Origin of the sequence: Micromonospora sp. WMMD712 (genome assembly GCF_029581295.1) — a bacterium.
GTDB classification, from domain to species: Bacteria; Actinomycetota; Actinomycetes; order Mycobacteriales; family Micromonosporaceae; genus Micromonospora; species Micromonospora carbonacea.
Genome location: NZ_CP120743.1, coordinates 1,772,501 through 2,003,186, shown reverse-complemented (window position 1 = coordinate 2,003,186; position 230,686 = coordinate 1,772,501). Strand labels below are relative to the sequence as shown.

202 protein-coding genes, 1 tRNA gene and 1 pseudogene (2 of these 204 cut by a window edge) are annotated in these 230,686 nt (G+C 74.1%); 131 read left to right on the top strand and 73 right to left on the bottom strand.

The genetic code is table 11. The annotated features are described in order from the left end of the window. Both O7633_RS08275 and O7633_RS08270 read right to left on the bottom strand, forming a co-directional pair. Positions 1 to 2,546: the 5' portion of a fibronectin type III domain-containing protein gene (locus tag O7633_RS08275; protein WP_282328489.1), read on the bottom strand. It extends 88 nt beyond the left edge of the window; the window shows 2,546 of its 2,634 coding nt (coding positions 1-2,546); it begins with the start codon at positions 2,544 to 2,546; its stop codon lies off the left edge, out of view. A gap of 154 nt (positions 2,547 to 2,700) precedes the next feature. Then, positions 2,701 to 4,950 (bottom strand): tetratricopeptide repeat protein, encoded by a 2,250-nt coding sequence (locus O7633_RS08270; RefSeq protein WP_282327169.1) that lies wholly within the window; start codon positions 4,948 to 4,950, stop codon positions 2,701 to 2,703. A gap of 234 nt (positions 4,951 to 5,184) precedes the next feature. On the opposite strand from O7633_RS08270, the gene O7633_RS08265 reads away from it, so the two are divergent. Continuing rightward, a tRNA-Leu gene (locus O7633_RS08265) sits at positions 5,185 to 5,268 on the top strand. A gap of 7 nt (positions 5,269 to 5,275) precedes the next feature. Here O7633_RS08265 and O7633_RS08260 read toward each other — a convergent pair. Then, the gene (locus O7633_RS08260; protein WP_282327168.1) at positions 5,276 to 5,800 is read right to left on the bottom strand and encodes a hypothetical protein; all 525 of its coding nucleotides are present in this window, start codon (positions 5,798 to 5,800) and stop codon (positions 5,276 to 5,278) included. 267 nt (positions 5,801 to 6,067) lie between these two features. On the opposite strand from O7633_RS08260, the gene O7633_RS08255 reads away from it, so the two are divergent. Further along, positions 6,068 to 7,474, top strand: a complete 1,407-nt coding sequence (locus O7633_RS08255) for an NAD(P)/FAD-dependent oxidoreductase (protein WP_282327165.1) — start codon at positions 6,068 to 6,070, stop codon at positions 7,472 to 7,474. Between the two features lie 369 nt (positions 7,475 to 7,843). Here the strand turns inward: O7633_RS08255 and O7633_RS08250 are convergent, their stop codons facing one another. The 5 genes from O7633_RS08250 to O7633_RS08230 form a co-directional block, all read right to left on the bottom strand. Then, positions 7,844 to 9,964 carry a ThuA domain-containing protein gene (locus O7633_RS08250; RefSeq protein WP_282327164.1) on the bottom strand — a complete coding sequence of 707 codons (2,121 nt, stop codon included), beginning with the start codon at positions 9,962 to 9,964 and terminating at the stop codon, positions 7,844 to 7,846. 64 nt (positions 9,965 to 10,028) lie between these two features. Next, on the bottom strand, positions 10,029 to 12,869 hold the full coding sequence (locus O7633_RS08245) for a PQQ-dependent sugar dehydrogenase (RefSeq protein WP_282327162.1): 2,841 nt from the start codon (positions 12,867 to 12,869) through the stop codon (positions 10,029 to 10,031). Between the two features lie 388 nt (positions 12,870 to 13,257). After that, the gene (locus O7633_RS08240) at positions 13,258 to 15,606 is read right to left on the bottom strand and encodes an AbfB domain-containing protein (RefSeq protein ID WP_282327160.1); all 2,349 of its coding nucleotides are present in this window, start codon (positions 15,604 to 15,606) and stop codon (positions 13,258 to 13,260) included. Between the two features lie 88 nt (positions 15,607 to 15,694). Continuing rightward, positions 15,695 to 17,911, bottom strand: coding sequence for a discoidin domain-containing protein (locus O7633_RS08235; protein ID WP_282327158.1), 2,217 nt, complete (start codon positions 17,909 to 17,911; stop codon positions 15,695 to 15,697). A gap of 185 nt (positions 17,912 to 18,096) precedes the next feature. Beyond that, positions 18,097 to 19,287: an ROK family transcriptional regulator gene (locus O7633_RS08230; RefSeq protein WP_282327157.1), complete on the bottom strand. Its 1,191-nt coding sequence runs from the start codon at positions 19,285 to 19,287 to the stop codon at positions 18,097 to 18,099. A 253-nt stretch (positions 19,288 to 19,540) separates the two neighbouring features. Here O7633_RS08230 and O7633_RS08225 point away from each other — a divergent pair, with 253 nt between their 5' ends. The 8 genes and pseudogenes from O7633_RS08225 to O7633_RS08195 all read left to right on the top strand — a co-directional run bounded on the left by O7633_RS08225 (position 19,541) and on the right by O7633_RS08195 (position 26,115). Beyond that, the gene (locus tag O7633_RS08225; RefSeq protein WP_282327155.1) at positions 19,541 to 20,839 is read left to right on the top strand and encodes a sugar ABC transporter substrate-binding protein; all 1,299 of its coding nucleotides are present in this window, start codon (positions 19,541 to 19,543) and stop codon (positions 20,837 to 20,839) included. A gap of 66 nt (positions 20,840 to 20,905) precedes the next feature. Then, positions 20,906 to 21,886: a sugar ABC transporter permease gene (locus tag O7633_RS08220; RefSeq protein WP_282327154.1), complete on the top strand. Its 981-nt coding sequence runs from the start codon at positions 20,906 to 20,908 to the stop codon at positions 21,884 to 21,886. Then, the gene (locus O7633_RS08215) at positions 21,879 to 22,718 is read left to right on the top strand and encodes a carbohydrate ABC transporter permease (protein ID WP_282327152.1); all 840 of its coding nucleotides are present in this window, start codon (positions 21,879 to 21,881) and stop codon (positions 22,716 to 22,718) included. Before O7633_RS08220 ends, O7633_RS08215 begins: the two co-directional genes overlap by 8 nt. Next, positions 22,715 to 23,605 (top strand): annotated as a pseudogene (locus tag O7633_RS33145) (family 1 glycosylhydrolase); the annotation flags it as partial. The gene O7633_RS08215 and the pseudogene O7633_RS33145, both read left to right, overlap by 4 nt. Positions 23,606 to 23,693: 88 nt before the next feature. Beyond that, the gene (locus O7633_RS33140) at positions 23,694 to 24,131 is read left to right on the top strand and encodes a family 1 glycosylhydrolase (protein WP_348776320.1); all 438 of its coding nucleotides are present in this window, start codon (positions 23,694 to 23,696) and stop codon (positions 24,129 to 24,131) included. 92 nt (positions 24,132 to 24,223) lie between these two features. Further along, positions 24,224 to 25,012, top strand: a complete 789-nt coding sequence (locus O7633_RS08205) for a metal-dependent hydrolase (RefSeq protein ID WP_282327151.1) — start codon at positions 24,224 to 24,226, stop codon at positions 25,010 to 25,012. 146 nt (positions 25,013 to 25,158) lie between these two features. Beyond that, a complete protein-coding gene (locus tag O7633_RS08200; protein ID WP_282327150.1) occupies positions 25,159 to 25,614 on the top strand; it encodes an NUDIX domain-containing protein in 456 nt (151 codons plus the stop codon). 123 nt (positions 25,615 to 25,737) lie between these two features. Beyond that, a complete protein-coding gene (locus O7633_RS08195; RefSeq protein WP_282327149.1) occupies positions 25,738 to 26,115 on the top strand; it encodes a hypothetical protein in 378 nt (125 codons plus the stop codon). A 136-nt stretch (positions 26,116 to 26,251) separates the two neighbouring features. Here O7633_RS08195 and O7633_RS08190 read toward each other — a convergent pair whose 3' ends face one another. Beyond that, positions 26,252 to 26,890, bottom strand: a complete 639-nt coding sequence (locus tag O7633_RS08190) for a zinc-binding dehydrogenase (RefSeq protein ID WP_282327147.1) — start codon at positions 26,888 to 26,890, stop codon at positions 26,252 to 26,254. A gap of 20 nt (positions 26,891 to 26,910) precedes the next feature. Between O7633_RS08190 and O7633_RS08185 the strand changes: the two genes are divergently transcribed. The 13 genes from O7633_RS08185 to O7633_RS08125 all read left to right on the top strand — a co-directional run bounded on the left by O7633_RS08185 (position 26,911) and on the right by O7633_RS08125 (position 44,770). Then, positions 26,911 to 27,492: a TetR family transcriptional regulator gene (locus tag O7633_RS08185; protein ID WP_282327146.1), complete on the top strand. Its 582-nt coding sequence runs from the start codon at positions 26,911 to 26,913 to the stop codon at positions 27,490 to 27,492. 131 nt (positions 27,493 to 27,623) lie between these two features. Further along, the gene (locus O7633_RS08180; RefSeq protein ID WP_282327145.1) at positions 27,624 to 28,481 is read left to right on the top strand and encodes an MBL fold metallo-hydrolase; all 858 of its coding nucleotides are present in this window, start codon (positions 27,624 to 27,626) and stop codon (positions 28,479 to 28,481) included. Positions 28,482 to 28,483: 2 nt separating this feature from the next. Beyond that, positions 28,484 to 28,996 carry a MarR family winged helix-turn-helix transcriptional regulator gene (locus O7633_RS08175; RefSeq protein WP_278136174.1) on the top strand — a complete coding sequence of 171 codons (513 nt, stop codon included), beginning with the start codon at positions 28,484 to 28,486 and terminating at the stop codon, positions 28,994 to 28,996. Next, complete coding sequence (locus tag O7633_RS08170) at positions 28,993 to 29,400, top strand: carboxymuconolactone decarboxylase family protein (protein WP_282327143.1); 408 nt, start codon at positions 28,993 to 28,995, stop codon at positions 29,398 to 29,400. Before O7633_RS08175 ends, O7633_RS08170 begins: the two co-directional genes overlap by 4 nt. Positions 29,401 to 29,684: 284 nt before the next feature. Beyond that, positions 29,685 to 29,873 carry a hypothetical protein gene (locus O7633_RS08165; RefSeq protein WP_278127761.1) on the top strand — a complete coding sequence of 63 codons (189 nt, stop codon included), beginning with the start codon at positions 29,685 to 29,687 and terminating at the stop codon, positions 29,871 to 29,873. A gap of 96 nt (positions 29,874 to 29,969) precedes the next feature. After that, positions 29,970 to 31,781: a radical SAM protein gene (locus O7633_RS08160; protein WP_282327142.1), complete on the top strand. Its 1,812-nt coding sequence runs from the start codon at positions 29,970 to 29,972 to the stop codon at positions 31,779 to 31,781. Then, positions 31,778 to 32,962 (top strand): radical SAM protein, encoded by a 1,185-nt coding sequence (locus O7633_RS08155; protein ID WP_282327141.1) that lies wholly within the window; start codon positions 31,778 to 31,780, stop codon positions 32,960 to 32,962. The genes O7633_RS08160 and O7633_RS08155 overlap by 4 nt, the downstream gene beginning before the upstream one ends. Further along, the gene (locus O7633_RS08150; protein WP_282327140.1) at positions 32,959 to 34,752 is read left to right on the top strand and encodes a YcaO-like family protein; all 1,794 of its coding nucleotides are present in this window, start codon (positions 32,959 to 32,961) and stop codon (positions 34,750 to 34,752) included. Before O7633_RS08155 ends, O7633_RS08150 begins: the two co-directional genes overlap by 4 nt. A gap of 10 nt (positions 34,753 to 34,762) precedes the next feature. After that, entirely contained in the window at positions 34,763 to 35,428 is a 666-nt protein-coding gene (locus O7633_RS08145; protein WP_282327139.1) for a nitroreductase family protein, read from the top strand. 41 nt (positions 35,429 to 35,469) lie between these two features. Beyond that, positions 35,470 to 36,630, top strand: coding sequence for an insulinase family protein (locus tag O7633_RS08140; protein WP_282327138.1), 1,161 nt, complete (start codon positions 35,470 to 35,472; stop codon positions 36,628 to 36,630). Between the two features lie 5 nt (positions 36,631 to 36,635). Next, the gene (locus O7633_RS08135) at positions 36,636 to 37,907 is read left to right on the top strand and encodes an MFS transporter (RefSeq protein ID WP_282327136.1); all 1,272 of its coding nucleotides are present in this window, start codon (positions 36,636 to 36,638) and stop codon (positions 37,905 to 37,907) included. Between the two features lie 471 nt (positions 37,908 to 38,378). Beyond that, entirely contained in the window at positions 38,379 to 39,422 is a 1,044-nt protein-coding gene (locus O7633_RS08130) for a ketoacyl-ACP synthase III family protein (protein ID WP_282327135.1), read from the top strand. A gap of 74 nt (positions 39,423 to 39,496) precedes the next feature. Beyond that, positions 39,497 to 44,770 carry a type I polyketide synthase gene (locus O7633_RS08125; RefSeq protein WP_282327133.1) on the top strand — a complete coding sequence of 1,758 codons (5,274 nt, stop codon included), beginning with the start codon at positions 39,497 to 39,499 and terminating at the stop codon, positions 44,768 to 44,770. 43 nt (positions 44,771 to 44,813) lie between these two features. Here O7633_RS08125 and O7633_RS08120 read toward each other — a convergent pair whose 3' ends face one another. Then, positions 44,814 to 45,683, bottom strand: a complete 870-nt coding sequence (locus O7633_RS08120) for an alpha/beta hydrolase (RefSeq protein ID WP_282327131.1) — start codon at positions 45,681 to 45,683, stop codon at positions 44,814 to 44,816. Positions 45,684 to 45,716: 33 nt separating this feature from the next. After that, the gene (locus O7633_RS08115) at positions 45,717 to 47,882 is read right to left on the bottom strand and encodes an MMPL family transporter (protein WP_282327129.1); all 2,166 of its coding nucleotides are present in this window, start codon (positions 47,880 to 47,882) and stop codon (positions 45,717 to 45,719) included. A gap of 184 nt (positions 47,883 to 48,066) precedes the next feature. Here O7633_RS08115 and O7633_RS08110 point away from each other — a divergent pair, with 184 nt between their 5' ends. Both O7633_RS08110 and O7633_RS08105 read left to right on the top strand, forming a co-directional pair. Continuing rightward, complete coding sequence (locus O7633_RS08110; protein WP_282327127.1) at positions 48,067 to 49,296, top strand: histidine kinase; 1,230 nt, start codon at positions 48,067 to 48,069, stop codon at positions 49,294 to 49,296. Continuing rightward, entirely contained in the window at positions 49,293 to 49,973 is a 681-nt protein-coding gene (locus tag O7633_RS08105; RefSeq protein ID WP_074474103.1) for a response regulator transcription factor, read from the top strand. The genes O7633_RS08110 and O7633_RS08105 overlap by 4 nt, the downstream gene beginning before the upstream one ends. A 91-nt stretch (positions 49,974 to 50,064) precedes the next feature. Here the strand turns inward: O7633_RS08105 and O7633_RS08100 are convergent, their stop codons facing one another. Further along, complete coding sequence (locus O7633_RS08100) at positions 50,065 to 50,913, bottom strand: SDR family NAD(P)-dependent oxidoreductase (RefSeq protein ID WP_282327124.1); 849 nt, start codon at positions 50,911 to 50,913, stop codon at positions 50,065 to 50,067. Positions 50,914 to 51,068: 155 nt separating this feature from the next. On the opposite strand from O7633_RS08100, the gene O7633_RS08095 reads away from it, so the two are divergent. Both O7633_RS08095 and O7633_RS08090 read left to right on the top strand, forming a co-directional pair. Continuing rightward, positions 51,069 to 51,935, top strand: a complete 867-nt coding sequence (locus tag O7633_RS08095; RefSeq protein WP_282327123.1) for a helix-turn-helix transcriptional regulator — start codon at positions 51,069 to 51,071, stop codon at positions 51,933 to 51,935. 78 nt (positions 51,936 to 52,013) lie between these two features. Continuing rightward, positions 52,014 to 52,790: a DUF6585 family protein gene (locus tag O7633_RS08090; protein WP_278127739.1), complete on the top strand. Its 777-nt coding sequence runs from the start codon at positions 52,014 to 52,016 to the stop codon at positions 52,788 to 52,790. Positions 52,791 to 52,847: 57 nt separating this feature from the next. On the opposite strand, the gene O7633_RS08085 is transcribed toward O7633_RS08090, so the two are convergent. The 7 genes from O7633_RS08085 to O7633_RS08055 form a co-directional block, all read right to left on the bottom strand. Continuing rightward, positions 52,848 to 54,083 (bottom strand): iron-containing alcohol dehydrogenase, encoded by a 1,236-nt coding sequence (locus O7633_RS08085; protein WP_282327122.1) that lies wholly within the window; start codon positions 54,081 to 54,083, stop codon positions 52,848 to 52,850. A gap of 187 nt (positions 54,084 to 54,270) precedes the next feature. Further along, positions 54,271 to 55,731 (bottom strand): NAD-dependent succinate-semialdehyde dehydrogenase, encoded by a 1,461-nt coding sequence (locus O7633_RS08080; protein WP_282327121.1) that lies wholly within the window; start codon positions 55,729 to 55,731, stop codon positions 54,271 to 54,273. A 100-nt stretch (positions 55,732 to 55,831) separates the two neighbouring features. After that, the gene (locus O7633_RS08075) at positions 55,832 to 56,908 is read right to left on the bottom strand and encodes an ABC transporter ATP-binding protein (protein WP_282327119.1); all 1,077 of its coding nucleotides are present in this window, start codon (positions 56,906 to 56,908) and stop codon (positions 55,832 to 55,834) included. After that, positions 56,908 to 57,975 carry an ATP-binding cassette domain-containing protein gene (locus tag O7633_RS08070; protein WP_282327117.1) on the bottom strand — a complete coding sequence of 356 codons (1,068 nt, stop codon included), beginning with the start codon at positions 57,973 to 57,975 and terminating at the stop codon, positions 56,908 to 56,910. Before O7633_RS08070 ends, O7633_RS08075 begins: the two co-directional genes overlap by 1 nt. Then, the gene (locus tag O7633_RS08065; RefSeq protein WP_282327114.1) at positions 57,975 to 58,886 is read right to left on the bottom strand and encodes a carbohydrate ABC transporter permease; all 912 of its coding nucleotides are present in this window, start codon (positions 58,884 to 58,886) and stop codon (positions 57,975 to 57,977) included. The genes O7633_RS08070 and O7633_RS08065 overlap by 1 nt, the downstream gene beginning before the upstream one ends. Beyond that, positions 58,886 to 59,794, bottom strand: coding sequence for a sugar ABC transporter permease (locus O7633_RS08060; protein ID WP_282327112.1), 909 nt, complete (start codon positions 59,792 to 59,794; stop codon positions 58,886 to 58,888). The genes O7633_RS08065 and O7633_RS08060 overlap by 1 nt, the downstream gene beginning before the upstream one ends. Before the next feature lie 38 nt (positions 59,795 to 59,832). Then, on the bottom strand, positions 59,833 to 61,266 hold the full coding sequence (locus O7633_RS08055) for an extracellular solute-binding protein (RefSeq protein WP_278127729.1): 1,434 nt from the start codon (positions 61,264 to 61,266) through the stop codon (positions 59,833 to 59,835). 383 nt (positions 61,267 to 61,649) lie between these two features. On the opposite strand from O7633_RS08055, the gene O7633_RS08050 reads away from it, so the two are divergent. From O7633_RS08050 to O7633_RS08040, 3 genes are all read left to right on the top strand, one after another. Further along, complete coding sequence (locus O7633_RS08050; protein ID WP_282327110.1) at positions 61,650 to 62,393, top strand: GntR family transcriptional regulator; 744 nt, start codon at positions 61,650 to 61,652, stop codon at positions 62,391 to 62,393. Between the two features lie 99 nt (positions 62,394 to 62,492). Next, entirely contained in the window at positions 62,493 to 63,062 is a 570-nt protein-coding gene (locus O7633_RS08045; protein WP_074474091.1) for a DJ-1/PfpI family protein, read from the top strand. 19 nt (positions 63,063 to 63,081) lie between these two features. Further along, complete coding sequence (locus O7633_RS08040; RefSeq protein ID WP_282327108.1) at positions 63,082 to 63,897, top strand: alpha/beta fold hydrolase; 816 nt, start codon at positions 63,082 to 63,084, stop codon at positions 63,895 to 63,897. Here the strand turns inward: O7633_RS08040 and O7633_RS08035 are convergent. After that, complete coding sequence (locus O7633_RS08035; protein WP_282327107.1) at positions 63,894 to 66,731, bottom strand: CHAT domain-containing protein; 2,838 nt, start codon at positions 66,729 to 66,731, stop codon at positions 63,894 to 63,896. The genes O7633_RS08040 and O7633_RS08035 overlap by 4 nt on opposite strands. Positions 66,732 to 66,814: 83 nt before the next feature. On the opposite strand from O7633_RS08035, the gene O7633_RS08030 reads away from it, so the two are divergent. Further along, positions 66,815 to 67,195: a hypothetical protein gene (locus O7633_RS08030; RefSeq protein WP_282327106.1), complete on the top strand. Its 381-nt coding sequence runs from the start codon at positions 66,815 to 66,817 to the stop codon at positions 67,193 to 67,195. An 832-nt stretch (positions 67,196 to 68,027) separates the two neighbouring features. Here O7633_RS08030 and O7633_RS08025 read toward each other — a convergent pair. The 12 genes from O7633_RS08025 to O7633_RS07970 all read right to left on the bottom strand — a co-directional run bounded on the left by O7633_RS08025 (position 68,028) and on the right by O7633_RS07970 (position 79,974). Continuing rightward, on the bottom strand, positions 68,028 to 69,653 hold the full coding sequence (locus tag O7633_RS08025; protein ID WP_282327105.1) for a hypothetical protein: 1,626 nt from the start codon (positions 69,651 to 69,653) through the stop codon (positions 68,028 to 68,030). After that, positions 69,650 to 70,504, bottom strand: a complete 855-nt coding sequence (locus tag O7633_RS08020) for a protein phosphatase 2C domain-containing protein (RefSeq protein WP_282327103.1) — start codon at positions 70,502 to 70,504, stop codon at positions 69,650 to 69,652. The genes O7633_RS08025 and O7633_RS08020 overlap by 4 nt, the downstream gene beginning before the upstream one ends. After that, positions 70,501 to 71,178, bottom strand: coding sequence for a hypothetical protein (locus tag O7633_RS08015; protein ID WP_282327101.1), 678 nt, complete (start codon positions 71,176 to 71,178; stop codon positions 70,501 to 70,503). Before O7633_RS08015 ends, O7633_RS08020 begins: the two co-directional genes overlap by 4 nt. Positions 71,179 to 71,431: 253 nt before the next feature. Further along, positions 71,432 to 72,115, bottom strand: coding sequence for a cation transporter (locus O7633_RS08010; RefSeq protein ID WP_282327099.1), 684 nt, complete (start codon positions 72,113 to 72,115; stop codon positions 71,432 to 71,434). Further along, positions 72,115 to 72,459, bottom strand: a complete 345-nt coding sequence (locus O7633_RS08005) for a metalloregulator ArsR/SmtB family transcription factor (RefSeq protein WP_282327098.1) — start codon at positions 72,457 to 72,459, stop codon at positions 72,115 to 72,117. Before O7633_RS08005 ends, O7633_RS08010 begins: the two co-directional genes overlap by 1 nt. Positions 72,460 to 72,514: 55 nt before the next feature. Next, the gene (locus O7633_RS08000; RefSeq protein WP_282328488.1) at positions 72,515 to 73,108 is read right to left on the bottom strand and encodes an AAA family ATPase; all 594 of its coding nucleotides are present in this window, start codon (positions 73,106 to 73,108) and stop codon (positions 72,515 to 72,517) included. A gap of 168 nt (positions 73,109 to 73,276) precedes the next feature. Further along, positions 73,277 to 75,511, bottom strand: a complete 2,235-nt coding sequence (locus O7633_RS07995) for a tetratricopeptide repeat protein (RefSeq protein WP_282327096.1) — start codon at positions 75,509 to 75,511, stop codon at positions 73,277 to 73,279. A gap of 258 nt (positions 75,512 to 75,769) precedes the next feature. Then, on the bottom strand, positions 75,770 to 76,438 hold the full coding sequence (locus O7633_RS07990; protein ID WP_278127705.1) for a hypothetical protein: 669 nt from the start codon (positions 76,436 to 76,438) through the stop codon (positions 75,770 to 75,772). A 173-nt stretch (positions 76,439 to 76,611) separates the two neighbouring features. Continuing rightward, positions 76,612 to 77,439, bottom strand: coding sequence for a M23 family metallopeptidase (locus O7633_RS07985; protein ID WP_282327093.1), 828 nt, complete (start codon positions 77,437 to 77,439; stop codon positions 76,612 to 76,614). A gap of 120 nt (positions 77,440 to 77,559) precedes the next feature. Next, positions 77,560 to 78,363, bottom strand: coding sequence for an AfsR/SARP family transcriptional regulator (locus O7633_RS07980; protein ID WP_282327092.1), 804 nt, complete (start codon positions 78,361 to 78,363; stop codon positions 77,560 to 77,562). A 779-nt stretch (positions 78,364 to 79,142) separates the two neighbouring features. Then, on the bottom strand, positions 79,143 to 79,565 hold the full coding sequence (locus O7633_RS07975) for a hypothetical protein (protein ID WP_282327090.1): 423 nt from the start codon (positions 79,563 to 79,565) through the stop codon (positions 79,143 to 79,145). Positions 79,566 to 79,821: 256 nt separating this feature from the next. Next, the gene (locus tag O7633_RS07970; protein ID WP_282327088.1) at positions 79,822 to 79,974 is read right to left on the bottom strand and encodes a hypothetical protein; all 153 of its coding nucleotides are present in this window, start codon (positions 79,972 to 79,974) and stop codon (positions 79,822 to 79,824) included. A 503-nt stretch (positions 79,975 to 80,477) separates the two neighbouring features. Between O7633_RS07970 and dnaE the strand changes: the two genes are divergently transcribed. Next, a complete protein-coding gene (gene dnaE / locus O7633_RS07965; protein ID WP_282327085.1) occupies positions 80,478 to 84,014 on the top strand; it encodes a DNA polymerase III subunit alpha in 3,537 nt (1,178 codons plus the stop codon). A 25-nt stretch (positions 84,015 to 84,039) separates the two neighbouring features. Here dnaE and O7633_RS07960 read toward each other — a convergent pair whose 3' ends face one another. Beyond that, a complete protein-coding gene (locus O7633_RS07960) occupies positions 84,040 to 84,723 on the bottom strand; it encodes a response regulator (protein WP_282327083.1) in 684 nt (227 codons plus the stop codon). After that, positions 84,720 to 86,330 (bottom strand): sensor histidine kinase, encoded by a 1,611-nt coding sequence (locus tag O7633_RS07955; RefSeq protein WP_282327081.1) that lies wholly within the window; start codon positions 86,328 to 86,330, stop codon positions 84,720 to 84,722. The genes O7633_RS07960 and O7633_RS07955 overlap by 4 nt, the downstream gene beginning before the upstream one ends. A 146-nt stretch (positions 86,331 to 86,476) precedes the next feature. On the opposite strand from O7633_RS07955, the gene O7633_RS07950 reads away from it, so the two are divergent. The 3 genes from O7633_RS07950 (at position 86,477) to O7633_RS07940 (ending at position 90,010) form a co-directional block, all read left to right on the top strand. Continuing rightward, positions 86,477 to 87,865, top strand: coding sequence for a cation:dicarboxylase symporter family transporter (locus O7633_RS07950; protein ID WP_282327080.1), 1,389 nt, complete (start codon positions 86,477 to 86,479; stop codon positions 87,863 to 87,865). A gap of 200 nt (positions 87,866 to 88,065) precedes the next feature. Then, positions 88,066 to 89,103 (top strand): aminotransferase class V-fold PLP-dependent enzyme, encoded by a 1,038-nt coding sequence (locus tag O7633_RS07945; protein WP_282327079.1) that lies wholly within the window; start codon positions 88,066 to 88,068, stop codon positions 89,101 to 89,103. Between the two features lie 274 nt (positions 89,104 to 89,377). Continuing rightward, positions 89,378 to 90,010 carry a transcriptional regulator gene (locus O7633_RS07940; protein ID WP_282327078.1) on the top strand — a complete coding sequence of 211 codons (633 nt, stop codon included), beginning with the start codon at positions 89,378 to 89,380 and terminating at the stop codon, positions 90,008 to 90,010. A 115-nt stretch (positions 90,011 to 90,125) separates the two neighbouring features. Here O7633_RS07940 and O7633_RS07935 read toward each other — a convergent pair whose 3' ends face one another. Continuing rightward, on the bottom strand, positions 90,126 to 90,734 hold the full coding sequence (locus tag O7633_RS07935) for a hypothetical protein (RefSeq protein ID WP_282327077.1): 609 nt from the start codon (positions 90,732 to 90,734) through the stop codon (positions 90,126 to 90,128). Positions 90,735 to 91,751: 1,017 nt separating this feature from the next. On the opposite strand from O7633_RS07935, the gene O7633_RS07930 reads away from it, so the two are divergent. Both O7633_RS07930 and O7633_RS07925 read left to right on the top strand, forming a co-directional pair. Continuing rightward, positions 91,752 to 93,320, top strand: coding sequence for an MFS transporter (locus O7633_RS07930; RefSeq protein WP_282327075.1), 1,569 nt, complete (start codon positions 91,752 to 91,754; stop codon positions 93,318 to 93,320). 11 nt (positions 93,321 to 93,331) lie between these two features. Then, positions 93,332 to 93,940 carry a TetR/AcrR family transcriptional regulator gene (locus O7633_RS07925; protein WP_282327074.1) on the top strand — a complete coding sequence of 203 codons (609 nt, stop codon included), beginning with the start codon at positions 93,332 to 93,334 and terminating at the stop codon, positions 93,938 to 93,940. Between the two features lie 111 nt (positions 93,941 to 94,051). On the opposite strand, the gene O7633_RS07920 is transcribed toward O7633_RS07925, so the two are convergent. Then, on the bottom strand, positions 94,052 to 95,971 hold the full coding sequence (locus O7633_RS07920; protein ID WP_282327072.1) for a helix-turn-helix domain-containing protein: 1,920 nt from the start codon (positions 95,969 to 95,971) through the stop codon (positions 94,052 to 94,054). A 14-nt stretch (positions 95,972 to 95,985) separates the two neighbouring features. After that, positions 95,986 to 96,768, bottom strand: coding sequence for a 3-hydroxybutyrate dehydrogenase (locus O7633_RS07915; protein WP_282327071.1), 783 nt, complete (start codon positions 96,766 to 96,768; stop codon positions 95,986 to 95,988). A 227-nt stretch (positions 96,769 to 96,995) separates the two neighbouring features. On the opposite strand from O7633_RS07915, the gene ruvC reads away from it, so the two are divergent. From ruvC to O7633_RS07875, 8 genes are all read left to right on the top strand, one after another. Then, positions 96,996 to 97,523 (top strand): crossover junction endodeoxyribonuclease RuvC, encoded by a 528-nt coding sequence (gene ruvC, locus O7633_RS07910; protein ID WP_074478717.1) that lies wholly within the window; start codon positions 96,996 to 96,998, stop codon positions 97,521 to 97,523. Beyond that, the gene (gene ruvA, locus O7633_RS07905) at positions 97,520 to 98,122 is read left to right on the top strand and encodes a Holliday junction branch migration protein RuvA (RefSeq protein ID WP_282327068.1); all 603 of its coding nucleotides are present in this window, start codon (positions 97,520 to 97,522) and stop codon (positions 98,120 to 98,122) included. The genes ruvC and ruvA overlap by 4 nt, the downstream gene beginning before the upstream one ends. Continuing rightward, entirely contained in the window at positions 98,119 to 99,189 is a 1,071-nt protein-coding gene (gene ruvB, locus O7633_RS07900; RefSeq protein ID WP_043967887.1) for a Holliday junction branch migration DNA helicase RuvB, read from the top strand. The genes ruvA and ruvB overlap by 4 nt, the downstream gene beginning before the upstream one ends. A 139-nt stretch (positions 99,190 to 99,328) precedes the next feature. Beyond that, positions 99,329 to 99,673, top strand: coding sequence for a preprotein translocase subunit YajC (gene yajC / locus O7633_RS07895; protein ID WP_074478714.1), 345 nt, complete (start codon positions 99,329 to 99,331; stop codon positions 99,671 to 99,673). A gap of 255 nt (positions 99,674 to 99,928) precedes the next feature. After that, complete coding sequence (gene secD / locus O7633_RS07890; RefSeq protein ID WP_278136173.1) at positions 99,929 to 101,815, top strand: protein translocase subunit SecD; 1,887 nt, start codon at positions 99,929 to 99,931, stop codon at positions 101,813 to 101,815. 1 nt (position 101,816) lies between these two features. Further along, positions 101,817 to 103,004 (top strand): protein translocase subunit SecF, encoded by a 1,188-nt coding sequence (secF, locus tag O7633_RS07885; RefSeq protein ID WP_282327065.1) that lies wholly within the window; start codon positions 101,817 to 101,819, stop codon positions 103,002 to 103,004. 103 nt (positions 103,005 to 103,107) lie between these two features. Further along, complete coding sequence (locus O7633_RS07880) at positions 103,108 to 103,674, top strand: adenine phosphoribosyltransferase (RefSeq protein ID WP_178065594.1); 567 nt, start codon at positions 103,108 to 103,110, stop codon at positions 103,672 to 103,674. A gap of 313 nt (positions 103,675 to 103,987) precedes the next feature. Continuing rightward, on the top strand, positions 103,988 to 106,459 hold the full coding sequence (locus O7633_RS07875; RefSeq protein WP_278136172.1) for a bifunctional (p)ppGpp synthetase/guanosine-3',5'-bis(diphosphate) 3'-pyrophosphohydrolase: 2,472 nt from the start codon (positions 103,988 to 103,990) through the stop codon (positions 106,457 to 106,459). An 82-nt stretch (positions 106,460 to 106,541) separates the two neighbouring features. Here the strand turns inward: O7633_RS07875 and O7633_RS07870 are convergent, their stop codons facing one another. Then, positions 106,542 to 107,381: a peptidylprolyl isomerase gene (locus O7633_RS07870; RefSeq protein WP_278127677.1), complete on the bottom strand. Its 840-nt coding sequence runs from the start codon at positions 107,379 to 107,381 to the stop codon at positions 106,542 to 106,544. Positions 107,382 to 107,451: 70 nt separating this feature from the next. Next, entirely contained in the window at positions 107,452 to 108,327 is an 876-nt protein-coding gene (locus O7633_RS07865) for a peptidylprolyl isomerase (protein ID WP_282327063.1), read from the bottom strand. Positions 108,328 to 108,583: 256 nt separating this feature from the next. On the opposite strand from O7633_RS07865, the gene O7633_RS07860 reads away from it, so the two are divergent. From O7633_RS07860 to O7633_RS07850, 3 genes are all read left to right on the top strand, one after another. Beyond that, a complete protein-coding gene (locus tag O7633_RS07860) occupies positions 108,584 to 109,303 on the top strand; it encodes an MBL fold metallo-hydrolase (RefSeq protein ID WP_043967900.1) in 720 nt (239 codons plus the stop codon). Positions 109,304 to 109,354: 51 nt separating this feature from the next. Then, positions 109,355 to 110,683: a histidine--tRNA ligase gene (gene hisS / locus O7633_RS07855; RefSeq protein ID WP_282327060.1), complete on the top strand. Its 1,329-nt coding sequence runs from the start codon at positions 109,355 to 109,357 to the stop codon at positions 110,681 to 110,683. An 87-nt stretch (positions 110,684 to 110,770) separates the two neighbouring features. Beyond that, positions 110,771 to 111,706, top strand: coding sequence for an acyl-ACP desaturase (locus O7633_RS07850; RefSeq protein WP_278127671.1), 936 nt, complete (start codon positions 110,771 to 110,773; stop codon positions 111,704 to 111,706). Positions 111,707 to 111,877: 171 nt separating this feature from the next. Here the strand turns inward: O7633_RS07850 and O7633_RS07845 are convergent, their stop codons facing one another. Next, positions 111,878 to 112,705 carry a GDSL-type esterase/lipase family protein gene (locus O7633_RS07845; protein WP_278127670.1) on the bottom strand — a complete coding sequence of 276 codons (828 nt, stop codon included), beginning with the start codon at positions 112,703 to 112,705 and terminating at the stop codon, positions 111,878 to 111,880. A gap of 256 nt (positions 112,706 to 112,961) precedes the next feature. On the opposite strand from O7633_RS07845, the gene O7633_RS07840 reads away from it, so the two are divergent. Further along, complete coding sequence (locus O7633_RS07840) at positions 112,962 to 114,011, top strand: S1 family peptidase (protein WP_282327057.1); 1,050 nt, start codon at positions 112,962 to 112,964, stop codon at positions 114,009 to 114,011. 214 nt (positions 114,012 to 114,225) lie between these two features. Further along, positions 114,226 to 115,824 (top strand): MFS transporter, encoded by a 1,599-nt coding sequence (locus O7633_RS07835; protein ID WP_282327055.1) that lies wholly within the window; start codon positions 114,226 to 114,228, stop codon positions 115,822 to 115,824. Positions 115,825 to 115,966: 142 nt separating this feature from the next. Here O7633_RS07835 and O7633_RS07830 read toward each other — a convergent pair whose 3' ends face one another. After that, positions 115,967 to 116,089 carry a hypothetical protein gene (locus tag O7633_RS07830; protein WP_282327054.1) on the bottom strand — a complete coding sequence of 41 codons (123 nt, stop codon included), beginning with the start codon at positions 116,087 to 116,089 and terminating at the stop codon, positions 115,967 to 115,969. 313 nt (positions 116,090 to 116,402) lie between these two features. Between O7633_RS07830 and aspS the strand changes: the two genes are divergently transcribed. The 13 genes from aspS to O7633_RS07765 all read left to right on the top strand — a co-directional run bounded on the left by aspS (position 116,403) and on the right by O7633_RS07765 (position 132,920). After that, on the top strand, positions 116,403 to 118,226 hold the full coding sequence (gene aspS, locus O7633_RS07825) for an aspartate--tRNA ligase (RefSeq protein ID WP_282327053.1): 1,824 nt from the start codon (positions 116,403 to 116,405) through the stop codon (positions 118,224 to 118,226). Between the two features lie 103 nt (positions 118,227 to 118,329). Beyond that, positions 118,330 to 119,145 (top strand): sugar nucleotide-binding protein, encoded by an 816-nt coding sequence (locus tag O7633_RS07820; protein ID WP_282327052.1) that lies wholly within the window; start codon positions 118,330 to 118,332, stop codon positions 119,143 to 119,145. Positions 119,146 to 119,229: 84 nt separating this feature from the next. Continuing rightward, positions 119,230 to 119,829 carry a winged helix-turn-helix domain-containing protein gene (locus tag O7633_RS07815; RefSeq protein WP_282327051.1) on the top strand — a complete coding sequence of 200 codons (600 nt, stop codon included), beginning with the start codon at positions 119,230 to 119,232 and terminating at the stop codon, positions 119,827 to 119,829. Beyond that, positions 119,826 to 121,127, top strand: a complete 1,302-nt coding sequence (locus O7633_RS07810) for an MFS transporter (protein WP_282327049.1) — start codon at positions 119,826 to 119,828, stop codon at positions 121,125 to 121,127. Before O7633_RS07815 ends, O7633_RS07810 begins: the two co-directional genes overlap by 4 nt. Positions 121,128 to 121,302: 175 nt before the next feature. Beyond that, a complete protein-coding gene (locus tag O7633_RS07805; RefSeq protein WP_074478696.1) occupies positions 121,303 to 121,515 on the top strand; it encodes a hypothetical protein in 213 nt (70 codons plus the stop codon). A 75-nt stretch (positions 121,516 to 121,590) separates the two neighbouring features. Then, the gene (locus tag O7633_RS07800; RefSeq protein ID WP_348776319.1) at positions 121,591 to 123,087 is read left to right on the top strand and encodes a replication-associated recombination protein A; all 1,497 of its coding nucleotides are present in this window, start codon (positions 121,591 to 121,593) and stop codon (positions 123,085 to 123,087) included. Positions 123,088 to 125,987: 2,900 nt separating this feature from the next. Continuing rightward, positions 125,988 to 126,626 carry a hypothetical protein gene (locus O7633_RS07795; RefSeq protein ID WP_278136171.1) on the top strand — a complete coding sequence of 213 codons (639 nt, stop codon included), beginning with the start codon at positions 125,988 to 125,990 and terminating at the stop codon, positions 126,624 to 126,626. A gap of 149 nt (positions 126,627 to 126,775) precedes the next feature. Continuing rightward, a complete protein-coding gene (locus O7633_RS07790; RefSeq protein ID WP_278127654.1) occupies positions 126,776 to 127,237 on the top strand; it encodes a DUF948 domain-containing protein in 462 nt (153 codons plus the stop codon). Positions 127,238 to 127,265: 28 nt separating this feature from the next. Next, complete coding sequence (locus O7633_RS07785; RefSeq protein ID WP_074478694.1) at positions 127,266 to 127,571, top strand: hypothetical protein; 306 nt, start codon at positions 127,266 to 127,268, stop codon at positions 127,569 to 127,571. After that, complete coding sequence (alaS, locus tag O7633_RS07780) at positions 127,568 to 130,246, top strand: alanine--tRNA ligase (protein WP_282327045.1); 2,679 nt, start codon at positions 127,568 to 127,570, stop codon at positions 130,244 to 130,246. The genes O7633_RS07785 and alaS overlap by 4 nt, the downstream gene beginning before the upstream one ends. Before the next feature lie 138 nt (positions 130,247 to 130,384). Next, positions 130,385 to 130,846, top strand: a complete 462-nt coding sequence (ruvX, locus tag O7633_RS07775; protein ID WP_282327044.1) for a Holliday junction resolvase RuvX — start codon at positions 130,385 to 130,387, stop codon at positions 130,844 to 130,846. Further along, positions 130,843 to 132,045 carry an endolytic transglycosylase MltG gene (gene mltG, locus O7633_RS07770; protein WP_282327043.1) on the top strand — a complete coding sequence of 401 codons (1,203 nt, stop codon included), beginning with the start codon at positions 130,843 to 130,845 and terminating at the stop codon, positions 132,043 to 132,045. Before ruvX ends, mltG begins: the two co-directional genes overlap by 4 nt. Continuing rightward, positions 132,045 to 132,920, top strand: a complete 876-nt coding sequence (locus O7633_RS07765) for a shikimate dehydrogenase (protein ID WP_282327042.1) — start codon at positions 132,045 to 132,047, stop codon at positions 132,918 to 132,920. The genes mltG and O7633_RS07765 overlap by 1 nt, the downstream gene beginning before the upstream one ends. A gap of 74 nt (positions 132,921 to 132,994) precedes the next feature. On the opposite strand, the gene O7633_RS07760 is transcribed toward O7633_RS07765, so the two are convergent. Then, a complete protein-coding gene (locus O7633_RS07760; protein WP_282327041.1) occupies positions 132,995 to 133,381 on the bottom strand; it encodes a hypothetical protein in 387 nt (128 codons plus the stop codon). A gap of 219 nt (positions 133,382 to 133,600) precedes the next feature. On the opposite strand from O7633_RS07760, the gene O7633_RS07755 reads away from it, so the two are divergent. Beyond that, positions 133,601 to 135,466 (top strand): glycerophosphodiester phosphodiesterase family protein, encoded by a 1,866-nt coding sequence (locus tag O7633_RS07755; protein WP_282327040.1) that lies wholly within the window; start codon positions 133,601 to 133,603, stop codon positions 135,464 to 135,466. A gap of 149 nt (positions 135,467 to 135,615) precedes the next feature. On the opposite strand, the gene O7633_RS07750 is transcribed toward O7633_RS07755, so the two are convergent. Next, a complete protein-coding gene (locus tag O7633_RS07750) occupies positions 135,616 to 136,323 on the bottom strand; it encodes a helix-turn-helix transcriptional regulator (protein WP_282327039.1) in 708 nt (235 codons plus the stop codon). Between the two features lie 264 nt (positions 136,324 to 136,587). Here O7633_RS07750 and O7633_RS07745 point away from each other — a divergent pair, with 264 nt between their 5' ends. The 4 genes from O7633_RS07745 (at position 136,588) to O7633_RS07730 (ending at position 139,853) form a co-directional block, all read left to right on the top strand. After that, a complete protein-coding gene (locus O7633_RS07745; RefSeq protein WP_282327038.1) occupies positions 136,588 to 136,731 on the top strand; it encodes a hypothetical protein in 144 nt (47 codons plus the stop codon). Further along, positions 136,728 to 137,942 carry a helix-turn-helix domain-containing protein gene (locus O7633_RS07740; RefSeq protein WP_282327037.1) on the top strand — a complete coding sequence of 405 codons (1,215 nt, stop codon included), beginning with the start codon at positions 136,728 to 136,730 and terminating at the stop codon, positions 137,940 to 137,942. Before O7633_RS07745 ends, O7633_RS07740 begins: the two co-directional genes overlap by 4 nt. Positions 137,943 to 138,117: 175 nt before the next feature. Beyond that, entirely contained in the window at positions 138,118 to 139,296 is a 1,179-nt protein-coding gene (gene aroC / locus O7633_RS07735) for a chorismate synthase (protein WP_077939401.1), read from the top strand. Between the two features lie 44 nt (positions 139,297 to 139,340). After that, positions 139,341 to 139,853, top strand: a complete 513-nt coding sequence (locus tag O7633_RS07730) for a shikimate kinase (protein WP_278127644.1) — start codon at positions 139,341 to 139,343, stop codon at positions 139,851 to 139,853. A gap of 46 nt (positions 139,854 to 139,899) precedes the next feature. On the opposite strand, the gene O7633_RS07725 is transcribed toward O7633_RS07730, so the two are convergent. Together O7633_RS07725 and O7633_RS07720 are read right to left on the bottom strand one after the other, a co-directional pair. After that, positions 139,900 to 140,733, bottom strand: coding sequence for a cytochrome c oxidase assembly protein (locus tag O7633_RS07725; protein WP_282327033.1), 834 nt, complete (start codon positions 140,731 to 140,733; stop codon positions 139,900 to 139,902). A gap of 14 nt (positions 140,734 to 140,747) precedes the next feature. Continuing rightward, complete coding sequence (locus O7633_RS07720) at positions 140,748 to 141,278, bottom strand: DUF2243 domain-containing protein (RefSeq protein ID WP_282327032.1); 531 nt, start codon at positions 141,276 to 141,278, stop codon at positions 140,748 to 140,750. Positions 141,279 to 141,655: 377 nt separating this feature from the next. On the opposite strand from O7633_RS07720, the gene aroB reads away from it, so the two are divergent. From aroB to nusB, 4 genes are all read left to right on the top strand, one after another. Continuing rightward, positions 141,656 to 142,732, top strand: a complete 1,077-nt coding sequence (gene aroB, locus O7633_RS07715; protein ID WP_074478684.1) for a 3-dehydroquinate synthase — start codon at positions 141,656 to 141,658, stop codon at positions 142,730 to 142,732. Between the two features lie 55 nt (positions 142,733 to 142,787). Beyond that, positions 142,788 to 143,228: a type II 3-dehydroquinate dehydratase gene (aroQ, locus tag O7633_RS07710; RefSeq protein WP_278127639.1), complete on the top strand. Its 441-nt coding sequence runs from the start codon at positions 142,788 to 142,790 to the stop codon at positions 143,226 to 143,228. 138 nt (positions 143,229 to 143,366) lie between these two features. Then, the gene (efp, locus tag O7633_RS07705) at positions 143,367 to 143,924 is read left to right on the top strand and encodes an elongation factor P (protein WP_007075814.1); all 558 of its coding nucleotides are present in this window, start codon (positions 143,367 to 143,369) and stop codon (positions 143,922 to 143,924) included. A 23-nt stretch (positions 143,925 to 143,947) separates the two neighbouring features. Beyond that, positions 143,948 to 144,358 carry a transcription antitermination factor NusB gene (gene nusB / locus O7633_RS07700; RefSeq protein WP_176735041.1) on the top strand — a complete coding sequence of 137 codons (411 nt, stop codon included), beginning with the start codon at positions 143,948 to 143,950 and terminating at the stop codon, positions 144,356 to 144,358. Positions 144,359 to 144,471: 113 nt separating this feature from the next. On the opposite strand, the gene O7633_RS07695 is transcribed toward nusB, so the two are convergent. Further along, the gene (locus tag O7633_RS07695; RefSeq protein WP_007075816.1) at positions 144,472 to 144,960 is read right to left on the bottom strand and encodes a transcriptional regulator; all 489 of its coding nucleotides are present in this window, start codon (positions 144,958 to 144,960) and stop codon (positions 144,472 to 144,474) included. 284 nt (positions 144,961 to 145,244) lie between these two features. Here O7633_RS07695 and pyrR point away from each other — a divergent pair, with 284 nt between their 5' ends. From pyrR to O7633_RS07605, 18 genes are all read left to right on the top strand, one after another. Beyond that, entirely contained in the window at positions 145,245 to 145,832 is a 588-nt protein-coding gene (pyrR, locus tag O7633_RS07690; RefSeq protein ID WP_178065567.1) for a bifunctional pyr operon transcriptional regulator/uracil phosphoribosyltransferase PyrR, read from the top strand. Further along, on the top strand, positions 145,829 to 146,755 hold the full coding sequence (locus O7633_RS07685; RefSeq protein WP_043967966.1) for an aspartate carbamoyltransferase catalytic subunit: 927 nt from the start codon (positions 145,829 to 145,831) through the stop codon (positions 146,753 to 146,755). The genes pyrR and O7633_RS07685 overlap by 4 nt, the downstream gene beginning before the upstream one ends. Further along, positions 146,752 to 148,029 carry a dihydroorotase gene (locus O7633_RS07680; protein ID WP_282327026.1) on the top strand — a complete coding sequence of 426 codons (1,278 nt, stop codon included), beginning with the start codon at positions 146,752 to 146,754 and terminating at the stop codon, positions 148,027 to 148,029. Before O7633_RS07685 ends, O7633_RS07680 begins: the two co-directional genes overlap by 4 nt. A gap of 1 nt (position 148,030) precedes the next feature. Next, positions 148,031 to 149,230 (top strand): glutamine-hydrolyzing carbamoyl-phosphate synthase small subunit, encoded by a 1,200-nt coding sequence (gene carA, locus O7633_RS07675; protein WP_282327024.1) that lies wholly within the window; start codon positions 148,031 to 148,033, stop codon positions 149,228 to 149,230. Further along, positions 149,223 to 152,603, top strand: coding sequence for a carbamoyl-phosphate synthase large subunit (carB, locus tag O7633_RS07670; protein ID WP_282327023.1), 3,381 nt, complete (start codon positions 149,223 to 149,225; stop codon positions 152,601 to 152,603). The genes carA and carB overlap by 8 nt, the downstream gene beginning before the upstream one ends. Positions 152,604 to 152,628: 25 nt before the next feature. Further along, positions 152,629 to 153,675: a quinone-dependent dihydroorotate dehydrogenase gene (locus O7633_RS07665; protein WP_282327022.1), complete on the top strand. Its 1,047-nt coding sequence runs from the start codon at positions 152,629 to 152,631 to the stop codon at positions 153,673 to 153,675. Between the two features lie 49 nt (positions 153,676 to 153,724). Further along, entirely contained in the window at positions 153,725 to 154,999 is a 1,275-nt protein-coding gene (locus O7633_RS07660; protein WP_282327021.1) for an adenosylmethionine--8-amino-7-oxononanoate transaminase, read from the top strand. 96 nt (positions 155,000 to 155,095) lie between these two features. Further along, a complete protein-coding gene (gene pyrF / locus O7633_RS07655; RefSeq protein WP_282327019.1) occupies positions 155,096 to 155,932 on the top strand; it encodes an orotidine-5'-phosphate decarboxylase in 837 nt (278 codons plus the stop codon). A gap of 179 nt (positions 155,933 to 156,111) precedes the next feature. Beyond that, complete coding sequence (gene mihF / locus O7633_RS07650) at positions 156,112 to 156,429, top strand: integration host factor, actinobacterial type (RefSeq protein ID WP_007075824.1); 318 nt, start codon at positions 156,112 to 156,114, stop codon at positions 156,427 to 156,429. A gap of 49 nt (positions 156,430 to 156,478) precedes the next feature. Continuing rightward, positions 156,479 to 157,012 (top strand): guanylate kinase, encoded by a 534-nt coding sequence (locus O7633_RS07645; protein ID WP_278127626.1) that lies wholly within the window; start codon positions 156,479 to 156,481, stop codon positions 157,010 to 157,012. 81 nt (positions 157,013 to 157,093) lie between these two features. Then, positions 157,094 to 157,357 (top strand): DNA-directed RNA polymerase subunit omega, encoded by a 264-nt coding sequence (gene rpoZ, locus O7633_RS07640; protein WP_007075826.1) that lies wholly within the window; start codon positions 157,094 to 157,096, stop codon positions 157,355 to 157,357. Positions 157,358 to 157,372: 15 nt separating this feature from the next. Next, on the top strand, positions 157,373 to 158,590 hold the full coding sequence (coaBC, locus tag O7633_RS07635; protein ID WP_074478668.1) for a bifunctional phosphopantothenoylcysteine decarboxylase/phosphopantothenate--cysteine ligase CoaBC: 1,218 nt from the start codon (positions 157,373 to 157,375) through the stop codon (positions 158,588 to 158,590). Between the two features lie 74 nt (positions 158,591 to 158,664). Further along, complete coding sequence (metK, locus tag O7633_RS07630; protein ID WP_074478666.1) at positions 158,665 to 159,858, top strand: methionine adenosyltransferase; 1,194 nt, start codon at positions 158,665 to 158,667, stop codon at positions 159,856 to 159,858. Beyond that, positions 159,855 to 161,828, top strand: a complete 1,974-nt coding sequence (locus O7633_RS07625; RefSeq protein ID WP_278136170.1) for a primosomal protein N' — start codon at positions 159,855 to 159,857, stop codon at positions 161,826 to 161,828. Before metK ends, O7633_RS07625 begins: the two co-directional genes overlap by 4 nt. A gap of 137 nt (positions 161,829 to 161,965) precedes the next feature. Beyond that, entirely contained in the window at positions 161,966 to 162,949 is a 984-nt protein-coding gene (locus O7633_RS07620) for an AAA family ATPase (protein ID WP_278127624.1), read from the top strand. An 87-nt stretch (positions 162,950 to 163,036) separates the two neighbouring features. Further along, the gene (def, locus tag O7633_RS07615; protein WP_278127622.1) at positions 163,037 to 163,594 is read left to right on the top strand and encodes a peptide deformylase; all 558 of its coding nucleotides are present in this window, start codon (positions 163,037 to 163,039) and stop codon (positions 163,592 to 163,594) included. A gap of 4 nt (positions 163,595 to 163,598) precedes the next feature. Next, positions 163,599 to 164,525 carry a methionyl-tRNA formyltransferase gene (gene fmt, locus O7633_RS07610; RefSeq protein ID WP_278127620.1) on the top strand — a complete coding sequence of 309 codons (927 nt, stop codon included), beginning with the start codon at positions 163,599 to 163,601 and terminating at the stop codon, positions 164,523 to 164,525. Continuing rightward, positions 164,522 to 166,045 (top strand): transcription antitermination factor NusB, encoded by a 1,524-nt coding sequence (locus tag O7633_RS07605; RefSeq protein WP_282327011.1) that lies wholly within the window; start codon positions 164,522 to 164,524, stop codon positions 166,043 to 166,045. Before fmt ends, O7633_RS07605 begins: the two co-directional genes overlap by 4 nt. Before the next feature lie 100 nt (positions 166,046 to 166,145). On the opposite strand, the gene O7633_RS07600 is transcribed toward O7633_RS07605, so the two are convergent. Both O7633_RS07600 and O7633_RS07595 read right to left on the bottom strand, forming a co-directional pair. Next, entirely contained in the window at positions 166,146 to 167,033 is an 888-nt protein-coding gene (locus tag O7633_RS07600; protein WP_282328487.1) for a septum formation family protein, read from the bottom strand. Positions 167,034 to 167,119: 86 nt separating this feature from the next. Continuing rightward, on the bottom strand, positions 167,120 to 168,010 hold the full coding sequence (locus O7633_RS07595) for a septum formation family protein (RefSeq protein WP_282327010.1): 891 nt from the start codon (positions 168,008 to 168,010) through the stop codon (positions 167,120 to 167,122). Positions 168,011 to 168,268: 258 nt separating this feature from the next. Here O7633_RS07595 and rpe point away from each other — a divergent pair, with 258 nt between their 5' ends. From rpe to ribH, 7 genes are all read left to right on the top strand, one after another. Next, positions 168,269 to 168,949 (top strand): ribulose-phosphate 3-epimerase, encoded by a 681-nt coding sequence (gene rpe, locus O7633_RS07590; protein WP_278127614.1) that lies wholly within the window; start codon positions 168,269 to 168,271, stop codon positions 168,947 to 168,949. Between the two features lies 1 nt (position 168,950). Further along, entirely contained in the window at positions 168,951 to 169,907 is a 957-nt protein-coding gene (locus O7633_RS07585; protein ID WP_043967997.1) for a response regulator, read from the top strand. Between the two features lie 403 nt (positions 169,908 to 170,310). After that, positions 170,311 to 171,372, top strand: a complete 1,062-nt coding sequence (ribD, locus tag O7633_RS07580; RefSeq protein WP_178065555.1) for a bifunctional diaminohydroxyphosphoribosylaminopyrimidine deaminase/5-amino-6-(5-phosphoribosylamino)uracil reductase RibD — start codon at positions 170,311 to 170,313, stop codon at positions 171,370 to 171,372. Position 171,373: 1 nt separating this feature from the next. Then, positions 171,374 to 172,051: a riboflavin synthase gene (locus O7633_RS07575; protein ID WP_278127611.1), complete on the top strand. Its 678-nt coding sequence runs from the start codon at positions 171,374 to 171,376 to the stop codon at positions 172,049 to 172,051. Continuing rightward, on the top strand, positions 172,048 to 172,749 hold the full coding sequence (gene pnuC / locus O7633_RS07570; protein ID WP_278127610.1) for a nicotinamide riboside transporter PnuC: 702 nt from the start codon (positions 172,048 to 172,050) through the stop codon (positions 172,747 to 172,749). Before O7633_RS07575 ends, pnuC begins: the two co-directional genes overlap by 4 nt. Beyond that, positions 172,746 to 174,011: a bifunctional 3,4-dihydroxy-2-butanone-4-phosphate synthase/GTP cyclohydrolase II gene (locus O7633_RS07565; protein WP_278127608.1), complete on the top strand. Its 1,266-nt coding sequence runs from the start codon at positions 172,746 to 172,748 to the stop codon at positions 174,009 to 174,011. Before pnuC ends, O7633_RS07565 begins: the two co-directional genes overlap by 4 nt. A 4-nt stretch (positions 174,012 to 174,015) precedes the next feature. Further along, positions 174,016 to 174,516, top strand: a complete 501-nt coding sequence (ribH, locus tag O7633_RS07560; protein ID WP_229406723.1) for a 6,7-dimethyl-8-ribityllumazine synthase — start codon at positions 174,016 to 174,018, stop codon at positions 174,514 to 174,516. Between the two features lie 270 nt (positions 174,517 to 174,786). Here ribH and O7633_RS07555 read toward each other — a convergent pair whose 3' ends face one another. From O7633_RS07555 to O7633_RS07545, 3 genes are read right to left on the bottom strand one after another with little or no spacing between them, the layout of a single operon-like run. Further along, on the bottom strand, positions 174,787 to 175,026 hold the full coding sequence (locus O7633_RS07555; RefSeq protein ID WP_278127606.1) for a hypothetical protein: 240 nt from the start codon (positions 175,024 to 175,026) through the stop codon (positions 174,787 to 174,789). Further along, the gene (locus O7633_RS07550; RefSeq protein ID WP_282327002.1) at positions 175,026 to 176,225 is read right to left on the bottom strand and encodes a helix-turn-helix domain-containing protein; all 1,200 of its coding nucleotides are present in this window, start codon (positions 176,223 to 176,225) and stop codon (positions 175,026 to 175,028) included. Before O7633_RS07550 ends, O7633_RS07555 begins: the two co-directional genes overlap by 1 nt. Then, a complete protein-coding gene (locus O7633_RS07545) occupies positions 176,215 to 176,355 on the bottom strand; it encodes a hypothetical protein (protein ID WP_282327000.1) in 141 nt (46 codons plus the stop codon). Before O7633_RS07545 ends, O7633_RS07550 begins: the two co-directional genes overlap by 11 nt. Before the next feature lie 163 nt (positions 176,356 to 176,518). Between O7633_RS07545 and O7633_RS07540 the strand changes: the two genes are divergently transcribed. Then, the gene (locus tag O7633_RS07540) at positions 176,519 to 177,277 is read left to right on the top strand and encodes an XRE family transcriptional regulator (RefSeq protein ID WP_278127604.1); all 759 of its coding nucleotides are present in this window, start codon (positions 176,519 to 176,521) and stop codon (positions 177,275 to 177,277) included. A 155-nt stretch (positions 177,278 to 177,432) separates the two neighbouring features. Here the strand turns inward: O7633_RS07540 and O7633_RS07535 are convergent, their stop codons facing one another. Then, complete coding sequence (locus O7633_RS07535) at positions 177,433 to 178,116, bottom strand: alpha/beta hydrolase (RefSeq protein ID WP_278127603.1); 684 nt, start codon at positions 178,114 to 178,116, stop codon at positions 177,433 to 177,435. Positions 178,117 to 178,169: 53 nt separating this feature from the next. On the opposite strand from O7633_RS07535, the gene O7633_RS07530 reads away from it, so the two are divergent. Further along, on the top strand, positions 178,170 to 179,180 hold the full coding sequence (locus O7633_RS07530; RefSeq protein ID WP_278127602.1) for a WYL domain-containing protein: 1,011 nt from the start codon (positions 178,170 to 178,172) through the stop codon (positions 179,178 to 179,180). Here the strand turns inward: O7633_RS07530 and O7633_RS07525 are convergent. From O7633_RS07525 to O7633_RS07515, 3 genes are read right to left on the bottom strand one after another with little or no spacing between them, the layout of a single operon-like run. Beyond that, on the bottom strand, positions 179,158 to 179,901 hold the full coding sequence (locus O7633_RS07525; protein WP_278127601.1) for an amino acid ABC transporter ATP-binding protein: 744 nt from the start codon (positions 179,899 to 179,901) through the stop codon (positions 179,158 to 179,160). The genes O7633_RS07530 and O7633_RS07525 overlap by 23 nt on opposite strands. Before the next feature lie 4 nt (positions 179,902 to 179,905). Next, positions 179,906 to 180,751 (bottom strand): amino acid ABC transporter permease, encoded by an 846-nt coding sequence (locus tag O7633_RS07520; RefSeq protein WP_278127600.1) that lies wholly within the window; start codon positions 180,749 to 180,751, stop codon positions 179,906 to 179,908. Continuing rightward, positions 180,748 to 181,623: an ABC transporter substrate-binding protein gene (locus O7633_RS07515; protein WP_278127599.1), complete on the bottom strand. Its 876-nt coding sequence runs from the start codon at positions 181,621 to 181,623 to the stop codon at positions 180,748 to 180,750. Before O7633_RS07515 ends, O7633_RS07520 begins: the two co-directional genes overlap by 4 nt. Before the next feature lie 131 nt (positions 181,624 to 181,754). Here O7633_RS07515 and O7633_RS07510 point away from each other — a divergent pair, with 131 nt between their 5' ends. The 10 genes from O7633_RS07510 (at position 181,755) to pheT (ending at position 190,798) form a co-directional block, all read left to right on the top strand. Next, a complete protein-coding gene (locus O7633_RS07510; RefSeq protein ID WP_036375234.1) occupies positions 181,755 to 182,018 on the top strand; it encodes a phosphoribosyl-ATP diphosphatase in 264 nt (87 codons plus the stop codon). 47 nt (positions 182,019 to 182,065) lie between these two features. Beyond that, on the top strand, positions 182,066 to 182,911 hold the full coding sequence (gene hisG / locus O7633_RS07505; RefSeq protein ID WP_074478626.1) for an ATP phosphoribosyltransferase: 846 nt from the start codon (positions 182,066 to 182,068) through the stop codon (positions 182,909 to 182,911). Further along, positions 182,908 to 183,885, top strand: a complete 978-nt coding sequence (locus O7633_RS07500; protein ID WP_178065545.1) for a DMT family transporter — start codon at positions 182,908 to 182,910, stop codon at positions 183,883 to 183,885. Before hisG ends, O7633_RS07500 begins: the two co-directional genes overlap by 4 nt. Beyond that, a complete protein-coding gene (locus O7633_RS07495) occupies positions 183,882 to 184,355 on the top strand; it encodes a PH domain-containing protein (RefSeq protein WP_282326999.1) in 474 nt (157 codons plus the stop codon). Before O7633_RS07500 ends, O7633_RS07495 begins: the two co-directional genes overlap by 4 nt. A 382-nt stretch (positions 184,356 to 184,737) precedes the next feature. After that, the gene (gene infC, locus O7633_RS07490) at positions 184,738 to 185,388 is read left to right on the top strand and encodes a translation initiation factor IF-3 (RefSeq protein WP_178065543.1); all 651 of its coding nucleotides are present in this window, start codon (positions 184,738 to 184,740) and stop codon (positions 185,386 to 185,388) included. A gap of 19 nt (positions 185,389 to 185,407) precedes the next feature. After that, positions 185,408 to 185,602: a 50S ribosomal protein L35 gene (rpmI, locus tag O7633_RS07485; RefSeq protein ID WP_074478619.1), complete on the top strand. Its 195-nt coding sequence runs from the start codon at positions 185,408 to 185,410 to the stop codon at positions 185,600 to 185,602. Between the two features lie 32 nt (positions 185,603 to 185,634). Then, positions 185,635 to 186,027: a 50S ribosomal protein L20 gene (gene rplT / locus O7633_RS07480; protein WP_007075852.1), complete on the top strand. Its 393-nt coding sequence runs from the start codon at positions 185,635 to 185,637 to the stop codon at positions 186,025 to 186,027. Positions 186,028 to 186,110: 83 nt separating this feature from the next. Then, positions 186,111 to 186,917 (top strand): RNA methyltransferase, encoded by an 807-nt coding sequence (locus tag O7633_RS07475; protein ID WP_282326998.1) that lies wholly within the window; start codon positions 186,111 to 186,113, stop codon positions 186,915 to 186,917. Between the two features lie 213 nt (positions 186,918 to 187,130). Then, complete coding sequence (pheS, locus tag O7633_RS07470; RefSeq protein WP_178065541.1) at positions 187,131 to 188,210, top strand: phenylalanine--tRNA ligase subunit alpha; 1,080 nt, start codon at positions 187,131 to 187,133, stop codon at positions 188,208 to 188,210. Between the two features lie 41 nt (positions 188,211 to 188,251). Continuing rightward, positions 188,252 to 190,798, top strand: coding sequence for a phenylalanine--tRNA ligase subunit beta (gene pheT / locus O7633_RS07465; RefSeq protein ID WP_282326997.1), 2,547 nt, complete (start codon positions 188,252 to 188,254; stop codon positions 190,796 to 190,798). A 105-nt stretch (positions 190,799 to 190,903) separates the two neighbouring features. Here the strand turns inward: pheT and O7633_RS07460 are convergent, their stop codons facing one another. Next, positions 190,904 to 191,791, bottom strand: a complete 888-nt coding sequence (locus O7633_RS07460; RefSeq protein WP_282326996.1) for a Crp/Fnr family transcriptional regulator — start codon at positions 191,789 to 191,791, stop codon at positions 190,904 to 190,906. Between the two features lie 170 nt (positions 191,792 to 191,961). On the opposite strand from O7633_RS07460, the gene O7633_RS07455 reads away from it, so the two are divergent. The 10 genes from O7633_RS07455 (at position 191,962) to argH (ending at position 203,333) form a co-directional block, all read left to right on the top strand. Beyond that, entirely contained in the window at positions 191,962 to 192,792 is an 831-nt protein-coding gene (locus tag O7633_RS07455) for a hypothetical protein (protein ID WP_282326994.1), read from the top strand. Between the two features lie 200 nt (positions 192,793 to 192,992). After that, positions 192,993 to 195,182, top strand: a complete 2,190-nt coding sequence (locus O7633_RS07450) for a hypothetical protein (RefSeq protein ID WP_282326992.1) — start codon at positions 192,993 to 192,995, stop codon at positions 195,180 to 195,182. Continuing rightward, a complete protein-coding gene (locus O7633_RS07445; protein WP_282326989.1) occupies positions 195,179 to 196,006 on the top strand; it encodes a hypothetical protein in 828 nt (275 codons plus the stop codon). Before O7633_RS07450 ends, O7633_RS07445 begins: the two co-directional genes overlap by 4 nt. Positions 196,007 to 196,155: 149 nt before the next feature. Then, positions 196,156 to 197,157, top strand: a complete 1,002-nt coding sequence (gene argC / locus O7633_RS07440) for an N-acetyl-gamma-glutamyl-phosphate reductase (RefSeq protein ID WP_278127594.1) — start codon at positions 196,156 to 196,158, stop codon at positions 197,155 to 197,157. Beyond that, positions 197,154 to 198,326: a bifunctional glutamate N-acetyltransferase/amino-acid acetyltransferase ArgJ gene (gene argJ / locus O7633_RS07435; RefSeq protein ID WP_282326988.1), complete on the top strand. Its 1,173-nt coding sequence runs from the start codon at positions 197,154 to 197,156 to the stop codon at positions 198,324 to 198,326. The genes argC and argJ overlap by 4 nt, the downstream gene beginning before the upstream one ends. After that, positions 198,323 to 199,210, top strand: coding sequence for an acetylglutamate kinase (gene argB, locus O7633_RS07430; RefSeq protein WP_077936869.1), 888 nt, complete (start codon positions 198,323 to 198,325; stop codon positions 199,208 to 199,210). Before argJ ends, argB begins: the two co-directional genes overlap by 4 nt. After that, complete coding sequence (locus tag O7633_RS07425) at positions 199,207 to 200,388, top strand: acetylornithine transaminase (protein WP_282326985.1); 1,182 nt, start codon at positions 199,207 to 199,209, stop codon at positions 200,386 to 200,388. Before argB ends, O7633_RS07425 begins: the two co-directional genes overlap by 4 nt. Continuing rightward, entirely contained in the window at positions 200,385 to 201,311 is a 927-nt protein-coding gene (gene argF, locus O7633_RS07420; protein WP_282326984.1) for an ornithine carbamoyltransferase, read from the top strand. Before O7633_RS07425 ends, argF begins: the two co-directional genes overlap by 4 nt. Beyond that, positions 201,308 to 201,823, top strand: coding sequence for an arginine repressor (locus O7633_RS07415; RefSeq protein WP_282326982.1), 516 nt, complete (start codon positions 201,308 to 201,310; stop codon positions 201,821 to 201,823). Before argF ends, O7633_RS07415 begins: the two co-directional genes overlap by 4 nt. 46 nt (positions 201,824 to 201,869) lie before the next feature. Then, positions 201,870 to 203,333, top strand: a complete 1,464-nt coding sequence (argH, locus tag O7633_RS07410; protein WP_282328486.1) for an argininosuccinate lyase — start codon at positions 201,870 to 201,872, stop codon at positions 203,331 to 203,333. A gap of 429 nt (positions 203,334 to 203,762) precedes the next feature. Here the strand turns inward: argH and O7633_RS07405 are convergent, their stop codons facing one another. The 4 genes from O7633_RS07405 to O7633_RS07390 all read right to left on the bottom strand — a co-directional run bounded on the left by O7633_RS07405 (position 203,763) and on the right by O7633_RS07390 (position 206,234). Continuing rightward, positions 203,763 to 204,122 carry an MmcQ/YjbR family DNA-binding protein gene (locus tag O7633_RS07405; RefSeq protein ID WP_282326980.1) on the bottom strand — a complete coding sequence of 120 codons (360 nt, stop codon included), beginning with the start codon at positions 204,120 to 204,122 and terminating at the stop codon, positions 203,763 to 203,765. Next, positions 204,122 to 204,580, bottom strand: a complete 459-nt coding sequence (locus O7633_RS07400; RefSeq protein WP_282326978.1) for a DNA-binding protein — start codon at positions 204,578 to 204,580, stop codon at positions 204,122 to 204,124. Before O7633_RS07400 ends, O7633_RS07405 begins: the two co-directional genes overlap by 1 nt. A 210-nt stretch (positions 204,581 to 204,790) precedes the next feature. Beyond that, positions 204,791 to 205,420 (bottom strand): DNA-3-methyladenine glycosylase, encoded by a 630-nt coding sequence (locus tag O7633_RS07395; protein ID WP_278127587.1) that lies wholly within the window; start codon positions 205,418 to 205,420, stop codon positions 204,791 to 204,793. A gap of 157 nt (positions 205,421 to 205,577) precedes the next feature. Next, complete coding sequence (locus tag O7633_RS07390; RefSeq protein ID WP_282326975.1) at positions 205,578 to 206,234, bottom strand: TetR/AcrR family transcriptional regulator; 657 nt, start codon at positions 206,232 to 206,234, stop codon at positions 205,578 to 205,580. Between the two features lie 58 nt (positions 206,235 to 206,292). On the opposite strand from O7633_RS07390, the gene O7633_RS07385 reads away from it, so the two are divergent. The 6 genes from O7633_RS07385 (at position 206,293) to O7633_RS07360 (ending at position 211,266) form a co-directional block, all read left to right on the top strand. Beyond that, positions 206,293 to 207,123 (top strand): SDR family NAD(P)-dependent oxidoreductase, encoded by an 831-nt coding sequence (locus O7633_RS07385; RefSeq protein ID WP_282326974.1) that lies wholly within the window; start codon positions 206,293 to 206,295, stop codon positions 207,121 to 207,123. A 129-nt stretch (positions 207,124 to 207,252) separates the two neighbouring features. Then, positions 207,253 to 207,576, top strand: coding sequence for a nuclear transport factor 2 family protein (locus O7633_RS07380; protein ID WP_282326972.1), 324 nt, complete (start codon positions 207,253 to 207,255; stop codon positions 207,574 to 207,576). A 187-nt stretch (positions 207,577 to 207,763) separates the two neighbouring features. Continuing rightward, positions 207,764 to 208,849: an exo-alpha-sialidase gene (locus tag O7633_RS07375; protein WP_282326971.1), complete on the top strand. Its 1,086-nt coding sequence runs from the start codon at positions 207,764 to 207,766 to the stop codon at positions 208,847 to 208,849. After that, a complete protein-coding gene (locus O7633_RS07370; protein WP_178065525.1) occupies positions 208,850 to 209,125 on the top strand; it encodes a ubiquitin-like small modifier protein 1 in 276 nt (91 codons plus the stop codon). A 351-nt stretch (positions 209,126 to 209,476) separates the two neighbouring features. After that, positions 209,477 to 210,646 carry an LLM class flavin-dependent oxidoreductase gene (locus tag O7633_RS07365; RefSeq protein ID WP_282326970.1) on the top strand — a complete coding sequence of 390 codons (1,170 nt, stop codon included), beginning with the start codon at positions 209,477 to 209,479 and terminating at the stop codon, positions 210,644 to 210,646. Continuing rightward, positions 210,643 to 211,266, top strand: coding sequence for a CE1759 family FMN reductase (locus O7633_RS07360; RefSeq protein WP_282326969.1), 624 nt, complete (start codon positions 210,643 to 210,645; stop codon positions 211,264 to 211,266). The genes O7633_RS07365 and O7633_RS07360 overlap by 4 nt, the downstream gene beginning before the upstream one ends. A 59-nt stretch (positions 211,267 to 211,325) precedes the next feature. Here the strand turns inward: O7633_RS07360 and O7633_RS07355 are convergent, their stop codons facing one another. The 3 genes from O7633_RS07355 to O7633_RS07345 form a co-directional block, all read right to left on the bottom strand. Then, entirely contained in the window at positions 211,326 to 212,210 is an 885-nt protein-coding gene (locus tag O7633_RS07355; protein ID WP_282326968.1) for a universal stress protein, read from the bottom strand. A 195-nt stretch (positions 212,211 to 212,405) separates the two neighbouring features. Then, positions 212,406 to 213,287 (bottom strand): universal stress protein, encoded by an 882-nt coding sequence (locus tag O7633_RS07350; RefSeq protein ID WP_282326967.1) that lies wholly within the window; start codon positions 213,285 to 213,287, stop codon positions 212,406 to 212,408. A gap of 49 nt (positions 213,288 to 213,336) precedes the next feature. After that, positions 213,337 to 216,000 (bottom strand): cation-transporting P-type ATPase, encoded by a 2,664-nt coding sequence (locus tag O7633_RS07345; RefSeq protein WP_282326966.1) that lies wholly within the window; start codon positions 215,998 to 216,000, stop codon positions 213,337 to 213,339. 210 nt (positions 216,001 to 216,210) lie between these two features. Here O7633_RS07345 and O7633_RS07340 point away from each other — a divergent pair, with 210 nt between their 5' ends. Next, a complete protein-coding gene (locus tag O7633_RS07340) occupies positions 216,211 to 216,627 on the top strand; it encodes an Hsp20/alpha crystallin family protein (RefSeq protein WP_282326965.1) in 417 nt (138 codons plus the stop codon). Between the two features lie 57 nt (positions 216,628 to 216,684). Beyond that, positions 216,685 to 217,161, top strand: a complete 477-nt coding sequence (locus O7633_RS07335; protein ID WP_282326963.1) for a cyclic nucleotide-binding domain-containing protein — start codon at positions 216,685 to 216,687, stop codon at positions 217,159 to 217,161. A gap of 145 nt (positions 217,162 to 217,306) precedes the next feature. Here O7633_RS07335 and O7633_RS07330 read toward each other — a convergent pair whose 3' ends face one another. The 6 genes from O7633_RS07330 to ppdK all read right to left on the bottom strand — a co-directional run bounded on the left by O7633_RS07330 (position 217,307) and on the right by ppdK (position 225,203). Beyond that, entirely contained in the window at positions 217,307 to 217,606 is a 300-nt protein-coding gene (locus O7633_RS07330) for a hypothetical protein (protein WP_282326962.1), read from the bottom strand. A 99-nt stretch (positions 217,607 to 217,705) separates the two neighbouring features. Further along, positions 217,706 to 218,479 (bottom strand): pyruvate formate-lyase-activating protein, encoded by a 774-nt coding sequence (gene pflA / locus O7633_RS07325; RefSeq protein ID WP_282328485.1) that lies wholly within the window; start codon positions 218,477 to 218,479, stop codon positions 217,706 to 217,708. Between the two features lie 62 nt (positions 218,480 to 218,541). Further along, positions 218,542 to 220,791 carry a formate C-acetyltransferase gene (pflB, locus tag O7633_RS07320; RefSeq protein ID WP_282326961.1) on the bottom strand — a complete coding sequence of 750 codons (2,250 nt, stop codon included), beginning with the start codon at positions 220,789 to 220,791 and terminating at the stop codon, positions 218,542 to 218,544. Between the two features lie 32 nt (positions 220,792 to 220,823). Then, entirely contained in the window at positions 220,824 to 221,834 is a 1,011-nt protein-coding gene (locus tag O7633_RS07315) for a zinc-dependent alcohol dehydrogenase (RefSeq protein WP_278127577.1), read from the bottom strand. A 109-nt stretch (positions 221,835 to 221,943) separates the two neighbouring features. After that, positions 221,944 to 222,516: a hypothetical protein gene (locus O7633_RS07310; RefSeq protein ID WP_282326960.1), complete on the bottom strand. Its 573-nt coding sequence runs from the start codon at positions 222,514 to 222,516 to the stop codon at positions 221,944 to 221,946. A gap of 26 nt (positions 222,517 to 222,542) precedes the next feature. Next, positions 222,543 to 225,203 (bottom strand): pyruvate, phosphate dikinase, encoded by a 2,661-nt coding sequence (gene ppdK, locus O7633_RS07305; protein ID WP_282328484.1) that lies wholly within the window; start codon positions 225,201 to 225,203, stop codon positions 222,543 to 222,545. Between the two features lie 144 nt (positions 225,204 to 225,347). Here ppdK and O7633_RS07300 point away from each other — a divergent pair, with 144 nt between their 5' ends. From O7633_RS07300 to O7633_RS07290, 3 genes are all read left to right on the top strand, one after another. After that, positions 225,348 to 225,860 (top strand): GNAT family N-acetyltransferase, encoded by a 513-nt coding sequence (locus tag O7633_RS07300; protein WP_074478562.1) that lies wholly within the window; start codon positions 225,348 to 225,350, stop codon positions 225,858 to 225,860. 64 nt (positions 225,861 to 225,924) lie between these two features. Further along, the gene (locus O7633_RS07295; RefSeq protein WP_282326959.1) at positions 225,925 to 226,557 is read left to right on the top strand and encodes a hypothetical protein; all 633 of its coding nucleotides are present in this window, start codon (positions 225,925 to 225,927) and stop codon (positions 226,555 to 226,557) included. 177 nt (positions 226,558 to 226,734) lie between these two features. Next, entirely contained in the window at positions 226,735 to 228,072 is a 1,338-nt protein-coding gene (locus tag O7633_RS07290; protein ID WP_282326958.1) for a hemolysin family protein, read from the top strand. Between the two features lie 3 nt (positions 228,073 to 228,075). Here the strand turns inward: O7633_RS07290 and O7633_RS07285 are convergent, their stop codons facing one another. The 4 genes from O7633_RS07285 to O7633_RS07270 form a co-directional block, all read right to left on the bottom strand. Further along, positions 228,076 to 228,417 (bottom strand): PRC-barrel domain containing protein, encoded by a 342-nt coding sequence (locus tag O7633_RS07285; RefSeq protein ID WP_282326956.1) that lies wholly within the window; start codon positions 228,415 to 228,417, stop codon positions 228,076 to 228,078. Further along, the gene (locus O7633_RS07280) at positions 228,404 to 228,778 is read right to left on the bottom strand and encodes a hypothetical protein (protein WP_282328483.1); all 375 of its coding nucleotides are present in this window, start codon (positions 228,776 to 228,778) and stop codon (positions 228,404 to 228,406) included. Before O7633_RS07280 ends, O7633_RS07285 begins: the two co-directional genes overlap by 14 nt. Positions 228,779 to 228,780: 2 nt before the next feature. Further along, the gene (locus O7633_RS07275) at positions 228,781 to 230,007 is read right to left on the bottom strand and encodes a divalent metal cation transporter (RefSeq protein WP_282326954.1); all 1,227 of its coding nucleotides are present in this window, start codon (positions 230,005 to 230,007) and stop codon (positions 228,781 to 228,783) included. Positions 230,008 to 230,122: 115 nt separating this feature from the next. Further along, the gene (locus O7633_RS07270; RefSeq protein WP_278127571.1) at positions 230,123 to 230,512 is read right to left on the bottom strand and encodes a PaaI family thioesterase; all 390 of its coding nucleotides are present in this window, start codon (positions 230,510 to 230,512) and stop codon (positions 230,123 to 230,125) included. 99 nt (positions 230,513 to 230,611) lie between these two features. Here O7633_RS07270 and tyrS point away from each other — a divergent pair, with 99 nt between their 5' ends. Then, positions 230,612 to 230,686: the 5' end (the start) of a tyrosine--tRNA ligase gene (tyrS, locus tag O7633_RS07265; RefSeq protein ID WP_282328482.1), read on the top strand. Its footprint extends 1,212 nt past the window's final position; only the first 75 of its 1,287 coding nucleotides appear in the window; it begins with the start codon at positions 230,612 to 230,614; the stop codon falls past the right edge of the window.

Genomic DNA, 230,686 nt, shown 5'->3' with positions numbered 1-230,686 from the left:
CGCACCCACCAGCTGCTCTGCTTCTGGTCGTTGTAGATCCAGGAGTCGACGTTCTCGCCCTGCCGCTTGCAGTACGCCTCCAACCGGGTGCCCGGTCGGGCCCAGCCGACCTGCTTGTCGTTGTCCTGCCGGGGAACGGAGAAGATCTCGTTGCCGTTGCGGCCGTCCACGTCCTTGTTGCAGTACGTCCGCTGGTCGCCGTCGGGGCCGTTGTTGCACGTCGCGACCCCGTACAGCGGGTCGGTGCTCTGCGCCCGCCTCGCCGTGCCCTCCCCGGCGGCGTTGCTCGCCGTCACCGTCGCCGTGTACGCCGTGCCCGGCGTCAGACCCGGCACGGTCGCGCTGGCGCAGTTGCCGGCCGTGACCGGCTTCTCGCCCGGGACGCTGACCGTGCAGGTGGCCTGCCCGCCACCGGCGTCCACCGTGAAGTTCACCGTGACCGCCGTGGCCGTCGCCGACGAACCGGTGACCGTGACCCGGGGCGGCGCCACCGTGCGGGCGGTGCCCGTCGCCGCCGCGCCCGGGCCCGCCTCGTTGACCGCCTGCACCGTCACCGTGACGCTCTGCCCGTCGCCCAGGCCGTCCACGGTGGCCCGGGTGTCGGTCACCTCGCTGCTGCGGCCGCCCGCCGCCACCAGGTACTTCGTCACCGGCCGGCCGTTGGCGGCGGCCGGCGACCACTGCACCGCCACGGTGCCCGGCCGGTTCGCCACCGTCGTCGCCCGCAGGTCGACCGGCGCGCCGGGCGCGGCGAACGGCACCACGCTGTTGCTCACCGGGGACGCCGCCGACCCGGCGCCCCGGTCGTTGACCGACACGACCGTGAACGCGTACTGCGTGCCGTAGTCCAGCTCGCCGGCCGGCACCACCAGCTCGGTCTTCGTCGACTCGCCGGCCGGCGCGTTGGCGCCCGCCGAGGTCGCCGTCACCGCGTACTTCGCGATGGTGTTGCCCTGGCCGTTCGCCGCCGGCCACTTCACCAGCACCGTGCCGTCGGGCCGGGCCTCGGCCGTCACGCCCGACGGCGGGTCCGGCACCGCCGCGGTCGGCGTCACCGGATTGCTGGACCGCGCCGGGCCGTCGCCCTTGGCGTTGACCGCGTGCACCGAGAACCGGTACGTCTCGCCGTTGGTCAGGCCCGTGACCTCCACCGACCGCTGGTTGGCCCCCACCTCGCGGCGCTCCCCGGCGCCCTCCACCACGTACCGGATGATCTCCGCGCCGTTCGCGGCCGCCGGCCGCCAGCTCACCCGGGCCCGCGCGTTGCCGGCCGACGCGGTGACGCTGCGCGGCGCGCTCGGCTTGCCCACCTTCGGCTTCTTCGGCGGGGGCGGCGGCGGGGGCACCGGCGGCGGGTCGCCGCCGAGCACGTCGTTGGCGTACTTGTTGACCTCGCGCACGCGGTGCTTGTCGTCGACCACCCGGGCGGTCGACGAGTCCGGCGCGTTGATGAACAGCCGGTTCTCCCGCACCTCCAGCTCCAGCGGGCCGGTGGAGCCCTTGCCGCCGATCGTGTCGACGAGCTGGCCGGAGGCGTCGAAGGAGTAGACGGTGCCCGTCGACTCGTCGGCGCAGTAGAAGCGGTCCGCCCACGCCACGGCCGGGCTGAGCTCGTCGCCCCGGCCCGGCACCGTGAACTGCCGCTCCTCGCCGCCCGCGCCGATCACGTGCACCTTCCGCTCGCCGGCGACGGTCACCGGCACCTTCGGCCCGCTCGTGCGCGCCGGCAGCGCCCCCGGCCCGGCGATCGTCAGCGGGGTGCGGACCACCTCGCCCCGCTGCACCCGCACCAGCGCGCCGGCCGTGCGGTCGAGCACCGCGACGCCGTCGTCAAGCGTGGAGACCATCAGCTCGTGGCTGGGCTCGGCGACCTCGTACGTCTCGACCCGCTTCGGCGAGATGCCGCCGCCCGGCGGCGCGGCCGGGCCCGGCTCGGACGGCAGCTCCGCCGCCGTGACCGCCGAGACGGTGCCCTCGGCCGGCACGGCGACCCACAGCCGGCCCTCGCCGTCGAAGGCCCCGCCGGTGATCCCCGGCGGGTAGCGCACCGGCTCGCCCACCGGGGCCAGCGAACGCGGGTCGAGCTGCCGGACGACGCCCTGCACGGCGTCCACCACGAACGCGGCATCGGAGTGCAGCGCCACGTTGACGCCCAGCCCCGGGGTGGTCCGGGTGCTGGCGGTGATCTGGAGGGTGGCCAGGTCCAGCGAGCTGACCTGCCCGGTGTTCAGGTCGCGCAGGATCAGCAGCCGGTCGGTCTGGACGACCTGCACCGGGTGCCGTCGCGCGTCGGGGACCTCCACCCGGGTGTCCACCCGCGCCGTCACGCCGTTGACCCGCGCCAGCTCGCTGCGCGCCGCACTCCACAGCCAACTGCTGGCGTCGTAGTTGGCCACCGCGTTGTCGGCGGCGCCCAACCCGAGGACGGTGAGGCCCATCGCGGCCAGCAGCGCGGACACCGTGCCGACGGTGACGAGGCCACCGCGCCAGCGCCGGCGGCGGGCGGCACCCGGCCCCGTGCTCACGGCGTCGTCGATGGTGGCCACAAGCGGCTGCCTCCCCGTGTCGTCGTGGCAGGTGAGCGCCGTCCACTGGCGACCCTCCCGTGAGCCGGGTGCCATCATATGACCACCCTGAGACAGGGGAAACCCGCACCGTCGGCCCGCGCGCACCCAGCGTGCACGCCTTGTGGACGGTCGCTCAGCGCGGCGTGGCGGTCCGCTCCCGCTGCGTACACACCTGCCCGGAGGTGGCGAACGCGTCGGTCGAGTACACGGCGAGCACCGTGAAGCAGTAGTCCACCCGGGCGTTCAGCCCGTTCACCGTGTAGCTGGTCTGCCCCGGGTCCACCGTGGCCATCACCCCCAGCTTCTGCCCGGCCCGGCCACCGGCCACCATGAACGGCACCGCGCCGGCCGACGGGTCCGTCCAGGTCAGGGTGATCGTGCTGCTGTCGTCACGCAGCTCCAGGTCACCCGGCGGTGGACCGTCCACCGTCGGCCCGGCCCCCGCCGACGGCGTCGTCGGCGGGGGCGGCCCCGCGGCGCGGCCGAGCACCAGCGCCGCGACGCCGACCACGACCACGAGCACGACCAGGGCCGCCACCACGGCCACGACGACCAGCACCCGTCCGCGCCCGGCCTGCTTCTCCTCGGGGTACGTCGTCTGCCACGCCTCGCGCGGGGACGGGTAATCGTCGTCGGGCCCCCCGCCACCCCGCTCGGGCCACGCCGGCCCGTCCCGCCCCGGCTGCCCGTCCCGCCCCGGTTGTCCGTCCCAGTCCGCTGCCGCCGGTGCGGGCGTGGCCGGGGCGTGCCCGGGGCCGACCGGCCCCGCCTCGACCGCTCCCCGCCCGGGCCACGGCGGCCGGTGGGGCCGGGCCGCCGGTCGGAGGTCGGGTGCGGGCGGCGGCGGGGACGCGTCCGGGTGCGCCGCCCCGTGGCCCGGGCCGAGTGCCCTCGACGGGTCCTGGAACGCCTGCGGCTGCGGTGCGGGCGCCGGTGCCGGTGCCGCCAGCGGTGCCGGTACGGCGTCCGGTCCGGGCCCGACCGGGGCCGGACGCCCGGGAGCGGACCCGAGGGGCAGCAGGGCCGTGCCGTCGGCCGTCGAGTGGCCTGCGTCGCCCGGTGCGGAAAGTTCGTCGTCGACGGGCTCGGCCGGCGAGGGCGAGGGCGAGACCAGGCCCCAGGGCGGCGCGGTCATGCCCCACGGCGGCACGGGCGACCCGCTGACCGGCGTGCCACTGACGGGCGACCCGCTGACCGGCGTGCCGCTGACGGGGGTGCCGCTCACGGGCACGCCGCTGACCGGCGTGCGGCTGACGGGCGCTCCGCTCACGGGCCCGCTGGTCGGCGGAGCGCCCACGGGAGGGGCTCCGGTCGTCGGGGCCGACGAGGCGTCGCCGCCCGGTTCGGTCGCGGCCCGGAGGCCCTCCTGCCGGGCGGCCTCCTCCCGCAGCAGGGGATCGAGCTGCCGTACCTGGATGGTCGGTTCGTCCCAACCGCGCGCCGGCGCGGGCGGCGACGACGGCTGCGGCCCCGGCTCGGCGGGCGCGCGCGGGCCCGGCGGGTTCGGCGTGGCGCTCGGCGCAGGCGGGTGCGGCACCGGCCCGTCCTGCCTGCCGGGCCCGGGGCGCGGGGGAGCCGGGATCCGTGGCGCCGGTGGCGCCGCCTGCGGAGCCCACGGCGAGACCGGCTGCGGCGGCGCGTCGGCACCGGAAACGGGCCTCGTCGCGGCCGCCGGGGTCGCGGACACCGGCGAAACCGGCGGTGCGCCCGACGCGGTCGCCGGGTGCGGCGGCCCCGGCGCGTGCGGGGCGGGGGCGACGAACTCCGGCGACCGGGACGGCGCCGGGATCCGGGGCGGGGGCGGCGGCGGTTGCCGCGGCGGGCCGGACACCGGCGGCGGTAGCGGCGGCTGGCGGGGGAACGGCAGCGGGGACGTGGTCGAATCGCGCGACGTCGATGGTCCGGGGGGCGCGGCCGCGCGCAGGGCGGGAGGAACAGGCGGCGTCGTGCCCGGCCCCGCGCCCCCGAGATAGTGCCGGGCCGCCTGCACCGCCGGGTGGTCGGCACCGAGCACGGCGGGCCCGGCGTCGGCCACCCGGGAGTAGTGGCGGCGGGCCTCGTGCCGGTTGCCCAGTTCCTCGGCGACCGAGGCGAGGTCGAAGGAGAACGCGAGCATCAGCGGGTCGGCGGGATGCCACCGGCGCTCGCCGGCTGCGAGGGCCCCCTCCAGTACGCGCCGCGCGGCGGCCGGGTCATCGGCCTCCCGGTGCAGCCGGGCGAGCAGGTGGGCGGTGCCCAGGACCTCCGGATGGTCCTCGCCGAAGCTGGCCCGCAGCGGGTCGATCGCGTCGGCCAACAGCCGGCACGCGCCCGCGACGTCGCCGGCGGCGCGCAGCGCGAGCGCCCGGTGCTGAAGTGCGGCCAGGGGAGAGGGCTGTGACACGTCAGCCATGCTGCCCGCAGAGGGCGGCCCGACGCCACCCGGCGGGTCGGCCATGATCGCCCGGCGACGCCTCCGGGCCGGCCGTCGTCGCCGCTGAGCTGGGCGGTCGGCGTGGTCCAAGGGTGATGTGCATGATCCACGAGGGTTGTGTAAAGTAAGCCCCCGTGCGGCCCGCCGGGTCGACCGGAGGGCAGCGAAAACCCCTTCAGGCGACACGGTAGGCTGAGCGAGCAGGTCCGGGTGGCGGAATGGCAGACGCGCTAGCTTGAGGTGCTAGTGCCCGTATAGGGCGTGGGGGTTCAAGTCCCCCCTCGGACACTTACAGTTACCCCACAGTAATCAGCGTCAGGCTTAGCCTCGACGCTGATTTTGTTGTGGCCGGTGCTGTAGTTGAGGGCGAGCCGTAGCTCGCGGTAGATGCTGCTCCGGGCGTTGACTTCGGCCATCCGGGCGGCGACGGTGGCGGGGTCGCCTCCGGCGTCCGCGATGGCGCGGTACTGAACGAGTTGGCGTCGTACGCGGCAATGATCTTGTTCGCCGCGACGATATCCGGAGCGACGAAGCCGGGGCCGGCGTTGGGTTTGGCGGAGTGGAGCCGGCGGATCGTATCGGTGAGCCGGTGCGGGGCGAACGCCTTGAGGAGCCGGTTGTCGAACGCGGGCACGATGTCCCGCTCGGCGACGTAGGCGTTGCGCGGGTGCTGGACGTGGTTGGCGAGGGCGTACTCGTTTGGGGTACCGGCACCGGTAGTAAGCGGCCTCATGTGCCTGGTGGCTCTGCATCCTGCGTCCGCATAGTCCGGTCCGGGCGGGATCGCGTCCTGCCCGACCGGTGCGTCCACGTCGGCCACGGCACCTGGCAGCCCGTTCACAGCATGGAAACATAAAAATAATCTGGTTCTTTGCTCCTTTGTGGACCTGGGCGGTGGTCGATGTCATGCTCATGCACGAGCGTCTATCGTTGTCGTGCGAGGATGGGGAACGCCTGTGTCGCTTGGTTCGCCATCGACTTCGTCGCCGCCCGCGTGCGGCCGTCGGTATGGGTTTGCCGCCGGGGCTGACGGCCCGCGCCTCGTCGACGACCCGATCCACGGCAAGAACGGGAAGGTGGCGGTGGCATGAAGGTTCTCGTAATCGGTGGTGGTCCGGCTGGGAGCACTGCGGCGACGGCAATGGCCCAGGCCGGACTCGACGTGCGGCTCATCGAGAGCGCCCACTTTCCGCGATACCACGTGGGTGAGTCGCTCACGCCGTCGTGCCGGGTGGTGCTGGATGCGATCGGCTTGTCGAAGATCGTCGATGACTACGGTTTCGTGAAGAAGAACGGAGGCGTCATCCATTGGGATGACGACCAGTGGGCGTTCGACTGGCACGAGCAGTCCGGGGTGCAGTCATGGCAGGTGGATCGAAGCGAGTTCGACGCGCTGCTGCTGGAGCACGCCCGCCAGAACGGGGTTGCCGTCACCACCGGCGTCACCGGTCGGTCGGTGCGGTTTGCCGACGGCCGACCAGTGGCCGTGGAGTGCTCCCCGGAGGGAGGTGAGTCGTTCACCATAGATGATTTCGACTTCCTGATTGACGCCACCGGGCGTAACGGGCTGCTCAGCGCCCGTCACTTCGGTAACCGTGAGCCGCTGAGCAATCTGCGGAACGTCGGCATCTGGGGCTACTGGACCGGTGCCAGCCTACTGCCCGAAACGCCGACCGGAGGAATCAACATCATTTCCTCGCCAGAGGGTTGGTACTGGGTGATTCCGCTGGCCGGCGGGCGGATGAGCATCGGTTACGTCACCACCAAGGACGCCTTCGCCCGTGATCGTCGCGAGCACCCGTCGTCGGATGAACTGTACCGGCACCTGATCGCGGCATCGCCGACCGTGGCGGGCCTGACCGCAGGGGCGGCGTTCGTCGGTAGCACGAGGGTCGAGACCGACTACTCGTACATCGCGGATCAGTTCTGCGGGCCAGGTTACGCGATCGTGGGTGACGCGGCGTGTTTCCTGGATCCGCTCTTGTCCACCGGCGTGCATCTCGCGCTCTACAGTGCTTTGACTGCGGCCGCGTGCGTCGCTTCGGTGGACCGTGGCGAGGTCAGCGAAACCGAGGCCCTCAAATTCTTCGAGTTTGCCTACCGTCGTGCTTACATGCGTCTCTTTGCGCTGGTGAGCATCATGTACGAGCGCTATCTCGGTAAGGACGGCTTCTTCCTCACGTCCGACCGGTTGATCGGAGACGAGCAACCCGCACAGGCGGAGGAAGGCGTTTCGTCCCGTTCCTTCGCGGAGATCATCGGTGGCCTTTCTGACCTGCGTGAGGCAGCCAACTCGTCCACCCGTGTCATCACCGATCGACTGCGGGAGGAGGCGGTGCGGGTGCAGATGCGGGCCGTACGCGCACCGGACTCCACTGGGCCCGACTTCACCCCGGTTCGCGGCAACCCTCTCTCCGATGCGGAGTCGGCTGACTACCGCCTCGTCACCAGCCCGCAGCTCGGCCTCGAGCGGGTCCGTGAGCCACGTCCCTGAACTCGGCAAAGGTCGCTCTTCCCCCTGGCCTCGACGATCCGCGCCGGACGCGGGCCCGCCGGGCACGGCAGGTCTGCGCCTGCCGTGGAGGTCGGACGTGTCGACTGCGCGAACCTGTCCCGTGGTCGCGTAGCCGATCGTGGTTGCCCTGGCCGTGCGGCCGGGGCAACCTGGGGGCAGTGCGGCCAGGGTGACCTGGGGCCCGTGCGGGATGCGGACGCCGGGTTGTGCCGGACAGGACATGTCGGAGCCCGCGGCGGACGGAGTGCGGGCGGAGCAGGTGAGCGCGCGCAGAGCGTCGATGCGGGAGACCCGACGTGCCCCCGCTGCCGGTCCGACAGCGGGGGCACGGGCTGCCCGCCTACCGGGTCACGGCAGGGTCCACTTCTGGTTGGCGGCGGCCAGGCAGGTCCAGAGGTGGACGGCCTGGCCGTCGGTGGCGCTGTTGTTGGAGACGTCCAGGCACTTGCCCGACTGTGGGTTGCGCAGGGTGCCGTCGGCCTGGGCGGACCAGTTCTGTGCGCCGCTGCCGTTGCACGTCCAGAGTTGGATCTTCGTGCCGTCGGCGGAGGCCCCGCCGGAGACGTCCAGACACTTGCCCAGCGCCTTCACGGTGCTGTTCGGCGTCACCGACCAGGTCTGTGCGGCGGTGCCGTTGCAGGTGTAGATCTGGATCTGGGTGCCGTCGGCGGTGGCCGCGTTGCGCACGTCCAGGCACTTGCCGCCGAGCCCGACGACCGGCCCGGTGCCCGGGGTGCCGGGGGTGCCGCCGCCTCGGACCAGGGTGAAGTCGTCCACGTCGAACAGGCCGGTCCCGGAGCCGGTGAAGGTCAGGTACACGGTCTGCGTACCGGCGGGCACCCCGGCCAGGGTGGTGCTGACGTCGGCGTACGTGGTCCAGCTTCCGGTGTTGGGCACCGCCACCTGACCGAGCAGCGGGCCGGTGGCCGAGCCGGTCCGGATGCCGATGGTGCCGCCCGATCCCCCGGAGACCACCCGCGCCCGCAACGAGGTGACCCCGGTCAGGTCGAGACCCGGGTACGCGGCCCAGTCGCCCGGGTCGACGTAGCCGAGCGTCTGTCCGCCGTTGGCCCCGGCCTTGGTGAACGCGCTGACCCCGTTGGCCGAGCTGAACGCCTCGGCCTGCACGGTGGTGTCGCCGTCCGGCGGCGGGGTGCCGCCCAGCTCCTTGATCCGGACGTTGCGGAACGACACGTCGTCGCCCGTACCGTGGTTCTGGAGCCCGACGTGACCGGCGAGCGAGCGGGCCGGGTCGGTGTTGGTGAAGTCGTTGATCTTCCGCCCGTTGAGGAAGACCTGGAGGCGCTCCCCCTCGACCAGCAGCTCGTAGGTGTTCCACTCTCCCGGCGGGTTCAGGGCGGCGTCCCGGGCGGCCAGGTCGGCGGACTGGAAGGTGTAGACCGCGCCGGTGGTGCGGTCGGCCGCGTCGGTGGCATCGATCTGGATCTCGTACCCGTTGTCCACCGCCGACCAGGGGTCGGTCGACGGCGGGAAGCCGATGAAGACGCCCGAGTTGTCGTCGCCGGACATCCGCCAGTCCAGCTTCAGGGAGTAGTTGGTGAACTGCTTGGCGCTGTACCAGTACAGGCCCATGCCGCCGACGGAGGTGAGGGTGGCGTCGGCGTTGCTGAAGCTGCCCGGACCGGCCTGCGACCAGCCGGTGGTGGACCCGTTGTAGAGGTTGGTGTAGCCGGTCTCCGGACGGCAGTCGGCCTTCGCCCGACCCGCCGCGTACCGGATGCCGCCGAGCAGGTGGCTGCGGAACGCCGCCTCCGAGTACGACCCCTGGGTGTGTCCCAGCCCGGTGTAGAACGACCGACCGGAGTTGACCGTCTTGCACCAGGAAATCGGATGGTCGCCGCCCATCGAGCCGCCCGAGTACGACGATTCGTCCAGGGTGGCGAGGACCCGGGCGCCCGCGCGCGGGTTGGCCTGGTAGTTGTACCACTCGTCGGTGCGGGTCCAGGTCTGCGGCAGGTGCCCGGTGGCCGGGTGCGCCCGGTTCTCGATGCGGACGTTCGCCTGCTGGATGGCCGGGTGGGAGGCGAAATAGCCACCCACCAGGCTGCCGTAGTACGACCAGCCGTACTCGGTGTCGGCGGCGGAGTGGACGCCGACGTACCCGCCGCCGCCGTTGACGTACGACTCGAAGGCCGTCTGCTGTGCGGCGTCCAGGACGTCCCCGGTGGTGTTGAGGAAGACCACGGCCTCGTACTGGGCCAGGTTCGCGGTGGTGAACCGGGACGCGTCCTCGGTCGCGGTCACGGTGAAACCGTTCGCCGCACCGAGTTCCCGGATCGCCTGGGTGCCGACGGCGATCGAGTCGTGCCGGAACCCGGCGGTCTTGGAGAACACCAGCACGTCGTACGGGGCATCGGCCGCACTGGCCGGAGCCGCCGCCGTCGTGCAGGCAAGAACCGTGGCAGCGGCGGTCACCGCGCCGAGGACGGGTCGAAGGAGTCTGCGCATGTCACGCTCCCGAACGGGGTGGAGGGTGGTGCCGGGGCACCCCGCGGGTGTCCCGGCAGGCGGGTTACGGCAGGGTCCACTTCTGGTTGGCGGCGGCCAGGCAGGTCCACAGGTGGACGGCCTGGCCGTCGGCGGCGCTGTTGTCCGACACGTCCAGGCACTTGCCCGACTGCGGGTTGCGCAGGGTGCCGTCGGCCTGCGCCGACCAGTTCTGCGCGCCGCTGCCGTTGCACGTCCAGAGTTGGATCTTCGTGCCGTCGGCGGAGCCTCCGCCGGAGACGTCGAGGCATTTGCCCAGTGCCTTGACCGTGCTGTTCGGGGTGACCGTCCAGGTCTGTGCGGCGGTGCCGTTGCAGGTGTAGATCTGGATCTGGGTGCCGTCGGTGGTGGCCGCGTTGCGCACGTCCAGGCACTTGCCGCCGAGCCCGACGACCGGCCCGGTGCCCGGGGTGGTGCCGCTGGTGACGAACGCGAACGTGTCGAGGTCGAACAGCGCCCCGGTGCCCCCGGCGAAGGTGAGGTAGAGCGTGCCGGTGCTGGCCGGCGCGCCGGAGATGGCACCGGTGACGGTGGTGAAGGTCTCCCAGCCGCCGGTGACCGGGACGGCCGCCTGGCCCAGCACCGTGCCGGTGGGCGAACCCATCCGCACCTGGAGGGTGCCGCCGACGCCGTTGGAGGAGACCCGGGCGCTGAACGAGGTGGCCTTGTCGAGCCGGTACGGCTCGAACGCGATCCAGTCGCCGTTGTCGATGCTGCCGACGGTCCGGCCGCCCTCGGCCGGGGCCTTGTCGTAGAGGGTCACCCCCGAGGAGGTCTTGAGGTGCTCGGCCTGGCGCTTGCGCGGCTGGAGGGTGTGCTGCTGGTGGGTGGTCAGCCCGCCGGCGTCGGTGTACTCGGCGTCGAAGACGGCGAAGATGTTCGCCGCGTCGTCGTGCTCGCCGTCGACCGGGATGATGATCGAGCCGGAACAGCCGTTCTTCGAGGTGATCTGGTGGCCGTGCTGGTCGTGGCCGAGCACGTAGGTCATCTTGACCTTGGCGCAGTCGATGGTGCCGTCCTCGGGGTCGGTGACGGTGATGCTGAACGGCACCGTGTCGCCGTAGGAGAAGAGCGAGCCGTTGGCCGGGCCGGTGATGGTGACGCTCGGGGCGGTGTTGCCGACGCCGATCTGCACGCTGGCGGTGCCGGTCGCGCCCTGCGGGTCCCGGACGGTCAGGGTGACGTCGTAGGTGCCGTTGGCGGTGAACGTCTTGCTGGGGTTGGCCGCCGTGGAGGTGGTGCCGTCACCGAAGGCCCACGAGTAGGTCAGCGCCCCGCCCTCCGGGTCCGACGACCCGGCCGACGAGAAGTTCACCGTCAGCGGGGCCGCCCCGGAGGTCCTGTCGGCGGCGGCGGCGGCGGTCGGCGCGCGGTTGCCACCGGCGACGTAGTCGTACCGGTACAGCGCCGAGTTGGCGTCACCGTTGAAGTAGCCGGTGCCGTAGTCGAGGACGTACAACGCGCCGTCCGGGCCGAAGGCGGAGTCCATGACCTGCCTGCCGTTCCAGGGGAACGACGCGTCGATGGCGCCCCGGGAGCCGTCGGCGTTGACGTGGATGGGCTTGATCCAGCCCCGGCCCAGCTCGGCGGCGAAGAACTGGCCGTCGAAGGACTGCGGGAACTTCGTGGTGGACGGGTTCGACGCGCTGTAGCGGTAGACCGGGCCGGCCATCGGCGACTCGGATCCGCCACCGAACTCCGGCGGGCTGCCGGCGTCACCGGCGTACCGGATCCAGGCCGGCTGCGCCCCGGGCAGGGCGGGCAGGCCGGTGTTGCGGAACGAGTTGTTGGTCGGCCCACCGGCGCAGTTGTACTTGGCGCCGGCGGTGCCGGCGGCGAAGTCCCACTCCGCGTACGTCTCGGTGGCGGTGTTGGTGCCGGTGCAGTACGGCCAGCCGTAGTTGCCCGGCCCGGTCACCCGGTTGAACTCGACCTGCCCGCTGGGGCCGCGCGTGCCGGTGGTGCCGGCGTCCGGGCCGTAGTCGCCGACGTAGACGACCCCGGTGGCCTTGTCCACGCTCATCCGGAACGGGTTGCGGAACCCCATCGCGTAGATCTCCGGACGGGTCCGCGCGGTGCCCGGGGCGAACATGTTCCCGGCCGGGACGGAGTAGCTTCCGTCCGCGTTCACCTTGATCCGCAGGATCTTGCCGCGCAGGTCGTTGCTGTTGGCCGCGCTGCGCTGCGCGTCGTACGCGGGGTTGCGGTTGGTCCGCTCGTCGATCGGCGCGTAGCCGGCGGAGTCGAACGGGTTGGTGTCGTCGCCGGTCGACAGGTACAGGTTCCCGGCCGCGTCGAAGTCGATGTCCCCGCCGACGTGGCAGCACATGCCCCGGTCGGCTGGCACGTCCAGGATGTTGACCTGGCTGGACGTGTTCAGCGTCCAGTTGGCGTCGAGGGTGAACCGGGACAACCGGTTGACGCCCTGCCAGGCGGAGAAGTCCGTGCCGGTGGCCGGGGCGTCCCCGGCGGGGGTGGACAGCGGCGGGGCGTAGTACAGGTAGACGTGCCGGTTGGTGGTGAAGTTCGGGTCCACCCCGACGCCCTGGAGGCCCTCCTCGTCGTGGGTGTAGACGGGGATCGTGCCGACCACGGTGGTGGTGCCGGCCGCGTCGGTGCGCCGCAGCGTGCCGTTGCGGGCGGTGTGCAACACCGACCGGTCGGGCAGCACCGCGATGGTCATGGGCTCGCCGACCTCGGCTACCCCCTTGGCCAGGGTGACCTGCTGGAAGTCGGTGGGGGTGATGGTGTGGGCCTGGGCGGGGGCCGGGCTGCCGAGGGCAACCAGCCCGGCGGCGGCGACCAGTAGTAGCGCGGAGCTGACCGACGCCGTTTGCCGGCCGGACGCGCCGTCGTGTGTGGACACTGTCTGTCCGTCCCTTCCTGACGTTCGAATGCCAGGGCGGGGCGCGCGCCGTCGCGCCGGATGCCGTAGCGGGGGAGGGGGGTCGATGGATCACCGCGCCGCCGGTTCACCTCGCCGAAACACTTTCGTGTTGGCGAAGACATTAAGCTGCTTCGATCTCGCTGTCCATACCTTCTGCCCGGCCGCGGCGAACTTTCGCTTGAATCACGAAAAGCCCCGCCGTTGCGGCCTGGACGTGCCGTCGGTCTTCGGCAACCCGACCAGCGGGCAACCCGCGATGCTGATCGGTGATCCGCCCACCCCGGCGGCGCCGGAACTGGCCCCGGGGCGGCGCCGTTGGCCAGGGCGCCGCCCCGGGCCGGCGGGCGGCCGGCCCGGGGCGGGGCCGTCAGGGAGCCCAGGGGCCGGCGACGTTCCAGGTGCTGTCCGCCGCCCACAGCCCGGGTGAGTTGTACGCCGCCCCGCCGGCGCCGTTGCTCAGCCAGACCTCCGAGGCGTAGTGGCGCAGGAACGATCCCCGGAAGTTGTACGACTCCAGCGACACGCCGCTGCCGGTGAGCCCGGTCCGGGCGCACCAGGTCGCGTCGGCGCGGAGCAGGGCGGACCCGTCGTCGGGGGAGTTGCGGACCCGGGACTCGACGTGCCGCAGGTACTGACCCGGGAAGTTGACGGACTCGAACGAGTAGCAGCTCGGGTCGGCCAGGCCGGGCCGGATCGTGTACGTGGCGTCGTTCTTGAGCAGCGCGGGGCTGTCCGCGGTGACGATCTCGGTGTAGGCGAGGCTGTCCCGGTGCCGGAGGTACCGGTCGGTGTAGCCCGGGGTCGTCACCTGCAACGACCGCCGGGTGTCGACCGGCAGGGCGACCGGCTGGCTGCTCCCGCCCGACCGGGACGCGTCGATCAGCCCCCGGTTCGCCGCACGGACCCGGTCCTCGTCCATCTTGACGACCCGACGGTCGTAGGTGAGGAACCCGTTCAGCTCGCCTTCGACATCGGTGATCTCGGTGTACACCGAGGCGCTGAGGCCGGTGCCGAGCATCAGGTTCCGGGTGCCCTGCACGAGGCCGACGTACCGGTCGGTCAGCGCTGTGGAGTTCGGCAGCCACTCGTACGCGAAGAAGCCCCCGCTCGGGCTGTGCTCGTGCCCCGGTGTCCGCAGCCCCAGGCCGCCGAACTCACCGAGCACCGCGATCCGGGAGGCTGACGGGGCCGGCGAGGCGGGGCCGAGATAGACGTGCCAGTCGTCGATGTCGCCGTTGCCGGGGTCGCCCAGGGACTGGCAGCAGTTGTGGCCGCTGTGCACGTTCACCAACCGGGTCGGGTCCTGGTTCTTCACGTTCTGCCCCATGCGGCGGGTGTCGGCCAGCGCACGCTCGCCCCACCCCTCGTTGTAGACCGTGTAGGCGACCACCGCGGGGCTGCTCCGGTGCTCGTCGACGATCTCCCGTGCCTCGGCCTCGAACTGGGCCTGCTGGGCGTTGTCGGCGTTGACGTCCTGCGCGGTCATCGACGGGAGGTCCTGCCACACCAGCAGGCCGAGCCGGTCGGCGTGGTAGAACCACCGCTGCGGTTCGACCTTGATGTGCTTGCGCACCATGTTGAACCCGAGGTCCTTGTGTTTTTGCAGGTCGAAGGCGAGCGCCGCGTCGGTCGGCGCGGTGTAGAGGCCGTCGGGCCAGTAACCCTGGTCGAGCGTGCCGACCTGGAACACGAACTGGCCGTTGAGCTTCGGCCGCAGCACGCCGCCGACCAGGCCGGTGGTGATCTCCCGCATCCCGAAGTAGTGCGTCGTCCGGTCCACCTGGCCGCCGCCGGGACCGCGCAGGGTGACCCGCAGGTCGTAGAGGAACGGGTCGTCGGGGGACCAGCGCCGGGCGTTCGGCACGGGCACGCTGAACTCGGCGAAGCCACCGACGGCGGACCCCACCACGGTCGCCCCGTTCAGCGCCTCGGCGAGGACGCTGTGCCCGGTGACGTCGCCACGGGTGAACACCCGGACCCGGAGGGTGTCGTCGGCCAGGTTCGGGTACACGTCCACGCTGCTGATCGACGCGGTCGGCACCGGTTCGAGCCAGACGGTCTGCCAGATGCCGGAGTTCGGGGTGTAGAAGATGCCGTTCGGCGTCTTGGTCTGCTTGCCGATCGGGGGCAGGCTGCCGTTCTGTCGGCTGTCGGTGGGGTCCCACACCTTGACGACGATCTCGTTCGTTCCGTCGTTGAGCTGCGCCGTGACGTCGAGGGTGAAGCCGTCGTAGCCGCCGGTGTGCTGGCCGGCCCGGGCGCCGTTGACCCAGACGGTGGTCTGCCAGTCGACCGCGCCGAAGTGCAGGAGCGTCCGCCGGCCGGACCAGTGCGACGGGACGGTGAAGGTGCGCCGGTAGAACAGGTAGTGGCGGTTGTCGGCGGCGGCACGTCGCACGCCGGACAGGGCGCTCTCCACCGGGAACGGCACGTTGACGCGTTCGGGAAGGTCGGCGCCGAACTGCGGGGCGTCGTTGGTGGCGGACTGGCGTAGCTGCCACTCGCCGTTGAGGTTGAGCCAGTCGGGGCGGGTCATCTGCGGTCGGGGGTACTCCGGCAGGGGGGTGCCGGCGAGCGCCTGGCTGGTCCACGGGGTGGTCAGCGGGGGCGTCTTGGCGGGCACCGCGTGCGCGGTGGCCACCGGCGCGAGCAATCCGGCCAACAGGGCGAGGGCGGCCAGGAGGGGAAGGCTGCGGACGCGGACGTGTCGTGTCATGCCGTCTCCGATGGGGGCGGGCCGGCGCGGGCGGTGGGTGGGCCCGTGGGGCGGGGGCCGGCGTCGTCCGGCCCCCGCCCCGCGCCGGTCAGGGGTAGTTGGTCAGGTAGACCACCTGGTTGGCGGTGTTGGCGGTGCCGCCGCTGTTGTTGACGACCCGGTTGATGGTGCCGACCCCGCCGAGCGAGACGGTGACCATGTTGGTGAACCGGACGTTCGGGTTCGTCGGCGCCTCGAGGGCCCGGTCGGCGACCACCGCCGGGTTGACGTTGAAGTAGCAGTAGCTGCCCAGCCCCCACGCCTGGTGGCTGGTGACCGAGTCGGCCACCTTGTACGCGGCGTAGCCCCGGGTCGCCCCGTTCGTCCAGGCGGCCTGGTTGGGTGGGTCGTACGGCATCTCGTTCTGGTAGAAGTACGTCCGGCCGCCGTTGCCGTTCCAGACGGTCTGGTGCTTCTGGTAGTGCTCGACGAACAGGCCGTACATGGTGACGTCGTCGCCGTTGACGGTCAGCCCGGTGTCGGCGGTGTTCACCGTCCAGCCGACGCCGTCGCCGTGGTCGGCGCGCCACAGCCACATGTGGTCGCCGATGACGTCGTCGCTGTTGACGGTCAGGGTGTTGGTGGCCCGGCCGACGCCCGGCCCGCCGATGCGGAAGAAGACGTCGTGCAGCGAGATCGGGTTGGCCGAGTGGTCGGCCGACGACCCGGGCGGGCCGACCTCCATGAGCACCGGCGAGGCGGTCTGCCCGGCCTCGAACATGATGCCGGCCACCTTGACCCCGTCGACGTCGGCGACCCGCATGCCGACCGCGCCGTTGTCGGTCTGGATGGTGGCCAGGCCGAGCCCGAGGATCACCGTGTCGGCGCGGTTGACCTTGATCGGCTCGGTGACGCGGTGCACGCCGGGGGTGAACAGCAGGTGCCGGCCCTGGGCGAGCGCGGCGTTGATGGTGGCCGCGCTGGTGCCCGGCCGGACGACGAAGAACTGGCTCAGCGAGATGGACGAGCCGGCCGGGGTCTTGCCGTACCAGCTCGTGCCGGTGGAGTTGGTGCGCAGGGCCGGGACGAACACCCGGTACTCGCCGGTGCCGTCGACGTAGAGGAACGGCTTCTCGCGGATCTGCGGGGTCTGCGCGATGACGGTGTGCGACGGGTTCGGGAAGTGCGGCGGGGGCGCGCCGGTCACGCCCTGGAAGACCATGTTCCACACCGAGCCGGTCCAGCCGTTGCCGAACTCGCTGTTGCGCGAGTACCACTGCTGCTGGGAGCCGGAGACGACGAGCCCGTCGATGCGGGTGTCGGCGAGCAGGCCGCCGCTGGACCAGCCGTCGCCGCCGTTCCAGAGCTGAATCTGGTTCTGCGCGCCGCGCAGGTGCATCCGGCGGTACGGCGCGGCCTGCGACACCGCCCAGCGTTCGACGGTCACCCCGGCGGGCAGGGTGACCGACAGGTTCTCCGCGGCGCGCCAGAAGTTCTGTGTCGCGTTGCCGCCGAACCAGCCCGCCTCGACCCGGACGTGGCCGTTCAGGTTCACGTCGTCGGGGCTCATGCCCAGCCCGGCGACCTGGGTGAAGAAGCCGAGGTTGACGTCGGCGGTGTAGGTGCCGGGCTTGAACAGCACGGCGTACCGCTGCGGGCCGAACTGGTTGGTCTCCTGCTGGGAGAAGAGGGTGTTCAGCCGGCCCTGGATGGTGGCCGTCGGCGTCGACGGGTCGAAGACGAAGGTGTTCGGGCCGAAGTTCGGGTTGCGCGGGTCGGTGGGCTCGACCGGGTCGACGACTCCGCCGCTCTCGCCGTAGACCTGGAACTCCCACAGCGAGTAGCCGTAGCCGGTGGCCCGGGTGGTGCCGTACATCCGGACGTACCGGCCGCTGCCGGTGACGGGCACCGTCTGGGTGCCACCGGTGCCGGTGGCGGTGCTCCAGACGGTGGTCCAGGTGGTGCCGTTGTCGGAGGTCTGGATCTGGAACGCCCGCGCGTGCGCGGCCTCCCAGACCAGGGTGACCTGGCTGAGGGTGGCCTGGACCCCGAGGTCGACCTGAAGCCACTGGGGGTCGCTGAAGGCACTCGACCAGCGGGTGCCGGTGTTGCCGTCGACCGCCGCCGACGCCGGGAAGCCGGCGCCCTCGGTCGACGACGCGGTGGCCGGGCGGCCCTGGGACAACAGCGCCGGCGCGGCGTGCGCCGGCGGGGCCAGGGCGGTCGGCGTCAGGGCCGCGACGAGCGCGACGACCACGCCGACGACGGTACGCCGCCAGGGCCGTCGGCCCGTTCTCGGGCGTGCGGGGGTGACACGAGATGTCATGGCTTCGCCTGTCGGTAGGGGGTGCGGACGCCGGGCGCGACGGGGCTGAGGAGAGCGGCCACGGGTGCCGGGATGGTGCCGCCGGGCCGGCCCCGCGACCGGAGAGCGCTCTCTCCCGAGTGTTGCGGCCGTGTTGCGCGGGCGTCAAGACATCGATCTATAGCAGTGTTATTTATCCCGGTTTGCTATTTATGGTGGTTATCGACCGCCGGCCGCAGCCCTCCGGTGGCGAGCAGCCGGGCCACCGGCAGGGTGGCGGCGCCGAGCGCGACCGCGTCCACGCCGAGCCGGCACAGTTCGATCGACGCCTGCTCGTACGGCTGGCGCAGCGCCTGCCGCCCGGCCGCCTCGCGGACCTCGGGCAGCAGGCCGCCGAGCGCCATCGCCACCCAGCCGCCCAGCACCACCCGCTCGGGATTGAACAGGTTGATCAGGTTGGCGACCCCGGCGCCGAGGTAGCCGGCGGTCTCGTCCAGCACCCGACGGGCGGTGGGCGAACTGGCGGCCGCCTCGACCAGGGCGGCGATCCGGGACTCCTCGTCCTCGCCGGGCACCGCCCGGCCGCCCTGGGCCTCCCGGTAGCGGTCGATGATCGCCTCGGCGCCCACGTACGCCTCCAGGCAGCCCCGGGCCCCGCAGCGGCAGGTCCGGCCGCCGTACACCAGGGTGGTGTGCCCCCACTCGCCGGCGCTGCTGGACGTTCCCCGGTAGGAGGCCCCGTTGGTCACCAGGGCTGCGCCGACGCCGGACCCGACCAGGGCGAACACGGCGTGCCGGGCGCCGCGTCCGGCTCCGAACCACATCTCCGCCTGGCCGAGGGTGTTGGCGCCGTTGTCGATGTGCAGCGGCAGGTCGGTGCCCGACCGGATCAACCGCTCCAGCGGCACCCGGTCCCAGCCGAGGGCCTGGGCGTGCACCACCGCCTCGGCGCCCTGCTCCACCACGCCCGACACGCCGATCCCGACGCCGAGCACGTCGGCGGGGGACAGCCGGGCCTGGGTGGTGACCGCGTCGATGCCGGCCAGCACATGTCCGGCGACCGTCGCCGGTTCGGTGCGCGCCGGGTCCAGCGGGTAGCCGGCGCGGGCCAGCAGGGTCATGGCGAAGTCGAACAGTTCGACCCGGATCAGGGTCTCCCCGACGTCCACCCCGATGACGAAGGCGAACCGGGGCGCGACCCGCAGCAGCATGCTGGGACGGCCGCCGTCGGACTCGGCCGCGCCGGCCTCGACGACGAGCCCCTCGCCGATGAGGTCGCTGACCACGTTGCTGATCGCGGGCTGGCTGAGACCGGTGCTGCGCATCAGGTCCTGCCGGGTCAGCGGGCCGTCGAGGAAGAGCCTGGACAGCAGCGCCGACCGATTCCGCAGCCGCACGCTCCGATTCGTCGCTCGCGCCAACTCCACCCCGCCACCTCGATCCCCGGGCCGTCCGGGGCGACTGTACGACCCGGGGGTTGACGGCCCTGCGGACAACCACTTTAATGACGACATTAATTAAGCCGTGATGTAACTTCCACGACACGGTGCGCGAACCTTCGGATCGACGGCCCTGGATCTCCGGCTGCCGGGCCCTCGCGCACGCCACCGCACCGACACACCCCCACCACCAGAACCGGAAGGGCCGATCGTGTCGAGACGTCGCCTCGCGATATTCACCGCCGCCGTCCTGGCTGCCGCCCCGCTCACCGCCTGCGGTGGCTCGGACGACCCGTCCGGCGGATCCGCCAGGACCCTCACCTACTGGGCCAGCAACCAGGGGGCGAGCCTGGAAGCCGACAAGCAGATCCTCCAGCCCGAGTTGGACCGGTTCGAACAGCAGACCGGCATCAAGGTCACCGTGGAGGTGGTGCCCTGGTCGGACCTGCTCAACCGGCTGCTCGCCGCCGCCGCCTCCGGACAGGGCCCGGACGTGGTGAACATCGGCAACACCTGGTCGGCGTCGTTCCAGGCGACCGGGGCGATGGTCGAGTTCGACGACGCCACCCTGGCAAAGGTCGGCGGCAAAGAGCGGTTCGTCCCGGCCGCGCTCGCCGCCGCCGGGGCCCCGGGCAAACCGCCCGCGGCGGTGCCGCTCTACAGCCTCGCCTACGCCCTCTACTACAACAAGAAGGCGTTCGCCGACGCCGGCATCACCACCCCGCCGGCCACCTGGGAACAGGTGGCCGAGGTCGGCCGGAAGCTGACCGGCGGCGGCCGGTGGGGCCTCGCCGTCGAGGGCGCCAACCCCTCGGAGAACGCGCACCACGCCTTCACCTTCAGCCAGCAGCACGGCGGCGAGTGGTTCGACGCCGCCGGCAAGCCGACCTTCGACACCGCGCAGAACGTCGCCGCGGTCAAGCGGTACGTCGACCTGATGGCCACCGACAAGATCATCAACCCGAGCAACGCCGAGTACGCGCAGAACCAGTCGGTGTCCGACTTCGCCAACGGCAAGGCGGCGATGCTGCTCTGGCAGGCCGTCGGGGCGAACCTCAAGTCCCAGAACATGGCCGCCGACGCGTACGGCGTGGCCCCCGTGCCGTTCCTGGCCGCCCCGCCGGCCGGCGGCAGGAAGGTCAACAGCATGGTCGCGGGGATCAACATCGCCGTGTTCAAGCACACCAGGAACCCCGACGCCGCCCTGGAGTTCGTGAAGTTCATGACCAGCGACGCCGAGCAGGTGACGCTCAACAGGACGTACGGATCGCTGCCGCCGGTCACGACCGCCGCCAGCGATCCGGCGTTCGCCGCCCCCGAGCAGAAGGTGCTCCAGGAAACCCTCGCCACCACCGCGGCCCCGCTGCCCCAGGTGCCCGACGAGAGCACCTTCGAGACGCTCGTCGGCACCGCCATCAAGGAACTCTTCGCCGACGCCGCCAGCGGCAAGCCGGTCACCGAGGAGAGCGTCCGGCAGAAGCTGAGCCAGGCCCAGCAGCAGATGCGCTGATCCGCCGGACCGGTGGCCGTGGCGGGGACGCCGACCCCGCCACGGCCACCCAGCGAGAGGACCACGATGGCCACCACCACCGTCCACGACGCCACCGGGCGGGACGGGCCGCCCCGGGCCGGGGCACCGCAGAACCGCCCCCGTCGACCCCGCCGGTCGCTCCTGCCGTACCTGCTGCTCGCCCCGGCCGTCGTGCTGGAACTGGCGATCCACGTCGTGCCGATGCTCGTCGGCGCCTGGATGAGCCTGCTCCAGCTGACCCAGTTCCACATCCGCGACTGGTCCACCGCCCCGTTCGTCGGCGCCGAGAACTACCGGATGGTGCTCGACTTCGACTCCGCCGCCGGAGCCGAACTGCTGCGCTCCTTCCAGGTGACCGTGCTCTACACGGTCTGCTCGGTCGGCCTCTCCTGGGTGCTCGGCACCACCGCCGCCGTGCTGCTGCAACGCCCGTTCCGCGGCCGGGGCCTGCTGCGCGCGCTCTTTCTCACCCCGTACGCCCTGCCGGTCTACACCGCCGTGATCACCTGGAGTTTCCTGTTCCAGCGCGACAACGGCCTGGTCAACCACGTGTTGGTCGACCAGTTGCACCTGCTCGGCGACCGGCCGTTCTGGCTGATCGGCGACAACAGCTTCGTCGCGTTGCTGACCGTGTCGGTCTGGCGGTCCTGGCCGTTCGCCTTCCTGTGCGTCATGGCCGGCCTCCAGAACATCCCGGCCGACCTGTACGAGGCCGCCGCGATGGACGGCGCCGGCTTCTGGCGGCGGTTGCGCTCGGTGACCCTGCCCATGCTGCGTCCGGTCAACCTGGTGCTGCTGCTGGTGCTGTTCCTGTGGACCTTCAACGACTTCAACACCCCGTACGTGCTGTTCGGCGGCTCCGCGCCGGAGCAGGCCGACCTAGTCTCCATCCACATCTACCGCAGCTCCTTCAAGACCTGGGACTTCGGCTCCGGCTCCGCGATGTCGGTGGCGCTGCTGCTGTTCCTGCTCCTGGTCACCGCCGGGTACCTGCTGCTCACCAACCGCCGGAGGAACGATGCGTGAGACCACCGCCGAGCGCTGGGCCCGCCGGACCGTGTTGACCCTGCTCACGCTGTTCGTCCTCGTCCCGCTCTACGTTATGGTCAGTTCGGCGGTCAAACCGCTCCAGGACGTGCAGAACGCCTTCACCTGGTGGCCCCGCCGTCCCACGGTCGACGCGTTCGTGGACATGTGGTCGACCGTGCCGCTGGGCCGCTACCTGGTCAACAGCCTGGTCGTCTCCTCGGTGGCGGCGGTCCTGTCGGTGGCCGTGGCGATCTTCGCGGCGTTCGCGGTCAGTCGCTACCGGTTCCGCGGCCGGGGCCTGTTCTCGGTGACCGTCCTGTCCACCCAGATGTTTCCCGGCATCCTGTTCCTGCTGCCGCTGTTCCTGATCTACGTCAACCTGGGCAACGCCACCGGCATCCAGTTGTACGCCAGCCGCACCGGCCTGATCCTCACCTACCTCACCTTCTCGCTGCCGTTCTCGATCTGGATGCTGGTCGGCTACTTCGACTCCATCCCGCGCGGACTCGACGAGGCCGCCCAGGTCGACGGCGCCGGCCCGCTCCGCACGCTGTTCCAGGTGGTGCTGCCGGCGGCAGTGCCCGGAGTGGTCGCGGTGACCGTGTACGCGTTCATGACCGCCTGGGGCGAGGTGCTGTTCGCCTCGGTGATGACCAACGAGGGCAGTCGGACCCTGGCCGTCGGCCTCCAGGGCTACTCCACCCAGTTCAACGTCTACTGGAACCAGGTGATGGCCGCCTCGCTGGTGGTCAGCATCCCCGTCGTCGCCACTTTCCTGGCGTTGCAGCGCTACTTCGTCGCCGGCCTCACCGCCGGCGCGGTCAAGTGAACCCCGCCACCGTGTCCCGCGAGGAGAACCCCGACGTGCCCGACCTGTCCACGCTGCCAGCCGACTTCGTCTGGGGTGTCGCCACCGCCGCCTACCAGATCGAGGGCGGCGTCGCCGCCGACGGCCGGGCACCGTCGATCTGGGACACCTTCTGCCAGGTGCCCGGGGCCATCGACAACGGCGACAGCGGCGCCGTCGCCTGCGACCACTACCACCGGTGGCCGGAGGACGTGTCGCTGGCACGCGGCCTCGGCGTCGACGCGTACCGGTTCTCGGTGGCCTGGCCCCGGGTGCTACCCGCCGGCGTCGGCCCGGTCAACCCCAGCGGGCTGGACTTCTACGACCGGCTGGTCGACGCGTTGCTGGCGGCCGGGATCCGGCCGTTCGTCACGCTCTACCACTGGGACCTGCCGCAGGCCCTCCAGGACCGGGGCGGTTGGCCGGAACGGGCCACCGCCGAGGCGTTCGCCGACTACGCCGCGGTCGTCGCCGCCCGCCTCGGCGACCGGGTCGCCGACTGGACCACCGTCAACGAGCCGCTCTGCGTGTCCTGGATCGGGCACCTGGAGGGCCGGATGGCACCGGGCGAGCGGGATCTCGCCCGCGCGGTGCGTACCTCCCACCACACCCTGCTCGGCCACGGCCTGGCCACCCTGGCGGTCCGCGCCAACGCCGCCCGCCGGGCCTCCGTCGGGGCGGTGCTCAACCTCAGTCCCTGCGAGCCCGCCACCGACGATCCGGCGGACGTCGCCGCCGCCCGGCGGATGGACGGCCACGTCAACCGCTGGTGGCTGGACCCGCTGCACGGCCGCGGCTACCCCGCCGACATGCTCGCCACCTACCGGGTGGAACCGCCGGTACGCGGCGACGACCTCGCCGTGATCGCCGCGCCGACCGACTTCCTCGGGATCAACTACTACTTCCGGCAGGTCGTCGTCGACGACCCCGAGGGCCCCCCCGCCGTACGCCCGGCAGGTGCCGGTGCCGGGTGCGGTGGAGACCGCGATGGGCTGGGAGAGCCATCCGGCCGGGCTGGAACGGCTGCTGGTCGCGGTGCACGAGGAGTACGCGCCGTCCCGGATCCTCGTCACCGAGAGCGGGTCGGCCTGGCCGGACCACGTCACCGCCGACGGCACCGTGGAGGACCGGGAGCGCACCGACCACCTGGAGCGGCACCTGGCGGCCTGCGCCGCCGCCGTCGGCCGGGGCGTTCCCCTCGCCGGCTACTTCGTCTGGTCGCTGCTCGACAACTTCGAGTGGGCGTACGGCTACGACAAGCGGTTCGGCCTGGTGCACGTCGACTACCCCACCCAACGGCGCACGGTCAAGGCGAGCGGGCTGCGGTACGCCGACCTGATCCGCGCACACCGGCAGCGCACCGGACCGGCGAGGGCGGTCCCGGTACGCCGATGACGGGCCGACGGGGCCCGGGAACCCCTGGGTGTCGCGCCGGGTGACGCCCAGGGGCCCGACCCGACGGCCCTCAAGTGTCGGTGCTCTCTGCGATGCTTCGTTCGCGTTTCGTGTCGGTGGTGGAGGGTGGTGGCGCGGCGGTGATGGGGCGTTCTCACGCGTTGTCCGGGGCGGTGGTGTGGCTGGGCGGCTGCGCGGTGGCGGCCGGGCTGGGGGCGCGGCCGGCGGTGGGCACCGTGGTGGTCGGCGCGGCCGTCACCGCTGGTGGGGCGCTGCTGCCGGACGTCGACCATCCCGGTTCGGTCATCGCCCGGTCGCTGGGTCCGGTGACCCGGCTGGTCGCCCAGGGCACGGCGGCGGGCGCGGCGGCGCTGCGCGGTGCCTCCTGCCGCTGCTGCGTGGGCAGGGGCGGGCACCGGGCGGTCACGCACACTCTGCTGTTCGCGGTTGCCGCCGGCCTGCTGGTGTCGCTGGCGTGTGGAGTCGGCGGGGACGTCGCTGCGGCGGTGGTCGCCGGGCTGGCCGCGGCGCTGGCCGCGCGTGGGGCCCTGCGCAGGCGCACGCGCGGCGCGTACGGGGCGGCGGCGGCCGGGCTGTTCGTCGGGGTGATGGCCGCTGCGCTGCCCGGCCCGGTCGCCGGATGGTGGTGGGTCGGTCTGCCGCTGGGCCTGGGCTGCCTGGTGCACTCCCTCGGTGACGCGTTGACCTTCAGCCGGGTGCCGCTGCTGTGGCCGATCCGGATCCGGGGCTGCCGGTGGGCGCCGCTGGGCATGTGGGCCCCGCTGCGCTTCCGCACCGGCTCGGCTGCCGAACTGTTCCTGGTCGTGCCCGCCCTGATCGTGCTGGGCGCAATCAGCGCCTGGACCCTGATCGCGCCGTAGCCACTGCCGCTCCGCGCCACTGGACCCGAGACGCGCTTCGAGCTGCCAGCTCCTTCACGCCAGGTCGACGACCCGCACGACGTTCCGTCCTGCGCGTGCTTCCTGGCTGGAGCGAGATTGTCCTGCCCCTGTGCTCTAATCCCGTCATGCATGTCGTCGTCTGCGGCGCACTCGTGGAGAACGGCGCGGTGCTGCTGGTGCACCGCAGCCCGACCCGCCGGGCATACCCGGATCTCTGGGATCTGCCCGGGGGGCACGTCGAAGCGGGTGAGTCGGAACTACAGGCACTCTCGCGCGAGATGCACGAGGAGCTCGGGGTTCACATCGTGGCGGAGTCCTCGTCACGGCTGGGCGACCTGCATGCCGGCAGCGGCCGGGAGGCCGTCCACGTGGGCGTCTGGCGCATCAGAGACTGGGTCGGCTCTCCCACCAACCGTGCCCCTGAGGAGCACGACGACGTCGCATGGGTCGGGATCAGCGAGCTGGGAGGCATTCCCCTCGTGTTCGGCGCCCTGCCGGCGTTGCTCCGTTCCCTGCCTGAGCCTGACCGGCTGTCTCGGCGCGGCGAGGCACGGACAACCGCATCGCCGAGCGGCCCGTAGATCCAGCGCTGCTCGCACTTCGTCCGGGCTGAAAGAAGCGTGAACCATCCTCCCAGCGGTGCACGTGCACGAGGTGTACGCAGATACGCCAGGCAACTGGCAACCAGGCGGGAGTGGAACAGCATGGCCAAGAACGTTCAGAATCGGCGACGGGCAAAGATTGTCGGCCTGCTCGCCGTTGCCGCCACGGTGGGGACGCTCGCGTCCGCGAGTCCGGCCCTCGCGGCCACCGGCGCGACGGGGGTGTGCAGCAAGGGCAACTACAGCTCGTACCTCGAATTTCCGTATCGCGGCGGCCTGACCACGTACGTTGCGCCGCCGGGTGGCTGCTCCTCGGTCCACTTCGGCAAGTACACCAGCGAGCCGGTGAACGTCTACGGCTACAAGGACGGCGTCACGGTCTACCTCGGCACCCGGAACATCAACGACCTGAAGAAGAGCGTGTTCAGGACGTACGGCAGCATTCCCGGGTCGCCGTACTTCACCCTGTCGGGATCCTGACCCGTCGCAGGAGCGCCGAGGTGAGGCGGCACGCGCCTCACCTCGGCCCCGCAGGTGTGCGACACCAGGCCGCAGGGACAGCTCGGTCGGCGACGACCCGGTCGATGCGGGCCCGGGTGCCGGTGGCGGGGGTGTCTCAGTCGAGGTCGGCGAGGTCCAGCACGAAGCGGTAGCGGACGTCGCCGCGTTCGAGACGGTCGAAGGCCTGCTGGATCTGGGCGGAGGGCAGCAGCTCGATGTCGGCGGTGATGCCGTGCTCGGCGGCGAAGGACAACAGTTCGGCCGTGTGCCTGGTGCCACCGGTCCCCGACGAGCTGAGCTTCTTGCGGCCGAAGCTCAGTTCCATGAGGTTCACCGGTGTCTGCATGGGGAAGCCGAGCACGCTGAGAGTGCCCTCGAGGGTCAGCAGCCGCAGCAACGGCGACAGGTCGTGCGGGCCGGAGACGGTGTCCAGGATGAGGTCGAATCGACCGGCGGCCCGCGCGAGCTGGGCGTCGTCGGTCGTGACGAGCAGATCGGTGGCGCCGAGTTTGCGGGTGTCGTCGGCCTTGCCCGGGGTGCGGCTCAGCACGGTCACCTCGGCGCCGAGCGCGGCGGCGAGCTTGACCCCCAGATGCCCGAGGCCCCCGAGGCCGGCGGTCGCCACCCGGCTGCCGGAGCCGATTCCCGCCTCGCGCAGGGGTTCCCACATGGTGATGCCGGCGCACATCAGCGGAGCCGCACCGGCCGGGTCGAGGCCGGCGGGCAGCCGGTAGGCGAACTTCTCCCGCAGCACGTACTCGCGGCTGTACGCCCGTGACCGCCAAGGGCGCAGCTACCAGTCGCCGCATCCTGGACGCCGCCGCCGTCGAGTTCGCCGAACGGGGCATCGCCGGAGCCCGGATCGACCGCATCACCGCAGCGGCGCGCACGAACAAGGCCCAGGTGTACGGCTACTTCGGCAGCAAGGACGGCCTGTTCGACGCCGTCATCGCCGACCGCGCCGATCAACTCACGGGCGCGGTCCCGTTCGACGCGGACGACCTGCCCGGATCGGCGGTCGCGATGTACGACGAAAACCTGCGCGACCCGCAGCTGGTCCGGCTGCTGACCTGGCTACGCCTGGAACGGCAGCCCACCGGCAGCCTGGGTCGAGCCGCCGACCACGAGTCGAAGCTGGCGGCGATCGCCCGGGCCCAGGCCGCCGGCCGGGTGCGCGCGGGCGACCCCTCCGACCTGTTCGCCCTGGTCCTCAGCATGGCGTTCTCCTGGTCGGCGGCCAGCATCGTCTACGCCGCGACCGCCGACGAACCCGAGGCGGACCACGACCGGCGGCGCAGGCTCCTGGCCGCATGCGTCCGGGACGCGATCTCACCGGGCGCGGCGCCACCGGACTGACCCCCTTCGCCCCCGGTGGGTGCGCCCCCGGCGCGACGTGCCTGATCCGTCGGCTCGGTGACCATGGCGGTTGAATAGTCTTGACTCGGATAGTCTTGACTCGGACTTTCTTGGGTCGTACGGTTTCGCGTATGGTCATCTCACCGTCCTCATACTGGACAGGCCGGCTGCCCGAGGCGGCTCCGCCGGCGGACATGGCGCTCTACCGTCTGCCCACCGGCACGTACACGACGCGAGCGGTGTTCGCCGTGACCGGAGGGTCCGTGCGGGACAAGCGGGATTTCGCGGCCACCGCCGTGCTCATCTCCCACCCGAAGGGCGACCTGCTCGTCGACGCCGGGTTCGGCGAGCAGGTGGCAGAGCACATCAAGATGCTGGCGCGCATGGAGCGCGCTCCCCACCGGCTCGGCCGGACCGCGGCGCAGCAGCTCGATGCGGCCGGCTATGACCGGTCCCGGCTTCTGGGCGTGCTCGTCACGCACGTGCACTGGGATCACGTCAGCGGCCTGGACTCCCTGCGGGTGCCGGTGTGGATCAACGAGGCCGAGCTCCGCTACGGCGCCGACGACTCGCACGGCAGGGTGTTCCGCGCGGTGTCGCAGGGCCTGGAGATCCGGGAGTACGCCTTCGACGGCCCGGAGTATCTCGGCTTTCCGGCGAGCTTCGACGTCTACGGAGACGGCTCGGTGGTCGTGGCCCTCGCCGCGGGGCACACCCCGGGTTCCGTCGTCGTGTTCGTCACGCTGCCCGCCGGGAAGCGGTATGCGTTCATCGGCGACCTCACCTGGCAGCTGGACGGCATCTCCCGTGGCGCGCAACGCCCGTGGCTGATGCGCCGCGTCGCCGACGTCGACGCCGGGGCCGTCCGGGTCGGCCTGCGGCGCAGCATCGCCCTCAGCCGCGTGGCGCAGGTCGTTCCGGCCCACGATGTCGCCGCCTACGACAGCATCCCGCTCCTGCCGTCCCGGTTCCCGGGCGTGACACTGTGACCATGCCTGCCTCACCTGTCCCGAGCCGCCCCGATCCGACGACCGACGACGAGGCGCCGCAGCGCCCCACTCTGGGACCGGGGCCCGACTCCGAGCTGACGTGGCTGCTCCACCGGGCGGCCCAGCGGATGCACGCACTCGTCGGCGCGGAAGCGGAACGCCACGGCCTGTCGCTGCGCGACCACATCGTCCTCAGCGCCCTGCACAAGACCGCCGATCTCACCCAGGTCGAACTCGGGCAAGCCCTCGGCATGGACAAGACGACCCTCGCCGCGGAGATCGACCGGCTTGAGCGCATGGAACTCGTCTCGCGGCGCGTCAACCCGCGAGACCGGCGGGCCCGCATCATCGCCATCACCCCGAAGGGCGACGCGGCGCGGGCGGCTGTCGCTGCCGGCACCGAGGCCCGCGAGGCCGACGCGGTCCGGCCCATCCCGGCGGCCGAGGTCGCACAGCTACGACGGGCCCTCTACCTCATCATCGGCTCGGCCGAAGACCCGGGATCGTGCATATGAACGCCTCCGACGACGTGGCCGACCGCATCGCCGCCGGCCGCGCCGTGTACGCCCGCAACCTCGGCGTCCCGGAGGACGAAGCCGAGCGCATGCTCGCGGGGCGAGCCGGCGCACAATACGCCCGGGAGGCCTTCCTCGCGGCCGGCGGACCCGGATGGTCCGGAACGGGACTGACCGACCGCGACCGCAGCGTCGCCGTCGTCGCCGCCCTCGTCGGCCAACACGTCGTCGATGCCCGGCTGGCCACCTACCTGAACGCCGCCCGCGCCGCCGGTGTCACCGAAGAGGGCCTGGGCGAGCTGATGGTGCTGCTGACCGCCTACCTCGGTCAGCCGGCGGCATCGGCCGCCATGGCCACCGTCCTGGGCACGGCGCCGCGACCCGCCGCGGTCGCCACCGACTGAGGCCGGACCCCGTCGATCAGCTGCAAGGCGGGGCCGGCTCTCCCGACCGCCCCGTTTCGCTCGGCCAACTCGTCCGGTTGCGGCGTCGCGTCCGGTCGGGGGTACGGCGATCCAGGCGTGGCGGTCGAATCGCGGAAAGTAGCGGATCTTCCGAAGCGTGCCCGACGCCTTGCGCTGAGTGTCGAGTCAGTAGTCACGGTCGTCCGCGCCCCAGGACCGCATCGTGAAACTAGGGGTTCAACTGGGCAAACATCCATTGTACGTTGCCGTCTACAGCTCGTGGCGTGGATCACGAACTGACCTGTAGTGCGGAAGGCAAGGTGATTGCAATGTCCACCATGACCGACGCGGCCATCACGGAGAGTGCCGCCATCGAGCTCACGGACACCACCGAGGTCGAGGTGGTCGAGATCGAATTCGACGAGCTGGGGCGTTTCGAGTCGCTCTCGATGTGCTGCAACGTCGCGTTCTGACCGATCTGATCTGAGCAGTACGAACGCCGGCGGGACGGGGCAACCGGCAGTGCGCCCCGTTCCGCCGGCACCCGGCGCTCGGAGGAGAGCCTTGCTGTGCAGACCTCTCTGATCTTCCCCCCGGCCACCTACTACCACATGCCCTACCTCGCTCCGTTCCTGCTCAAGGGGCACCTGCACGCCAGCGGCACGGTGACCTGCCGGACCGACGACGCGAACATCCGGTTCTTCCATGCCCTGTGGACCGGCGGCGTCGACCCGGCGGCGGTGGACCCCTCGGCCCCGGTGCGGGTCCGGCTCAGCCTGGAGTACCTGGCGGCGCGCGGGAAACCGGCCTGGCACGCCCTGCGGGACCTGGCGACCTACCGGAGCACCCGCGCGGTCTCCCGGGCCTCCCGGACGCTGCGCTTCGCCGACCTGGCGCTCTCCTACGACCTGCGGCACCACGGGCTGACCCGGCCGGTGCCCACGCCCGAGCAGGACTGGCCCACCCTGGTCGACCGCCTCCGGCACACCGTCCTCGGCCGGTGGCTCGAGCAGGACGTCCGGGGCGGGCGCTACCGGCACTCCGCCGTGGTCTGCCTCAGCGCCGCCTACCTCGAACAACTCGCGCCGGCCCTGCTCACCGCCCGGCTGGTCAAGGAACACCAGCCGGGAACGGTCGTGGTGATCGGGGGCAACGCCGTCACCCACGTCCGGCGGGAGGTGCTGGCGCACGACACCTCGTTCTGGCGCGACGTCGACTACGCGGTGGCCTTCCAGGGCGAGGAGCCGCTCACCGCGCTGCTGACCGCCCTGGCCGACGGGGCGACCGACGTGGACGTCGACGGCGTCGCCCGGATCCGGGACGGCGTCGTCGCCTACCGCCGCGCCGCGCCGCAGACCGGTCCACCGGCCGGGGCACCCGACTTCACCGACCTCGACCACCTCTATCCCACCCCGGAGCCGATCTATCCGCTGCTGACCAGCAAGGGCTGCTACTGGGGGAAGTGCGCGTTCTGCACCCACCACGAGGGCTACGGCGACGGGTACTTCCGGCTCGGCGCCGACGCCGTGGACGACGCCCTGAAGGCGATCAGCGCGGTCGACGGCTCCTACCTGTACTTCGTGGACGAGGCCATCCCGCCACGGGAGATCAACGACCTGGCCCGCCGGCTCGCCGCGATCGCGGACGTCCCGACGGGGACCACGACGCCCCCGCCGGCCGGCGAGCGGCGTTTCCGGTGGACCGCCGAGGCGCGGGTCGACAAGCCGATGCTCACCGAGGCGGCCGTCCGCAGCCTGGTCGACTCCGGCTGCGTGCTCCTGGTCAACGGCATCGAGGCCGGTTCCCAGCGGGTGGCCGACCTGATGCGCAAGGGCATCCGGCTCACCGACGTGGAGCGGCACGCCGAACTGCTCAAGCAGGCCGGGATCCCGGTCGGCTGGATGTTCTTCATCGGCTTCCCCGGCGAGACCGACGAGGAGGCCCGCGCCACCTTCGAGATGATCCGCCGCAACCGGGACCACATCTCGTACGCGTCGGTCGGGACCTTCGCGCTCGAACGGGACTCGCCCGTCTGGAACGACCCCACCCGCTACCAGATCAACCTGCTCGAGGCGCACGTGCCGTACGCCCTGGCGCAGAACTACACGACGGCCGACGCCCCGGGCCCCGAGGCGGACCGGCAACGCGCGCGGCTGGACCGCCGGCTGGCGGAGCTGCACGCGGAGTTCGCCGACCTCGACCCGATCTTCGAACGGGCGGTGGACCGGTCCTTCGCGATGTTCATGGCCGTGGCGCAGGACGGGCGGCCGGACGTGCCGGACGACGCCGGCGAGCCGGCCGCCGAGTCCTTCCGGTCACCGTCGCTGGACCGCACGGTCACCGTCGATCTCGACCGCTGGAAGATGAGAGTGAACCCATGACCACACAGACCATCGGCGACCTCCCGGCCGAGCTGGTGCTGGCACCGTTCGTCAAGCTCACCGGCACCCGGCGGTACACCGACGACACCCCCCGGGTCTACCGCCGGCTCGACCTCTGGCGGGGCGCGAAGCAGGGCGTGGCCGCCACCGACCGGATCACCCGCCTGCTCGGCCGGTTCGAACACCCGCAGTCCACCGCCGCGCTGATCCTCTCCGCCGGGTCACGCGCCGACGACCTGGCCCGCACGCTCGCCACGCTGGTCGAGGTGGGGCTGCTGGTGGACGTGTCGGCCATCCGTACGCCGCGACCGTCGTTGGAGTTGGAGATCACCAACAGGTGCAACGCGGACTGCATGATGTGTCCGCGCCAGGAGCTGCGCCCACTCGGCGACATGAGCGAGGAGACGTTCGAGCGGTTCCTGGAGTTCGCCGCCGCGATCGAGGCGCCCGGCATCATCCTCCAGGGCATCGGCGAGCCCACGCTGCACCGGCAGTTGGTGCCGTGGGTCCGGCGGATGCGGGAGACCCTCGGACCGGAGGAACGATTCCCGATCGTCGCGGTCACCAACGGCTTCCGGATGGGCGCCGACACCGTGGCGGCGCTGCGCGACGCCGGCCTGTCGTTGCTGAAGTGGTCGATCCACAGCCTGCGTCGGGAGCGGTTCGCCACCATCTTCGGGCGGGACAAGCGGGACGCCTCGGTGGCCAACCTGGAGGCCGCGATCCGGGTGGCACCCGACCTGGTGGCGCTCAACTTCGTCAAGATGGACATCAACCAGGACGAGGTGGACGACTTCCACCGCTGGATCGAGGAACGCGGCCTGTCCCGGGGCAGGTTCCGCCAGATCGAGGTGCAGGGCCGCGGCGGCACTTTGCCGATCATGCAGCTCACCTCGCGGCCCGGCGCTGCCGACCAGGCGCACTGCCTGTTCCGCAAGCAGTCGCTCTTCGTCGCCTGGGACGGCGACCTGCTGCCGTGCAGCAACGACGTCGGCAGCCGCCACCGCTACGCGAACCTGACCGTGGACGACACCGACACGATCATGAGTCGTTGGCGTACCGAACTCCTCGGTCGGCCCGCCGAGTTCCCGATCTGCGCGGGCTGCGATCACGGCAGCCGGGGGAACCTGCCGACCGACTGGCACGCGTTGGCGAGCAGGGCCAGCCTGGAGCCGGCGTGACCGTCCCCACCGTCGCGGGGGGCCTCGAAGCGTGGCGAGGCGTCGCTGCGGCCTGCGACATCGTCAGCGTCGACGACGCGGGTGCCGCGACGCTGATCCGGCGCGGGGCGCGGGGCTGGCAGCTGCGCTCCGCGGCACCGGCGGCGGTGCTGGCCGAGGCCCGCAGGCTGGCCGGCGGCGACCCGGCCCCGCCGACCGGCGCGCGGGACGACAGGGCGGCCCCCCGGCCGGAGCACATCTTCCTCGACGGCCCCGACGAGGGGTGGCGGCTGGGCCGCTGGGCGGCGGCCGGCGATCTGGTCGCGGCCTGCCGGGGCGTCCCGGCCGACGCGGTCCCGGTGGCGGCGTGCGCGCACCGGCCCCGGCCGTGGGCCGCCGCGCTGGCGGACCTCGCCGGCGCCGTCGTGCACCAACCGGTCCTCGTGCTCGGCCGCTGGCTGGTCGTGGGGCCGGTGGTCCGGAACCGCACCGATCACGGCTGGCTCTGGTCGGTGCTGGGACAGCTCGACCCCCACCTTGCGGGTCGGGTCGACGGCGACCACCGGCTGGTGCACCCGGCCGGCCGCGCGCCGGCCGCCGCGGTGGTGTCGGCGGTGGTGGCCGCCCGCGAGGTCGACCCGGACGGCGTCGACGTGCACCTGCGCGACCTGCGTACCGGATCGCGGCAGCGGGTCCGGCCGCCGCGCTCGGTGCGGCAGGCGGGTGCCGCCGCAGGCGTCGACGGGCCGGTCTTCCAGCCCTGGGTGGACCTCGAGGAGACCGACGCGGCGATTCCCTTGGCCGTCGCGTTCGGCGCGGCCACCGATCCGGTCCGCCCGGTCCGGTCCGCCGCGGTCTCCCCGCTGGCGGGCCTCGCCACCGCCCGGGCGGCGCTGGAGGCCGCCGAACGGTTCGCGCTCAACCGCCGGCCGGCCCGCACCTCCACCTGCGCCCGCGAGGACCTGCCGGCAGGCCAGCCCGTCGTGGTCCCGCAGCCGTTCACCGACGGGCAGCGGGCCGCGGCGGACTTCCCCTATCCGGCCGTGGACCCGCGCGCGCCCCGGCCGTGGACACCGGCGACCTCGCTCGTGGACGGACGGTCGTGCTGGGTGCCGACCGAGGTGGCCTGCCTCGTCCCCGCCGTGGCCGGTGACCGCCCGTGCGCCCCGCGCACCAGCACCGGCACCGCGGCCCACACCAGCGCCCTGCTCGCCGAGCAGGGCGGGCTGCTCGAGGTGGCGGAGCGCGACCTGGTGGTACGCCACTGGCCCGCCGGGCGGCTGCACCGGCTGGAACCGGGCGTCTGGGCCCGGGAGCTGGACCAGGTCGCCCGGCAGCTCGGGCGGGATCCCCACCTGTACCTGTGCGCCGACCCGCTGGTGCCGGTCTGCGTGGTCACGCTGCACGACCCGGACACCGGGGCGGCGCACGTCGGCGGCTGCGCCGCCGCGCCCACCGTCGCCGAGGCCGCCGCCCACGCCTTCGAGGAGGCCCTGATGCTGCACCACCGGGGCGTACCGGCCGACGCGCCGGCGCCGTTGGCCGCGCCGGTGGCGGCGGACCCGCTGGACCGGGCCGGCGTGGCCGCGTTCGAGGCGGACTTCCACTTCGACCGGCTGCGGCGGCACTACCGGGCGGTGAGCGTGGACCTCGACACCCCCGGACTGCGCGCGGAGGGCATCGTGGTGCGCAAGGTCGTCTCACCCGTCGCGGCCGACCTTCCGATCCCCGGCGGGCCGCTGCCCGAGCGGCTGCTGGACCCGGCGGCCGTCCGGGGCGCCGGACTGCTGCGGCTGTTCCAGACGGGCTGAGGCGGTGCCGGTGCGAGACCCTGACCGGGAGTTCACCGCCGACGGCGCGACGACCGACCCACGGTCGGCGGCCCTGGTGTTCCACGACCTCACCCGGCTGCCGCCGGAGGGCCCGCCGGTCGCCACCCTGCGGGTGCCCCGGCAGCAGCCCGGCCGGCGTCCGACGGTGGCGCGGACGCCGTCGGCACGGCACTTCGGCCCGGCCGACCCGGAGGTCGACGCGGCGGCCCGCGCGGTGACCGGGGAGGTGTTCGGCCGGGACCGCGACGGACGGCGCGGGTATCCGTCGGCGGGGGGCCTGTACGCGGTCCGCGGGCACCTCGTGCAGTCGCACGCCGGCACGGTGCTGGCCTGCGCCGGCGACCACCAGCCCACGGTCGGCGTGGTCGATCCCGGCGCGGTGCGGGCGAACGCCTTCGACCAGGTGTCCGGCGCGCCGAACTGGGTGGTGCTGACCGCCCGCCAGCCGCGCTACCAGGAGCGCTACGGCCTGCGCGGTTACCGCTACCTGCTGCTGGAGGCCGGGCACCTGGCACAGTGCCTGCTCGACGCGGCCGCCCGGGCCGGCCTGCGCGCGTTGCCGGTCGGCGCGTTCGACGACGAGGGCCTCGCCGGGACCCTCGGTCTGCGCGGAGCGGACCAGCTGCCGCTGTACCTCATCGCGCTGGGCCGCTGAGGCGGGCCCCGCGACCACCCCGCACACACCAGGAGGACCCGATGCGGCCGACCATCACCCACCGCTGGCTCGAACGCCCACTGGCCAACACCTACCTCTGCCTGGCCACGGTCGGCGGGCCGGCGCTGGAACAACTGGTGGGCGCGCCCACCGGCACCAGCCATCTGCTGGAGCACCTGCTGTTCCGTCGGGTGGAGAGCGAACCGCCGGACTCGCCGCTGCGCGGGGCCCGGCTGGGCATGTTCACCTCACGGGAGACCATGCAGGTCGACGTCGTCTGCGCGCCCGAGGCCGCGCCGGGCATCGTCGCCCTGCTCGAACGGTGGTGGCTCGACTTCCAGGTCACCGCCCGCCTCGTCGCCGAGGAGCTGCCGGTCATCCGCGAGGAGCTGGCGGAGCGGCGCTTCGAGCTGATGCCCCGGCTGTGGCCCCTGGTGTTCGACAGGTACGCGCCGGGCAGCTGGGCCGCCCGGCCGCTCTCCGGCCCGGTCGAGGACCTGGCCGGGCTCGGCGTCGACCAGCTGCGCGACTGGCAGCGCGCGGCGGTCGGCCTCGGCGCCCACCTGAGCGCGGTCGGTCCCCGCGACCCGTGGCGGGGCTCCGGCCGCTACACCGAGCCGAAGCCGGGGGACGCGGTCCCGCTCCCCGAACTGCCCTGGACGCCGTTCACGGCGTCCCCGGTGCCGCGCGACGTCCCGGAGGCCGAGCGGGTGGTGGTGTGCTGCGCCCGGGAGGTGCCGGGCCGGCGGTCTCCGCACGCCGCGGCGGGGCACTGCCTCAACGGGGCGCTCGACCGGGGGCTGACCGTCGAGATCCAGCGGGAGCTCAAGCGCCGGCACGCGATCCGTTCGGTCGAGTACCGGCAGGAGTTCCTCGCCGACCGGGCCGTGGTGGTCGCCGTCACCGAGTGCCGGGGCGAGGTCGCCGCGGACGTCTGCCGGCTGCTGGAACGCTCCTTCGACGTGCTGCGGCACGAGGTCGACCCGGCGAGCCTGGCCACCGCCGGCGCCGGCTACCTGGGCGCGTACCTGGACGAGCCGAAGACGCTCGCGCAGCACGACGCCCGGGCCGGTCTCCTCGCCGTCGACGCCGGCGTGGACACGCCGGAGACGTTGCGCGACAGCACGCCGGAGGCGATCCGGGCCCTGGTCCGCGACCACGTCGCGCCGGCCGGGCCCGCGGTCCTGGTCCGCCGGCGGTGACGGCGGTGCCCCGCCCCGGAGGCCGCGCCGGCCGGTTGATCCTCGCCGCCACCAGCTTCTCCGCCCTGGGCGACGGCTTCCGCTACACCGCGCTGCCGCTGCTCCTGCTGTCGGTCGGCGCGGGGACGGACAGCCTGTCCACGGCGTACGTGGTCAACAGCGTTCCCGGTGTGCTCTTCGTGCTCTTCGGTGGCCTGCTCTCCGACCGCTACCCGTCGAAGGCGGTCGTCGTCCTGGTCGACCTGGCGCGGGCCGTCGTGGCGACGGTGTTCACCGTGGCCCTGGTGCTCGGCGCGGTCTCCGTGTGGTGGGTCTACGCGCTGGTCTTCGTGCTCGCCGCGGCGGAGGTCGTCTACTTCAGCGCGGTCCAGGTGTTCCTCGCCGACGCGCTCGACGGGGCCGACCTGGGGGTGGTCAACGGCCGGGTCGCGTCGATCACCACGACGGCGAACAGCCTCGCCGGGCCCGGTGCCGGCGCCTTCCTGTTCGGGCTCGCGCCGGCCCTCCCGTTCCTGGTCGACGCCGTGTCGTTCGGCGCCGCGGCCCTGTGCAACGCACGGGTGCCAGCCCGGCGGACCGGGCAGCGCGAGATGTCCAGCCCGTCCCCGCGACCCGCCGGCATGGCTGCGCAGCTCGCGGCCGGCTTCCGGGTGACCTTCGGTGACGCCGTCCTGCGCTGGTTCTTCGTCTTCGCGGTGACCCGGGCGCTCGCGGCGGCGGCGGTGCTCTCCGTGCTGGCCGTCTTCGTGGTCACCGACCGGCGGCTGCCCATCGCCCACTACGGGTACGTGCTCGCGGTCGGCGCGGTCGGCGGGGTCGTCGGCGGCTGGCTCGTCTCCCGCTACGGGGACCGTGTCCCGATCTGGCGGAGCATGTGGGTGGCGAACGTCGCCTTCGGGCTCTCCTTCGCGCTGTTGCCGCTGGGCGCCGGGGTGCCGGTGATCGGTGCCCTGCTCGCGCTGAACCTCGCCGCCGCGGTCTGGGCCGCCGTCCTGGCGGCCACCTACCGCCAGCGGGTGGTGGCCCGCGGCGAGCTCGGCCGGACGAGCAGCGTGCTGCGGCTCGGGGTGGGGGTGGCGACCATCCTGGGCGCGGCCACCGCGGGGCTGCTCGGTGACGCGCTGCCGCTGGGCGGGCTGTTCGTCGGCCTGGGCCTGCTGGTGGTGGCCGTGTGCGGCCCGTTCGTCCGGTCGCCGCGGCGACCGGAACGGTCCGACGAGGACCCGACGACTCCCCGTCCCACGCATCACGAAAAATCGATATTAGATCGGCTTTAGCGGACCGACCTACCCTGGTCGGTGCGGAGGAGTGTGCACGGAGATCTGGATCGGCGAGGGGGCGGGCGACGTGCTTTCCGTGGGTGCCCGGTTCCCGGCCTCGTCACGACCGAGTCTGGCACTGGAGCTGACATGAACTGCTGGGCGGCACGCGGTCGGGACGTCGAGGCGGGCGCGAACGGATCTGTCTCCACAGAATTCCCGACGGGCCGGAGGACGACGTCGCCACCGCGGGGTCGTCCGTGGCGCCGACCCGCCTGAGCCGCCCGCCGACCCTCCGCCCGGTCCCGTCCCCGGGCGCCCCCGACGTCCCGTCCTCCCCGAGTCCGCACCGCACGTTCGACAACGGTCAGCGCCGGCGCAATGGCCGCGGACCGCGCCGCCTGGTGAGCCGCTGGGCGGCGCGTCCCCCGGCGCTCCCGGCCCGCCGGTGATCCGCCCGCTCATGATCGTCGAATCGAAGGAGGCACGGTGCGTACGTCCGATGTGTATCTCAAAGGGCTCGGAGTGTTCCTGCCGCAGACGGTGAGCGTCGAGCAGGCCGTGCGACGGGGCCTGTACCCGCGCGACGAGGTCGAGGCGCACGATCTGGGCGGCGCCGCGGTCGCGGGCATGATCTCGGCCCCGGAGATGGCGCTCGCGGCGGCCCAGGAGGCGTTCAAGCGGTGCGGCCAGCGGCCGGAGGACACCGATCTCATCCTGTACGCGGACTCCTGGCACCAGGGCCCGGACGGCTGGCAGCCGCAGTTCTTCATCCAGCGCAACCTCGGCTGCGACCGGGCCCTCGGGATCGAGATCCGGCAGGGCTGCAACGGCATGTTCGGGGCGCTGGAGCTGGCCGCCAGCTACCTGCGCGCCGACGGCGAACGGGAGTCGGCCCTGCTCGTCGCATCCGACAACTTCGGCACCCCGCTGATCGACAGGTGGCGCACGGGCGCGGGCTTCGTCCTCGGCGACGCCGCCTGCGCGGTGCTGCTGGGCAGGGAGCCCGGGTTCGCCCAGCTGCTCTCGGTGTGCACGACGACCGTCCCCGAGGCGGAGGAGGTGCACCGCAGCGGCGAAGCGCTGTTCCCGCCCGGCTGCCTCGTCGGCCGGGACCTCGACCTCGCCGGCCGGGGCGAGTCCTTCAACGCGAAGGCCATGGCCGAGACGGGAAGCACCGCGGTGTGGGACCGGGTGTACCAGACGGTCCCCGACGTCATCGGGCGGAACCTCGCCGAGGCGGGCATCACGATCGACGACGTCAGCCGTATCGCCGTCATGAACTTCTCCCGGGAGATCATCGAGAACCGCTACCTTGCGATGCTCGGGCTGCCCCTGTCCCGGTCGACGTGGGACTTCGGCCGCACCGTCGGGCACATCGGCGCCAGCGACCAGGTCGTCTCCCTGGACCACCTGCTGACCACGGGGGAGATCGGCGCGGGGGACCACGTGCTGCTGTTCGGCCTCGGCCCCGGAATGACCGCGTGCAGCGCCGTCGTCAAGATCCTGCACCGCCCGTCCTGGCTCGGCTGAGCCGGCATCCGCCCCTGTCGGTCAGTCCGGCGCGCGGGGAACGACGCCCCGTCGTCAGAAGGTGAGACACGCCAATGGTCGCTACGGAAGGCCCCGGACAATCCTCGCCGGCCGACACCGGTCCGGTGGCGGTGATCGGCGTCGGGTGCCGGTTCGCCGGCGGCGCCACGAGCCCGGCGAGCTACTGGGAGATGCTGCGCGCCGGCCGCGACGGCATCGGCCTCCTGCCGGAACGGCGGTGGCAGCCCTACGCCGACCTGGGGGGCGACTTCGCCGCCGCGCTGCGGCGGGCCACCCGCTGGGGCGGCTTCCTGCCGGACATCGAGGGCTTCGACGCCGAGTTCTTCGGGCTCAGCCCCCGCGAGGCCGAGCTGATGGACCCCCAGCAGCGGCTGCTGCTGGAGGTCGCCTGGGAGGCGCTCGAGCACGCCGGCATCCCCCCGCACTCCCTGGCGGCCAGCGACGCCGGCGTCTTCGTGGGCGTCGGCTCCGACGACTACGGGCGGCGGCTCCTGGAGCACCTGCCCACCATCGAGGCGTGGACCGGCATCGGCTCCGCCATGTGCGCGGTGGCCAACCGGATCTCGTACGCCCTGGACCTGCGGGGGCCGAGCCTGGCCGTCGACACGGCGTGCTCGGCGTCGTTGGTGGCCCTGCACCTGGCCTGCCAGAGCGTGCGGACGGGCGAGAGCCCGGTGGCGCTGGCCGCCGGCGTCAACCTCGTCGTCTCCCCGGGCCTCACCCTCACCCTGGACGCCGCGGGAGCCACGGCCCCGGACGGGCGGTGCAAGTCGTTCGACAGCTCGGCGGACGGGTACGGGCGCGGCGAGGGCGCGGGCGTCCTGGTGCTCAAGCGCCTCGACGACGCGCGCCGGGACGGCGACCGGGTGCTGGCGACCATTCTGGGCAGCGCCGTCAACCAGGACGGGCGTACCAACGGCATCATGGCGCCCAACGCGCAGGCGCAGCGGCACGTGCTGGCCCGCGCCTGCGCGCAGGCCGGGGTGGACCCGCGGTCCGTCGACTACGTCGAGGCCCACGGCACGGGCACCAGGCTCGGCGATCCGCTGGAGGCCTCCGCCCTGAGCGCCGTGTACGGCGCGGGCCGGGAACCCGGCCGGCCGTGCCTGATCGGCTCGGTCAAGTCCAACATCGGCCACCTCGAGGCCGGCGCGGGCGTGGCCGGGGTCATCAAGGCGGTTCTCGCGCTGGGCCACGGCGAGATACCGCCGACGCTGCACCACACCACCGGCAACCCCGCGATCGACTGGGACGACGCCGGTCTGCGCGTGGTCACCGAACCGACCGCCTGGCCCCGGACCGACCATCCACGCCGGGCCGGGGTGTCCGCTTTCGGGTACGGCGGAACCGTCGCCCACCTCGTGCTGGAAGAGGCCCCGCAGCCGGCCCGGCCGGAGCCCGCGCCGACGGGGGCGACCGCCGCAGGGCTGCTGTTCCCGCTGTCCGCGGCGTCGGAGGCCGCGCTGCGGGAGCAGGCGGATGACCTGGCGGCGTGGCTGTCGGACCCCGCCGCCGGGGGAACGCTCGCCGACGTGGGGCACACCCTGGCGCTGCGGCGGTCGCACCTCGGCCGCCGGGCGGCGGTGGTGGCGGCCGGCCGGGAGGAACTCGTCACGCGGCTGCGCCACGTCGCCGACGGCAGGCCGGGGGAGGGGACCGTCTCCGGCGTCGTGCCTCCCGGGCCGGGCAGGGGCGTGGTCTGGGTCTTCTCGGGGCACGGCTCCCAGTGGACCGGGATGGGCCGGGAACTGCTCGCCACCGAACCGGCCTTCGCCACCGTCGTCGACACGCTGGCCCCCGTCTTCACGCGCGAGATCGGCTTCTCGCCGCGGTCGGTCCTCGCCGAGGGCGACCTCGTGGAGGTCGACCGGATCCAGACGATGATCTTCGTGCTGCAGGTCGGCCTCGCGGCGGTCTGGAACTCCTACGGCGTCACGCCGGACGCCGTCATCGGGCACTCCGTCGGCGAGATCGCCGCGGCGGTCGTCAGCGGCGCGCTGACGCTGGAGGAAGGCGGCGTGCTGATCTGCCGGCGGTCGCGGCTGCTGCGCCGGATCGCCGGGCAGGGCGCCATGGCGATGGTCGGGCTGGGCTTCGACGAGGTGACCCGCCGGTTGTCCGGACGCACCGACGTGGTGGCCGCCATCGCCTCCTCGCCCGTGTCGACAGTGGTCGCCGGCGACCCCGCCGCGGTGGAGGAGGTCATGGGGCGGTGGGCCGCCGAGGACGTCGACGTCCGGCGCGTCGCCTCCGACGTCGCCTTCCACAGCCCGCACATGGACCCGCTGCTCGCCGAGCTCGCCGAGGCGGCGTCCGGCCTGTCGCCCGCACCGCCGCGGATCCCGATGTACAGCACCTCGATGCCGCAGCCGTGCGCCACGCCGTTCGTGGACGGCACCTACTGGGCCGCCAACCTGCGCAACCCGGTACGGCTCGCCGCGGCGGTCCTGGCGGCGGCCGAGGACGGACACCGCACGTTCGTGGAGATCTCCAGCCATCCGGTCGTGGCCCACTCGGTCAGGGAGACGCTGGCGGACCCGCACGGCGACGCCTTCGTCGGCACGTCGTTGCGGCGCAACCAGCCCGAACGGGCGACGCTGCTGGCCAACGCCGGGGCCCTGTACTGCCGCGGCGTCGCGCTCGACTGGGCGACGTTGCAGCCGGCGGGCGGGCTGGCCGCCCTGCCCACCGTCGCCTGGCAGCGCCGCCCGCTCTGGCGGGACACCCGGCCCGGCGGCGCCGGGGCCGGGCTCTGCCACGACGTCGACTCGCACACCCTGCTCGGCACCGAGGTTCCCGTCGGCGGACACGGCATGCGGCTGTGGCGGACCCTGCTGGACGGGTCCTGCCGGCCGTACCCGGGCAGCCACACGATCAACGGCGTCGAGATCGTCCCCGCCGCCGTCCTGATCAACACGCTGCTGCGGGCCGCTGCGGACGGCGGGGCCGGGCCCGTGCTCAGGGACGTCTCCCTCCGGGTGCCGCTCACCGACGAGCACCGCGAGGTCCAGGTCAGCTACGCCGACGGCGTGCTGCGGCTGGCCTCCCAGGCGCAGGATCAGGACCACGGCACCGGCACCGAGCGGCCCTGGCTCGTGCACACCAGCGCACTGGTCCCGGCGTCGCCCGTCGCGCCGCCCCCGTCGTCGCCGCCGGACGGCCTGGAGACCACCGCCGAGGACCCGGCTGCCGTCGCGCGGCACCTCGCCTCGGTGGGCGTACCCACCATGGCCTTCGACTGGACCGTCGAGGAGCTGCGCCGCGGCCCCCGCGGGCTCCGCGCCCGGGTCCGTGCCGAGCGGCCCGGGCACCCGGCGGGCACGTGGGCGCCGATGCTCGACGCCGCCCTGTCCGTCGCCCCGGTGGCGGATCCGGCGCCCGCCCTGCGCATGGTCGCCGGGGTACGGGAGGTGCGCATCGTCGGCGAGCCGCCGGAGACGGCCGTCATCGACGTCGTCGTGGGCGACGCCGGCCCGGACCTCGTGGACGTGTCGATCAGCGACGGACACGGTGCCGTCCTGGCCACGCTGGCCGGCCTGCGGTACGCGGGCATGCCGGACGTCACGGCCGACTCCGTGGCGCCGCAGCACCTGGTCCACGGGACCGGGTGGCGGAAGCTGGAGCTCGCGGAGGCGGACGGGCAGCCGTACCGCCGCGAGGTGGTCCTGGTCGCTGCCGACGCGCGGGCGGCGGACGACTGGCGGGAGCGCCTGTCGGCGGCCGGGGCGCCGGTACGCGTGGTGCCCGACCCCGCCGCCCTCGCCCGGCTGGTGCCGGCGCCGGGCGCGTGGACGGACGTGCTGCTGCTGCCGGCGGTGTCCGACGACCCGCCCGCCGAGGCGGCGACCCGCGCCACCTGGCTGCTGGCGTCGGTGGCACAGCACCTCGCCGGCGGACCGCCGGCGCAGGCGCCGCGGCTGTGGTGCCTGACCACGGGGGTGCGGGACGGCCGCACCGGGGCCGGCCTTGCGCTGGCCCCGCTGTGGGGGCTCGGGCGGGTGCTGCGCAGCGAGCTTCCGCAGCTGTGGGGCGGCACCCTGGACGTCCCGTGCGCCGACGAGGTGCCCGCCGACCTCGTGCTCCGCCTGTTCGGGGCGGCCCCGGCCGAGGACGTGGTCTCGGTGCGCGACGGTGGCTTCGAGGTCGCGCGGATCACCGCCGTGGACGGCGCGCCGACCCGTGCGCCGTTCACCTGCCGGGCGGACGGCACCTATCTGGTCACCGGTGGGCTGGGCGCGCTCGGGCTGGAGGTCGCCCGGTGGCTGGTCGAGCGGGGCGCCCGACGCCTGGTGCTGACCGGTCGCCGCGCGCTGCCGCCACGGGCCACCTGGGACGACCCGGCCGACGACGGCCAGCGTGCGCAGATCGGGGTGGTGCGCGACCTGGAGGCGCTCGGCGTCACCGTCCACTCGGTCGCCCTGGACATCGGCGACGCCGAGCGGGCCGCCGCGCTGCTCGACACCGACGCGCTGGGGCTCCCCCCGATCCGTGGCGTCGTCCACGCCGCCGGTGTGCTCGACAACCGGATGCTCGCCGACGTCGACGAGGAGTCGGTGCGCACGGTCCTGCGGCCGAAGGTCGCGGGCGCGTGGACGCTGCACGAGCTGTTCCCGCCGGGCACCCTCGACTTCCTCGTGCTCTTCTCGTCGTGCGGGCAGCTGCTCGGGCTGCCCGGCCAGGGCACCTACGGGCCGGCCAACGTCTTCCTGGACGCGCTGGCGGCGTTCCGGCAGGCCACCGACGGCGACGTCACCCTCAGCCTCGGCTGGACGTCGTGGCGGTCCAAGGGCATGTCGGTCAACGAGGTCGTCGACCTCGAACTGCGGGCCCGCGGGGTGGGCGCGATCTCCGTCCGGGAGGCGTTCGACGCGTGGGACTGGGCGTACCGTCATGGCGCGGGGCAGTGCACCGTGCTGCGGGTCCTGCCCGTGGAACCCGGCATGGACCGGCCCGTCGTGCTGGCCGAGACGGTGGCCGACGCCGGCGCGGCCGACCCGGCGCAGGCCGGACCGGCCGAGGTCGTCGACCTCAGCGGCCTGACCCCCGAGGAGCTGCGCAGCCGCCTCCTGGCGGAGGTCACCGAACGGATCGTCGCCGAGACGGGGCTGTCCGGCGAGGCGCTGGACCCCCGCCGCTCCCTGTCCGAGCAGGGCCTGGACTCGGTGATGACCATCGTCGTACGGCGGAGCCTGGAGAGCCGGTTCGGCCACGTGCTCCCGGCGACCCTGCTGTGGCACCAACCGACCGTCACCGCCATCGCCGACCACCTGACCGAGCTGTTGACCGCCGGGGACGGGGAGCGGGAGGTGATCCCGGCGGTCTCCTGACCCGCCCGCGCGACGGGGCCCTGGCGACGCTCGGGTCGGTGCGTCAGGCCCGGGCGGCGTTGGTGGCGACGGCGTCGACGATCCGGTCCCACACGCCCTCGGGCAGGTCGTGGCCCATGCCGGCGATCAGCACCAGCTCCGCGTCGGGGACGGCGGCGGCGGTCGCCCGGCCGCCGCTCACGTCGACCATCCGGTCGGCCTCGCCGTGGACGACCACGGTGGGCACGCTCAGCGTCCGCAGTCTCGGGGTGCGGTCCGCAGCCGTGACGATCGCGGCGAACTGCCGGGCCGTGCCGGCCGGATGGTAGGCGCGGCGGACCTTCGCGGCGGCGCTGGCGACCCGCTCCTCCTCGCTGGTCGCGAAACCGGGCGAGCCGATCAGGCGGTAGAGGGCGACGTCCGCGGCGATGGCGGCCTCGTGGTCGGCGTCGGGCCGGGGCATCAGGACGGAGACGTCGTCGAGGGTGGGCTGACCGACCGAGCGGTCGCCGGTGGTCGACGAGATCGAGGCGAGGCTGGCGACGAGGTCGGGCCGCTCGGCGGCGACCAGCTGGGCGATCATGCCGCCCATCGAGACGCCGACCAGGTGCGCCCGGCGCACGCCGAGGGCCTCGATCAGACCGATGGTGTCGGCGGCCAGGTCGGACAGCCCGTACCGCGCGGAGGACGGGTCGCCGGCGAACAGCGCGGGCAGGTCGACGTCGCCGAGGTGGTCCAGCCAGGTCGACAGGCCGATGTCGCGGTTGTCGAACCGGACCACGTGGAAGCCGCGGGCGGCGAGGGCCGCGCAGAACCCGTCGGGCCAGGTGATCAGCTGTTCGCCGAGGCCCATGACGAGCAGCATCGTCGGGTCGGCGGGGTCGCCGAACGTCTCGTAGCAGAGGTCGACGGAGTTCGAGCGTACGAAAGGCACGGTGTGCTCCTGTTCTCGCTTCCTCGGGTCCGGTCAGTGCTCGTTCCTGGCGAGTCGCTCGGCGAGCCGCCCGCCTTCGACGTCGACGTTCGGCAGGGCCCTGTCCAGCCAGCGTGGCAGCGACCACGCGGACCTGCCGAGCAGCGACAGCACGGCCGGGACGATGGTCATGCGGACCAGCAGGGCGTCGACGGCGACGCCGAACGCGAGGGCGAACCCGAGCGACTGGATGACGATGTCCTCGACGAGGACGAAGCCCGCGAAGACGCTCATCATGATCAGTGCCGCGGCGGTGACGACCCGCGCGCCGTGGCGCAGGCCGGACACGACGGCCTCGTCCGGTGCGGCCCCGCGCACGAACTCCTCCCGGGCCCGGATGATCAGGAACAGCTCGTAGTCCATGGCCAGGCCGAACAGGATGCCGATCAGGAAGATCGGGATGAAGCTGACGATCGGGCCGGTCGACGCGACGCCGAGGACGCCGGCCAGGTTGCCCTGCTGGAAGATGAAGACCAGGGCGCCGAACGAGGCGGCCACCGACAACAGGAACCCCACCGTCGCCTTGATCGGCACCAGGATGCTGCGGAACACCACCATCAGCAGGATGAACGCGAGGCCGACCACGACGGACAGGTACGGCAGCAGCGCGTCGTTGATCTTCTCCGACACGTCGATGTCGACGGCGGTCCGGCCGCTGACGGCCAGGGTCGCGCCGCCGGTCGCCGCCGTGAAGTCCGCCTGCCGGGCCCGCAGGTCGTGCACGAGCTCCCTGGTCTCCTCGCTGGTGGGGCCGCCGCGGGGGACCACGGTGAGGGTGGCGGTGTCGCCGGCCCGGTTCGGCGTCGCCGGGGTGACGAGCACCACGCCGTCGAGGCCGGAGGCGAGCTGCCGGGCCTGCTCGCCCGCGGCGGCGACCGCGCCGGCGGGGGCCTCGACCACGAGGAGCAGGGGGCCGTTGACGCCCGCCCCGAAGCCCTCGGCGAGCTGGTCGTACGCCTTGCGCTGGGTGGACGCGGGGGAGGCGGAGCTGTCGTCGGGCAGGGCCAGCCGCAGGTCGAGCCCGGGGAGCGCGACCACACCGACGGCGACGACCGACAGGACCAGCGCCGGGACGCGGTGCCTGAGCACGGCGCGCGCCCAGCGCTCGCCGTACGGGGTGCCGGCGGGCCGGCCGCCCCTGCCGTCGCGCTGGGCCCGGGGCAGGACCCGGCGGCCGGCGAAGCCCAGCAGGGCCGGCAGCAGCGTCAGGTTGATCACGACGGCGACGGCGACGGCTGCGGCGGCCGCGACGCCCATGGCGGCCAGGAACGGGATCCCGATCACCGCGAGCGCGGCCAGGGCGATGATGACGGTCAGGCCGGCGAAGACCACGGCGGACCCGGCGCTGCCCGCAGCCCGGCCGGCGGCCTCCTCGCCGTCGTGGCCGGCGGCGAGCTCGTGGCGGTGGCGCGACAGGATGAACAGCGCGTAGTCGATGCCGACGGCCAGGCCCAGCATGGTGGCGAGGTCGGCGGTGTTCGAGGTCAGGTCGAGGAAGCCGGTGGCGATCTCGATGCCGAGCAGGCCGACGGCGACGCCGACGACCGCGGTGAGCACGGGCAGGCCCGCGGCGACGAGTGAGCCGAAGGTGACGAGCAGGACGACGGCGGCCACGAGGATGCCGAGCGCCTCGCTGCCGTCGTCGGCTCCGGCCTGCTCGGTGACCTCTCCGGAGTATTCGACGCCGAGGCCGGCGTGCCGTGCGGCGTCGCCGGCGGCGAGCAGTGCCGCGCGGGAGGCGGCGTCCACCCCGGTCGCGTCCACCGCGTAGGCGACGGTGGCGTAGCCGGTCCTGCCGTCCGGTGCGACCGTTCCGGCCCGGTACGGGTCGGTGACCGCCGTGACCTGGGGCGCCGTGCGCAGGGCGGCGAGCGTGGCCCGCACGGCGTCCTGCGGCTCCCGGTCGGTCAGCGCGGCGTCGCCGGAGACGGTGAACACCACCTTCGCCGTGGCGGTGTCCCCGCCGTCGCCGAACCTGTCCGCCACCACGTCCAGCGCCTGTAGCGACTCGGTGCCGGGGATGGTCAACTCGTCGCTGGTCGGCCCCGACAGCTGGGCCGCCCCCACGCCGAACAGGCCGAGGAGGAGCGCCCACACGACCAGCGTCAGCCGGCGACGCCGGAAGGAGAGCCGCCCCAGGCGGTACAGGATTGTCGCCACGAGTGTTCCTCCGTCGGTCGTACGGCCCCGGTTCCGAGAGCGGTTCCACGATCCCGTCCGGCACCGGGTCGCGTCGTCCCGCCGACGCAGGCGTCCGGGTACTGCGAACGCGGTAGGCACGCGGCGTGGCGCTACCGCGGGAACAGGTCGATCGGGGCCGGCCTGCCGCACTACCGTCGTGACCATGGACGCGGCGATCAGGCAGTGGTGGCCCCGACGCCTCGACCGCTACCGCGGCCCGCTGGGCGACGTGCTGCTCGCGGCGGCCGGGGGTGCGCTGGTGCTGTACCTGGGCCCGAACGCGGTGCACCGCGGCACGGCGCTGCTGGCGGCGGCGTGCGCCGTGCTGATCCTGGCGCGCCGCCGGCATCCCGTGCCGGTCGTGCCGGCGGCCAGCGCCGTCTTCGCGCTCACCGTCGCGCTGGGCCGCCCACCGGACGGGATGTTCCTGGTGGCGGGCCTGCTGACCTACTCCGCCGGGCTGGCCAGCCCGCGTCGTCGGCCCTGGGTCTACGCGTCCCTCATGTGGGGATCGCTCATGCTCACCGGTTTCGTGGTGTACCGCGCCGACTGGTGGAACACGGACCAGTTGACCGCGTTCGCGATCATCTTCGGCGGGGCGGCGGCGGGCGACGCCGTCCGGATGCGCCGGGCCTACGTCGCGGAGGTGACCGAGCGGGCCCGGCAGGCGGAGCTCAACCGCGAGGAGGAGGCCCGCCGCCGGGTGATGGACGAGCGGCTGCGCATCGCCCGGGAGCTGCACGACGTCGTCGCCCACCACATCACGGTGATCAGCGTGCACGCCGGCGCCGCCAACCACGTGCTGCGCAACGAACCGGAGAAGGTGTGGCCCGTGCTCGGGCACATCCGCACCGCTGCCGACACCGTGCTGGAGGAGATCAAGTCGGTGATCAGTGTGCTCCGTGATCCGGAGGAGGCCCGCAGCACCGAACCGGCGCCCGGCGTGGAACGCCTGCCGGAGCTGCTGGCCGCGCTGCGCGCCACGGGGTTCGCCGTGCGGCACCGGCAGCACGGCGAGCCCCGGCCGCTGCCGGCGGTGGTGAGCCTGGCCGCGTACCGCATCGCGCAGGAGGCGCTGACCAACGCCCACCGCTACGGCGTCGGCGGCGCCACCGTGGACCTGGAGTACACCGCCGACACCGTGCGCATCGAGGTCACCAACCGGACGGCCGGGTCCGGCGGACGCCGGACCGGCTTCGGGTTCGGGCTGCTCGGCATGCAGGAACGGGCCGCGGCCGCGCACGGCACCATCGTCGCCGGACCGGTCGACGGCGGCCTGTTCCGCGTGCACGCCGAGCTGCCCACCGACGAACGGGCGGTCAACCGCCTCAACCCCCACGCCCCGCAGCCACCCGGGGCTTCCGCCCGGCGACCGGAGGGACAGGTGACATGAGCATCCGCGTGCTGCTGGCCGACGACCAGGCGCTCATCCGTGCCGGCTTCAAGATGATCATCGATGCGGAGCCGGGCCTGGAGGTCGTCGGCGAGGCCGCCGACGGCCGGGAAGCCGTCGACCTGTGCCACCGCAGCCGGGTCGACGTCGTGCTGATGGACATCCGCATGCCCGTCCTGGACGGCATCGAGGCGACCCGCCGCATCGGCGCCGACGAACGCCTCGCCGGCGTGCGGGTGCTGGTGCTCACCACCTTCGACGACGACGACAACGTGATCTACGCCCTCCAGGCCGGGGCGAGCGGCTTCCTGGGCAAGAACGTGGCGCCCGGCGACCTGGTCAACGCCATCCGGGTGGTCGCCGGCGGGGAGGCGCTGCTGTCGCCCCGGGCCACCAGCGGGTTGATCAGCCGGCTGATCCATCACCTCCAGCCGCCGGCCCGGCAACTCCCGGAGCTCGACCTGGTCACCGGCCGGGAGAAGGAGATCCTGCTCCTGGTCGCACACGGGCTGTCCAACGACGCCATCGCCGAACGGCTCCACCTGTCTCCGCTGACGGTCAAGACGCACATCAACCGCACGATGATGAAGCTGGGCGCGCGCGACCGGGCCCAACTGGTGGTCTTCGCCTACCAGCACCACCTGGTCCGGCCCGGCGACCCCCTGCCCGACACGTGAGGACACGGACGTGGCGGCGCCCCGTGCCGGGTGACCGGCCGCACCGGGACACGGAGCGCCAGCTCGCGCAGCTACCGCACCCGCCACCGGGTTACGCCTCCGGCGTGCCGTCGGTGGAGAAGGCCACCTCGCGGCCGTTCTCGACATCGGCGGTCAGCGCTTCGATGCGGGACTTCGCCAGCCCGTACGAGTCGGAGCCGAGCAGCTGGTGCAACGGGGCCTCGCGGCCGGCGGCCACCTCGATGATCGCGGCGGCGGCCTTGACCGGGTCGCCGAGCTGGGTGCCGGGCATCGCCAGGTGCGCCTCGGTCATCTCCCGGATCGCCTCGTAACCGGCGATCGTGGCCGACGGCAGGCCGAGGGACGTGGTGCGCAGGAAGTCGGTGCGCGTGTAGCCGGGCTCGATGAGATTCACGTCGATGCCGAACCCGGCGACCTCGGCGGCGAGGGCCTCGGTGAGGCCCTCCAGGGCGTACTTTCCGGCGCAGTAGAGACCCCAGCCGGGGAACGCGGTCAGGCCGAGGATCGACGAGATGTTGATGATGCGGCCACCGCGCCGGGCCCGCATGGCCGGCAGCGCGGCCCGGAGCACGTTCCAGACTCCGAAGACCTGCACGTCGAACATCCGCCGGGCCTCGGTGTCGGAGACCTCCTCGACCGCGCCGAGGAAGCCGTAACCGGCGTTGTTGACCACCACGTCGATCTGGCCGAAGCGCCGGGTGGACTGCTCGACGGCCGCCGCGACGGCCGCCTCGTCGGTGAGGTCGAGCTCAAGGATCAGCAGCCGGGACCGGTCGACCTCGCCGAGCGCCTCGTCGAGACGCCGCGCCGTGCGGGTGGTGGCGGCCACGGCGTCGCCGCGGCGCAGCAGCTGGGTGACCAGCTCCAGTCCCAGGCCACGCGAGGTGCCGGTGACGAACCAGGTGGTGGGGTGCGGCATGGTGCTCTCCTCGTGGAGTTCGGATCTCGACGGGTTCCATCCTGGGAGCTGTGTCGCCGGCGTCGACAGGTCCGATCTGGCCCAGCGCTGCCTGGGAACGCCATGCCCCCGCACGGTCTTCTCGCCGGAGAACTGGCCGCGCCATAATTCCTGACATGGCGGCGAACACGGACCTGAGCGACTTTCTGCGGACGTGCCGGGCGCGAACGACCCCCGAGACGGCCGGGATCGTCGCCCCGGACGCGGCGGCCGGGCGACGGGTACGCGGGTTGCGTCGGGAAGAGGTGGCGCAGCTCGCCGGGGTGAGCGTCGACTACTACACCCGCCTGGAGCAGGGCCGCCACAGCACCCCGTCGGACGCGGTCGTCGACGCCCTGGCCCGGGTGTTCCGGCTGGAGCCGGCCGCCCGCGCACACCTGGCCGACCTCGCGCGACCGGCCCGGCGACGCGCCAGGCAGACACCGCCGCAACGCGTGCGCCCGGCCATGCAGCAGATGATCGCCTCGATGACCGAGCACCCGGCGCTGATCCTGGGCCGGCGCACCGACGTGCTGGCCGCGAACCTGCTCGCCCGGGCCCTGCTCACCGACTGGACGCGGCTGCCGCCCCGGGACCGCAACTACACCCGGTGGATCTTCCTCGATCCCGACGCCCGCGCCGCCTTCCTCGACTGGCCGTCCGTGGCCGCCGACGTCGTCGGCACGCTGCGCCTCTACGCCGGCCGCCACCCGGACGACACCAGGCTCAGCGAGCTGGTCGGCGAGCTCACGATCAAGAGCCCCGAGTTCCGTACGTGGTGGAACGGCCACAAGGTGCACGAGCGCACCCACGGCGTCAAACACATGGTCCACCCCGCCGTCGGGCCGATCACCCTGCGGTACGAGGCCCTGACGCTGCCCGGCGACGAGGACCAGACCCTGTTCCTCTACACCACGGACCCGGGCAGCCCGTCACAGGAGAACCTGCGGTTGCTCGGCCTGACGGTCGGTGAGCCGGTCCGTCGGGCGGATCCGGCCCGGTAGCGCGTCCACAGAACTCGCCATGTGAGCGGTCGCCCACGCATCGTTGACCGGCCGTGGTGGCGGCCGGAAGATGCATTCATGCAGAGCAATGTCAATGGACAGTCCTACGTGGACGTCGCCGCCGAGCTCGGGCTGGGTGAGACCGTCGGCCGCTACCGGCCCTCCGTCGGCGCCGACATCGCCATCACGGTGGCCGTCGCCGTGCTGGGCGTCGTCCTGATCCTCGTGAGCGGCGACGCCAGGGCGGTCACCGCGTTCGGCGTCGGCCTGCTGGCGCTGGCCGCGCTCGCCGCGTGGGTGACCCGACGCAAGGCGGGCAGGTGCCGTTACCTGTACGACAACGGCTCGCTGACCATCGACCACACCGGCGCCGTCACCTCGTTGTTCACCTGGGACGACGTGGCGCACGTGCGGGTCTGGGTCCGAGTGCTCTACCTGGTCACCGCGTACGCGGAGGTCCTGCAGGGCCGCGTCGAGCTCAAGGACGGCACGGTCGTCGACCTGGCCAAGCCCGACTACAAGGACAAGCACGAGCTGGTCGCGCACGTGGAGAAGTTCGCTGCCGCCGCCGTGCTGCCGGTCAAGGTCGACGAGGCGCTGCGCACCGGCGCCGCGACCTTCGGGCCGGTCACGCTGACCGGCGCGGGGGTGCGCCGAGGCAGTGAGTTCGTCACCCGTTCCGCCATCACGAACGTGGAATGCGGCAAGACCCGCCTGAAGATCTGGGCCGGGCAGCGCCGGCCGGTCATCTCCGAGCGGCTGCGCAACATCCCCGACGTGGCCGTCCTGCTGCACCTGATGCGGCGCTGGCCGGTCGCCGACGAGCCCGAGGGCAAGGCCGGCGTCACCGCGTAGCCGGGCATTGCGGCAGCCAGGGCGGGGCAGGCGCCCCGGCGTCAGGTGACAGGCCGGTCACCGTCCCTGCGGAGTCCGGACGGCCCGGGCCCGGTCCCCGGCCCAGGCCGCTTCGAGGATCGCGGTGAGGCTGGCGGTGTCGGTCGGGCCCGGATGGTTCTGGATCAGACGGGTGACGCCACCGGCCAGCTCCGCGAAGCGCGGGAGGTCGGCGCGGGCCACGCCGATGTCCGCCAGGCTGGCCGGGATGCCGATGTCGGCGAGGAGGCCGTCGAGCCAGGTGAGGAACGCGTCCGCGGCCTCGGCGTCCGAGGCGTCGGCCACGTCGAGCCCGCACACCCGGGCGAGGTCGGCCAGCCGGTCGCTGACGGCGTCCCTGGCCGCGTCGAGCGCGTAGGGCAGCAGCAGCCCGACGCCCAGGCCGTGCGGCGTGTGGGTGGCCGCGCCGATGGGGTACTGGAGGGCGTGCGGGGCGCCGTTGCCCGCGTGGGAGAAGGCGAGCCCGGCGAGCATGGACCCGTAGGACATGTCCGCGCGCGCGTCGGTGTCGCCCCCGTCTGCGACCGCGCGCCGCAGGCTGCGGGCGATCCGCTCCGCGGCCAGGAGCGCGTAGTGGTCGGTGACCGGGTTGCGACCGAGGAACACCTGCTCCACCGGGTCGCGCGGCCCGTGCGGCCGGGGCCGCGCCGTGTAGCTCTCCACCGCGTGACAGAACGCGTCGATGCCGGAGTGGGCGGTGACGGTCGCGGGGCAGCTGTAGGTGAGCTCGGGGTCGACGATGGCGAAGTCGGGCACGATGTGGACGCTGGAGACCCCCACCTTCAGCGCGCGCTCCGGGTCGGTCAGCACCGAGACGGGGGTGAGCTCGGAGCCGGTGCCGGACGTCGTCGGCACCGCGACGAGCGGAATGGTCGGCCCCGGCACCCTCGACTCGCCGTAGAAGTCGCGCGGCGTCCCGCCGTGTCGCCGGATGACGCCGACGATCTTGGCGAGGTCGATCACCGTGCCGCCGCCGATCGCGAGGATCACGTCGGCGTCCACCCGGGCGGCGGCCGAGACGGCCAGGGCGACATCGGTGAGGGGCACGTCCGGGGTCGCGTCGGAGAACACCTCGACGGCCTCGGTCTGCTCCCGCACGGCGGCCACGATCCCGGCGACGCCCGGCTGCCCCAGCAGGACCCGGTCGGTCACGACGAGGACCCGCGAGCCGCTCTCGGCCACCACCCGGGGGATGTTCTGCGCGACCCCTTCGCCCACGATCAGCTGGCGTGGTCCGCGGACGGTCTCAAGCATGTCGGTGCCTCTTTCGGAACGTCGGCGGCGGTGTGCTGGGCGGACGTCCAGGCCACCTGCGTGACCGGGACGGCGTCGGCGAGGTCGGCCGCCCGGGTGGCGCAGCCGTCCCCCGGGTGAAGGCCGGTCAGGTCATGGGTGCGCGGGGCGCGGTGATCCGCGGCGAGCGCGCGGGGCGGCGGGACGGTCACGGCAGGTCGATCGCCGCGTAGGTGAGGTCGAGGTATTCGAGGATGCCCTCGTGCGACCCCTCCTTGCCGATCCCGGACTGCTTCACGCCTCCGAACGGGGCCGACGGGTCCGAGATCAGCCCACGGTTGACGCCGACCATCCCGGTCTCCAGCCCCTCGGCGAACCGGAGCGCCCGTTGCAGGTCACGGGTGAAGACGTAGCCGACCAGGCCGTGCTCGGTGTCGTTGGCCTTCGCCAGCACCTCGTCGTCGGACGTGAACGGGATGATCGGCGCCACCGGGCCGAAGATCTCCGCCCGGAGCAGCCGGGCGTCCTCGGGCACGTCGACGAGGACCGTCGGCGGGTAGAAGTGGCCCGGCCCGTCCGGACGCCCGCCGCCGACCAGGACCCGCGCGCCGCGGTCGACCGCGTCGGCGACGAGTTCGTCGATCTGGGCGACCGACGCCTCGTCGATCAGCGCCCCGACGTCCACGCCGTCGTCGAGACCGTGGCCCACCGACAGCGCGCCCATCCGCTCGGCGAAGCGCGCCGTGAACTCCTCGCGCACCGGCTCCTCGACGTAGATCCGGTTGGCCGCGATGCAGGACTCCCCGATGTTGCGCATCTTGGCCACCATGGCCCCGTCGAGCGCGACGTCCAGGTCGGCGTCGGCACACACGATCAGGGCCGCGTTGCCGCCCAGCTCCATCGAGGTGCGCAGCACGTTGTCCGCGGCCTGCCGCAGCAGCACGCGCCCGACCTCGGTCGACCCGGTGAACGAGAGCTTGCGGGTCCGGCCGTCGGCCAGCAGCGCGGAGACGACCTTGCCGGAACGCCTGGTGGTCACCACGTTGACGACGCCCGGGGGTACGCCGACCTCCTCCATGATGCGGGCCAGCAACAGCATGGTCAGCGGCGTCTGCGCGGCCGGTTTGGTGATCGTCGTGCAGCCGGCGGCCAGCGCGGGAGCGATCTTGCGGGCGCCCATGGCCAACGGAAAGTTCCAGGGCGTCACGAAGACACACGGTCCGACCGGCTTCGGCACGGTGAGGATGCGGTATCCGCCTGCGGGAGCGGTGCCGTAGCGCCCCTCGACGCGTACCGCCTCCTCGGCGAACCACCGGAAGAACTCGGCGCCGTAGGCGACCTCCGCCCGCGCCTCGGCGAGCGGCTTGCCCATCTCCAGCGTGATCAGCCGGGCGATCTCCTCGGCCCGCCCGGTCAGGGCCCGGTACGTCGCGGTCAGCAACTCCGACCGCCTCCGCGGCGGGGTCGCCGCCCACCCCGCCATCGCGCCGCTCGCCGCGTCCAGGGCGGCGAGGCCGTCGACGACGTCGGCGTCGGCCACCTCGGCGATGGTCTTGCCCGTGGCCGGGTCCTCGACGGCGAAGGTGGCTCCGCTGGCGGCGGCGCGCCAGGCGTCGCCGATCCGCAGCCGCCGGTGCTCGGGGGCCAGGACGTTCGTTGGGTCGCTCATCGCGTCGCCTCCTGTGATCTTCTTGGTCATGTCCGGCGCACGTCAGCGCACGTGCCGGCCGCGCAGTCGCCCGCAGTCGTCCGCACCGTCGGCGGTGCGGCTACCGCCCGGCCCCGGACAGCGACAGCCCGGTGCCCGCGTCGAACAGGTGCGCCCGGTCCAGGTCGACCGTGACCTGCACCCGTTCGCCCGGCGTGCCGGTGGCGGTGGGTCGTGCCTTGACCTTGAGGATCTCGGTCCCCACCCGGACGTCGACCACCGTCCGGTCGCCGAGCGGTTCGAGCCCGTAGAGTTCCCCCGCCAACGACGCGTCCCCGCGCTGCTCGACGGAGAGGTCCTCCGCGCGCAGGCCCAGCAGCAGCGCCCGGCCCTCCTCCGCCGTGGCCCAGCGGGGCCGCGGCAGCGTCCAGCCCCCCGCGCCGACCAGGTGGTCCCCCTCGGCGCGGCAGGCGAGCAGGCTGATCGGCGGGCTCCCGACGAACCCCGCGACCCACTGGTTGGCCGGCCGCTCGTACACCTCGGTCGGCGTGCCGACCTGTTGCACCTTCCCCTCCTTGAGGACCGCGACCTGGTCGGCCATGGACAGGGCCTCGACCTGGTCGTTGGTCACGTAGACGAAGGTCGCGCCGAGGCTGCGGTGGATGCGGGTGAGCTCGGTGCGCATCTCGACGCGGAGCTTGAGGTCGAGGTTCGTCAGCGGCTCGTCCATGAGGAACGCGCGCGGGCGACGGACCAGCGCCCGGGCCAGGGCGACCCGCTGCATCTCCCCGCCCGACAACTGCGCGGGACGACGCTGGAGCAGCCGCTCGATGTGCAGCAGGCTCGACATCCGCTCGACGGCCGCGGCGATCTCGCCCGAGGACGCGCCGCGTGCCCGCAACGGCGACGCGATGTTCTCGAAGGCCGTGCGTCGCGGGTAGAGGGCGTAGTTCTGGAAGACCATGGCCAGGTCGCGTGCGGCCGGGGTGTCACCGGTCGCGTCCCGGCCGTCCAGGCGCACCGAGCCGGCGTCGAGCTTCTCCAGGCCGGCGATCGCGCGCAGGGTCGTCGTCTTGCCCGCCCCCGAGGGCCCGAGCACGACGAAGAACGCGCCGTCCGGCACGTCGAGGGTCACCCCGTCCAGGGCCTGGACCTTGCCGAAGGACTTGCACAGCCCCTGCACCGCCACGATTCCCATCAGGCCACCAGTTCTTCCGTGCGTACGTCGTAGACCGCCGGGGTCCCGCCGGTGTGCCGCAGCCCGACCTTCGCGTCGGCGGCGAACCGGACGGTCGGTGGCATCCGCACCCGCACGTCGCGCTCGCCGCCGTGGTCGACCACGTAGATGATCTCGTCGCCCAGCCATTCGGCGGAGACCACGCGGGCCGGGATCGCGCCCTCGGCCCCCGGCGCGGTGACCTCCAGCGCCTCCGGCCGGACGCCGGCGACCAGGCGACGGTCGCGCGGCAGGCCCTGCGGTGGCGTGAGCACCAGCCCGCCCTGGCCGCGCAGCGTCCCGTCGGCCACCTCCACCTCGATCAGGTTGATCGGCGGCGAGCCGATGAACGCGGCGCAGAAGAGGCTCGCCGGCCGGTCGTAGACCTCCAGCGGCGTGCCGACCTGCTCGACGCGGCCCTTGTTGAGGATGGCGATCCGGTGACCGAGCGACATCGCCTCCACCTGGTCGTGGGTGACGTAGACCATGGTCGCCCCCAGCTCGCCCTGCAGGTGCTTGATCTCCGTACGCATGTCGGCCCGCAGCTCCGCGTCCAGGTTGGTGAGGGGTTCGTCCATGAGGAACGCGCGCGGCCGGCGCACCAGGGCGCGGGCGAGCGCGACGCGCTGCTGCTCCCCGCCGGACAGCTGGCGCGGTCGCCGGTCCAGCAGCGGACCGAGCCGCATCAGCCGGGCGGCCTCGGCGACCCGCGCCTGCACCTCCGGCTTGGGCAGTCCCTCGGCCCGCAGCGGGAACGCCAGGTTGTCGCGGGTCCTCAGGTGCGGGTAGAGGGCGTAGAACTGGAACACCATGGCGATGTCGCGCTCGGCGGGCGGCAGGTCGTTGACCAGCGTGTCGCCGATGCGGATGTCGCCCGTCGTCTGCCGCTCCAGGCCGGCGATGGCCCGCAGCGTGGTCGTCTTGCCGCAGCCCGAGGGGCCGAGCATCACGAACAGCTCGCCGTCGCCGATGGACAGGTCCACGTGCTCGACCGCGACGGTCCCGTCCGGGTAGCGCTTGTGCAGGGCGGTCACCTCGATGCGGGCCATCAGCGTCGCACCGCCCCGAGCGTCACACCGGCGACGAGGTGCTTGCGCACCAGGTAGGCGAAGATGAGCACCGGCAGGGCGAACACCACGGAGGCGGCGGCCACCAGGCCCCAGTCCACGGTGGTGCCGCCGATGAGGCCGGCGATCGCGGGCGGGGCCGTCCGGACGTCGTCGCTGGAGGTGAGGAAGATGGCGAACACGAACTCGTTCCACGAGAAGATGAGGGCGAAGACCGCCGTCGCGGCGATGCCGGGCACGAGCAGGGGGAGGGTGAACTTCCAGAACGCCTGCAGGCGGGTGTAGCCGTCGAGCATGGCGGCGTCCTCGTACTCCGCGGGCACCTCGTCGACGAAGCCCTTCATCATCCAGATCGTGAACGGGACGTTGTACGCGGCGTAGATCAGGATCAGGCCGAGCTTGCTGTCGATGAGCCCGACCTGGCGGTACATGAGGAAGATCGGGATCACCACCACCACGGGGGGCATGAAGCGGGTGGACAGGATGAAGAAGAGCTGGTCCTTCTTGGCCTTCATGCCGAAGCGCGAGTAGGCCCAGGCCGCCGGGACCCCCAGCACGGTGGCCAGCACCGTGGAGACTCCGGCGACCACCACCGAGTTGAGGAACGAGACGGACAGGGCCGAGCGGCCGCCGTCGGGGGCGACGAACACGTCCCTGAAGTGGGCCATGGTGACGTCGAAGTCGAAGAACTTCGCCGGGATGGCGTAGACGTCCCGGTTCTCCTTGATGGACGTCTCGATCATCCACAGCACCGGGAAGAGCATCACGACGGCCAGCACGGTCAGCAGCGCGATCTCCAGGACGGAGCGGCCCCGGCCGCCGAAGCGGCGCGCGGGAGGCGGGTCGTCCCGGGCCGGGCCCGTGGACACGGCCTCGTCGACGGAGACGGCCATCAGCCCTCCTTCAGCTTGTTCAGGTAGCGCAGGTAGAGCTGCGTGAGGACGACGACGACGAGGACCATGAGAATCCCGTACGCCGAGGCGGTCCCGGTGTTGAAGCCCAGGAACGCGACCTTGTAGACGTGGAACGACAACGTCTCGGTGGAGACACCCGGGCCGCCGCTGGTCAGGATGTAGACGAGGTCGAACAGCCGGAACGCCTCGATGGCCCGGAACAGCACGGCGATGAGGAGCAGCGGCCACACCAGCGGAAGCGTGATGGTGCGGAACCGGAACCACTCGGAGGCCCGGTCGATCGAGGCCGCCTCGTACAGGTACCTGGGCACCGCGGTGAGGCCCGCGAGCGCGATGAGCATGATGAACGGCGTCCACTGCCAGGTGTCGACCACGATCAGGGAGACCAGTGCCGTCCGCTGCCGGGTGAGCCACTCGACCTGCCCGAGGCCGACCGAGCCGAGCATGCTGTTGATCACGCCGAACTGCGCGTCGAGCATGAATCGCCAGAACAGCCCGACCACGACCGGCGACAGCATCATCGGCACCAGGAACAGGGTGGTCAGCAGTCCCCGCCCGTGCGTACGCCGGGAGATCAGGTAGGCGATGGCGAAGCCGAGCACGGTCTGCAGCGAGACCGCGCCGACCACGTAGACCAACGTGGTCAGGGCCCTCGTGTGGACCTGCGCCGACGTCAGGATGGCGGTGTAGTTGCCGAACCCGACGAAGTTGGCGGGCCCGCCGCGGGTGGCCGAGTAGTCGGTGAACGACAGGTACAACGCCCACAGCAGCGGGAACACCGACATCGCGAGCAACAGCAGCAGCGCGGGGGAGACGAAGGCCACGGCGAGCCCGCGGTCGCCCAGCCGGCGGGACCGGCCCCGGGCAGGCGGTGTCGCGGACGCCACCTGCCCGGGGTCGTCGGTCGTCAGGGGGACGGGCGCACTCACAGTCCGCCGCCGCCCTTGCGGCCGCTCGAGTCGAGCACGCTCTGCTGCTCCCGGGCGATGTCGTCGAGCGCCTCCTTCGGCTTCTTCGCGCCGTTGAGGGCCGCGTTCACGTTGGTGTTCTCGATGTCGACCAGGCGCGCGTACTCGGGCACGTTCCACATGTCCCGCATCCGGGGCACCGAGTCGGCGTACACCTTGTTGAACGGCCCGGCGTTGAGGAACTCGGGCGACTCCAGGGCGTCCGTGCGCGCCGGCACGCCACCGGCCGCGGCCCACTTCTTCTGGATGTCGGGGCGCTCGAACCACTTCATGAAGTTCAGCGCCTCCGCCTGGTTGGCCGCGGGGGAGTAGGCCGACACGTGCATCCCCATGCCGCCGAGGGGGACGAGGTTCGTCTTCTGGCTCGGCAGGGTGGCGAAGCCCAGCTTGTCGAGGATCTGCTCCCGCGTGGCGCCGAGCGTCGACTGCTTCGGATCGAGCAGGCCGCCGCTCGCGGCGATCCAGTTGAACGCGATGCACGCCTTGCCCTGGGCGACGGCCGCGTTGACCTCGTCGATGAACCAGTTGCCGGAGCCCTTGGCGGTCAGCGGCTTCATCTTGTTGACCAGGACGTCCATCGCCTCCTGGCCCGCGGCGTCGTTGAGGACGCCGTCGATCTTGCGCGTCTTCGGGTCCCAGAGGTTGCCGCCGTAGACGCCGTTGACCGTGTTGTAGGTGACGGCCGCGGCGTCGGAGCCGTTGGCCTGGTGGAACGCCAGCCCGCTGACGCCCGGGTTGTCCGCCTGGCACTTGCCGGCGACCGAGATCATCTCGTCCCAGGTCTGCGGCGGCTTGTCGCCGATCAGGTCCTTGCGGTAGATCATCGTCCACGTGTCGCCGAGCAGCGGCAGGCCGTACAGGCTGGCGTTCTCGTCGCGCTTGCCGGTCTCCGCCTGGGGGAACTGGCCGTAGGCCGCCAGCAGGTACGGGTTGTAGGCGTTGACGTCGATGTTGTTCTTGACGAAGTCGGTGAGGTCGAGGATGTTGCCGTTCGTCACGGCCTCGCCGATGTGCTGCGAGTCCAGGATCGCGATGTCGAAGTCGGTCTTGCGCGCGGCGAACTGCGTGAACATCGCGTCGTGCCAGTTCGCGTTCGGCACGGTGTTGACCTTGATGGTCGCGTTCGGCCGTTCCTTCTTGTACTCCGCGTTGGCGAACTCCTCCAGCGCGTGGGCGGGGGGCCAGTCGAACCAGATGAAGCTGAGGGTCAGCGGGTCCTTGGTGAGCTCCGGAATGGTCGCCGGGGCCTTGGGGGCGCTCGCCTGCGCGTCGTCGTCCTGGCTGTCGCCGCAGGCCGCCAGGGTGGTGGCGACCAGCAGCATGGCCGCCGTCGCCAGCCGTGCCTTTCGCCCGGGAACGGACAATCGTCCTGTCAGCTTCGGATGCCGCATCTTCTGGCCTGCTTTCTGGTGGGGGTGTGGAGCCTCGCTAGGTGCTTCGCCGAGCAGGTGCCGGATCGTTCAGGCGGGTTGCCGGGCTGTCGCGGGGCCGACCCGCGGGGGTCGGCGTCGCGGGCGCGCCGGGACGCGCCGGGTCCTCGCGCCGTCGGGCGGCCCGTCGGTCCGTCCGGCCCGGTGCCGGCCGGGGCGGGACGTCGAGCATGCTCATAGGAGCGTCAGGTGATCGAGTGGAGCGGTGGCGGGTGGTGCTGGCGGTGCGGGATGACGGGCGCTCGTCGGATTTCCTATACGATCGAGCGGGGCGTCAGCATGTCGCAGCGTCGTTACCGATGTCAACAGGTTCCCGAAGATGCAGGAAAGGACCTCACGTCACGATGGACGACGAAGCGATGACCGCGCGGGGCCGCAGGGTCGTGACGGGCGGGACGTCGCCGGGTCGAGCCGGCGGCCGACTCGCCGACGAGGTGTACGACACGCTGCTCGGACAGCTGATGTCGCTGCGGATCGAGCCCGGCTCCCGCGTCACGATCGACGTCCTGGCGCGGGAGCTGGGGGTCTCGCAGACGCCGATCCGGGACGCGCTCAACCGCATGGAGGCCGAGGGCCTGGTCGTGCGGGTGCCCCACGCCGGCTACCGCATCCCCCCGCAGATCACCCGGCAACGGTTCGAGGACATGCTCGAGATCCGCCTGCTCCTCGAACCGGCGGCGGCGCGCAGGTCCGCCGAACGCGCGTCCCTGGAGCAGGTGGCCGGCCTGCGCCGGATGCTGGAGGAGATGGCGGAGCTGGAGGGGGGCAGCGGGCCGATGGCCTACGGCGCCTTCGGGCTGCGCGACGCCGCCTTCCACGATCTCGTCGCCCGCAGCGCGGGGAACCAGGTCGTCCGCGAGGCGCTCGCCCGCCTGCACAGCCACGTGCACCTCTTCCGGCTGCTCCACGACACCCAGGTCACCCACCTGGCCATGGCCGAGCACGAGGAGGTCGTGGCCGCGATCGCCGCCCGCGACCCCGACGCCGCCGCCTACGCGATGCGGCGACACATCCTGCGCTCCGGCGAGCGGTTCCGGCGACTGTTCGACGAGGTCGAGGACGCGGCGGCAGTGGCGGTGGAGGCTTGACGGGCGGGCGGGGCGGGGGAATGCTAGCCCCACCGGATCAGATCGGATCTGATCGCGTCCGCCTCACCGCCCACCGCCACCAGATGCGAGGAGAAGCAGGTGCCCAGAGCGCTGCTCCTGACCGGCGACGCCGCCGAGGAACTCGACACCATGTACCCCTACTACCGCGTGCAGGAGGGCGGCTGGGACGTCGACGTCTCGTCGCGGACGAGACGTGACGTGCAACTGGTCATCCACGAGTTCGACCCCAACTCCGACGCCTACGTGGAGAAGAACGGCCGGAAGCTCCCGGTCGACGTGCCCTGGGCCGAGGTCGACGTCGAGCGTTACGACGCCCTGATCATCCCCGGGGGGCGCGCCCCCGAATGGATCCGGGTCGACGCCGACGTCAGGCGCATCACCGAGCACTTCTTCGCGCGCAACCTCCCCATCGCCCTGGTCTGCCACGGCGCGCAGGTGCCAGCGGTGTACGGGCTGCTGAAGGGCCGGAAGACGGCCTGCTTCCCGCCCATCACCGGTGACATGGAGAACGCGGGCGCGACGGTCATCGACGCTCCCGACGTCGTGGACGGCAACCTCGTCTCGTGCCGGGGCTGGCCCGACATGCCGCAGTTCGGCAGGGCGATGATGGAGGTCTTCTCGAAGTCCGTCGACCCCGCGTCGGCATGAGCGCACCCGGCCGGTCCCGGTGACGGCACTGCGCACCGTCACCGTCGACGGCTGTCCCGTCCACGTCTTCGACAGCGGCGCGGGGCCCACGGTGCTGATGCTGCACGGCTCCGGACCCGGCACGACCGGGTCCGGAGCCTGGGCGACGACGGCGCAGGCGCTGGGCACGTCCTGGCGCGTGCTGGCTCCCGACCAGGCGGGGTTCGGCCGCACACCCGTCCCGGAGGGGGCCCGGGGCGGGCTCAAGCTGTGGACGGAGCAGGCCGCCGGCCTGATGGACGCCCTCGGGGTCGAGCGCTACGCCGTGGTGGGTCACTCCATGGGCGGGGCGGTGGCGCTGGCGTTGGCGGCCGCGCGCCCTGAGCAGGTCACCCGTGTCGTGGCGGTCTCGACGATGGGTGCCCCCGGGGCCCCGCTGTCCGCCGATCTCGACGCGATCTGGGCCGCCCCCGCCGGCCCGCTCGGGGCCCGCGACATGCTGCGTCGCCTCGTCCACGACCAGGCGCTCGTGACCGACCCGGCCGTCGAAGCCCGGGCCGCCGCGATGCGGGCGGGGGCGGCCGCGTACGCGTCGTTGTTCCCGCCGCCCCGGGCACGCTGGGCCGACGACCTCGCCCTCCCGGCGCGGACGCTGGCGGCGGTCCGCGCCCCGGTGCTGCTCGTGCACGGCGCCGAGGACCGGGTCACCCCGCTCGCGGCGTCGACCCTGCCCCTGCTCGGGCACCTGGCCGACGTCCGGCTGCACGTGCTCGGCCGGTGCGGGCACGTGCCGGCGATCGAACACCCGCACGAGTTCCGGCACCTGCTGTCGTGCTTCCTCGGGCCGGGGCGCTAGGGGCCGGTGTGGATCAGCGCCGCCCACAGTTCCGGGCGATCCGGGTGCGCGCGTCGTACCCGGTCGACGGCCCGGTCCAACGCGACGGCCGCCGTGTCCGCGTCGAGGCGCTCCCCGGCCCTCAGGCCGGCGTAGACGTCGTCGGCGACCTGCGCGGCCACCCGGTCGGAGACCGCCCACTGGCTGCCGATGACGTGCCGGAAGCCGGCCATCTGCAACGCCGCGGTGAGATGGATGGCCTCGTCGGGCAGGTCACGGCCGCCCGCCGCGGTGCGGCACGCCGAGAGGTAGGCGAGGTCGGCGCCGCCGGCCGACCGGCTGCGGGCGGCGAGACGGCCGGCCAGGTCCAGGACGCTGAGCCTGCCGTCGACCAGGCGGAGGGCGGCCGCGCTGGGCCGCTCGAAGTCCTGGTCGCCGTGACAGGCGAAGTGCGCCCACCCGTGCTGTCCGAGCGCGGTCAGCACCCCCTCGACGGTGGCGCTGCGGCCGGTCAGCACCCGTAGGCCGGGCACGTGCGAGCTGACCGCGCGCAGCTCGTCGCTGACCGCCGGCAGCGGCGCCTGGCCGGGCAGCACGCCGAGTCCCACCGCGAACGCCCGCGGTGGCCCGGGCGACGTCGGGGCGGCGCGGGCGCGCAGCAGCGCCGTCAGGCTCGGGGTGTAGGACGACACGCACCGGGCGGCGACCGAGATCCGGCGTTTCGCGGCGAGCGGCGCACTCGCCCCGAACCGGCCGGCAGCGTGCAGCGGCAGCATCGTCAGCGGCCCGGCCGGGCACCACCACACCCGGTGCCGCCGATCCGGCGCGCTGCCGAGGACGTCGTCGAGGGCCGCGCAGACGGGCTCCCCGACGGTGTCCCAGAGCCACCGTTGCAGCGTCACCAGCGTCTGGCGCAGCGCGACCCGCTCGGCCGGCCCGCCGCCCTCCTCCGCCGCCCGCTGGGCCTTGAGGAACGCCACGGCGCGCTGCTGCGCCGTGTCGTGGGACAGCCACGGCAGCGGCACCGCGCGTACCCCGTCGGCGGTGACGATGACCGCGTCGCTGCGCCACCGCGAGGTGTTGACCAGCACCGCCGCGCCGTCGGCGGTCGCCGGTTGCAGGTCGGCGAACGACGGCTGACGGAGGAAGCCCGCGAAGCCCGGCCGGCGGCGGGCCTCGGCCACGAGCTGCTCCCAGCGCTCCGCCAGCCGGCGGCGGTGGCCGGCGTCCTCGGTCTCTGCGCGGTGCGGTCCGCCCAGCGCGCTGGTCAGCAGGTCGCGGCCCAGCTCCCAACCCGGGTGGGCCGGCAGCTCGACGAGCTGGGCGGCCTCGGCGCCGTCCAGCTCCCGGCGCGTCCGGTCGAGCTCGTCGGCGAGCACGGGCGCGACCGCGGCCAGCTCGGACAGGTCGCTGCGGGTCTGCAGGGCCTGCGACCACAGCACCTGGCGACCCTGCTCCAACAGCTCCACCGCGCGCTCCGGCTGCCCGGCAGCGACGGCCCAGGCGGCCGCGTCGCCGGCCAGGCCGGTCACCGTGGTCAGCCGCTTCTCCTGCACGGCGCGGTCCAGGCCACGCCACGCCAGCAGCGGCAGCAGTTCCACGGCGGCGACGTACGCCTCCAGGGCCAGCTCCGCGTCGCCGGCCTCGGCGGCGGTCCGCGCCCAGGTGCGGGCCGCGGTCATCCTGATCTCGACCGCGCCCGCCCGGGAGGCCGCCGCCGACCGCCACATGCCGACCGCGGCGTCGAGGTCGGCGGGGTCGTGCGCGATCAGGTAGCGGGTCCGCAACGCCATGCCGAGCACGTTGAGGGCGCGCGCCCGGTCCGGGTGGCCGGGAGAGAACCCGGCCAGGGCGGCCATGCCGGTCTCCACGGCGTCACTGACCCCGGCCGGGTCGCTGCTCATCCGGGCGCGGACGAGCAGCGAGTGGGCCAGGTTGACCAGGTGGCCCGCCCGCTGCGTGTCGGCCGTCGGCGAGTCGACGGCCTCCCGGGTGCTGCGGATCGCCTCGTCCAGGTGCCGCGACGAGTTGCTGCTGAGGCCGTGCATGACCAGCAGGGCGCCGTGGGTGGCCAGCAGTTGCGCGCGGACCGCGCCGACGGCCGGCAGGTCCTCGACCACCCGCCGGCTGACCCGGACCGCCTCGTGCAGGTCGGCGTCGTCGCCGTCGGCGCTCACCCAGCGCTGCACCAGCGCGATCACCAGCACGCCGTTGAGGGCGGCCCGGTCGACGTGCCGCTCGGGCATGGCGGCCAGGCCGTCCCGGCAGTGCGCGATCGCCTCGTCGAGGTCGCGGCGGCCGCCGGTCCGGGCGAAGCGCATGACCAGGCAGAGCGCCAGCAGCTGCCGGGCGGTGAGCGCGTGGTCCGGGTCGGTGGAGCGGTGGACCTCCCGGCTGAGGCGGACCGCGGTGTCGATGTCGGCCAGCCGGCCGAACCGCTCGAAACTGAGCCGGTACACGTTCACACAGCGGATCAGCACGTCCGTGCGGATGGGGTCGCTCTCGCCGACGGCGGCCACCGCGACGTCCGCGTGCCGTCTCGCCACCGACAGGTCCGACACCTCGCGCCGGTGCTCGAAGCGGAAGCCGACGACCGAGGCGAGCTGGGCGTTGACGTACGGCCACCACGGGTCGTCGGGCGAGGTCAGCGCCGTTGCCCTCGTGGCGACGGCCACGGCGGCGTCGAGGCGCGCCGGGTCCGAGGCCCGGCCGCGCAGCATCAGCACGGTGGAGAGCGCGGCGAGCACGTCCACCCGGGACGGATCCTCCGCGAGGAGGCCCCGCGCCAGACCCTCGGCCCGGACCAGCAGCGACTCGTCACCGCTGTCGTTGTAGGCGACGACGAGCGGATCCACCGCATCGGCGGATCCCGCTGCGGATGGCACCGACTCAGTAGATTCGACAGGAGCCGGGGCGTCAACCGACGGGAGTGTCGTGGATGGAGCAACGCCGTCTGCTGGCCCAGCTGTGCGCCGCCGTGCCGACCCTGCGCGAGCACGCGGAGGCGGGGCTGTGGACCGACCTGCTCGACGAGGCGCTCGACGACCTGGCCGCCGGCAGACCGGTGGCCGAGGTCTGCCGGCAGCTCGGCTGGGCGGTCGAGACCGAGACCGGGACGGAGACCGAACGCGGCGTCGGCGAGTCGGTTCCCGACCACGCCGGGGGCGCGCGGCTGGAAGGGCTCGCGCCGGTGGTGCTGGACGGCGGCTACCGCTGCCCGCGTGACCGGTGCACGCGCCGGGCGCACCGCGACGACCAGGGCCGGGTGCCGCACTGCGCGCTGGCCGGGACGCCGATGACGTACCGGTCCGAGCCATGATCGAAGTGCTGCTGGGCGAGGTCGGGCGGCGCATCGAACACCGCTGGCTGACCCGGGCGTTCGGCCCCGCCCTGCTGTGGTGCGCGGTGGCCGCCTTCGCCGTGCTGCCGGGTCGCGGCTCCGTCCTCGACGTACCCGGCGCGGCGCGCGCCGCCGCCGACGCGCTCGATCATCTGAAGGGCCGGGTCAGCCTGGCCGTCGTGGTCGGGGCGCTCGTCGTCGCGGTCGCGGCGGCGGCCGCGGTCGGCGCGCAGGCGGCCGGCGGCGTCGTCCGCCGCGTCTGGCTGGGCGTCTGGGCCGGCCCGGCGAGCCGGATCGCGGCCGCGGTGACCGCCCGCCGGCGGGCCGCTGCCCTGCGGCGGCTCGCCGCGCAGCGCCGGGTGGTGCCGGCGGTGTACCTGCCCGCGCGTCCGACGTGGATCGGCGACCGGTTCCGGCTTCTCGACGACCGGGTGGCCGCGCAGTACGGGCTCCGCCTGGGCCTGATCTGGCCGCGGCTGTGGCTGCTGCTCGACCCCGACGGGCGGACCGACGTGCTACAGGCGCGCGAGCGGTTCGACCGGGCCGTCGGCTCGGCCGGTTGGGCGGTGCTCTACCTCACGCTGACGCCCTGGTGGTGGCCGGCGGCCCTGCTCGGCGCGGCCTACGGTGTGGTCTCCTGGCGGCGGGCCCGGTCTGCGGCGGCCCTGCTCGCCGACATCGTGGAGGCGACCGTCGACCTGCGGCACCGCGGCCTGGTCGCCGAGTTGGGCTTCCCGGTGGAGGAGGGCCGTCCGCTCGCGCCGTCCACCGCCGACGCCGTCAACGACCTGCTGCACAAGGGCGCCAGCGGTCACGGGCAGGAGGCCCACACCGGTGCGGTGAGCGAGCTGACGCGGTATCCGTCGCCGTCCCTGGCGAGCGACAGCCGGGAGCGCCGGCAGCCGGCTGACGAGCCGACGCCGAGCGGCTCGAACACCACGTTGACCTGAGGGTCGCCGCTGGCCGCCGTGCGCAGCCCGATGATCGTCGCGCCGTCGAACGGTGCCCGCTTCGTCAACGCGGCGACGCGGGCGGCCTGGGTCCTGCTCGGGTCGTCCAGGGGTGGCGTCCCGTTGTTGACCGAGCAGAGGAAGCTGCGGACGGCGAGGACGGCGGCCTTCGTCCGGGCGGACGTCCGGCTCAGGCCGGCTCCCACCCTGACGTCGGCGAGGAGACAGACCCTGAGCGGGGGAAGCCGGCCGCCGAGGTCGGGATAGGCCGGCAGGGTCAGGTCGGGATATCCGGGCAGCCCCGCGGAGCTGCCGGTGGGCAGGACCAGACCGGGAATCCTCGTCGGCGACCCGGGGTAGGCGAACGGTGGGGCGGTGTTCCGCCACAGTCCGGTCGGCAGGTTCTGCCGGGTCGTGGGCGACGGGTCGCCGTTGGCGGTGAGCAGGCCGACCAGCGCCGCGATGGCGGCGAACGCCGCGACGACGAGCGGACCCCAGCCCCGGGCGGCCGGCCGGGGGCTCGCCGCCCCGGGCCCCGGGACGACCCGGCGCACGGGGCTCCCCCGGGGCGCGTTGCGGCGCGTCGGGCCCCGGCGCGGCGGGGGAGCGGCCGGTTCCGCCGGCGGTGGCGTCGGCGGCGTGCGTCGGATGCTCCGGTCCAGGGCGCCCAACCACTGCTCCGGCGTCGGCCGGCGGTCGGGGGCGGGGTCGAGACTCCTGCCGGCGAGGGCGACCAGCGGCCGGTCGAGCCGCCGCCGGGCCGCGTCCGGGTCACGTGTCTGCTGGTCACCGGCGAACAGGCGGACCGCGAGAAGCCCGAACTTGAACGCGTCGGTGGCCGGCGTGGCCAGCTCCTCGGCGTCCGCGTCCGGCACGTGCCACTCCGGGGTCTCGGCCTGCGCCAGCACCGAGTCGCCCGCCAGCCGCATCGCGTCGCAGTCGATGAAGTAGCACCGGGGCCGGGCGTCGAGGCTGAAGAGCAGGTTGTTCGGCGACAGGTCGCCGACGCAGACGCCGAGCCGGTGCAGCAGGGTCAGCGCCTCGCCGGTGTCCCGCAGCAGCTCGAGGCGCATCCGGTCGTCGACGTGCAGCCCGCGGTCGAACAGGTAGTCGTCGCTGTTGAGCAGATATTGCACCTGCGCCAGGACGGTGTCCGGCCCGCGCGGCAGCCGGAGCCGGACCCGGAACCGGTCGGGCACCCGGGGCATCAGGAACCCCCGGACCGTGCCCTCCTTGCGGACGACCGCGGTGGGCCAGGCGGCGAGACCGAGCAGCGCGTCCGCGTCCGGTCCGGCCTCGGCGGCGAGCCGGACGAAGCGGTTCAACGTGGCGACGTCGACGTCGTCGACGAGCCGGCTCGCGTACTCCTTGTAGACCCACCGCGGATCGTCGGCGAGGGTGTAGACCGTGCCCTGGCCGCCGGCGCCGATCCGGGTGCGCGGGCCGAGGGCGGACAGGCTCACCTCGGGCGGCAGCGGGCTGGTCATGGCCGACCGGGCGACACCGGCCAGACGGCCAGCACGGTGCGATCGTCGTCCGACGACCCCCCGGCGAAGTCGAGCATCCAGGCGAGCCGGGTCATCGGAGGTGGCGTGACCAGCCCGTCGCCGAACAGCCGCCCGAGGTCCCCGGCGCCGTCGCCGAGCGGCTCGGCGAAGCCGTCGGTGGCCAGCACCAGCACGTCGCCCTCGGCGATCGTCACCTGCACCGGGTGGACCTCGGCGGGCACCCGGGGCAGCGCGGCGACGCCGTCGGGGAGCAGCTCGTCCTGCGGGTCGGACAGCGCGGCGAACAGCGGCTCCCACGTGCCGTCGCGCAACCGCCAGGCGGCCGAGTCGCCGACCCGGACCAGCTGGGCGACGGCCCGACCGGCGTCGTCCGGCCGGACGAGGGCGACGACCACGGTGCTCGCCAGCAGCGCCTCGGCCCGCTGCGGATCGGGTTCGCCCAGCTGCCGGCCGGCATAATCCACGAGCGCCCATCCCGCGCAGCGCAGCAGGTCGTGCCAGTCGACGGCGGCGTCGGCGCGCAGCAGATAGTCGACGACCGTCCGGCACACCATGGTGGCGCCCAGGTGGGACAGCGGGGCGTTGGAGACCCCGTCGGCCACCACCGCGATCACCGAGCCGGCCGCCGTGGCCAGCGCGAAGTCGTCCTGCCGGGGCACGCCGGACGCCCGGTGGCCGGGCCCGCGCACCGACGCCGCGCGCACCTCGAAACCGGCCGTCGCCCAGCCGTCGATCACCGTGTCCGACCGGTACGGCTGCGTCTGCGGGGCGCGGGCCGGCGAATCCGGGCCCGGTGACCCGATCTGCGGAGGCGCCCAGTCGAAGGTCACACCACGTCCACGGCCATCCGGAAGCTGTCCGGCCGCTCCACGACCAGCTCCGCCGTGTCACCGCCGACGGCCTGCCCCGACCGGATGACGCTGCGGGTCAGGGCGGTGCAGAACTCGGCGATCGCGAAGCCCACCTCCACGCCCGGCGTGGCCACGAACGCGAACTCCGGCCGGGTCGCCACGCGCAGGATCGTCTCGGCGCGCGCCTCGCCGATGCCACACGCGATGATGTTCGGCGAGGTCGGGTTGCGTTCCCGGTCGACCAACTCGGCATAGACCGGCTCCCACTCGCCCGGATCGGTCGGTTGCCCGTCGCTGAGGAAGAACACCGCCGGCCGGTGCACCGCGAAGCCCTCCCGCTTGAGGGCCCGCACATCGGCCGGGATCCGATCGATCAGCAGGCCGAACGCGACGCCGTAGGCGGTCCCGGCCCGCACCGACAGCTGCGGCAGCGCCGTCTCGTTGCGCAGGTCGGACAGCGCCGAATGGACGATCACGTCCTCGGAGAAGCCGACGATCGAGAAGCGGACCTTGGCCGCCGCGAGGGGCTCGCGCAGCAGGGCGTCGTGGAGCGACTGGAGCCCCGCGTTCAACTCGTCCACGACCGGAGTCATGGAGGCGGACTCGTCCGCCACCAGATAGACCGGCAGCACCCGCCCGGCGGTCTCCGCCATGCACACCCCCGCAACCATCGCAAGTGGACGGCCTCAACGTAACACCGGCTGTCTATGCGGGGGTGGCGTCGGGTGGGGCACGGGCCGCCGGCTCAGGAGGCGGCAGGCCCGGTCACGATCCCTGCGGGGGGTCGGCCGGCTGCTGCCCCGGCCAGAACGGTCACTCCTCGAACGACCGGGACCGACCGTCGTCGGCGAATCGCATGACCCACAGGTAGCGGTACTCCTGCTCGGGCGGCAGAGGGCGCGGGTGTCAGCCGCAGCCGCAGCCGCCGGTGGCGGGTGACGTGGCCGGCGCGGTGGTCGGGGCGCAGCAGGTGTCGCCGCGCCAGGCGTCCCTGCCTTCCTTGACCGCCACGGCGGCAATGACGAGGGCGGCGACGGGGTCGGCCCACCACCAGCCGAACAGCGAGTTCACCGCGAGCCCGGCCAGCAGGACGGCGGACAGGTAGGTGCACAGCAGGGTCTGTCTGGAGTCGGCGACGGCGGAGGCGGAGCCGAGTTCGCGGCCGGCGCGTCGTTGGGCGGCGGAGAGCAGCGGCATGACCGCGAGGGAGACCGCGGCGAGGGCGAGGCCGACGGTGGAGTGCCCGGCTTGGTCGCCGTCGATCAGGGCGTGGACGGATTCGACGGTGACGTAGGCGGCGAGGGCGTAGAACGAGACCGCGATGACGCGCAGGGCGGCGCGTTCGCGGCGTTCGGGGTCGACGCCGGAGAACTGCCAGGCCACGGCGGCGGCCGAGGACACCTCGATGACGGAGTCGAGGCCGAAGCCGATCAGGGCGGTGGAGGACGCGCGGGTGCCGGCGGTGATCGCGATGATCGCCTCGACCACGTTGTAGGTGATGGTCGCGGCGACGAAGAGCCGGATCCGGCGGGTGAGGACTGCCCGCCGGGCGGTCGACGGGGGTGTGCTGGGCAGGGCGGTGGCGGCCATCAGCAGCACCCGTCCCGGTCCGCGGCGGGGCAGACGGCGGGGTCCACGGCGACGACGAGGCCGAGCAGGTCGCTCAGGGCGTGGGCGAGCCGGGGGTCGGCGAGCTCGTAGCGGTTGCGGCGGCCCTCGGGCACGGCGACGACGAGGCCGCAGCCGCGCAGGCAGGCCAGGTGGTTCGACAGGTTCTGCCGGCTGGTGCCGAGGGCGTCGGCGAGTTCGGCCGGGTAGCCGGGGCCTTCGCGCAGGGCGAGCAGGAGCCGGGCGCGGACCGGGTCGGACAGGGCGTGGCCGAAGCGGGCGAGGGCCTGCCCCTGAGTCGACGTCTGCACCCAGCAACGATACATCGTACGGTGAATTAATTGATGGCTGTATCGTTGTGCGCGGTGGCGCGGCGCGCTGTCAGACGGGCCAGGGCGTTCCTGCCCCGGCCTCGGCTGCGCTCGGACCAGGGTCGGCCGATGCTGGTGCGAGGACGGCGAGGAGCGCCTCCAACCGGCCGTCGAGCGGTCCACTCAACTCCAGGACTGGAGTGTCCTGCCACGCGTCGAGCGGGTCGTCGTACACCAGTTCCAGGAGCGCGTCGTTCATTCGCGCCCGAAGGCCGGGCAACTCCGCGGCGGGCAGGATCCGCTCGGTCTCCGGCGTGATCACCGCGATGACCAGCAGATCGAGGGACGCGAACGCGGGGCGCAACGTGGAGGCGTCGGCCTCCTCCGCCGGGTCCGCTCCGTGTGCGGCCAGGTATGCGAGACAGTCGAGCGGTGTCCGGTCGAAGACGGCCCTGGACGGTGACGGCGACCGCAGGCTCCGGACCGAGCAGGCCAGCATCGCCCGGTAGTCCTCCGGCGACGGCGGGAAACCGAACTCGTACCCCTGCTCCTCCAGAAGGTGGTACGGCTCGTCGACCATGACATGTCCCGGCAGGCGCGCACACAGCGCTTCGGCCAGCGTGGTCTTTCCGATCCCGTGCGTCCCGGAGACCGCGACCCTCATCCGCGCTCCCACCTCTCGACGGTTCTCGGCGATCATAGGCTCGCGCCAGCGCGGCTGGCCTTCGTCCCGGCGCGACGATGTCGGGGCGGAGCAGCCGGATCGGGCGGCACGGACCGGTGTCGCGCCCCCGGCCCCGGCCCCGGGGCCGGCCGGAACGACGCCGCGTGGTCACCGGGCGTCGGTGGTGTCCGTGCCGGCCGTTCCGGGGCGGCCGGTCAGACACGCCCGGGTGGCCGCCGTCGCCGGATGGTCGACGCCGAACCATCTGGTCTGCTCCCTGAGCAGCCGTTCGAGGAGGTCGGTGGCCTCGGCGTGGCGTCCCTGGCCCTGTAGGGCGCGGCCGAGCCAGTAGCGGGGACAGTTGTCGAGGGTCTCCGGGTGGTCGGGGCCCAGCAGGCGGGCACGAGCGGCGACGACCGTGCGCAGCACCGCCTCGGCCTCCTCGTGGCGGTCGTCGAGCACGTAGCCCTCGGCGAGTGAATGGTAGGCGTCGAGGACCTCCACGTGGTCGTCGCCGAGCACCGCCCGACGGTCCGCGATCACGCTCCGGTACTCGGCCTCGGCCTCGGCGGGGGATCCGGTGCGCCAGGTCGCCCAGGCGAGGCAGCACCGGGTGTGCAGCGTGTCCGGATGGTCGGCCCCCAGCAGGCGTCGACGTGCTTCGCCGACCGCGGTCAGTCCGGCTCGTGCCGACTCCCAGTCCCCGGTCCTGCCGATCGACCAGGCGAGCTTGTGGCGCACGTCCAGCACGGGCAGCGGCGGCGGGTCCGCCTGGCTCTCCCAGGTCCGGAGCACCGAGGCCAGCATGGTGCTGGCGGTGTCCCAGTCGCCGTTGCGGCCGGTTGCCCAGGCCAGCTCCGCGCGGAGGTTCAGGCGCGCGGGGTGGTCCTCGTCGAGGGGGGTGGTGCGGGCGAGCGCGTGGGAGGCGAGTTGTCCGCTGGCGTCGGCCGCGCCGCTCCACGCCGCGGCGGCCACCAGCCGGGCTGCGACGTCGAGCAGCGCGGTGAGGTGCTCGTCGTCGAGGTGGGCCAGGCTCGTGTCGAGGAGCTGCCGGACGTGCGGGCTGACGATGGCGGCCAGTGGCCAGGTGCGGCTGTCGTCGGAGCGCAGCGGAGCGAGTGCCGCGACGACTGCTTCCACGGCCGCCTGGTGCGGTGCGCCGGCGGCCCGGCTGCGGCTGGCCTCGCTGACCAGCGGATGCAGCGACGCCGTCCGGATCCGCGTCCCGTGCCGCTCCAGGTGTCCTTCGGCGACGAGGCTCAACTGCGCCAGCCCGCGGAGCGCGGTGTGCAGGTGCCGCTGGCGGCCGGCTTCGTCGGCGGGGCCGCCGAGCAGCGCGTCGACCGCCTCGCAGGCGAGGAGGTCGACCGGGATCGGCAGGTTCGGGGCGTAGCAGGACAGCAGCCGCAGCAGCGGCGTCGCGTGCGGCAGGCCCTCCCCGGTGAGACTGGCCAGGGATATCTCGAAGGTCGTTGCCGGGACCTGGCGCGGATCCGGGGGCCCGCCGACGCCCCGGTCCACGTGGAGCAGGCCGGTCACGTCCCCTGCGGCGAGCGCGCTCTCGTACTCCGCGAGCGACTCCCATCGGGAGAACTCCCGGCCGATGTCGCTGCCGGCGACCTTGAGCGCCAACGGCAGGCCGCCGAGACGGTGCGCGAGACGGCGCGCCGCCGCCTCGCTGCCGCCGCCGGTCAGGTCCAGCAGCATCCGCGCGGCCGGTCCCTCGGCGAGCGGCCCGAGCCGGATCACCTCGGCGGCGCGTCCCCACAGGTGCGGGCTACCGACCCGGCTGGTGACCAGGACCAGCCCCCGTCCGCTCGGCCGGAGCCAGCCTGTGCCGTCCAGCGCGCCGAGCACCCGCAGTTCGTCGGCGTCGTCGATGACCAGCAGCCAGCCGCGACGCGCCCGGGACAGCAGCTCCCACCAGAGGTCCCGGGCGCGCGCGGTGCCCGCCCGGAGTTCGTCGGCGTCGGCAGGGGTGGCGCCGAGGGTCTCCGCGACGTGGACGAGCCCGTCGGCGAACGTCTCCGGCGTGCGCGCCGAGATCCACCAGGCGCTGCGGCCGCGCCGGGCGGCCGCGTGCTCGTGCAGGGCCAGCGCCAGGGCGGACTTCCCGACCCCGCCGAGGCCGGCCAGCACCCGGAACCGTCCTCCCGGACGGGCCAGCGCCGACCGCAGCCGGGCCAGCTCGGTCTCGCGTCCGTGCAGCACCCGGGGCGCATCACCGGTCGGCGCGGTCACCGGTCGGCGCGGCGGGCCCGCCGCGGCCCCTTCGGCCTGCGGCGTCCGCTGCCGCAGCGGAAGCCAGACACCGAGCACGCCGGCCACCGCTCCCAGCACGCCCGTGACCTTCGCGATGGCCGGGGCGTCCAGGGCGAGGGCGGCGGCAACGACAGCGGCCACGGCGACCACGCCACCGACCAGCCGGAGTCGAGCCCGGCGAGAGCTGAGGTGGACTGCCACCACCAGCATTGTGGTCGGTCGGATCAACCCCGGTCGCTGCGTCGGGCACTGCCCGGCGGGGCGGCGCGGCGACGGTGGGCCGCCGCCGGGGGATCAGCGGCCTGCGCTGCGCGAACCCCACCTCCGCCACCGACGGCGGCGGAGGTGGGGCAGTGTTCACCACGGGGTACGGGCACCCGGCCCGCAGGTCGACGCGGGCTAGGAGTGCGGCTTGTCGACGTACCCGATCTCCTCCAGCTTGCCGTCGATGAGCCGGTAGGTGGCCGTCCGCTCGATCACCAACTCGACCATCGACGCGTCGTCGGGCCGGGTCAGGTAGACCACGTGCGCCTGCCCGGCGCTGATGGTGACCTTCTCGACCGGGGTGCGGTCGCCGAGGTCGACCGTGCCGACGTAGGCCGGGGTGCCCTTGACGTTGCGCCAGAGCACGATGCCCCAGAACTTGCCCGTCCCGCCTCCGTCGAGCATCACCGCACGCACCGCGTCGGCGGCGCCGTCGCCGGTCAGGTCGCCGATCGCGCAGGGGGGTTGCAGGGCGACCACCACGCCGTCCTCACCGGCCCAACGCCCCTCGGTCAGCGGGATCGGGTCGGGGTAGTCGTTGTACCGCACCTTGGCGCTGCCCAGCTCCGACTCGGCCACCTGGTCGCAGGTCAGCGCGGCGACCTTCGCGGGCGGGGCGGCGGTCGGCGAGACGTTGTCGTTCTCGCTGCTGCCGTCGCCGAACGGCTCGTCGGTCACCGGTGACTCCGACGGTGTGCTGCTCCCGCCGGGGTCCGGCGTGGTGCCATCGTTGATCTCGATCGTGCAACCGCCCGCCACGAGGACCAGGGCGAGCGCGGCCAGCGGCAGCAGCGTCCTGCGCATGTTTTTCCTTTCGATCAGGTCGGCCGCAGCGTAGTGCGCCCCCGCCACTGCCCGGCCGGCCCCCGCGTCCGGCGCGCGGGCCCCCGGCGCGGCCCCACCGCGCGGCGACCTGGCCGGGGGCGGCCGCCCCGGCTGTCCACGGTGGCGTCCGGCCAGGGACGCGCCGCGACGCGTCAACCGATGCCGTCGACGGCCGCCCGGAGCGCATTGATCGACGGGTCCCAGCTGAAGTTCAGGACGGGCAGGCCGGATGCGGCGGCGTTGCTGTCGCCGCCGAGGACCACCGCGCGCGGCTTGCCGGTGCCCTGGGGGACCACGAGATACCAGCTGCCCCGTACGTTGGCGATGAACACTTCGTCTACCTCCTGGTCGGGTGGGTTGGGGGTGGCGACGTCTCCGACGTAGCTCTCGAAGTCCGCCGTCGCGCCGAAGTTCGTCGGACTTCCGGTGTTCAGCCAGAGACTCGTGTGCACGTGCGGCCCGACGCCCTGGTCGCTGCCGTTCGCCGAGGCGCCGGAGTAGGCGATCGTCTGCCCGCGAGACACGCGTTGACCGGTCGAGACGGCGACCGCCGACAGGTGCAGGTGCCGGGTGTAGTTGCCGTCGTCGTGGGCCATTCCCACGACCCGCCCGGTCGCGGTCGAGGTGTCGGTCTTCACGTAACGGATCGTGCCGCTCGCCGCAGCCACGACGGGCGTGCCGGTGCCGACCGCGTAGTCGGTGCCCGGCTCGCCCGAGGGCGGCGTCCGGTTGCGGTGGTCCTGCCAGGAGCTCGAGATACGGACGTTCCCGCACGGCCGCTGATAGCTGCCGGCGGCCCGGGCGGAGCCGGGCAGCAGGGCGAAGGCGGCCGACACCCCGGACGCCGCCAACGCGGCCCCGGTGATGAACCCCCGCCTGGACAGCCCGCGCAGGTAGGCGACGCCGGCGAGCTCCTCCGGCCGCAGCTCGCCGGGGCTGACACCGTGCGGGTCGGGGCGGGGCTCCTCGTTGAGGATCATCAATGCAAACTAGGGCTACTTCCGTTGCGGGGCAAGGGGTGCTGAGCCCCGGGCGGCAGACGGGGACGCTCCGCGAGGGCTTCGGCCCCGATGTCTGCTCCCCGCCGGGGCCGCGTGCGATCAGACGGCGTAGGGCTGCACGCGTTGCTCGTGGCGAGCGTGCCTGAAGCTCAGCTCGTCGAGATTGCCCCTGAGGATGAGCTCCTGTGTCTCCCGGAGAAATCGGCACGGTTCCAGGCCGAGCTCCTCGCGGATCTGCCGTCGCGCCGTCTGGTACACCTCAAGCGCGTCGGCGCGGCGACCGGACTGGCTGAGCGCCTCCATGAGGAACGCGTAGAGCTTCTCCCGGAGCGGGAACTCGGCGATCAGTCCGTACAGTATCCGCACGGCCTGGCTGCTCTGGTCCGACGCGAGCAGCGAGCGGGCCAGCATTTCGGTGCACTCGACCCGCAGTTCCTCGGCCCAGTTGGCGAACTCCCGGATGATCGGCCCTTTGTAGGAGGATGCCTGGACCGGCTCCCGCCAGTGCCGCAGCGCCTCGGTCAGGGTCTCGACGGCCAGGTCGTGCCGGTGGACCGAGCGCTGTAGGCGCGCCTTCTCGGCCAGGGCCACGAACAGTTCGAGGTCGAGTTCGTCGCTGCCGAGTTCCAGCATGTAGCCGGGTGCCCGCGTCGTTATGACGCAGTTGTTGCGCGAGAACCTGTTGAGCACCTTGCGGAGCTGGGACACGTACACGTGGATGGAGGCCCGGGCTCGGATGGGAGGCCTGTCACCCCACAGTTCCATGGCTAGCTGATCGAGAGACAGAATGTGTCCGTTGCGGATCAGGAGCGTCCGCAGCAGCACCTCCACCTTGTGCGTCCCCACCGATGGCGTTTCCTTGCCGGCCGTGATGCGAACGGGACCAAGAATCTCGTATCTCAAGCCGTGGCCTCCAAGTACTCCAATCGGAGCGATGCGACGATAGCAGACCTCATTCTGGCGGAAACAGTTTCTTCTCGCGCTTAGGCGCAGATCGCCGCCCCCGTCCGGCAGCTGTTCATTCGAGCCGGACGAACTCTAACAAGCGGCTTGTTGTGCAGCAAATGGCAAAACTTGTGTGATCTACGACACACCATGGCCTCGGGCCGATTCACCTGGGATTTTATTGGGATTTTAGCGCCGCAAGAAGTGGCTTGTCGGACTACCGCAGTGTATGTCAGACATGCTGTTAACGCTCTTCTTGCAGTTGCACAGAGTTATGTTGGGCGCATTTCACAAGCGATGATCATGGTCGATGGATTTCTGTGCGCGTGGCGGATCCGACGTCGTCGGTCGCGTCGGGGCGGCCCCCTGTCGTGGCGTCGTTCGACCTTGCCCCGCCGTGGGTCGGGGCTCCGCGTCGTGGACCGGCTCCGGCGTCGCGCGGCGTCGGCGCGGGGCGCATTCGCCCCGGCGTGGGGGTGGGGGTCGGCCGGCCCGACGACCGCCGGGCCGGAGGACATGCACGCACGGTGACGAATCCTGTTCCCGCGGTGGCGGTCGGAGGTGGGCGTCCCCCGATGTCGCGGCGGCCGTACGGCGGGGCGGGGTGGCGGCGGTCGGAGCGTGGGCCCGCGGCGGGGGTGGCGGCGGGTGGAGCCTGGCCCGCGGCGGGGGCGTGGACGCCGCACATCCGGGCGCGCGTCCCCGGTGGCGTCCCGCTGGCCGGTGGGCGGGGACGGTCAGCCGTCGCCGTCGCCGTCGCCGTCGGGGCCGGGGCCGGGGCCGGGCGGCGGCGCGGGATGCCCGGCAGGCGCGCCAGCCTGCTGGTGCAGGGTCGCGTTGATGGCGTCGGTCAGCAACTCGTTGACCAGCTCGGCCTGCTTGTCCCTGCCGGCCATGTCCAGCCGCCAACGCAGGAGGGCCAGGATGGTGCGGATGTCGTGGAGCTCGGTGCGCAGTTCGCCGTCGGGAGGGCCGGGGTGCAGGTCCCCGCAGGCGGCTCTCACCGCCGCGGCGGTGACGTATGCCCCGACTGAAAGACCGGCTTTGTCGGCCGCCAATTGGACCAGCCGCAACTCGTCGTCGTTGAAACGCAGCGGGCCGACGCGATGGTCTCGTCGTTGTTTCGTCTTAGCCCGCCGATTGGCCGTCGACCTGGTCATGACGAGTCCTCGCCCCTGCTAGCGCCGCCCTGGTGCACACATCTGCGGGCAAGAATACGCCCTGCGTGTGGTCGGGCACAGGTTTGCGACTCGGGGCGCGGTTCCGCGCGCACCCGTCGGCGCGGTGATCCGTGGGCCGCAACTCCCGGCGGGCTCGGAGCTCTCGGGGTCGGATTGGACCCGACGCCTTGTCCCCGGTGGCGCGACCATCGGCGGGACCGACGACCGGCTGGGGCCCGCGGTGGGCCGGGCGCGGTCACGCGCCGGCGGCCCTCGTGCCCAGGGCGTCGTCGGCGGCCCGAGTGGCCAGGGACCGTCCCCGGTCGCCGTGGGCGGCGGCGACCCGACGGGGATCCCGGCGGCCGACGTCGCCGCCCCGGCCGGCGCGCTCCGGGAACGCCGCCTCCACCGGCCGTGACGGAACGGCGGCGACTCGGAATGCTCCCGACCGTTGTGGGAAAGGCGCTTTCGCCATGGTGCCGTCAATTCGCCTGCTGCCGTCAATGGGGACGACGGCGGCGCACAAATGATCCGGCAGGCGCGCGGGATCACCTTCAAGTTGGCATTCCGCCGTCGAATCCTGGAGCATCAGGAGCGCCTCCTCCGAGCGGGCGTGCGCGCAATGCAGTTCGCTTCGGTGTCTGCGGGGTTCGGTTCGGAAACCAGGTTCGGGAAGGTGGGCGGGTCACGGCTCCGGACGCCGGACGCCGGACGCCGGGCGCGGGCCGCCGGACGCCGGCCGCGGGGCGCGGGCCGCCCGGCCGGTCGCGCCGTCGTCGCCCCGGCCGGGGAGATCCCCGCCACCCGGGCGGTTGCGCCCCGCGCGGCTGCTGGAGGTCGCCGAGCCGTCGGCGATAGGGTGGGCCGACCGATCTCGACAACCCATGATCCGACCCGGGGGGGGCGCCACGCATGGGCGATTCGTTCGCGCATCTGCACGTGCACACCGAGTACTCGATGCTCGACGGTGCAGCCCGGCTGAAGGACCTCTTCGCCGAGGCCAACCGGCTCGGCATGCCGGCGGTCGCGATGACCGACCACGGCAACATGCACGGCGCGAACGACTTCTACAAGCAGGCCATGGCCGCCGGGATCACCCCGATCCTGGGCGTCGAGGCGTACGTGGCGCCGGAGTCGCGCTACCACAAGGCGCGGGTGAAGTGGGGCCGGCCGGAGCAGAAGAGCGACGACGTCTCCGGTAACGGCGCGATCACCCACATGACGATGTGGGCGGCGAACAAGACCGGGCTGCACAACCTGTTCACCCTCAACTCGCGCGCCTCCATGGAGGGCCACTACGTCAAGTGGCCCCGGATGGACATGGAGCTGATCGCCGAGCACGCCGAGGGGATCATGGCCACCACCGGGTGCCCTTCGGGCGCGGTGCAGACCCGGCTGCGGCTGGGCCAGTTCGACGAGGCGATCAAGGTTGCCTCCGCGTACCAGGACATCTTCGGCAAGGACAACTACTTCCTGGAGCTGATGGACCACGGCCTCTCCATCGAGCGCCGGGTCCGCGACGGGCTCACCGAGATCGGCAAGAAGCTCGGCATCCCGCCGGTGGTGACCAACGACTCGCACTACACGCACGAGGCGCAGGCCGAGGCGCACGACGTCCTGCTGTGCGTGCAGACCGGCAGCAACATCGCCGACCCCAACCGGTTCCGCTTCGAGGGCGGCGGCTACTTCATCAAGTCCGCCGACCAGATGCGCGCCGTCGACTCCTCCGACCTGTGGCTCCAGGGCTGCCGCAACACGCTGCTGGTGGCGGAGAAGGTCGACCCGGCGGGGATGTTCGAGTTCCACAACCTGATGCCGCGGTTCCCGATCCCCGAGGGGGAGACGGAGGAGTCGTGGTTCCGCAAGGAGACGTTCAGGGGCCTCGCCCGGCGGTTCCCGGGCGGGGTCCCCGAGGGTCACGTGGTGCAGGCGGAGTACGAGCTGGGCGTCATCATCCAGATGGGCTTCCCGTCCTACTTCCTCGTGGTCGCCGACTTCATCCAGTGGGCGAAGAGCCAGGGCATCGCGGTGGGCCCGGGCCGTGGTTCGGCGGCGGGTTCCCTGGTCGCGTACGCGTTGGGGATCACGGACCTGGACCCGATCCCGCACGGGCTGATCTTCGAGCGGTTCCTCAACCCCGAGCGGGTCTCGATGCCGGATGTCGACATCGACTTCGACGAGCGCCGGCGCGGTGAGGTCATCAAGTACGTCACCGACAAGTGGGGCGAGGACAAGGTCGCACAGATCGCCACCTTCGGCACGATCAAGGCGAAGGCCGCGATCAAGGACTCGGCGCGGGTGCTCGGCTACCCCTACGCGGTGGGGGACCGGATCACCAAGGCGATGCCCCCGGCGGTGATGGGCAAGGACATCCCGCTGTCGGGCATCTTCGACCCGAAGCACCCGCGCTACGCGGAGGCGGGCGAGATCCGGGGCCTGTACGAGTCGGACCCGGACGTGAAGAAGGTCATCGACACGGCGAAGGGCATCGAGGGGCTGATCCGGCAGACCGGCGTGCACGCCGCCGGGGTGATCATGTCGGCGGAGCCGATCATCGAGCACATCCCGCTGATGCGGCGCGACTCCGACGGGGTGATCATCACCCAGTTCGACTACCCGACGTGCGAGTCGCTCGGGCTGTTGAAGATGGACTTCCTCGGCCTGCGCAACCTCACGATCATCGACGACGCGGTCAAGAACATCCAGCTCAACCACGGCAAGGACCTGGACCTGTTGGGCCTGGACCTGGACGACAAGGCCGCCTACGAGCTGCTGGCGCGCGGCGACACGCTCGGGGTGTTCCAGCTCGACGGCGGGCCGATGCGGTCGCTGCTGCGGCTGATGAAGCCGGACAACTTCGAGGACATCTCCGCCGTCCTCGCGCTGTACCGGCCGGGCCCGATGGGCGTGGACTCGCACACCAACTACGCGCTGCGCAAGAACGGCCTGCAGGAGATCACGCCGATCCACCCGGAGCTGGAGGAGCCGCTGCGGGAGATCCTCGCCCCCACCCACGGCCTGATCGTCTACCAGGAGCAGGTGCAGCGGGCCGCGCAGATCCTCGCCGGCTACACCCTGGGCCAGGCCGACCTGCTGCGGCGGGCGATGGGCAAGAAGAAGAAGGAGATCCTCGACAAGGAGTTCGTGCCGTTCCGGGACGGCTGCCGCGAGCGTGGCTACTCCGACGAGGCGATCCAGGCCGTGTGGGACGTCCTCGTGCCGTTCGCCGGGTACGCGTTCAACAAGGCGCACTCGGCGGCGTACGGCCTGGTGTCGTACTGGACGGCGTACCTGAAGGCGCACTACCCGGCCGAGTACATGGCGGCGCTGCTGACCTCCGTCGGCGACGACAAGGACAAGATGGCCCTGTACCTGTCGGAGTGCCGGCGGATGGGCATCCAGGTCCTCCCGCCCGACGTGAACACCTCCGCCGGGCCGTTCACTCCGGTCGGCAAGGACATCCGGTTCGGCCTCGCGGCGATCCGCAACGTCGGGGCGAACGTGGTGACCTCGATCATGCGGTGCCGCCAGGAGAAGGGCGAGTACGCCGACTTCTACGACTTCCTGGCCAAGGTCGACGCGGTGGTGTGCAACAAGAAGACGATCGAATCGCTGATCAAGGCCGGCGCGTTCGACGTCATGCAGCACAGCCGCAAGGGGCTGCTCGCCGTGCACGCCGACGCGATCGACGCGTACGCCGACGTCAAGCGCAAGGAGGCCGTCGGCCAGTACGACCTGTTCGGCGCCGGCTTCGGCGACGCCGAGACCGCCGGCGGCAACACCACCGTCATGCCGACCATCGGCGAGGCCGAGTGGGACAAGCGCGACAAGCTCGCCTTCGAACGGGAGATGCTCGGGCTCTACGTCTCCGACCACCCCCTGTTCGGCCTCGAACACGTCCTCGGCGCGGCGGCCGACTGCACCATCGCCGCCCTCTCCGAGGAGGGCACCGTCCCCGACGGCGCGGTGGTCACCCTCGCCGGCATCCTCTCCGGCGTGCAGCGCCGCGTCACCAAGCAGGGCCGGGCGTGGGCGTCGGCCACCCTGGAGGACCTGGCCGGCGGCGTGGAGGCCCTGTTCTTCCCCAACACGTACGAGGTGATCGGCCAGTACATCGCCGAGGACGCCATCGTCGTGGTCAAGGGCCGGGTCGACCGCCGCGACGACACCCCCCGCATCATGGCGATGGACATGCAGCTGCCCGACGTCACCAGCAACCCGGGCAGCAAGCCGGTCACCCTCACCATCCCCGTGCACCGGTGCACCCCGCCCCTGGTCGAACGCCTCAAGGAGACCCTCGTCCTGCACCCCGGCGACACCGAGGTCCACGTCAAGCTCCTCAACGGCGGCAAGACCACCACCCTGCGCCTCGGTCCCTTCCGGGTCGCCGCCACCACGGCCCTGATGGGCGACCTCAAGAGCGTCCTCGGGCCGGCCAACGTGAGCTGACCCTCCCCGCCCGGCCCGGCCCCGGTCAGGCCGGGCGGTATTCCACCTCGGGGCGGCCCGGGGTGCCGTAGCGGGGCGCGCGCACCGCCCGCTCGGCGGCCACCAGATACTCCAGGTACCGCCGGGCGGTGACCCGGGAGATGCCGGCCAGCCCCGCCACCTCGGAGGCGGACCGGCCGGCGTCGTCGGCGAGCGAGCCGAGCACCGCGCGCAGCGTCTGCTCGTCGAGCCCCTTCGGCAGCGTGTGCGCCGCCGGGCCCCGCAGGGTGGCGAACATCCGGTCCACCTCGTGCTGGGCGGCCACCTCCCCCTCGGCCAGCACCTGACGGCGGTACTCGGCGTAGCGGTGCAGCTTGTCGCGGAACGCCGCGAACGTGAACGGCTTGAGCAGGTAGTGGGTCACGCCGAGCGACACGGCCGTGCGGACCACCGCCAGGTCCCGGGCCGACGTCACGGCCAGCACGTCCACCGTGCTGCCGGCGGCCCGCAGCGCCCGGCACACCTCCAGCCCGTGCAGGTCGGGCAGCCGGAAGTCGAGCAGGACGAGGTCGACGGGGTGCTCCGCGCGCCGCCGCAGCGCCGCCATCGCCTCCCGGCCGGTGTGCGCCACCCCGACCACCACGAACCCCGGCACCCGCTCGGTGTACGCGCGGTGCGCCTCGGCCAGCAGCGGCTCGTCCTCCACCACGAGCACCCGGACGTCCGTCACGGCCGCCCCGCCCGGTCCGGTGCCGCGGCCGGCTTCGCCACCGGCAGCCGTACGGTGAACAGGGTGCCGCCGTCGGCGGAGCGCCCCACGTCGGCCCGGCCGCCGTGGCGGCGCACCACCTGGCCGACGAGGGCCAGGCCGAGGCCCCGCCCGGTGCTCTTGGTCGACCAGCCGCGCCGGAACGCGTCGGCCACCCGGTCCGGCGTCAGCCCCGGCCCGCTGTCGCCGACCCGGACCACGACGGCCTCGTCGTCGGCGCCGACGAAGACCCGCACCCGCCGGGGCGGCGCGCTGCCGGCGACCGCCTCCAGCGCGTTGTCGACCAGGTTCCCGACTACGGTGATCAGGTCCGTCACGGGCAGCGGGGTCCCGTCGAGCCGGCAGTCCGGCTCCACCACCAGGTCCACGCCCCGCTCGCCGGCCTGCGCCGACTTGCCCAGCAGCAGGGCGGCCAGGGCCGGCTCGGTCACCGCGCCGACCACCCGGTCGGTGAGCTGCTGGGCCACCGCCAGGTCCTCGGTGGCCAGCCGGACCGCCTCGTCGGCCCGGCCCAGCTCCACCAGCGTCAGCACGGTGTGCAGCCGGTTGGCCGACTCGTGGGTCTGCGCCCGCAGCGCGTCGGTCAGCGCCCGCACCGAGTCCAGCTCGCTGGTGAGCGTGCGCAGCTCCGTCTGGTCCCGCAGGGTCAGCACCGTGCCGAGGCGGCGCCCCTCGAACAGCGCGGTGCGCTGGTTGACCACCAGCACCCGGTCGCCCGCCACCACCGCCTCGTCGTGCGCGTCCCGCCCGGACGCCAGCAGCTCCGCCACGGCCGGCGGCAGGTCGACCTGCCCGGCCGGCCGGTCCACCACCGCCGCGTCGTCGGCGAGCCCCAGCAGCCGCCGCGCCTCGTCGTTGACCAGGGCCACCCGGCGGTCCACCGTCGCCACCACCAGCCCCTCCCGCACCGAGTGCAGGACCGCGTCGTGGTACTCGTACATCCGGGTCATCTGGGCGGGGCCCAGGCCGTGCGTCTGCCGGCGCAGCCGCCGGCTCAGCAGCCACGAGCCGGCCGCCGCGACGGCGAGCGCCGGGGTGGCGGCGGCGAACAGCACGGGGGCCTGGGCCAGCAGGCGGCGGTTGATCGCGCGGGTGGTGATGCCGACGGAGACCAGCCCGACGACGCGGCCGTCGGCCGCGCGCACCGGCACCACCGCCCGCACCGACTCGCCGAGGGTGCCCACGTTGGTGGTGGTGAACGCCCGCCCGGCCAGCGCCGGACCGATGTCACCCACGAACGGCTGGCCGATCCGCTCCGGGCGGGGGTGGGAGTAGCGGGTCCGGTCGGGGGCCATCACCACCACGAAGTCCGTCCCGGTCGCCACCCGGGTGGCCTCCGCGTACGGCTGCAACGCCGCCGACGGGTCGGCGGCGGCGAGGGCCGCCCGCACGTCCGGGGAACCGGCCACGGTGTGCGCCACGGCCAGCACCTCCTCCCGGGCGGCGTCGCGCGCGTCGCTGCGGGCCAGCCACACCCCGCCGGCCGCGGCCACCAGCACCAGCAGGCCGACCACCAGGGCCTGGAGCGCGAAGAGCTGACCCGCGATGCTCCACTGCCGTCGGGCCACGACACCTCCTGTCCGCGTTGGGGCACGTCTCGGCTGCTGGGCAAGTGTGGCGCGCGGGCCCGCCGCCGATGTCGACCGTGGGTCACGGGAGTGAACAGAATGACCACAAGGCTGCCCTGCGGTGAGGCGCGGTTCACATTGTGGGCATGGACACCACCCCCACCGCCACCGCGAAGTCCACCCCCGCCCGCCGGGACCCCACCCGCTACCTCTACCTGGCCGTGATCGCCGCCGCGCTCGCCGGCATCGTCGTCGGGCTCGTCGCGCCCGAGGTCGGCAAGGCGCTGAAGCCGCTCGGCACCGGCTTCGTCGCGCTCATCAAGATGATGATCAGCCCGGTGATCTTCTGCACGATCGTCCTCGGCGTCGGCTCCGTGCGGCAGGCCGCGAAGGTCGGCAAGGTCGGCGGCCTCGCGCTCGGCTACTTCCTGCTGATGTCGACCGTCGCGCTGGCCATCGGGCTCGCCGTGGGCAACGTGATCCAGCCGGGCGCCGGCCTCGACCTGGGCGCGCAGACCGCCGACGCCGGCCAGGCGGCGGCCGCCGGCGAGAGCGGGGGTACGGCCGAGTTCCTGCTCGGGATCATCCCGACCACGCTGGTCTCGGCGCTCACCGGCGGCGAGGTGCTCCAGACGCTGCTGGTGGCCCTCCTGGTCGGCTTCGCCGTGCAGGGCCTGGGCGGCCGCGGCGAGCCCGTCCTGCGCGCCGTCGGGCTGCTGCAACGGCTCGTCTTCAAGGTGCTGGCAATGATCATGTGGGTGGCTCCGATCGGCGCGTTCGGCGCGATGGCCGCCGTCGTCGGCGCCACCGGCCTGGACGCGCTCACCAGCCTCGCCCAGATCATGCTCGGCTTCTACGCCACCTGCCTGATCTTCGTGGTCGTGGTGCTCGGCGCGCTGCTCTGGTTCGTCGCCCGCATCTCGATCTTCGCCCTGCTGCGCTACCTCGGCCGGGAGTTCCTGCTGATCCTGTCCACCTCGTCGTCGGAGTCGGCGCTGCCCCGGCTCATCGCCAAGATGGAGCACGTCGGCGTCAGCAAGCCGGTCGTCGGGATCACCGTGCCCACCGGCTACTCGTTCAACCTCGACGGCACCGCCATCTACCTGACCATGGCGGCGCTGTTCGTGGCCGACGCGATGGGCAAGCCGATGTCGATCGGCGAGCAGGTCGGCCTGCTCCTGTTCATGATCATCGCCTCGAAGGGCGCGGCCGGCGTCACCGGCGCGGGCCTGGCCACCCTGGCCGGCGGCCTCCAGTCGCACCGCCCCGACCTGCTCGACGGCGTCGGACTGATCGTCGGCATCGACCGGTTCATGTCCGAGGCGCGGGCGCTCACCAACTTCGCCGGCAACGCCGTGGCCACCGTCCTGGTCGGCACCTGGACCGGCGAGTTCGACCGCGCGCAGGCCCGCGACGTGCTCGCCGGCCGCCGCCCCTTCGACGAGGCCACCATGCTCGACGAGGACGCCCCCGGCGACGACCCGCAGCCGCCGGCCGGGCCGCAGCGCCCGGCGCTCAGCGGCACACCCGCCTGACCGGCCCCGGCGCCGCGCCCGCCCCGCCCCGGGCCCCCCGAACGCCGCCACCCCCGCATCGCCGCCGCGCCCGCCCGCCCCGGGCCCTCCGAACGCCGCCGCCCCCGCGTCGCCCGCCGCCTGCCGCGACCGGGGGCGGCGGCCACCATCGGTGAATTGGCGCTCACGGCGGCGGCCCCGACCGCACTACCGTCGGCGGCATGGAGTTGGAGCAGGCACGCAAGCTGTGGCAGCCGCAGCCCGGCTGGCTGAACACCGCCAGCTACGGGCTGCCGCCCGAGCCGGCCTGGGCGGCGGTGCAGGAGGCCCTGGCCGACTGGCGGACGGGACGTACCTCCTGGGAGGGTTGGGACGACGCCACCCGGCGCTCCCGGGCGGCCTTCGCCGGGCTGGTCGGCGTGGCGGCCACCGACGTGACGGTCGGCAGCACCGTCGCCGGCCTCCTCGCCCCCGTCGCGGCGGCCCTGCCCGCCGGCGCCACCGTCGTGGCCCCCGAGGTGGAGTTCACCTCCAACCTCTTCCCCTGGCTGGCCCAGGCCGAGCGGGGGGTGCGGGTGCGCACCGTCCCGCTCGACGGCTTCGTCGACGCGATCGACACCGACACCGACCTGGTCGCGTTCAGCCTGGTGCAGTCCGCCGACGGCGCCGTCGCCGACTACGACCGGATCGTCGCCGCCGCCCGGGCCCACGACGCGCTGGTCGTCGTCGACGCGACCCAGGCGTGCGGCTGGCTGCCGTTCGACGCCGGCCTGGCCGACGTGGTCGCCGTCGGGGCGTACAAGTGGCTGATGGGGCCGCGGGGGTCGGCCCTGGCCTACCTGGCGCCGGCGCTGCGCGAGCGGCTGCGCCCCGACGGTGCCGGCTGGTACGCGGCCGAGGACCCGTTCTCCGCCTTCTACGGCCCGCCGCTGCGGCTCGCCGCCGACGCCCGGCGGTTCGACCAGTCCCCGGCGTGGTTCAGTTGGATCGGCACCGCCCCCGCCCTGGAACTGCTCGCCGAGATCGGCCTGCCTGCCGTGCGCGAGCACGACGTGGCGCTGGCCAACCGGTTCCTCGCCGGGCTGGGCCGCCCGCCCGGCGACAGCGCGATCGTCGCCGTCGAGGTGCCCGGCGCGCAGGAGAAGCTCGAACGTGCGGGCATCCGGGCGGCGGTGCGCGCCGGCCGGATCCGGGCGTCGTTCCACCTCTACACCACCGAGGCCGACGTCGACCTGGCCCTCGACGCGCTGGCCGGCTGACGCGCTGGCCGGCTGACGCGTTTGCCCTGCCGACGCGTTTGCCCTGCTGGCCGGCTGACGCGCTGGCCGGCCGACGTGGTTGCCCTGCCGGCCTGCTCGCCCGCGGGCCTGCGGGCCGGCTGATCTTGCTGACGCGCCGCCGGCCCGGCCCGACTACCGGCTGACGCCGGCCGTGAGCCGGCGCCGGTCGTGGCGGCTGCGCCCGCACGCGCCGCATCCGAATCACGCCGTCCGGACGAACCCCTGGTAGTGACCGTCTACCCGGGGGTACGTCGTGCTGACCGACTCGATGCCGGCCGAGGCCGTCGAGACCGCGCGCAAGCGCCTCTCCGCAGCCGCCGAGGACCTCGACGCCAACGAGGTCGCCGCCCTGCTGCTGGCCCTGGCCGCCGACCACGGGGTGCTGGCGTCCTGGCAACAGGTCTGCGTCCCGCTGCTCGCCGCGCTGCGGGGCCACACGGCGGCCGAGGTCGCCACCGAGCACGCCCTCTCCGAGGGCGTGCGCATCGGCCTGGACGTGTTCCGCCGTGAGCCCGCCCGGCAACTGCCCACCGGAGGCGTGCTGCTCGCCGGCACCGAGCACGAGACCCACTGCCTCGGCCTGCACGCGCTCGCCGCCGCCCTGCGGGAACGCGGACGGGGCGCCCTGCTGCTCGGGCCCGCGCTGCCCTGGGCGGCGCTGGCCTCCGCCGTGCGCCGGGCCCGTCCGCACACCGTCGTGGTCTGGTCGCAGACCCCGGTCACCGGCCGCGCGTACCGGCTGGTCCGCTTCGGCCGCGACACCCCCGGGGTACGCGTGCACGCGGCCGGGCCGGGCTGGATCGAACCGCTGCCGCCCCCGTCGACCCGCTTGACGACCCTGGCCGCAGCCACCACCGCCTGCTTGCAAGGAAGGGCCCCTTGTTAACGCTTTCTGTAGTGGAGGGGCCCCTTCTTAACGTTCCTTGGCTGTTTTGGGGGCGGGGATGCCACCGGCCGGGTCCCTGGTGTTCGGGGGGCCCGGCCGGTGGCTGGTTGTGGTGTCAGCTGTTGTTCCAGTGTTGGGTGACGAGGTCGGCGGCCTGCTGTTCCCACTGGGCGTAGGCGTCGGGGTAGGCGGAGACCTGGACGGTCTGGGCGGCGTCGGTCAGGGCCATGTTCTGCCAGCCGTCGACCTGTCGCAGGCCCTTGAGGAATGCTGTCGTCGCGTACTCGGGGTCGGTGATCTGTTCGGGGGTGCCCCAGCCGCTGGAGGGGCGCTGTTGGAACAGGCCGAGGGAGTCGTGGTCGTTGCGGTCGCCGAGGTGGCCCAGGTTCTGCAGCTTCGACTCCTGCAACGCGGTGCCGATGGAGATGACCGCGGCGCGCTCGTCGAGGCCGGCCTTCTTGGTGGCGGCGATGATGGCGTTGACGTTGGCGGTCTGCTCCGGGTCGAGGTCGATGCGGGACTGGGTGCCCTGCACGCCGTGGGGGATGAGCTTCCCGGTGTCCACGCCAGCGGTCTTGTCGGCCTTGTCGGCCTGGACGGCGGCGACGGGCCGCGCGTCACCGGTGTCGGTGGTGGTGTGGTTCAGGGGGCCGGCGGCGAGGCCACCGGCGAAGGCGAGTCCGGCGATGCCGAGGACGCTCTTGCGCAGGATGGTCGTGTTCATCAGGGGTGACTCCAATCGGGGGGTCGGCACACCCTCACGCCCCGAACGGGGGTGGTGTGGGGGTGTGCGAGCACCACGTCGAGGCGCCCGAACAACGAACAAAGGGGGGAAAGACGAGGCAGGACCGGGCCGGCTGCCACATGTGGTGCCGGGCCGGGTCCGGGTGTAACGACCGGTGGCCCGTCCCCATTCCCGGCGGCTGCCTCGCCTTGGCGAGTGTGGTGCCGAGGCGGCTGGCCGGTCGCCCGGGGCGATTGCGGGGCTGGCGGCTGAGCCGGCACGCGGGCGGCCTGCGGAGGCCGGGGCCGGGGGGTCTGCTGGATCGGGGGAGCCTGGGTGGTGCTTCGGTCGTCCGTCGGGTGTAACACCCCCGGCCTTGGCGGGATTCCGGCCCGGGAGTGCCGCCGGTCACCCCGCGCCCGGGCGGTCCGGCCCGCCTCGTCGCCCCATACCGAACTCACCCCCGGCCAGGGTCGGACAATCCTCCCATTAGGGTGGAGGGGCGACGGGATGTCGGGCAGGTGGGGGCATCCCGCGCGGTTGATACCGCCATCTGCCCGACATGAAGTCGATCAACGTGGCATCAGTCCGGTCCGCTTCGTTCCGCCCCGGCCCGACTTCGGGCCTGGGGTCAGCCGGCCATCTCGCCCCGCCCCGCCCCGCGCCCGCCTCGCGTCGCGCCCGCCTCGCCCCGCGCCCGCCTCGCCCGCGCCGCGCCCGCCTCGCGTCGTCCCGTCCCGCCCCGCCTCACGCCCGCCCCGCTCCGCGTCGTCCCGTCGGGCCAGTCGCCCGGTGTGGTGGGAGGTGGCGGTTCGGCGGTGCGGGTTGCCGCCAGGTCTCCCCATCTGGAGGCGAGCGAGGAGGTGAGTCGGATTGCGGCGGATCGGCGCGTGACGTGGCGCACAAACGATACGATCCGGTTCCGTATCGAAACCGTGTGGCCTAGCCTCGTCTGGGTTACGAGTCTGCGCCGTATCGTATTTGCGGGGCGGGCGACATCGGGGAGGGGAACTGCCCATGCAACCGCACGAGAACACCGGACATCCGAGGCGGTGGGCGATCCTCGGGGTGCTGGTGATCAGCCTCCTCGTCGTCGTCCTCGACAACACCATCCTCAACGTCGCCCTGCGTACCCTCGCCGACCCGGTGCACGGCCTCGGGGCGAGCCAGGGCGAGCTGGAGTGGTCGATCAACTCGTACACCCTGGTCTTCGCGGGTCTGCTCTTCACCTTCGGCGTGCTCGGCGACCGCGCCGGGCGCAAGCGCTTCCTGCTGGTCGGGCTGGTGCTGTTCGGGCTGTCGTCGCTGCTGTCGGCGTACGCGCAGAGCCCGGCCCAGCTCATCGGCGCCCGCGCGCTGATGGGCGTCGGCGGGGCGGCGATCATGCCGGTGACCCTGTCGATCATCTCCAACGTCTTCGACCCCCGGGAGCGCGGCCGGGCGATCGGCGTGTGGGCCGGCGCGGTCGGCCTCGCCGTGGCGATCGGCCCGATCCTCGGCGGCGCGCTGCTGGAGCACTACTGGTGGGGCTCCGTCTTCCTGATCAACGTGCCGGTGGTCGCTGTCGGGGTGGTCCTGGTCGCCCTGCTGGTGCCCGAGTCCCGCGACCCCGACCCGGGGCGCGTCGACGTTCTCGGCGTGCTGCTGTCGGTGGTGGGCCTGGTGGCCCTGACCTACGGCATCATCGACGGCGGTGAGCACGGCTTCGGCCGGCCCCTGGTCTGGGTGTCGATCCTCGGCGGCCTGGCCGTGCTGACCTGGTTCGTGCTGCTGGAGCTGCGCAGCGACCACCCGTCGCTGGACGTCCGGCTGTTCCGGGTGCCCCGCTTCGCCGCCCCGGTGGCGCTGGTCGGGCTGGTCTTCTTCGCCGCGATGGGCGTCATGTTCTTCAGCTCGTTCTATCTGCAACTGGTCCGCGGCTACACCCCGTTGCAGACCGGCCTGCTCTTCCTGCCCTTCGCCGCCGCCCAGCTCGTCTTCGCCCCGCGCAGCGCGGCGATGGTCCGCCGGTACGGGGGCCGGGCCGTCGCGGCCGTCGGGCTGGCGCTGACCAGCGTGGCCCTCGCGGCGTTCGCGTTCATCGACGCGGGCACCCCGATCTGGGTGGTCCTGGTGGTCTTCCTCCTCCAGGGCATCGGCATGGCCAACATCATGCCGCCCGCCACCGAGTCGATCATGTCGGCGCTGCCCCGGGAGAAGGCCGGCGTCGGGTCCGCGGTCAGCAACACCGTGCGCCAGGTCGCCGGCGCCCTCGGCGTGGCCGTGCTCGGCTCGGTGCTGTCCGCGGTCTACCGGGACGATGTCGCCCCGGCCCTGCGCGGCCTGCCGGCGGGGGCCCACGAGGCGGCGAGCGAGTCGATCTCCGGCGCGTACGCGGCGGCCGGGCAGCTCGGTCCGGGTGGGCCGGCCCTGGTGACGGCCGCCAACGACGCCTTCGTCTCGGCGATGCACTGGGCCGCGGCGCTCTCCGCGGCGGTCGCCGTGCTCGGCTTCGTGGTCGTGCTGCGCTGGATGCCCGGCCGCGCCCTCGACCGGGCGGCCGGCGCGCCGGCGGCGAGCGAACCCGAGTTGGCCGGAACCGCGTAGGTCCGGGAACAATGTCGGACATGACTTCCGCCGCCGAGGCTCCGCGGTCGCCCGGGCGACCGCGGAGCAGCCGCGCGGACGAGGCGATCGTGGAGGCCACCCTCGACCTGCTGGCCGAGGGCAGCACGATCGAGGCGCTCTCCATCGAGGCGATCGCAACCCGCGCCGGCGTCGGCAAGGCCACCATTTACCGCCGCTGGCCGGGCAAGGACGCGCTGCTGCTGGACGCGCTGCGTCGGCTCAAGGGCGTGCTGCCGAACCCGGCGGGCCACTCCGTGCGGGACGACCTGGTGCTGCTGGTCGGCGCGGTCGGGCAGAACATCGACCCGCGCGCCGCGAAGATCTTGCCCTGCCTCGTGCCGGAGGTGAACCGCAGCCCCGACCACTTCCGGCTCTACCAGAACATCATCGCGCCCCGGCGGCAGCTGATGCGCGAGGTGCTCCGCCGGGGGGTGCGCCTCGGCGAGCTGCGGGCCGACCTCGACATCGAGATGGCGATGGCGCTGCTCACCGGGCCGATGTTGATGCAGCGGATGCTGCGCTGGCACCCCGAGCTGGACGACGTCCTGCTCCCGGACCGGATCGTCGACGGCATCCTGGACGGCATCCGGGCCCGCTGACGCCCCCGCCCAGGCCGCCCGCGCAGCCAGTCACCCGGCCGGCCCGCGAAGGGCCGCACCCGACCGGCCCGATCACCCCGGCCGGTCAGGGCAGCCCGGCACCCCGGCCGGTCAGGGCATCGGCTCGCGGAGCCGGTGCAGGCGCAGCGCGAGCTGCACCTCCAGGGCCCGGCCGGGCTTCTGCCAGTCGGGGCCGAGCAGCTGGCCGACCCGTTCCAGCCGCTGGGTCACCGTGTTGACGTGCACGTGCAGCAGCTCCGCCGCCCGGGCCAGGCTGCCACCCACCCCGAAGTACGCCTCCAGGGTCTTCACCAGCGCGGTGCCCCGCCGGGCGTCGTAGTCCACCACCGGCCCGACCGTGCCGGCGATGAACCGGGCCACGTCCCCGTCGCCCCGGTCGCCGACCGTCCCCAGCAGCAGCCCGACGAAGCCCAGCTCGGCGGTGCTGGCCCCCTGCCCGGTCCGGCCCAGCGCGCCGAGCGCCGTCAGGCAGCGGTCCGCCTCCTGAAAGATCGCCGCCAGCGAGGCCGGGTCCGTCGACGGGCCGCTCGCCCCGGCGGTCACCGGACGGCCGGTCACCCGGGACAGGTCCCGGGACACCGCGCGGGCCGCGCCGCCCGCGTCCCGGCCGGGCAGCATCAGCACCACCCGGCCGTCGCGCGCCGCGGCCAGGCCGCCGCGCGTCGAGGCGTACGTGGTGGCCCAGGAGAGCACCCGCTGCCGGGCGGAACCCGTCGCGGCGATCGCGTCGTCGCCGACCGCCACCAGCACGTGCGGGGCGTCCAGGTCGACACCGAGGCGGCGGGCCCGGCTGCGCAGGGCGTCGGTGTCGGCCAGCGGCCGGGCGATCAGGTCGTCGAGCAGCTCGCCCCGCACCCGCCCCTCGGCCTCGGCCACGGTGCGGCGGAACAGCAGCAGCAGCGCGGTCACCAGCGCCGCCCGCTCCAGGATGCGCTGGTCGGCGTCGACCAGCTCGCCGTCGGGGCGCAGCACCAGCGCGCCCAGGTTCTCCGTGCCGGCGACCACCGCGGCGTACCAGAAGGGGCCCCGGCGGACGCTGCGCCCCTCGGTCCGCGACGCCGCCACGGCCTCCACCAGGTCCGCCCGGTCCGGCTCGTCGATCTGACCGACCCGGGCCAGCCGCCGCCCGTGGGCGTCCAGCGCCAGCAGCGCCCCGCCGAGCACGTCGGTGACGGCGGACGCCACGTCCTCGACCCCGCCGCCGCGCAGCACCAGCGCGGTCATCCGGTCGTGCGCCGCGGCCGCCCGCTCGACCGAGCTGCTGTGCGCCCGGATGGTGGTGTTGGCCGCCGACAGCTCCGCCAGCGCGGCCCGGGTCTCGGCCAGCAGCCGCGCCGTGTCGATCGCGACCGCCGCGTGCGCCGCGAGGGACACCAGCAGCGACACCTCCTCCCGGGCGAACGGCCGGGCGGAGCGGTTGGCCGCGTACAGCACGCCGATCGAGGTGGAGCCGAGCCGCAGCGGCACGCCGAGGATCGCCACGAGGCCCTCCTCGCCCACCCCGGCGTCGATCTCCCCGGTGTGGTGGAAGCGGTCGTCCTCGGGGTAGTTCGCGGTGACGTACGGGGTGCCGGACTGGGCCACCAGGCCGCCCAGGCCCGCGCCCATCGGCAGCCGCAGCCGCTGGAACCGCGCCGAGATCGACCCGTCGGTGACCCGCATGTACGTGTCGCCGCGCTCGTCGTCGTCGAGCGTCATGTACGCCACGTCCGCGCCGAGCAGGTGCCGGGCCCGGTGCACGATCGCCCGCAGCACGGCGTCGAGGTCGCGCAGCCCGGCCAGGTCGCTCGCGGTGTCGTACAGGCCGGACAGCTCGCTCTCCCGGCGACGTCGGCGCTCCAGCAGCGCGCGGACCCGCAGCGCGACCACCTTCGCCTGCTCCAGCTCGGCGAGCCGGTCGGGGGGCACGCCGGCCGCGCGGGCCGCCACCAGCGGGCCCTCGAACTCCACCGCGGCGGCCTCCCGGGCGAGCAGTTCCAGGAACTCCACCGGCGACGACATGACCGACATTGTGCGCGAGGCCACTAGTTCGCCGTCCAGCCCCCGTCGAGGGCGATGGACGCGCCGGTGATGAACGCGGCCGGCGGCGCGCACAGGTACGCCAGCAGCTCCGCGACCTCCTCCGGCTCGATGAGCCGCTTGATCGCCGCCCGGGCCAGCATGATCTTCTCCACCACCTCGGCCTCGCCGATGCCGTGGGTGGCGGCCTGGTCGGCGATCTGGTCCTGCACCAGCGCCGTGCGCACGTACGCCGGGTTGATGCAGTTGGCGGTGACCCCGTGCGCCGCGCCCTCCAGCGCGACCACCTTCGACAGCCCTTCCAGGGCGTGCTTCGCCGACACGTACGCCGACTTGTACGGCGAGGCCCGCAGCCCGTGCACGGAGGAGATGTTGACGATCCGCCCCCAACCCCGGGCGTACATGTGGGGCAGCGCCCGGCGCACGATCCGGAACGGGGCCTCCACCATCACCCGGTGGATGTACGCGAACCGCTCGGGCGGGAAGTCCGGCACCGGCGCGACGTGTTGCAGCCCGGCGTTGTTGACCACGATGTCCACGTCGGCGTCGAGCCGGTCCACCGCCGCCGGGTCGGCCAGGTCGACCCGCACGGCCCGGCCGCCGGCCAGCGCCGCGACCTCCTCGGCCGCGCCCGCGTCGCGGTCGAGCACCAGCACGTGGGCCCCGGCCGCCGCGAGCCGCAGGGCGCAGGCCCGGCCGATGCCGCCGCCTCCGCCGGTCACCAGCGCGGTCCGACCGGCCAGGTCGACGTGTACGACGTGGGGGCCCGCCACGGGTTCTGCCGTCATGGCGCACAAAGCTACGAGCCGGGTGGCCGGGGGCACATGGGGGCGGGACACATACTCGACGCCCCGGCTGTGTGCCGCCGCGCCCCCCGGCCCGTCGGCGGCCCAACCCCCGGCCCGTCGGCGGGCTGCCCCCTGCTCTTCGGCGGCGTGTCCCCGCAGCCGGCTGTCGGGGCCGCCCAGTAGGGTGTCGAACACACGTACTGCCGACGTGGTGGGGAGGAGGCGGCGTGCGCGTGCTCGGCGTCGACCCGGGGCTGACCCGGTGCGGGGTCGGCGTGGTCGAGGGCGTGCCGGGCCGGCCCTGCACCCTGGTCGCCTACTACGTCGTCTACACCGACCCCGGCGACGACCTGCCGCTGCGCCTGCTGCACCTGGACCGCTCGCTGACCGACCTGGTGGCCGAGCACCGGCCGGACGCCGTCGCCGTCGAGCGGGTGTTCAGCCAGCACAACGTGCGCACCGTGATGGGCACCGCCCAGGCCAGCGGGATCGCCGTGCTGGCCGGCGCGCGCGCCGGACTGCCCGTGCAGACCTACACGCCGAGCGAGGTCAAGGCCGCCATCACCGGCTCCGGCCAGGCCGACAAGGCGCAGATGACGACCATGGTGACCCGGCTGCTGCGGCTGCCCGAGCCGCCGAAGCCGGCCGACGCCGCCGACGCCCTGGCCCTGGCCATCTGCCACGTCTGGCGCGGCGGCACCCGCTCGAAGCTGGCCGCCGCGGCCGACCGGGCACGACGAGGAGGAGCACGATGATCGCCAGTGTGCGCGGCACGGTCACCGCGACCGGCCCGGACCACGCGGTGGTGGAGGTCGGCGGGGTCGGCCTGGCGGTGCACTGCGCCCCCGGCACGCTCGCCGAACTGCGGGTCGGCCAGCCGGCCCGGCTGGCCACCAGCCTGGTGGTCCGGGAGGACTCGCTCACCCTCTACGGCTTCGCCGACGACGACGCCAAGCAACTGTTCGAGCTGCTCCAGACCGCGAGCGGGGTGGGGCCCCGGCTGGCCCAGGCGGTGCTGGCCGTGCACACCCCCGACGCGGTGCGCAAGGCGATCGCCAACGCCGACACCGCCGCGCTGACCCGGGTGCCGGGCATCGGCAAGAAGGGCGCCGAGCGTCTGGTGCTGGAGCTGCGGGACCGGATCGGCCCGGTGCCGGTGGGCGCCGACGGGGCGGCCGGGGTGACCGGGGGCGCCTGGCCCGAGCAGGTCCGTCAGGCCCTGGTGGGCCTCGGCTGGACGGCGGGCCAGGCCGACCAGGCGGTCGCTGCGGTCGCGGAGACCGTCGACGGCCCGCCGCCGCCCGTGCCGGTCCTGCTCAAGCAGGCCATCCGCCTGCTCGGCCGCACCCGATGACGGGCCCCGACGGCAACCTCGTCTCGGCGTACGTCAACGACGCGGAGCGCGACGCCGAGGCCAGCGTGCGGCCGAAGCGGCTGGAGGAGTTCATCGCCCAGCACCGGGTCCGCGAACAGCTCGACCTGCTGCTGCGCAGCGCGATGCGGCGCGGCTCCCCGCCCGACCACATCCTCCTGTCGGGGCCCCCAGGCTTAGGTAAGACGACCCTGGCCAACATCGTGGCGGCCGAGCTGGGCTCCGGCATCCGGGTGACCAGCGGCCCGGCCATCGAGCGCTCCGGTGACCTCGCGGCGATCCTGACCAGCCTCACCGAGGGTGACGTGCTGTTCATCGACGAGATCCACCGGATCGCCAAGCCGGCGGAGGAGCTGCTCTACAGCGCGATGGAGGACTTCCGGGTCGACGTGATCGTCGGCAAGGGGCCCGGGGCGACCGCCATCCCGCTGGACGTCGAGCCGTTCACCCTGGTCGGGGCGACCACCCGGTCGGGCCTGCTGACCGGGCCGATGCGGGACCGCTTCGGCTTCGTCGCGCACCTCGACTTCTACTCGCCGGCCGACCTGGAGGTGCTGCTGCGCCGGTCGGCGCGCATCCTCGGGGTGCCGATCACCGACGACGGGGCCGCCGAGATCGCCGGCCGGTCCCGGGGCACCCCCCGGATCGCCAACCGGCTGCTGCGCCGGGTGCGCGACTTCGCCGAGGTCCGGGCCGACGGCACGGTGACGGTGGAGACGGCCCGGGCAGCCCTGACGGTGTACGACGTCGACGCGCTCGGGCTGGACCGGCTGGACCGGGCGGTGGTCACCGCGCTGGTCGACTCGTTCCGGGGCGGCCCGGTGGGCCTGTCGACGTTGGCCGTGGCGGTGGGGGAGCAGCCGGACACCGTCGAGGAGGTGTGCGAGCCGTTCCTGGTGCGGGCCGGGTTGCTGGCGCGTACGCCCCGGGGGCGGGTGGCCACCGAGGCGGCCTGGCGTCATCTGGGCCGTACCCCACCGAATGGTACATTTGGCACCGGTGCCCCTCCCGCGCCCGATCTGTTCTCCGCCGCGCCCGATGAGCCGTGATCCGTTCGTGATCTGTGCCGCATTCGGCGTTCCCAGGTGCAGGGACTAGACTCGCCGCGGTCTGTACAGGACGTGAGAATCCGCCTCCGCTCCGGTGCCCCTCGTGCCGAGCCGGAGGCCAATCGGAAGGTCTGTAACCGTGCTTTACGCAGCAGCGGGTGGCGGGGGAGCCGGCGGTCTCACGCCGATCCTCATGATCGCCCTGCTCTTCGGCGTCATGTACTTCATGATGATCCGCCCCCAGCAGAAGCGCCGCCGCGAGGCGGAGCGGATGCAGTCCACCCTCGGTCCCGGCGACGAGGTGGTCACCATCGGCGGGCTCTACGGCACGGTCACCGGCGTGGACGACGAGACCGTCCTGCTCGAGGTCGCCCCCGGCGTGCAGACCCGGTACGCCCGCCCGGCCATCGCCCGCGTCGTCAGCCAGGCCGAGCGGCCCGAGGCCACCGAGGACGTCGAGGACGCCGAAACCGTCAAGGAGTGACCGTCGTCCCGGGGACGGGGCAGCGGAGACAGCGATAAAACTGGATAGTTGGGCCCGACGCCCGACGCCCGACGCCGACGCGTGAGCGCTGCCGGCCGCCGCCCCCGCGACGGCCGTGGGCAGTCGTGTCGACGTCGGGTCGCCGGCCCGGACACCCGTCGCCGGGACCCCCGGCCCGACCCTCGTGCCGCCGCAGACGGCGGTGCGACCGTAACAGGGAGACAGACAGCCGTGGCACCACCACCTCAGGGACAGATGCGGCCCGGACGGCAGCTCGCCGTGCTCGGGCTCATCTTCGTCGTCCTCTATCTCTTGGTGTTCTTCTCGGGCGGCGCCAGTGGTGGCTTCAAGGACCGGCTGGAGCCCCGGCTCGGCCTGGACCTGGTCGGCGGCACCCGGTTGACGCTGGAGGCGACGAACAGCCTCGACGGCCGGCCCCCGACGGCGGAGAACCTCGAAGAGGCCCGCCAGATCATCGAGAACCGGGTCAACGCCTACGGCGTGGCCGAGGCCGAGGTGGTCACCGAGGGCAACCGGAACATCGTCATCTCCCTGCCCGGCGAGAACCGCGACCTCACCGACGTCGGCAGCGCGGCCGAGCTGCGCTTCCGCAAGGTGCTCAAGGCCGCCGACGGCAGCGGCGCGGCGGCGGCCCCGGCGCCCACCCCGACGCCGGCCCCGTCGGGCAGCGCGTCGCCGGCCCCGTCCGGCAGCGCCAAGCCGTCGGGCAGCGCGTCGCCGTCCGGCGCGAAGGCCACCGCGTCGCCGAGCGCGGGCGGCCAGGGCGGCGGGGCGCCGGCCCCGAGCGCCAGCGCCACCGGGTCGCCCTCGGCGAGCGCCGCGCCGTCGTCGAGCGCCAGCGCCGAGCCGGTGCCGGCGGGCGTCGAGGAGCAGCGCAAGGCCGTCGAGCAGAAGGTCGGTGCCGCTGCCTGGCAGGCGGCGAGCGGGCTCCAGGCCCCGGCCGACCTGACCGCCGACCCGTCGCTGGCCGACAAGCTCAAGCCGTTCGGCGCGCTCAGCCCGCGCGAGATCGCCGTGCTGCCCGCGGAGATGCAGTTCAACGTGCCGACGATCACCTGCGCGCAGCTCGACCAGCGCCCCCCGGCGTCGATCAAGGACGAGAAGCAGAAGGCGGTCGCCTGCGAGGACGGTGTCCAGAAATACCTGCTGGACGTGGCGAAGGTGCTCGGCACCGACGTCGGCGACGCCAACGCGGTGCTCGACCAGACCAGTTCCTGGGTGGTGAGCCTCGACTTCAAGGGCGCGGGCCAGGAGAAGTGGACCAACCTGACCCGCGAGGCGTTCAACAACGAGGGCCAGGCCTGCGACCAGACCGCGCTGGGCCAGGACGGCAAGTGCCGGGTCGCCGTGGTGCTGGACAACAAGGTCGTCTCCTCGCCGGAGATCCAGGGCGTGCTGACCGGTGACTCGCAGATCACCGGCAGCTTCGACAACAAGACGGCCAACGCCCTGGCCGGTCAGCTGCGCTACGGCGCGCTGCCGGTGACCTTCGAGGCGCAGGAGCAGCAGAACGTCACCGCCACCCTCGGCGCGAGCCACCTGCGCGCGGGCCTGCTCGCCGCCGGCATCGGCATGCTGCTGGTCATCATCTACTCGTTCTTCTACTACCGGCTGCTCGGCTCGGTCATCTTCCTGAGCCTGGTGCTGTCGGGTCTGCTGGTCTTCGGCGCGCTGGTCTTCCTGGGGCGGCAGATCGGCTTCACCCTCACGCTCGCCGGCATCGCCGGCATGATCGTCTCACTCGGTGTGGCGGCGGACTCGTTCGTCATCTACTTCGAGCGGCTCAAGGACGAGATCCGGGAGGGCCGCAGCCCGCGCAGCGCGGTGCCCCGGGCGTGGATCCGGGCCCGGCGGACGATCATCTCGGCCAACGCGATCACCATCATGTCGGCCGTGGTGCTCTACATCGTCTCGGTCGGCGCGGTGAAGGGCTTCGCCTTCGCGCTCGGCCTGGCCACGGTGCTCGACCTGGTCGTGGTCTTCCTGTTCCGTCACCCGATCATGACGATGTTCGCCCGGACCCGGGCGTTCCTGTCCCCGCGGGTCAGCGGTCTCGGCCGGATCCTTCCGCCCGCGCGGAGCGAGCAGGCCACCCGCACCTCGCGCGTCAAGGAGGCCTGAGATGGCTAAGACTGGTTTGGCGAGCCGCCTCTACGCGGGCGAGGCCGGCCTCGACGTCATCGGCCGGCGCAAGCTGTGGTTCGGCGTGGCCGGGGCGCTGATCCTCGTCGCCGTGCTCAGCTTCGCCCTGCGCGGCTTCAGCCTGGGCATCGAGTTCGCCGGCGGCAACTCGTTCCAGGTGCCGGCCAGCGTCGGCACCCTCGACGACGCCGAGAAGACGGTCGACACGGTGCTGGCGCGCACCGCGGCGGGCGCCGAGGTGGTCACCGCGCAGAGGGTCGGCGGCACCGGCGGCGACTTCTACGAGATGCGCACCACGCAGCTCGACGCCGAGCAGGCCAACGAGGCCAAGGCCGAGATGGCCCGCGTGTTCGGCATCCAGGCCGACCAGATCAGCGGCAACCAGGTCAGCGAGGCGTGGGGCAGCCAGGTCACCTCCCGGGCGCTGCTCGGTCTGGTGATCTTCGTCCTGCTGGTGACGGTCTACCTGGTCCTGCGGTTCGAGTGGCGGATGGCGGCCGCCGCCGTCTCCTCCCTGTTCATGAACCTGATCCTCACCGCCGGCATCTACTCGCTGGTCGGCTTCGAGGTCACCCCGTCGACGATCATCGGCTTCCTCACGATCCTGGGCTTCGCGCTCTACGACGTGGTGGTGGTCTTCGACAAGGTGCAGGAGAACACCCGGGGCATCACGGCGAACAACAACCAGACGTACGGCGAGGCGGCCAACCTGGCCATCAACCAGAGCCTCATGCGGTCGCTGAACACCTCGGTGGTCGCGCTGCTGCCCGTCGGTGGCCTGCTCTTCATCGGCGCCGGCCTGCTGGGCGCGGGCACGCTGAAGGACCTCGGCCTGGTGCTGTTCGTCGGCATGGCGGTCGCCTTCCTGACCTCGATCCTGCTGGCGACCCCGCTGCTGGTGCTGCTCAAGAACTACGAGCCGCGCATCCAGGCGCACAACAAGCGGGTCCTGGCCCGGCGGACCGCCCTCGCCAAGGGTGAGATCACCCCGAAGGGCGCGGCGCGTCCGGCCGCGGACGCCGAGGAGCCCGTCGACGTCGACGCGGCCCTGGCCGGGGCCGCCCCGAAGGTGGGCGCCCGGCCCGCCGGCAAGCGGTCGACCGGCGCCCGGGGCGGCCGCCCCGCCGGTGGCGGCGGCAACCGGCCGGGCGGCGCCAAGCGGCGCTGATCGGCCACACCGGTAGGAGACAGGAAACACGTTCCGACGGCGTCCCGCGGGCTGTGCGAGCAGCGCGCGGGACGCCGTCGGCCATGAAGGGAGACGGGCCGCCGTGACGGAGACGCACAGCGCCGGGGTACGGGGAGACAGCGGCCCACGGGTCGCCGAGCTGGTCGCCAGCCGCGTGCTGGACGTGCCGGACTTCCCGAAGCCGGGCGTGATGTTCAAGGACCTGATGCCCCTCTTCGCCGACGGCGAGGTGTTCCGGCAGGTCGTCGACGGGATCGTGGCCCACCACGGGCGGGACGCGTTCGACGCCGTGGTGGGCATCGAGGCCCGGGGCTTCGTCGTCGCGGCGGCCATCGCGTACGCGGCGGGGGTGGGCGTGGTGCCGGTGCGCAAGGCCGGCAAGCTGCCCCGCCCCGCCTACTCGGCCTCCTACGCGCTGGAATACGGCGAGGCGACGCTGGAGGTGCACGAGGACGCGTTCACCGCCGGGCACCGGGTGCTGGTGGTCGACGACGTGCTCGCGACCGGGGGCACCGCCGAGGCCACCCTCGACCTGGTGGAGCGGGCCGGCGGCACGGTGGCCGGCTTCACGGTGCTGCTGGAGCTGGGGTTCCTCGGCGGGCGCGAGCGGCTGGCCCCGCGCCCCGTGCACGCCCTGCTGAGCGTGTGAGCCGCCGGGGCCTCGTCCCCCGTCCCGGCGTCGACGACCCGGGGCGTCGGGCCGGGAACGGTGCCCGTGCCCGTCCGCGTGGCGCGCGGAGCGCCTGTTCGTGCCCCGGTGCCCGATTGGTGGCCCCGGCCGCCGGGCGGACCCGGTGGGGACCGTCCGGCGGAGCGGCGGGGCACCGTGCGTGCGGGTAGCATTGCCCATTGCTGACCGGGCGGGTGACCGTCCGGGCGGTGCGAAGACCAGGCCGGCCGGACGGTCGGCGCATCCCCGGCGAGCGGTGAGGAGGCCGGTGTCCCACGATGTCGTCCCTCCGGTGGAGGGCACGGTGCACCCGACAGGCGACGCTGACGGTTCGGTGACCGATCGGGGCGCTGACGCCCTGGCCGTGGCGGGTGGTGACGGCGCGGGCCCCGGGTCCGCCGACGGCGCGGCGGCGGGTGCCGGGGCGTCGCTGTTCCCGGCCGACGCCGCCGACGATCCGGCGCAGCTCAGCGGTGATCCCTCGCCGAGCGGCGGCTTCGCCCTCTCCAACGCGCCCACCGGGCGGCGGGTGCGGGCGAGGCTGGCCCGGTTCAACGCGCCCTGGCAGACCTCGCAGGTCAGCGAGGTGCTGGAGCCGCTGATCTCCAGCCACCGGGAGAACCACCCGAAGGCCGACGCGAAGTTGATCCAGACCGCGTTCGACACCGCCAACCGCTGGCACTCCGGCCAGTACCGCAAGTCCGGCGACCCGTACATCACGCATCCCCTCGCGGTGGCCACCATCCTGGCCAACCTGGGCATGGACACCACGACGCTGGTCGCCGCGCTGCTGCACGACACGATCGAGGACACCGAATACACGCTCGACCAGATGAAGGTCGACTTCGGTCCCGAGGTGACGCTGCTCGTCGACGGCGTGACCAAGCTCGACAAGGTCAAGCTCGGCGACGCCGCGAAGGCGGAGACGATCCGCAAGATGGTCGTGGCGATGGCGAAGGACCCGCGGGTCCTGGTGATCAAGCTGGCCGACCGGCTGCACAACATGCGCACCCTGTCCTTCCTGCCCGCGCCGAAGCGGGAGCAGAAGGCGAAGGAGACGCTGGAGATCCTGGCGCCCCTGGCCCACCGCCTGGGCATGAACACGATCAAGTGGGAGCTGGAGGACCTCGCCTTCGGCACGCTGTTCCCGAAGCGGTACGAGGAGATCCTGCGCCTGATCGGGGAGCACCAGCCGCAGCGGGAGTCGCTGCTGCGTCAGGTGACGCAGAAGGTGGGCACCGACCTGAAGGCCGCCAAGATCAAGGCGGAGACGACGGGCCGGCCGAAGCACCTCTACTCGATCTACCAGAAGATGATCGTGCGGGGCCGCGACTTCAACGACATCTACGACCTGGTCGGGGTGCGGATCCTGGTCGACACGGTGCGCGACTGCTACGCCGCGCTGGGCGTGATCCACGCGAACTGGCAGCCGGTGCCGGGCCGGTTCAAGGACTACATCGCGATGCCCAAGTTCAACATGTACCAGTCGCTGCACACGACGGTCATCGGGCCCACCGGCAAGCCGGTGGAGATGCAGATCCGCACGTACGCGATGCACCGCACCGCCGAGTTCGGCATCGCCGCGCACTGGAAGTACAAGGAGCACAAGGGCACCCAGATCGTCGGCCCGCCCGCGCACATCGACGAGATGACGTGGCTGCGCCAGTTGCTCGACTGGCAGCGGGAGGCGGCGGATCCGAGCGAGTTCCTCGACGCGCTGCGCTTCGACCTGTCGAGCCAGGAGGTGTACGTCTTCACCCCCAAGGGTGACGTCATCCCCCTGCCGACGGGGTCGACGCCGGTGGACTTCGCGTACGCGGTGCACACCGAGGTCGGGCACAAGTGCATCGGGGCGCGGGTCAACGGCAAGCTGGTGCCCCTGGAGTCGACGCTGTCCAACGGCGACGTGATCGAGATCTTCACGTCGAAGTCCGACACGGCGGGGCCGACGCAGGACTGGCTGGGCTTCGTGAAGAGCCCCCGCGCCCGCACGAAGATCCGGCAGTACTTCAACAAGGAGCGGCGCGAGGAGGCGATCGAGGCCGGCAAGGACTCGATCGTCAAGGCGATGCGCAAGCAGGGCATGCCGTTGCAGCGGATGCTCACCTCCGACGCGCTGATGGCGATCGCGCGGGACCTGCACCTGGCCGACGTGGCGTCGCTCTACGCGGCGGTCGGCGACAGCCAGGTCTCCGCGCAGTCGGTGGTGCAGAAGCTGATGGCCGCGTACGGGGGCGAGGAGGGCGCGGCGGAGGACATCGCCGAGACCGCCGTGGCCACCCGGCCCCCGCGCAGCCGGCAGAGCAGCGCCGACCCGGGCGTGGTGGTGCGGGGCGTCAGCGACGTCTGGATCAAGCTGGCCCGCTGCTGCACGCCGGTGCCGCCCGACTCGGTCTTCGGGTTCGTCACCCGCTCCGGCGGCGTCAGCGTGCACCGCGACGACTGCGCCAACGCCGAGGACCTGCGGGCCCAGGCCGAGCGGGTGGTCGAGGTGAGCTGGAAGCTCACCTCCGCCTCCACGTTCCTGGTGGCCATCCAGGTGGAGGCCCTCGACCGGCACAAGCTCCTCGCGGACGTCACCCGGGTGCTCTCCGACGAGCGGGTCAACATCCTCTCCGCGACCGTCACCACCACCCGCGACCGGGTGGCCGTGAGCCGGTTCAGCTTCGAGATGGCCGACCCGAAGCACCTGGGGCACCTGCTGGCCGCCGTCCGCAAGGTCGACGGCGTGTTCGACGCCTACCGGGTCACCTCGGGCTCCTGAGCGGCCCGGAAGGCCCCACCCACGACAGCGCCCGCCGGCGGTGACCGGCGGGCGCTTCGTCGTGCGGGGGCGGGGCGGGCGGTCAGCCCTGCGCCTCGCTCATCGTCATCTTCTCGATGACGATCTCCTTCTTGGGGTGGCCGCCGCCGGCCTGCTTGGCGTACGCGCCGTCGTCGCCGGCCTTCGCCACCTGGTTGACGATGTCCATCCCGCCGGTGACGGTGCCGAGCACCGTGTAGTTCGCGTCCAGCGGCGAGTCGCCGTAGACGATGAAGAACTGGCTGCCGGTGCTGCCCGGCTGCCCCGAGTTGGCCATCGCGATGACGCCCTCCGGGTACGGCGGGCGCTTGTCGGTCGGCAGGTTCTCCTCGGCCATCCGGTAGCTCGGGCCGCCGGTGCCGTCGGTGTCCCGCCAGCCCTTGCCGGTGGCGCTCGGGTCGCCGCACTGGAGCACCTTGATGCCCTCGGTGACCAGACGGTGGCACTTGGTGTTGTCGAGGAAGCCCTTGCTCGCCAGGTGGGTGAAGCTGGCGGCGGTGCACGGCGCGACGGACCGGTCGACCTTGGCGGTGATCGGGCCCAGGTTGGTGTCGAACGTCAGCGTCTGGGTGCCGGTGTTCGGTTGCTGGGCGGCCGGCAGCCCGACGTCCTTGATCTCCTTGGTCCGCTGCTCCTTGGGAACCTCGGTCCAGGTGCACTGCACGAAGCCGGGGGCGGCGGCGGTGTCCTGCTTCTTGTCGTCGTCGCCGCCGATGCTGGCGGCGAGCCAGACGGAGCCGGCGACCACGAGCAGCAGGGCCGCCCCGGCCCCGACGATCGCCTGCGTCTGCCGGCGCTTGCGGGCCCGGGCCGCACGCTCGGCCATCTCCCGCTCGAGCCGGGCGCGCGCCGCCGCGCGCTGCCGCTCTCTGGTGGACGTCACGGTCGATCCTCCTGGACTGTCTCGGGCGCGGCCGGTGCCGCAAAAGGCTGTGGGGTGCGGGGGAGCCGGGTCAGCCGGCGCTGGGGCTGGCCGACGCGCCGCTGGGGGCCGGGGCCGGCGCGGTCGACGGCTCGCCGACGGTGAGGCTCTGGATCACCACGTCGGTCTTCGGCTTGACCTTGGCTCCGCTCCCATTGTCCACGGTCGGCAGGGCACCGATCTTCGTGACCACGTCCAGGCCGCCGGTGACCTTCCCGATCACCGGGTAGGCCGGCTTGTCCGGGTCGAAGTCCTTGAAGAAGATCAGGAACTGGCTGCCGTTCGCGCCCGGCGGGTTGGCGATCATCGCCACCGTGCCCTTCGGGTACGCCGGGGGCTCGTCGGGCGCCGGGCTCGCCGACGGGCTGGCCTCGGGGGCCACCGGGACGTTCTCGTCGTAGAACGAGTAGGCCGGGCCGCCCAGCCCGGTGCCGCTCGGGTCGCCGCAGCGCAGCGCGCCCTCGGAGGTGATCTCGTGGCACTTCGTGTTGTCGTAGAAGCCCTTGCTGGCCAGGTGGGCGATGCTCGCCCCGGCGCACGGGGCCGACGCGAGGTCCAGCTCGGCGGTGATCGGGGCGCCCTGGTTGGTGGTGACGGTCAGCGCCCGGGTGCCGGCGGTCGGCAGGCCCTTGGTGGCCGGGGTGCCCACGTCCTTGAGGTTGGTGTTCGCGGCGGCGTCCTGCGGCGTCCAGAGGCAGACGTCCTCGGCGGCCGTGTCCTGCTTCGGGTCGTCGTCGAAGGCGCCCAGCGCCCAGGCCGAACCGGCCACGATCAGCACGAGCACCACGGCGGCGCCGACACCGGCCTGGATCTGCCGCCGGCGTCTGGTCCGGGCGGCCCGTCGCGCCAGCTGCCGGTCGAGCTTGGCCCGCGCCAGTTTGCGCTGCCGGTCCCTGCTGGAAGCCACCCGTGCTCCCCTTCCTCTACCCTGATGGTCACCGGCGGTCGGCGTCGCGCCCCGTCGGGCGCCACGTGCGCCACGCCACACGCCCGCCAGAGTGTACGGGTAGCGGCTGGGAAAGTGGTGTACGAGGTCCGGGCTGGCTTTATCGGAGTTGCTCACTGGGCCGCTGTGGCCACGGGGGCGGGTGGGCCGGCGCGGTCCGCCCGCCGCTGCGGCTAGGCTTCCGGTGCAGGCTAGACAGCGACGGAAGGGGAGCGCCGTGCTCGTGGCGAGCTTTCCCGCGGACGCCTTCGGCACCAACTGCTACGTGGTGGCGACCGGGCCGGGGGAGCAGTGCGTGGTGGTCGACCCGGGCATCGGGGTGATCGACCGGCTCGACGCCGTCCTCGCCGAGCATCGCCTGCACCCCGCCGCCGTGCTGCTCACCCACGGCCACCTCGACCACACGTTCTCCGTCGCGCCGGTCTGCGGCGCGCGGGGCGTGACCGCGTACGTCCACCCGGAGGACCGCGAGCTGCTGGCCGACCCGGCCAAGGGGCTGTCGATGGACCTCCGGGGGCTCTTCGGCGGCCGGCTGCCCTACTCCGAGCCCGACGACGTCGCCGAGCTGACCGACGGCGCGACCCTGTCGCTGGCCGGGTTGGAGATCACCGTCGACCACGCCCCGGGCCATACCGGCGGGTCGGTGCTGTTCCGGCTGCCCGGCGCGGGCTCGCAGTGGGAGGCCGAGCAGGTCTGCCTCTCCGGCGACGTGCTCTTCGCCGGCTCGATCGGCCGCACCGACCTGTGGGGCGGCAGCATGCCCCGGATGCTCACCAGCCTGCGCGACAAGATCCTGCCGCTGGCCGACGACACGGTGGTGCTGCCCGGCCACGGCCCCGCGACCACCATCGGCCGCGAGCGCGCGAGCAACCCGTACCTCATCGAGGTGGCGGCCTCGGGCGACGCGCGCCCGGCCGCACCCACCCGCGGCCTCTAGGCCGCGCCTCGACCTTTCCCGCGCCGCCGCGCGGGTGCTGAACGGAGCGTCATGAGCAAGCCCACGCCCATCTCCGGCTTCCCCGAGTGGACCCCGGCGCAGCGGATGATCGAGCAGTTCGTGCTCGACCGGATCCGCGCTACCTTCGAGCTGTACGGCTTCGCGCCGCTGGAGACCCGCTCCGTCGAGCCCCTCGATCAGCTGCTGCGCAAGGGGGAGACCTCCAAGGAGGTCTACGTGCTGCGCCGCCTCCAGGCCGAGGTTGACGGCCCGGCCGGCGACGACGCCCTCGGCCTGCACTTCGACCTGACGGTGCCGTTCGCCCGCTACGTGCTGGAGAACGCCGGCAGGCTCCAGTTCCCGTTCCGCCGCTACCAGATCCAGAAGGTGTGGCGGGGCGAGCGCCCGCAGGAGGGGCGCTACCGGGAGTTCCTCCAGGCCGACATCGACATCGTCGACCGGGACACCCTGCCCGCCCACTACGAGGCGGAGATGCCGCTGGTCATCGGCGACGCGCTGCGGTCGCTGCCGATCCCGCCGGTGACCATCCAGGTCAACAACCGCAAGATCTGCGAGGGGTTCTACCGGGGCATCGGCCTGACCGACCCGGAGGCCGCCCTGCGCGCCGTCGACAAGCTCGACAAGATCGGCCCGGCGAAGGTGGCCGAGCTGCTCGCCGAGACGGCCGGGGCGAGCGAGGCGCAGGCCAAGGCGTGCCTGGCCCTGGCCGAGATCTCCGCACCGGACGCCTCGTTCGCCGACGCCGTGCGCGGCCTCGGGGTGACCCACCCGCTGCTCGACGAGGGCGTCGCCGAGCTGGTGGCGGTGGTCGAGACCGCCGCCGCGCACTCGCCGGGGCTGTGCGTGGCCGACCTGCGGATCGCCCGCGGGCTCGACTACTACACCGGCACCGTCTACGAGACGTCGCTGGCCGGCTACGAGCGGTTCGGCTCGATCTGCTCCGGCGGCCGGTACGACAACCTGGTCAGCGCCGGTGGCGCGTCCTTCCCCGGGGTGGGCATCTCGATCGGGGTGAGCCGGCTGCTCGGGCTGCTCTTCGGCGCGGGCGCGCTCACCGTGTCCCGCAGCGTGCCGACGTGCGTGCTGGTCGCGGTGACCAGCGAGGAGCGGCGGACGGCGAGCAACGCCGTCGCCGACGCGCTGCGCCGCCGGGGGGTGCCCACGGAGGTCGCGCCGAGCGCGGCGAAGTTCGGCAAGCAGATCCGGCACGCCGAGCGGCGCGGCATCCCGTACGTCTGGTTCCCCGGCGTCGACGGGGCGCCCGACGAGGTGAAGGACATCCGCTCCGGCGAGCAGGTGGCCGCTGCGGCCGGCGAGTGGACCCCGCCGCGGGCCGACCTGTCGCCCCTGGTGAGCTGAGCAGACGCCGCGCGGGCGGGCGCTACTGGCGCGTATGGCGCGGAGGACCTACGGTGGCGTAAGTTACGCCACCGTAGGGAGAACTTCGTGACCGCACTCAGCCAGACCGCCCTGCTCGTCGAGCTCGAACCCGTCGTGGCGAAGAACCTCGACCGCCACCTCGCGATGGCGAAGGAGTGGTTCCCGCACGAGTACGTGCCGTGGAGCGAGGGGCGCACCTTCGACGGCCCGCTCGGTGGCGAGGCGTGGTCGCCGCAGGACTCGACGATCCCCGAGATCGCCCGCACCGCGCTGATCGTGAACCTGCTGACCGAGGACAACCTCCCCTCGTACCACCACCAGATCGCCACCCTCTTCGGCCCGGACGGGGCGTGGGGGACGTGGGTGGGCCGGTGGACCGCCGAGGAGGGCCGGCACGGCACCGCCATCCGCGACTACCTGACGGTGACCCGGGCGGTGGACCCGGTGGCGCTGGAGCGGGCCCGGATGGTGCACATGACCGCCGGCTACACCAACTCGCACGACGCCTCGATGCTGCGCTCGCTGGCGTACGTGTCGTTCCAGGAGCTGGCCACCCGGATCTCGCACCGCAACACGGGCCGGGTGGCCGGCGACCCGGTGTGCGAGGCGCTGCTCGCCCGCGTCGCCGCCGACGAGAACCTGCACATGGTCTTCTACCGCAACCTGCTCGCCGCCGCCCTGGAGGTGGCCCCGAGCCAGGCGATGCGGGCCATCGCCGAGGTCCTCGCCGACTTCCAGATGCCCGGCGTGGGCATCGAGGGCTTCGCCCGCAAGTCGGTGGCGATCGCCCTGGCCGGCATCTACGACCTGCGGCAGCACCGCGACGAGGTGGTCGTCCCGGTGCTGCGCCAGTGGGACATCTTCAACGTCACCGGGCTGGACGCCGACGGCGAGGCCGCCCGCGACCAGATCGCCGCCCACCTGGACACCCTGGAGACGCACGCGTCCCGCTTCGAGGAGAAGCGCGACGCCCGCGCCGCCCGCCTGGCCGCCGCCCGCTGACCCACCCACCCCCTGCCCCCGCCCCCCCTGCCCCCCCGCCCCCGTCCCCCGTTCCCCCGCGATCTTGCAGTTGGGGCCCCGGCAAAAGGCACATGACGCCCATCCTCGGGGCCGAAAGTGCAAGATCGCCGGGGAGGGGTGTGGGGGAGGGGGCAGGGGGGGTGGGGGTGGTTACCAGTGGAAGCCGGCGGTGTATGTCACCGTGGCGAGCGCCTGCTGGCCGGCGGCGTTCGGGTGGAAGTAGTCCCAGGTGGAGAGCTGGCTCAGGGTGAACGGGTAGCCGAACACGGCGTTGTCGTCGAAGTCGCAGTTCGGGCCGTACGCGGCGCACGCCTGGGCGAGCTGGGTGTTGTAGTCGACGACCCGCTGGCGCACCCGGGCCCGGCGGTCGACGTCGGCCTGGGCGGTGGAGGTCGGGTTGGCCAGCATGGACTGGCAGATGCCGAACAGCGCCCACGCCGTACGGGCGCTGCCGCTGTCCTTGCCGACGGACCAGAGCCGGTGGAGGTCCGGGATGCTGACGATCGCCACCCGGGCGTTCGGCAGGCCCGCCTTGATCCGGCCGAGCGCGGCGTCGATGTTGGCGCGGTAGGTGCTCACCGGCGTCATGCTCGACTCCGAGCCGGTGCAGGCGTCGTTGGCGCCGATCAGCATCGTCACGTACCCGACGCCCTGGCTGACCGCCGTGCCGGCCTGGCCGGACATGTCGGCGGACTTCGCGCCGGTCCTGGCGTCGTTGTGGTTGTTGCCGGCGATGGCCGGGTTGACCGCGCGGATGCGCAGGTAGTGGCTGTTCACCGAGGAGTTGTCGCCGGTGCTGAACGAGCGGGAGGCGCAGTCGACGTACCAGCCGCAGGCGTTGAAGCCGCGGGTGATGGAGTCGCCGAGGCTGGCCATGGAGCCGGGCGGCGGGCCGGCGTCGGCGTGGGCGGCCGTGGCGCCGAGGGGGACGAGGGCGGTGGCGGCGAGGGCGGCCAGGGCGCGTCGGATGGGGGTCATGGTGGCCTCCGGATCACGGGTGCCGACGGGGGAAATCGGGGTGCATCGATCATATTGATCCACCTGAGGGGCCACAATGTTGCGAACATGTGTCGCGGGTAGCTCGGGCGAAACAGGGCGAAGCTGGGTCTTGCGAGTGAATCTAAGTATGTGAATACTTCAGTTCACTCGGCCGGTTCACCCCAGCTCCGGCCGGATGGTCCTCGGGTCCGTCACCCCCGGCGCGACCCGTCACCCCCTTCCGGGAGGTTGTTACATGCGACCCACGAGGTCATCGCTCCTCCGCGCCGCTTCCGTCGCCGCAGCCGGCACCCTGGTCGCCACCGCGTTGATCGGCGCACCCGCCCAGGCCGCCCCCGTCGCCTCGCCCGACGCCGCCGCCACCCTGGCCGAGCGGCTCGGTGACCGCTCCGCCGGCACCTACGCCGACGCCAGCGGCAGGATGGTCGTCACCGTGACCGACGCGGCCGCCGCCCGTCAGGTCCGCGCCTCCGGCGCCATCGCGAAGCTCGTCAAGCGGGGCGCCGCGGAGCTCGACCGGGCCACCGCCGAGCTGGAGCGCTCCGCGAAGATCCCCGGCACCGCGTGGTGGACCGACCCGGCCACCAACCAGGTCGTCGTCTCCGTCGACAGCACCGTCACCGGGGCCAAGCTGGAGCGCGTCAAGGCCGCCGCCGCCCGGACCGGCGGCGCCGTGCGCATCGAGGCCGAGGCCGGCGTGCTGAGCACCCGCATCTCCGGCGGCCAGGCGATCTACGCCGCCGGCGGCGGCCGCTGCTCGCTGGGCTTCAACGTGCGCAGCAGCTCCGGCGTCACCTACTTCCTGACCGCCGGCCACTGCACCAACATCGCCTCGACCTGGTACTCGAACTCGGCGCAGACCAGCACCCTGGGCACCCGCGCCGGCACCAGCTTCCCGGGCAACGACTACGGCATCGTCCGGCACAGCAACTCCGCCAACGCGACCGGCAACGTCTCCCTCTACAACGGCAGCTACCGGGACGTCACCGGCGCGGCCAACGCGTACGTCGGCCAGAGCGTGCAGCGCTCCGGCAGCACCACCGGCGTGCACAGCGGCACGGTCGGGGCGCTCAACGCTACGGTGAACTACGCCGAGGGCTCCGTCTCCGGCCTGATCCGCACCAACGTCTGCGCCGAGCCCGGCGACAGCGGCGGCTCGCTGTTCAGCGGCAGCAGCGCCATCGGCCTCACCTCCGGCGGCAACGGCAACTGCACCCGCGGCGGCACCACCTACTTCCAGCCCGTCACCGAGCCGCTGAGCGTCTACGGCGTCAGCATCATCTGATCCACCTCGCCCTCCCCCCGAAGCGGGTCGCCGGCCTCCGGCGGCCCGCTTCCGGCGTACCCGAACCCGGCGCAGCCGGAGCAGGCCGCGACCGACGGCCGGTGGGGAACGGCGGCCCGGTGGGCGGGATCCGCCGGTCGGGCGGGATCCGCCGGTCGGGCGGGATCCGCGAGAGGATCGACTGGGCGGGCCGAACCGGGGTACCTTGCGGCCGGTGAGCGCCACACCGACCCCCGCCCCGCCCGCGTCGGCCTGGGCCCCGCTGCGCCTCGCCGCGTTCCGCAGCCTCTGGCTGGCCGTGCTGGCCAGCAACGTCGGCACCTGGATGCAGACCGTCGGCGCCCAGTGGCTGCTGGTCGACCAACCCAACGCGCCGACGCTGGTCGCCCTCGTGCAGACCGCGAGCATGCTGCCGGTGCTGCTGCTGGCCCTGCCGGCCGGCGCGCTCGCCGACACCCTCGACCGACGCCGGCTGCTCATCGGCGTGCAGTGCTTCCTCGCCGCCGTCGGGGTGCTGCTGACCGCGCTCACCGCCGCCGACCGGATGCCGCCCGCCCTGCTGCTCACCCTCACCTTCGCCCTCGGCGTGGGCCAGGCGCTCACCCTGCCCGCCTGGCAGGCGGTGATCCCGGAGCTGGTGCCCCGGGAGCAGCTCGTCAGCGCCTCGGCGCTCGGCTCCATCAGCGTCAACCTGGCCCGCTCGGTCGGCCCGGCGGTGGCCGGCGTGCTGGTCGCCCAGGCCGGGGTGGCCGTGGTCTTCGCGGTGAACACCGCGTCCTTCGCGATCTTCGCCGGCGCGCTGCTGCGCTGGCGGCCGGACCGCCCCGACGGCGCGGCCATGCCGGAACGGTTCGCCGCCGCCCTGCGCGCCGGCGGCCGGTACGTGCGCCACTCACCGGTCGTCCGCCGCATCCTGCTGAGGGCCGCGCTGTTCGTGGTCCCCGGCAGCGCGCTGTGGGCGCTGCTGCCGCTGGTGGCCAGCCACCGCCTCGGCCTGGGCCCCGGCGGGTACGGCGTGCTGCTGGCCGCGCTCGGCGTCGGCGCGGTCGCCGGCGCGCTCGTGCTGCCCCGGGTACGCCGGGCGCTCACCGCCAGCCAGCTCCTGCTCGTCGCCGGGCTCGTCTACGCCGGGGTGCTGCTGGTGCTCGCCCTCGTGCCCGTGCCGGCCCTGGTGACGGTGGCCCTGGTGCCCGCCGGGCTGGCCTGGATGACGGTGCTGTCCACCGTGAACGCCGCGATGCAGCTCTTCCTCCCCGGCTGGGTACGCGCCCGGGGGCTCTCGGTCTACCAGATGGTCTTCGCGGGCGGGCAGGCGCTCGGCGCCCTCGCCTGGGGCGCGCTCGGCGAGCTCGCCGGCCTGGTCGCCGCGCTCGCCGTGGCCGGGGCGGCCATGGCCGTCGCCGCGCTCACCGTGCCGCTGTGGCCGCTGCGCGAGACCCGGGGGGTCAACCGGGACCCGGCCGTCTACTGGCCCGAGCCGCACCTGACCCTGGACGCGCACCCGCGCACCGGGCCGGTGCTGGTGACCGTCACCTACACCGTGCCGCCCGAGCGGCAGGACGCCTTCGTCGAGGCGATGCGGGCGGTGGGCCGGTCGCGGCGGCGCACCGGGGCGATGCGCTGGGGACTGTTCCGGGCGGGGGAGCGGGCGCACGGCTTCGTCGAGGTCTACCAGGTGCCGTCCTGGGAGGAACACCTGCGCCAGCACGGCGGGCGGCTGACCGGCGCCGACCGGACGGCGGAGGAGCGGGCGAGGGCGCTGACCGAGGGCGAGGTCCACGTCAGCCACCTCCTCCCCGCCGACGAGCCGTAGCGGCGCTGGTGCAAGGAGGGGCCCCTTGTTAACGCTTTCTGTTGTACAGGGGCCCCCTGTTAACACCACGGGCCGTGTCGGGCCGCCTCGGGCCGCGGTGCGCCCGGCGGTGTCGTGGGCGGTGCGCCCCGCGGTGCCGGGGTCAGCGCCGGCTCAGCCACCCGGCGACCAGCAACGGGCAGAGCGCCTCCGCCCCGGCGGCCACCCGCTCGGCCAGGCCGATCCGGTCACCCCCGGTGGCCAGCTCGATCACGAACCAGGCCACCGGCGTCAGCAGCCCCGCCGCCAGCGCCGCCCAGGCGGCCCGCCCGCCGCCGGCGTACCCGTCGGGGGTGGACCGGGCCCGGCGGCCCGCGTCGCCGAGGGCCGGCCGCAGCGCGTCGCCGCCGGGGTGGCCGGGCCGTGGCCCGGCACACCGTACGCGGCGCGGTACCGGTTAGCAGGGGCCCCCTGTGCAACAGAAAGCGTTAACAAGGGGCCCTTCCTTACCCCCAACCGCGCCCGGTGACGGCGGGGGGCGGGGCACCCTGACAGAATGCGAGGGCAGACCGAACGCAGACGATGAGGAGACGCAAGCCGTGATCCGTACCCATGACGCCGGCAGCCTGCGCGCGACGGACGCCGGCACCACGGTGACGCTCGCCGGGTGGGTCGCCCGCCGGCGCGACCACGGCGGTGTCATCTTCGTCGATCTGCGCGACGCCTCGGGCGTCGTGCAGGTGGTCTTCCGCGAGGAGGACGCCCACGCGCTGCGCAACGAGTTCTGCGTGAAGGTGACCGGCGAGGTGACCCGCCGTCCCGAGGGCAACGAGAACCCGGAGCTGCCGACCGGCGAGATCGAGGTGACCGCGAGCGCGCTGGAGGTGCTCTCGGAGGCCGCGCCGCTGCCGCTGCCCGTCGACGACCAGGTCGAGGCCGGCGACGACATCCGGCTCAAGTACCGCTACCTGGACCTGCGCCGGGGCGGCCCGGCGAAGGCGATGCGGCTGCGGTCGCGGGCCAACCAGCTCGCCCGGGGCGTGCTGCACGAGCGCGACTTCCTGGAGATCGAGACGCCGACGCTGACCCGGTCCACCCCGGAGGGCGCGCGCGACTTCCTGGTCCCGGTCCGGCTCCAGCCGGGCAGCTGGTACGCGCTGCCGCAGTCCCCGCAGCTGTTCAAGCAGCTGCTGATGGTCGGCGGCATGGAGCGCTACTACCAGATCGCCCGCTGCTACCGCGACGAGGACTTCCGGGCCGACCGGCAGCCGGAGTTCACCCAGCTCGACATCGAGATGTCCTTCGTCACCGAGGACGACGTGATCGACCTCGGCGAGGCGATCGTGTCCGCGCTCTGGTCCGACCTGGCCGGCTACGAGATCCCCCGGCCCATCCCGCGCATCACCTGGCACGACGCGATGGCCCGGTACGGCTCCGACAAGCCGGACCTGCGCTACGGCGTCGAGCTGACCGAGCTGACGGACTACCTGCGCGGCACGGCGTTCCGGGTGTTCGCCGGGGCGATCGACGCGGGCGGCTACGTCGGCGCGGTCGTCATGCCGGGCGGCGCGGGCCAGACCCGCAAGGAGCTGGACGGCTGGCAGGACTGGGCGAAGGCGCGCGGCGCGAAGGGCCTGGCGTACGTGGTGCTCGACGCCGAGACCGGCGCGCCGCGGGGCCCGGTGGCGAAGAACCTCTCCGAGGAGCACCTGGCGGGGCTGGCCGACGCGGTCGGCGCGAAGCCGGGCGACGCGGTGTTCTTCGCGGCCGGCGCCGACGCCCGGGAGGCGCAGGAGCTGCTCGGCGCGGCCCGCATCGAGATCGCCAGGCGGGCGAAGCTGGTCGACGAGTCGGCGTGGGCGTTCTGCTGGGTGGTCGACGCCCCGATGTTCGAGCGCACCTCCGACCAGGACAGCGGCGGGGCGGGCGGCTGGACGGCCGTGCACCACCCGTTCACCTCGCCGAACGCCGAGTGGGTGGACCGGTTCGAGGAGGCCCCGGACCGGGCGCTGGCGTACGCGTACGACATCGTCTGCAACGGCAACGAGATCGGCGGCGGGTCGATCCGTATCCACCGGGGCGACGTGCAGCAGCGGGTGTTCGACCTGCTCGGCATCACCCCCGCCGAGGCGCAGGACAAGTTCGGCTTCCTGTTGGAGGCGTTCAAGTACGGCGCCCCGCCGCACGGCGGCATCGCGTTCGGCTGGGACCGGGTCTGCATGCTGCTGGCGGGCGCGGACTCGATCCGCGAGGTGATCGCGTTCCCGAAGACCCGGGGCGGCTTCGACCCGCTGACGGGCGCGCCGACGCCGATCACCGCGCAGCAGCGCGGCGAGGCGGGCGTCGACGCCAAGCCGAAGGCCCCGACGGGCGCGCACGCCGGCACCGCCGGCCCGGCCGCCCCGGTGGCCGACCCGGTCTGAGTCGACCTGCGACCCCGGCCTGAGCTGAGGCGGCCGGGGCGACCAGCGATCCCGGCGGGCGGCCCCACGGTGGGGCCGCCCGCCGCCGTGGAGGGGGCGACGCGTGACGCTGCTCGTGGTGGGTGCCAGCGGGCACCTCGGGGGCGAGGTGTGCCGCCGGGCGGTCGCGGCGGGGCGGCGGGTGGTCGGCACGTACCACGCCCACCCCGGCGCGCCGGCCGGCGTCGAGGCGCGCCGGCTCGACGTGACCGACCGGGCCGCCGTGCGCGCGCTGGTCGCGGCGGTGCGGCCGGCCGCCGTGGTGAGCACCCCCTACCGGTACGCCGACTGGGCGGTCACCGCCGACGGCGCGGCGAACGTGGCGTACGCCGCCGCCGAGGCCGGGGCGCGGCTGGTGCACCTGTCCAGCGACGCGCTGCACGCCGGCCGGCCCGAGCCCTACGCGGACGACGACGTCCCGACGCCGGTGTTCGCGTACGGGGCGGCGAAGGCGGCGGCGGAGACCGCCGTGCGGGCGGTCGACCCGGGCGCGGCGCTGGTGCGTACCTCGTTGATCCTGGGCGACGAGCGGAGCAGGCAGGTGCGGCTCTGCCTGGACGCCCTCGCCGGCCGGGGGGTCCTGTTCACCGACGAGGTCCGCTGCCCGGTCGACGTGGGCGACCTGGCCGCCGCCGTGCTGGAGCTGGCCGCGTCCGACCATGCCGGCCTGCTCAACGTAGCGGGGCCGGACGCGGTCAGCCGCGCCGAGCTGGGGCTGCTGGTCGCCCGGCGGTTCGGGCTCGACCCGGGCGGCCTGCGGACCGCCCCGAGCGCCGCGTCGGGCCTGGTCCGCCCCGTCGAGGTACGCCTCGACAGCTCCCGCGCCGCCGGCCTGCTGCGGACCCGCCTGCGCGGGGTCGCCGAGCTGCTCGCCCCCTGACCGTGCCGGCCCCGCCGGGCGGCCCTGCACACCTCCTATGCAAAGAGATTGTGCATAGGAGGTGTGCACAGTTATTGTGCTGCCATGGGCAACGACGAGAGCACGGGCCGGCAGGCCCCCCGCCAGGTCCGGCTGGACCCGAGACAGGTGCGGGTGCTGGCGCACCCGCTGCGGCTGCGGCTGCTCGGCGCGCTGCGGGTCGACGGTCCCGCCACCGCCACCGGGCTCGCCGAGCAGCTCGGCACCAACACCGGCGCCACCAGCTACCACCTGCGTCAGCTCGCCGAGGCGGGGCTCGTCGTCGAGGCCCACGACCTCGCCGGCGGGCGGCAGCGCTGGTGGCGGGCGGCGCACGACATCAGCAGCTGGGAGCCGTCCGACTTCGACGACGACCCGGACGCCCGGGCCGCCGCCGAGTGGATCCAGGCCGAGCAGGTGCGCCTGGTCGTCGAGCACTCCGACCGGTGGTTCGCCGTCCAACAGGACTTCCCACCCGCCTGGCGCGACGCCGCCGGCATGAGCGACGCCCTGCTGCACCTCGGGCCCGAGCGGCTCCAGGCGCTGGAGGCGGAGCTGTGGGAGGTCCTCATGCGCTACCGCGACCAGTCGCGCCCCGACGAGGCCGACGCCCGGCCGGTGCAGGTCTTCCTGGCCGCGTACCCGATGATCGAGCCGACCCGGTGAGCGCCCTGTCCGTCCGCCAGGTGCGGTCGCGCTACCTGGTCCTGCACGGGCTGCGCTGGCTGCCCACCGGCCTGCTGATCCCGGTCATGATCCTGCTGATGCAGGAGCGCGGCCTCTCGCTGTCGCAGATCGGCATCGCGTTCACCGCCCAGGGCCTCGTGGTGCTGGCGCTGGAGCTGCCGACCGGTGGCATGGCCGACGCCCTGGGCCGCAGGCCCGTGCTGGTCGCCGCCACGGCGCTCAACCTGGCGTCGCTGGCGCTGTTCGCGGTGGCCGACTCCCTCGCCCTGTTCGTCCTGGTCTTCGCCCTGCAGGGCATCTACCGGGCGCTGGACAGCGGCCCCCTGGAGTCCTGGTACGTCGACGCCACCCTCGCCGCCGACCCCGCCGCCGAATACGAGCGCGGCCTCGGCCTCGGCGGCACCGTCGCGGGCGTGGCCATCGCCGGCGGCGCGCTGCTCAGCGGCGGCCTGATCACGCTCGGCCCGCTCGGCCCGGTGAGCGCGCTGACCGTGCCGGTGCTGGCCGCCGTGGCGGCGCAGGCGGTGGCGCTGGCAGCCCTGCTGGCGCTGCTGGTCGAGGTCCGGCCGGGGCGGGGGGCCGGTGCGCTGCGCGCGTCGGTGGCCGAGGCGCCCCGGATGGTCCGGCAGGCGTTTGGCCTGCTGCGCCGCTCCCGCGTGCTGCTCGCCCTCGTGGCGGTCGAGCTGTTCTGGGGCTTCGGCATGGTCACCTTCGAGTCGCTGCTGCCGGTCCGGCTCGCCGAGGTCGTCGGCGACCCCGAGCGGGCCGCCGCGCTGCTCGGCCCCGCCAGCTCCGCCGCGTGGCTCGCCTCGGCCGCCGGGGCCGCGCTCACCCCGTTGCTGCTGCGCTGGCCCGGGGCCGCGCCCGGGGCCGCGCTGCTGCGCGTCGGGCAGGGCGCGACCGTGGTGGCGATGGGGCTGTTCGCCGGCCCGGTCGGGGTGCTCGTGGCGTACCTGGCCTGCTACACGGTGCACGGCGCGTCCAACCCGCTGCACCTGGGCCTGCTGCACCGCCAGGTCGACGGCCCGTACCGCACCAGCGTGCTCTCGCTCAACTCGATGATGGCCCAGCCGGCCGGTGCGCTCGGCGCGGTCGTGCTGACCGCCCTGGCCGAGCGCGCCAGCGTCAGCACCGCGATGCTGGTCGGCGCGGTGGTGCTCGCCGCCGCCGCCCCGTTGTACCTGCCCGCCTGGCGCGCCGCCCGCGCCCCCGCCGAGGTCCCCGCCGCCCCCGCTCCGGCCGCTCCCGCCGCTCCCGCCGCCCCGGTTCGGCAGTGAGAAGGGGACCCTTCTCTACCGTAGGCGTTAACAAGGTGCCCTTCCTTGCACCGCAGGCGAGCGGGCGGTGACCCACCGTCGTCCGGGCCGGGCCGGTCCACCGTGGAGATTGGCGATCGGACCGTTTGGGTACATCCCCCGGCGACCTACTGGGAACCCCCACCGGAGGACCGTCATGCTCGCCATTCTCGCGGCCGTCGTCTTCGGCTTCGCCCTGTTGATCGACCTGCTCGACACCAACTTCGGCGCGCCGGACCTGTTCAACGTGCACACCCTGCTGATGCTGGGCCTGCTGCTGCTCTCCCTCTACCTGGCCGGTGTGGGCAGCGGCCCGCGCGGCGGTGGCGGCGGCCGCTGGTACCGGGGCCGCCGCCCCGGCCGTGGCTGACCGTAAATGATCTAACCGGGCCGGGCCCGCGGCGCAGTTCCGGCGCGGCGGACCCGGCCCGGTACTGTCTTCGTGATGGAGTCCGACGCTCTCTTCTCCCTCGGCGCACCCGCCGGGGCGCACGGCGCCCCCACGGGTTCCGTCGGCGTCGACGGCTTCACCCCCGTGGCCGCCGACTCGCCGCTCCCCGTCCGGATGCGCCCGGCCAGCATCGACGAGCTGGTGGGGCAGGGGCACCTGCTCGCGCCCGGCGCGCCGCTGCGCCAGCTCGTCGGCGGCGCCACCCCGATGTCGGTGATCCTCTGGGGGCCGCCCGGCTGCGGGAAGACCACGATCGCGCACCTCGTGGCGACCGCCACCGATCGCCGCTTCGTGGCCATGTCGGCGCTCACCGCCGGGGTCAAGGACGTCCGCGCGGTGATCGACACCGCCCGCCGGCAGCGCCGCTCCGGCGGACCGCCGACGGTCCTGTTCATCGACGAGGTGCACCGGTTCAGCAAGACCCAGCAGGATTCGCTGCTCGCCGCGGTGGAGGACCGGACGGTCACCCTGCTCGCGGCGACCACGGAGAACCCGTACTTCTCGGTCATCTCGCCGTTGTTGTCGCGGTGCGTGCTGCTCACCCTCCAGCCCCTGGACGACGCGGCCGTGCGTGACCTGCTGCGCCGCGCGGTCAGCGACGCGCGCGGCCTCGCCGGCGCGTTCACCCTCCAGGCCGACGCCGAGGACCACCTCGTCCGCCTCGCCGGCGGCGACGTGCGCAAGGCCCTGACCGCGCTGGAGGCCGCGGCGGCCTCGGCGGCGGCGCTGGGCGTCGACCGGATCGACCTGTCCACCGCCGAGCAGGCGGTGGACGTCGCGGCGGTGCGCTACGACCGGGCCGGCGACGCGCACTACGACGTGACCAGCGCCTTCATCAAGAGCATGCGGGGCTCCGACGTCGACGCGGCGCTGCACTGGCTGGCCCGGATGCTGGTGGCCGGCGAGGACGCCCGGTTCATCGCGCGCCGGCTGGTCATCTTCGCCAGCGAGGACGTCGGGATGGCCGACCCGGGCGCGCTGGGCGTGGCCACCGCCGCCGCGCAGGCCGTGGAGTTCGTCGGCCTGCCGGAGGCGCAGCTCAACCTCGCCCAGGCCGTGATCCACCTGGCCACCGCGCCGAAGTCCAACTCGGCGACCGCCGCGATCGGGGCCGCCACGGCCGACGTCCGAGCCGGCCGGGGCGGGCCGGTGCCGCGCGGCCTGCGCGACGCCCACTACTCCGGCGCGCGGGGGCTCGGCCACGGCACGGGCTACCGCTACCCGCACGACGACCCCCGTGGAGTGGTCACCCAGCAGTACGCTCCCGACGATCTTGTCGGGGCCGACTACTACCGTCCCAGCGGGCACGGTGCGGAGCGGGCGGTGGCCGCCCGGCTGCCCCTGCTGCGCCGGATCGTCCGGGGGCTGCCAGCCCCGGCGCGTCCGGCGGAGCAGGCCCCGCCGGGGAACGGCCGCCACCCGTCGGGCAACGGGCACGCCAGCGCGGCGGACGAGGACGGCACGGGCGCCGTCGGGGAGGGTCAGCAGTGAGATCCCGTGGTTCGGAGCGACCGGAGGACGGCCCCGAGGAGCGGCGCGAGCCGCGCCCCAAGGGGCGCCGGTGGGGCCGGGGCCGACCCGACAGCGAGCCCGAGGAGCCGGTGGCCGGCGAGGAGTTCGGCTGGATCGACGACCTGCGCTCCGCCAAGCGGCAGCGCGGCGAGTTGGGGCCGGACGGCGGCGAGCCGGGACAGGCCCCGCCACCCGGCCAGCCCGACCCGCCGGCGCGGCAGGGGCCGGCGGGCGGCGGCGAACCGGGTCCGGCGCGTCCGCGACCGGTCGACGGCCCGTGGCCCGGCTCGCCGCAGCCGGGACGTCGCCCCGGGCCCGCCGAGCCGCCCCGCCCGGGGCAGGCCCCGCCGGAGCCGGCGAACCACCTGCCGCAGGGCCCCCCGCAGCCGCCCCACCAGCCCCACCGCCCACCGCAGGGCGCGGCGGAGCCGCCCCGGGCCGTGCCACCGGCGGCCCGCCCACCGCAGGGCCGCCCGCAGCCGCCGGCCCAGCCGTCGACGCCGCAGGCCGGGCCGCTGCCGGGGCCGGCCCAGCCGGCGGCCCCGCCCCGCCCGCAGGGCCAGCCCGCCGGGCCGCCCTATCCGGGCGGCCAACCGTCCGGGCCGCCGTATCCGGCGGGGCAGCCCGCCCGGCCCCCGTACCCGACGGACGCCGCGCCCCGGCGCTCGCGCGACGACGGCGATCCGTCCGGCGAACTGCCCCGGGCGGCGGCCCCGGCGGGCCCGCCGGGCGGCCGGTCCGGCGGGCCGGCGACCTCGGGTCCCGGCGGGCCCGGGCAACGCCCCGGCCCGCCAGGACCGCCGGTGGCCCCGCCCGGGCGCGGCGGCCAACCCCCCAGCGGCGGCTGGCCGGTCGTCCCGGCCGGGTCGCCCCCCGCCGGCCGGGCCACCGCACCGCCGCCCCCCGCCGGCCGGGCCGTCGTCTCCCCACCTCCCGCCGGCCGGGCCGCCGCACCTCAGTCCGGGCCGCGCCGCGCCGCGTCCGTTCCCGCCGGCCCGCCCTACCCGGCGTCGGCGCCGCCCGGCGACGGGCCCCGGCGCGAGCCGACGGGCGAGCGTCCCGGCGTACCCGGTGCGGACGAGCCGGCCGGTCGTGGCGTCGCCGGGCCGATCGCGCCCGCGCCCGGCCAGGGCGGTCGTCGGCGGGCTGCCGAGGAGCAGCCGGTCGTCCCGCTCAGCGGCAACGCCCCCGAGGTGCCGGGGGTGCCCAGCGGCCCCGCCGGGATGCCGGGGGCGCCCGGCGGCCCCGCCGGGTCGGATCCGGCCGTCGCCCAGGAGCCGGCGGCCACGGGCCGGGAAACCGGTGGCCGCCGCCGGGCCCGGTCCGAGGAGGAACCGGGCGAGGCGACGTCGCGCCGCCCCGCCGGTCCCGTCGACGCCGGGTTCCCCGGCGCCGCCGAGCGGGGCGGTCCCCCGCAGGGGCGGGGCGACCGGCCGCAGCGTCCGGCGGAGTGGCTGCGCCAGGCCGGTCGTGGCGTCAACCCGGACGCCGCGATGCCGATGGTCAACCGGGCGGCCGTGCCGTCGCCGCCGCCGGGCGTCGCGCCGCCGGCCGGGGAGCCGGGCAACCGGCCCGGTGACGGCGGTCGGGGCGCGGCGGCGCAACACGGCGTCGGCGCCGGGCCGGCAGCACCGGTGGGCCGGGCGCGGCCCGCCGCGCCCGTCGACCCGGCGGAGGAGCCGGTCCCACTGCCCACCGGCCGGGCGGCAGCGCCGTCCCGTCCGCAGGTGGCGGGCCCACGCCCCGGCGAGCCCCGTCCGCCGGCCGACCCCCGTGCGGGAAGCCCCCGCCCGCCGGCCGACCCGCGCACGGGCGAGCTGCGGCCCGCCGCGGTGGATCCGCGCACGGGCGAGCTGCGGCCCCCGGTGGTCGACCCGCGCACGGGTGAGCTGCGTCCGCCCATGGTGGAGCCGCGCACCGGCGAGGTGCGCCCCGGACCGGCGGAGGAGCGCCGCCCGCAGGCCCCGCCGTTCGGGCCCGGCCCCGGTGCCGGACCCCGGTCCGGCCCGGACCCCCGGTCCGGGTCCGCCCCCGGCCTTCGGCCCGCCGGGTCCGCTGGGCCCGCCCCCGAGTCCGGGCCGACCGCCCGGGCGTCGGCGGCGCCCACCGCGCCCGGCCGGGCCACCCCGCCCGGCGGTCCCGCCGCCGGCCGGGCCGTCCCCGGGCCTGGTGCCGCCGGCCCGGTCGACCCGCCCTCCGGTCCTGCCGGCCGGGCCGCGCCAGCGGTGGGGCCCACCGGCCGGGACGTGCCCCCGTCCGGTCCCGCCGGACGCGCGACGCCGCCCGGGGGGCCCGCCGGTCGGGCCGTGCCGCCCGGTGCCCCGACCGCCGGTCACCACCAACCCGGCGTGGCACGGGCGGTGGTCCCGCCCGGTCGCCCCAGCGAGCCGGGCGACCAGGCCGACGGCCGCGCGACCCCGCCGCAGCGCGACGCCGGCACCGCTGTGGTGTCGCAGCGTGGCCCCGGCGGCGCGGCCCCGCCGCAGCGCGGCCCCGGCCCCTCGTCGCCGCCCCCGCCGGGCGGGTCCGGCGAGGCGCACCCGCACCGCCGGCCGGAGCCGGCCGCCGGCGCGGCGTCGCCGGCCCGTTCCGACCAGCCGCCCGCGGTGGCCCGGGCCGCCGCCGTGGTGCCGGCCGCCGACGCGCCACCGGCCCGACCGGGCCCGGACGCGGACCGCTCCGGCCCGGACGAGCGCCGGCCCGGCCTGGAGGTGCACCGGCTCGGCCCGGGTCCCGCCCCCCGGGCGGGCGACGACGGGCCCGGCCCCGCCGGCCCGGAGCCCGCCGGGGCGGCGCAGCTGCGTCGGGCCGCGACCGCCGACGACCCGGACGAGGCGGACGGGGCGGCATCGGGCGGCCCGCCCGGCGCGCGGTCGGAGCTGCGGCGGCAGCTGCGCCAGCGGCGTCGGCTGCGGATGGGCGTGCTCGCGCTGGTCAGCGTGGTGCTGCTGGGTGCCCTGCCGCTCTACTTCGGCATCCGTACGCTCAGCCGCGACCCCGTCTTCGACACCCTCGACGGGCTGAACGTGCCCGGCTGGGCGGCGACGAAGACCGTGGACAACGTCAGCGGCAGCCGCTGGTGCGTGGAGGAGTGCCGGCTGCGCGAGCGCACCGTCGAGTCGCAGCGGCCGGTCGAGGAGACCGCGCAGGCCTACGAGCGGGCCCTGACCGAGTCCGGCTGGCAGCGGTGGAAGGTGACCCGCTGCCCCGAGCAGCCGGCGAAGGGCGACTACACCTGCTGGCGTCGCGACGAGCTGACCCTCGACCTGTGGGTGCGCGAGCCGACCTGCGTCCCGCCGCCGATCGACGGGGAGCCCGCGCCGACGTCGCTGGCCACGCCCCCCGCAGCGGGGGAGTGCAATGGGTCGTTGGTGTCGGTGAAGGTCCGCAACGCCATCGACGACGAGCGGACCAGGCCCCAGCCGAGCACCGACCCGTCACTCACCGGCGAGGATCCCTTCCCGACCCTGAGCGAGGATCCGCTCGGCGAGTCGACGCCGACACCGTCACCGTCGTGAGCCGGGTTTCATCACTGACGGTAGGGTCTGGGGCTGGCAGGCCCGCCTGCCCCCGCTGACCGGGGTGGGTCGCCGTACGACGGTGTGGGTCATGACGGTCGCGCGTTCCGGGGCGTCGGGCCCCGGAACCCTGCTCGAGGAGGACAGGCGTGAGTTTTGGAGAGGTCGCGGCGCTGATCGCGGCGATCGCGTTCGCGATGCTCGTGTTGATCCTGACGCTGCCCATCCTGCGGCTGCGGCACACCGTGGACGCGGCCACCCGCATGATCAACGACCTCAACGACCGCACCGCGCCCCTGCTCGGTGACGTCAACACCACCGTGAAGAACGTGAACACCGCCCTGGAGCAGGTGCAGGTCTCGCTGGACGGGGTCAACCTCCAGCTGGCCAAGGTGGACACCATGACCACCCACGCCCAGAACGTCACCGCCAACGTGGCGAACCTGGCCACCGTGGTCTCCGCCGCCGCCGCGAACCCGCTGGTGAAGGTGGCCGCCTTCGGCTACGGCGTGCGCCGCGCCGCCTCCGCCCGCCGGCACGCCGAGACCGAGCGCGAGGTGCGCGACACCATCAAGCAGCAGCGCCGCGCCGCCAAGCGCGGCAACGCCTGAGCCGCCGGCGACGGAGGGACGAGAGAACATGAGACGCCTGTTCTGGCTGGGCATCGGCCTGGCCGTCGGCGTGGTGGTCGTGCGCAAGGCGACCCGCGCCGCGCACGCGTACACGCCGGCCGGCATCGCCGGTGGCCTGTCGCAATCCGCTGGCGGCCTGGCCGAGTCGCTGCGTAGCTTCGTGGAGGACGTCCGGATCGGGATGGCCGAGCGCGAGCAGGAGATCCACGAGGCGTTCGCCCGGGGCGAGGCGTTCGACGACCAGTTCGCCGAGCTGCGGGAGGACCCGCGCATCGGCGACCGAGAGATCTTTCCGGAGGAGCACCAGCGATGAAGACGGCGGAGATCAAGCGGCGGTATCTCGCCCACTTCGAGGCGAACGGTCATGCCGTGGTGCCGTCCGCTCCGCTGCCCGCCATCAGCGACCCGAACCTGCTGTTCGTCAACGCCGGCATGGTGCAGTTCGTCCCCTACTTCCTGGGGCAGCACACCCCGCCCTACTCGCGGGCGGTCAGCGTGCAGAAGTGCATCCGCACGCCGGACATCGACGAGGTCGGCAAGACCAGCCGGCACGGCACGTTCTTCCAGATGAACGGCAACTTCTCCTTCGGTGACTACTTCAAGGCCGGGGCGATCCCGCTCGCCTGGGACCTGGTCACCAAGCCGGTCGCCGAGGGCGGCTTCGGCCTGGACCCGGAGCGGATCTGGGCGACGGTCTACCTCGACGACGACGAGGCGGCGGAGATCTGGCGTTCCGTCGGCATGCCGGCCGAGCGGATCGTCCGGCGGGGCAAGAAGGACAACTTCTGGTCGATGGGCATCCCCGGCCCGGCCGGCCCGTGTTCCGAGCTGTACTACGACCGGGGCCCCGCCTACGGGCGCGAGGGCGGCCCGGAGGTCGACGAGGACCGCTACCTGGAGTTCTGGAACCTCGTCTTCATGCAGTTCCAGATCGACGACGTGCAGAGCAAGGAGCACTTCCAGATCGTCGGCGAGCTGCCGAAGAAGAACATCGACACCGGCATGGGCCTGGAGCGGATGGCGTCGCTGCTCCAGGGCGTCGACAACCTCTACGAGATCGACGAGGTCCGGCCGATCCTGGCGCGCGCCGCCGAGCTGACCGGCAAGCGGTACGGCGCGCACTCCGGCCACGTGGCCAGCGAGTCGCACCCCGACGACGTGCGGCTGCGGGTGATCGCCGACCACGTGCGCACCGCGCTGATGCTGATCGGCGACGGGGTCACCCCGAGCAACGAGGGGCGCGGCTACGTGCTGCGCCGCATCATGCGCCGCGCCATCCGGGCGGTGCGGCTGCTCGGCTGGCAGGACCGGGCGCTGCCCGAGCTGCTGCCGGTGGCGCGGGACTGCATGGCCCCGTCGTACCCGGAGCTGGCGGCCGAGTTCGACCGGATCTCGCAGTACGCGTACGCCGAGGAGGACGCCTTCCTGGCGACGCTGCGCGCCGGGACGACGATCCTGGACACGGCGATCGCCGAGACCAAGTCGGCGGGCAAGCCGGCGCTCTCGGGCGACAAGGCGTTCCAGCTGCACGACACCTACGGCTTCCCGATCGACCTGACCCTGGAGATCGCGGCCGAGCAGGGCCTGGCGGTCGACGCCGACGGGTTCCGCCGGCTGATGGCCGACCAGCGGGCGCGGGCCAAGGCCGACGCGCGGGCGCGCAAGACCGGGCACACCGACCTGTCGGCGTACCGGTCGGTGCTGGACGCGGGCGGGCCGGTGGAGTTCACCGGCTACACGGAGCTGACCCGGGAGTCGCGGGTCCGTGCCGTGCTCTCCGGCGGCGACCAGGTCGGCGCGGCCGCCGAGGGCGACACGGTCGAGCTGGTGCTCGACACCACCCCGTTCTACGCCGAGGGCGGCGGCCAGCAGCCCGACCAGGGCCTGATCACCGTCGGCGGCGGCCAGGTCGAGGTCTTCGACGTGCAGCAGCCGGTGCCGGGCCTGATCGTGCACCGCGCCCGCGTCGTCCGGGGCGAGGTGCGCGCCGGCGAGACCGGGTACGCCGAGATCGACGCCACCCGGCGGCGGGCCATCTCCCGCTCGCACACGGCCACCCACCTGGTGCACCAGACGATGCGCAACTTCCTCGGCGAGTCGGCGACCCAGGCGGGTTCGCTGAACGCGCCGGGCCGGCTGCGGTTCGACTTCAACACCCCGACCGGGGTGTCGCCGAGCGTCCTGCACGACGTGGAGCAGCAGGTCAACGAGGTGCTCCTGGCCGACCTGGAGGTGCACGCCTTCGTCACCAGCCAGGAGGAGGCCCGCCGCATCGGCGCGATGGCGCTGTTCGGCGAGAAGTACGGCGAGCGGGTGCGGGTCGTCGAGGTCGGCGACTACGCCCGGGAGCTGTGCGGTGGCACCCACGTGGCCCGCTCGGCCCAGCTCGGCCTCGTCAAGATCCTCTCCGAGGCGTCGGTCGGTTCGGGCGTACGCCGCATCGAGGCCCTCGTCGGCATGGACGCGTTCGGCTTCCTGGCCCGCGAGCACCTCCTGGTCTCCCGGCTCGCCGAGCTGTTCCGGGTGCCCGGCGACCAGGTCGCCGACCGGGTGGAGCAGACCGTCACCCAGCTCCGCGACGCCGAGAAGGAGCTGGAGAAGCTGCGCGCCCAGCTCGTGCTCGGCGGCGCGGCGGCCCTCGCCGGGCAGGCGAAGGACGTGCGCGGGGTGGCGTACGTCGGCACCGAGGCGCCCGAGGGCGCGGCCGGTAACGACGTGCGGACCCTGGCCCAGGAGATCCGCGGCAAGATCGACCCGGCCCGGCCGGCCGTGGTGGCCGTGGCGGCCCGGTCGAACGGCAAGGCGTCCCTCGTGGTGGCCGTGAACGCGGCGGCCCGCAGCCGGGGCCTCGCGGCGAAGGACCTGGTCAAGGCGGCCTTCTCCGGCCGGGGCGGCGGCAGCGACGACCTGGCCCAGGGCGGCGGCCTGCCGGCGGCCGAGGCGCCGAAGCTGCTGGCCACGGTCGAGCAGGCGATCGCCGACGCGTGAGCACACCGCACGTCGGGTCAGGGCGGGCCGTCACGGTCCGCCCTGACCCGTTCCAGGGCAGGACGAATGCCCTTCCAGGGCGGACAACGGTCTTTTCAGGGCAGGATGAACGGTCTTTCAGGGCAGGATGAGCGGAAGATGACCGAAACGGTGCGCGGTGTCCGGCTGGGCGTCGACGTGGGGCAGGTGCGGGTCGGGGTGGCCCGCTCCGACCCGCACGGGGTGCTGGCCACCCCGCTGGTGACACTCGCCCGGGACCTGACAGCGGCCGAGGACGCGGTGCCCAGCGACATGGCCGAGCTCGTCGCCCTGATCGCCGAGCACGAGTGCGTCGAGGTGGTCGTCGGCCTACCGGTCAACCTCTCCGGCCAGCACGGCCCGGCCGCCCGGAATGTGAAGGCGTATGCTGACCGGTTGGCTGACGTAATAGCGCCCGTTCCGGTAACGCTCACCGACGAGAGGATGTCGACGGTCGTGGCTTCTCGTAGGCTTGCCGAGCGTGGCGTCCGGGGAAAGCGCCAACGCGCGGTGGTCGACCAGGCCGCCGCGGTCGAGATCCTGCAGAGCTGGCTGGACGCGCAGCGGAGGCGGACGCGATGATCGACGATCTGGACCTCGGTTTCGACGAGTCGGAACGGAGTGGTGACAAGGGCAAGCACCGGCGCAGCTACGTGCGCAAGCGCAAGGGCGAGTCGGGCGGGAGCGGGGGCAAGACCGCGCTCGCCCTGCTGATGGCCTTCGTGCTGCTCGGCGTCATCGGCGGCGGGGCCTTCTACGGCTTCGACCGGGTGCAGAGCTACTTCGTCACCCCCGACTACGACGGGGCCGGCACGGGCGAGGTGACCGTCGAGATCAAGCAGGGCGCGCTGATCGCCGACATGGCCACCGCCCTCTACGACGCCGGGGTGGTCAAGAGCGCCAAGGCGTTCATCGAGGCGGCCGAGGCCAACTCGCGCAGCAAGAACATCCAGCCCGGCACCTACAAGGTGCGCAAGCAGATGAGCGGCGAGCAGGCCCTGGTCATGTTGCTCGACCTGAAGAACAAGATCACCAACCAGGTCACCATCCCCGAGGGGCGCACCGCCAAGAACGTCTACAAGCTGCTGTCGGAGAAGACCAAGATCCCGGTCAAGGAGTTCGAGGCCGCCGCGAAGGACCCGGAGGGGCTCGGCGTGCCGGACTGGTGGTTCAAGCGCACCGACGGCAAGCCGGCGAAGAAGTCGATCGAGGGCTTCCTCTACCCGGACACGTACGAGATCCCGCCGAAGGCCACCGCCGAGATCCTGCTGTCGACGATGGTGCAGAACTTCCTCACCGTCACCGGCGAGATGAAGTTCGCCGACCGGGTGCAGGAGGAGCGGGGCGGCATCAGCCCGTACGAGGCGCTGATCGTCGCGTCCCTCGCCCAGGCCGAGGCCGGCAACAAGGACGACCTCGGCAAGGTCGCCCGGGTGGCCTACAACCGGGTGTACGGCGAGTTCGACTGCAACTGCCTGGAGATGGACGTCACGGTCAACTACTACTTCGAGTCGATCGGCCAGGAGGGCAAGAAGTCGAAGGACATGACCGCGGCCGAGTTGGACAACCCGAAGAACCCGTACAACCGGAAGCTGCGCGGGATGATCCCCACCCCGATCAACAACCCGGGTAAGCAGGCGCTGGAGGGGGCCATGGACCCGCCCCCCGGCAAGTGGCTCTACTTCGTGGCGATCGACGACAAGGGCCACTCCGCCTTCGCCGACACGTACGAGCAGCACCAGAAGAACGAGGCGAAGGCCAGGGAGGCCGGGATCATCTGATGACGACGCCACGGCGGGCGGCGGTGGTCGGCAAGCCGATCAGTCACTCCCTCTCCCCGGTGATCCACAACGCCGGCTACGCCGCCGCCGGCCTCGCCGGGTGGTCGTACACGACGATCGAGTGCGCGGAGGCGGAGCTGGCGGCGATGGTCGCCGGCCTCGGCCCCGAGTGGGCCGGGCTTTCGGTGACCATGCCCTGCAAGGAGGCCACCCTCGCCCTCGCGGCCGAGGTGTCGCCCGTCGCCGCCGCGATGGGCGCGGCGAACACGCTGGTCCACCGCCCCGATGGCTCCTGGTACGCGGACAACACCGACGCCGCCGGCATGATCGAGCTGCTCGGCGCGGCCGGCGTGCCGCCGGGGGCCCGCTTCACCGTGCTCGGCGCGGGCGGCACCGCGCGGGCCGCCCTGGCCGCCGCCGCTCGCCTCGGCTCGGGCACAGTGACCGTGGTGGCCCGCCGCGCGTCGGCCATCGACGAGCTGCGCCCGGCCGCCGACGCGCTCGGCCTGCGGCTGGCCGGTGCCGACTGGGCCGACGCGGCCGGGCACACCGACGCGGACGTGGTCGTCTCCACCGTCCCGAAGGGCGTCGCCGACGCGATCGCGGCGCAGGCCCGGTGGCGGCCCGGCGCGGTCTACTTCGACGCGTTGTACGATCCGTGGCCCACCCCCCTCGCCGCCTCGGCCGAGGCGGCCGGCTGTCGGGTGGTGTCCGGGCTGGACCTGCTGGTCGCCCAGGCGGTCGGCCAGTTCGAGCACTTCACCGGCGTCCGCGCCCCGGTCGCGGCGATGCGCCTGGCGCTTGACAGAGCCCGACGAGGAGCCTCTACGTCAAACGTCATCGTGGCCGGCTCAGCCGGCCACGATGACGTTTGACGTTCCCCAGGGCGCAAGCGGCCGCAGGTTGCATGGCGGCGCTGCCCTGCGTGGAGCGTCAGGGCGAGTTGAAGCTACGCGCCGCAGGTTGGCGAGTCCATGATCCTAATCTTGTCGACGATCTCCCCGCGGATGTGCCCATTTCCACGGTTGGGCGGGAGGCAATAGGTGGTGCCGTTCGTGTAGTGGAGCAGTGCACCATCGTCATTGCGCGAGTTCCACACGGCGTACGAGCCACGGCTGCTCGAGCCCAGGGTCTGGTAGGAACTGGTGATGTCCTGGTACGAGGCGGTAGGGCTGTCGGCCGTCCAGTTCGACTCGGTCAGATAGAAACAGACTCGCGGGTAGACGCAGCCGTTCGCGGTTCCCGCCGAAGCTGGAGCGCTGTCCACGATGGTGACCATGACCGTTGCGCACGCCGCCGCAGCCAGACTGCCAGACAGGATCCTCTTCAGTCGCACCTTTTCTCCCCGTGTTCGACCGATGTACTGTGAGTGTCGATCAAGATATCGAACTTGTTGGTTATGGTCAAACAGCCGCTAGAAAGTTGTCTGCGTGCGGCTCTGGTGTTGCTCCTAGTAGCCGCATGGCAACAAGATGATCAACTGTGCATTTGTAGTTCGGCTGGCTGTCGCTGGCGAGCATGCTCGGCGTTTCGGTTCGGTACCTAGCGTCGGGGTATGTTGACCTTGAATCGACGGCCGCGTCGGCCCGTGGCCGTGCTCGCGGCGCTCGCCACGACCGCCGGCCTCTTCGCCGCCGTTCCCGTCTCCGCCCCCGCCGTCGCCGCGCCCGGTGACGTCGTCGTCGCCGAGGACTTCTCCGCCGGTACGCTGCCCGCCGGCTGGCGGGCCATCGACGGTGAGTGGACGGTGCGCGACGGCCGGCTGCGCGGCACCGCCACCAGCGGCACCAAGAAGATCACCTTCGGCCGGCACCTCACCGACTTCCGGTTCTCCGCGACCGTCCGCTTCGAGTCCGTCGCCGAGGCGACCCGGTGGACGGCGCTCGGCCTCGACGTGCCCGCCGACGGGCGTACCCCGTGGTGGATCGCCACCATGCGCAGCGGCACCACCGCCGCGAACGGCCTGGAGTTCGCCCAGCTCACCACCGCCAACGCCTGGAACGTCACCAACACCGGCTCCGCGCCGTACGCCGCCGGGACCGGGCGGGACATGTTGGTCGCCGTGGAGGTGCACGGCAACCAGGCCCGCTGGTTCCTCGACGGCCGCCAGCTGCTGCGCACCACCAGCCTCACCCGGTCCACCGACGGCGGGCAGGCCCTGGTCGTCAACGGCGGCAGCGTCTCCTTCGACGACGTGCTGGTCACCGAGCTGCCGCCGAACGGCTACCTGCGCCCGGCCGGTGCCCCGATGACCATCATCGCCCACCGGGGCGCGTCCGCCGCCGCCCCCGAGAACACCCTCGTCGCGCAGGAGATCGCCCGCCGCTCCGGCGCGGACTTCGTCGAGAACGACGTCCAGCCCAGCCGCGACGGGGTGCCGTTCGTGCTGCACGACGCCACCGTCGACCGCACCACCGACGGTTCGGGCGCGATCCGAACGCTCACCGCCGCCCAGCTCAAGGCGCTCGACGCCGGCTCCTGGTTCGCCCCGCAGTACGCCGGGGCCCGGCTGCCCACCCTCGCCGAGCAGCTCGCCGACCTGCGGACCCGGGGCGGCAACCTGCTGCTGGAGATCAAGGGCGCGCACACCCGTGACGAGGTGGCCCGCATCGTCGAGGTGATCCGCGCCGAGAAGATGACGACCCGGGTCTTCGTGCAGAGCTTCGAGGTCGACGCCCTACGGTTCACCCGGGAACTCGCGCCCGAGCTGCCGACCGGCCTGCTGCGCAGCGGCCTGGACGCCGACCCGGTCGCCGTGGCGCGGGAGCTGGGCGTCACGGCGTACAGCCCGACGGGTACGGCGCTGCTGGCCCGGCCGTCGGTGATCGCCGACCTGCACGCCGCCGGTGTCGCCGTCATGGCCTGGACGGTCGACTCACCGGCGCAGTGGCAGCAGCTGGAGCGGATCGGCACCGACGGGATCATCACCAACCGGCCGGCGGAGCTGGCCGGCTGGAACGCCGCCGGTCAGCTCGGCGCGGCGGTCCCCACCGTGTCGATCGCCGCCCCGGCCGACGGCGTCGAGCTGGACCGGGCGCAGCGGCCGGTGCTCACCGTGCCGGCCACCGACGCCGACACCGTGACCGTCACCCTCGACGGGGCGGCGGTGCCGGTGGGCAAGCCCCTCGACCTGACCGGGCTGGCGGCCGGCGCACACCGGCTGCGCGCCGTGGCGACCGGCCCGAAGGGCACGGCCACCGCCGAGGCCACCTTCACGGTGGCGGTGACCCCGGCCGGCCTCGGTCACCTGGTGCTCACCTCCGGCGCGGCGGACCAGGCGCTGACGGTGCTCACCAACCACCTGGTCAAGGGCCGGTACGCGGAGCTGGCCCGGTACGCCGACCAGCACGCCGGCCGCTTCCTGCCGGAGGCGAAGGCACGCGTCATCGCCGCCGACGCCCGCACCCTAGCTACCCCCTAACCCCCGCCCCCGCCTCGCCCCGTCCCGCCCCCGCCTCGCCCCGCCCCGGCCGGTGATCAAGAGGTTTGCGTCATCGTGAAGATCAAACTTGACGCTTTTCTCTTGATCACCGGGCCCGGGGCGGGGAGGGGTGGCGTGGCGGTTGGGGTTCAGTGCTGTGGGGCAGGCTTGCCGTCGGTCCACAAGGACTCGAAGTGCTCGACATACCGGTCGAACGCTCCCCCGTCCTGGCACCGTCGCAGGTGCAGCGTCACGGAGTCCTGCCCGAGCCCCGCCCCGATGTGTGTGGCGACTATGGCCTCCTCGTCGAAGACCCACACGGACATGGCGAGATGACGGGTAGAGAAGCGGACCGGAATCACGGTGCCGACCTTGCTCAGTTCTGCCCGCGTCATCGCGATACGAGTCGACAGCGTGAGCGGAGTCGCTTCGATCCTCTCCCGCTCGGCTGTGACCGGGCTGTCCGGATCCCCGAGCAGGAATCGCAGGTCGGCCCCGGCGCTTGCCTTGGCTTCGAGCGTGGCGGAGACACCGGGCATCTCCAGCCAGAGGAAGTAGCTGGTGTATCCGCCGAACCACAGCCGAGAACTGGCGCGCCCGATGGCGTCACGGAACACCGACTGGGGCAGGTCTGCGCGGCGTGGATAGACGCCGAGCAGTTCCCGGTCGCTTCCAACCTTCACGGCACGTCGGATCATCTCAGGCCACAGCACCCCCACATCCTCGCCCAGCACCTCTGCTACGCGCACTCTGGAGCGAGGATGAGGGACGCGTCCCCGGCTGACCCATCTCTGCACGGTCTTCGCGTCCACATCGCACCTCTCGGCGAGGTCGGCAAAGGAGAGACCGGCTGCCACGATCGCAGCCTTGAGTGCATCGTTCCGCGCCATGGCGAATAGGACCTTTCGTAGACGTCCCTGCATAGTCACACGCGAGCGGTCCCACCGTCCGTGACGCGCTGGCAGCTTTCAGTGCATGCCATGTTCCGCGCAGCCGGTGCTGTTCGTTTCGCACCCGTCACAGGTAACGCGCCCCCTGTGCTGGGCCGGGTGGCTGGATCCGAGGGGCCCAGGCAGGCCAACGTGCCGACCCTCCATCCCCCAAGAAGGCGACGGTTTCTGGTGATCTCCGATGCCGTGTCGATTGTGTTCGGTGGGCTGGTGCCGGGCTTCCTGCTCGGGCTGCTCGCGTTCCGGGTCAAGTCCCGCTGGTGCCCGCGTTGCGGCGAGCACACCTACGCCATGCCGCCGGAGCAGGACAGATGACCGCGCCGGTTCCCCGCGCCCGCGCCGAGGTGCCGATCGGGCGGCGGATGGCCGAGTTGCGGGCGCGGCGGGGGATGAGCCAGCAGGTCTTCGCCGACCGGATCGGCAGGTCGAAGAGCTGGGTCGACAAGGTCGAGCGAGGCGTACGCACCCTCGACCGGCTCTCCGTCATCGAGACCGTCGCCGGGGCGCTGGGGGTCGCCCCGGCGGTCCTGCTCGCCGACAAGCCGCGCCGGGAAGCCGTCACCGACACCGAGGCAGCCGTGGAACGCATCCGGGCGGCGCTGGCCCGCCACGACCCGCCCGATGCCGACGGCCCGCGCGTGCGGCAGCTCGACGACCAGGCCGGGTACGCCTGGGCCGCGTACCGCAAGGGCCATCATCCGCAGGTGCTGCGCACCCTGCCCGACCTGCTCGCCGCCAGCCGGCACGCCCACCACACCCCGACCGGGGACGCGTCCGTCGCCGATCCGCTCGTCCGCGTCTACCGGCTCGCCGCCCAGACGCTGGTCAAGCTCGGTGAACCCCACCTCGGCCTGCTGGCCGCCGACCGCGCCATGATCGCTGCCACCGGAGACGCACACCGCACCGGGCTCGCCGCCGTCTCCCTCGCCCAGGCGCTGCGCGCCCTGCGGCGGGGTCGCCTCGCGAAGGCTGCCGCGCTCAGCGTCGTACACCAGCTCGACCTGACGCCGTCGCGTGCCCTGCTGGCCGACGAACCGGGACTGACCGGGACCCTGTTGATCGAGGCCGCCGTCGCCGCCGCTACCTGTGGTGACGCCGTCACCGCCCACGACCTCACCGAACGCGCCGTCGCCCTCGCCGCCGCCCACGGCAACCGGCAGTACGACGGCGACGGCGTCGCCTTTGGCCCCGTCGCTGTCACCCTCGCCCGTGCCCTGGTCGCCACCCACCTCGGCGACCACCACCACGCCGTCACCCTCCACCGACACGCCGCCAACAGCGAGGGCTGGCACCGGCTCCCCGCCGAGCATCGCGCCGCCCACCTCGTCGACATCGCCCGCGCCCACCTCGACCTCGGCGACCCGGCGGCTGCCGGCCGTGCTCTCCTCACCGCCGACCGCCTCGCCCCCGCAGAGACCCGAGCCCGTTCCGCCGCCAGGGCCACCCTCACCACGATTCTTCGCACGGGCCCCGCCTCCGCCGACGTCACCCGCCTGGCCGCCGTCCTCGGGCTGACCCGGCAGTAGGCGCCAGACCTTGGACACCTACTGTCAGCCGCTCGGACAGCAAGCGTCCAAGATCTCGTCTGCTCCGGGGTCGGGTGCCCGCGCCCGGCCCGTGGCGGGCGGGCGGCGCGTCCGTAGGGCGGGACGCGGTGGGCGGCCCGGTGGGACGTGACCCGGTCGTGACAGACTTGCCCACGTGTTGCGCTGGTTGACTGCAGGTGAATCGCACGGTCCCGCCCTCGTCGCGATGCTGGAGGGCGTGCCCGCCGGGATCGAGGTGACCACCGGCGAGATCGCCGGTGAGCTGGCCCGCCGCCGGCTCGGCTACGGCCGGGGCGCCCGGATGGCCTTCGAGCAGGACGTCGTCGAGATCATCGGCGGCCTCCGGCACGGCGTCACCCTCGGCAGCCCCGTCGCCATCCGGGTCGGCAACTCCGAGTGGCCCAAGTGGCAGACGGTGATGGCCGCCGACCCGGTGGACCCCGACGAGCTGGCCCGGCAGGCCCGCAACGCGCCGCTGACCCGCCCGCGTCCGGGCCACGCCGATCTTGCCGGCATGCAGAAGTACGGCCACACCGACGCCCGGCCGATCCTGGAGCGGGCCAGCGCGCGGGAGACCGCCGCCCGGGTCGCCGTCGGCACCGTGGCGAAGGCCCTGGTGAAGCAGGCCCTCGGCATCGAGATCGTCTCGCACGTCGTGGAGCTGGGCCCGGTCGCCGCGAAGCCGGGGCTGCGCCCCACGCCGGAGGACGCCGAGCGGATCGACGCCGACCCGCTGCGCTGCCTCGACTCCGACGCGAGCGCCCGGATGGTCGCCGAGGTCGACGCCGCGAAGAAGGCCGCCGACACGCTGGGCGGCGTGGTCGAGGTGCTGGCGTACGGGGTGCCGCCGGGCCTGGGCAGCCACGTGCAGTGGGACCGCAAGCTCGACGCCCGGCTCGCCACCGCGCTGATGTCGATCCAGGCGATCAAGGGCGTGGAGATCGGCGACGGCTGGTTGCAGGCCCGCTCCCGTGGCTCGGAGGCGCACGACGAGATCGTGCCGACCGCGACCGGGGTGCGCCGGGTGACCGACCGGGCCGGCGGCCTGGAGGGCGGCATCACCACCGGCGAGCCGCTGCGGGTGAAGGCGGCGATGAAGCCGATCTCGTCGCTGAACCGGGCCCTGGCCACGGTCGACGTGACCACGGGGGAGCCGGCGACGGCCATCAACCAGCGCTCCGACGTGTGCGCGGTGCCGGCCGCCGCCGTGGTCGCCGAGGCGATGGTGGCCCTGGTGCTCGCCGAGGCCGCCGTGGAGAAGTTCGGCGGCGACTCGGTGGCCGAGATGCGCCGCAACCTGGCCGGCTACCTCGACTCCCTGGTGATCCGGTGAGCCCGTCGCCCGGTGGTGATGCGGTGAGCCGCAGTGGTGGTGCGGTGAGCCGGACGCGGCCGGTGGTCGTCCTCGTCGGGTCGCCCGGCTCCGGGAAGACCACCGTCGGCGAGGCGCTCGCCGCGCTGCTCGGGGTGGAGTTCCGCGACACCGACGCCGACATCGAGGCGATGGCCGGCAAGCCGATCCCGGAGATCTTCGTCGACGAGGGCGAGGACCACTTCCGCGCCCTGGAGCGGGCCGCCACCGCCGCGGCGCTGACGTCCTGCGCCGGGGTGCTCGCCCTCGGCGGCGGCGCGGTGCTCGCCGAGGAGAACCGCGCCGCCCTGGTCGGCCACACCGTGGTGCATTTGAGCGTCGAGCTGGCCGACGCGGTGAAGCGGGTCGGGCTGGGCGCCGGCCGACCGCTGCTGGCGATCAACCCGAGGGCGACGCTGAAACACCTGATGGACCAGCGCCGCCCCCTCTACGCCGAGGTGGCGACCGCGACGGTGGTCACCGACGGGCGTGCGCCGGAGGAGATCGCCGCCGAGGTCGCCGCCCTGCTCAAGCCCTGAGGCGTTCCCCGCTGCCCTATGCGAGGGTGTTTGCAGGGGGCCCTTCCTATGCAGAATGCGTTAACAAGGGGCCCCTCCTTACCTGCGGGCGCCAGGTGGCGAGGAGGGCCAGCGCCAGGGCGATCTCGGCCAGGTCGCCGCCGTAGTACATGACCGTCGCCCCGGCGCGCAGCTGCTCCGGCGGGGCGGGGACGTCCACGGCGAGCCCCGCGTACAGCAGTTGGGCGAGGGCGGCGTGGGCGGCCACGGCGACCCCGAGCACCACGAGCCGCACCGGGACCCGGGGCCGGTGCGGGCCGGGGTCGGGCCCGGCGACCGACCAGGTGAAGAGCAGCCCCGAGAGCAGGAAGTGCAGGTGCACCAGGTGGTGCAGCACCGGGTGCGCCAGCGTCGCCCGGTACAGCGGCGTCAGGTACAGCGCGTACAGCCCGCCGGTGGTGAGCACGAGGCCGGTCACCGGGTGGGCGAGCGCGGCGAGGGCGGGGCGGCGCAGCAGCCGGACCAGGGCCCGGCCGCGCCGCCGGTCGATGCTGCGCAGCGCCAGGGTGACCGGCGCGCCGAGCACCAGCCCGAGCGGCGCGAGCATGCCGATCAGCAGGTGCTGCCACGCGTGCGCGGCGAAGCCGCCGGCCGGCAGGGCCAGCCCCACCGCGAGCAGGCCGGCCCCCGCGCCGAAGGCCGCCGTGCGCCGGTGCGGCCAGCCGCCCCCGTCGGGCCCGCGCTGCCGCAGCGCGGCGGCGAGATAGACCCAGAACAGCACCAGGGGTACGAGCAGCGCGGGCCCCGGCGCGTATCCGTCGTGCCCGCCGTGGCCGTCCCCACCGACCACCCGGCCTGCGGTCGTCGCCAGCGCGTCGCCCACCGCCTGGGTTCCCCCCACCGTCAGGTCCCCGGTCACCGGCGGTCGGCGCAGAGGTCCACGGTCGTGCCGCGGCGCTGCACCAGCCAGCCGGCGGCGACCAGCGCCGCCCCGAGCGCCAGGAACCCGAGGTCCCACCACGTCCGGTACGCGCCCTCGCGCACGTGGTGGATGCCGAGCAGGTGGTGGTCGACGATCCCCTCGACGAGGTTGAACAGCCCCCAGCCGACCAGCGCCCAGCCCCACAGCACGGGGGAGCGCCACAGCCGACCCCGTGACCGGGTGACCCGGGCGTAGAGCAGCGCCAGGCCGGTCAGCACCGCCACCCAGGTCACCACGTGGAAGATCCCGTCCCAGAGGGTGTTCATCTCCAGGCCGGGCACGGTGTCCACCGGGTACGCCCTGACCCCGACGTTGTCGCTGCCGGTGCCGCTGAGCATGTGGTGCCACTGGAGCACCTGGTGCAGCACGATGCCGTCGGCGAAGCCGCCGAGGCCGACGCCGAGGATCGTGGCGGGCAGCCGGATGTCGGCGCCCTCGCTGCCTTTGGTGCTGGGTGTGCTCATCGCGGGGTACCTCCGCCTCGTCGGCCGGCCGGCCCGGAAACGCCGCCGTCCCGGCGACGCTGCCGTCCCGGCGACGCCGTCATCCCGGAACGCCCCCGGGCCGGAACGACGTCCGGGTCCGGACCGTCGCCTGTGCTGGAAACGCTGCCCCCGCTCTGCCCGGCTAAACGCCGCCGGCCGCCACCGGTGACGTGTCGCGGCGGCGACCCGTGATACGCCGGCGTCGCCTCATGCGGCGGAGTCGCGCCGTGCGTGGTGTTAGGAAGGGGCCCTTCCCATATAGAAAGCGTTAACAAGGTGCCCTTCCTTGCACCTACCCCGCCACGGAGTGGACACGCGCCGTCGTGCGGGCCTCGGCTCGACTAGGCTGCCGGGCGATGGACGAGGTGACCCGGATTCCGGTCGGCGGCGAACGGCCGTACGACGTGCTGGTGGGACGCGACCTGCTCGGTTCGCTCCCGACGTTGCTGCCCGGCGCGACCCGGGTCGCGGTGCTGCACGCGCCGCCGCTGAAGGGGCTGGCCGACGCGATCGGCGCACGCCTGGCGGCGGCCGGGGCGGCCCCGCTGCTCGTGGAGGTGCCGGACGCCGAGGCGGGCAAGGCCATCGAGGTGGCCGCCGCGTGTTGGGACCGGCTCGGCGAGGCGGGCTTCACGCGTACGGACGCGGTGGTCGGGGTGGGCGGCGGCGCGGTCACCGACCTGGCCGGCTTCGTCGCGGCCTGCTGGCTGCGCGGGGTGCGCTGGGTGCCGGTGGCGACGTCGCTGCTGGGCATGGTCGACGCGGCGGTGGGCGGCAAGACGGGGATCAACACGGCGGCCGGCAAGAACCTGGTGGGCGGCTTCCACCCGCCGGTCGGGGTGCTGTGCGACCTCGCGGTGCTCGACAGCCTCCCGCCGGCCGACCTGGCGGCGGGGCTGGCCGAGGTGGTCAAGTGCGGCTTCATCGCCGACCCGGTGATCCTCGACCTGGTCGAGCGGGACCGGGCGGCGGCGACGGACCCGACGTCGCCGGTGGTCCGGGAGCTGATCGAGCGGGCGATCCGGGTGAAGGCCGACGTGGTCTCCGGCGACCTGCGCGAGTCCGGGGTGCGCGAGGTGCTCAACTACGGCCACACCCTCGCCCACGCGATCGAGAAGGTGGAGGGCTACCGCTGGCGGCACGGGCACGCCGTGTCCGTCGGGCTGGTCTACGCGGGGGAGCTGGCCCGGCTGGCGGGCCGGCTGGACCCGGAGACCACCGCGCGGCACCGCGCGGTGCTGACGGCCCTGGGGCTGCCGACGGCGTACCGGGCCGACGCGTGGCCGCAGCTGCTGGCCGCGATGCGGGTGGACAAGAAGAGCCGCGGCTCGCGGCTGCGGTTCGTGGTGCTCGACGCGCTGGCCCGCCCGGCGATCCTGGAGGGCCCGGACGACGAGCTGCTGCACGCCGCCTACCGGGAGGTGTCACGGTGAGCGCGAGGAGTGCAGCGCAGCGGAGCCCCGCAGTCGCGAACGAAGGGGGAACCGCGTGAGGGTGTACGTGCTCAACGGGCCGAACCTGGGCCGGCTGGGCACCCGCCAGGTCGACGTGTACGGGGCGACCAGCTACGCCGACCTGGTGGGGCTCTGCGAGGCCACCGGCCGGGAGCTGGGGCTGGACGTGACGGTGCGGCAGACCGACGCCGAGCACGAGCTGGTGGGCTGGCTGCACGACGCGGCCGACGAGCGGGCGGCGGTGGTGCTCAACCCGGCCGCCTGGTCGCACTACTCCATCGCGGTGCGGGACGCCTGCGCCCTGCTGCGCGGCCCGCTGGTGGAGGTGCACATCTCCAACATCCACGCCCGGGAGGAGTTCCGCGCGCACTCGGTGGTCTCGGCGGTGGCGACGGGGGTGATCTGCGGGTTGGGCGTGGACGGCTACCGGCTGGCCCTGCACCACCTGGCGGCCCGCGCGGACGCGGCCCGCTAGGGACGCCGCCCGCGCAGGGGTCGGTGGGGGTGGCTCGCGCGGGCGCGGGAACGACCGGCGGCTGACGGCGGGTACGGCCGGCGGGGGCAGCTAGTAGACTTGCCAGGTCTGTCCGCCAATTGATGATCAAGGCAGGAAATGGCCACCACCAACGACCTGAAGAACGGCCTGGTACTCAACCTCGACGGGGAGCTCTGGGCCGTCGTAGAGTTCCAGCACGTCAAGCCCGGTAAGGGTGGCGCCTTCGTGCGTACCACGCTGAAGAACGTGCTGTCCGGCAAGGTGGTCGACAAGACCTTCAACGCGGGCACCAAGGTCGAGACCGCGACCGTGGACAAGCGCACGATGCAATACCTCTACGCCGACGGCGAGGACTACGTCTTCATGGATCTGGAGACGTTCGACCAGATCACCGTGCCCGGGGGCACCGTCGGCGAGGCCGCCAACTACCTCCTGCCGGAGGCCGAGGCGACCGTCGCCACCCACGAGGGCGTGCCGCTCTACATCGAGCTGCCGACCTCCGTGGTGCTGGAGATCACCTACACGGAGCCGGGCCTGCAGGGCGACCGGTCCACCGGCGGCAACAAGCCGGCGACGGTCGAGACCGGCGCGACCGTGCAGGTGCCGCTCTTCATCACCACCGGCGAGAAGATCAAGGTCGACACCCGCGACGGCCGTTACCTCGGCCGCGCCTGATGGCCGAGGGGCCCAAGCAGCAGATGCCGGCGCGCCGCAAGGCGCGCAAGCGGGCGCTGGACGTGCTCTTCGAGGCCGACCTGCGTAACCGGCCGCCGGTGGAGGTGCTCGCCGGCTACGTCGAGCGGATCGAGAAGCCCCACCCGGAGCACCTGGGTTACGCGGTCGGCCTCGTCGAGGGGGTGGCCGCGCACCTGGACCGGATCGACGAGCTGATCGCCAGCTACGCCGAGGGGTGGACGCTGGACCGGATGCCGGCGGTGGACCGCAACCTGGCCCGCATCGCCGTCTACGAGCTGCTCTACGTCGACGAGCTCGACGACGCGGTGGCGATCAGCGAGGCCGTGGAGCTGGCCCGGCAGATGTCGACCGACGATTCGCCGCGCTTCCTCAACGGGGTGCTCGGCCGGATCGCCGAGTACGCCACCCGCTGACCGCCGCCCCTCGGGGGCGGCGGCCGGCGAGCGGTGTCGAAAAGGGCCCGTGCCTGCGGCACGGGCCCTTTCGGCGTGGCCTGGTCAGGGCGTGCGGAACGCCCCACGACACGTCAGGACGCGAAGAACGCCCGCGGGTCGGCGACGAGCACCCCGTGCTCGGTGAGGCGCTCGATCAGCCCGGACGGCGAGGCGTCGTAGACGATCGCCAGGGCGCGCAGGTCGTCGGCGCGGATGGAGAGCACCCGGCCGTTGTAGTCGCCCCGCTGCTGCTGGATGGCGCGGGCGTACCGGGCGACGTAGGCCAGGTCCTCGGAGGCGTCGTCGTAGAGCCGCTCCAGGTCCAGGACGATCTTGCTGGTGGGCTCGTGTCGCACCCCGCTGCCGTCGGGCAGCAGCTCGGAGACGGGCACCCGGTAGAAGTCGGCCAGCTCGGCCAGGCGGGACACCGTGACGGCGCGGTCACCGCGCTCGTACGAGCCGACCACCACGGCCTTCCACCGCCCGTTGGACTTCTCCTCCACTCCCTGCAGGGACAGGCCCTGCTGCTGGCGGATGGAGCGCAGGCGGGCGCCCAGCGACTTGGCGTATTCAGAGGGCATTCGGACACTCCCAGTGCTGCTCGGGGTTCACCCCGCGATCGCTACGGAGCGTGACGGTACGGGGATTGCGACAACTGGTCAAGTGGTCGGGACCCTACCGTTGGGCTGGGCGGGGGGAGTTGTACCGATTCGCCAGCCTGATTCTGGGGTCAGTGCCGGCGTCGGGTGGTCCCGTGACCGCTGGTAACGTGGCACGCAGCCCCCGACCGGGCCGCCCGCGGCCCGCCGGAGGCGTCAGACGTCCTTTAACGACCCGTCCCGTGAGGCGGGGAAGGAGGTCCGCCGTGGCCTACCCGTCGGCTGCCCACCCGTCGCCACCGCGACAACCCTCGGTGAAGGTGATCCTCGCCGCAGCGGACGTCTCGCGCGTGGTCGACCGCATCGCACACCAGATCCTCGAGAAGACCCAGGGCGCCGCCGGCACGGTGCTGCTGGGGATTCCCACCCGCGGCGTGCCGCTCGCCCGGCGGCTCGCCGCCCGGATCGGCGCCTTCGAGGACGTCGCCATCCCGGCCGGTGTGCTCGACATCACCCTCTACCGCGACGACCTGCGCCGGCACGCCACCCGCGCGGTCGGCCCGACCCAGCTGCCGGCCGGCGGGATCGACGGCAAGCGGGTCGTCCTCGTCGACGACGTCCTCTTCTCCGGCCGCACCGTCCGGGCCGCGCTCGACGCGCTCAGCGACGTGGGCCGCCCCGCCTCGGTGCAGCTCGCCGTCCTGGTCGACCGGGGCCACCGGCAGCTGCCCATCCGCGCCGACTACGTCGGCAAGAACATCCCGACCGCGCTGGCCGAGAACGTGAAGGTCACCCTCGCCGAGACCGACGGCGTCGACGAGGTCAAGCTGTACGGGGAGGCGACCGCCGCATGATCCGCCACCTGCTCTCCGGCGCCGACCTGGACGCCGCCACCGCCACCCTGATCCTGGACACCGCCGCCGAGATGGCCACGGTCGCCGGCCGCGAGGTCAAGAAGCTGCCCGCGCTGCGCGGGCGGACCGTGGTGAACCTCTTCTACGAGGACTCCACCCGCACCCGGATCTCGTTCGAGGCGGCGGCGAAGCGGCTCAGCGCCGACGTGATCAACTTCTCGGCCAAGGGCTCCAGCGTGACCAAGGGCGAGAGCCTGAAGGACACCGCGCTCACCCTCCAGGCGATGGGGGCCGACGCGGTCGTCGTCCGGCACCCCGCCTCGGGCGCCCCGCACCGGCTGGCCGACTGGGTCGACGGCTCGGTGGTCAACGCCGGCGACGGCACCCACGAGCACCCCACCCAGGCGCTGCTCGACGCGTACACGATGCGGGCCCGGCTGGGCCGGCTCGCCGGCCTGCACGTCGCGGTCGTCGGGGACGTGCTGCACTCCCGGGTGGCCCGCTCCAACGTGCTGCTGCTGTCCACCCTCGGGGCGAAGGTCACCCTGGTCGGCCCGCCCACGCTGATCCCCGTCGACATCGCGCAGGCCCTCGCGCCCGGCATCGACGTCTCCTACGACCTCGACGCCGTGCTGCCGAACGTCGACGTGGTGATGATGCTGCGGGTGCAGCGGGAGCGGATGACCGACTCCTACTTCCCGTCGGCCCGCGAGTACGCCCGCCGCTACGGCCTCGACGCGCCCCGGATGCGCCGGCTGCCGGAGCACGCGATCGTCATGCACCCCGGGCCGATGAACCGGGGCATGGAGATCACGCCCGAGGTCGCCGACTCGCCCCGCTCCACCATCGTCGAACAGGTCGCCAACGGGGTCTCTGTGCGGATGGCCGTCCTCTACCTGCTGCTCGGGGGGAACAACCTGTGACCGCGTACCTGATCACCAACGTGAGCGTCGTCGGCGCCGCGCCGACCGACCTGCTGATCCGCGACGGCGTCGTCGCCGAGACCGGCGCCGGCCTCACCGCGCCCGACGCCACCCGGGTCGACGGCACCGGGCTGGTCGCCCTGCCCGGCCTGGTCGACCTGCACACCCACCTGCGCGAGCCCGGCCGCGAGGACGCCGAGACCGTGGAGTCCGGCTCCCGGGCGGCGGCGCTCGGCGGCTACACGGCGGTCTGCGCGATGGCGAACACCTCCCCGGTCGCCGACACCGCCGGCGTGGTCGAGCAGGTCTGGCGGCTCGGCCGGGAGGCCGGGCTGGTCGACGTGCAGCCGATCGGCGCGGTCACCGTCGGCCTGGCCGGCGAGCGCCTGGCCGAGCTGGGCGCGATGGCCGACTCGGCGGCCCGGGTGCGGATCTTCTCCGACGACGGGCACTGCGTCGCCGACCCGAAGCTGATGCGCCGGGCGCTGGAGTACGTCAAGGCGTTCGACGGGATCATCGCCCAGCACGCCGAGGAGCCCCGGCTCACCGAGGGCGCGCAGATGCACGAGGGCGAGGTGTCCACCCGGCTCGGGCTGACCGGCTGGCCGGCGGTCGCCGAGGAGGCGATCATCGCCCGGGACGTGCTGCTCGCCGAGCACGTCGGCAGCCGCCTGCACGTCTGCCACGTCTCCACCGCCGGCAGCGTCGAGGTGCTGCGCCAGGCCAAGGCCCGGGGGGTACGCGTCACCGCCGAGGTGACCCCCCACCACCTGCTGCTGACGGACGAGAAGGCGGTCACCTACGACCCGGTGTTCAAGGTCAACCCGCCGCTGCGCACGGCCACCGACATCGCCGCGCTGCGCGCCGCCCTGGCCGAGGGCGTGATCGACGTCATCGCCACCGACCACGCCCCGCACGCCGTGGAGGACAAGGAGTGCGAGTGGGCGTACGCCCGGCCGGGCATGCTCGGTCTGGAGACGGCGCTGTCGATCGCGCTCGACGTGCTCGGCCCGCAGTGGGACCTGATCGCCGAGCGCATGTCGCGCGCCCCGGCCCGCATCGCCGGGCTCGACGGCCACGGCGTCGACCCGGCCCCCGGCGTGCCGGCCAACCTGACCCTGGTCGACCCGGCCGCCCGCCGGGTCATCGAGCCCGCGGAGCTGGCCAGCCGCAGTCGCAACACCCCGTACGCCCGCATGACGCTGCCGGGTCGCATCGTGGCGACCTTCCTGCGCGGCGAGCCGACGGTCCTGGACGGAAAGGCTGTTAACTAATATGGAGAAGCGCAGGAGCGCGATCCTGGTGCTGGAGGACGGGCGCACGTTCCACGGCGAGGCGTACGGCAGCATCGGCGAGACCTTCGGCGAGGCGGTCTTCAACACCGGCATGACCGGCTACCAGGAGACGCTGACCGACCCGTCCTACCACCGGCAGGTGGTGGTGCAGACCGCCCCGCACATCGGCAACACCGGCGTCAACGCCGAGGACGACGAGTCCGCCCGCATCTGGGTGGCCGGCTACGTGGTGCGCGACCCGGCCCGGGTCGCCTCGAACTGGCGGTCCACCGGCGCGCTGGCCGACCGGCTCGCCGCCGAGGGCGTGGTCGGCATCAGCGGCGTGGACACCCGCGCGCTGACCCGGCACCTGCGCGAGCGCGGCGCGATGCGGGTCGGCGTCTCCAGCGTCGACGACGACCCGCGCGCCCTGCTGGCCCGGGTCCGCCAGGCGCCGCAGATGGTCGGCGCGGACCTCTCCGCCGAGGTGAGCACCGCGCAGCCGTACGTCGTCGCGGCCGAGGGCACCCACCGGTTCACGGTGGCAGCCCTGGACCTGGGCATCAAGCGCAACGTGCCGCGCCGGCTCGCCGCGCGCGGCGTCACCACCCACGTGCTGCCCGCCGGGTCGAGCATCGACGACCTGCTCGCCACCGGTGCGGACGCCGTCTTCTTCTCGCCCGGTCCCGGCGACCCGGCGACCGCCGACGGCCCGGTGGGGCTGGCCCGGGAGGTGCTCGCCCGGCGGATCCCGCTGTTCGGCATCTGCTTCGGCAGCCAGATCCTCGGCCGGGCGCTCGGCTTCGGCACCTACAAGCTCGGCTACGGCCACCGGGGCATCAACCAGCCGGTGCTCGACCGGGCCACCGGCAAGGTCGAGGTGACCAGCCACAACCACGGGTTCGCCGTCGCGTGGCCGGGCCGCGAACAGGAGCAGGGCGGGGTGCAGGTGCCGGGTGCGCGGGCCGGCGCGGTCGTGCCCGACCAGGTGATCGACACCGAGTTCGGCGGCGTCGAGGTGTCACACGTCTGCCTCAACGACAACGTGGTCGAGGGGCTGCGGGCGCTCGACGTGCCCGCCTTCACCGTCCAGTACCACCCGGAGGCGGCGGCCGGCCCGCACGACGCGGACTACCTGTTCGACCGCTTCGCCGACCTCATCGAAGGCCGGAGCAACAGCGAGGGGCGCGCGCATGCCTAAGCGGACCGATCTCAAGCACATCATGGTCATCGGCTCGGGGCCGATCGTCATCGGGCAGGCCTGCGAGTTCGACTACTCGGGCACCCAGGCGTGCCGGGTGCTGCGCAGCGAGGGGATCCGGGTCAGCCTGGTCAACTCGAACCCGGCGACGATCATGACGGACCCGGAGTTCGCCGACGCCACCTACGTCGAGCCGATCACCCCGGAGTTCGTCGAGCTGGTCATCGCCAAGGAGCGCCCCGACGCGCTGCTGCCCACCCTCGGCGGGCAGACCGCGCTGAACACGGCGGTCGCCCTGCACGCGGCGGGCGTGCTCGACAAGTACGGCGTCGAGCTGATCGGCGCGAACATCGAGGCGATCAACCGGGGCGAGGACCGGCAGCTGTTCAAGGACATCGTCGCCAAGGCGGGCGTACGCCTGGGCCTGGCCGACCCGGCGGGACTGGTGCCCCGCTCGCGGGTCTGCCACTCGATGGCCGAGGTCGAGGCCACGGTCGCCGAGCTGGGCCTGCCGGTGGTGATCCGGCCGTCGTTCACGATGGGCGGCCTCGGCTCCGGCATGGCGCACACCGACGCCGACCTGCGCCGCATCGCCGGGGCGGGCCTGGCCGCCAGCCCCGTGCACGAGGTGCTCATCGAGGAGAGCGTGCTCGGCTGGAAGGAGTACGAGCTCGAACTGATGCGCGACCGCCACGACAACGTGGTGGTCGTCTGCTCGATCGAGAACGTCGACCCGATGGGCGTGCACACCGGCGACAGCGTGACCGTCGCCCCGGCGATGACGCTGACCGACCGGGAGTACCAGCGGCTGCGCGACCTCGGCATCGCGGTGCTGCGCGAGGTCGGGGTGGACACCGGCGGCTGCAACATCCAGTTCGCGGTGAACCCGGCCGACGGCCGGATCGTGGTGATCGAGATGAACCCCCGGGTGTCGCGCTCGTCGGCCCTGGCGTCGAAGGCGACCGGCTTCCCGATCGCGAAGATCGCCGCGAAGCTGGCCATCGGCTACACCCTCGACGAGATCCCCAACGACATCACGTTGAAGACCCCGGCGGCGTTCGAGCCGACCCTGGACTACGTGGTGGTGAAGATCCCCCGGTTCGCGTTCGAGAAGTTCCCCGGCGCGGACCCGGAGCTGACCACCACCATGAAGTCGGTGGGCGAGGCGATGAGCCTCGGGCGCAACTTCACCGAGGCGCTCAACAAGGCGATGCGCTCGATGGAAACCAAGGCGTCGGGCTTCTGGACCACCCCGGACCCGGAGGGCGCGACGAAGGAGAACACGCTCGCCGCGCTGGGCATGCCGCACGACGGCCGGCTCTACACCGTGGAGCGGGCGCTGCGGCTCGGCGCGTCGGTCGCGGAGGTCTCCGCCGCGTCCGGCGGGATCGACCCGTGGTTCCTGGACCAGATCGCCGCTCTGGTGGAGCTGCGCGCCGAGATCGTCGACGCCCCGGTGCTCGACGCGGACCTGCTGCGCCGCGCCAAGCGGGCCGGCCTGTCCGACCGCCAGCTCGCCGCGCTGCGCCCCGAGTTGGCCGCCGAGGACGGGGTGCGCACCCTGCGCCACCGGCTCGGCGTCCGCCCGGTCTACAAGACGGTGGACACCTGCGCCGCGGAGTTCGAGGCGACCACGCCCTACCACTACTCGACGTACGACTCGGAGACCGAGGTCGCGCCGTCGGCCCGGCCCAAGGTGATCATCCTGGGCTCGGGGCCGAACCGGATCGGCCAGGGCATCGAGTTCGACTACTCGTGCGTGCACGCCGTCCAGGCGCTGCGCGCCGCGCCCGTCGGGTCGGCCGCCGCCGGCGCGGGTGGCGGCTACGAGACCGTCATGGTCAACTGCAACCCGGAGACCGTGTCGACGGACTACGACACGGCCGACCGGCTCTACTTCGAGCCGCTGACCTTCGAGGACGTCCTGGAGGTCTGGCACTCCGAGGACTCGTCCGGCAAGGCGGCCGGCGGGCCGGGCGTGGTCGGGGTGGTCGTGCAGCTCGGCGGGCAGACCCCGCTGGGCCTGGCGCAGCGGCTGAAGGACGCCGGCGTGCCGATCGTGGGCACCTCCCCGGAGTCGATCCACCTGGCCGAGGAGCGCGGCGCGTTCGGCGCGGTGCTGGCGCGGGCCGGGCTGCGCGCCCCGGCGCACGGCATGGCCACCTCCTACGAGGAGGCGAAGGCGATCGCCGCCGAGATCGGCTACCCGGTGCTGGTCCGCCCGTCCTACGTGCTCGGCGGGCGGGGCATGGAGATCGTCTACGACGACCCGACGCTGCGCGACTACATCGGGCGGGCCACCGACATCTCCCCGGACCACCCGGTGCTGGTGGACCGGTTCCTCGACGACGCCATCGAGATCGACGTGGACGCCCTCTGCGACGCCGACGGCGAGGTCTACCTCGGCGGGGTCATGGAGCACATCGAGGAGGCCGGCATCCACTCCGGCGACTCGTCCTGCGTGCTGCCGCCGATGACGCTGGCCGGCTCGCACCTGGCGCAGGTGCGCCGCTACACCGAGGCCATCGCCCGGGGGGTGGGGGTGCGCGGCCTGCTCAACGTCCAGTACGCCCTCAAGGACGACGTGCTCTACGTGCTGGAGGCCAACCCCCGCGCGTCGCGGACGGTGCCGTTCGTGTCGAAGGCCACGGCGGTGCCGCTGGCCAAGGCGGCGGCCCGGATCGCGCTCGGCGCGACGGTCGCCGAGCTGCGCGCGGAGGGGCTGCTCCCACCGACGGGCGACGGCGGCACCCTGCCGGCCGACGCGCCGATCGCGGTGAAGGAGGCGGTGCTGCCGTTCAAGCGGTTCCGCACCCCGACCGGCAAGGGCGTGGACTCGCTGCTCGGCCCGGAGATGAAGTCCACCGGCGAGGTGATGGGCATCGACACCAAGTTCGGGCACGCCTTCGCCAAGAGCCAGTCCGCCGCGTACGGGTCGCTGCCGACGTCCGGGCGGATCTTCGTCTCGGTGGCCAACCGGGACAAGCGCGGCATGATCTTCCCGATCAAGCGCCTCGCCGACCTGGGCTTCGAGATCGTGGCGACCGCCGGCACGGCGGAGGTGCTGCGCCGGCACGGCATCGCCTGCGAGCAGATCCGCAAGCACTACGAGGCCGGGGCGGGCGCCGACGCGGTGTCGATGATCCTCGCCGGCGACGTGGCGCTGGTGGTGAACACGCCGCAGGGCTCCGGGGCGAGCGCCCGCTCCGACGGCTACGAGATCCGCAGCGCGGCCGTGACGGCGGACATCCCGTGCATCACCACGGTGCCCGGCGCGGCGGCGGCGGTGATGGGCATCGAGGCCCGCATCCGCGGCGACATGACCGTGCGTCCGCTCCAGGACCTGCACGCCACCCTGCGGGCCGCCCAGTGACCGCCGGCACACCGGGGAGCGGCCGGTGATCTTCGAGCGGGTGGTGCGGCCCGGGCTGTTCCGGCTCGGCGGCGGCGACGCCGAGGCCGCCCACGAGTGGACGCTGCGCCGGCTGGCCGCCGTGTCGCGGTCGCCGGTGGCGCTCGCCGCGCTGCGGGCCCGCTACGCCGTGCGGGCGCCCCGGACCGTGTTCGGGGTGGACTTCCCGAACCCGGTCGGGCTGGCCGCCGGGATGGACAAGGACGGCGCGGCGCTGCCGGCGTGGCCGGCGCTGGGCTTCGGCTTCGTCGAGGTCGGCACGGTCACCGCGCGCGCCCAGCCGGGCAACCCCCGGCCCCGACTGTTCCGGCTGCGCGACAGCGAGGCCGTGGTCAACCGGATGGGCTTCAACAACGCCGGGGCGCGGGCCCTGGCGGACCGGCTGGCGGCGCTGTCCCGCCCGGTCGGCGCGCCGCTGGGGATCTCGCTCGGCAAGTCCAAGGTGACCCCGCTGGACGAGGCCGTGGAGGACTACCTCGCCTCCTACCGGGCGCTGCGCGACCACGGCGACTACTTCGCGGTCAACGTCTCCTCGCCCAACACCCCTGGCCTGCGCTCGTTGCAGGACCGCGCCCACCTCGACGCGTTGCTGGCGGCCCTGGTGGGGGAGAAGCCGGTGCTGGTGAAGATCGCCCCGGACCTGACGGAGCCGGCGATCGCCGAGCTGTTGGAGGTCTGCCTCGACCGGGGCGCGGCCGGGGTGATCGCCACCAACACCACCCTGGCCCGCGACGGGCTCGCCCCCGCCGACCGGGAGCGCGGCGGGGAGGCGGGCGGCCTGTCGGGGCGTCCGCTGGCGGCGCGCGCCCGCGCGGTGGTGTCGTTCGTGCACCGGGAGACCGGCGGGCGGCTGCCGGTGGTCGGCGTGGGCGGCATCGTCGACCCCGACGACGCCGCGCGCATGTTCGACGCCGGTGCGGCCCTCGTGCAGCTCTACACCGGCTTCATCTACCGGGGCCCCGGCCTCGTCCGGGCCGCCGCCCGGGCCGCCGGGCCGTTGCCCGCGCCGGTGCCCTCGGGCGGCCGGTCGTGACCGGGGAGCCGGCCACAGCGGGTCCCGCCGGGGGCCGGAGGGGGCGCGGGTGACGCCGGAGGAGATCCTCGCCGCCGACCGGGAGCACGTGTGGCACCCGTACGCGCCGCTGCCCCCCGCGACGCCCCCGTACGTGGTGGCGGGCGCGCGGGGGGTGCGGCTGCGGCTGGCCGACGGGCGGGAACTGGTCGACGGGATGTCGTCGTGGTGGGCGGCGATCCACGGCTACCGGCACCCGGTGCTGGACGCGGCGGTCGTCGACCAGCTCGGCCGGATGAGCCACGTGATGTTCGGCGGGCTCACCCACGAGCCGGCCGTGCGCCTGGCGCAGACGCTGGTCGAGCTGGCCCCGGAGGGGCTGGAGCGGGTCTTCCTGTGCGACTCGGGCTCGGTGAGCGTCGAGGTGGCGGTGAAGATGTGCCTGCAGTACCAGCGGGCGCTCGGGCGGCCGGAGCGCCGGCGGCTGGGCACCTGGCGGGGCGGCTACCACGGCGACACCTTCCACCCGATGAGCGTCTGCGACCCCGAGGGCGGCATGCACCACCTGTGGGGCGACGTGCTGCCCCGGCAGGTCTTCGCGCCCGTGCCGCCGGCCGGCTTCGACACCCCGCCCGACCCGGCGTACTGCGCGGCGCTCGCCGACGCGGTGGCGCGGCACGCGCACGAACTGGCCGCCGTGGTCGTGGAGCCGGTGGTGCAGGGCGCGGGCGGGATGCGCTTCCACCACCCGCACTACCTGCGGGTGCTGCGCGAGGTGACCCGCGCCCACGGGGTGCTGCTGGTCTTCGACGAGATCGCGACCGGCTTCGGCCGCACCGGCACGATGTTCGCCGCCGAGCACGCCGGGGTGAGCCCCGACGTCCTCTGCGTCGGCAAGGCGCTCACCGGCGGCTACCTGACGCTGGCCGCCGCCCTGTGCACGGCGGAGGTGGCGGCGGGCATCTCCCGCGACGGGGTGCTCGCGCACGGGCCCACGTTCATGGCCAACCCGCTCGCCTGTGCGGTCGCGAACGCCTCCATCGGCCTGCTGCGGGCCGGAGACTGGGCGGCCGAGGTGTCGAGGGTGGGCGCGGCCCTGCGCGCCGGCCTGGAGCCGCTGCGGGGCGCCCCGGGCGTGGCGGACGTCCGGGTGCTGGGCGCGATCGGCGTGGTCCAGCTCGACCACGAGGTGGACGTGGCGCGGGCGACGGCCGCGGCGGTGGACCGGGGGGTGTGGCTGCGGCCGTTCCGCGACCTGGTCTACGCCATGCCGCCGTACGTCGCCGACGACGCGGACGTCTCCCGGATCGCCACCGGGATGGCCGCCGCCGTGGCGGCCGGCTGACCGCGTCCCGCGCGGGTGGCGGCATGAGCGTGATCGGACAGGCGTGGCGCGCCGGCGGACGCCGGACGCCCGGAGGAGTCGAGAGGAAGAGGCGCGATGGAGACCTTCGGTGACCGGTTGCACCGGGCGATGGCGCAGCGCGGCCCGCTCTGCGTGGGCATCGACCCGCACCCGGGGCTGCTGACCCGCTGGGGGCTGACGGACGACGTCGACGGTCTGGAGCGGTTCTGCCGCACCGTGGTGGAGGCCCTAGGCGACCGGGTCGCGGTGGTCAAGCCCCAGTCCGCGTTCTTCGAGCGCTTCGGAGCGCGGGGCGTGGCGGTGCTAGAGTCAACTATCCGACAGTTGCGGGATTCTGGCTCGCTCGTTCTGCTCGACGTCAAGCGCGGGGACATCGGCTCCACGGTCGCGGCGTACGCCTCCGCGTACCTCGATCCATCCAGCCCGCTGTATGTCGACGCGGTCACCGCGAGCCCCTACCTGGGAGTAATGTCGCTGGCCCCGATGTTCGAGCTCGCCGCCACGCACGGCGGCGGGGTGTTCGTCCTGGCGCTCACCTCCAACCCCGAGGGCGCCGCCGTGCAGCACGCCCGCGGCGCCGACGGGCGCACCGTCGCGCAGGCGGTGATCGACGAGATTGCCCAGCTCAACCGGGGTGCGCAGACGATGGGCAGCTTCGGTCTCGTGGTCGGGGCGACCATCGGCGACACCGGCCACGACCTGTCGGCGGTGCGCGGCCCGCTGCTCGCCCCGGGGCTCGGCGCGCAGGGCGGCACGGCCGCCGCGCTACGGACCGTGTTCGGCGCGGGCCTGCCGTGGGTCCTGCCGTCGTACTCCCGCGAGGTGCTGCACGCGGGGCCCGACGTGGGTGCTCTGCGGGCCGCCGCGCAGCGGGCCCTGACCGACTGCCGGGCGGCTCTCGGCGGCTCCTGACTGAGTGGCGGCTCGGTCATTTTGCCGTGGTCGTGGCGTGCCCACGTTGCCGAATGCGTCCGCGACCGCTAGTTTTCCCCGCGCTGGGAACCACGGACCCCTTTGGTTTCCGGCGACTCCACGTTTCACATCTGCGGCGTGGCGTCCCGCCCGTCGCGACAAGGACCTGAGGAGAACTGGTGCCCCTCCCGTCACTTACCCCCGAGCAGCGCGCAGCTGCGCTCGAGAAGGCCGCGGAGATCCGCAAGGCCCGCGCTGAGCTGAAGGAGCAGCTCAAGCAGGGCAAGACCACCCTCGCCGCCGTGCTGGAGCGGGCCGAGGGCGACGACGTCGTCGGCAAGCTGAAGGTCTCGGCCGTCCTGCAGGCGATGCCGGGCATCGGCAAGATCCGGGCGACCCAGATCATGGAGAAGCTCAAGATCGCCGACAGCCGTCGCCTGCGTGGCCTGGGCGAGCAGCAGCGCAAGGCCCTGCTCGGCGAGTTCGCCGCCAACTGAGCCCGGCGGTTCGCCGCCGACCGCACACGGCACCGTGTAGAAACGAGCCGTGAGCACGGATGACGAGGCGCGCCCGGCGGCTCGGCTCACCGTCCTGACCGGACCCTCCGGGGCCGGCGTGGGCAGTGTCGTCGAGCCGTTCCGGGCGCGTTCTCCGTCGGTCTGGATCCCGGTGCCGGCCACCACCCGGCCCCGCCGGGCGGGCGAGGTGGACGGCGTCGACCGGGTCTTCCTCGCCCCGGCGGAGTTCGACCGCCTGATCGCCGCCGGCGGGCTGCTGGAGTGGGCCCGCGTCGGGCCGTACGCCCGCGGCACCCCGGCCGCGCCGGTGGCCGAGCGGCTCGCCGCCGGCCGGCCGGTGCTGCTCCCGCTCGACCTGCCCGGCGCGCTCGCCGTCCGCGCGGCGCGCCCCGACGCCCGGCTGGTCCTGCTCGCCCCGCCCGGCTGGCGGCCGGCGGCGGTGGCCCCGGCCGGCGACGCGCACGTCGTGGCGCACGACCACACCGGGCGTGCGGTGGACGAGCTGGTAGGCTTGTTCGGTTCTTCCTATCTGGCTCCGGCCCGACCGCGGCGGAGCGGCTGAGTGACCCCACCAACCGCGTCCGCGCGGTTGGGCCAGACGAACCGCGTCCGCGCGGTGCCGACAGACGCAGAGGTTTAATTCGTGGGATCCATCGCCAACCCCGAGGGCATCACCAACCCGCCGATCGACGAGCTGCTCGAGAAGACGACGTCGAAGTACGCCCTGGTGATCTTCGCTGCCAAGCGCGCCCGTCAGGTCAACGCCTACTACAGCCAGCTCGGCGAGGGCCTGCTGGAGTACGTGGGCCCGCTCGTGGAGACCACCCCCCAGGAGAAGCCCCTCTCCATCGCCATGCGCGAGATCAACGCGGGCCTGCTCACCGCCGAGCCGACCGACCAGCCGTAACCGCGCCGCGCGCCGATGTCCGCCGAGATCGTCCTCGGGGTCGGCGGCGGCATCGCCGCCTACAAGGCGTGTGAGCTGCTGCGGCTCTTCACCGAGTCGGGCCACCGGGTCCGCGTGGTGCCCACCGCGTCGGCGCTCCGCTTCGTCGGGGCGCCGACCTGGGCGGCCCTGTCCGGCCAGCCGGTCGCCGACGACGTCTGGGCCGACGTGCACGAGGTCCCGCACGTCCGGCTCGGCCAGCGGGCCGACCTGGTGGTGGTCGCCCCGGCGACGGCCGACCTGCTCGCCAGGGCGGCCCACGGCCTCGCCGACGACCTGCTCACCAACACCCTGCTCACCGCCCGGTGCCCGGTGCTGCTCGCCCCGGCGATGCACACCGAGATGTGGGAGCACCCCGCCACCGTGGCCAACGTCGCCACGCTGCGCTCCCGGGGCGTCCGGGTCATCGAGCCCGCCGTCGGCCGGCTCACCGGCGCGGACACCGGCAAGGGCCGGCTGCCCGACCCGGCGGAGATCTTCGCCGTCGCCCGGCGGACCCTCGCCCGGGGCCCGCACGCCCCGGCCGACCTCGCCGGCCGGCACGTGGTGGTGACCGCGGGCGGCACCCGCGAGCCGCTCGACCCGGTCCGGTTCCTCGGCAACCGCTCCTCCGGCAAGCAGGGCTACGCCTTCGCCCGGTCGGCGGTCGCCCGGGGCGCCCGGGTCACCCTCGTCGCCGCCAACGTGGCGCTCGCCGACCCGGCCGGCGTGGACCTGGTGCGGGTCGGCACCACCGAGGAGCTGCGCGAGGCCACGCTCCGCGCGGCCGCCGACGCGGACGCCGTGGTGATGGCGGCCGCGCCCGCGGATTTCCGGCCCGCCACCTACGCCTCGGCCAAAATCAAGAAAACGGAGGCGGGGGCACCTACGATCGACCTCGTCACCAACCCTGACATCGCCGCCGAGTTGGGCCGGCGCCGCCGACCGGAGCAGGTGCTGGTGGTGTTCGCCGCGGAGACGGACGACGCGGAGGCCAACGGCCGGGCCAAGCTCGCCCGCAAGCGGGCCGACCTCGTCGTCGTCAACGAGGTCGGGCCGGACAAGGTCTTCGGCGCCGAGACCAACGCGGCGACCGTCATCGGCGCGGACGGCGCGGTGCACCCGATGGCCGAGCAGTCCAAGGAGGAACTGGCCGACGCCGTCTGGGACCTCGTCGTGGCGCGCTGGTCGTCTTCCCGAGGGGTGACGGGGTAGCGACCATTCCAGCGCGCCTTTAGCCCGGGTGACTACACTTCCGCGGAACGACTATTCCATAACTTAGGAGTGCCGTGACACGCCGCCTCTTCACGTCCGAATCGGTCACGGAAGGCCACCCGGACAAGATCGCCGACCAGATCAGCGACGGCATTCTCGACGCACTGCTGGCTCAGGACGCGCACAGCCGCGTCGCCGTCGAGACCCTGATCACCACCGGCCAGGTGCACGTGGCCGGCGAGGTGACCACCAAGGCGTACGCCGACATCCCGACCATCGTGCGGGAGACGATCCTCGACATCGGCTACGACTCGTCGAAGAAGGGCTTCGACGGCGCGTCCTGCGGCGTCAGCGTCTCCATCGGCGCCCAGTCCCCGGACATCGCGCAGGGCGTCGACAACGCGATGGAGCTGCGCACCGGCTCGTCGGAGAGCGCGCTGGACGCCCAGGGCGCCGGCGACCAGGGCATGATGTTCGGGTTCGCCTGCTCCGAGACGCCCGAGCTGATGCCGCTGCCGATCGCCCTGGCGCACCGGCTCGCCCGCCGGCTCACCGCGGTCCGCAAGGACGGCACGATCCCCTACCTGCGGCCGGACGGCAAGACCCAGGTCACCATCGAGTACGAGGGGCTGCGTCCGGTCCGGCTGAACACGGTCGTCGTGTCCAGCCAGCACGCGGCCGACATCTCGCTGGACTCGCTGCTCACCCCGGACGTGCGCGACCACGTCATCGCGCCGGAGCTGGAGAGCCTCGGCCTGGACACCGACGGCTACCGGCTGCTGGTCAACCCGACCGGGCGGTTCGAGATCGGCGGCCCGATGGGCGACGCCGGCCTCACCGGGCGGAAGATCATCGTCGACACCTACGGCGGGTACGCCCGGCACGGTGGCGGCGCGTTCTCCGGCAAGGACCCGTCCAAGGTGGACCGCTCGGCGGCGTACGCGATGCGCTGGGTGGCCAAGAACGTGGTGGCCGCCGGCCTCGCCGAGCGCTGCGAGGCGCAGGTCGCCTACGCGATCGGCAAGGCGCACCCGGTGAGCCTGTTCATCGAGACGTTCGGCACCGAGACCGTGCCGGTCGCCTCGATCGAGAAGGCCGTGCACGAGGTCTTCGACCTCCGCCCGGCCGCCATCATCCGGGACCTGCACCTGCTGCGCCCGATCTACCGGCAGACCGCGGCGTACGGCCACTTCGGCCGGGAACTGCCCGAGCTGACCTGGGAGGGCACCGACCGGGCCGCCGACCTCAAGTCGGCCGCAGGAGCCTGACCGGCGACACGCGCAGCGACCGGCGACCCGCTGACGGGTCGCCGGTCGCTCGCGTCTGCGTCGACGTGCCCCTGGCCCACCTCGACCGCCCCTTCGACTACCTGGTCCCCGCCGACCTGGCCGACGCGGCGGTCCCCGGCACCCGGGTGAAGGTGCGCTTCGCCGGCCAGCTCGTCGACGGCTGGCTGCTGGAGCGGGCCGACGCCTCGGGGCACACCGGGCGGCTGGCCTACCTCGACCGGCTCGTCTCGCCCGAGCCGGTGCTGGCCGACGAGGTCGCCCGGCTGGCCCGGGCCGTCGCCGACCGGTACGCCGGCAGCCTCGCCGACGTGCTCCGGCTGGCCGTGCCGCCCCGGCACGCCCGGGTGGAGAAGGAGCCGCACGTCCCGCCGACGCCGCCCGCGCCCCCGGCCCCGCCGGAGGCGGCCGGCTGGCGGGCGTACCCGGCCGGGCCGGCGTTCCTGCGGGCGCTGACCGAGGGCCGCCCCGCCCGGGCGGTCTGGTCGGCGCTGCCGGGGGAGGACTGGCCCGCCCGGTACGCCGAGGCGGTCGCCGCCACCGTGGCCGGCGGGCGGGGCGCGGTGGTGGTCGTGCCCGACGCCCGGGACCTCGACCGCCTCGACGCGGCGCTGACCGCCGTCCTCGGCCCCGGGCGGCACGTCGGCCTCTCCGCCGCGCTCGGCCCCGCCCGCCGCTACCGCGCGTTCCTGGCCGCCCGGCGCGGGGACGTGCCGGTCGTGATCGGCACCCGCGCGGCGATGTTCGCCCCGGTGGCCCGGCTCGGCCTGGTCGCCATCGTCGACGACGGCGACGACCTGCACGCCGAGCCGCGCGCCCCCTACCCGCACGCCCGCGAGGTGCTGCTCACCCGCGCCCGGCTCGCCGACGCGGCCGCCCTGGTCGGCGGGTACGCCCGCAGCGCCGAGGCGCAGCTGCTGGTGGAGACCGGCTGGGCGCGGGAGGTGGTGGCCGACCGGGCCGCCGTGCGGGCGCGTACCCCCGCCGTCGCGCCGACCGGGGACGACCCGCAGCTGGCCCGCGACCCCGGCGCGGCGACGGCCCGGCTGCCCAGCCTGGCCTGGGCCGCCGCCCGGGACGCGCTCGGCGGTGATGCGCCGGTGCTGGTGCAGGTGCCCCGGCGCGGCTACCTGCCGTCGATCTCCTGCGCGGAGTGCCGCACGCCGGCCCGCTGCCCGCACTGCGCCGGCCCGCTCGCCCTGCCGTCGGCGCGGGGGGCACCGGCCTGCCGCTGGTGTGGCCGGACCGCCGCCGCGTACGCCTGCCCGGAGTGCGGCGGCCGGCGGCTGCGCGCGGCCGTCACCGGCGCCCGGCGCACCGCCGAGGAGCTGGGCCGGGCCTTCCCCGGGGTGCCGGTGCGCACCTCCGGGCGGGAGGAGGTGCTCAGCACCGTGCCCGGCGGCGCCGGCCTCGTGGTGGCCACCCCGGGGGCCGAGCCGATCGCCGACAGCGGCTACGGCGCGGTGCTGCTGCTCGACTCGTGGGCCCTGCTCACCCGGGCCGACCTGCGGGCCGGCGAGGAGGCGCTGCGCCGCTGGCTGGCCGCCGCCGCGCTGGCCCGGCCGGCGGCGGCCGGCGGCCGGGTGGTGGTGGTCGCCGACGGGGCGCTCGCGCCGGTGCAGGCGTTGCTGCGCTGGGACGCCGCCTGGTTCGCCGCCCGGGAGCTGGCCGAGCGCCGCGAGCTGGGGTTCCCGCCGGCGGTGCGGATGGCCAGCGTCACCGGCCCGGCCGAGGCGGTGGCCGACCTGCTGGCCGCGGCCCGGCTGCCCGAGGCGGCCGAGGTGCTGGGCCCGGTCCCCGCCGACGGCGAGAAGGAGCGGATGCTGGTCCGGGTGCCCCGGGCCCGGGCGGCGGCCCTCGCCGAGGCGCTGCACGCCGCCGCCGGGACGCGTACTCTCCGTAAGGCTGCCGATCCGGTCCGCGTCCAGATCGACCCTCTTTTGCTGTTCTAGGCGATCGGTGTGGCGGTCACGATCCGTGGTCGCCGGTGCGTGATAGCATCGCCCGTCATGCCCGGGCGCACGACGGAGTGTCGGTACGACGCCACGTCGACGACGCCAGTCAGCCGGTGATCAGGGGTGGACCAGTCGTGACCGTTCGTCAATCGATCGTCTTCAACGGTGACCTCGGCAGCGGCAAGAGCACCGTGTCCGTCGAGATCGCCAAGCGGCTCGGGCTGCGCCGGGTCAGCGTCGGCGACCTCTACCGCCAGATGGCGCAGGAGCGGCAGATGACCGCGCTCCAGCTCAACCTGCACGCCGAGCTGGACCAGGCCGTCGACGGCTACGTCGACCAGCTCCAGCAGGACATCGCGGCCTCCGGCGAGAGCCTCGTCATGGACTCCCGGCTCGCCTGGCACTTCTTCACCGACGCGCTCAAGGTGCACATGATCACCGAGCCGACCGAGGCGGCCCGCCGCGTCCTGGCCCGCCCCTCCGGCCCGGCCGAGAGCTACACGTCGCTGGAGGAGGCCCGGGCCAAGCTGCGCGAGCGCAGCGAGAGCGAGCGGGGCCGGTTCATCGTCCGCTACGGCGTCGACAAGGCCCGGCTGCGCAACTACGACCTGATCTGCGACTCCACCCGGGCCAACCCGGAGCAGGTGATCGGCCACATCATCGACGTGTACGAGGGGCGGCTCGGCGCGGACGTGCTGCGCGACGCCCCGCCGCTGCTGCTGCTCGACCCGACCCGGGTCTACCCGACCGAGGACGTCGGCGCCCTGCGCGGGCTGTGGGACGCGGGCTTCGTCGACGAGGTCGCCGCCGCCGGCGACGAGGCGCTGGAGCCCCTGACCATCGGCTTCACCGGGGAATACTTCTTCGTCGTCGACGGCCACCGGCGGCTCAGCGCGGCCATCCGCAGCGGCTTCCCGCTGGTGCCCGCCCGGCTGGCCGCCGAGGTCGACGAGCCGGTGGTCGGCGGGACGAGCGCGGTGGACTACTTCACCGCCCAGGTCCGCCCCGGCACCGTCTACGACTGGGAGGCCGCCCACGGCATCACCCTGCCGCTGCCGGCGCACTGCCTGCTGGCCGGCGACGCCGTGCTCGCCGGGGAGCCGGCCCCCGGCGCCTGACCCGTCCCGGTCGCGGGCGGGGGGAGGCCCCCGGGCACTCCGTAGACTGGTACGGCCCGACCCGCCCGACCGAAGGAGTCGTCCCGCGTGACCGTCCAGCCCATCCGTCTGTTCGGGGATCCGGTGTTGCGCACGCCGGCCGATCCGGTGGTCGACTTCGACGCCGAGCTGCGCAGGCTCGTCGCCGACCTCACCGACACGATGCGCGAGCAGAGCGGCGCGGGTCTCGCCGCGCCCCAGCTCGGAGTGGGCCTGCGGGTGTTCACCTTCGACGTCGACGACGTGCTCGGCCACCTGGTCAACCCGGTGCTGGAGTTTCCCGACGCCGAGGAGCAGGACGGCCCCGAGGGCTGCCTGTCCATCCCCGGCCTCTACTTCGACACCAAGCGCCGGCAGAACGTCGTCGCCAAGGGCTACAACAGCTACGGCGACCCGGTCCAGATCGTCGGCACGGGCCTGATGGCCCGCTGCGTGCAGCACGAGACCGACCACCTCGACGGCGTGCTCTTCGTCGACCGGCTGGACCCGGCCGGCCGCAAGGAGGCGATGAAGGCGATCCGCCAGGCCGAGTGGTACGACGCGGCGGCCCCGCCGACGGTCAAGCTCGACCCGCACGGCGGCAGCCCCTTCGGCCTGGGGCGGTGACCCGGTGCGCCTGATCTTCGCCGGCACGCCGGCCGTCGCCCTGCCCGCCCTCGACGCCATCGCGGCCTCCGGCCACGACCTCGTCGCCGTCGTCACCCGCCCCGACGCCCCCGCCGGCCGGGGCCGGGGCCTGGTCCGCTCGCCCGTCGGGGCCTGGGCCGACGAGCGCGGCGTCGAGGTGCTCACCCCGGCCCGCCCGCGCGAGCCGGAGTTCCTCGACCGGCTGCGCGAGCTGGCCCCCGACTGCGTCCCGGTGGTCGCCTACGGCGCGCTGGTGCCCCCGGCCGCCCTGGAGATCCCCCGGCACGGCTGGCTCAACCTGCACTTCTCGCTGCTGCCCGCGTGGCGGGGCGCGGCCCCCGTCCAGCAGGCCGTGCTGCACGGCGACGAGCTGACCGGGGCGAGCGTCTTCGCCCTGGAGGAGGGGCTCGACACCGGCCCGGTCTACGGCACCGTCACGGACGAGATCCGCCCCACCGACACGTCCGGCGACCTGCTGGGGCGGCTCGCCGACTCCGGGGCCGGGCTGCTGGTGGCCGTCCTCGACGCGATCGAGGCGGGCACCGCCCGGGCCGAGCCGCAGCCGGCCGACGGGGTGTCGCTCGCGCCGAAGCTGACCGTCGACGACGCCCGGGTGCGCTGGGGCGACCCCGCGTTCGCGGTGGACCGGCGGATCCGGGCGTGCACCCCCGCGCCCGGCCCGTGGACCACGTTCCGGGGCGAGCGGGTCAAGCTCGGCCCGGTCGTCCCGGTGCCCGACGGCCCCGAGCTGAAGCCCGGCGAGCTGCTGGCCGAGAAGTCCCGGGTGCTGGCCGGCACGGCCACCGTCCCGGTGGCCCTCGGCGAGGTGCGGGCCGCGGGCAAGAAGGCCATGCCGGCGAGCGACTGGGCGCGCGGCGCCCGGGTCACCGCGGGGGAGGAGCTCGCGTGACCGGGCCTGCGGAGCGCCCCCGGCAGCGGTACGACGGGCAGTCCGCCCCCCGCCCCGACCGGTCGGCCGGCGGCCCCCGGGGTGACCGCCCGGCCTACGGCGACCGCCCGGCCCGCGCCGGCCGGGGCGACGACCGCCGGGACGCGCGGCGGCCGGCGCGGCCCGCCGTCGACCTGCCCCGGCACGTCGCCTACCAGGCGGTCGCGGCGGTGCACCGCGACGACGCGTACGCCAACCTGGTGCTGCCGGCGTTGCTGCGGCAGGAGCGGCTGACCGGCCGGGACGCCGCCTTCGCCACCGAGCTGACCTACGGCACGCTGCGCCACATCGGCACCCTCGACGCGATCCTCACCGACGCGGCCGGCCGCGACGTGGCCCGGATCGACCCGCCGGTGCGCGACGCGCTGCGGTTGGGCGCCTACCAGTTGCTGCACACGCGGGTGCCGGCGCACGCGGCGGTCTCCTCGACCGTCGACCTGGTGCGCGCGGTCGGCATCGGGGCGACGGGCTTCGCCAACGCCGTGCTGCGCGAGGTGGCGGGGCGCGACGCCGACGCCTGGGTGGCGAAGCTCGCCCCGGCCTTCGAGACGGACCCGATCGGGCACCTCGCCCTGGCGTACAGTCATCCACAGTGGATCGTGCGGTCCATCGCCGAGGCGCTCGGCGGCGACCTGGGCGAGACGACCCGGCTGCTGATCGAGGACAACGAGCGCCCGCCGGTGCACCTGTGCGCCCGGCCGGGCCTGGCCGATCCGGCCGCCCTGGCCGACGAGGTCGGCGGCGCGCCGGGGGCGTTCTCGCCCTACGCGGTCTATCTCTCCGGCGGCGCGCCGGGCGACCTGCCGGCGCTGGCCGAGGGGCGGGCGCACGTGCAGGACGAGGGCTCCCAGCTGGTGGCCCACGCCCTCGCGGTCGCCCCGCTCGACGGGTCGGACGCCCACTGGCTGGACCTGTGCGCCGGGCCGGGCGGCAAGTCGGGCCTGCTCGGGGCGCTGGCCGCCGAGCGCGGGGCCCGGCTGACGGCGGTCGAGGTCTCCGAGCACCGGGCCCGGCTCGTCGGCCAGGCCACGCGGGGGCTGCCGGTGACCGTGCTGCACACCGACGGGCGCACCGTCGGCGCCGACCCGGAGCTGCCGGAGGGGCACTTCGACCGGGTCCTGGTCGACGCGCCCTGCACGGGTCTGGGCGCGCTGCGTCGCCGGCCGGAGGCCCGCTGGCGCAAGCAGCCGTCGGACCTGCCGCCGCTGACCCGCCTGCAACGGGAGCTGCTCTCGGCGGCGCTGCGGGCGGCCCGGCCGGGCGGCCTGGTGGCCTACGTGACCTGCTCCCCGCACACGGTGGAGACGCACGTGACGGTGACCGAGGCGGCGCGGCGGGCCGGGGTGCCGGCGGACTTCGTCGACGCCCGGCCGCTGCTGCCGGCCGGCATGCCGGGGCTGGGCGACGGGCCGTCGGTGCAGCTGTGGCCGCACCGGCACGGCACCGACGCCATGTTCCTGGCGGTCCTGCGCCGGGGCTGAGCCGAGACGGCGGGCTGAGCCGAGACGGCGGGCTGAGCCGAGACGGCGGCGGGGCGGCCCTTCCGGGCCGCCCCGCCGCGTCAGTCGTCCGCCGGGCGGGTCACTGCACCGGCAGGCCCTTGGTGCCGATGCCCTTCACCGAGCGGGTGAGGTCGCGGTCGACCCAGAGGAAGCACTGCACGCCCCGGTTGCCGTCCTTCCACTCCTCCTCGAAGGGGTGGTAGAAGATGGTGCCCGCCCGGTATTCCAGGTCGCCGTTGTCCGGCACCTTCGCGTACGAGGCGATCAGCGTCCGGCAGCCCTTGTGCAGGCGCATCCGGTTCTTGTCGACCTGGGCGAAGGGGATGTCGGGTGCCTGGTAGACGCCCACGAACTCGACCCGGTGCTTCTTGGTGCAGGCGACGGCGGTCATCTCCTGCACGTCGTCCTTCTTGATCTTGGGGTTGAAGCAGCGGTGGGCCAGCGCCGAGGAACCCTTCAGCGCGCCGGCGAGGCTGCCGGTGCGGGACACGGCGCTGGGGTCGTCGACGCTCTCCACCTCGCTCACGTCGCAGCGGAACCAGCGGGCCCCGCCGGACCAGGCCTGCCGGGACGGCAGGACCGGGGACAGGAACAGCCGCCCCGCGCGCCAGTCCGCCCCGAGGACCTTGCCGACCTCCCGGTCGCACTCGGCGCGGACGGCCCGCATCCCCGCCGAGCCGGCGGCGGGCGGCGCGCCCAGCTCGGCGGCGGCGTCGGTGAGCGTGCCGACGTGCAGGGTCTCCACCCGGTGCGACGTCGCGCAGTCCACCGGGTTGTAGCCGCTGAGGTAGCCGACGTCGGCGAAGACGGTGTGGCAGGCCCCGGCGGCGGGCACGAACTGCGTCGGCGCCGCCATCGCCCGCCAGTCGTCGGCGAGGTCACCGTCCAGACCGGCCGGCGTGCCGCAGCCGCCCAGCGCCAGCGCCGCCCCCGCCGACACGGCGACCGCCGTCCACCATCGCCGCATCAGTCCGACCTCCCCGTCGCGGTGGTCGCGGGCACCGGCCTCCGTCGCCGGGCGCGCCACGGAGCGGCACTTTACGGCACCGGCGCTCAGCTCGCGGGTAGTCCCTTCGGCCCGGCGCCGCGCATCGACCGGGTGAGCTTGCGGTCGTCGCTCCACAGGAAACACCGCACCCCGCGGTCGCCCTCGTCCCACTCCCGCTGCGACGGGGGATAGAAGATCGACCCCGCCCGGTACGGCAGGTCGCTGTTGTTGGGCACCTCGGCGAAGTCGGCGATCAGCGCCATGCAGCGGCGGTGCACCTTCTGGTTGGACCGGATGAACTCGGCCCAGGTCATGTCGCGTTCGGTGTAGACCCCGACGAACTCGGCGCGGTGCGGTTCGGTGCACAGCACGGGCGCCATGTAGTTCAGGTTCGCGCCGATCAGCTTCGGGTCGAAGCAGCGGTGGGTCAACGGCGAGTCGCCGACCATCGCGCCGCGCAGGCTGCCGACGCGGTTGACCGGCCGGGTGTTGTCGATGCTGTCGGTCTCGCTGAGGTCGCAGCGGTACCAGCGGGCCCCGCTCGCCCAGGCGGAGGTCGACGGCAGGGCGATGGTGAGGCTCAACCGGGCCGAGTGCCAGTCGCCGCCGAGCACCTCCCGGGCCCGCTGGTCGCACTCGGCACGGGCGACGCGCAGGACGGGCGTGCCCGCCTCGGGGCGCGGGCCGGCGTCGATGACCGGGTCGGTGAAGATGCCGACGTGGATCGTCTCGGCCAGGTGGCTGCGGGCGCAGTCCACCGTCTCGTACGTGCCGGCCTGGACGACCGCGGTGATCCGGGGCAGGCAGGCGTCGGTGGCCGGGATGAACATCTGCGGTTCCCGCAGCGTCGGCCAGTCGTCGGTGAGGTCGCCGTCGGCACCGTGCGGACGGGCGCAGCCGCCCAGCAACATCGTCACCGTGCCGGCCAGCGCCAGCGCCACAAGCCACCGTCGCATCGTCCGCCCTTTCCGGGAGCTGACGGTCGGGCGCCACGGCCCGTGGGGGCGTTTCCGCCACCGGGCGTGCAGCTTACGTGACCGTCCTGCATGGAGTCTTGCTGCGTTTCCCTCGATCGGCCAGTCGCGGCTGACTTTTCGTCCGGGATTGCCGTCCGGACCGGCCGATCTTGCACCATCGGTCACGGCTGGGTCACAGCGCGTCCGGAAAGGTGCCGCGATGCGGGCGGCTGATGGCCGCGTTCGTACACTGACCTCGTGACCGTACCGCCGTCGATCATCGCGCCCAGCATCCTCGCCGCCGACTTCGCCCGCCTCGCCGAGGAGGTCCGTGCCGTCGAGGGCGCCGCGGACTGGTTGCACGTGGATGTCATGGACAACCACTTCGTGCCGAACCTGACCATCGGGCTGCCCGTCGTGCAGAGCCTGCGCGCCGCGACCGAGCTGCCGTTCGACGTGCACCTGATGATCACCGACCCGCGCCGGTGGGCCCCGGGGTACGCCGACGCCGGGGCGCACAACGTCACCTTCCACGCCGAGGCGTGCGACGACCCGGTGTCGCTGGCCAAGGACCTCCGGGCGGCCGGGGCGAAGGCCGGGCTGGCGATCGACCGGGACACCCCGATCGAGCCCTACCTGGAGCTGCTGCCCAGCTTCGACACGCTGCTGATCATGACGATCAAGGCCGGCTTCGGCGGGCAGCGGTTCATCCCCGAGCTGCTCGACAAGGTGCGCGCGGCCCGCCGGCACGTCGACGCCGGCCACCTGGAGCTGCGCATCGAGGTCGACGGCGGGATCGCCGCCGACACCATCGAGCAGGCGGCCGCCGCGGGCGCGGACGCGTTCGTGGCCGGCACCGCCGTCTACGGCGCCGACGACCCCGCCGAGGCGGTCCGCCGCCTGCGGGGCCTGGCGGAGCGCGCGACCGCCGGGGCCTGAGGTGGACCCGGCCGACGAGCGACCCGACCTCATCCTCGTCGTCGACGACGACGCCGACATCGCCCGGTTCGTCGAGTTCAACCTGCGGCTGCACGGCTTCGAGGTGATCCACGCCGGCGACGGCCAGGAGGCCCTGGAGGTGATCGAGCGGCAGCGGCCCGACCTGGCGGTGGTCGACCTGATGATGCCGCGCGTCGACGGGCTGGAGCTGACCCGGCGGCTGCGCGCCGACCCGATGACCTCCGCCCTGCCGGTGATCATGCTGACCGCCAAGGGGATGACCGTGGACAAGGTCCACGGGCTCAGCGCCGGCGCGGACGACTACCTGGTCAAGCCCTTCGACACCGCCGAGCTGGTCGCCCGGGTCAGCTCCACGCTGCGCCGCAACAAGGAGTTCCGGGAGGTCTCGCCGCTGACCGGCCTGCCCGGCAACTCCCGGATCCGGCGGGAGATCAGCGACCGGGTCCGCAGCGGCGTCGACTACGCCGTCGGCTACGTCGACATTGACCGGTTCAAGAGCGTCAACGACCGGTACGGCTTCGTCCGGGGCGACGAGTTCATCTCCGCCCTGGCCCGCAGCCTGCACCGGGCGGTCGTGGCGATCGGGCTGCCGCCGGCCTTCCTCGGCCACGTCGGCGGCGACGACTTCGTCATCGTCTGCGCCCCCGACCAGGTGCGGCCGCTGACCTCCCGGGCCGTGGTCGACTTCGAGACCGCCGCCGACAAGCTCTACGACCCGTCCGACGCCGCGCGCGGCTACGTCGAGCTGAAGGACCGGCGGGGCAACATCCGGCGGGCCGCCCTGGTCACCCTGTCGATCGGGGTCTCCGTCTCCGACGCCGGCAAGCGCCTGACCAACCCGCTGGACGCGATCGCGGTCGCCTCGGAGATGAAATCCGTGGCCAAGAGCCAACCCGGCTCGTACGTGGCGGTCGACCGGCGGCGCAGCCTTTCTTGAATCTTGCCCACCTGTGTGAGGTAGCTCCCCGAGGGCAGACGCGCGGCGGGTGGCGTGTAACACTTCTCGCAGTACCCACCACGCGCTGGCGGGACTCGGTGTAATTCCGAACCGGCGGTGATCCACGGCTGCGGCCGTGGTAAGCCCGCGACCCGGACGGCCCTGCCGCCCGGTGGACCTGGTGAGACTCCGGGGCCGACGGTTGGGGGCGGGCCAACCCACCCCCAGACAGTCCGGATGGGAGACAGCGCGCGGGACGGGGCGGGCCCTGTGCCGACGGCTGTCCTCGGCCGCCGCGTGGGCTCCCCGGGGCCGGCTCTGCCGTTCCCGGCCGCCGCCGCCTGCCCGCGGCCTCCCGTGTCCTGCCCGCGCGGACCGGCGAGTGAGAGGGCAGGACAGGGCGATGGCCAGCGTCTCCGTGGACGACGCGATGCGTCGGGCGATCGCGCTCGCGGCCCGTGGCCTCGGCACCACCAGCCCCAACCCCGTGGTCGGCTGCGTGCTGCTCGACCCGGACGGCGAGGTCGTCGGGGAGGGATTCCACGCGTACGCGGGCGGACCGCACGCCGAGATCGTCGCGCTCGCCCAGGCCGGGCCGCGGGCCCGGGGCGGCACCGCCGTCGTCACCCTGGAACCCTGCGACCACACCGGCCGCACCGGCCCGTGCAGCCACGCCCTCCTCGCCGCCGGCGTCGCCCGGGTGGTGATCGCCGTGCCCGACCCCAACCCGGTCGCCTCCGGCGGCGCCGCGACCCTGCGCGCCGGCGGCGTCGACGTCGAGGTGGGGGTGCGCGCCGCCGAGGCCGAGGCCGGCAACGTCGCCTGGCTGACCTCGATGCGCCGGGGCTGGCCGTACGTCGTCTGGAAGTGCGCCGCGACCCTCGACGGGCGCTCCGCCGCCGCCGACGGCACCAGCATGTGGATCACCTCGGAGGCCGCCCGGACCGACGTGCACGCCCTGCGCGGCACCGTCGACGCGGTCATCGCCGGGGTCGGCACCGTGCTCGCCGACGACCCCCGGCTCACCGCCCGCAACCTGCGCGACGGCACCCTGGCCATCCGGCAGCCGCTGCGGGTGGTCGTGGACACCTCCGGACGTACCCCCGCCGACGCCCGGGTCCGCGACGGCGCCGCCCGCACGTGGGTGGCCACCGCCGCCGAGGTCGGCGTCGGCCCGGACGGCCGGGTCGACCTGCCGGCCCTGCTCGCGGAGCTGCACCACCGGGGGGTCCGGGCCGCGCTGCTGGAGGGCGGCCCGAAGCTGGCCGGCGCGTTCCTCGCCGCCGGCCTGGTCGACCGGGTCGTCGCCTACGTCGCGCCGAAGCTGCTCGGCGCCGGGCCGACCGCGCTGGCCGACGCCGGCGTGACCACCATCGCCGACGCCATCGACCTGGAGATCACCGACGTCACGCAGGTCGGTCCGGACCTGCGCATCACCGCGCTGCCCCGGAAGAGGGAGGGCTGACATGTTCACCGGCATCGTCGAGGAGCTGGGCGAGGTCGTCCGCACGGCCGAGACCGGCGACGACTCCGCGCTGGTCGCCATCCGGGGGCCGCTGGTCACCAGCGACGCCCGGCACGGCGACTCCATCGCCGTCAACGGGGTCTGCCTGACCGTGGTCGACGTCGACGGCGACGTCTTCACCGCCGACGTGATGGGCGAGACGCTGCGTCGCTCCGCCCTCGGCGCGCTGCGCCCCGGCGTCGGCGTCAACCTGGAACGCGCCGCCGCCCTGAACAGCCGTCTCGGCGGGCACCTCGTGCAGGGCCACGTCGACGGCGTCGGCGCGGTGCTGTCCCGCCAGCCGGCGCAGCAGTGGGAGACGGTCCGCTTCCGGCTCCCCGCCGGCCTGTCCCGGTACGTGGTGGAGAAGGGCTCGATCACCGTCGACGGGGTGTCGCTCACCGTGGCCGACGTCGGGCCCGACTGGTTCACCGTCGGGCTGATCCCCACCACCCTCAAGCTGACCACCCTCGGCGACCGCGCCGTCGGCGACCCGGTCAACCTGGAGGTCGACGTGCTCGCCAAGTACGTCGAGCGGCTCCTCGGCGACCGCGCGGTCGGGGGCGGCGACCGGCTGCCCGACGGGATCGGGCAGCCCCCCGGCGCGGCGGGGCAGGCTCCCGGCGGGGGCCGACGGTGACCGGCCCGCTCGGCTGGCTGCTCGACGCCCAGGTGCACGTCGCCGGCTCGCCCGTGCTGGTCCGCGAGATCGTCGGCAACGCCTTCGGCCTCGTCTCCGCCCTGCTCGGGCTGCGCCGGCTGGTCTGGGCCTGGCCCGTCGGCATGGTCGGCAACGCGCTGCTGCTCACCGTCTTCCTCGGCGGGGCGTTCGCCACCCCGCAGGCCCACGACCTCTACGGCCAGGCCGGCCGGCAGGTCTTCTTCTTCGCCGTGAGCTGCTACGGCTGGTGGCGCTGGGCGCGCAACCGCCGCTCGGGCCCCGGCGGGGACGCCGGGGCGGTCGCCCCGCGCTGGGCCACCCGGCGGGAGCGCCTCGGCCTGCTGCTGGCCGCCGCGGCGGGCACCGCCGCCGCGTACCCGGTGCTGGCCGCGCTCGGCTCCTGGGGGCCGCTGCCCGACGCGTGGATCCTCACCGGCAGCCTGCTCGCCACCTACGGCATGGCCCGCGGCTGGGTCGAGTTCTGGCTGGTCTGGATCGCCGTGGACGCCGTCGGCGTGCCCCTGCTGCTGCGCGGCGGGTTCTACCCGTCGGCGGCCATGTACCTCGTCTACGGGGCGCTCTGCGTCTGGGGCTTCGTCTCCTGGTGGCGCACCTCGCGCGCCGCCCGCCCGGCCCCCGCCACCCTGTCACCCACCTACTCGGAGGTCGTGGCATGACCACCTTCGCCAGCATCGAGCAGGCCGTCGCGGACATCGCCGCCGGCCGCCCCGTCGTCGTGGTCGACGACGCCGACCGGGAGAACGAGGGGGACCTGATCTTCGCGGCCGAGCTGGCCACCCCGGAGCTGGTCGCGTTCATGGTCCGCTACACCTCCGGCTACGTCTGCGTGCCGCTGACCGAGGACGAGTGCGACCGGCTGGACCTGCCGCCCATGCACCACACCAACCAGGACCGCCGGGGCACCGCGTACACGGTGACGGTGGACGCCCGGGAGGGCGTCGACACCGGCATCTCGGCGGCCGACCGGGCGCACACCATCCGGCTGCTCGCCGCCGCCTCCACCGACCCGACCGACCTGGCCCGGCCGGGGCACGTGGTGCCGCTGCGCGCCCGCGCCGGCGGGGTGCTGCGCCGTCCCGGGCACACCGAGGCGGCCGTCGACCTGACCCGGCTGGCCGGCCTGCGCCCGGCCGGCGTGCTCTGCGAGCTGGTCAACGACGACGGCACCATGATGCGCCTGCCGGACCTGGAGAAGTTCTGCGCCGAGCACGGCCTGACCCTGGTCACCATCGCCGACCTGATCACCTACCGCCGGCGCACCGAGAAGCAGGTCGAGCAGGTCGCGGCGGCCCGGATGCCCACCCCGCACGGGGTGTTCACGGCCTTCGGCTACCGCGCCGAGCACGACCCGGCCGAGCACGTCGCCCTGGTCATGGGCGACCTCGGCGACGGGCGGGACGTGCTGGTGCGGGTGCACTCCGAGTGCCTCACCGGCGACACGTTCGGCTCGCTGCGCTGCGACTGCGGCCCGCAGTTGCAGGCCGCGCTGGCCCGGGTCGCCGCGGAGGGGCGCGGGGTGGTGCTCTACGTGCGCGGGCACGAGGGACGGGGGATCGGCCTGCTGCACAAGCTGCGGGCGTACCAGTTGCAGGACCTCGGCCGCGACACCGTCGACGCGAACCTCGACCTGGGCCTGCCGGCCGACGCCCGCGACTACGGCACCGGCGCGCAGATCCTGCACGACCTGGGCGTGCGGTCGATGCGGCTGCTGACGAACAACCCGGCCAAGCGGGCCGGGCTGGAGGGGTACGGCCTGACCGTCACCGGCCGCGAGTCGCTGCCGATCCGGCCGCACCCGGAGAACGTGCGCTACCTGCGCACCAAGCGGGACCGCATGGGTCACCTGCTGGGCGAGCTGGACGAGACGACCGAGGGGCCGCTGGGCCGCCCGGTGGCGAACGACGAGATCGGAGCGTAGGGCGATGGCGGGTTTCGGTGAGCCGGGAGTGGCGGCGGTCGACGCCGCCGGGATGACGGTCGGCGTCGTCGCCGCCCGCTGGCACGGTGAGCTGACCGACCACATGCTCGACCGGGCGGTGGCCGCCGCGCAGGCGTGCGGGGCACGGGCCGTGGTGGCCCGGGTCGCCGGCTCGGTGGAGCTGCCGGTGGTGGCGCAGGCGATGGCCCGCCGCTTCGACGTGGTGGTCGCCCTCGGCGTGGTGGTGCGGGGGGCCACCGCCCACTTCGACTACGTGTGCAAGTCGGTCACCGAGGGGCTCACCCGGGTCGCCCTCGACGAGGGCAAGCCGGTGGCGCACGGGGTGCTCACGGTGGACACGATCGAGCAGGCCCGGGACCGGGCCGGGCTGCCCGGCTCCGCCGAGGACAAGGGCTGGTCGGCGACGGTGGCGGCGCTGGACGCGGCGCTGGCGGTCCGCGGCCTGGACGCGGCGGCGGCCCACCGGGTCGGCTTCGGCCGCTGACCTGTCCGGGTCGGCTGGGCTGCCTGCCCGGCTGGGCTGGGCGGCCTGGCTGGGCGGGACGGGGGCAGCCTGGCTGGGCGGGCGTCGGGCGGGGCGGTCGTTTGGGCGTCGCCATGTCGGCGACATCGCGGTATCCCGGGCCGGTTGATACCGCCATGTCGCCGACACGACGCGGGCGTCGGGCGGCACGGGGCGGCCCGACGGGTGGCCGGGGGCGTTGGGCCGGCTGGCGGCCCCGAGATGTGCCGCCCGAGTCGGGTAGACCCGGGATCATCCGGTCTGCCACGGCTCTTCGTGGTCGGGTTCGGTGGGTTGGGCTGCCGGACGCCACAGTTGTCGTTCCGTGGCGGCGCACAGGACATCGCGGGCGGCGGCGGCCACCGGGCAGTCCGCCGTCCGGCAGGTCGGGCAGCGGCTGTCGGGCCCAGGCTGGTGATCGCGCAGGACCCAGCGGGCGGTGAGGACGAGCCGGTTGCGGATCTGCGCCAGGGACAGGAACGGGGCGGTCATCAGCCGATCCCGAGGGTGACGGCGAGCTGGACGAGCATCGTCGGGGCGGTCGGGTCGCGGGCGACCCGGGCGAGGACGTCGCGGCCGGCGGGTCGGTGGCGGATCTCGGCGGGCGCGATCCGATCGGCCTCCAGCAGGACCCGGCCGGCGTCGATCGGATCGCCGGCCTGGAGGTACGCGCGGGCGGCGTCGAGCAGGTGTGCAGCCCGATGCTCGGCGGGCAGCCACCGCCACCCGTCCCGCGCGGTCGCCTTCTCGTGCCGGGCCACCGCGTCCGCGCTATCGCCTCCCTCTGCGGCGGCGGCGACGCGGGCCAGTTCCACCGCCGTCGGGCCGAACCCGGTGTGGTGGTGGTCGTGCCCGTCACCGACCCGGGCGGCCATGGCTGCGGCCTCGTCCAGCAGTTCGGCCGCCGCCGTGACATCGCCGTCCCCTGCGGCGGCCAGCGCCGCCTGGACGAGCAGCGTCCCGCACAGCGACAGCTCCGGGGGCAGGCCGAACTCGACCACCGGTGGGGCGATCCGGTAGGCGGCGGCCAACACTGTCGACTTCGCCGCCCGGAACTGCGCTGACGCGCGCAACACCTCACCGAGCTGCACGGCTGCGGCGGCCACCAGCGCCCGGTCGCCCGTGGCGGCGGTCACCGCCCGGTCGGCAGCCAGCCACGCCAACTCCGGGGCACCCAGCTTCACCAGCAGCGATGCCGCGATCCGGTATGCCTCCACCAGCGGCACCCGAGCCGCCACCGGATCACCGGCGTGCGCGCGCTCCACGTCGGCCAACAACTCCGGCAACAGCTCGGCCACCCGTGGGTAGCGGGCGTGCTGAAAGGTGACCCAGGTATGCGTCACCTGCCGGGCCACCTGCCCGGCCGGCAACACCTGCCGGCCGCCCGCCGCACGGCCGAGGGGAACCTCGTAACGGGACAACGCCGACCGGATCCGCTCGACCCCCGCGTCCCGCTCGATCACCTGCGCGGGCTGGACGTCGCGGCCGAGCAGCACCGCCGCGTCGATCCGCAGGACCGCGGCGACCTCCTGGAGCGTCGACACCCGGTCCAGCGCGCGGACACCCCGCTCGACCTTGTCCACCCAACTCTTCGACTTCCCCAACCGGTCGGCGAACACCTGCTGCGACAGGCTCCGTCGCCCCCGCCAGTACGCCACCCGCCGCCCGACCGGCAGCCGATCACCGTCCACGCCGCCACCTCCGGTCCGGCACCGCCCGGTTCGTCTCCTCGACCGGTATCCGATCCGCCTCGGCCCGGGCGAGGATCCGCCGCCTCGCCGCCTCCCGATCGACGGCGTCCGCCTGTTCTCCTCGGCTCACTGCCGGCTCCTCGCCGTGACTGCGCATCGCCACCTCCATCGGCGCGGCGGCAACATGCCAGCGCGCGCCTCAACGATGACGCCGTAACGTCGCTGGACGCGACGGCACACGACGCGACAATGCAGACACATGTGAGGCGACATTCCGGCGACATGCCGCTATCGTGGCGGGCATGACCGCCCCGAACACCGCGCTCCGCGCCGTCCGCACCGGGATGCGCATGAGCCAGGACGACTTCGCCCGCGCGCTCCAAGCCGCCGGCCACCGCGTCGGCGAGCCCAACGACGCCAACAAGCGACTCGTCCAACGCTGGGAATCCGGTGCGATAGCCGCACCACGCCCCGTCTACGCCCGCGCGCTGGAGGTCGTCACCGGCCTACCCATCTCGCTGCTCGGCTTTGCCGCGGTGCCCGGCGAACATGTCGCCCAGGACCAGCACGGCGGCCACGACCTGACCTCCCCCATGTCCAGCCTGGCCACGCCGACACCGAAGCCCAGCTCGGCCCCAGCCCACAGGTCGTACGAAGGCGTGTGGCTCAGCCGCTACCAGTACCACTCCAGTGGTCGTTGCGACTCCTTCGCCGGGCAGCACTTCGTCGTGGTCCTCCAGCACGGCGACCGACTGACCGCGCGCAGCCTGCCCGGCTCGGCGGCATCGTCGCTCTCCCTGGACCTCACCGTGGACGGTGCCGTCGTCACCGGCACGTGGGTGGAGCAGACCGACCCGACGGGCTACTACCGGGGCGCCCGATACCACGGCGCGATCCAACTGCTGGCCGAGCCCACCGGTCGACGGATGGCTGGCAAGTGGGTCGGGTTCGGCAAGGACATGGACGTCAACACCGGACCATGGGAACTCGTCTTCCGCGACGCCTCCACATCCAAGGCGACCCTCGATCGCTACAACACGTCACCGGCGTAGCTGACTCTCTCCGCCTCTCTCCGCGCCGAATCAGCCAGCAACGGCCGCCGATCTCGTCCGGTCTGGCTCCTGGCTGCCTGCGGTCCGCAGCGCAGAGTCCACGTTGTGGAGCCGGCAGCAGGCCACGACGCCGCGCGCACGCTCTCCGTGTCCCGTCAGAGCGCGGCGAGGATCTGCGCCAGTTCGGTGGGCCGCGTCAACATCGGCCAGTGTCCGGAGTCGATGTCGGCCAGCTCGACGTGCCTGGCCCGGGCCAGCTCCGGCACGTCTCCCGCGGCGATCAGCTCCTGCGCCTCGGCAGGCGTGAACTCCGGGCACACCACCAGGACCGGGACGTCGAACCGCCGCTCGTCTGTCAGCCGTACGATGCCCCTGGCCACGCCCTCGGGAACCGGGATCGCGGCCGCCGCGAAGGCCTGCCGGGCCTCCTCGTCCAGGTCGGCTGCGTCCGCCCCGTCGAACGGTTTCCAGCCGGGGAACGGCATGACACCGTCGCTGATCTCGAAGAAGTCGGCGTACGGCTGCCCGTCGTCCGAGGGGAACCCGCCGATCAGCACGACCTTGGCCACGCGCCCGGGCCGGGCGTCGGCCGCCATCCAGGCCAGGGTGCAGGCTGCGGAGTGCCCCACCACCACCGACCTGCCGGGACCCGCGTCCACGGCGGCGAGCACCGCGGTCAGCTGGTCGGCCAGCGTCGCCGACGTGTTCCCGTCGCCCTGCCCCGGCAGGGTCACCGGCACCGCGTGGCGGCCCCTCGTCGCCAGCTCGCCCGCGACGCCGGTCCACACCGACCCGTCGAGCCACAGGCCACCCAGGAGCACGATCCGTTCTGTAGTCATGGGATCAACCTAGAGGCGATTCCGGACGTTCTGCTTCCGGTACTCTCTCCGCTGTGCGAAGCGGTCCGAGCCCCACCGCCCGGGCTCTGCGCGCGCTCGAGATCCTGCAGGCGCGTCCCGGGGTGACTGCCGACCAGCTCGCCGCTGGCCTGGGCGTGACGGAGCGGGCCGCGCGACGCTACGTCGGCATCCTTCGCGAGGCCGGCATCCCGGTCGAGTCGGCCCGCGGGCCGCACGGGGGCTACCGGCTGGGCCGCGGGGTCCGGCTGCCGCCGGTCGTCTTCACCCAGGAGCAGGCGCTCGGCCTGGTCATGGCCGTGCTGGACGGGCAGCCGGCCGCCATCGACGCCGACGACCTGGTCGGCTCGGCGCTCAGCAAGGTCATCCGGGCTCTCCCCGATAGCGTCGGACGGCAGGCGGCGGCGCTGAGGGCGTACGCCTCGGCCGCCCCGGACCGACGTTCGGCCCGCCCCGACCCTGCCACCACGAGCGCCCTGGTCGCCGCCGTCGCCGACCGGCGTCGCGTCCTGGTCACCTATCGAGGCGACGGCGGCGAGGAGTGGGACGCCGAGGTCGACCCGTGGGCAGTCGTGGTGCGGCACGGGCGCTGGTACCTGCTGTGCCACTCGCACCGCGCGGGCGCGATCCGCACGTACCGGGTCGACCGGGTGCGGGCCGTGCGGCAGCTGCCGCACGGCTTCACCCCACCCGACGACCTGGACCCTGTCGCCGCGCTCGAGGAGAATCTCGGCACGGGCTGGAAGTACCCCACCCGCGTGGTGTTCCACGCGCCGTGGGAAGAGGTGACGCCGTGGATCCGGCCGCCGATGGGCCGTCTGGAGCCGGACGGCGACCGGTGCGTGCTGGTCGGCAGCACCCGGAACCCCACGATGTACGCCCAGGAGTGGCTGGCCGTCGTCCCCTTCGACTTCTCAGTGGTGGAAGGCCCGGAACTCCGTGCCGCCGTGGCCACGGTCGCGGCCCGCTTCAGCGCGGCGCTCTCGCCCTCGCCGCCCGAGACCCGGCCCGGCAGTCGGCCCGTCAGAGGCGGCCCGCCTCGATGATGCGGCGCAGGAACTGACGGGTGCGGGGCTCGGTGGGGTCGCCGAGCACCCGTTCCGGCGGGCCGGACTCGACGACCCGCCCGCCGTCGAGGAAGCACACCTGGTCGGCGACCTCGCGGGCGAAGCCCATCTCGTGGGTGGCCAGCACCATCGTCATCCCGTCGGCCTTCAGCTCGCGGATCAGGGCCAGCACCTCGCCGACCAGCTCCGGGTCCAGCGCCGAGGTGACCTCGTCGAGCAGCATCAGCCGGGGCGAGTTGGCCAGCGCCCGGACGATCGCCACCCGCTGCTGCTGGCCGCCGGAGAGCCGGTCGGGGTAGGCGCCGGCCTTCGCCCCCAGCCCGACCCGGTCGAGCAGCTCCCGGGCCTGCGCCTCCGCCTCGGCGCGGGGCCGCCGGTGCACCCGCACCGGGGCGAGGGTGACGTTGTCCAGCACGCTCAGGTGCGGGAACAGGTTGTACGCCTGGAAGACCATCCCGATGCGCCGGCGCACCCGGTCGGGGTCGACCCGGGGGTCGGAGATGTCCCGGCCGTCCAGCTCGATGGTGCCGTCGTCCAGCTCTTCGAGGAGGTTGACGCAGCGCAGCAGCGTCGACTTGCCCGACCCGGACGCGCCGATCAGCGCCACCACGCGGTGCTCGTCGACGGCGAGGTCGAGCCCGTCGAGCACCACGTGACCGCCGAAGGTCTTGCGCAGCCCCCGGCACCGCAGCAGCGCCATCCGGTCAGCCCCTTCCCTGCCGGCGGGCCGCGCGCAGCGTCACCCAGTCGGTGACGGCGATCAGCGGGATCGCGAGCAGCACGAACAGCGCCCCGGCCACGATGTACGGGGTGTAGTTGAACGTCTCGGCGGTGGCGATCTGCGCGGCGCGTACCGCGTCGATCGGCCCGGCGAGGGAGACCAGCCCGACGTCCTTCTGCAACGCGACCACGTCGTTGAGCAGGGGCGGGGCCACCCGGCGGACGGCCTGCGGCAGCACCACGTGCCGCATCGTCTGCCGGTAGGTCAGCCCGAGCGAGCGGGCCGCCGCGAGCTGGCTGGGGTGCACGGACTCGATGCCGGCCCGGAACACCTCGGCCAGGTAGCCGCCGTAGGTGAGCACCAGCGCCAGCCCGCCGAGCACCAGCACCGGCGGCATGCCCTGCAACCGCAGGCCGGGCACGCCGAGGGTGAGCACGTACAGCACGATGATCAGCGGCAGGCCCCGGAACGTGTACGTGTAGCCGGCCGCGAGGGCCCGGACCGGGAAGAAGACCGGGCCCCGCAGCGTGCGCAGGATCGCCACGAGCAGGCCGAGCAGCAGCGCGCCGGCCGCGCAGCAGACCAGCAGCCGCACGTTGAGCCAGAGCCCGTCGAGCACCTCGGGCAGCGCGTCGCGGGCGATCGCCGGGTCGGCGAAGGAGGCGCGGACCCGGTCCCAGCCGGGCGCGCCGGTGACCGCGACGACGAGCAGCGTGCCGAGCGCCGCCGTGGAGGCGGCGGCGACCAGCACGCTGGTGACGGTCTGGCGGCGGCGGTGGGCCAGCCGCCGCCGCTGCGCCGCGGAGGGTTCGTGCGGTGCGAGGATCACTTCAGCTCGTACGCCCCCGCGACCTGGGTCAGCCACTTCTGCTCCAGCTTCTTGAGCGTGCCGTCGGCGGTGAGCTGGCCGACCGCGCCGCTGAGGCAGGGGGTGAGGGGCGAGTTGTGGTCCAGCAGCAGCCCGAACACCTCGGGCGTGCCGACCTGCGGCAGCTGCCCGACGACCGTCGCGTCGGTGATCTCCGCGCCGGTGATGTAGAACGCGGTCGGCAGGTCCACCACGAGGCCGTCGATCTGCCCGTTCTGGAGCGCCTTCTTGGCGTCGTCGTTGCTGTTGTAGACCTGCGGCTTGGTCTTCGGCTTGATGACGTCGGTGATCGCCTGGTAGCTGGTGGTGCCGACCTGCGCGCCCAGCTTGGCGTCCCGCAGGTCGGCCAGCGTCGTCTTGCCGGCGATCTTCGCGGACTTCCGCGCGATCACGGCCTGCCGGACCAGGTAGTAGGGCCCGGTGAAGTCGACCGCCTTCTTGCGCTCCTCGGTGATGGAGAACTGGTTGATGTCGAAGTCGAACTCCTTGGGGCCGGGGGCGACGGCGACGTCGAACTTCACCCGGGTCCAGGTGACGTCGGCGCGGTCGTACCCGAGCTTCTCGGCCACCGCGTAGGCCACCGCGGCCTCGAAGCCCTCGCCGGTCTCCGGCTTGTTGCCGACGAACCACGGCTCGTACGCCGGCTCGTCGGTGGCGATGGTGAGCTTGCCCGGGGTCCGGGTGGGCAGCTTGTCCTTCAGGCAGTCCGGGCCGGCGGTGGCGGCGGGGGTGGGGGCGGTGACGGGGGTGTCGTCGTCCTGGGGCGCGCAGGCGGCCACCGCGAGGAGGACGGTGCCGGCGGCGGCGAGCGCGACGGTGCGGGAGCTGAGCATGGCGGACAGCGTAGAGCCATCGACGGCCGTCGCGCAGGTGCGTCCCGCCGCCGTGGCGGGGGATCCGGGCCGGTGGGACCGGCGGACCCGCCGCGCGCCGGGCCGGGCGGGTGCTGGAAGAATCGCACCCCGTGAAGACGTTCGAGGAGTTGTTCGCCGAGCTGCAGGCCAAGGCCGCTGCCGGCACCCCCGGCTCGGGCACGGTGGCCGCGCTGGAGAAGGGGGTGCACTTCATCGGCAAGAAGGTCGTCGAGGAGGCGGCCGAGTCGTGGATGGCGGCCGAGCACGAGGGCCCGGAGCGGGCGGCCGAGGAGATCTCCCAGCTGCTCTACCAGGCGCAGGTGCTGATGCTGGCCACCGGGCTGGAGCTGAAGGACGTCTACCGACATCTGTGAGTGCGCCGTCCGCTGATCATCTCCACCGATCGAGGGAGCACTCCGTCATGCTGCGTGTCGCCGTACCCAACAAGGGCGCCCTGGCCGAGAAGGCCGCCGAGATGCTGCGCGAGGCGGGCTACCGCCAGCGCGCCGACCCCAAGGACCTGGTCTGCCCGGACGAGGCCAACGACATCGAGTTCTTCTACCTGCGGCCGAAGGACATCGCCACCTACGTCGGCTCGGGTGACCTCGACGTCGGCATCACCGGCCGGGACCTGCTGATCGACTCCGGCGCGCCCGCCGAGGAGGTGGTCGACCTGGCCTTCGGCCGGGCCACCTTCCGCTTCGCCGCCCGTCCGCAGGACGTCACGGGCGTCCAGGAGCTGGGCGGGCGGCGGATCGCCACCGCGTACCCGGGGCTCGTCGAGCGGTACCTCGCCGAACTCGGCATCAAGGCCGACGTGATCCGGCTCGACGGCGCGGTGGAGAACGCCATCCGGCTCGGCGTCGCCGACGTCGTCGCCGACGTGGTGGAGACCGGCGCGACGCTGCGCCAGGCCGGGCTGGTCGTCTTCGGCGACCCGCTGCTGCGCTCCTCGGCGGTGCTGGTGCGCCGGGTCGACGCCCCCGAGCACCCGCAGGCCGCGCAGCTGCTGCGCCGGCTGCACGGGGTGCTGGTCGCCCGCCGCTACGTGATGCTCGCCTACGACGTGCCGGCCGGGCTGCTGGACCGGGCCAGCTCGCTGACCCCCGGCATCGAGTCGCCGACCGTCTCGCCCCTGCACCGCGAGGGCTGGGTGGCGGTGCAGGCGATGGTGCAGCGCGACGACGTGCACCGGATCATGGACGAGCTGTACGAGCTGGGCGCCCGCGCCATCCTGGTCACCAACATCCACGCCTGTCGGCTGTGAGGCCGCTGCCGCCGGCCGCCGCCCTCGCCACCGTGGTGCTGGGCGGAGTGGCGTCGGCGGCGCAGGCGGCGGGCAACGCGGTGCTGGGGGAGCGGGCCGGCGACCCGATCCTCGGCGCGCTGGCGAACAACCTCGGTGGCTGCCTGGTGGTCCTCGTCGGCCTGCTGGGCCTGCCGTCGACCCGGGCCGGGCTGGACGCGCTGCGCCGGGCCCGGCTGCCGTGGTGGTCGTACCTGGGCGGGCTCGGCGGGGCGGCGATCGTCACCGTCGCCACGTACGTCGTGCCGGTGCTCGGGATCGCGGTCTTCACCATCGCCCAGGTGGCCGGGGGCAGCCTCGGCGGGCTCGCGGCGGACCGGGCGGGGCTGGCCCCGCTCGGCCGGCTGCGGCTGACCGGGCCCCGGGTGGCCGGCGCGCTGCTCGGCGTCCTCGCCGTGGCCCTGGCCCAGCTCGGCCGGCCGGTCGGCGGGGTCGCGGTCGGCGGGGTCCTGATCGCCGTCGCGGGCGGGGCGGGGGTGGCGGTGCAGTCGGCCCTCAACGGGCGGGTGTCGGCGGCGGGCACCACGACCGCCGCGATCGCGGTCAACTTCGCCGTCGGCACCCCCGTCGTCGTGCTGGTGGCCGCGCTGGTCGGGGCCCTCACCGGCCCGACGCCGACCTGGCCGCACGACTGGTTCCTCTACCTCGGCGGCCTGTACGGCGTCGGCATCGTGCTCGCCCTGATGCTGGGCGTGCGCGCCGTGGGGGTGCTGCGCACCGGGCTGGCCCTGGTCGCCGGTCAGCTCGGCGGCGCCCTGCTGCTGGACGTCGTGCTGCCCGGCGGGGCCGGGCTGCGCTGGCCGGTGCTGGCCGGCGCGCTGCTGACCCTGCTGGCCGTGGTGGTCGCCGGCCGGGGTCCCGCGGCCCGGCGGGCCGGCGACACGACGGGACCACGCACCGGGGCCGAACCGGTGGGTGGCAGACTGGGCGGGTGAGCGAAACCGCACCGGTGACCCTGCGTCCCCGCCGCATCCGGCTGGTCTGCTGGGCGTCGGCCGCCACGCTGCTTGTCGTGTTCAGCCTGGTGGCCACGTCGCTGACCGGCCCCACCGGCAACGGCTACGGCACCTTCCAGCGTGGCGACCAGCTCGCCATGATCGGCCTGGGCGTCCTCGGGGCGCTCGGCCTGCTGCTGTTGACCCGGCCCCGCGTCGAGGCCGACGCGCTGGGCGTGCGGGTGCGCAACGTGTTCGGCTCCTACGCGCTGCCCTGGGAGGTCGTGCGGGGGGTGCGCTTCGACCGGGGCGCGCCGTGGGCGAGCCTGGAGCTGCACGACGACGACCTGGTGCCGATGGTGGCCCTCCAGGCGGCCGACAAGGAGCTGGCGGTCGAGGGCGTGCGCGCCCTGCGCGCCCTGCACCGGGCCCACCTCGCGGCGCTGGCCGGCGGCGCGGCCGGGCGCTGACCCGCCGCGCCGGGTCCGGTGCCGTGCCCGCCGGCACCGCGCTGCTGCGCACCCTCGCGTGTCCGGTTTGGGGGCCGGGCCGGCGAGGGTGTAGTGTTGCTGAGTCGACCAGACTGCCCCCGTGTCCCACGTGCGGGTGGTCCTGAAGCGGAGCGCCTGCTCCCACCCGAGTCGCCCCAGTCGGTGGCCGGGTCCCGGTCACCGGTTCCGGGCACGTCCCGGTCCCGGATGCGCGATCCTGTGATCGTGCCGACCGGTCGAGCGGGCCCTGGCATGCGCCGGGGCCTTCTGCTTTCCGGGTCGGCCCCCACCACGGGGGCCGCGGGAGTCGGCCACCGCAGAGCATTCGACTCGAGGAGGCCCCATCAGCGTCGAACCACGCGTGAACGAGCAGATCCGGGCACGTGAGGTCCGACTGGTCGGTCCCGAGGGTGAGCAGGTGGGCATCGTCCCACTGGAGCGCGCCCTTCAGCTGGCCGCGGACGTCGACCTGGACCTGGTCGAGGTTGCGCCGATGGCGCGCCCGCCGGTGTGCAAGCTCATGGACTTCGGCAAGTTCAAGTACGAGAGCGCACTCAAGGCGCGCGAAGCGCGGCGTAACCAGCAGCAGACCGTCATCAAGGAGATGAAGCTCCGGCCGAAGATCGACCCGCACGACTACGAGACCAAGAAGGGTCACGTGGTGCGGTTCCTCAAGGCCGGCGACAAGGTCAAGGTAACGATCATGTTCCGCGGTCGGGAGCAGAGCCGCCCGGAGCTGGGTTACCGGCTCCTGCGTCGCCTCGAGTCCGAGATCACGGAGCTGGGCTACGTGGAGGCCGCCCCCAAGCAGGACGGCCGAAACATGATCATGGTTCTCGCTCCGCACCGGGCCGTCAAGGCTTCCGCGGTCGCCGCCACGGCGTCCCGCGGCGCCGGCCGGGAGCGGCCCGCGGAGGAGTCCGCGGCCCCGGCGGCCAGCGGGACCCCGGCGGCCGGCGAGACCGCAGCAGCCGGTGAGACCGGCGTGACCGCCGACACCAGCGGTCAGTAACAGGGGAGAGACGTTCCACATGCCGAAGATGAAGAGCCACACGGGTATGGGCAAGCGGGTCAAGCTGACCGGCAAGGGCAAGGTCGTTGCCCAGCAGGCCGGGCTGCGCCACAACCTGGAGAAGAAGCCCTCCACCCAGACCCGTCGGCTGACCGGCACGGTCGAGCTGGCCAAGGCCGACACCAAGCGCATCAAGAAGCTGCTCGGCCGCTGACGCGCGCCACCTGAACCGAAGAAGGAGTTGAGATGGCACGCGTCAAGCGGGCTGTGAACGCCCAGAAGAAGCGTCGTACCCTGCTGGAGACCGCGAGCGGCTACCGCGGTCAGCGCTCCCGCCTCTACCGCAAGGCCAAGGAGCAGGTGCTGCACTCGATGCAGTACGCCTACCGGGACCGTCGCGACCGCAAGGGCGACTTCCGGCAGCTGTGGATCACCCGGATCAACGCGGGCGCCCGCGCCAACGGGATGACCTACAACCGGCTGATCCAGGGCCTGCGCCTGGCCGGCGTCGAGGTCGACCGCAAGATCCTCGCCGACCTGGCCGTCAACGACGCGGCGGCCTTCGCCGCGATCGTCGAGGTCGCCCGCGCCGCCGTGGCGGCCGAGGGCACCGGTGGCGCGGCGGCCCAGGCCGCCTGATCCGCCAGCACCCGACCGAGGCGCCCGCCGTGTCGTCACCGACGCACGGCGGGCGCCTCGGTCGCGCTGCGGAGCCGCACACCATGCCCTTCACCCCGCGTACGCCCCGGGTCGTCGCCGCCCGCCGGCTGCACCGCCGCCGCGACCGCGACGCCACCGGCCGGTTCCTCGCCGAGGGCCCGCAGGCCGTCCGGGAGGCCCTGGCCCGCCCCGGCACGGTCGCCGAGCTGTTCGGCACCCCGGCCGCCCTCGACCGGCACGCCGACCTGGCCGCCCGCGCCGCCGCCGCCGACGTGCCGGTCTCCGACGTCACCGACGACGCCCTCGCCGCGCTCGCCGAGACCGTCGCCCCGCAGGGCCTCGTCGCCGTCTGCCGGCACCTCGACGTGCCGCTGTCCGAGGCCCTCGCCGCCGGTCCGCGCCTCGTGGCGGTGCTCGCCGAGATCCGCGACCCGGGCAACGCCGGCACGGTGCTGCGCACCGCCGACGCCGCCGGGGCCGGCGCGGTCGTCTTCGCCGGCGACGCCGTCGACCCGTACAACGGCAAGTGCGTGCGGGCCTCCGCCGGCAGCCTCTTCCACGTCGACGTGGTCCGGGCCGGCGACCCCCTCGCGGTCGTCGCCGCGTTGCGCGCCGCCGGGCTGGCGGTCCTCGCCACCACGGGGTACGGCGACCGCGACCTCGACGACCTCGCCGACGCCGGCGCCCTCGCGACGCCGACCGCCTGGCTGTTCGGCTCGGAGGCGCACGGGCTGCCCGACGGGCTGACCGCCGTCGCCGACGCCCGGGTCCGGGTGCCCCTGCACGGGCGCGCCGAGAGCCTCAACCTGGCTGCGGCCGCCGCCGTGTGCCTGTACGCTTCAGCCAGAGCACTGCGCCGCCGCCCCTGACGGGTGCGGCGCGGCTATCCAGCAGGGAGTCGCCCGAGATGATGAACGCGCCACGGCGTTCGTTTAGCCAGCCCGCCGGTGTCGGCGGGCGGCGGGCCTGACCCTTCCCCTGCGCGAACTCCCCACCGGCGGGCTGCGGCGAAGCCGCGCGTCCGTAGACTCGCCTCGCCGCCCGCGTAGGGCCGGCGCCGCCGTGAGGAGTGCCCGTACGCCATGACCTACCGCAACGATCCGTACGACCCGAAGCAGGTCGCCCTGCTCGACCCGGACGCCCTGGCCGGTGCCGTGGCCGACGCCGAGCAGGCGTTCGCCGCCGCCGCCGACCCGGACGCGCTGACCGCGCTGCGCCCCGCGCACCTCGGCGACCGGTCCCCGGTCGCCCTGGCCCGCCGGGAGATCGGCGCGCTGCCGCCGGCCGCGAAGGCCGACGCCGGCAAGCGGGTCAACGAGGCCCGCCGCGCGATCGAGGCCGCCTACGCCGCCCGCGCCGAGATCCTCGACCGCGAGCAGGCGCAGCGGGTGCTGGCCACCGAGCGGGTCGACGTCACCCTGCCCTACGACCGCCGGCCGCGCGGGGCCCGGCACCCGCTGAGCACCCTGATGGAGCAGATCAGCGACCTGTTCGTCGGGATGGGCTACGAGGTGGCCGAGGGGCCCGAGGTCGAGCTGGAGTGGACCAACTTCGACGCCCTCAACATCCCCGCCGACCACCCGGCGCGGGGCCTGATGGACACCTTCCACATCGCCCCGCCCGCCGGCGCGGACAGCTCCGGGCTGGTGCTGCGCACCCACACCTCCCCGGTGCAGGCGCGCACCATGCTGGCCCGCAAGCCGCCGATCTACGTGGTCGTGCCCGGCCGGGTCTACCGCACCGACGAGCTCGACGCCACCCACGCGCCCGTCTTCCACCAGGTCGAGGGCCTGGTGGTCGACAAGGGCATCACCATGGCCCACCTGCGCGGCACCCTCGACCACTTCGCCCGCGCCATGTTCGGCGAGGGCGCGAAGACCCGCTGGCGGCCGCACTACTTCCCGTTCACCGAGCCGTCGGCCGAGTTCGACGTGTGGTTCCCCGAGCACCGCGACGGGCCGCGCTGGGTCGAGTGGGGCGGCTGCGGCATGGTCAACCCCCGGGTGCTGCGCGCCTGCGGGATCGACCCGGAGGTCTACTCCGGATTCGCGTTCGGCATGGGCATCGACCGCACCGTGATGTTCCGCCACGGGGTCAGCGACATGCGGGACATGGCCGAGGGCGACGTGCGGTTCACCCGCGCGTTCGGGGCCGGGGCGTAGACGGTGCGGGCACGAGACAACGAGACGGTGGTCTGAGAGTCATGCGAGTTTCTGTCAGCTGGCTGCGGGAGTACCTCGACCTCCCCGCCGACCTGCCCGCCGCCGACCTGGAGCAGGCGCTGGTCGACCTCGGCATCGAGGTCGAGTCCATCGTGGACCTGCGGTCGACGGTCACCGGCGCGCTGGTCGTCGGCGAGGTCCTCGACATCGAGGAACTGACCGGCTTCAAGAAGCCGATCCGGTTCTGCCGGGTCGACGTGGGCGCCGCCAACGGCACCGGCGAGCCGCAGGAGATCGTCTGCGGGGCGCGCAACTTCGCCCCCGGCGACCGGGTCGTGGTGATCCTCCCCGGCGGCGTGCTGCCCGGCGGCTTCGCCATCGGCGCGCGCAAGACGTACGGCCGCAACTCCCACGGCATGATCTGCTCCGCGAAGGAGCTGAGCCTGGGCGACGACCACTCGGGCATCATCGTGCTGCCCGAGGACACCCCCGCCAAGCCCGGCGACGACGCCCGCCCGGTCGTCGGCCTCGACGACGTGGTCGTCGAGGTGGAGATCACCCCCGACCGGGGGTACGCGCTCAGCGTCCGGGGCATCGCCCGGGAGCTGGCCCACGCCCTCGGCGTGCCGTTCCGCGACCCGGGGCTGGCCCCCGCCCCCGGCGCGACGGCCGAGCCGGCGTACCCGGTCCAGGTCCGCGACACCGTCGGCTGCGACCGGTTCGCCGCCCGGATGGTGCGCGGCGTCGACCCGACCGCGCAGACCCCCGGCTGGATGCGGCAGCGGCTCACCGTCGCCGGGGTGCGCAGCATCTCGCTGCCGGTCGACATCACCAACTACGTGATGCTCGAACTGGGCCAGCCGATGCACGCCTTCGACGCCGACCGGATCACCGGCCCGCTCGTGGTGCGCCGCGCCGCGGCGGGGGAGAAGGTCACCACCCTGGACGGGGTGGCCCGCACCCTCACCGACGAGGACATGGTGATCTGCGACGACACCGGCCCCGTCTCGCTCGCCGCCGTGATGGGCGGCGAGACCAGCGAGGTCGTCGCCTCCACCACCGACGTGCTCTTCGAGGCCGCCCACTGGGACCCGGTGATGGTGGGCCGCACCGCCCGCCGGCACAAGCTGTTCAGCGAGGCGGCGAAGCGCTGGGAGCGGGGCGTCGACCCCGCCCTGCCGCTGGTCGCCATCGAGCGGGCCGTCGGGCTGCTCACCGCCCACGCGGGCGGCGTCGCCGGGGCCGAGATCCTCGACCTCGACCACGTCCGGCCGCCCGCCCCGGTCGCCCTGCCGGTGGACCTGCCGGGCCGGCGGGTCGGCGTCGCCTACTCCCCGGAGCGGGTGGTCTCCCTGCTGGAGCAGGTCGGCTGCCACGTCACCCGGGGCGTCGACCGGCTCGGCGAGGACCCGGGCAGCGCCGGCGTGCCGGCCGGCGGCGCGGACGTGCTCACCGTCGTCCCGCCGAGCTGGCGGCCCGACCTCACCGACCCGGCCGACCTGGTCGAGGAGGTGGTCCGCCTCGACGGGTACGACCGGGTGCCGTCGGTGCTGCCCACCGCGCCCCCCGGGCGGGGCCTGACCTGGCAGCAGCGCCGCCGCCGGGCGGTGGCCCGCTCGCTGGCCGAACGCGGGTACGTGGAGGTGCTGGCCCACCCGTTCGTCGCCGGGTCGCTGGCCGACCTGCTCGGCCTGCCCGCCGACGACCCGCGCCGGGCGGCGGTGCGGGTGGCCAACCCGCTGTCGGAGGAGGAGCCGCTGCTGCGCACCACGCTGCTCGGCCCGCTGCTCGGCATCCTCAGGCGCAACCTCGGCCGGGGCCACCGCGACCTGGCCCTCTACGAGATCGGGGCGGTCTTCCACCCGCGCCCCGGCGTCGGCGCCCCGCCCGCCATGGGCGTGGACCGGCGGCCCACCGACGCCGAGTTCGCCGCGGCCGACGCGGTCGTGCCCGACCAGCCCCGGCACGTCGCCGTGGTGCTGACCGGGGACGTCGACCCGGCCGGCTGGTGGGGCGCGGGCCGCCCGGCCGGCTGGGCCGACGCGATCGAGGCCGGCCGGGCCGTGCTCGCCGCGGCCGACCTGCCCGCCGACCGGGTCGAGGTGCGCGCCGCCGAGCACGCCCCGTGGCACCCCGGCCGCTGCGCCGAGCTGCTCGTCGACGGGGTCGTGGTCGGGCACGCCGGCGAGCTGCACCCGGCGGTGCTGGCCGCGCTGGAGCTGCCGAAGCGCACCAGCGCCATGGAGCTGGACCTCGACGCGCTCCCGGCGGCCCCGGTCGCCCCGGCCCCGGCGATCTCCGGCTTCCCGCCGGCCCTGATCGACGTGGCGCTCGTGGTCGACGAGCGGGTGCCGGCGGCGCAGGTGCAGCAGGCCCTCGTCGAGGGCGCGGGCGAGCTGCTGGAGGGCGTGCGGCTGTTCGACGTCTACGCCTCCGAGCAGCTCGGGGCGGGGCGGCGGTCGCTGGCGTACAAGCTGACGTTCCGCGCCCCCGACCGCACGCTGACCGTCGAGGAGGCGGTGGCGGCCCGCGACGCGGCGGTGGCCCGCGCGGCGGAGCGCTTCGGCGCCACCCTCCGCGGCGCCTGAGGTGTAAGCAGGGGCCCCCTCTTAACGCTTTCTGTATAGGAAGGGGCCCCTGCCAACCGCCGCAGGGCGGTATCGACCAGCCGGGTCGGCCTCGGCCGGTCGGCGTCAGTGTTCCCCGGCGTCCAGTTCGCCGAGGGCGCGCAGCCGGGGCAGGTCGCGGACGGTGATGCGCCGGTAGTCTGTGTCCACCAGGCCGTCGGCCCGCAGCTCACGCAGCGTCTTCTGGACGGACGTCTCGGCCGCCCCGCAGATCGTGGCCAGCTCGGGCTGGGTGAGCCGCACGTCGATGACCACCCCGTCGCGGCTGCGCCGGCCGTGCGTGCGGGACAGCTCGGCGATCACCCGGGCCACCCGGATCTTCACCGCGTACGAGGTGAAGTCGATCCGGCGGCGGTTGGACCAGCGCAGCCGGTCGGACACCATCGCCGCCAGTTCGAGGGCGGCCTGCGGGTGTGTCCGCAGGAACTGGTTGAACCGGTCCCGGGAGATGACGCTGTAGACGGCGGGCCCGCAGGTGGTGACCGTCGCCGAGCGCGGTTTGTCGTTGAGGGCCGACATCTCGCCCATCAGGTCCCCGCCGACGCGCAGCGACAGCAGCGCGGCCCGCCCGTCGGGCACGCTGGCCGTGACCTTCGTCAGCCCCTCCTCCAGCAGCACCAGGTGCGACTCGCGGACGCCCTCGTGGATCAGGATCTGTCCGGCCGGCACCTGGCGTCGTACGCCCAGACCGAGCAGCGCGGCGCGGGCCGGCGGCTCCAGCCTCCGCAGAAAGGTGCCGTACGGCCATTCGGCCCGGGACGGCTCGTGGTGTCGCATCGGCGGCCTCGCACTCCTTGTCCGACGGAAACCGTCGAAGCGTAGCCGTCCCTGCGCGTAGCGCGAGACCCCCGAGCGGATCAGGGCGACCGCCACGGTCTGGAGGGCCAGCGCCACGAGTGCCTCGACCGGCGACCAGCCGGCGGCCAGCAGGAGTTCGGTCACGTCGTCCGTCATGCGTCCAGCACACCCGCTGCGCCCCGCCCGGATACCGGATCCGAGGGGGAAGACCGGTGGCGGACAGTTTCCGCGAAAGCCGTACTTCTACGGGGTCCCGGCCGGCCGCCGCCGTTTCGATGTTCCGGGCGGCCCGCCTGACGGTGGCGGGCCCGGTGACGAAGGGCGGCATGGCGATGGACCATCATCCCGAGCGGCGACTGCTGATCTCCGTGGACATGGAGAGTTACAGCCGGCGCGGAAACATCCTGCAGTACGAGGCGCAGCAGGCGTTCCACGAACTGCTGCACGCCGCCGCCGGGTCGGTCGGGCTGGACCGGGCGGCCTGGAGCACGCAGGGCGCCGGCGACGGGGAGCTGGCGATCCTGCCGCGCGACGTCTCGGAATCGCGGGTGATCGGCCGGTTCGTGCCCGAGCTGAACCGGCGGCTGCGGGCGTACAACAGCAGCCGGCTGCCGGCGGCGCGGGTGCGGCTGCGGATCGCCGTCCACCAGGGACTCGTGCACCTCGACGGGGCGAACGGCTTTCCCGGCAACGCCGTGGTGTTCGTCAGCCGGCTGTGCGACGCCGACCCCGTCCGGCGGGCGCTGGCGGCGTTCCCCGACGCGGGCGTCGCCCTGGTGGTCTCCAACGACATCTACCGCGACGTGGTGCTGGAGTACCCGGAGGAGATGCGGCCCGATCGCTTCCGCCAGGTGCGGATCAGCAAGCCCGACAAGGGCTTCGACGAGTTCGCCTGGCTCTGTGTGGTGGACGAGGACCTGTCGACGGCGCCGGCGCTGACCGGGGACGGGGCGGACGATCCCGAGGGTGGGGCCGGAAGCCCGGCGGCCCCGTCGCCGGGGCCGGTCCGCCCCGACTCCGGCCGGGCGCACCCGGCCGGCGGCATCAGCGTCGGTGACGTCCGGGTGCACGGGCAGAACGCGATCGGCCCCGGGGCCACGGCGATCGGGTCGATCGGCCGGGACGCGGTCCTCGGCCGGGGCGGGGGCGACCGGTGAACGGGGCACCGCCGTGGTCCGTGCCCGGCCAGACCGGGCACGACGCCGGTTCGGGCGGTTCCTCGGCGGATCCCGAGGGGGTTCCGGGTGAGCTGCCCGACGGCGCGCCGCCTCCGGATCCCGACGGGGGGCCGGCGGGCCCCGGCGGCGGCCCGGACGCCCCGGGGCGGGCAGAGCCGGCAGAGCCGACGGAACCCGCGATGCGGGCCGCCGACGGTGAGCCCGACGACGTGTCGGCCGACGAGCCGGAGGAGACGCCGGACCCCGGGGAGATCCTCGCCAGGCTCGCCTCCCTGCTCGGGCCCTCGTCCACGATCGGCGTCGGCGACGTGTGGGTGCGGGGCCAGAACGCCACCGGACCCGGTTCGACGGCCATCGGCACGCTGAACATCACGACGGCCCGGACGGAGGGCGACGGCCGGACCTGGGCCGAGACCCTCACCGGGACGTGGGTGCGGCAGCTGGCCGACGGGTACGCCCCCGCGCCGAGCGACCCGCAGCTCGACCGTCATCTCAAGCAGCGTCACCTGGTCTGCCTGTCGGGGGCGGCCGCCACCGGTCGGCACGCCGCCGCATGCCTGTCCTCGGCCCGCCGGCACGGGTTCGACCGGGTGGTGGTGCTGCACGCGGAGCAGCCGGGCGACCTCCTGCTGCCCGAGGCCCCGTGGCGCGACGGGCACGGTCACGTGTGGCGGCTCACCGAGGCGGCCGTCCGGGACCTGGACGGGATGGCCCTGGTGGGGCTGGCCGCCCGGGCCGGGACGAGAGGAGCCACTCTGGTGCTGGTCGGCGACTTCGACCAGCGCGACCAGGAGTTGGCCGGTCACCTGGTGGAGCACCGGCCCGCCGCTCCCGTCGACGTGTTCCGGGCCCAGCTGCGCCGTCAGCTCAGGGGCCGCTGCGTCGGCTGGTGCGCCCCCGGCTGCGTCGGCGACTGCGTCGACGGCTACGTCGAGGACGACTGCGTCGCCAACCCCCTGCTGGCGGCCCACCTGGCCGGTGGTCCCCGGCCCGGTGAGGTGGTCCGCCTGGCGGAGCTGCTGGCCCGCACCGCGCCGCGGGGCGCGGCACTCACCGACTGGCTGGAGCGCCTGCTTCCCCGTCAGCTCCGGGACCGGGCGGCCCGCGTCCTCGCCGCCGCCGACGGCGGCGACACGCCCACCTGGGGCGTCGACCGGCGGCGCGCGTTCCGGCTGGCCTGCGCGGTCCTGGCCGGTCAGCCGGTGGCCGAGATCCACGCTGCGGCCGGGGCGCTGGCCGCACCGGGCCTGGCCGGTGTCGGGCCGGGGCCGGCGCCGGACGCGGGCGGCGGCGCGGCACCGGGGTTCCCGTTCGCCGGTGCTCCGCCCGCCCCACCATCCACCGGCGGGGCGGGAGCGCTCGACGTGCTGCTCGGCCCGGTCCTGCGGGAGGCGGTGCTGGTGGTCGACGACGACCGGGTGCCGGGTGGGCGGCGTATCGAGTTCGCCCGGGGACACGACCCGCTGCGGCGCAGCCTGCTGGAGGCCGCCTGGGCGGACTGGTGGCTGCCGGAGCAGCTGCTGGGCTGGCTGGCCCACCTCGTGCGGGAGGGCACCCCGGGCGTTCGGCAGGCCGCCGCCGGTGCGGTCGGCTGGTCCGCCGCGCACGGGGTGCACGCCGCGCTGCACACGGTGGACCAGCTCGCCCGTGAGCGTCGCGCCGGGGTCCGGCAGGCCGCCGCCATCGCGCTGGTCGGCATGGCCATGCAGCCGGAGCTGCGCCAACGCGTGCGCGGCGAGCTGGACCGCTGGGCGGCCGGCGGGGCGGCGCACCTGCGCGACACCGTCGCGCGGGCCTACGCGCTGGGCCTGGCCCGGCTCTGGCCGGAGACCGCCCTGGTGCAGCTGCGCCGGGTGGCCGAGGCGCGCCTGCAGCGGCGGAACAACTCGGTGGTACGCGGTCTGGTGGAGGTGTACGTCGGCGGCCACGCGGCCAGCGTGTTGCCGGCGCTGGCGGAGTGGGCCGTCGCCGAGGACGAGCCGGAGGTGCGGCTGCACGCCGGGCGGGCGTTGCGGGTGCTCGCCGACCGGTGGGCCCCCGCCCCCCGGGAACGCTGGCCGGAGCTGCTCGACCTGGTGCGCGGGGGCGTGGTGCGGATGTCGGACCTGGCGACCTGCTGGGCGACGGCGCTCAGCCTGCCGGGGACCGCGTACCGCGCGTGGCGGACGCTCGGCTTCTGGCTCAGCCGGGCCGAGGGGCACCCCGAGGTGTCCGACCTCTGCCTGCAACTGATCGACCTGGTCGTGGCGGGGCGCGAGCCCCTGCGCCACCGGCTGGACCACCAGCTCCGGCACGTCTGGGGCCCCCTGATGCGCGACAACACCCTGCTGCGCGACGTACGCCACCTGATCGATGAGGACCCCGCATGAGCACTCGGTACTTTCCTGACCCGCCAGCGCGTCGGAGCTGGTGGCAGGTCCTGCTGTCGCTGTTCGGGCCGGCGCCCGTGAGCCCGCCGCCCGCGCCGCCCCTGCCGCCGTTGCCACCACCGACGCCCCCGCAGGTGGCCACCTACCGCCTGGACGCGCCGCAGCCGATCCTGGTGCCGGCCCGGGGAGACGCGTTCGACTTCCGCCTGTTCGCCGTCTACAGCTGGCGCGCGCAGCACATGAGCCCCGGGGCGTTGCGCCAACGCGCGGAGAGCTGTCTCGCCTGGGCCGACGGGATCGTCCGGGAGCGGGCCGTCGACCTGGCCCGGGCGCACGAGCCGCATCGTTCGCACGAGCTGGAGCGTGCCCTGAACAACCTGCTGCTGGGTCAGCGCTGGCCCCGGGACGAGAGCCTTCCGCACTTCACCGTGCAGGTGCGGGTGAGCCCGGACGAGCGGGTGCGGGAGCGGCTGCGCCCGTACTGGGAGGAGCGGATCAGGTTGGAGTGCGACCACGAGTTGCAGCAGATGCGGGCCCGCCAGACCGACGAGCTGACCCGCCGGTGGTGCCAGGTGCTGCAGGCGCTGGAGGACGATCCGGTCACCGCGCACGCCGCCCGCCTGGCGGGGGAGCAGTTCGCCGAGGTCTTCCGCCGCTACGTCACCGAACGCCGGGAGGCGGTGCCGGAGCTGCTGGGCCTGCTGCGGGAGGCCGTGCGCGGGCACAACGACCTCGGCCTGGGCCCGTCGGAGTACACCGAGGCGTGGGACGCCGCGCTGCGTACGTACCAGCGGCAGCACGGCATCGCGCAGCGGGCCAACTGACCGGTTCCCCTCCCGGCGCTCCCCCGCCGGGAGGGGAACCCCGACCGTGTCACCGGTCACCTCCTCATGCCCATGCAGCGGGAGGTATGACCTTGCGGCCCGGCGTGACATGCCGGTAACCTTCTCTGCATAGTCATGCGGAGGTTAGAATGGGTATCCGAGTTGCGGTCGCCGGGGCGAGCGGCTACGCCGGGGGCGAGCTGCTGCGCCTGATCGCCGGCCACCCCGAGTTCGACCTGGTCACCGCCACCGCGCACAGCCAGGCCGGTGCGCCGGTCACCGCCGTACACCCGCAGCTCGCCGGGCTGGACCTGGTGTTCGCGGCGACCGAACCGGCGGCCCTGGCCGACGCGGACCTGGTCTTCCTGGCCCTGCCGCACGGCGAGTCGGCGGCCCTGGCCGCCGCCCTGCCGGAGTCGGTCCGGGTGGTCGACCTGGGCGCGGACCACCGGCTGCGCGACGCCGCCGCCTGGTCACGGTACTACGGCGGCGACCACGCGGGGGCCTGGGTCTACGGCCTGCCCGAGCTGCCCGGCCAGCGCGCGCGCATCGCCGCCGCGACCCGGGTGGCCAACACCGGCTGCTACGCGGTGGCCGTCACGCTCGCGCTCGCCCCGCTGGTCGCCGCCGGCGCGGTGGCCCCCGCCGACGTGGTCGTGGTCGCCGCCTCCGGCACCTCCGGCGCGGGCCGGGCCGCCAAGGCGCACCTGCTCGGCAGCGAGGTGATGGGCGACCTGTCGCCGTACAAGGTCGGCGCGCACCAGCACGTGCCGGAGATCAAGCAGGCCACCGGCGCGACCAGCCTGTCGCTCACCCCCGTGCTCGCGCCGATGCCGCGCGGCATCCTCGCCACCGTCACCGCCGTGCCGGCCGGCGACGCCGACCCCCGGGCGGTCCTCGCGCAGGCGTACGCGGACTCGGCGTTCGTGCACGTGCTGCCCGAGGGGAGGTGGCCGCACACCGCCGCCACCCTCGGCGCCAACTCCTGCCACCTCCAGGCCACCGTCGACGTCGACTCCGGCCGGGTGATCGTGGTCAGCGCCATCGACAACCTCGGCAAGGGCGCCGCCGGCCAGGCCGTGCAGTGCGCCAACCTGATGCTCGGGCTCCCCGAGACCACGGGCCTGTCCACCTACGGAGTAACCCCATGACCGTCACCACACCCCGGGGGTTCCGGGCGGCCGGCGTGGCCGCCGGCCTCAAGAGCGGCGGCGCCGCCGACGTCGCCCTCGTCGTCAACGACGGCCCCGACGCCGGGATCGCCGGCGTCTTCACCGCCAACCGGGTCAAGGCCGCCCCCGTGCTCTGGACCCGGCAGGTCGTCCGGGGCGGGGTGGCCCGGGCGGTGATCCTCAACTCCGGCGGCGCGAACGCCTGCACCGGCCCGGCCGGTTTCCAGGACACCCACACCACCGCCGAGCACACCGCCGCCGCGCTCACCTCGGCCAGCTCCCGGCTGCGGCTCGGGGCCGGCGACGTGGCGGTCTGCTCCACCGGCCTGATCGGCGAGCGGCTGCCGATGGACAAGCTGCTGCCCGGCGTACGCGCGGCGATCCGCGCCCTGTCCCGCGACGGCGGCGCGGCGGCGGCCGAGGCGATCATGACCACCGACACCCGGCCGAAGACCACCGTGGCGGCCGGCAGCGGCTGGACCGTCGGCGGGATGGCCAAGGGCGCCGGGATGCTGGCCCCGGCCATGGCGACCATGCTGTGCGTGCTCACCACCGACGCCGTGGCCGGGCCGGCGGCGCTCGACGCCGCGCTGCGCGCCGCCTGCCGGGTCACCTTCGACCGGGTCGACTCCGACGGCTGCATGTCCACCAACGACACGGTGCTGCTGCTGGCCAGCGGCGCGTCCGGCGTCGAGCCCACCGAGGCCGAGCTGACGGCGGCGGTCACCGCCGCCTGTCACGACCTGGCCCAGCAGTTGATCGCCGACGCGGAGGGCGCGACCAAGCAGATCGCCATCGAGGTCGTCGGCGCGGCCGACGAGGACGACGCGGTCGAGGTGGGCCGCTCGGTGGCCCGCAACAACCTGGTCAAGACGGCGCTGTTCGGCAACGACCCGAACTGGGGCCGCATCCTCGCCGCCGTCGGCACCACCGCCGCCGCGTTCGAGCCGGACGCCCTCGACGTCGCCGTCAACGGCGTCTGGGTGTGCCGCTCCGGCGCCGCCGCCGAGGACCGGTCCAAGGTGGACCTCACCGGCCGCGACGTCGCCATCCGCATCGACCTGCACGCCGGGGACGCCCAGGCCACCGTGTGGACCAACGACCTGTCCCACGCGTACGTGCACGAGAACTCGGCGTACTCGACGTGAGCGCCGTCGACGACCTCGCCCGGGCCCAGGCCAGGGCCGAGACGCTGATCGAGGCGCTGCCCTGGCTGGCCCGCCTGTCCGGGGCCACCCTCGTGGTCAAGTACGGCGGCAACGCCATGATCGACCCCGAGCTCCAGCGGGCCTTCGCCGCCGACATGGTCTTCCTGCGCTACGTCGGCATCAAGCCGGTCGTCGTGCACGGCGGCGGCCCGCAGATCTCGGCCATGCTCGGCCGGCTCGGCATCGACAGCGAGTTCCGCGGCGGCCTGCGCGTCACCACCCCCGAGGCGATGGACGTCGTCCGGATGGTGCTGGTCGGCCAGGTCGGCCGGGAACTGGTCGGGCTGATCAACGCGCACGGCCCGTTCGCCGTCGGCCTCTCCGGCGAGGACGCCGGCCTGTTCACCGCCGTGCGCCGCCCCGCGTACGTGGACGGGGAGCCCGTCGACGTCGGGCAGGTCGGCGACGTCGAGTCGGTGAACACGTCGGCGGTGACCGACCTGATCGCGGCCGGCCGGATCCCGGTGATCTCGACCGTCGCGCCGGACGCCGACGGGGTGCTGCACAACCTCAACGCCGACACGGCCGCCGCCGCCCTGGCGATCGCCCTCGGGGCCCGCAAGCTGGTCGTCCTGACCGACGTGCCGGGCCTCTACGCCAACTGGCCGGACACCGACAGCCTGGTCAGCGAGATCACCGCCGACGAACTGGCGGAGCTGCTGCCGTCCCTGCAGTCGGGGATGGTCCCCAAGATGGAGGCGTGCCTGCGGGCGGTGCGCGGCGGGGTGCCCGCCGCGCACGTCGTCGACGGCCGGGTCGCCCACTCCACACTGCTTGAGGTCTTCACCTCGGAAGGATTCGGCACCATGGTGATCCCGTCGTGAGCACGCTGGTGGAGCGCTGGCAGCAGTCGCTGATGGACAACTACGGCACGCCGCCGCTGGCGCTGGTCTCCGGCTCCGGCGCCGTCGTGGTCGACGACGCCGGCCGCGAGTACGTCGACCTGCTCGGCGGCATCGCCGTCAACGCCCTCGGCCACGCCCACCCGGCCGTGGTGGCCGCCGTCTCCAGGCAGGTCGCCACCCTCGGGCACGTGTCCAACCTGTTCGTCGCCGAGCCGCCGGTGGCGCTCGCCGAGCTGCTGCTGGCCCTCGCCGGCCGCCCCGGCCGGGTGTTGTTCGCCAACTCCGGCGCGGAGGCCAACGAGGCCGCGTTCAAGCTGTCCCGGCTCGCCGGCCGCTCGCACGTGGTCGCCACGGTCGGCGGCTTCCACGGACGCACCATGGGCGCGCTCGCGCTCACCGGGCAGCCCGCCAAGGCCGACCCGTTCCGCCCGCTGCCCGGCGACGTCACCCACGTCCCGTACGGCGACGCGGCCGCCCTCGCCGACGCGGTGACCGACGCGACGGCCATGGTCATCCTGGAGCCGGTGCAGGGCGAGAACGGCGTCGTCGTACCGCCCCCCGGCTACCTGGCCGAGGCCCGGCGGATCACCGCCCGGCACGGCGCGCTGCTGGTGCTCGACGAGGTGCAGACCGGCGTCGGCCGCACCGGGCACTGGTTCGCCCACCAGGCCGAGGGCGTCGAACCCGACATCGTCACCCTCGCCAAGGGCCTCGGCGGCGGCCTGCCGATCAGCGCCTGCCTGGCCTTCGGCCCCGCCGCCGACCTGCTGCGCCCCGGCTCCCACGGCACCACCTTCGGCGGCAACCCGGTGAGCTGCGCGGCCGCCCTCGCGGTGGTGTCCACCATCGCCAGCGAAGGGCTGCTCGACCACGTCAAGCGGGTCGGCGAGCGGCTGCGCCGGGGCGTCGAGGCACTCGGCCACCCCCTCGTCGCGCAGGTGCGCGGCGCGGGCCTGCTGCTCGGCATCGTGCTCACGGCCGACGCCGCCGGCCCGGTCGCGGCGGCCCTGCGCGACGCCGGGTTCCTGGTCAACCCGGTGCAGCCGGGCGTGATCCGGCTCGCCCCGCCGCTGATCCTCACCGTCGAGCAGGCCGACGCGTTCCTGGCCGCCCTCCCCGCCGCCCTCGACACCGCCACCCCGGAGGCCACCCCATGATCCGCCACCTGCTGCGCGACGACGACCTCTCGCCCGCCGAGCAGGCCACCGTGCTCGACCTCGCCGCCCGGATGAAGGCCGAACGGTTCGCCCACCGGCCGCTGGCCGGGCCGAGGTCGGTGGCGGTGCTGTTCGACAAGCAGAGCCTGCGCACCCGGATCTCCTTCGACGCCGGCATCGCCGAGCTGGGCGGCCACCCCCTCGTGGTGGACACCCAGGTCACCCACTTCGGCCGGGGCGAGACCCTCGCCGACGCCGGCCGGGTGCTGTCCCGCTACGTGGCGGCGATCGTGCTGCGCACCCACGGCGACGACCGGATCGCCGAGGTCGCCGCCGGGGCCAGCGTCCCGGTGATCAACGCGCTCACCGACGGCTTCCACCCCTGCCAGCTCCTCGCCGACCTGCTCACCGTCCGCGAGCGGTGCGGCGGCACCCACGGCCGGACCCTGGCGTACGTGGGGGACGCGGCGAACAACATGGCCCAGTCGTACCTGCTGGCCGGGGCGACCGCCGGCATGCACGTGCGGATCGCCGGCCCCGACGGGTTCGACCCCGACCCCGACGTGGTGGCCCGCGCGGAGAAGATCGCCGCCGGCACGGGCGGGTCGGTGCGCGTGCTGCGCGACCCCGTCGCCGCCGTCCGCGACGCCGACGTGCTGGCCACCGACACGTGGACCTCGATGGGGCAGGAGGACGACGGGCTGGACCGGATCACCCCGTTCCTGCCGTACCAGGTCAACGCGGAGCTGCTCGCGCACGCCGCGCCGGGCGCGATCGTGCTGCACTGCCTGCCGGCGCACCGGGGCGAGGAGATCACCGACGAGGTGCTCGACGGCCCGGCCAGCGCCGTGTTCGACCAGGCGGAGAACCGGCTGCACGCGCAGAAGGCCGTGCTGACCTACCTGCTGGAGCAGTCGGCGTGACCGCCCCGTTGACCCGCGCCGCCCGGCACGCCCGCATCGTCGAGCTGATCCGCGACAAGGCGGTCCGCTCGCAGACCGAGCTGGCCGACCTGCTCGCCGGCGACGGCGTCGCCGTCACCCAGGCCACCCTGTCGCGGGACCTCAAGGAACTCGGCGCGGTCACCGCCCGCGGCGGCGACGGCCGCCCCGTGTACGTCATCCCGGAGGACGGCCACCGGCCCCTGCGCGACGCCGAGGCCGCCCCGGCACGGCTGATCCGGCTGCTGCGGGAGCTGCTCAACGAGGTCGACTCCAGCGGCAACATCGCCGTGCTGCGCACCCCGCCGGGCGCGGCCCACTACCTGGCCAGCGCGTTGGACCGGGCGGGCCTGCCCGAGGTCGTCGGCACCATCGCCGGCGACGACACCATCCTCGTGGTGGCCCGCGAGGGCGTCGGCGGGGCCGCGCTGGGCGAGAAGCTCGCCGCGTGGTCCCGCCGCGAGGAGAGCGCGGAAGGGAACACCACACCATGACCGAGCGGGACGCCCGGTGGGGAGGCTGCTGACCGTGGCAACGACAATGGGCGGCGTGGACGACAAGAGCCTCACCGAGAACAGCGCCGCGACCAACCGTACGAGCCTGTGGGGTGGCCGCTTCGCCGGCGGCCCCTCCGAGGCGCTGGCCCGGCTGTCCGTCAGCGTGCAGTTCGACTGGCGCCTCGCCCCGTACGACATCGCCGGGTCCCGCGCGCACGCCCGGGTCCTCGCGGGCGCGGGCCTGCTCGACCCGGAGGAGCTGGGCAGGATGCTGGCGGCCCTGGACGACCTGGAGGCCGCCTGCGCCTCCGGCGCGTTCCGGCCCACCGTCGACGACGAGGACGTGCACACCGCCCTGGAGCGAGGGCTGCTGGAGCGCCTCGGCAGCCTCGGCGGCAAGCTGCGCGCCGGCCGGTCCCGCAACGACCAGGTCGCCACCGACCTGCGCCTCTACCTGCGCGACCACGCCCGGGGTGTGGCGGCCCGCCTCGTCGAGCTGGCCGAGGCCCTGGTCGAGCAGGCCGCCCGGCACGTCGACACGGCCGCGCCGGGGATGACCCACCTCCAGCACGCCCAGCCGGTCACCTTCGGGCACTGGCTGCTGGCCCACGTGCAGCCGCTGCTGCGCGACCTGGAGCGGATGCGCGACTGGGACCACCGCACGGCGGTCAGCCCGCTCGGCGCGGGCGCGCTCGCCGGCTCCGGCCTGCCGCTGGACCCGGTGGCCGTCTCCAAGGAGCTGGGCTTCCGCACGTCCTTCGCCAACTCGATGGACGCCGTCGCCGACCGCGACTTCGTCGCCGAGTTCCTCTTCGTCACCGCGCTGATCGGGGTGCACCTGTCCCGCCTCGGCGAGGAGGTGGTGCTGTGGACGTCGCAGGAGTTCGGCTGGGTCGAGCTGGACGACGCGTTCGCCACCGGGTCGTCGATCATGCCGCAGAAGAAGAACGCCGACATCGCCGAGCTGGCCCGGGGCAAGTCCGGCCGGCTCGTCGGCGGGCTGATGGCCGTGCTCACCATGCTCAAGGGCCTGCCCATGACCTACGACCGGGACATGCAGGAGGACAAGGAGCCGGCCTTCGACGCGGTCGACACCCTGGAGCTGCTGCTGCCGGCCCTCGCGGGGATGATCTCCACGATGACGGTACGCGTCGACCGCCTCGCCGCCGCCGCCCCCGTCGGCTTCTCCCTGGCCACCGAGGTCGCCGACTGGCTGGTCCGGCGCAACGTGCCGTTCCGCGACGCGCACGAGATCACCGGCAGGCTGGTGGCGCTCTGCGCCGTCCGCGAGTGCGCCCTCGACGAGGTCTCCGACGCCGACCTGGCGGCGGTCAGCGAGCACCTCGACCCGTCGGTGCGCGACGTGCTGTCGGTGCGGTCGGCCCTGGCCGCCCGGACCACCCCCGGCTCCACCGGCCCGGGGCCGGTCGCCGACCAGCTCGCCATCGCCGCCGACAAGCTGGCGGGCTGGCGGGAGTGGGCCGCCGAGACCGTCGTGCCCCGCTGACCTCCCCGTCACCCCGAAGGCCCTCCGGCACGCTGCCGGAGGGCCTTCAGGCTTCTCCCCACCGCCCCCTGGCCCCCCGCACCCCACCCCACACCCCTGCTGCCCACCCCGCCCCACCCCGCCCCACCCCGCCCCGCCCCGCCCCACCCCGCGGCGATCTTGCACTTTGGGCCCGGGTAAAAGGGGTGAAACGCCCGTCCGTGGGGCCGTAAGTGCAAGATCGCCGCGCGGTGGGGGATGGGCCGGGGTGCGGCGGGGCGGGTGTCCGGGGGAGCGCGCTCGGTTAGGGGAAGAGTGGCGTCGGCGCGATGCTGATGCCACTCTTCGCGGGACTGGGCACGATCTTGGGCGCCAGCCTTGGGCCCTTCGTGCGGAGACGTGCCCGTGGCGGTGGCCGAGGCAGTGTCCCCGCTGGCCCAGTCGTCGGGATCAGGCGGTCGGGGGCATCGGGCGCTCGCGGCGCGGCAGCTTCGCCGCCACCGCCTCGTAGGAGGTGTCCACCGCCTCGCGCAGCTCGTCGTCGTCGATCGCCCCGGCCAGCCGCAGGCTGTTCCAGCCGAACCGGCCGACGTGCGAGGACGCGACCGCGTCGCCGGGGAACCGGTGCAGCCACTCGTCGGCCAGTTCCCGGGTCGGGGCGCACTTGAGGCCCACCCGGTCGTCGGACTCCGGGCCGAGGAAGGCGAAGATCTTGTTCCCGACCTTGACCACCACCTCGGCGTCCCACGGCTGGTCGAGCCACGCCCCGGGCTTGCCCAGGCAGTACGCCATCAGCTCCGCGCGGTCCATCACGCCTCCCCGTTGTCGTGGTCGCCGGTGTGCGGTTCGGAGCTGATCCGGCCGCTGAGTCGTTCGTGGCGCTGCCGGGCGGCCTGTGCCGAGCCGAGTCCCAGCCCGTGCCCGATCGCCTGCCAGGTGAGCCCCCGGTCGCGGGCGAGCCGCAGCAGGCCGGCCTCCAGCGCGTCCACCTCGGCGCGCAGGTGCGGCACGAGGGTGAGCGCGGCGACCAGGTCGGCCTGGTCGACCGGCTCCTCGCCGTCGGCCAGCTCCGCGCCACCGGCGGCGAGTGCGGTCACCAGGGCCACCGCCTCGTACGGGTCCAGCACGTGCGGGTGCGCGTAGCGGCGGCGGCGGGCGTCGTCGGCCGCGTGCCGCCCGGCGATCCGGGTCAACGCGGCGTGGGTGCGGTGCGCCCGCGCCCGCCCCGGATCGGGCGCGGCGAACGGTTCCTGCTGCTCGGCGGTCATGCCCCGATCTCAGCACCATAAACGATCCGTTGTCAACGGTTTGTTTATGGATGGCGCGGTGACCGACTTCAGGTCGGGTGGCATGGGGGTCCGGCTCGGGGAAGCCCCCGCGTCGCCGACCTGGCGACGCCCATCCCCGCCCGTCCGTCGCGGGCGTGCCTTACTCATGTCCGGCCCGGCCGGGCGCCCATCTGCGGCGTGCAGGTCAGGTCAGGGCGTACGGCCAAGACCCCGTCGGCTGCTGCGGGGCACGTGCCGACGGTAGGCGCTGACGGTCGGGTCGTCGGCGATCCAGAATCGCCAGGCCAGATCGTGCGCAGCGGTTACACCGACCCGGGGGCCAGCCAGGACGCGTTCGTCCGGGACCGGCTCGGCCGGAGGATGCAGGGTCAGCGGGCCGGTGCCGTCGACGACCGACGTCCCGTAGGCGGTCAGCTGCACGTCGAGCGCCGCGACGAAGCGGGCCGGCCCCGAGGCGAGGTCGACGTCGCGCCTGGTCGCCGGCCGTCGGGAGCGGGCCAGGTCGACGCCGTGCACGACCTGCCCGGCCCGCAGGAGAACCGCCGCGGGCTCACCGGCCGGTCCGCAGGTCACGTTCGCGCAGGTGTGCAGCCCGTAGATGCGGTAGAGATAGAGGTGGCCCGCTGCGCCGAACATGGCGGCGTTACGCGCGGTGCGGCCGCGGTGGGCGTGGCTGGCGGGGTCCTGCCCCAAGCCCAGATACGCCTCGGTCTCGGTGATCCGGATGGTGACGCCGTTGGCGACGGCCAGCCAGCCGAGGAGGGTGCGTGCCGTCTCGGCGACGGCAGCCGCGGGCGCACCGAGCCAGGCGTAGGTCATGCTCCCAGGAAAGCAGACGCCGGGATCACCTGGTTTGCCGGCATCGAGCCCCGGCGAGCCCACGTGACGCGGTGGCACATCCGGGCGGGGCTGCGCGTCCGGGGTGACGAGGGCGGGTGGCCCCGCGCAGGGATCTCGCGGAGGGGTCTCGCGTGCTTCAGCGGGCCAGGCGGTCCAGCAGCTCGCCGAGCAGTCCGCGTTCGCCGGGGGTGAGGTCGCCCGGGTCGTCGTCGGCCAGCGCGCGCAGCGTCAGGGCCGCGCTTGCGCGGGTGGTGGGGGTGTCGGCGGACGGTGTGTGCAGGACGCCGGCCAGCGCGGCCTCGCGGACGCGTCCGGACAGCCCGAAGTCCGGCTCCGGCTGGCTGATCAGGGTGAGTGTGACGCCGACGTTGGCGGCGAGCACCTGTTCGGCGGCGTCGTCCGCCGGCACCCTGAGCATGCCCCGGGCGGCGGCGGCGGTGAGTCGCTCCCGCAACGCGGCGTGTGCGGGAGCGGTGATGGCGCAGGGTTTGCCCGGCTCGACGCGGCCGTAGAGCAGTCCGTAGAACGACGGGTGCTCCAGCCCGAACCGCACGTGCCTGTCCCAGCCCTCGCGCAGGTCGTCCAGCGGGTCGCCGGAGCTCTCGACCGCCGTGTACTGGGTGAATCCGTGGTTCGCCACGGCGTCGATCAGGCCCTGCTTGCTGCCGAAGTGGTGGTACAGCGTCGGGGCCTGCACCCCGGCGCGGTCGCACACCGCCCGCGTGGACACGGTGCCGCCAGCCTGCAGCAGTTCCGCTGCGGCGAGCAGGAGTCGATCTCGTGCGTTGGGCATGGTTGCTATAGTAGCTTACATAGCGCTACATTGCTCTCTATAGCGAGAGGAGAAGTCCATGAGGACTTGGTTCATCACGGGCGGGACGCCCGGAGGGTTCGGCCTGGCCTACGCCGAGGCCGCGCTGGCCCGGGGCGATCAGGTCGCGGTGACCGCCCGCCGGCCGTCTGAACTGCAGGAATGGGCCGAGCAGCACGGCGACCGGGTGCAGGTTCTCCCGCTCGACGTCACCGACCCCGCGCAGGTACGAGCGGCGGTCGACGCGGCCGAGGAGCGGTTCGGCGGGATCGACGTGCTCGTCAACAACGCGGGCCGGGGCTGGTTCGGCTCGGTCGAGGGATCCCCGGACGAGACGATCCGCTGCACCTTCGACCTCAACCTGTTCGGCGTGGTCGACGTGGTCCGCGCGGTCCTACCCGGCATGCGGGCGCGCGGCGACGGCTGGATCGTGAACATGTCGTCGGTGGCGGGCCTCGTCGGCGCGCAGGGCTTCGGCTACTACTCAGCGGCGAAGTTCGCGCTCGAAGGGCTGTCGGAGACACTGCGCCAGGAAGTGGAGCCGTTCGGGGTGCGCGTGCTCGTCGTGGAGCCGGGAGCGTTCCGCACCAAGGCGTACGCCGGCTTCCAGAGCGAGCCCGTCGACGAGACCGTCGACGCCTACGTGCCGATGGTCGAGGGCGTCAAGGCGGCGTTCGTGGACCAGGACGGCAAGCAGGCGGGCGACCCTGAACGCGGGGTGCAGGCCGTGATCACCGCGATGGACGCAGCCGTTCCGCCACACCGGCTCGTGCTCGGCAACTCCGGCTACGACGTCGTCGTCGCGATGCACGAGAACGCACTCGCCGAGTTGCGCGCGAACGAGAAGCTCTCCCGCAGCGCGGACTTCTGAGCCCGTCGCCAGACGTTGCCGTCTGCCACGCGGCGTCGCCGCCCGCGTCGTCACCGTGCTGCTCAGGGGCGGCAGAGATCCGCCGGGACGTGTCCGCACCCCGGCTTTTGAAAGAACCGGAGAACAGACATGAACGACATCACCCTGCCCACGGCCGTCGAGAACTTCATCGCGGCCAACAACGCGCACGACGCGACCGCGCTGGCCGCGGTCTTCGGCGACGGTGCCGCCGTGCGGGACGACGGGAGAACCTGGGCCGGCGAGGCCGAGATCCGCGCGTGGATCCAGTCGCACCTGATCGACCCCAAGGTCGTGATCACGCCGATCTCGTTCGCGGGTGACCGGTTGGTGGCCTCAGGGGATGGTGACTTCCCCGGCGGGCCGCTGTCCTTCGCGTTCGTTTTCGGCATCGAGGACGACCACGTCACCGAGCTCGCGATCGACCCCGTCTGACGGAACACCGGCCGGGGCGGCCCTCGGGGCCGCCCCCGCCGGGCTCGGGCAGAGACCGGCGTGGTCGAGCGGTCTGCTGCCGCTGACCTGCGGCTGGACCCGGTGCTGCCGGTGCGTCGCCCGGTTTCTGTCGGACCCGGTGGTGATAATCACGCCATCCGGCTCCCGGCTCCGCGAAGGACGTGCCATGACGACCCTGCTCGCGATCGGCACCGGCAAGGGCCTCTTCCTCGCCACCAGCACCGACGGCCGCCGCACCTGGGAGCTCAACGGCCCCCACCACCCCATGACCGGGGTATACGCGGTGGCGGTCGACACCCGGCGCGACGTGCCCCGGGTGCTCGCCGGGGTGACCAGCTCCCACTTCGGGCCGAGCGTGGCCACCAGCGACGACCTGGGCGCGTCCTGGCAGGAGCCCGAGCAGGCCCCGGTCGCGTTCCCGCCCGACACCGGGGCGAGCCTCGGCCGGGTCTGGCAGCTCACGCCCGCCGGGCCGGCGGAGCCGGACGTGGTCTGGGCCGGCACCGAGCCGTCGGCGCTGTTCCGCTCGACCGACGCGGGGCGCACCTTCGAGCTGGTCCGCGCGCTGTGGGAGCACCCGCACCGGGAGCAGTGGGGCGCGGGCTTCGGCGGCCAGGCGGTGCACACCGTGCTGCCGCACCCGCACGACCCGGCCCGGCTCGCGGTGGCCATGTCGACGGGCGGGGTCTACCACTCCGCCGACGCGGGCGCGAGCTGGACGCCGGGCAACACGGGCATCCGGGCCTACTTCCTGCCCGACGAGTGGCCCGAGTTCGGCCAGTGCGTGCACAAGGTCGCCCGGGACGCCGGCGACCCTGAGCGGCTCTACGCGCAGAACCACCACGGCGTCTACCGTTCCGACGACGGGGGCCACACCTGGGTGTCGATCGCCGCCGGCCTGCCCAGCGACTTCGGCTTCCCGATGGTGGCCCACCCCCGCCGCCCCGGGGTGATCTGGTCGTTCCCGCTCGCGGCCGACTCCCGGCGCTTCCCGGTCGACGAGCGCTGCCGGGTCTACCGTTCGGCCGACGCGGGCGGGACGTGGGAGGCGCTCTCGGCGGGCCTGCCCGCCGGGCGGTTCTACCCGGCGGTGCTGCGCGACGCGATGTGCGCCGACGACGCCGACCCCACCGGCGTCTACTTCGGCACCCGCTCCGGCGAGGTCTACGCCAGCCGCGACGAGGGCGACTCCTGGTCCCTGGTCGCCGCCCACCTGCCCGACGTGCTCTGCGTCCGCGCCGTGGAGGTCTGAGTGGTCACCGTCCTGGTCCCGGGGCCGCTGCGCGGCGAGGTCGGGGGCGCGACGCGGCTCACCGTCACGGCGGCGGGCACGCTGCGCGACGTCCTCGACGAGCTGGCGCAGCGGTGGCCCCGGCTGGCCCGGCGGCTGCGCGACGAGCGCGGCGAGGTGCGCCGGCACGTCAACGTCTACGTCGACGGCGAGGACTGCCGCCACCTGGGCGGGCTGGCCGCGCCGGTTCCGCCGGGCGCGGAGGTGCAGGTGCTGCCGTCGGTGGCCGGGGGCTGACACCCGCGTTCCCGCCCCACCTGGCCACTCCGCCCCACCTGGCCACTCCGCCCCACCTGGCCGGCCCGCCCCACCTGGCCGGCCCGCCCCACCTGGCCGGCCCGCCCCACCTGGCCGGCCCGCCCCACCTGGCCGGCCCGCCCCACCTGGCCCCGCCCACGGCCGCCGGCCCGGCCCGGCGTCCGCCGTCGGCCAGGCCCCACGGGCGCCCCGGTTCCACCACCGGCCCGGCCCGTCGCGCCCGGTCAGCGGGACCGGGACCCCCCCGACCGGCGGAATAGTTGACTCGTCAAATATGTTGTGCGCTGCGTCCGGGGCCGGAACGGTCCGGCAGCCACACGAGGAGTCGTCATGCAGTTCGGGGTCTTCACCGTCGGAGACGTCACCGTCGACCCGACCACCGGGCGGGAGCCGTCGGAGCACGAGCGGATCAAGGCGATGGTGACCATCGCGCGCAAGGTCGAGGAGGTCGGCCTCGACGTCTTCGCCACCGGCGAGCACCACAACCCGCCGTTCGTGCCGTCGTCGCCCACCACCATGCTGGGCTGGATCGCGGCCCGCACCGAGCGGCTGCTGCTCTCCACCGCCACCACCCTGATCACCACCAACGACCCGGTGAAGATCGCCGAGGACTACGCGATGCTCCAGCATCTCGCCGACGGCCGGGTCGACCTGATGCTCGGCCGGGGCAACACCGGCCCGGTCTACCCGTGGTTCGGCAAGGACATCCGGGCCGGCATCCCGCTGACCATCGAGAACTACGACCTGCTGCGCCGGCTCTGGCGCGAGGACGTGGTCGACTGGTCGGGCAAGTACCGCACCCCGTTGCAGTCGTTCACCTCGACGCCGCGCCCCCTGGACGGGGTGCCGCCGTTCGTGTGGCACGGCTCGATCCGCAGCCCCGAGATCGCCGAGCAGGCCGCCTACTACGGCGACGGTTTCTTCGCCAACCACATCTTCTGGCCCAAGGAGCACACCCAGCGGATGGTCGGCCTCTACCGGGAGCGCTTCGCCCACTACGGGCACGGCTCGCCGGACCAGGCGATCGTCGGCCTCGGCGGCCAGGTGTTCATGCGACGCAACTCGCAGGACGCGGTGCGGGAGTTCCGCCCGTACTTCGACAACGCCCCCGTCTACGGCCACGGGCCGGCGCTGGAGGACTTCATGGCGCAGACCCCGCTGACCGTCGGCAGCCCGCAGCAGGTGATCGACCGTACCCTCGGCTTCCGCGACTACGTCGGCGACTACCAGCGGCAGCTCTTCCTGATCGACCACGCCGGCCTGCCCCTGAAGACCGTGCTGGAGCAGCTCGACCTCCTCGGCGAGGAGGTGGTCCCCGTGCTGCGCCGGGAGTTCGCCGCGCTGCGCCCCGCGCACGTGCCCGACGCCCCGACGCACGCGTCGCTGAAGGCCGCCCGGGGCGCCGCCGCGGTGGCCGACGCCGCCGCCGACGGGACTGCCGACCCGGCCGCCGACGACCACGTCGACCCCGTGGGTGCCGGCGCGGAGGCGGGGCGATGAGCCGCCGTACCCTCGCCGTGGTCTCCGCCGGGCTCTCCCAGCCCTCGTCGACCCGGCTGCTCGCCGACCAGCTCGCCGCGGCCACCCGCGACGGGCTGGCCCGGCACGGCGTCGAGGTGGAGCTGCGCCCGATCGACCTGCGCGACCACGCGCACGACGTGGTCAACCACCTGCTCACCGGCTTTCCGCCGCCCGCCCTGCGCGACGCGCTGGACACGCTCGCCGCAGCCGACGGCGTCGTGGCGGTCACGCCGATCTTCAACGCGTCCTACAGCGGCCTGTTCAAGTCGTTCTTCGACCTGATCGACGCCACGACGCTGGCGGACCGGCCCGTGCTGATCGCCGCCACCGGCGGCACCGCCCGGCACTCCCTCGCCCTGGAGCACGCCGTCCGGCCGATGTTCGCGTACCTCAGGGCGGTGGTCGTGCCCACCGCGGTCTTCGCCGCCACGGAGGACTGGGCGGCCGCGGCGGCCGAGGGCGCCCTGCGCTCCCGCATCGTGCGCGCGGCCGGCGAACTCGCCGACCAGGTGGCGCGCCGGCCCCCGGCCGCGCCGCCCGACCCGTTCGCGCTCACCGCCGGCTTCGACGAGCTGCTCGCCGGCCGCGACCCCGCCTGACCGCCGTGGGCGGCGTCGGCGGGCGGCCGGGGCGCGGCGTCGGCGGGCGGCCGTCCAGGTCACGCCTCGTCGGCCGGCTGCGGGCGGGCGACCAGCACCGGACAGTGCGCATGCTGTACGAGCGCCTGACTGACCGAGCCGAGCACGAGGCCGACGAAGCCGCCGCGCCCGCGCGAGCCGACCACCACCAGGGCCGCGTCCCCGCTCAACTCGATCAGGGCGCGCTCGGGCTTGACCGCCCGCACCGGCCGCCGCTCGACGGCCAGGCCCGGGTGGGCGGCCGTCACCTCGGCGGCGGTGGCGTCGAGCAGGTCCGCCGACTCCGCCCGTGCCGCCGTCCCGGACTCCGCCACCTCGTCCGGCACCGGGCCGGCGTCGTCGGCCGTCGCCACGTGCACCAGCACCAGGCCGGCGCCCCGGCGGGTCGCCTCGTCGGCGGCGAGCACCGCGGCGAGCCGCCCCGGCTCCGACCCGTCCACCCCGGCGACCACGGGCCCACCGACCGGGATCGGCTGCTCCTCGGGCCGCACCACGAGCACCGGGCAGTGCCCGTGCCCGGCCACCTGCGCGCCGACCGAGCCGAGCAGCAGGCCGGCGAAGCCGCCCAGGCCCCGGCTGCCGACCACCACCAGCTCCGCCCGCCGGGACTCCGCCACCAGGGTCGCGGCCGGACCCCCGGCCACCTGCCGCGCCTCGACGGCGACGCCGGGCCAGCGCCCGCGCAGCTCCTCCGCCGTCCGGTCCAGCATCCGCCGGGCCTCCTCGGTGGGCGCGGGCAACCCCATGTCGTACGGGTTGAGCGGCACGCCGTAGCCGAGCGGGTGCAGGTAGCCGTGCACCAGCAGCAGCGGCCGGGATCGCCAGGCGGCCTGCTGCGCCGCGTGCTCGGCGGCGACCAGGCTCGACGGGGATCCGTCCACCCCCACCACGACAGGTCGGTTCATCAGCGCTCCCGGTGCTCGATCACAGTCATTGTCGGCGCGGCCCCCGCCCGGCACCGGCATTTGCCCGCACACGCCGCGCCTCGTGTGCGGCCTGGGGGTGCAGCGCCGCGCGTGTAGCGCCGCGCCGCGTGCGCGGGCGTTAGGAAGGGCCCCTTCCTATACAAAATGCTTTAGGAAGGGGCCCTTCCTTGCACCTCAGCGGTGGTGGCGGACGATCGCCAGCGGGGAGGCGACGTGGTGCAGCACGGCGTGGCTGACCGAGCCGAGCAGCAGCCCGCCCCACGCGCCCCGGCCGTGCGCGCCGACGACCGTGAGCTGCGCCGTCCGGGACGCCTCGACCAGCACCCGGGCCGGCGTGCCCCGGACCAGGCGGCGGTGCACCGTCACCTCCGGGTACCGCTGCGACCAGCCGGCGACGGACTCGGCGAGCACCCGCTCCTCCTCCTCGGCGATCGCGTCGAGGTCGTACGCCAGGGGCAGCACCGCGCCGGGGGCGGCCGGGGTGGGGAAGAGCCACGCGTGCACGACCACCAGGTCGGTGTCGCGGCGCGCCGCCTCCTCGAAGGCGAACCCGATCGCCTCGTCGGACAGCGCCGAGCCGTCGACGCCCACCACCACGGGTCCGTCGGCGCGGGCCTCGCCGCGCACCACGAGCACCGGGCAGTCGGCGCGCGCCGACACCCCGATCGCCGCCGAGCCGACCAGCAGCTCGCCGAAGCCGCCCAAACCCCGCGAGCCCAGCACCACCAGGGCCGCGTCGCGGGACTCGCGCAGCAGCACCGGGACGGGGGAGCCGTCGACGAGCTCGCCGGTCACGTCCACCTCGGTGGAGACCTTCCTCGCCTCGGCGACGGCGTCGGCGACGACCTGCTCCGCGTAGTTGCGCAGCCCGGCGTCGGGCGGGCCGCCGGGGGCCGGCCCGAGCGGGGTGCCGAGCAGCGGCCAGATGAAGGCGTGCACCACCCGCAGCGGGCGGTGCCGCGCCTCGGCCTCCCGGGTCGCCACCCGCACCGCGTTCAGCGCGGAGTCGGAACCGTCCACGCCCACCACGACGGGGGCACCGGATCTGATGGTCATCACGTCCTCCTTCTTCCGCTTCCAGCCTGCCCCGACCCGGCCGCGCCGGTCAGGGCCGCCGGACCCGCTCGCCGGGCCGTTGGTCCCGGTCCGGGTGCCCCGGCCCGTCGGGCGTCGCCTCGGGCGGGCCGCCCGAGGCGACGCGGGGCCGCAGCAGGCGCAGCACCAGCCCGGGGAGGACGGCCACGGCCGCGCAGGCGAGCAGGTCCGTCGCGCCGAGCGGGTCGGTGCCGAGCAGCACCCGCAGCGGCTCGACCAGCACGCCGGCCACCTGCAACAGCGCCGAGACGGCCACCGCGACCAGCAGCGCCGGGTTGTCCACCCGCCCGGCCTCGATGCCGGCGTCCCGCCGCGCCGGCCGGGGGGACCGTACCGCCAGCGCCACCCCGAGCTGGGCCAGCCCCAGGACCACGAAGACCACCGACTGCCAGGGCCGGTCCCACCGGGCGGCGAGCACCCCGGCGCCGAGCGCCACGGCCGCGATCAGCGCCCCGGTGACCAGCACGTCGCGTCCCAGGCCCGCGCCCAGCACCGACTCCTGCGGCGAGCGGGGCGCGCGGCGCAGGGTGCCCGGCTCGGCCGGCTCCGCGCCGAGCGCCACCCCCGGCACCCCGTGGGTGAGCAGGTTGATCCAGAGGATCTGCGCCGGCAGCAGCGGCACGGCCAGCCCGCACAGCGGGCCGAGCAGCATCACCGCGATCTCGGCGACCCCGCCGGAGAGGGCGTAGCGCAGGAAGCGGCGGACGTTGTCGTAGCTGCGCCGCCCCTCGCCGATCGCGGCGGCGACCGTGGACAGGTCGTCGTCGACCAGCACCAGGTCGGCGGCCTGGCGGGCCACCTCCGTGCCGCCGCCCATCGCCACCCCGATGTCCGCGCGGCGCAGCGCGGGCGCGTCGTTGACGCCGTCGCCGGTCATCGCCACCACGTGCCCCTGCGCCTGCAACCCGGCGATGATGTCGAGCTTCTGCTCCGGCTGGGTCCGCGCGTACACCCGGGCCGCCGGGTGCGCGCCGGTCACGTCGCCGTCGTCGCCCCGCACCACCGGGTCGCCGTCGCGCCACAGCCCGAGCTGCCCGCCGATCGCGGCGGCCGTCGCCGGGTGGTCGCCGGTGACCAGCAGCAGCCGTACGCCGGCGGCGTCGAACCGTTGCGCGATCTCGGCGGCCCCGGCGCGCAGCGGGTCGCCGACCGCGACCAGCCCCACCGGGCGCAGCCCGGTCGGTGTCGCCGGGTCGGGGACCGTGTCCACCAGCGCCGCCGCGACCGCGAGCACCCGCAGCCCGGCCCCCGCCAGCTCGTGCGCCCGCGCGGTCAGCGCCGCGATCTCCCCGTCGTCCGCGTCGAGCAGCGGCGCGGTGAGCACGTTCTCCGGCGCGCCCTTGCACACCACCAGCCAGCGGCCGTCGCAGGACCGGTGCACCGTCGTCATCCGCCGGGTCGCCTGGTCGAACGGGTGCTCGGCGACCCGGGGCCACGCGGCCCGGGTCAGCGCCGGGTCCAGCCCGCACCGGCCGGCGAAGGCCACCAGCGCCGCCTCCAGCGGGTCGCCGACCGCCGCCCACCCCGGCCGCTCGCCGGTGGGCGGGGCCAGCGCGGCGTCGTTGCAGAGCAGCCCGGCCCGCGCCAGGCGGCGCAGCCCGTCGGGTACGCCCACCGCCCCGCCCTCGCGGCGCACCGTCCCGCGCGGCTCGTAGCCGGAGCCGGTCACCTCGTAGCCGGCGCCGTCGGCGGTCACCGCCCGCTGCACCGCCATCCGGCCCTCGGTGAGGGTGCCCGTCTTGTCGGACGCGATGACGGTCACCGAGCCCAGCGTCTCCACCGCGTGCAGCCGCCGGGGGATCGCGCGCGCCGTGGCCATCCGCCGCGCCCCCAGCGCCAGGGCCAGGGTCACCACGGCCGGCAGCGACTCCGGCACCGCCGCGACGACCAGGCTCACCGCCGTGATCGCCATGTCCACCACGGGCCGGCCGCCGAGCACGCCGATGCCGAAGACCAGCGCGGACAGCCCCACCGCGACCAGGCCCAGCAGCCGGCCCAGGCCGGCGAGCCGGCGCTGCATCGGGGTGGCGCCGGGGCGGGTGGCCGACACCAGCGCGCTGATCCGGCCCAGGGCGCTCGCCGGGCCGGTGCGGACCACCGTGCCGGCGCCCCGGCCCACGGTCACCACCGTGCCGGCGGCGACCTCCTCGCCGACGTCCCGGCTCACCGGCACCGACTCGCCGGTCAGCGCCGACTCGTCCAGGTGCAGCCGGCTGGCGCGCTCCAGCCGCAGGTCGGCCGGGACGACGTCGCCGGCCTCGACGCGTACCAGATCGCCACGGACCACGACGGAGGCCGGCACGATCAGGTCCTCGCCGTCGCGGACGACCCGGGCGGTCGGCGCGGCGAGCTGGTCCAGCGCGGCGATCGCGCGGTCCGCGCGGACCTCCTGCACCACCCCGATCGCGGTGTTCACCAGCACCACCAGGGCGATGACGGCGGTGTCCGGCCAGTCGCCGAGCACGCCGGTGACCACGGCCGCGGCCAGCAGGAGCGCCACCAGCGGGTCGGCGAGCTGACGCAGCACGCGGGTCGCCAGGTGCCGACGCCGCGGCCGGGCGACGCTGTTGGGGCCCTCGGCGGCCAGCCGCGCGGCGGCCTCGGCGGCCCCCAGGCCCGTCGGCGCGGCGGGGACATCCGGCGTGGCCGTGCGGGGCCGGGTGTCAGCGAGCATCGCTCCGCTCCCGTCCGACGGGTACTGCCACCACTGACCTCCCTGTCCGCGCGGCGCGTCACCGGGCACGCCGTCCCCCTCCACCGTCGCGCCGCCGCCCGGCACGGCGGCAGAGGCGTTTCTCCCAGGTGGCCCGGGACCAACGGCCCTGACGCCGCGGGCCGCACAGGAGTCGGATGGGAGGCAGGACGATCGACAAGGAGGTCGAAGATGTCCACCGTCACGAAGTTCAGGGGCGGCGGCACGCTCGCGCCGTTCGACTGGACCAGCCTGTCCTGGCTGCCGATGCTGGCCCCGACCATCAGGGTCGAGGACTACCTCGACGGCGACCGGTACGTGGTGCGCGCCGAGCTGCCGGGCGTCGACCCGGCCAAGGACGTGCGGATCACCCTGACCGGGGAGAACCTGCGGCTGGACGTGGTGCGCCGGGAGAGCCACGCCGACAAGGTCCGCACCGAGTTCCACTACGGCTCCTTCTCCCGGCTGGTCCCGCTGCCGGCGGGGCTGAAGCAGGAGACCCTGCGGGCCGCGTACGCCGACGGGATCCTGGAGATCACCGCCACGGTCGGCGAGCCGGAGCCGGCCGCCCGGGAGATCCCGATCACCGTCGAGCACGGCGCTCACTGAGGTGACCACGGGGCCCGGCCGCGCGCCGGGCCCCTCCCACGACGAGGAGACCCGCCGATGACCCCGCTGGACATGCTCCGCGAACACCCGTTCCTGACCGGCGTGCCCGAGGAGTGGCTGCCCCGGCTCACCGGGTACGCCCGCCCCGTCGTCTGGCACCCCGGGCACCGGCTGTTCCGGGCCGGTCAGCCCGCCGAGCGGTTCTGGCTGGTCCGGGGCGGTGAGGTGGCCCTGGACTTCCCGGTACCCGGGCGCGGCGACGTGGGCATCGACACGATCGGCCCGGGCGGGGTGCTCGGCTGGTCCTGGCTGTTCCCGCCGTACCGGTGGCAGTTCGGCGCGGTCGCCGTGCGCCGCACCCCGGCCGTGGAGTTCACCGCCGCCGGGGTGCGCCGGATGATGGAGTTCGACGACGCGTTCGGCCGGCAGCTCACCACCCGGTTCATGAGCGTGGTGGTGGACCGGCTCCAGTCGGCCCGCATCCGCCTGCTCGACCTCTACGGCTACCCGATGGCCCTGCCCCCGACGGCCTGACCCGGACCGCGGGCGGGGTCCTGGCCCGCCTCGCCCCCGGGCGCGCCGTCCAGTGGGGGCCGTCGCGCAGCATCGACGGCCCTGTCCCACGGCCTCGCCCCGGCTGCGGACCGTGGCCACGGCCGACCATCCCCGCGACCGGACGTCACCCGTCTTCGGTGGCGCCCCGGACGGCGTCGCCGTCGACGCGGCGGTGCACGATCAGCTCGTCGACCTCCAGCCGACCGATGCGCAGCTCCCGGATCACCGCCCGGCGGACCACCAGCCGCCCGATCGCGACCACACCCAGGGCCGTCGCCCCCACGGCCATCGCCCCGATGGCGAGCGCACCCATCGACCGCGCCCCGGTCGCGTGGGCCCCGGTCGCGTGGGCCCCTGTCGCGGCCGCGCCCGTCGCCCGCGTCAGCTCGCCCGGCACCTGCCGGGACGTCCGTGATCGCTTCATAGCCGCGATCCTGCCATGGCCCGCCGTGCACCGGGGCGACGACGTCGCGGCACACCGCCGACCCCGGGGCCGGGCGGACGGGCGACGGTCAGGCGGCGCTCAGTTGACGGTCAGGCCCCGGGCGGCGAACTGGCCGCGTACCCGCTCCAGCAGCTCCGGCGTGGGCGGCTCGGTGCCGGCGAGGGGGAACGTCAGGCCCAGCTCGGCGTACTTGTGCGCGCCGAGGCGGTGGAACGGCAGCACCTCCACCCGTTGCAGGCTGGGCAGCTCGGCGGCGAAGTCGGCGACCCCGGCCACGTTGTCGGGCGCGTCGGTGAGGCCGGGCACCAGCACGAACCGGATCCAGATCGGGGTGCCCCGGGCCGCGAGCCGGCGGCCGAAGCGCAGGGTCGGCCCGATCTCCCCGGTGCGGGTCACCCGCCGGTACGTCGCCGGGTCGCGCGACTTGACGTCCAGCAGCACCAGGTCGGTGGCGTCGAGCAGGGCGTCGTCGGCGCGCGCGCCGAGGAAGCCGGAGGTGTCCAGGGCCGTGTGCAGGCCCAGTGCGTGACAGCGGCGCAGCACCTCGCCGGTGAACCGGGGCTGCATCAGCGGCTCGCCGCCGCTGATCGTCACCCCGCCGCCGGCCACCGAGATGAACCGCCGGTACCGCTCGACCTGGGCCATCAGCTCGTCGACCGTGCGGTGCCGGCCGCTGCGCCGGTACCAGGTGTCCGGGCTGTGGCAGAACCGGCAGCGCAGCGGGCAGCCGGCCAGGAACGCCACGAACCGGGTGCCGGGGCCGTCCACCCCGATCGACAGGTCCCACGAGTGCACCGCCCCGGTCAGCTCCCGCCCGGCTGCGGCGGGCCCCCGCCCGACCCGCGCCGGCAGCGGCGCGGCCCCGGCCGGCGGGGCGTCTGCCCCGCCGGCCCGGCCGGTCGCCAGCGGCCCGGTCACAGCGAACCGTGGAAGGTGCGGGACACCACGTCGCGCTGCTGCTCCGGGGTGAGCCGGACGAAGTTCACCGCGTACCCGGAGACCCGGACGGTGAGCTGCGGGTAGCGCTCCGGGTGGGCCATCGCGTCGAGCAGGGTGGCCCGGTCCAGCACGTTGACGTTGAGGTGGAACCCGCCCGCGTCGGCGTACCCGTCGAGCACCCCGGCCAGGTTGGCGATCCGCTCGTCGCGGGTGTGCCCCAGCCCGTCGGGGGTGACCGTGCCGGTCAGCGAGATCCCGTCGCGTGCCGCGGCGTACGGCAGCTTCGCCACCGACAGCGCCGCCGCGACGAGGCCGTGGGTGTCCCGCCCGTTCATCGGGTTCGCGCCCGGGGCGAACGGCTCGCCGGCCCGCCGCCCGTCGGGGGTGTTGCCGGTGTGCTTGCCGTACACCACGTTCGAGGTGATGGTGAGCACCGACATGGTCAGCTCCGCGTCGCGGTAGGTGCGCTGCCGGCGCAGCTTCTCCGCGAACGTCTCGACCAGCCACACCGCGATCTCGTCGGCCCGGTCGTCGTCGTTGCCGTAGGTGGGCGGCTCGCCCTCCACGGCGTAGTCGACGGCCAGGCCGGTGGCGTCGCGCAGCACCTTCACCTTTCCGTACCGGATGGCGGCGAGGCTGTCCACCGCCACCGACAGCCCGGCGACGCCGGTGGCCATGAACCGGTGCACCGGGTGGTCGTGCAGCGCCATCTCCAGCCGCTCGTAGGCGTACCGGTCGTGCATGTGGTGGATGACGTTGAGCGCGTCCACGTACGTCTCGGCCAGCCAGTCCAGCGTCCGGTCGTACGCGGCGAGCACCTCGTCGTAGTCGAGCGTCTCGCCGCCGACCGGCGGGGCGGGCGGGGCGACCTGGTCGCCGGTCAGCTCGTCCCGGCCGCCGTTGATGGCGTACAGCAGCGCCTTGGCCAGGTTCGCCCGCGCCCCGAAGAACTGCATGTCCTTGCCGACCCGCATCGCCGACACGCAGCAGGCGATCGCCGTGTCGTCGTCGTACGCGGGCCGGATCAGCTCGTCGTTCTCGTACTGGATGGCGCTGGTGTCCAGCGACACCTGGGCGCAGAACCGCTTGAACCCCTCGGGGAGCCGGGGCGACCACAGCACGGTCAGGTTCGGCTCCGGTGCCGGCCCGAGGTTGTAGAGGGTCTGCAGGTAGCGGAAGCTGGTGCGGGTCACCAGCGGCCGGCCGTCGGCGCCGATCCCGCCGAGGGATTCGGTGACCCACGTCGGGTCGCCGGAGAAGAGCTGGTCGTACTCGGGGGTGCGCAGGAACCGCACGATCCGCAGCTTGATCACGAAGTCGTCGACCAGCTCCTGCGCGCCGGCCTCGTCCAGCCGCCCCTCGGCGAGGTCCCGCCGCAGGTAGGCGTCCACGAAGTTCGCGGTCCGCCCGAGCGACATCGCCGCGCCGTTCTGCTCCTTCGTGGCGGCCAGGTACGCGAAGTACAGCCACTGGATCGCCTCACGGCCGGTCGTGGCGGGGCCGGAGATGTCGTAGCCGTAGGCGGCGGCCATCTCGGTCAGCTCGCCGAGGGCGCGGACCTGCTCGGCCAGCTCCTCCCGCTCGCGGATCACGTCGTCGGTCGACGGCCGGTCGTCCAGGGCCGCCTTCAACGCCCGGCGCTCGGCGACGAGCCGGTCCACCCCGTACAGGGCCACCCGCCGGTAGTCGCCGATGATCCGGCCCCGCCCGTACGCGTCGGGCAGCCCGGTGATGACGTGCGAGCGCCGCGCCGCGAGGACGTCCGCCGGGTACGCGTCGAACACCGCGTCGTTGTGCGTCCTGCGGTAGCGGGTGTAGACGCGGTGCACCGCCGGGTCCGGCTCGTAGCCGTACGCCCGCAGCGCGGTCTCGACCATCCGCAGCCCGCCGGCCGGCATGATCGCCCGGCGCAGCGGCGCGTCGGTCTGCAACCCGACGATCAGCTCCCGGTCGGCGTCGATGTACCCGGGGGCGTGGGCGGTGATCGTGGACGGGGTGGCCGCGTCGACGTCGTACACGCCGCGGCGGCGCTCCTCGCCGAACATGTCGGTGAGCCGTCCCCAGACCGCCAGGGTCCGCTCGGTCGGGCCGGCGAGGAACCCGGCGTCGCCGGTGTACGGCTCGTGGTTGCGGCGCACGAAGTCCGCCACGTCGATCGTGGTGCGCCACGCCCCGTCGGCGAAGCCCCGCCACGGGTCGCGGACGATGCGCTCGGTGCCGGTCATGATCTGTCCTTCCGGTCGGAGGCGGCGGGTGGTCACGGCTGGAGCACGAGGCGGGCGGCGACCCGGCCGGCCAGCACGTCCTCGATCGCCTCGTTGATCTCGTCGAGCTTGCGCACCTCGTACGCGACGTGGGTGCGTCCGGCGGCGTGCAGCCGGAACACCTCGGCCAGGTCGGCGCGGGTGCCCACGATCGAGCCGATGACGGTGATGCCCTTGAGCACGGTCTCGAAGACCGGCAGGGTGATCTCGTTGTCCTTCGGCAGCGACACCAGCACCAGCCGGCCGCCGCGGCGCAGGCAGCGGTGCGCCTGCTCGACGACGCGCGGGTCGGCGGCCAGCACGATCGCCACGTCCGCCCCGCCGAGCGCGGTGACCGCCTCGACCGGGTCGACGTCGGCGGCGTTCACGGTGTGCGTCGCGCCGAGCGAGGCGGCGAGCGCCAGCTTCTCGGCGGTGACGTCGACGGCGACCGTCTCGCCGCCGAACAGCTGCGCGTACTGCTGCGCGAGGTGGCCCAGGCCGCCGATGCCGAAGACCGCCACCCGGTCGCCGGGCCGCACCCCGGCGACCTTCACCGCCTTGTACGTGGTGACGCCCGCGCAGGTCAGCGGGGCCGCCTCGGCCGGGTCCACCCCGGCGGGGACGGCCACGGCGTAGCGGGCCGACGCGACCGCGTACTCGGCGTGCGCGCCGTCGACGGTGTATCCGGTGTTGCGCTGCGCCTCGCACAGCGTCTCCCACCCGGTCACGCAGTACCCGCAGGTCCCGCACGCCCAGCCGAGCCAGGGCAGGGCCACCCGGTCGCCGACGGCGTGCTCGGTCACCCCCGCGCCGATCCGCTCGACGATGCCGACGCCCTCGTGCCCGGGGACGAACGGCGGGTTCGGCTTGACCGGCCAGTCGCCGCGCGCGGCGTGGATGTCGGTGTGGCACAGGCCGCTGGCCTCGATCCGGACGAGGATCTCGTCCGGGCCCGGCTCCGGCACGGGCAGGTCGAACATCTCCAGTGGACGGTCGAACGCGGTGACGACACTCGCACGCATCGGGGGCCTCCCAGCTCCGTTGTCGCTTCCACCCTCAATCTGCTCCGTCCACCCCGCCGGAGGCAGGGTCCCCGGACCGCACCACCCGGGACCTTCGCCCCGGTTCGAGTCAGGGGGCGATCACCAGGCGGTGGGCGCGCAGGACGTGGGCCCACCAGGGGCGGGGGCCGGTCGGGCGCAGGGCCGGGGCGCGGACGCCGCGCAGGCTCACCCATCCACCCGGTCCCATCCGCACCGTGCCGATGGCCGGCGGGCGACGCCGGCTGGCGACCACCGCCACCGCGGCGGTGACCAGCCCGACGGCCAGCGCGCCGGTCGCCGCGGCGAGCACCCGGTCCGGGTCGGCCAGCGTGCGGTAGCGCACCCGGCCACCGGCGAGCACGAACGCCCCGACCGGCCGGCCGTCGCGGGCCACCGGCACCACCGCGGCCGGCGCGGCGCCGGGCAGGACGAGCACGGGGCCGACCTGCCCGCCGGACCGGTGCCCGGCCTCCGGGCACGCCTGCGCCGAGGGCGGCAGCGCGGCCGTAGCCTGCGCCGGCTGTGCGTGCGTCTGCGGCCCCTGCGCCGGCTGTGCCTGCGGTGCCGGTGCCTGCGCCGCCGGTTGCTGCGGCGAGGGCGCGGGCGGGCGCGCGGGCGGGGACAGCGGGGCGGGTCCGGTGGCGTTCAGGATCGCGGTCATGGCGCGACCTCCATTCGGTTGTCGGGTCAGCGGCTGTCGGACGGCGCGCCGGTCGGGCGCACCGCGGCCCGTCCGGCGGCCAGGCGGGCGATCGGGATCCGGTACGGCGAGCAGGAGACGTAGTCGAGGCCGACCTCGGCGAAGAACTCCACGGAGTCCGGGTCGCCGCCGTGCTCGCCGCAGACGCCGACGGTCAGCTCCGGCCGGGCGGCCCGGCCCTCCGCCACCGCCAGCCGGACCAGCCGACCCACCCCGGCGGTGTCGATGCTCTCGAACGGGGAGACCGGGAAGATCCCGCGTTCCAGGTACGCCCCGAAGAACGCCCCCTCCACGTCGTCGCGGGAGAAGCCCCAGCCCATCTGGGTCAGGTCGTTGGTGCCGAAGGAGAAGAACCGCGCCTCGGCGGCGATCTCCCCGGCGGTCAGCGCCGCCCGGGGCACCTCGATCATCGTGCCGATCGGGATCTCCGGCGCGCCCTCGACCCCGGCGAGCACCCGCTCGGCCTCGACCCGCACCGCGGTCAGCTCCCGCACGTCGCCGACCAGCGGCACCATGATCTCCGGCCGGGGGTCGCCGCCGTCGCGCCGCCGCTGTGCCGCCGCCTCCGCGACCGCCCGCACCTGCATCGCGAACAGACCCGGCACGACCAGCCCGAGCCGCACCCCGCGCAGCCCCAGCATCGGGTTCGCCTCGTGCATCCGGCGCACCGCGACCAGCAGCGCCCCGTCGCGCCCGGGGTCCTCGCCCAGCGCCTCGGCGCGGGCCACCCGGGCGGTCAGCTCGTGCAGCGGGGGCAGGAACTCGTGCAGCGGCGGGTCGATCAGCCGGATCGTCACCGGCAGCCCGTCCATCGCGGCGAGGATGTCGACGAGGTCGGCCCGCTGCAACGGCAGCAGCGCCGCCAGGGCCGCGTCCCGCTCCGCCGGGCCGTCGGCCAGGATCAGCCGTTCCACCAGCTCGCGGCGCTCGCCGAGGAACATGTGCTCGGTGCGGCACAGCCCGATCCCGCCCGCGCCGAAGGCGCGGGCCCGCCGGGCGTCGGCGGGGGTGTCCGCGTTGGCTCGTACCCCGAGGCGGCGCACCGCGTCGGCGTGGCCGAGCAGCCGGTGCACGGCGGCGACCAGCGGATCGGCCTCGGGCGACAGCTCGCCGGCCAGGTAGCGGGCGACGGGGGAGGGCCGCACCGGCACCGACCCGGCGTACACCCGGCCGGTGCTGCCGTCGATGGAGATCACGTCGCCGGCCCGGACCACCCGGTCGCCGACGGTGAACTCGCCGCGTTCCGGGTCGATCCGCACCGCCTCGGCCCCGCAGACGCAGGTGCGGCCCATGCCCCGGGCCACCACCGCGGCGTGCGACGTCTTGCCGCCCCGCGAGGTCAGCACCCCCTGCGCGGCGATCATGCCGGGCAGGTCGTCGGGGTTGGTCTCGCGCCGCACCAGGATCACCGGGTCGGTGGCGGCCGCCGCGGCGGCGGAGTCGAACACCACCCGTCCCACGGCGGCGCCGGGCGACGCGCCCACCCCGGTGGCCAGCGGCGCGGGCGCGGCGTCGAGGTCGAAGCCGGGGAACATGAGCTGCCCGAGCTGCCCACCGCTCACCCGGTGCAGGGCCTCGTCCGCGGTGATCAGACCCTCGTCGACGAGCTGCGCGGCGATCACGAACGCGGCGGCCGGGGTGCGCTTGCCGACCCGGGTCTGCAACATCCACAGTTTCCCGCGCTCGATGGTGAACTCGACGTCGCACAGGTCCCGGTAGTGCCGCTCCAGCGTCCGCATGATCTCCGTGAGCCGGCGGAAGCTCACCGGGTCGATCCGCTCCAGCTCCGGCAGGCCGACGGTGTTGCGGATGCCCGCCACCACGTCCTCGCCCTGCGCGTCGGGCAGGTAGTCGCCGTACACGCCGGGGGCGCCGGTGGCCGGGTCGCGGGTGAACGCCACCCCGGTGCCCGAGTCCGGGCCCAGGTTGCCGAAGACCATCGCCATCACGTTGACCGCCGTGCCCAGGTCGTCCGGGATGTGCTCGCGGCGGCGGTACAGCACCGCCCGGTCGGCGTTCCACGACTCGAAGACCGACCGGATGGCCAGGTAGAGCTGCTCGTGCGGGGACTGCGGGAAGTCGTGGCCGACGTGGTGGGCGTACACCTTCTTGTACGTCTCCACCAGGTCGCGCAGCGCGGCCGCGCCCGGCCCGCCCGGCCCGGCCGCCGCCCGCACCGCCGCCAGCTCCCGCTCGAACTCCTCGGCCGGCACCCCGTGCACCGTGCGGCCGAACATCTGGATCAACCGCCGGTACGAGTCCCAGGCGAACCGCTCGTCGCCGCTGTGCGCGGCCAGCCCGCCCACCGTCGCGTCGTTGAGCCCGATGTCGAGGATCGTCTCCATCATCCCCGGCATCGAGAACCGGCCGCCGGAGCGCACGGCCAGCAGCAGCGGGTCGTGCCGGTCGCCGAGCCACCGGCCCAGCCGCGCCTCCACCTCCCGCAGGTGGGCGTTCACCTCGTCGAACAGGCCGGCCGGTGGCGAACCCTGCGCCAGGTACGCCCGGCAGGCGGCCGTGCTGATGGTGAAGCCCGGCGGCACGGGCAGCCCGAGCCGCGTCATCTCCGCCAGGTTCGCCCCCTTGCCGCCCAGCAGGTCCGCCCGGCTCCGGTCACCCTCGAAGAAGTCGTAGACGTACTTGAGCATGGCGTCGGCCTCCACTCCGCTACCGTGCGGGAACGTCGTCCCCCTCCTTCGTAGCGGGCCGCCGCGGGCCGTCGACAGGGCCGGATGGGACCACCACCGGGCCGGAGGTCCCAACCTGTCGGAGCCCGCCGGTACCCTGCCTGGGTGACCGCCGAGGATCTCCGCCCGCCCGCCGCGACCGGCGAGGCCGTGCGCCTGCGCCCGGTGCGCGACGACGACCTGCCCCACTTCTTCGCCTTCGAGCAGGACGCGCAGGCCAACTGGGTGGCGGCGTTCGGCCCCGTCGACCCGGCCGACCGGGCGGCGTTCGAGGCGCACTGGCGGCGCATCCGCGCCGACCCGGCGATCGTCACCCGCACCGTCACCGTCGACGACGCGGTCGTCGGCCACGTGGCCGCCTTCCCCGTCGACGACCAGACCGAGGTCAGCTACTGGATCGACCGGGCCCGCTGGGGCCGCGGCCACGCCACCGGGGCCCTCGCCGCCCTGCTGGCCGAGCTGCCGCGCCGCCCGGTGCGCGCCCGCGCCGCCAAGGACAACGCCGCCTCCCTCGCCGTGCTGCGCAAGTGCGGCTTCGTCGTGGTCGGCGAGGACTCGGGCTACGCCAACGGCCGCCGCGCCGTCGTCGAGGAGTGGGTCCTCGAGTTGGCCGCCTGAGCGCCGGCACCCGCCGGCGCCGCCCCACAGCCGGCCTGAGCTGGGCGGGCACTAGTCTCGCGGGGTGAACTGGCTGGACTTGATCGGCTGGACCGGCTCCGCGCTGCTGGTCTGGTCCCTGCTACAGGCGCGCATCCTCCGCCTGCGCGCCCTCAACCTCGTCGGCTGCGTCGTGCTGATCGGCTACAACGCCGCCCTCGCCGTGTGGCCGATGGTCGGGCTGAACGTCGTGCTCGCCGTCATCAACGTGTGGTACCTGCGCAGGATGCTCGCCACCCGGCACGACGAGCAGACGTACCAGGTGGTCGAGGTGGGCGTCGACGACCAGTTCCTGGCACACACCCTGCGCGTGCACGCCACCGACATCGCCCGGTTCAACCCCGGCTTCCACTGGGGCGGGCACACCGCCCGCCGCTCCGCGTTCCTGGTCGTCCGCGCCGACGAGGTGGTCGGGGTGGTCCTCTCGCACGCCGAGGGCGACGACACCGCCCAGGTCGACCTGGACTACGTCACCCCACCGTTTCGCGACTTCACCCCCGGCGAGTTCGTCTACCGGCGCAGCAGCCTCTTCACCGACCGGGGATTCCGCCGGGTGGTCAGCCCGCCGGGCATGGTCGCCCCCTACTACCACCGGCTCGGCTTCCGCGCCGAGGACGACGCGTACGTGCTCGACCTGCCCACCGCCGACCGGGCCTGACCGGCCCCGACGGGGCGGGCGACCGGCCGACACGCCGGCACCGACCCGGCCGTCGGCGGGCGGAGGATTCGCCGGGGCCCCGACGGGGCACAGAGGGGCCTACGCCGTCCCGGGCCCGCCGGGCGGCGCCGCCGGCCGGCGCGGCCGGGGCCGTCGGAGCGAGGGAGAGAACCGGGCGTGCAGAGCTACTGGAGCCAACTGGCCCTGGTCGGAGTCCTGGTCGTCCTCAACGCGATCTTCGCCGGCAGCGAGATGGCGCTGGTCTCGCTGCGCGACAGCCAGGTCCAACGGTTGGAACGCAGCGGCCGGGCCGGCCGGGTGCTGGCCCGCCTCGCCCGGGACCCGAACCGTTTCCTCGCCACCATCCAGATCGGCATCACCCTCGCCGGTTTCCTCGCCTCGGCCGCCGCGGCCGTCTCCCTGGCCAAACCCCTCGTGCCGCTGCTCGGCGTGTTCGGCTCCGCCGCCGAGACGGTCGCCATCGTCGTGGTCACCCTGGCGCTGACGTTCGTCACCCTCGTCTTCGGCGAGTTGGCCCCGAAGCGGATCGCCATGCAGGCCGCCGAGCGCTGGGCGCTGCTGGTGGCCCGCCCGCTGGACCTGCTCGCCAGCTTCACCCGCCCCGCCGTCTGGGCGCTCGGCGCGACCAGCGACCTGGTGGTCCGCCTCGTCGGGCTCGACCCCAGACACGAGCCGGACGAGATCGGCCCCGACGAGCTGCGCGACATCGTCGCCGGCAACCACGGCTTCACCAAGGAACAGCGGACCATCATCGCCGGGGCGGTCGAGATCGCCGACCGGCGGCTGCGCGCGGTGCTCGTACCCCGGTTGCAGGTCTTCACGCTCGACAGCGGCACCACCGCGGAGGCCGCGCGGCTGGTCCTGGCCGCGACCGGGCACTCCCGCGCGCCGGTGGTGCGCCACGGCGGCCTCGACGACGCGGTCGGCGTGATCCACCTGCGCGACCTGGTAGGGGTGCCCGACGACCGGCCCGTCGACGAGTGCGCCCGCCCGCCCATGCTGCTGCCCGACTCGCTGCCCGTGGTCGACGCGCTGCGCCAGTTCAAGGCGGAACGGCAGCACATCGCCCTCGTCGTCGACGAGCGCGGCGCCGTCGACGGCATCGTCACGCTGGAGGACATCCTCGAGGAGATCGTCGGCGAGATCTACGACGAGACCGACCGGGACGTGCGCGCCGTGCGCACCGAGGACGACGGCGCGATGCTGCTGCCCGGCACCTTCCCCGTGCACGACCTCGTCGACGTCGGCGTGGAGCTGCCCGGCCGCCCCGCCGGCGACTACACGACCGTCGCCGGCCTGGTCCTGACCCTGCTGGGACACATCCCCACCGTGCCGGGGGAGGACGTCACCATCGACGGCTGGGCACTGGAGGTCGCCGACATCGACCAGCGGGCCATCACGTCGGTGCGGCTGCGCCGCGTCGCCGCCCCGACCGAGCCCGACGCCGACGCGGAGCCCGACGCCGAGCCCGCCCTCGACCCGGCCCGGAGCTGACCCTCAGCCCGGCCCGGCCGATCCCTCCGGCTGCTCCGGCGGCGCCGCGCCGAACGGGAAGCCGGGCACCGGCGGCACCAACCGGACCGCGTCGGCCGGCACCTGGCGGCTGCTGCCGCGCAGCGCCCGCGCGACCAGGCGGACCAGCCAGGGCCCCGACGGGTGCCGCTCCGCGCCGATCAGCCGCCCGCTGACCCGGGCGTACCAGCGCCCGGCGACGACCAGGTCGGTCAGCCGCAGCCGCCCGTCGGGGACCACCCCGCGCACCACCACGTCCACCACCCGGCCCAGCCGCCGGCCGTGCAGGTCGTACGCGGTGCGGCCGAGCAGCTCACCCGCTCGCACGGTCGGCCCCCGGGATCCGGTCGATCAGGTGCCGGCGCAGCCACCGCTCCACCGGCGCGGACGGCAGGTCGTCGAGGCAGGCGCGCAGCCGCACCGCGCTGTCCACCCGCCCCACCAGCCGGTACGGGATGCGCAGCGGCGTCACCGCCCGGTCCTCGGTGAACCGGACGGCCACCGCGACGAGGAGCCGGCCGATCCGGCCCCCGATCCGCTGCCCGAGCGCCGCCTGCCCGGTGAGCAGGGCGGCCACGTACGGCACCCCGTCCGCGTCGACGGCGAACTCCACGTCGTCGACCTTCCCGACCAGCCGGCCGTCGCGGTCGACGATCTGCCGGTCGAGCAGCCGCCGGCCGAGCTGCATCCTCACCGGCCCATCCCCGTCGCCACCGCCAGCGGGACCGCCGCCACCGACGCGACCACGATGACCAGCAGGAACACCATCCCCAGCAGGTTCGCCAGCGGCCCGTTGACCCGGTCGCCCAGGTACGTCCGGTCGTTGGCCACGATCAGGATCGGCAGGTACGTCAGCGGCAGCACCACCGCGCTGAGCACCAGCATGTACTCCGTCAGCGTCACCGGGTCGACAGTCGTCAGCAGCACCAGCACCCCGAGCAGGACGCTGACCAGCAGCACGCTGTGGAACCGGGCCGCCTCGCGGGGACTCACCCGCTTGCCCCACTGCCAGCCGAAGTACTGCGCGGCGGCGTACGCGGCGGACAGCCCCGTCTCCAGCGCGGCCCCGAACGTCACGGCGAAGAACGCCAGCGCCGCCACCACCAGCCCCGCCGCCCCGAACGCGAGGACCGCCGGATGCGCCACCTGGGCGAGCGAGCCCGGCGACGTCCCGCCCGGGTGGTACACCACCGCCGCCGTGGCCATCAGCGACAGGGCGAGGAAACCGCCGACCGGGAACCCGATCAGCACGCTGGACCGGGCGTCGGCCAGGTCGGCGGCGCTCCACCGCTCCTCCACCGCGCCGGAGGAGAAGAAGAACACCTCGTACGGGCTGACCGTGGAGGCGAACAGCGCCACCGCCACGAACCAGTACGCCCCCCAACCCTGCCCCGCCGCCCCGCCGTGCACCGCCGACCGACCGAGCTCCGCCCAGTCGGTCGGCAGCCGGAACAGCGCCACCGCGAACCCCACCAGGGCCAGCCCGGCCAGGCCGAACACCCGCTCCATCAGCTGGAAGCGCATCCGCCACAGCACCAGCCAGACCGCCGCCGCGGCCACCGGCACCCAGAGCAGGTAGCTCAGCCCGGAGGCCAGTTGCAGGGCCAGCCCCACGCCACCCAGCTCGGCGGCGAGGGTCAGCACGGTCACCAGGTAGGACGCCACCAGGTTCAGCAGCGCCACCCGGGGCCCCAGCCGCTCCCGGACCAGGTCGAACACCGCCCGGCCGCTCACGGCCGCGACCCGGCCGGCCATCTCGGCGTACGCGCAGATGCCCACCACCCCGAGCAGCAGCACCCAGGCGTGCGCCATGCCGAAACGCGCCCCCGCCTGGCTCGCCGCCACCAGGTCCCCGATGTCCACGAACCCGCCGACGGCGGAGAGCACGCCGAGCGTCGCGGCGAGGAGCTTCCTCACCTCGGGCGCGGGTCGACAGGTGCCATCGCCGCGACGATATCGGGACGTAACGCGCCTCAGGCCCCGAACCGCACCTCAGGCCCGAATCGGGCAGCGGCAGCGCGGGAGGCCGGGGTCAGCCGCCCACGAGGTTCTGCAGGCGCACCTGACCCCGGGAGACCAGCCGCCCCGCGTCGTCGGAGATCTCCACCTGCCAGAGCTGCTGGCTGCGGCCCCGGTGCACCGGAGTGCCCACGGCCGTCAGCTCGCCCTCGCGGACCGCCCGCAGGAAGTCCGTCTGGTTCGACACCCCGACCACCCGGCCCTGCCCGCCCAGCCACAGCGCGCCGCCGACGCTCGCGGCGGTCTCCACCACCGCGCAGTAGACCCCGCCGTGCTGAATGCCGTACGGCTGGTGCAGGTCCGGACGGACCAGCCAGCGGATGACGACCCGGTCGGCGCTCGCCTCGTCGAACTTCAGGCCGAGCAGGGCGACGAAGCCCCCGGTCAGCTCAGGTATCTCCACGACGGCTCCTCCTCGCCTCGGGAGGGCCAGCCTAGCCAACCGTGATCAGCGGCAAACCCGGTACCAGCCGGTTCCGGCGATGGGGGAGAATCGGTGACCGTGACCGACAGCAGCCTCCCGCCGACCGGGCGGGACTCTCTGACCGAAGACCTGCGGTGGCGGGGCCTCATCCAG

Coding starts and splice junctions, on each gene's coding strand:
- O7633_RS08255 (WP_282327165.1), top strand. CDS start 6,068: ATGAAGGTTCTCGTAATCGGTGGTGGTCCGGCTGGGAGCACTGCGGCG.
- O7633_RS08250 (WP_282327164.1), bottom strand. CDS start 9,964: ATGCGCAGACTCCTTCGACCCGTCCTCGGCGCGGTGACCGCCGCTGCC.
- O7633_RS08240 (WP_282327160.1), bottom strand. CDS start 15,606: ATGACACGACACGTCCGCGTCCGCAGCCTTCCCCTCCTGGCCGCCCTC.
- O7633_RS08235 (WP_282327158.1), bottom strand. CDS start 17,911: ATGACATCTCGTGTCACCCCCGCACGCCCGAGAACGGGCCGACGGCCC.
- O7633_RS08220 (WP_282327154.1), top strand. CDS start 20,906: ATGGCCACCACCACCGTCCACGACGCCACCGGGCGGGACGGGCCGCCC.
- O7633_RS08215 (WP_282327152.1), top strand. CDS start 21,879: ATGCGTGAGACCACCGCCGAGCGCTGGGCCCGCCGGACCGTGTTGACC.
- O7633_RS08205 (WP_282327151.1), top strand. CDS start 24,224: ATGCTTCGTTCGCGTTTCGTGTCGGTGGTGGAGGGTGGTGGCGCGGCG.
- O7633_RS08200 (WP_282327150.1), top strand. CDS start 25,159: ATGCATGTCGTCGTCTGCGGCGCACTCGTGGAGAACGGCGCGGTGCTG.
- O7633_RS08195 (WP_282327149.1), top strand. CDS start 25,738: ATGGCCAAGAACGTTCAGAATCGGCGACGGGCAAAGATTGTCGGCCTG.
- O7633_RS08180 (WP_282327145.1), top strand. CDS start 27,624: ATGGTCATCTCACCGTCCTCATACTGGACAGGCCGGCTGCCCGAGGCG.
- O7633_RS08175 (WP_278136174.1), top strand. CDS start 28,484: ATGCCTGCCTCACCTGTCCCGAGCCGCCCCGATCCGACGACCGACGAC.
- O7633_RS08170 (WP_282327143.1), top strand. CDS start 28,993: ATGAACGCCTCCGACGACGTGGCCGACCGCATCGCCGCCGGCCGCGCC.
- O7633_RS08155 (WP_282327141.1), top strand. CDS start 31,778: ATGACCACACAGACCATCGGCGACCTCCCGGCCGAGCTGGTGCTGGCA.
- O7633_RS08140 (WP_282327138.1), top strand. CDS start 35,470: ATGCGGCCGACCATCACCCACCGCTGGCTCGAACGCCCACTGGCCAAC.
- O7633_RS08125 (WP_282327133.1), top strand. CDS start 39,497: ATGGTCGCTACGGAAGGCCCCGGACAATCCTCGCCGGCCGACACCGGT.
- O7633_RS08110 (WP_282327127.1), top strand. CDS start 48,067: ATGGACGCGGCGATCAGGCAGTGGTGGCCCCGACGCCTCGACCGCTAC.
- O7633_RS08105 (WP_074474103.1), top strand. CDS start 49,293: ATGAGCATCCGCGTGCTGCTGGCCGACGACCAGGCGCTCATCCGTGCC.
- O7633_RS08100 (WP_282327124.1), bottom strand. CDS start 50,913: ATGCCGCACCCCACCACCTGGTTCGTCACCGGCACCTCGCGTGGCCTG.
- O7633_RS08095 (WP_282327123.1), top strand. CDS start 51,069: ATGGCGGCGAACACGGACCTGAGCGACTTTCTGCGGACGTGCCGGGCG.
- O7633_RS08090 (WP_278127739.1), top strand. CDS start 52,014: ATGCAGAGCAATGTCAATGGACAGTCCTACGTGGACGTCGCCGCCGAG.
- O7633_RS08085 (WP_282327122.1), bottom strand. CDS start 54,083: ATGCTTGAGACCGTCCGCGGACCACGCCAGCTGATCGTGGGCGAAGGG.
- O7633_RS08080 (WP_282327121.1), bottom strand. CDS start 55,731: ATGAGCGACCCAACGAACGTCCTGGCCCCCGAGCACCGGCGGCTGCGG.
- O7633_RS08075 (WP_282327119.1), bottom strand. CDS start 56,908: ATGGGAATCGTGGCGGTGCAGGGGCTGTGCAAGTCCTTCGGCAAGGTC.
- O7633_RS08070 (WP_282327117.1), bottom strand. CDS start 57,975: ATGGCCCGCATCGAGGTGACCGCCCTGCACAAGCGCTACCCGGACGGG.
- O7633_RS08065 (WP_282327114.1), bottom strand. CDS start 58,886: ATGGCCGTCTCCGTCGACGAGGCCGTGTCCACGGGCCCGGCCCGGGAC.
- O7633_RS08055 (WP_278127729.1), bottom strand. CDS start 61,266: ATGCGGCATCCGAAGCTGACAGGACGATTGTCCGTTCCCGGGCGAAAG.
- O7633_RS08050 (WP_282327110.1), top strand. CDS start 61,650: ATGGACGACGAAGCGATGACCGCGCGGGGCCGCAGGGTCGTGACGGGC.
- O7633_RS08030 (WP_282327106.1), top strand. CDS start 66,815: ATGGAGCAACGCCGTCTGCTGGCCCAGCTGTGCGCCGCCGTGCCGACC.
- O7633_RS08025 (WP_282327105.1), bottom strand. CDS start 69,653: ATGACCAGCCCGCTGCCGCCCGAGGTGAGCCTGTCCGCCCTCGGCCCG.
- O7633_RS08015 (WP_282327101.1), bottom strand. CDS start 71,178: ATGGCGGAGACCGCCGGGCGGGTGCTGCCGGTCTATCTGGTGGCGGAC.
- O7633_RS08010 (WP_282327099.1), bottom strand. CDS start 72,115: ATGGCCGCCACCGCCCTGCCCAGCACACCCCCGTCGACCGCCCGGCGG.
- O7633_RS08005 (WP_282327098.1), bottom strand. CDS start 72,459: ATGTATCGTTGCTGGGTGCAGACGTCGACTCAGGGGCAGGCCCTCGCC.
- O7633_RS08000 (WP_282328488.1), bottom strand. CDS start 73,108: ATGAGGGTCGCGGTCTCCGGGACGCACGGGATCGGAAAGACCACGCTG.
- O7633_RS07990 (WP_278127705.1), bottom strand. CDS start 76,438: ATGCGCAGGACGCTGCTGCCGCTGGCCGCGCTCGCCCTGGTCCTCGTG.
- O7633_RS07985 (WP_282327093.1), bottom strand. CDS start 77,439: ATGATCCTCAACGAGGAGCCCCGCCCCGACCCGCACGGTGTCAGCCCC.
- O7633_RS07975 (WP_282327090.1), bottom strand. CDS start 79,565: ATGACCAGGTCGACGGCCAATCGGCGGGCTAAGACGAAACAACGACGA.
- dnaE (WP_282327085.1), top strand. CDS start 80,478: ATGGGCGATTCGTTCGCGCATCTGCACGTGCACACCGAGTACTCGATG.
- O7633_RS07950 (WP_282327080.1), top strand. CDS start 86,477: ATGGACACCACCCCCACCGCCACCGCGAAGTCCACCCCCGCCCGCCGG.
- O7633_RS07945 (WP_282327079.1), top strand. CDS start 88,066: ATGGAGTTGGAGCAGGCACGCAAGCTGTGGCAGCCGCAGCCCGGCTGG.
- O7633_RS07935 (WP_282327077.1), bottom strand. CDS start 90,734: ATGAACACGACCATCCTGCGCAAGAGCGTCCTCGGCATCGCCGGACTC.
- O7633_RS07930 (WP_282327075.1), top strand. CDS start 91,752: ATGCAACCGCACGAGAACACCGGACATCCGAGGCGGTGGGCGATCCTC.
- O7633_RS07925 (WP_282327074.1), top strand. CDS start 93,332: ATGTCGGACATGACTTCCGCCGCCGAGGCTCCGCGGTCGCCCGGGCGA.
- O7633_RS07920 (WP_282327072.1), bottom strand. CDS start 95,971: ATGTCGGTCATGTCGTCGCCGGTGGAGTTCCTGGAACTGCTCGCCCGG.
- O7633_RS07915 (WP_282327071.1), bottom strand. CDS start 96,768: ATGACGGCAGAACCCGTGGCGGGCCCCCACGTCGTACACGTCGACCTG.
- ruvA (WP_282327068.1), top strand. CDS start 97,520: ATGATCGCCAGTGTGCGCGGCACGGTCACCGCGACCGGCCCGGACCAC.
- ruvB (WP_043967887.1), top strand. CDS start 98,119: ATGACGGGCCCCGACGGCAACCTCGTCTCGGCGTACGTCAACGACGCG.
- secD (WP_278136173.1), top strand. CDS start 99,929: ATGCGGCCCGGACGGCAGCTCGCCGTGCTCGGGCTCATCTTCGTCGTC.
- secF (WP_282327065.1), top strand. CDS start 101,817: ATGGCTAAGACTGGTTTGGCGAGCCGCCTCTACGCGGGCGAGGCCGGC.
- hisS (WP_282327060.1), top strand. CDS start 109,355: ATGAGCAAGCCCACGCCCATCTCCGGCTTCCCCGAGTGGACCCCGGCG.
- O7633_RS07845 (WP_278127670.1), bottom strand. CDS start 112,705: ATGACCCCCATCCGACGCGCCCTGGCCGCCCTCGCCGCCACCGCCCTC.
- O7633_RS07840 (WP_282327057.1), top strand. CDS start 112,962: ATGCGACCCACGAGGTCATCGCTCCTCCGCGCCGCTTCCGTCGCCGCA.
- O7633_RS07815 (WP_282327051.1), top strand. CDS start 119,230: ATGGGCAACGACGAGAGCACGGGCCGGCAGGCCCCCCGCCAGGTCCGG.
- O7633_RS07805 (WP_074478696.1), top strand. CDS start 121,303: ATGCTCGCCATTCTCGCGGCCGTCGTCTTCGGCTTCGCCCTGTTGATC.
- O7633_RS07800 (WP_348776319.1), top strand. CDS start 121,591: ATGGAGTCCGACGCTCTCTTCTCCCTCGGCGCACCCGCCGGGGCGCAC.
- O7633_RS07785 (WP_074478694.1), top strand. CDS start 127,266: ATGAGACGCCTGTTCTGGCTGGGCATCGGCCTGGCCGTCGGCGTGGTG.
- alaS (WP_282327045.1), top strand. CDS start 127,568: ATGAAGACGGCGGAGATCAAGCGGCGGTATCTCGCCCACTTCGAGGCG.
- ruvX (WP_282327044.1), top strand. CDS start 130,385: ATGACCGAAACGGTGCGCGGTGTCCGGCTGGGCGTCGACGTGGGGCAG.
- mltG (WP_282327043.1), top strand. CDS start 130,843: ATGATCGACGATCTGGACCTCGGTTTCGACGAGTCGGAACGGAGTGGT.
- O7633_RS07765 (WP_282327042.1), top strand. CDS start 132,045: ATGACGACGCCACGGCGGGCGGCGGTGGTCGGCAAGCCGATCAGTCAC.
- O7633_RS07755 (WP_282327040.1), top strand. CDS start 133,601: ATGTTGACCTTGAATCGACGGCCGCGTCGGCCCGTGGCCGTGCTCGCG.
- O7633_RS07740 (WP_282327037.1), top strand. CDS start 136,728: ATGACCGCGCCGGTTCCCCGCGCCCGCGCCGAGGTGCCGATCGGGCGG.
- O7633_RS07720 (WP_282327032.1), bottom strand. CDS start 141,278: ATGAGCACACCCAGCACCAAAGGCAGCGAGGGCGCCGACATCCGGCTG.
- aroB (WP_074478684.1), top strand. CDS start 141,656: ATGGACGAGGTGACCCGGATTCCGGTCGGCGGCGAACGGCCGTACGAC.
- efp (WP_007075814.1), top strand. CDS start 143,367: ATGGCCACCACCAACGACCTGAAGAACGGCCTGGTACTCAACCTCGAC.
- nusB (WP_176735041.1), top strand. CDS start 143,948: ATGCCGGCGCGCCGCAAGGCGCGCAAGCGGGCGCTGGACGTGCTCTTC.
- O7633_RS07695 (WP_007075816.1), bottom strand. CDS start 144,960: ATGCCCTCTGAATACGCCAAGTCGCTGGGCGCCCGCCTGCGCTCCATC.
- O7633_RS07685 (WP_043967966.1), top strand. CDS start 145,829: ATGATCCGCCACCTGCTCTCCGGCGCCGACCTGGACGCCGCCACCGCC.
- carA (WP_282327024.1), top strand. CDS start 148,031: ATGGAGAAGCGCAGGAGCGCGATCCTGGTGCTGGAGGACGGGCGCACG.
- carB (WP_282327023.1), top strand. CDS start 149,223: ATGCCTAAGCGGACCGATCTCAAGCACATCATGGTCATCGGCTCGGGG.
- pyrF (WP_282327019.1), top strand. CDS start 155,096: ATGGAGACCTTCGGTGACCGGTTGCACCGGGCGATGGCGCAGCGCGGC.
- coaBC (WP_074478668.1), top strand. CDS start 157,373: ATGTCCGCCGAGATCGTCCTCGGGGTCGGCGGCGGCATCGCCGCCTAC.
- O7633_RS07600 (WP_282328487.1), bottom strand. CDS start 167,033: ATGCGGCGATGGTGGACGGCGGTCGCCGTGTCGGCGGGGGCGGCGCTG.
- O7633_RS07595 (WP_282327010.1), bottom strand. CDS start 168,010: ATGCGACGGTGGCTTGTGGCGCTGGCGCTGGCCGGCACGGTGACGATG.
- ribD (WP_178065555.1), top strand. CDS start 170,311: ATGGCCAGCGTCTCCGTGGACGACGCGATGCGTCGGGCGATCGCGCTC.
- O7633_RS07575 (WP_278127611.1), top strand. CDS start 171,374: ATGTTCACCGGCATCGTCGAGGAGCTGGGCGAGGTCGTCCGCACGGCC.
- O7633_RS07565 (WP_278127608.1), top strand. CDS start 172,746: ATGACCACCTTCGCCAGCATCGAGCAGGCCGTCGCGGACATCGCCGCC.
- ribH (WP_229406723.1), top strand. CDS start 174,016: ATGGCGGGTTTCGGTGAGCCGGGAGTGGCGGCGGTCGACGCCGCCGGG.
- O7633_RS07555 (WP_278127606.1), bottom strand. CDS start 175,026: ATGACCGCCCCGTTCCTGTCCCTGGCGCAGATCCGCAACCGGCTCGTC.
- O7633_RS07535 (WP_278127603.1), bottom strand. CDS start 178,116: ATGACTACAGAACGGATCGTGCTCCTGGGTGGCCTGTGGCTCGACGGG.
- O7633_RS07525 (WP_278127601.1), bottom strand. CDS start 179,901: ATGGCGCTGCTGCGGTGCCGGGGGCTGCGCAAGACCTTCGGCGGTCAC.
- O7633_RS07515 (WP_278127599.1), bottom strand. CDS start 181,623: ATGCTCAGCTCCCGCACCGTCGCGCTCGCCGCCGCCGGCACCGTCCTC.
- hisG (WP_074478626.1), top strand. CDS start 182,066: ATGCTGCGTGTCGCCGTACCCAACAAGGGCGCCCTGGCCGAGAAGGCC.
- rpmI (WP_074478619.1), top strand. CDS start 185,408: ATGCCGAAGATGAAGAGCCACACGGGTATGGGCAAGCGGGTCAAGCTG.
- rplT (WP_007075852.1), top strand. CDS start 185,635: ATGGCACGCGTCAAGCGGGCTGTGAACGCCCAGAAGAAGCGTCGTACC.
- O7633_RS07475 (WP_282326998.1), top strand. CDS start 186,111: ATGCCCTTCACCCCGCGTACGCCCCGGGTCGTCGCCGCCCGCCGGCTG.
- pheS (WP_178065541.1), top strand. CDS start 187,131: ATGACCTACCGCAACGATCCGTACGACCCGAAGCAGGTCGCCCTGCTC.
- pheT (WP_282326997.1), top strand. CDS start 188,252: ATGCGAGTTTCTGTCAGCTGGCTGCGGGAGTACCTCGACCTCCCCGCC.
- O7633_RS07460 (WP_282326996.1), bottom strand. CDS start 191,791: ATGACGGACGACGTGACCGAACTCCTGCTGGCCGCCGGCTGGTCGCCG.
- O7633_RS07455 (WP_282326994.1), top strand. CDS start 191,962: ATGGCGATGGACCATCATCCCGAGCGGCGACTGCTGATCTCCGTGGAC.
- O7633_RS07450 (WP_282326992.1), top strand. CDS start 192,993: ATGCGGGCCGCCGACGGTGAGCCCGACGACGTGTCGGCCGACGAGCCG.
- O7633_RS07445 (WP_282326989.1), top strand. CDS start 195,179: ATGAGCACTCGGTACTTTCCTGACCCGCCAGCGCGTCGGAGCTGGTGG.
- argC (WP_278127594.1), top strand. CDS start 196,156: ATGGGTATCCGAGTTGCGGTCGCCGGGGCGAGCGGCTACGCCGGGGGC.
- argJ (WP_282326988.1), top strand. CDS start 197,154: ATGACCGTCACCACACCCCGGGGGTTCCGGGCGGCCGGCGTGGCCGCC.
- argF (WP_282326984.1), top strand. CDS start 200,385: ATGATCCGCCACCTGCTGCGCGACGACGACCTCTCGCCCGCCGAGCAG.
- argH (WP_282328486.1), top strand. CDS start 201,870: ATGGGCGGCGTGGACGACAAGAGCCTCACCGAGAACAGCGCCGCGACC.
- O7633_RS07405 (WP_282326980.1), bottom strand. CDS start 204,122: ATGGACCGCGCGGAGCTGATGGCGTACTGCCTGGGCAAGCCCGGGGCG.
- O7633_RS07400 (WP_282326978.1), bottom strand. CDS start 204,580: ATGACCGCCGAGCAGCAGGAACCGTTCGCCGCGCCCGATCCGGGGCGG.
- O7633_RS07395 (WP_278127587.1), bottom strand. CDS start 205,420: ATGACCTACGCCTGGCTCGGTGCGCCCGCGGCTGCCGTCGCCGAGACG.
- O7633_RS07390 (WP_282326975.1), bottom strand. CDS start 206,234: ATGCCCAACGCACGAGATCGACTCCTGCTCGCCGCAGCGGAACTGCTG.
- O7633_RS07385 (WP_282326974.1), top strand. CDS start 206,293: ATGAGGACTTGGTTCATCACGGGCGGGACGCCCGGAGGGTTCGGCCTG.
- O7633_RS07380 (WP_282326972.1), top strand. CDS start 207,253: ATGAACGACATCACCCTGCCCACGGCCGTCGAGAACTTCATCGCGGCC.
- O7633_RS07375 (WP_282326971.1), top strand. CDS start 207,764: ATGACGACCCTGCTCGCGATCGGCACCGGCAAGGGCCTCTTCCTCGCC.
- O7633_RS07365 (WP_282326970.1), top strand. CDS start 209,477: ATGCAGTTCGGGGTCTTCACCGTCGGAGACGTCACCGTCGACCCGACC.
- O7633_RS07360 (WP_282326969.1), top strand. CDS start 210,643: ATGAGCCGCCGTACCCTCGCCGTGGTCTCCGCCGGGCTCTCCCAGCCC.
- O7633_RS07355 (WP_282326968.1), bottom strand. CDS start 212,210: ATGAACCGACCTGTCGTGGTGGGGGTGGACGGATCCCCGTCGAGCCTG.
- O7633_RS07350 (WP_282326967.1), bottom strand. CDS start 213,287: ATGACCATCAGATCCGGTGCCCCCGTCGTGGTGGGCGTGGACGGTTCC.
- O7633_RS07345 (WP_282326966.1), bottom strand. CDS start 216,000: ATGCTCGCTGACACCCGGCCCCGCACGGCCACGCCGGATGTCCCCGCC.
- O7633_RS07340 (WP_282326965.1), top strand. CDS start 216,211: ATGTCCACCGTCACGAAGTTCAGGGGCGGCGGCACGCTCGCGCCGTTC.
- O7633_RS07335 (WP_282326963.1), top strand. CDS start 216,685: ATGACCCCGCTGGACATGCTCCGCGAACACCCGTTCCTGACCGGCGTG.
- O7633_RS07330 (WP_282326962.1), bottom strand. CDS start 217,606: ATGAAGCGATCACGGACGTCCCGGCAGGTGCCGGGCGAGCTGACGCGG.
- pflB (WP_282326961.1), bottom strand. CDS start 220,791: ATGACCGGCACCGAGCGCATCGTCCGCGACCCGTGGCGGGGCTTCGCC.
- O7633_RS07315 (WP_278127577.1), bottom strand. CDS start 221,834: ATGCGTGCGAGTGTCGTCACCGCGTTCGACCGTCCACTGGAGATGTTC.
- O7633_RS07310 (WP_282326960.1), bottom strand. CDS start 222,516: ATGACCGCGATCCTGAACGCCACCGGACCCGCCCCGCTGTCCCCGCCC.
- ppdK (WP_282328484.1), bottom strand. CDS start 225,203: ATGCTCAAGTACGTCTACGACTTCTTCGAGGGTGACCGGAGCCGGGCG.
- O7633_RS07280 (WP_282328483.1), bottom strand. CDS start 228,778: ATGCAGCTCGGCCGGCGGCTGCTCGACCGGCAGATCGTCGACCGCGAC.